The 230,686-nt window shown below is 65.1% G+C and carries 200 protein-coding genes and 9 pseudogenes (2 of these 209 cut by a window edge); 114 read left to right on the top strand and 95 right to left on the bottom strand.

What is annotated here, in order from left to right; translation table 11 throughout:
- Positions 1–1,140, top strand: partial view of an AMP-binding protein gene (locus tag JVH1_RS40475; protein ID WP_009472386.1) — the 3' portion only. The gene continues 423 nt to the left of window position 1, outside the view; the window shows 1,140 of its 1,563 coding nt (coding positions 424–1,563); its start codon lies beyond the left edge, outside the window; the stop codon is at positions 1,138–1,140.
- An 81-nt stretch (positions 1,141–1,221) separates the two neighbouring features.
- Positions 1,222–2,838, top strand: a complete 1,617-nt coding sequence (locus JVH1_RS40470) for a bifunctional 3-(3-hydroxy-phenyl)propionate/3-hydroxycinnamic acid hydroxylase (protein WP_009472387.1) — start codon at positions 1,222–1,224, stop codon at positions 2,836–2,838.
- A gap of 270 nt (positions 2,839–3,108) precedes the next feature.
- Here the strand turns inward: JVH1_RS40470 and JVH1_RS40465 are convergent, their stop codons facing one another.
- From JVH1_RS40465 to fdxA, 8 genes are all read right to left on the bottom strand, one after another.
- Positions 3,109–4,515, bottom strand: coding sequence for an MFS transporter (locus JVH1_RS40465; RefSeq protein WP_009472388.1), 1,407 nt, complete (start codon positions 4,513–4,515; stop codon positions 3,109–3,111).
- A gap of 264 nt (positions 4,516–4,779) precedes the next feature.
- Complete coding sequence (locus JVH1_RS40460) at positions 4,780–5,472, bottom strand: SDR family NAD(P)-dependent oxidoreductase (RefSeq protein ID WP_043777198.1); 693 nt, start codon at positions 5,470–5,472, stop codon at positions 4,780–4,782.
- 5 nt (positions 5,473–5,477) lie between these two features.
- Positions 5,478–6,293 (bottom strand): crotonase/enoyl-CoA hydratase family protein, encoded by an 816-nt coding sequence (locus tag JVH1_RS40455; RefSeq protein WP_009472390.1) that lies wholly within the window; start codon positions 6,291–6,293, stop codon positions 5,478–5,480.
- Positions 6,294–6,336: 43 nt separating this feature from the next.
- Positions 6,337–7,404, bottom strand: coding sequence for a CaiB/BaiF CoA-transferase family protein (locus JVH1_RS40450; RefSeq protein ID WP_009472391.1), 1,068 nt, complete (start codon positions 7,402–7,404; stop codon positions 6,337–6,339).
- A 24-nt stretch (positions 7,405–7,428) separates the two neighbouring features.
- Positions 7,429–8,526, bottom strand: a complete 1,098-nt coding sequence (locus JVH1_RS40445; protein ID WP_009472392.1) for a CaiB/BaiF CoA-transferase family protein — start codon at positions 8,524–8,526, stop codon at positions 7,429–7,431.
- Positions 8,527–8,572: 46 nt separating this feature from the next.
- The gene (locus JVH1_RS40440; protein WP_009472393.1) at positions 8,573–8,878 is read right to left on the bottom strand and encodes a hypothetical protein; all 306 of its coding nucleotides are present in this window, start codon (positions 8,876–8,878) and stop codon (positions 8,573–8,575) included.
- Between the two features lie 59 nt (positions 8,879–8,937).
- A complete protein-coding gene (locus JVH1_RS40435; protein WP_009472394.1) occupies positions 8,938–10,470 on the bottom strand; it encodes a class I adenylate-forming enzyme family protein in 1,533 nt (510 codons plus the stop codon).
- Positions 10,471–10,506: 36 nt separating this feature from the next.
- Complete coding sequence (gene fdxA / locus JVH1_RS40430) at positions 10,507–10,830, bottom strand: ferredoxin (RefSeq protein WP_005573081.1); 324 nt, start codon at positions 10,828–10,830, stop codon at positions 10,507–10,509.
- A gap of 304 nt (positions 10,831–11,134) precedes the next feature.
- On the opposite strand from fdxA, the gene JVH1_RS40425 reads away from it, so the two are divergent.
- From JVH1_RS40425 to JVH1_RS40415, 3 genes are read left to right on the top strand one after another with little or no spacing between them, the layout of a single operon-like run.
- Positions 11,135–13,288, top strand: a complete 2,154-nt coding sequence (locus JVH1_RS40425) for an acyl-CoA dehydrogenase (protein ID WP_009472395.1) — start codon at positions 11,135–11,137, stop codon at positions 13,286–13,288.
- A gap of 26 nt (positions 13,289–13,314) precedes the next feature.
- On the top strand, positions 13,315–14,499 hold the full coding sequence (locus tag JVH1_RS40420) for a CaiB/BaiF CoA-transferase family protein (protein ID WP_009472396.1): 1,185 nt from the start codon (positions 13,315–13,317) through the stop codon (positions 14,497–14,499).
- Between the two features lie 16 nt (positions 14,500–14,515).
- Positions 14,516–15,379: a patatin-like phospholipase family protein gene (locus JVH1_RS40415; protein ID WP_009472397.1), complete on the top strand. Its 864-nt coding sequence runs from the start codon at positions 14,516–14,518 to the stop codon at positions 15,377–15,379.
- A gap of 120 nt (positions 15,380–15,499) precedes the next feature.
- Here JVH1_RS40415 and JVH1_RS40410 read toward each other — a convergent pair whose 3' ends face one another.
- The 5 genes from JVH1_RS40410 to JVH1_RS40390 all read right to left on the bottom strand — a co-directional run bounded on the left by JVH1_RS40410 (position 15,500) and on the right by JVH1_RS40390 (position 19,860).
- Positions 15,500–16,270, bottom strand: coding sequence for an SDR family NAD(P)-dependent oxidoreductase (locus tag JVH1_RS40410; protein ID WP_009472398.1), 771 nt, complete (start codon positions 16,268–16,270; stop codon positions 15,500–15,502).
- A gap of 214 nt (positions 16,271–16,484) precedes the next feature.
- Positions 16,485–17,813, bottom strand: a complete 1,329-nt coding sequence (locus tag JVH1_RS40405; RefSeq protein WP_009472399.1) for a TetR/AcrR family transcriptional regulator — start codon at positions 17,811–17,813, stop codon at positions 16,485–16,487.
- Between the two features lie 66 nt (positions 17,814–17,879).
- On the bottom strand, positions 17,880–18,302 hold the full coding sequence (locus tag JVH1_RS40400) for a MaoC/PaaZ C-terminal domain-containing protein (RefSeq protein ID WP_009472400.1): 423 nt from the start codon (positions 18,300–18,302) through the stop codon (positions 17,880–17,882).
- Complete coding sequence (locus JVH1_RS40395) at positions 18,299–18,748, bottom strand: MaoC family dehydratase N-terminal domain-containing protein (RefSeq protein WP_009472401.1); 450 nt, start codon at positions 18,746–18,748, stop codon at positions 18,299–18,301. The genes JVH1_RS40400 and JVH1_RS40395 overlap by 4 nt, the downstream gene beginning before the upstream one ends.
- The gene (locus tag JVH1_RS40390; RefSeq protein ID WP_009472402.1) at positions 18,745–19,860 is read right to left on the bottom strand and encodes a phosphotransferase family protein; all 1,116 of its coding nucleotides are present in this window, start codon (positions 19,858–19,860) and stop codon (positions 18,745–18,747) included. The genes JVH1_RS40395 and JVH1_RS40390 overlap by 4 nt, the downstream gene beginning before the upstream one ends.
- A 231-nt stretch (positions 19,861–20,091) precedes the next feature.
- Between JVH1_RS40390 and JVH1_RS40385 the strand changes: the two genes are divergently transcribed.
- From JVH1_RS40385 to JVH1_RS40375, 3 genes are all read left to right on the top strand, one after another.
- Positions 20,092–21,075: a TIGR03857 family LLM class F420-dependent oxidoreductase gene (locus tag JVH1_RS40385; protein WP_009472403.1), complete on the top strand. Its 984-nt coding sequence runs from the start codon at positions 20,092–20,094 to the stop codon at positions 21,073–21,075.
- Positions 21,076–21,203: 128 nt separating this feature from the next.
- A complete protein-coding gene (locus JVH1_RS40380; protein ID WP_009472404.1) occupies positions 21,204–22,640 on the top strand; it encodes an aldehyde dehydrogenase in 1,437 nt (478 codons plus the stop codon).
- Positions 22,641–22,699: 59 nt separating this feature from the next.
- Entirely contained in the window at positions 22,700–23,824 is a 1,125-nt protein-coding gene (locus JVH1_RS40375) for an NDMA-dependent alcohol dehydrogenase (protein ID WP_009472405.1), read from the top strand.
- Positions 23,825–24,180: 356 nt separating this feature from the next.
- Here the strand turns inward: JVH1_RS40375 and JVH1_RS40370 are convergent, their stop codons facing one another.
- On the bottom strand, positions 24,181–25,149 hold the full coding sequence (locus JVH1_RS40370) for an MFS transporter (protein ID WP_157173897.1): 969 nt from the start codon (positions 25,147–25,149) through the stop codon (positions 24,181–24,183).
- A 54-nt stretch (positions 25,150–25,203) separates the two neighbouring features.
- Between JVH1_RS40370 and JVH1_RS40365 the strand changes: the two genes are divergently transcribed.
- Both JVH1_RS40365 and JVH1_RS40360 read left to right on the top strand, forming a co-directional pair.
- Positions 25,204–25,449 carry a hypothetical protein gene (locus tag JVH1_RS40365; RefSeq protein ID WP_371113133.1) on the top strand — a complete coding sequence of 82 codons (246 nt, stop codon included), beginning with the start codon at positions 25,204–25,206 and terminating at the stop codon, positions 25,447–25,449.
- Positions 25,446–25,580 carry a hypothetical protein gene (locus JVH1_RS40360; protein ID WP_371113132.1) on the top strand — a complete coding sequence of 45 codons (135 nt, stop codon included), beginning with the start codon at positions 25,446–25,448 and terminating at the stop codon, positions 25,578–25,580. The genes JVH1_RS40365 and JVH1_RS40360 overlap by 4 nt, the downstream gene beginning before the upstream one ends.
- A gap of 127 nt (positions 25,581–25,707) precedes the next feature.
- Here the strand turns inward: JVH1_RS40360 and JVH1_RS40355 are convergent, their stop codons facing one another.
- Together JVH1_RS40355 and JVH1_RS40350 are read right to left on the bottom strand one after the other, a co-directional pair.
- On the bottom strand, positions 25,708–27,189 hold the full coding sequence (locus tag JVH1_RS40355) for an MFS transporter (RefSeq protein WP_237735054.1): 1,482 nt from the start codon (positions 27,187–27,189) through the stop codon (positions 25,708–25,710).
- A 247-nt stretch (positions 27,190–27,436) separates the two neighbouring features.
- Positions 27,437–28,639: a CaiB/BaiF CoA-transferase family protein gene (locus JVH1_RS40350; RefSeq protein WP_043777158.1), complete on the bottom strand. Its 1,203-nt coding sequence runs from the start codon at positions 28,637–28,639 to the stop codon at positions 27,437–27,439.
- 833 nt (positions 28,640–29,472) lie between these two features.
- Between JVH1_RS40350 and JVH1_RS40345 the strand changes: the two genes are divergently transcribed.
- The 9 genes from JVH1_RS40345 to JVH1_RS40305 all read left to right on the top strand — a co-directional run bounded on the left by JVH1_RS40345 (position 29,473) and on the right by JVH1_RS40305 (position 39,999).
- Positions 29,473–29,886, top strand: coding sequence for a Zn-ribbon domain-containing OB-fold protein (locus JVH1_RS40345; protein WP_009472413.1), 414 nt, complete (start codon positions 29,473–29,475; stop codon positions 29,884–29,886).
- Positions 29,883–31,067 (top strand): thiolase family protein, encoded by a 1,185-nt coding sequence (locus JVH1_RS40340; RefSeq protein WP_043777161.1) that lies wholly within the window; start codon positions 29,883–29,885, stop codon positions 31,065–31,067. The genes JVH1_RS40345 and JVH1_RS40340 overlap by 4 nt, the downstream gene beginning before the upstream one ends.
- A 4-nt stretch (positions 31,068–31,071) precedes the next feature.
- Complete coding sequence (locus tag JVH1_RS40335; RefSeq protein ID WP_063711548.1) at positions 31,072–31,959, top strand: ABC transporter permease; 888 nt, start codon at positions 31,072–31,074, stop codon at positions 31,957–31,959.
- Positions 31,952–33,001 carry an ABC transporter ATP-binding protein gene (locus JVH1_RS40330; protein ID WP_051033613.1) on the top strand — a complete coding sequence of 350 codons (1,050 nt, stop codon included), beginning with the start codon at positions 31,952–31,954 and terminating at the stop codon, positions 32,999–33,001. Before JVH1_RS40335 ends, JVH1_RS40330 begins: the two co-directional genes overlap by 8 nt.
- Entirely contained in the window at positions 32,998–33,828 is an 831-nt protein-coding gene (locus JVH1_RS40325) for an ATP-binding cassette domain-containing protein (RefSeq protein ID WP_009472417.1), read from the top strand. The genes JVH1_RS40330 and JVH1_RS40325 overlap by 4 nt, the downstream gene beginning before the upstream one ends.
- Positions 33,829–33,934: 106 nt before the next feature.
- Entirely contained in the window at positions 33,935–34,885 is a 951-nt protein-coding gene (locus JVH1_RS40320; RefSeq protein WP_009472418.1) for an ABC transporter permease, read from the top strand.
- Positions 34,886–35,275: 390 nt separating this feature from the next.
- Entirely contained in the window at positions 35,276–36,856 is a 1,581-nt protein-coding gene (locus JVH1_RS40315; RefSeq protein WP_043777164.1) for an ABC transporter substrate-binding protein, read from the top strand.
- Positions 36,857–36,981: 125 nt separating this feature from the next.
- A complete protein-coding gene (locus tag JVH1_RS40310; RefSeq protein WP_009472421.1) occupies positions 36,982–38,556 on the top strand; it encodes an ABC transporter substrate-binding protein in 1,575 nt (524 codons plus the stop codon).
- 216 nt (positions 38,557–38,772) lie between these two features.
- Complete coding sequence (locus JVH1_RS40305; RefSeq protein WP_009472422.1) at positions 38,773–39,999, top strand: amidohydrolase family protein; 1,227 nt, start codon at positions 38,773–38,775, stop codon at positions 39,997–39,999.
- 43 nt (positions 40,000–40,042) lie between these two features.
- Here JVH1_RS40305 and JVH1_RS40300 read toward each other — a convergent pair whose 3' ends face one another.
- Both JVH1_RS40300 and JVH1_RS40295 read right to left on the bottom strand, forming a co-directional pair.
- Entirely contained in the window at positions 40,043–40,954 is a 912-nt protein-coding gene (locus tag JVH1_RS40300; RefSeq protein WP_009472423.1) for a LysR family transcriptional regulator, read from the bottom strand.
- The gene (locus JVH1_RS40295; RefSeq protein WP_043777169.1) at positions 40,954–41,952 is read right to left on the bottom strand and encodes an NADPH:quinone oxidoreductase family protein; all 999 of its coding nucleotides are present in this window, start codon (positions 41,950–41,952) and stop codon (positions 40,954–40,956) included. Before JVH1_RS40295 ends, JVH1_RS40300 begins: the two co-directional genes overlap by 1 nt.
- A gap of 126 nt (positions 41,953–42,078) precedes the next feature.
- Between JVH1_RS40295 and JVH1_RS40290 the strand changes: the two genes are divergently transcribed.
- The 3 genes from JVH1_RS40290 to JVH1_RS40280 all read left to right on the top strand — a co-directional run bounded on the left by JVH1_RS40290 (position 42,079) and on the right by JVH1_RS40280 (position 46,218).
- A complete protein-coding gene (locus JVH1_RS40290) occupies positions 42,079–43,155 on the top strand; it encodes a phosphotransferase family protein (protein ID WP_009472425.1) in 1,077 nt (358 codons plus the stop codon).
- Positions 43,156–43,191: 36 nt separating this feature from the next.
- Positions 43,192–44,469 (top strand): acyl-CoA dehydrogenase family protein, encoded by a 1,278-nt coding sequence (locus tag JVH1_RS40285; protein ID WP_009472426.1) that lies wholly within the window; start codon positions 43,192–43,194, stop codon positions 44,467–44,469.
- A 213-nt stretch (positions 44,470–44,682) separates the two neighbouring features.
- On the top strand, positions 44,683–46,218 hold the full coding sequence (locus JVH1_RS40280) for an ABC transporter substrate-binding protein (RefSeq protein ID WP_009472427.1): 1,536 nt from the start codon (positions 44,683–44,685) through the stop codon (positions 46,216–46,218).
- A gap of 27 nt (positions 46,219–46,245) precedes the next feature.
- Here the strand turns inward: JVH1_RS40280 and JVH1_RS40275 are convergent, their stop codons facing one another.
- Positions 46,246–46,548, bottom strand: coding sequence for an SDR family oxidoreductase (locus tag JVH1_RS40275; RefSeq protein ID WP_009472428.1), 303 nt, complete (start codon positions 46,546–46,548; stop codon positions 46,246–46,248).
- Between the two features lie 23 nt (positions 46,549–46,571).
- Complete coding sequence (locus tag JVH1_RS40270) at positions 46,572–47,036, bottom strand: SDR family NAD(P)-dependent oxidoreductase (protein ID WP_009472429.1); 465 nt, start codon at positions 47,034–47,036, stop codon at positions 46,572–46,574.
- 454 nt (positions 47,037–47,490) lie between these two features.
- On the opposite strand from JVH1_RS40270, the gene JVH1_RS40265 reads away from it, so the two are divergent.
- The 4 genes from JVH1_RS40265 (at position 47,491) to JVH1_RS40250 (ending at position 52,217) form a co-directional block, all read left to right on the top strand.
- Entirely contained in the window at positions 47,491–48,327 is an 837-nt protein-coding gene (locus JVH1_RS40265) for a mycofactocin-coupled SDR family oxidoreductase (RefSeq protein WP_009472431.1), read from the top strand.
- Positions 48,328–48,400: 73 nt separating this feature from the next.
- On the top strand, positions 48,401–49,903 hold the full coding sequence (locus JVH1_RS40260; protein WP_009472432.1) for an aldehyde dehydrogenase family protein: 1,503 nt from the start codon (positions 48,401–48,403) through the stop codon (positions 49,901–49,903).
- Between the two features lie 14 nt (positions 49,904–49,917).
- Complete coding sequence (locus tag JVH1_RS40255) at positions 49,918–51,483, top strand: AMP-binding protein (RefSeq protein ID WP_009472433.1); 1,566 nt, start codon at positions 49,918–49,920, stop codon at positions 51,481–51,483.
- Complete coding sequence (locus JVH1_RS40250) at positions 51,480–52,217, top strand: alpha/beta fold hydrolase (protein WP_043777170.1); 738 nt, start codon at positions 51,480–51,482, stop codon at positions 52,215–52,217. The genes JVH1_RS40255 and JVH1_RS40250 overlap by 4 nt, the downstream gene beginning before the upstream one ends.
- A 61-nt stretch (positions 52,218–52,278) precedes the next feature.
- Here JVH1_RS40250 and JVH1_RS40245 read toward each other — a convergent pair whose 3' ends face one another.
- Complete coding sequence (locus JVH1_RS40245) at positions 52,279–53,073, bottom strand: SDR family NAD(P)-dependent oxidoreductase (RefSeq protein ID WP_051033614.1); 795 nt, start codon at positions 53,071–53,073, stop codon at positions 52,279–52,281.
- Between the two features lie 45 nt (positions 53,074–53,118).
- On the opposite strand from JVH1_RS40245, the gene JVH1_RS40240 reads away from it, so the two are divergent.
- From JVH1_RS40240 to JVH1_RS40220, 5 genes are all read left to right on the top strand, one after another.
- Entirely contained in the window at positions 53,119–53,784 is a 666-nt protein-coding gene (locus JVH1_RS40240) for a TetR/AcrR family transcriptional regulator (protein ID WP_009472436.1), read from the top strand.
- A 173-nt stretch (positions 53,785–53,957) separates the two neighbouring features.
- On the top strand, positions 53,958–54,776 hold the full coding sequence (locus JVH1_RS40235; protein WP_237735055.1) for an SDR family NAD(P)-dependent oxidoreductase: 819 nt from the start codon (positions 53,958–53,960) through the stop codon (positions 54,774–54,776).
- Positions 54,777–54,994: 218 nt separating this feature from the next.
- Complete coding sequence (locus JVH1_RS40230) at positions 54,995–56,221, top strand: amidohydrolase family protein (protein WP_009472438.1); 1,227 nt, start codon at positions 54,995–54,997, stop codon at positions 56,219–56,221.
- Between the two features lie 12 nt (positions 56,222–56,233).
- Positions 56,234–56,452 (top strand): hypothetical protein, encoded by a 219-nt coding sequence (locus JVH1_RS40225; protein WP_005569386.1) that lies wholly within the window; start codon positions 56,234–56,236, stop codon positions 56,450–56,452.
- Positions 56,453–56,553: 101 nt separating this feature from the next.
- The gene (locus JVH1_RS40220) at positions 56,554–57,348 is read left to right on the top strand and encodes an SDR family NAD(P)-dependent oxidoreductase (RefSeq protein ID WP_009472439.1); all 795 of its coding nucleotides are present in this window, start codon (positions 56,554–56,556) and stop codon (positions 57,346–57,348) included.
- 28 nt (positions 57,349–57,376) lie between these two features.
- Here JVH1_RS40220 and JVH1_RS40215 read toward each other — a convergent pair whose 3' ends face one another.
- The gene (locus tag JVH1_RS40215) at positions 57,377–58,015 is read right to left on the bottom strand and encodes a cysteine hydrolase (RefSeq protein WP_051033615.1); all 639 of its coding nucleotides are present in this window, start codon (positions 58,013–58,015) and stop codon (positions 57,377–57,379) included.
- A gap of 251 nt (positions 58,016–58,266) precedes the next feature.
- On the opposite strand from JVH1_RS40215, the gene JVH1_RS40210 reads away from it, so the two are divergent.
- From JVH1_RS40210 to JVH1_RS40195, 4 genes are read left to right on the top strand one after another with little or no spacing between them, the layout of a single operon-like run.
- The gene (locus JVH1_RS40210) at positions 58,267–59,520 is read left to right on the top strand and encodes a cytochrome P450 (RefSeq protein ID WP_009472441.1); all 1,254 of its coding nucleotides are present in this window, start codon (positions 58,267–58,269) and stop codon (positions 59,518–59,520) included.
- A gap of 23 nt (positions 59,521–59,543) precedes the next feature.
- The gene (locus JVH1_RS40205) at positions 59,544–60,368 is read left to right on the top strand and encodes an enoyl-CoA hydratase/isomerase family protein (protein ID WP_009472442.1); all 825 of its coding nucleotides are present in this window, start codon (positions 59,544–59,546) and stop codon (positions 60,366–60,368) included.
- 5 nt (positions 60,369–60,373) lie between these two features.
- Positions 60,374–60,814 (top strand): Zn-ribbon domain-containing OB-fold protein, encoded by a 441-nt coding sequence (locus JVH1_RS40200; protein ID WP_051033619.1) that lies wholly within the window; start codon positions 60,374–60,376, stop codon positions 60,812–60,814.
- Between the two features lie 39 nt (positions 60,815–60,853).
- Positions 60,854–61,777: an SDR family NAD(P)-dependent oxidoreductase gene (locus tag JVH1_RS40195; RefSeq protein ID WP_009472444.1), complete on the top strand. Its 924-nt coding sequence runs from the start codon at positions 60,854–60,856 to the stop codon at positions 61,775–61,777.
- Between the two features lie 60 nt (positions 61,778–61,837).
- Here JVH1_RS40195 and JVH1_RS40190 read toward each other — a convergent pair whose 3' ends face one another.
- Genes JVH1_RS40190 through JVH1_RS40180 form a run of 3 tightly spaced genes read right to left on the bottom strand, consistent with a single transcriptional unit; the run spans position 61,838 to position 65,579 of the window.
- Positions 61,838–63,970, bottom strand: a complete 2,133-nt coding sequence (locus JVH1_RS40190) for an acyl-CoA dehydrogenase (RefSeq protein WP_009472445.1) — start codon at positions 63,968–63,970, stop codon at positions 61,838–61,840.
- Between the two features lie 27 nt (positions 63,971–63,997).
- A complete protein-coding gene (locus JVH1_RS40185) occupies positions 63,998–64,831 on the bottom strand; it encodes an enoyl-CoA hydratase (protein ID WP_009472446.1) in 834 nt (277 codons plus the stop codon).
- Positions 64,818–65,579 carry a FadR/GntR family transcriptional regulator gene (locus tag JVH1_RS40180; RefSeq protein WP_009472447.1) on the bottom strand — a complete coding sequence of 254 codons (762 nt, stop codon included), beginning with the start codon at positions 65,577–65,579 and terminating at the stop codon, positions 64,818–64,820. Before JVH1_RS40180 ends, JVH1_RS40185 begins: the two co-directional genes overlap by 14 nt.
- 141 nt (positions 65,580–65,720) lie before the next feature.
- Here JVH1_RS40180 and JVH1_RS40175 point away from each other — a divergent pair, with 141 nt between their 5' ends.
- The 3 genes from JVH1_RS40175 to JVH1_RS40165 all read left to right on the top strand — a co-directional run bounded on the left by JVH1_RS40175 (position 65,721) and on the right by JVH1_RS40165 (position 68,392).
- On the top strand, positions 65,721–66,776 hold the full coding sequence (locus tag JVH1_RS40175; RefSeq protein WP_009472448.1) for a TIGR03617 family F420-dependent LLM class oxidoreductase: 1,056 nt from the start codon (positions 65,721–65,723) through the stop codon (positions 66,774–66,776).
- Between the two features lie 154 nt (positions 66,777–66,930).
- Complete coding sequence (locus JVH1_RS40170; RefSeq protein ID WP_237735056.1) at positions 66,931–67,797, top strand: DUF2889 domain-containing protein; 867 nt, start codon at positions 66,931–66,933, stop codon at positions 67,795–67,797.
- A gap of 10 nt (positions 67,798–67,807) precedes the next feature.
- On the top strand, positions 67,808–68,392 hold the full coding sequence (locus tag JVH1_RS40165; protein WP_043777177.1) for a nuclear transport factor 2 family protein: 585 nt from the start codon (positions 67,808–67,810) through the stop codon (positions 68,390–68,392).
- Positions 68,393–68,404: 12 nt separating this feature from the next.
- Here the strand turns inward: JVH1_RS40165 and JVH1_RS40160 are convergent, their stop codons facing one another.
- The 9 genes from JVH1_RS40160 to JVH1_RS40120 all read right to left on the bottom strand — a co-directional run bounded on the left by JVH1_RS40160 (position 68,405) and on the right by JVH1_RS40120 (position 76,941).
- Positions 68,405–68,599: a ferredoxin gene (locus JVH1_RS40160; RefSeq protein WP_005575118.1), complete on the bottom strand. Its 195-nt coding sequence runs from the start codon at positions 68,597–68,599 to the stop codon at positions 68,405–68,407.
- A 60-nt stretch (positions 68,600–68,659) separates the two neighbouring features.
- Complete coding sequence (locus JVH1_RS40155; protein ID WP_009472451.1) at positions 68,660–69,391, bottom strand: tyrosine-protein phosphatase; 732 nt, start codon at positions 69,389–69,391, stop codon at positions 68,660–68,662.
- Positions 69,388–70,977: a class I adenylate-forming enzyme family protein gene (locus JVH1_RS40150; protein ID WP_051033620.1), complete on the bottom strand. Its 1,590-nt coding sequence runs from the start codon at positions 70,975–70,977 to the stop codon at positions 69,388–69,390. The genes JVH1_RS40155 and JVH1_RS40150 overlap by 4 nt, the downstream gene beginning before the upstream one ends.
- A 2-nt stretch (positions 70,978–70,979) precedes the next feature.
- Positions 70,980–72,131 (bottom strand): acetyl-CoA acetyltransferase, encoded by a 1,152-nt coding sequence (locus JVH1_RS40145; RefSeq protein ID WP_009472453.1) that lies wholly within the window; start codon positions 72,129–72,131, stop codon positions 70,980–70,982.
- Positions 72,128–73,156, bottom strand: coding sequence for an acyl-CoA dehydrogenase family protein (locus tag JVH1_RS40140; protein ID WP_009472454.1), 1,029 nt, complete (start codon positions 73,154–73,156; stop codon positions 72,128–72,130). The genes JVH1_RS40145 and JVH1_RS40140 overlap by 4 nt, the downstream gene beginning before the upstream one ends.
- A gap of 15 nt (positions 73,157–73,171) precedes the next feature.
- Positions 73,172–74,344, bottom strand: a complete 1,173-nt coding sequence (locus JVH1_RS40135) for an acyl-CoA dehydrogenase family protein (RefSeq protein ID WP_005573266.1) — start codon at positions 74,342–74,344, stop codon at positions 73,172–73,174.
- A gap of 84 nt (positions 74,345–74,428) precedes the next feature.
- Positions 74,429–75,205, bottom strand: coding sequence for an aldolase/citrate lyase family protein (locus JVH1_RS40130; RefSeq protein WP_009472455.1), 777 nt, complete (start codon positions 75,203–75,205; stop codon positions 74,429–74,431).
- Positions 75,205–76,035 (bottom strand): 2-oxo-hept-4-ene-1,7-dioate hydratase, encoded by an 831-nt coding sequence (hpaH, locus tag JVH1_RS40125; RefSeq protein ID WP_009472456.1) that lies wholly within the window; start codon positions 76,033–76,035, stop codon positions 75,205–75,207. Before hpaH ends, JVH1_RS40130 begins: the two co-directional genes overlap by 1 nt.
- A gap of 9 nt (positions 76,036–76,044) precedes the next feature.
- On the bottom strand, positions 76,045–76,941 hold the full coding sequence (locus JVH1_RS40120; RefSeq protein ID WP_085998389.1) for an alpha/beta fold hydrolase: 897 nt from the start codon (positions 76,939–76,941) through the stop codon (positions 76,045–76,047).
- A gap of 305 nt (positions 76,942–77,246) precedes the next feature.
- On the opposite strand from JVH1_RS40120, the gene JVH1_RS40115 reads away from it, so the two are divergent.
- From JVH1_RS40115 to JVH1_RS39980, 28 genes and pseudogenes are all read left to right on the top strand, one after another.
- Positions 77,247–77,546 (top strand): hypothetical protein, encoded by a 300-nt coding sequence (locus tag JVH1_RS40115; protein WP_005573262.1) that lies wholly within the window; start codon positions 77,247–77,249, stop codon positions 77,544–77,546.
- A complete protein-coding gene (locus JVH1_RS40110; protein ID WP_009472458.1) occupies positions 77,543–78,691 on the top strand; it encodes a thiolase family protein in 1,149 nt (382 codons plus the stop codon). Before JVH1_RS40115 ends, JVH1_RS40110 begins: the two co-directional genes overlap by 4 nt.
- Complete coding sequence (locus JVH1_RS40105; protein ID WP_009472459.1) at positions 78,688–79,200, top strand: Zn-ribbon domain-containing OB-fold protein; 513 nt, start codon at positions 78,688–78,690, stop codon at positions 79,198–79,200. The genes JVH1_RS40110 and JVH1_RS40105 overlap by 4 nt, the downstream gene beginning before the upstream one ends.
- Positions 79,197–80,492, top strand: coding sequence for a Rieske 2Fe-2S domain-containing protein (locus JVH1_RS40100; protein ID WP_009472460.1), 1,296 nt, complete (start codon positions 79,197–79,199; stop codon positions 80,490–80,492). The genes JVH1_RS40105 and JVH1_RS40100 overlap by 4 nt, the downstream gene beginning before the upstream one ends.
- Positions 80,493–80,494: 2 nt before the next feature.
- Positions 80,495–81,016 carry an aromatic-ring-hydroxylating dioxygenase subunit beta gene (locus tag JVH1_RS40095; protein WP_005573256.1) on the top strand — a complete coding sequence of 174 codons (522 nt, stop codon included), beginning with the start codon at positions 80,495–80,497 and terminating at the stop codon, positions 81,014–81,016.
- Between the two features lie 58 nt (positions 81,017–81,074).
- Entirely contained in the window at positions 81,075–82,616 is a 1,542-nt protein-coding gene (locus JVH1_RS40090; RefSeq protein ID WP_009472461.1) for a class I adenylate-forming enzyme family protein, read from the top strand.
- A 12-nt stretch (positions 82,617–82,628) separates the two neighbouring features.
- Positions 82,629–84,146: pseudogene (locus tag JVH1_RS40085) on the top strand (AMP-binding protein); the annotation flags it as partial.
- Between the two features lie 96 nt (positions 84,147–84,242).
- Entirely contained in the window at positions 84,243–85,028 is a 786-nt protein-coding gene (locus JVH1_RS40080) for an enoyl-CoA hydratase/isomerase family protein (protein ID WP_237735060.1), read from the top strand.
- 55 nt (positions 85,029–85,083) lie between these two features.
- The gene (locus JVH1_RS40075; RefSeq protein ID WP_043777181.1) at positions 85,084–86,550 is read left to right on the top strand and encodes an aldehyde dehydrogenase; all 1,467 of its coding nucleotides are present in this window, start codon (positions 85,084–85,086) and stop codon (positions 86,548–86,550) included.
- A gap of 32 nt (positions 86,551–86,582) precedes the next feature.
- Positions 86,583–87,788, top strand: coding sequence for a thiolase family protein (locus JVH1_RS40070; protein ID WP_009472464.1), 1,206 nt, complete (start codon positions 86,583–86,585; stop codon positions 87,786–87,788).
- A gap of 135 nt (positions 87,789–87,923) precedes the next feature.
- Positions 87,924–88,868, top strand: a complete 945-nt coding sequence (locus tag JVH1_RS40065; protein ID WP_009472465.1) for an alpha/beta fold hydrolase — start codon at positions 87,924–87,926, stop codon at positions 88,866–88,868.
- A 4-nt stretch (positions 88,869–88,872) separates the two neighbouring features.
- Positions 88,873–90,801, top strand: a complete 1,929-nt coding sequence (locus JVH1_RS40060; RefSeq protein WP_009472466.1) for a 2-oxoacid:acceptor oxidoreductase subunit alpha — start codon at positions 88,873–88,875, stop codon at positions 90,799–90,801.
- A gap of 36 nt (positions 90,802–90,837) precedes the next feature.
- On the top strand, positions 90,838–91,911 hold the full coding sequence (locus tag JVH1_RS40055; protein ID WP_009472467.1) for a 2-oxoacid:ferredoxin oxidoreductase subunit beta: 1,074 nt from the start codon (positions 90,838–90,840) through the stop codon (positions 91,909–91,911).
- A gap of 63 nt (positions 91,912–91,974) precedes the next feature.
- On the top strand, positions 91,975–92,559 hold the full coding sequence (locus JVH1_RS40050) for a flavin reductase family protein (RefSeq protein ID WP_043777215.1): 585 nt from the start codon (positions 91,975–91,977) through the stop codon (positions 92,557–92,559).
- Positions 92,560–92,568: 9 nt separating this feature from the next.
- Positions 92,569–93,744 carry an acyl-CoA dehydrogenase family protein gene (locus tag JVH1_RS40045; RefSeq protein ID WP_009472469.1) on the top strand — a complete coding sequence of 392 codons (1,176 nt, stop codon included), beginning with the start codon at positions 92,569–92,571 and terminating at the stop codon, positions 93,742–93,744.
- Positions 93,745–93,760: 16 nt separating this feature from the next.
- Positions 93,761–94,678 (top strand): LLM class F420-dependent oxidoreductase, encoded by a 918-nt coding sequence (locus JVH1_RS40040; protein ID WP_009472470.1) that lies wholly within the window; start codon positions 93,761–93,763, stop codon positions 94,676–94,678.
- Positions 94,679–94,777: 99 nt separating this feature from the next.
- The gene (locus JVH1_RS40035) at positions 94,778–95,425 is read left to right on the top strand and encodes a PaaI family thioesterase (protein ID WP_009472471.1); all 648 of its coding nucleotides are present in this window, start codon (positions 94,778–94,780) and stop codon (positions 95,423–95,425) included.
- On the top strand, positions 95,422–96,351 hold the full coding sequence (locus JVH1_RS40030) for an LLM class flavin-dependent oxidoreductase (RefSeq protein ID WP_371113131.1): 930 nt from the start codon (positions 95,422–95,424) through the stop codon (positions 96,349–96,351). Before JVH1_RS40035 ends, JVH1_RS40030 begins: the two co-directional genes overlap by 4 nt.
- The gene (gene fgd / locus JVH1_RS40025) at positions 96,351–97,439 is read left to right on the top strand and encodes a glucose-6-phosphate dehydrogenase (coenzyme-F420) (protein WP_051033616.1); all 1,089 of its coding nucleotides are present in this window, start codon (positions 96,351–96,353) and stop codon (positions 97,437–97,439) included. Before JVH1_RS40030 ends, fgd begins: the two co-directional genes overlap by 1 nt.
- 316 nt (positions 97,440–97,755) lie before the next feature.
- Entirely contained in the window at positions 97,756–98,979 is a 1,224-nt protein-coding gene (locus tag JVH1_RS40020; protein ID WP_009472472.1) for an IS110 family transposase, read from the top strand.
- A 17-nt stretch (positions 98,980–98,996) separates the two neighbouring features.
- A complete protein-coding gene (locus JVH1_RS40015; RefSeq protein WP_043777184.1) occupies positions 98,997–99,353 on the top strand; it encodes a WhiB family transcriptional regulator in 357 nt (118 codons plus the stop codon).
- 70 nt (positions 99,354–99,423) lie between these two features.
- Positions 99,424–100,271: pseudogene (locus JVH1_RS40010) on the top strand (transposase); the annotation flags it as partial.
- A 112-nt stretch (positions 100,272–100,383) separates the two neighbouring features.
- Positions 100,384–101,445, top strand: coding sequence for a tyrosine-type recombinase/integrase (locus JVH1_RS40005; protein WP_043783004.1), 1,062 nt, complete (start codon positions 100,384–100,386; stop codon positions 101,443–101,445).
- Positions 101,442–103,385, top strand: coding sequence for a tyrosine-type recombinase/integrase (locus JVH1_RS40000; protein WP_043783006.1), 1,944 nt, complete (start codon positions 101,442–101,444; stop codon positions 103,383–103,385). The genes JVH1_RS40005 and JVH1_RS40000 overlap by 4 nt, the downstream gene beginning before the upstream one ends.
- Before the next feature lie 49 nt (positions 103,386–103,434).
- Positions 103,435–103,659, top strand: a pseudogene (locus tag JVH1_RS39995) (transposase); the annotation flags it as partial.
- 495 nt (positions 103,660–104,154) lie between these two features.
- Positions 104,155–107,451, top strand: coding sequence for a protein kinase (locus tag JVH1_RS39990; protein ID WP_009480683.1), 3,297 nt, complete (start codon positions 104,155–104,157; stop codon positions 107,449–107,451).
- A 1,042-nt stretch (positions 107,452–108,493) separates the two neighbouring features.
- On the top strand, positions 108,494–109,132 hold the full coding sequence (locus JVH1_RS39985; RefSeq protein WP_043783032.1) for a TetR/AcrR family transcriptional regulator: 639 nt from the start codon (positions 108,494–108,496) through the stop codon (positions 109,130–109,132).
- Between the two features lie 8 nt (positions 109,133–109,140).
- Entirely contained in the window at positions 109,141–110,802 is a 1,662-nt protein-coding gene (locus tag JVH1_RS39980) for an MDR family MFS transporter (protein WP_083849930.1), read from the top strand.
- 453 nt (positions 110,803–111,255) lie between these two features.
- On the opposite strand, the gene JVH1_RS39975 is transcribed toward JVH1_RS39980, so the two are convergent.
- From JVH1_RS39975 to JVH1_RS39965, 3 genes are all read right to left on the bottom strand, one after another.
- Positions 111,256–112,704: an APC family permease gene (locus JVH1_RS39975; RefSeq protein ID WP_009480690.1), complete on the bottom strand. Its 1,449-nt coding sequence runs from the start codon at positions 112,702–112,704 to the stop codon at positions 111,256–111,258.
- Between the two features lie 1,675 nt (positions 112,705–114,379).
- A complete protein-coding gene (locus JVH1_RS39970) occupies positions 114,380–115,123 on the bottom strand; it encodes an SDR family NAD(P)-dependent oxidoreductase (protein ID WP_009480694.1) in 744 nt (247 codons plus the stop codon).
- A 79-nt stretch (positions 115,124–115,202) separates the two neighbouring features.
- The gene (locus tag JVH1_RS39965) at positions 115,203–116,072 is read right to left on the bottom strand and encodes a phytanoyl-CoA dioxygenase family protein (RefSeq protein ID WP_009480695.1); all 870 of its coding nucleotides are present in this window, start codon (positions 116,070–116,072) and stop codon (positions 115,203–115,205) included.
- Between the two features lie 596 nt (positions 116,073–116,668).
- Here JVH1_RS39965 and JVH1_RS39960 point away from each other — a divergent pair.
- Positions 116,669–117,361 (top strand): TetR/AcrR family transcriptional regulator, encoded by a 693-nt coding sequence (locus tag JVH1_RS39960; protein WP_009480696.1) that lies wholly within the window; start codon positions 116,669–116,671, stop codon positions 117,359–117,361.
- Positions 117,362–117,478: 117 nt separating this feature from the next.
- On the opposite strand, the gene JVH1_RS39955 is transcribed toward JVH1_RS39960, so the two are convergent.
- The 14 genes and pseudogenes from JVH1_RS39955 to JVH1_RS39890 form a co-directional block, all read right to left on the bottom strand.
- Complete coding sequence (locus tag JVH1_RS39955) at positions 117,479–117,727, bottom strand: SDR family oxidoreductase (RefSeq protein WP_009480697.1); 249 nt, start codon at positions 117,725–117,727, stop codon at positions 117,479–117,481.
- 256 nt (positions 117,728–117,983) lie between these two features.
- The gene (locus JVH1_RS39950; RefSeq protein WP_009480699.1) at positions 117,984–119,006 is read right to left on the bottom strand and encodes an NADP-dependent oxidoreductase; all 1,023 of its coding nucleotides are present in this window, start codon (positions 119,004–119,006) and stop codon (positions 117,984–117,986) included.
- An 88-nt stretch (positions 119,007–119,094) separates the two neighbouring features.
- The gene (locus JVH1_RS39945) at positions 119,095–120,642 is read right to left on the bottom strand and encodes a class I adenylate-forming enzyme family protein (protein ID WP_009480700.1); all 1,548 of its coding nucleotides are present in this window, start codon (positions 120,640–120,642) and stop codon (positions 119,095–119,097) included.
- A complete protein-coding gene (locus JVH1_RS39940) occupies positions 120,639–121,787 on the bottom strand; it encodes a saccharopine dehydrogenase family protein (RefSeq protein WP_009480701.1) in 1,149 nt (382 codons plus the stop codon). Before JVH1_RS39940 ends, JVH1_RS39945 begins: the two co-directional genes overlap by 4 nt.
- A gap of 102 nt (positions 121,788–121,889) precedes the next feature.
- A complete protein-coding gene (locus tag JVH1_RS39935) occupies positions 121,890–123,377 on the bottom strand; it encodes an NAD(P)/FAD-dependent oxidoreductase (protein ID WP_043783016.1) in 1,488 nt (495 codons plus the stop codon).
- 35 nt (positions 123,378–123,412) lie between these two features.
- Positions 123,413–124,309: pseudogene (locus tag JVH1_RS39930) on the bottom strand (NAD(P)-dependent oxidoreductase); the annotation flags it as partial.
- A 13-nt stretch (positions 124,310–124,322) separates the two neighbouring features.
- On the bottom strand, positions 124,323–125,807 hold the full coding sequence (locus JVH1_RS39925) for an aldehyde dehydrogenase family protein (RefSeq protein ID WP_043783018.1): 1,485 nt from the start codon (positions 125,805–125,807) through the stop codon (positions 124,323–124,325).
- Entirely contained in the window at positions 125,807–127,303 is a 1,497-nt protein-coding gene (locus tag JVH1_RS39920) for an amidase (protein ID WP_009480705.1), read from the bottom strand. Before JVH1_RS39920 ends, JVH1_RS39925 begins: the two co-directional genes overlap by 1 nt.
- Positions 127,290–128,015: a gamma-glutamyl-gamma-aminobutyrate hydrolase family protein gene (locus JVH1_RS39915; RefSeq protein ID WP_202803516.1), complete on the bottom strand. Its 726-nt coding sequence runs from the start codon at positions 128,013–128,015 to the stop codon at positions 127,290–127,292. The genes JVH1_RS39920 and JVH1_RS39915 overlap by 14 nt, the downstream gene beginning before the upstream one ends.
- Positions 128,016–128,032: 17 nt before the next feature.
- A complete protein-coding gene (locus tag JVH1_RS39910) occupies positions 128,033–129,121 on the bottom strand; it encodes a Zn-dependent alcohol dehydrogenase (RefSeq protein ID WP_009480707.1) in 1,089 nt (362 codons plus the stop codon).
- 32 nt (positions 129,122–129,153) lie between these two features.
- A complete protein-coding gene (locus JVH1_RS39905; protein WP_009480708.1) occupies positions 129,154–130,539 on the bottom strand; it encodes a glutamine synthetase family protein in 1,386 nt (461 codons plus the stop codon).
- Positions 130,532–131,149, bottom strand: a complete 618-nt coding sequence (locus JVH1_RS39900) for a hypothetical protein (RefSeq protein WP_009480709.1) — start codon at positions 131,147–131,149, stop codon at positions 130,532–130,534. The genes JVH1_RS39905 and JVH1_RS39900 overlap by 8 nt, the downstream gene beginning before the upstream one ends.
- Positions 131,146–132,021 carry a phytanoyl-CoA dioxygenase family protein gene (locus JVH1_RS39895; protein ID WP_009480710.1) on the bottom strand — a complete coding sequence of 292 codons (876 nt, stop codon included), beginning with the start codon at positions 132,019–132,021 and terminating at the stop codon, positions 131,146–131,148. The genes JVH1_RS39900 and JVH1_RS39895 overlap by 4 nt, the downstream gene beginning before the upstream one ends.
- A 60-nt stretch (positions 132,022–132,081) precedes the next feature.
- Entirely contained in the window at positions 132,082–132,948 is an 867-nt protein-coding gene (locus JVH1_RS39890; RefSeq protein WP_009480711.1) for an NAD(P)-binding domain-containing protein, read from the bottom strand.
- Positions 132,949–133,534: 586 nt separating this feature from the next.
- On the opposite strand from JVH1_RS39890, the gene JVH1_RS39885 reads away from it, so the two are divergent.
- From JVH1_RS39885 to JVH1_RS39875, 3 genes are all read left to right on the top strand, one after another.
- Positions 133,535–135,130, top strand: coding sequence for a long-chain-fatty-acid--CoA ligase (locus JVH1_RS39885; RefSeq protein WP_009480712.1), 1,596 nt, complete (start codon positions 133,535–133,537; stop codon positions 135,128–135,130).
- A gap of 1 nt (position 135,131) precedes the next feature.
- A complete protein-coding gene (locus tag JVH1_RS39880; RefSeq protein WP_051033842.1) occupies positions 135,132–135,827 on the top strand; it encodes a TetR/AcrR family transcriptional regulator in 696 nt (231 codons plus the stop codon).
- A 246-nt stretch (positions 135,828–136,073) separates the two neighbouring features.
- On the top strand, positions 136,074–137,234 hold the full coding sequence (locus JVH1_RS39875; RefSeq protein WP_009480714.1) for a citrate synthase 2: 1,161 nt from the start codon (positions 136,074–136,076) through the stop codon (positions 137,232–137,234).
- Positions 137,235–137,334: 100 nt separating this feature from the next.
- Here JVH1_RS39875 and JVH1_RS39870 read toward each other — a convergent pair whose 3' ends face one another.
- The 3 genes from JVH1_RS39870 to JVH1_RS39860 all read right to left on the bottom strand — a co-directional run bounded on the left by JVH1_RS39870 (position 137,335) and on the right by JVH1_RS39860 (position 140,563).
- Positions 137,335–138,516 (bottom strand): thiolase family protein, encoded by a 1,182-nt coding sequence (locus JVH1_RS39870; RefSeq protein WP_043783051.1) that lies wholly within the window; start codon positions 138,514–138,516, stop codon positions 137,335–137,337.
- An 86-nt stretch (positions 138,517–138,602) separates the two neighbouring features.
- Positions 138,603–139,343, bottom strand: coding sequence for an SDR family NAD(P)-dependent oxidoreductase (locus JVH1_RS39865; protein ID WP_157174119.1), 741 nt, complete (start codon positions 139,341–139,343; stop codon positions 138,603–138,605).
- A gap of 62 nt (positions 139,344–139,405) precedes the next feature.
- Positions 139,406–140,563 (bottom strand): saccharopine dehydrogenase family protein, encoded by a 1,158-nt coding sequence (locus tag JVH1_RS39860; protein ID WP_009480717.1) that lies wholly within the window; start codon positions 140,561–140,563, stop codon positions 139,406–139,408.
- 252 nt (positions 140,564–140,815) lie between these two features.
- Here JVH1_RS39860 and JVH1_RS39855 point away from each other — a divergent pair, with 252 nt between their 5' ends.
- Genes JVH1_RS39855 through JVH1_RS39845 form a run of 3 tightly spaced genes read left to right on the top strand, consistent with a single transcriptional unit; the run spans position 140,816 to position 143,783 of the window.
- A complete protein-coding gene (locus JVH1_RS39855; RefSeq protein WP_009480718.1) occupies positions 140,816–142,027 on the top strand; it encodes an acyl-CoA dehydrogenase family protein in 1,212 nt (403 codons plus the stop codon).
- Positions 142,024–143,049: a phosphotransferase family protein gene (locus JVH1_RS39850; protein ID WP_009480719.1), complete on the top strand. Its 1,026-nt coding sequence runs from the start codon at positions 142,024–142,026 to the stop codon at positions 143,047–143,049. The genes JVH1_RS39855 and JVH1_RS39850 overlap by 4 nt, the downstream gene beginning before the upstream one ends.
- Positions 143,046–143,783 (top strand): SDR family oxidoreductase, encoded by a 738-nt coding sequence (locus tag JVH1_RS39845; RefSeq protein ID WP_009480720.1) that lies wholly within the window; start codon positions 143,046–143,048, stop codon positions 143,781–143,783. Before JVH1_RS39850 ends, JVH1_RS39845 begins: the two co-directional genes overlap by 4 nt.
- Positions 143,784–143,834: 51 nt before the next feature.
- On the opposite strand, the pseudogene JVH1_RS39840 reads toward JVH1_RS39845, so the two are convergent.
- The 6 genes and pseudogenes from JVH1_RS39840 to JVH1_RS39815 all read right to left on the bottom strand — a co-directional run.
- Positions 143,835–143,900, bottom strand: a pseudogene (locus tag JVH1_RS39840) (WhiB family transcriptional regulator); the annotation flags it as partial.
- 682 nt (positions 143,901–144,582) lie between these two features.
- Positions 144,583–145,863, bottom strand: coding sequence for a hypothetical protein (locus tag JVH1_RS39835; RefSeq protein WP_009480722.1), 1,281 nt, complete (start codon positions 145,861–145,863; stop codon positions 144,583–144,585).
- Between the two features lie 377 nt (positions 145,864–146,240).
- Positions 146,241–146,558, bottom strand: a complete 318-nt coding sequence (locus JVH1_RS39830; RefSeq protein WP_009480723.1) for a hypothetical protein — start codon at positions 146,556–146,558, stop codon at positions 146,241–146,243.
- Positions 146,555–147,049, bottom strand: coding sequence for a hypothetical protein (locus tag JVH1_RS39825; protein WP_009480724.1), 495 nt, complete (start codon positions 147,047–147,049; stop codon positions 146,555–146,557). The genes JVH1_RS39830 and JVH1_RS39825 overlap by 4 nt, the downstream gene beginning before the upstream one ends.
- The gene (locus JVH1_RS39820; protein WP_009480725.1) at positions 147,046–147,354 is read right to left on the bottom strand and encodes a hypothetical protein; all 309 of its coding nucleotides are present in this window, start codon (positions 147,352–147,354) and stop codon (positions 147,046–147,048) included. Before JVH1_RS39820 ends, JVH1_RS39825 begins: the two co-directional genes overlap by 4 nt.
- Positions 147,351–147,677, bottom strand: a complete 327-nt coding sequence (locus JVH1_RS39815; RefSeq protein WP_009480726.1) for a hypothetical protein — start codon at positions 147,675–147,677, stop codon at positions 147,351–147,353. Before JVH1_RS39815 ends, JVH1_RS39820 begins: the two co-directional genes overlap by 4 nt.
- Before the next feature lie 613 nt (positions 147,678–148,290).
- Here JVH1_RS39815 and JVH1_RS39810 point away from each other — a divergent pair.
- On the top strand, positions 148,291–148,758 hold the full coding sequence (locus JVH1_RS39810; protein ID WP_020476731.1) for a helix-turn-helix transcriptional regulator: 468 nt from the start codon (positions 148,291–148,293) through the stop codon (positions 148,756–148,758).
- A 415-nt stretch (positions 148,759–149,173) separates the two neighbouring features.
- The gene (locus JVH1_RS39805; protein ID WP_255221668.1) at positions 149,174–149,305 is read left to right on the top strand and encodes a hypothetical protein; all 132 of its coding nucleotides are present in this window, start codon (positions 149,174–149,176) and stop codon (positions 149,303–149,305) included.
- Between the two features lie 2 nt (positions 149,306–149,307).
- On the opposite strand, the gene JVH1_RS39800 is transcribed toward JVH1_RS39805, so the two are convergent.
- Positions 149,308–149,910, bottom strand: a complete 603-nt coding sequence (locus tag JVH1_RS39800; RefSeq protein WP_237735348.1) for a hypothetical protein — start codon at positions 149,908–149,910, stop codon at positions 149,308–149,310.
- Entirely contained in the window at positions 149,897–150,865 is a 969-nt protein-coding gene (locus JVH1_RS39795) for a hypothetical protein (protein ID WP_237735349.1), read from the bottom strand. Before JVH1_RS39795 ends, JVH1_RS39800 begins: the two co-directional genes overlap by 14 nt.
- 47 nt (positions 150,866–150,912) lie before the next feature.
- Here JVH1_RS39795 and JVH1_RS39790 point away from each other — a divergent pair, with 47 nt between their 5' ends.
- Positions 150,913–151,326: a hypothetical protein gene (locus JVH1_RS39790; RefSeq protein ID WP_009480731.1), complete on the top strand. Its 414-nt coding sequence runs from the start codon at positions 150,913–150,915 to the stop codon at positions 151,324–151,326.
- 589 nt (positions 151,327–151,915) lie between these two features.
- Here JVH1_RS39790 and JVH1_RS39785 read toward each other — a convergent pair.
- The 8 genes from JVH1_RS39785 to JVH1_RS39750 all read right to left on the bottom strand — a co-directional run bounded on the left by JVH1_RS39785 (position 151,916) and on the right by JVH1_RS39750 (position 161,484).
- Positions 151,916–152,476 (bottom strand): hypothetical protein, encoded by a 561-nt coding sequence (locus JVH1_RS39785; RefSeq protein ID WP_009480732.1) that lies wholly within the window; start codon positions 152,474–152,476, stop codon positions 151,916–151,918.
- Between the two features lie 61 nt (positions 152,477–152,537).
- Entirely contained in the window at positions 152,538–153,143 is a 606-nt protein-coding gene (locus tag JVH1_RS39780; protein ID WP_009480733.1) for a hypothetical protein, read from the bottom strand.
- A 34-nt stretch (positions 153,144–153,177) separates the two neighbouring features.
- The gene (locus tag JVH1_RS39775) at positions 153,178–154,728 is read right to left on the bottom strand and encodes a peptidoglycan DD-metalloendopeptidase family protein (protein ID WP_009480734.1); all 1,551 of its coding nucleotides are present in this window, start codon (positions 154,726–154,728) and stop codon (positions 153,178–153,180) included.
- On the bottom strand, positions 154,725–155,564 hold the full coding sequence (locus tag JVH1_RS39770) for a hypothetical protein (RefSeq protein ID WP_009480735.1): 840 nt from the start codon (positions 155,562–155,564) through the stop codon (positions 154,725–154,727). Before JVH1_RS39770 ends, JVH1_RS39775 begins: the two co-directional genes overlap by 4 nt.
- Positions 155,564–157,684, bottom strand: a complete 2,121-nt coding sequence (locus JVH1_RS39765; protein ID WP_043783026.1) for a membrane protein — start codon at positions 157,682–157,684, stop codon at positions 155,564–155,566. Before JVH1_RS39765 ends, JVH1_RS39770 begins: the two co-directional genes overlap by 1 nt.
- Positions 157,681–160,728, bottom strand: a complete 3,048-nt coding sequence (locus JVH1_RS39760; protein WP_009480737.1) for an ATP-binding protein — start codon at positions 160,726–160,728, stop codon at positions 157,681–157,683. Before JVH1_RS39760 ends, JVH1_RS39765 begins: the two co-directional genes overlap by 4 nt.
- Positions 160,725–161,129 carry a hypothetical protein gene (locus JVH1_RS39755; protein ID WP_009480738.1) on the bottom strand — a complete coding sequence of 135 codons (405 nt, stop codon included), beginning with the start codon at positions 161,127–161,129 and terminating at the stop codon, positions 160,725–160,727. The genes JVH1_RS39760 and JVH1_RS39755 overlap by 4 nt, the downstream gene beginning before the upstream one ends.
- A 37-nt stretch (positions 161,130–161,166) precedes the next feature.
- Positions 161,167–161,484, bottom strand: coding sequence for a hypothetical protein (locus JVH1_RS39750; RefSeq protein ID WP_009480739.1), 318 nt, complete (start codon positions 161,482–161,484; stop codon positions 161,167–161,169).
- A 1,239-nt stretch (positions 161,485–162,723) separates the two neighbouring features.
- Between JVH1_RS39750 and JVH1_RS39745 the strand changes: the two genes are divergently transcribed.
- The 10 genes and pseudogenes from JVH1_RS39745 to JVH1_RS39700 all read left to right on the top strand — a co-directional run bounded on the left by JVH1_RS39745 (position 162,724) and on the right by JVH1_RS39700 (position 175,508).
- On the top strand, positions 162,724–164,829 hold the full coding sequence (locus JVH1_RS39745; RefSeq protein ID WP_009480741.1) for an FtsK/SpoIIIE domain-containing protein: 2,106 nt from the start codon (positions 162,724–162,726) through the stop codon (positions 164,827–164,829).
- Between the two features lie 98 nt (positions 164,830–164,927).
- Positions 164,928–165,272 (top strand): hypothetical protein, encoded by a 345-nt coding sequence (locus JVH1_RS39740; protein WP_009480742.1) that lies wholly within the window; start codon positions 164,928–164,930, stop codon positions 165,270–165,272.
- Between the two features lie 5 nt (positions 165,273–165,277).
- A complete protein-coding gene (locus tag JVH1_RS39735; RefSeq protein WP_009480743.1) occupies positions 165,278–166,609 on the top strand; it encodes a ParA family protein in 1,332 nt (443 codons plus the stop codon).
- A 77-nt stretch (positions 166,610–166,686) separates the two neighbouring features.
- Positions 166,687–167,970: a hypothetical protein gene (locus JVH1_RS39730; RefSeq protein WP_009480744.1), complete on the top strand. Its 1,284-nt coding sequence runs from the start codon at positions 166,687–166,689 to the stop codon at positions 167,968–167,970.
- A gap of 72 nt (positions 167,971–168,042) precedes the next feature.
- Complete coding sequence (locus JVH1_RS39725) at positions 168,043–168,723, top strand: hypothetical protein (protein ID WP_009480745.1); 681 nt, start codon at positions 168,043–168,045, stop codon at positions 168,721–168,723.
- Between the two features lie 801 nt (positions 168,724–169,524).
- The gene (locus JVH1_RS39720; protein ID WP_009480746.1) at positions 169,525–170,571 is read left to right on the top strand and encodes a DUF2637 domain-containing protein; all 1,047 of its coding nucleotides are present in this window, start codon (positions 169,525–169,527) and stop codon (positions 170,569–170,571) included.
- A 479-nt stretch (positions 170,572–171,050) separates the two neighbouring features.
- A pseudogene (locus tag JVH1_RS39715) lies at positions 171,051–173,043 on the top strand (cutinase family protein).
- A 505-nt stretch (positions 173,044–173,548) separates the two neighbouring features.
- Positions 173,549–174,358, top strand: a pseudogene (locus tag JVH1_RS39710) (N-formylglutamate amidohydrolase).
- A 348-nt stretch (positions 174,359–174,706) separates the two neighbouring features.
- Positions 174,707–174,859: a hypothetical protein gene (locus tag JVH1_RS39705; RefSeq protein ID WP_009480751.1), complete on the top strand. Its 153-nt coding sequence runs from the start codon at positions 174,707–174,709 to the stop codon at positions 174,857–174,859.
- A 214-nt stretch (positions 174,860–175,073) separates the two neighbouring features.
- Positions 175,074–175,508 carry a hypothetical protein gene (locus tag JVH1_RS39700; RefSeq protein ID WP_237735350.1) on the top strand — a complete coding sequence of 145 codons (435 nt, stop codon included), beginning with the start codon at positions 175,074–175,076 and terminating at the stop codon, positions 175,506–175,508.
- Here the strand turns inward: JVH1_RS39700 and JVH1_RS39695 are convergent.
- From JVH1_RS39695 to JVH1_RS39675, 5 genes are all read right to left on the bottom strand, one after another.
- Positions 175,463–176,128, bottom strand: a complete 666-nt coding sequence (locus JVH1_RS39695; protein ID WP_083849932.1) for an ATP-dependent RecD-like DNA helicase — start codon at positions 176,126–176,128, stop codon at positions 175,463–175,465. The two genes, JVH1_RS39700 and JVH1_RS39695, sit on opposite strands and share 46 nt — an antisense overlap.
- Positions 176,129–176,154: 26 nt before the next feature.
- Entirely contained in the window at positions 176,155–176,322 is a 168-nt protein-coding gene (locus JVH1_RS39690; protein ID WP_009480754.1) for an ANTAR domain-containing protein, read from the bottom strand.
- 8 nt (positions 176,323–176,330) lie between these two features.
- On the bottom strand, positions 176,331–176,750 hold the full coding sequence (locus tag JVH1_RS39685) for an antitermination regulator (protein ID WP_043783030.1): 420 nt from the start codon (positions 176,748–176,750) through the stop codon (positions 176,331–176,333).
- Positions 176,747–177,154, bottom strand: a complete 408-nt coding sequence (locus JVH1_RS39680; RefSeq protein WP_009480756.1) for a hypothetical protein — start codon at positions 177,152–177,154, stop codon at positions 176,747–176,749. Before JVH1_RS39680 ends, JVH1_RS39685 begins: the two co-directional genes overlap by 4 nt.
- A 159-nt stretch (positions 177,155–177,313) precedes the next feature.
- Positions 177,314–178,258, bottom strand: coding sequence for a phospholipase D family protein (locus tag JVH1_RS39675; protein WP_009480757.1), 945 nt, complete (start codon positions 178,256–178,258; stop codon positions 177,314–177,316).
- Positions 178,259–178,931: 673 nt separating this feature from the next.
- Between JVH1_RS39675 and nemA the strand changes: the two genes are divergently transcribed.
- Positions 178,932–179,897: an N-ethylmaleimide reductase gene (gene nemA, locus JVH1_RS39670; protein ID WP_009480758.1), complete on the top strand. Its 966-nt coding sequence runs from the start codon at positions 178,932–178,934 to the stop codon at positions 179,895–179,897.
- A 494-nt stretch (positions 179,898–180,391) separates the two neighbouring features.
- On the opposite strand, the gene JVH1_RS39665 is transcribed toward nemA, so the two are convergent.
- The 7 genes from JVH1_RS39665 to JVH1_RS39635 all read right to left on the bottom strand — a co-directional run bounded on the left by JVH1_RS39665 (position 180,392) and on the right by JVH1_RS39635 (position 186,310).
- Positions 180,392–180,652 (bottom strand): N-acetyltransferase, encoded by a 261-nt coding sequence (locus JVH1_RS39665; protein WP_051033844.1) that lies wholly within the window; start codon positions 180,650–180,652, stop codon positions 180,392–180,394.
- Positions 180,653–180,675: 23 nt separating this feature from the next.
- On the bottom strand, positions 180,676–180,846 hold the full coding sequence (locus JVH1_RS39660) for a hypothetical protein (protein WP_202803517.1): 171 nt from the start codon (positions 180,844–180,846) through the stop codon (positions 180,676–180,678).
- Between the two features lie 111 nt (positions 180,847–180,957).
- Positions 180,958–181,290, bottom strand: coding sequence for an MFS transporter (locus JVH1_RS39655; RefSeq protein ID WP_009480761.1), 333 nt, complete (start codon positions 181,288–181,290; stop codon positions 180,958–180,960).
- Between the two features lie 216 nt (positions 181,291–181,506).
- Complete coding sequence (locus JVH1_RS39650; RefSeq protein ID WP_009480762.1) at positions 181,507–181,875, bottom strand: hypothetical protein; 369 nt, start codon at positions 181,873–181,875, stop codon at positions 181,507–181,509.
- Between the two features lie 551 nt (positions 181,876–182,426).
- Positions 182,427–183,137: an ABC transporter substrate-binding protein gene (locus JVH1_RS39645; protein ID WP_009480764.1), complete on the bottom strand. Its 711-nt coding sequence runs from the start codon at positions 183,135–183,137 to the stop codon at positions 182,427–182,429.
- 75 nt (positions 183,138–183,212) lie between these two features.
- Positions 183,213–184,628 carry a glutamine synthetase family protein gene (locus tag JVH1_RS39640; RefSeq protein WP_009480765.1) on the bottom strand — a complete coding sequence of 472 codons (1,416 nt, stop codon included), beginning with the start codon at positions 184,626–184,628 and terminating at the stop codon, positions 183,213–183,215.
- Positions 184,629–184,879: 251 nt separating this feature from the next.
- Positions 184,880–186,310, bottom strand: coding sequence for an aldehyde dehydrogenase (locus JVH1_RS39635; RefSeq protein WP_009480766.1), 1,431 nt, complete (start codon positions 186,308–186,310; stop codon positions 184,880–184,882).
- A 113-nt stretch (positions 186,311–186,423) separates the two neighbouring features.
- Here JVH1_RS39635 and JVH1_RS39630 point away from each other — a divergent pair, with 113 nt between their 5' ends.
- The 9 genes from JVH1_RS39630 to JVH1_RS39590 all read left to right on the top strand — a co-directional run bounded on the left by JVH1_RS39630 (position 186,424) and on the right by JVH1_RS39590 (position 196,252).
- On the top strand, positions 186,424–187,776 hold the full coding sequence (locus tag JVH1_RS39630; RefSeq protein ID WP_371113189.1) for an aspartate aminotransferase family protein: 1,353 nt from the start codon (positions 186,424–186,426) through the stop codon (positions 187,774–187,776).
- A 17-nt stretch (positions 187,777–187,793) separates the two neighbouring features.
- Positions 187,794–189,287 (top strand): aldehyde dehydrogenase, encoded by a 1,494-nt coding sequence (locus JVH1_RS39625; protein ID WP_009480768.1) that lies wholly within the window; start codon positions 187,794–187,796, stop codon positions 189,285–189,287.
- A 10-nt stretch (positions 189,288–189,297) separates the two neighbouring features.
- Positions 189,298–190,053 carry a gamma-glutamyl-gamma-aminobutyrate hydrolase family protein gene (locus JVH1_RS39620; RefSeq protein WP_043783071.1) on the top strand — a complete coding sequence of 252 codons (756 nt, stop codon included), beginning with the start codon at positions 189,298–189,300 and terminating at the stop codon, positions 190,051–190,053.
- An 84-nt stretch (positions 190,054–190,137) separates the two neighbouring features.
- Positions 190,138–190,326, top strand: coding sequence for a ferredoxin (locus tag JVH1_RS39615; RefSeq protein ID WP_009480770.1), 189 nt, complete (start codon positions 190,138–190,140; stop codon positions 190,324–190,326).
- A gap of 3 nt (positions 190,327–190,329) precedes the next feature.
- Positions 190,330–191,577, top strand: coding sequence for an NAD(P)/FAD-dependent oxidoreductase (locus tag JVH1_RS39610; protein WP_009480771.1), 1,248 nt, complete (start codon positions 190,330–190,332; stop codon positions 191,575–191,577).
- A 283-nt stretch (positions 191,578–191,860) separates the two neighbouring features.
- Positions 191,861–192,970: an alanine dehydrogenase gene (gene ald, locus JVH1_RS39605; protein ID WP_009480772.1), complete on the top strand. Its 1,110-nt coding sequence runs from the start codon at positions 191,861–191,863 to the stop codon at positions 192,968–192,970.
- 390 nt (positions 192,971–193,360) lie between these two features.
- Positions 193,361–194,668 carry an NAD(P)/FAD-dependent oxidoreductase gene (locus JVH1_RS39600; RefSeq protein ID WP_009480773.1) on the top strand — a complete coding sequence of 436 codons (1,308 nt, stop codon included), beginning with the start codon at positions 193,361–193,363 and terminating at the stop codon, positions 194,666–194,668.
- Positions 194,669–194,925: 257 nt separating this feature from the next.
- Positions 194,926–195,345 carry an ester cyclase gene (locus JVH1_RS39595; RefSeq protein ID WP_009480774.1) on the top strand — a complete coding sequence of 140 codons (420 nt, stop codon included), beginning with the start codon at positions 194,926–194,928 and terminating at the stop codon, positions 195,343–195,345.
- Between the two features lie 148 nt (positions 195,346–195,493).
- Complete coding sequence (locus JVH1_RS39590; RefSeq protein WP_009480775.1) at positions 195,494–196,252, top strand: hypothetical protein; 759 nt, start codon at positions 195,494–195,496, stop codon at positions 196,250–196,252.
- Positions 196,253–196,380: 128 nt separating this feature from the next.
- Here the strand turns inward: JVH1_RS39590 and JVH1_RS39585 are convergent, their stop codons facing one another.
- On the bottom strand, positions 196,381–197,268 hold the full coding sequence (locus JVH1_RS39585) for a LysR substrate-binding domain-containing protein (RefSeq protein WP_009480776.1): 888 nt from the start codon (positions 197,266–197,268) through the stop codon (positions 196,381–196,383).
- 70 nt (positions 197,269–197,338) lie between these two features.
- Here JVH1_RS39585 and JVH1_RS39580 point away from each other — a divergent pair, with 70 nt between their 5' ends.
- The 4 genes from JVH1_RS39580 (at position 197,339) to JVH1_RS39565 (ending at position 201,507) form a co-directional block, all read left to right on the top strand.
- Positions 197,339–198,586: a CaiB/BaiF CoA-transferase family protein gene (locus JVH1_RS39580; protein ID WP_202803518.1), complete on the top strand. Its 1,248-nt coding sequence runs from the start codon at positions 197,339–197,341 to the stop codon at positions 198,584–198,586.
- A gap of 61 nt (positions 198,587–198,647) precedes the next feature.
- Positions 198,648–199,442 carry an enoyl-CoA hydratase/isomerase family protein gene (locus tag JVH1_RS39575; protein ID WP_009480778.1) on the top strand — a complete coding sequence of 265 codons (795 nt, stop codon included), beginning with the start codon at positions 198,648–198,650 and terminating at the stop codon, positions 199,440–199,442.
- A gap of 14 nt (positions 199,443–199,456) precedes the next feature.
- Complete coding sequence (locus tag JVH1_RS39570; RefSeq protein WP_009480779.1) at positions 199,457–200,536, top strand: acyl-CoA dehydrogenase family protein; 1,080 nt, start codon at positions 199,457–199,459, stop codon at positions 200,534–200,536.
- On the top strand, positions 200,533–201,507 hold the full coding sequence (locus JVH1_RS39565; RefSeq protein ID WP_009480780.1) for an acyl-CoA dehydrogenase C-terminal domain protein: 975 nt from the start codon (positions 200,533–200,535) through the stop codon (positions 201,505–201,507). The genes JVH1_RS39570 and JVH1_RS39565 overlap by 4 nt, the downstream gene beginning before the upstream one ends.
- A 279-nt stretch (positions 201,508–201,786) precedes the next feature.
- On the opposite strand, the gene JVH1_RS39560 is transcribed toward JVH1_RS39565, so the two are convergent.
- Positions 201,787–202,575 carry a FadR/GntR family transcriptional regulator gene (locus JVH1_RS39560; protein ID WP_009480781.1) on the bottom strand — a complete coding sequence of 263 codons (789 nt, stop codon included), beginning with the start codon at positions 202,573–202,575 and terminating at the stop codon, positions 201,787–201,789.
- Positions 202,576–202,652: 77 nt separating this feature from the next.
- Between JVH1_RS39560 and JVH1_RS39555 the strand changes: the two genes are divergently transcribed.
- From JVH1_RS39555 to JVH1_RS39545, 3 genes are all read left to right on the top strand, one after another.
- Positions 202,653–203,864 (top strand): cytochrome P450, encoded by a 1,212-nt coding sequence (locus tag JVH1_RS39555; protein WP_009480782.1) that lies wholly within the window; start codon positions 202,653–202,655, stop codon positions 203,862–203,864.
- A 291-nt stretch (positions 203,865–204,155) separates the two neighbouring features.
- Positions 204,156–205,604, top strand: coding sequence for an APC family permease (locus tag JVH1_RS39550; protein ID WP_009480784.1), 1,449 nt, complete (start codon positions 204,156–204,158; stop codon positions 205,602–205,604).
- A gap of 153 nt (positions 205,605–205,757) precedes the next feature.
- Complete coding sequence (locus tag JVH1_RS39545; protein WP_371113130.1) at positions 205,758–206,903, top strand: acyl-CoA dehydrogenase family protein; 1,146 nt, start codon at positions 205,758–205,760, stop codon at positions 206,901–206,903.
- Between the two features lie 604 nt (positions 206,904–207,507).
- Here the strand turns inward: JVH1_RS39545 and JVH1_RS39540 are convergent.
- Entirely contained in the window at positions 207,508–210,762 is a 3,255-nt protein-coding gene (locus JVH1_RS39540; protein ID WP_009478561.1) for a protein kinase, read from the bottom strand.
- 175 nt (positions 210,763–210,937) lie between these two features.
- Between JVH1_RS39540 and JVH1_RS39535 the strand changes: the two are divergent.
- Positions 210,938–211,157, top strand: a pseudogene (locus JVH1_RS39535) (hypothetical protein); the annotation flags it as partial.
- 134 nt (positions 211,158–211,291) lie between these two features.
- Here the strand turns inward: JVH1_RS39535 and JVH1_RS39530 are convergent.
- Positions 211,292–211,384: pseudogene (locus JVH1_RS39530) on the bottom strand (hypothetical protein); the annotation flags it as partial.
- A gap of 280 nt (positions 211,385–211,664) precedes the next feature.
- Between JVH1_RS39530 and JVH1_RS39525 the strand changes: the two are divergent.
- Both JVH1_RS39525 and JVH1_RS39520 read left to right on the top strand, forming a co-directional pair.
- On the top strand, positions 211,665–212,258 hold the full coding sequence (locus JVH1_RS39525) for a helix-turn-helix domain-containing protein (protein ID WP_009478563.1): 594 nt from the start codon (positions 211,665–211,667) through the stop codon (positions 212,256–212,258).
- Positions 212,255–212,887, top strand: a complete 633-nt coding sequence (locus tag JVH1_RS39520; RefSeq protein ID WP_009478564.1) for an RES family NAD+ phosphorylase — start codon at positions 212,255–212,257, stop codon at positions 212,885–212,887. Before JVH1_RS39525 ends, JVH1_RS39520 begins: the two co-directional genes overlap by 4 nt.
- 336 nt (positions 212,888–213,223) lie before the next feature.
- Here the strand turns inward: JVH1_RS39520 and JVH1_RS39515 are convergent, their stop codons facing one another.
- Together JVH1_RS39515 and JVH1_RS39510 are read right to left on the bottom strand one after the other, a co-directional pair.
- Positions 213,224–213,865 carry an antitoxin Xre/MbcA/ParS toxin-binding domain-containing protein gene (locus tag JVH1_RS39515; RefSeq protein WP_009478566.1) on the bottom strand — a complete coding sequence of 214 codons (642 nt, stop codon included), beginning with the start codon at positions 213,863–213,865 and terminating at the stop codon, positions 213,224–213,226.
- On the bottom strand, positions 213,837–214,682 hold the full coding sequence (locus tag JVH1_RS39510) for an SEC-C domain-containing protein (protein WP_009478567.1): 846 nt from the start codon (positions 214,680–214,682) through the stop codon (positions 213,837–213,839). The genes JVH1_RS39515 and JVH1_RS39510 overlap by 29 nt, the downstream gene beginning before the upstream one ends.
- On the opposite strand from JVH1_RS39510, the gene JVH1_RS39505 reads away from it, so the two are divergent.
- Together JVH1_RS39505 and JVH1_RS39500 are read left to right on the top strand one after the other, a co-directional pair.
- Positions 214,671–215,027, top strand: a complete 357-nt coding sequence (locus tag JVH1_RS39505; protein ID WP_371113129.1) for an IclR family transcriptional regulator C-terminal domain-containing protein — start codon at positions 214,671–214,673, stop codon at positions 215,025–215,027. The genes JVH1_RS39510 and JVH1_RS39505 overlap by 12 nt on opposite strands.
- 678 nt (positions 215,028–215,705) lie before the next feature.
- The gene (locus JVH1_RS39500; RefSeq protein ID WP_009478569.1) at positions 215,706–216,983 is read left to right on the top strand and encodes an MFS transporter; all 1,278 of its coding nucleotides are present in this window, start codon (positions 215,706–215,708) and stop codon (positions 216,981–216,983) included.
- A 1,048-nt stretch (positions 216,984–218,031) separates the two neighbouring features.
- Here the strand turns inward: JVH1_RS39500 and JVH1_RS39495 are convergent.
- Positions 218,032–219,483 (bottom strand): aldehyde dehydrogenase, encoded by a 1,452-nt coding sequence (locus JVH1_RS39495; protein ID WP_009478571.1) that lies wholly within the window; start codon positions 219,481–219,483, stop codon positions 218,032–218,034.
- A gap of 185 nt (positions 219,484–219,668) precedes the next feature.
- Between JVH1_RS39495 and JVH1_RS39490 the strand changes: the two genes are divergently transcribed.
- The 4 genes from JVH1_RS39490 to JVH1_RS39475 all read left to right on the top strand — a co-directional run bounded on the left by JVH1_RS39490 (position 219,669) and on the right by JVH1_RS39475 (position 223,235).
- Positions 219,669–219,848 carry a hypothetical protein gene (locus tag JVH1_RS39490; protein ID WP_009478572.1) on the top strand — a complete coding sequence of 60 codons (180 nt, stop codon included), beginning with the start codon at positions 219,669–219,671 and terminating at the stop codon, positions 219,846–219,848.
- Between the two features lie 802 nt (positions 219,849–220,650).
- Complete coding sequence (locus JVH1_RS39485; RefSeq protein ID WP_043781442.1) at positions 220,651–222,072, top strand: UbiD family decarboxylase; 1,422 nt, start codon at positions 220,651–220,653, stop codon at positions 222,070–222,072.
- A 63-nt stretch (positions 222,073–222,135) separates the two neighbouring features.
- Positions 222,136–222,609 carry a hypothetical protein gene (locus JVH1_RS39480; RefSeq protein ID WP_009478575.1) on the top strand — a complete coding sequence of 158 codons (474 nt, stop codon included), beginning with the start codon at positions 222,136–222,138 and terminating at the stop codon, positions 222,607–222,609.
- On the top strand, positions 222,606–223,235 hold the full coding sequence (locus JVH1_RS39475) for a non-oxidative hydroxyarylic acid decarboxylases subunit B (protein WP_043781420.1): 630 nt from the start codon (positions 222,606–222,608) through the stop codon (positions 223,233–223,235). The genes JVH1_RS39480 and JVH1_RS39475 overlap by 4 nt, the downstream gene beginning before the upstream one ends.
- 8 nt (positions 223,236–223,243) lie before the next feature.
- Here the strand turns inward: JVH1_RS39475 and JVH1_RS39470 are convergent, their stop codons facing one another.
- From JVH1_RS39470 to JVH1_RS39445, 6 genes are all read right to left on the bottom strand, one after another.
- Positions 223,244–224,143: a LysR family transcriptional regulator gene (locus JVH1_RS39470; protein ID WP_009478578.1), complete on the bottom strand. Its 900-nt coding sequence runs from the start codon at positions 224,141–224,143 to the stop codon at positions 223,244–223,246.
- A gap of 2 nt (positions 224,144–224,145) precedes the next feature.
- The gene (locus tag JVH1_RS39465; RefSeq protein WP_009478579.1) at positions 224,146–225,852 is read right to left on the bottom strand and encodes an asparaginase domain-containing protein; all 1,707 of its coding nucleotides are present in this window, start codon (positions 225,850–225,852) and stop codon (positions 224,146–224,148) included.
- A gap of 119 nt (positions 225,853–225,971) precedes the next feature.
- Positions 225,972–226,793 carry a 3-(cis-5,6-dihydroxycyclohexa-1,3-dien-1-yl)propanoate dehydrogenase gene (gene hcaB / locus JVH1_RS39460; RefSeq protein ID WP_009478580.1) on the bottom strand — a complete coding sequence of 274 codons (822 nt, stop codon included), beginning with the start codon at positions 226,791–226,793 and terminating at the stop codon, positions 225,972–225,974.
- Positions 226,794–226,847: 54 nt separating this feature from the next.
- On the bottom strand, positions 226,848–227,054 hold the full coding sequence (locus JVH1_RS39455; protein ID WP_009478581.1) for a hypothetical protein: 207 nt from the start codon (positions 227,052–227,054) through the stop codon (positions 226,848–226,850).
- Positions 227,051–227,581 (bottom strand): 3-phenylpropionate/cinnamic acid dioxygenase subunit beta, encoded by a 531-nt coding sequence (locus tag JVH1_RS39450; protein ID WP_009478582.1) that lies wholly within the window; start codon positions 227,579–227,581, stop codon positions 227,051–227,053. Before JVH1_RS39450 ends, JVH1_RS39455 begins: the two co-directional genes overlap by 4 nt.
- Positions 227,578–228,753, bottom strand: coding sequence for a Rieske 2Fe-2S domain-containing protein (locus tag JVH1_RS39445; RefSeq protein WP_240319587.1), 1,176 nt, complete (start codon positions 228,751–228,753; stop codon positions 227,578–227,580). The genes JVH1_RS39450 and JVH1_RS39445 overlap by 4 nt, the downstream gene beginning before the upstream one ends.
- Between JVH1_RS39445 and JVH1_RS39440 the strand changes: the two genes are divergently transcribed.
- Both JVH1_RS39440 and JVH1_RS39435 read left to right on the top strand, forming a co-directional pair.
- Positions 228,679–228,879, top strand: a complete 201-nt coding sequence (locus JVH1_RS39440) for a hypothetical protein (protein WP_371113192.1) — start codon at positions 228,679–228,681, stop codon at positions 228,877–228,879. The two genes, JVH1_RS39445 and JVH1_RS39440, sit on opposite strands and share 75 nt — an antisense overlap.
- 289 nt (positions 228,880–229,168) lie before the next feature.
- A protein-coding gene (locus JVH1_RS39435) for a LuxR C-terminal-related transcriptional regulator (protein WP_043781422.1) crosses the window boundary here: on the top strand, positions 229,169–230,686 show its 5' portion. The gene runs 801 nt beyond the window's last position; only the first 1,518 of its 2,319 coding nucleotides appear in the window; the start codon lies at positions 229,169–229,171; its stop codon lies beyond the right edge, outside the window.

The raw sequence follows: 230,686 nt of genomic DNA, 5'->3' as shown, positions 1-230,686 counted from the left end.
GGAATCGACGTCCTCGTCACTGACCGCACCCTTCCTCGAGCCGAACCTCGCACCGAGCAACCGCCGCCGAAGCCGACCGATGTCCGCTGGGTGTTCTACACCTCCGGTACCACTTCGCAACCCAAGGGCGCCCGACACGTGGACACGGGACTACTCGCCGCTGCCGAAACATTCTGCGAAGCCGTCGCTCCTGGACCGGACGACAGGATCGCTGCGCTCGCACCGATCGCCCATGTGGGCGGTGTCCTGCACCTGCTCGTCGCGCTGATGTCCGGTGCGGCGTTGATCACCACCGATGTCTTCGAACCCGAGGCGACCGCGCGACTCCTCGCCGACACCGGTGTCACCCTGGGAGGCAACGGAACCCCCTTCGCGCAAGCCTTTCTCCGGCAACAGCGTGCGCGTGATGGTCGGCTGTTCCCGGACCTGAGGGCCTTTCTCATCGGGGGCGCGCCGCGTCCGGTCGCCCTGCACCGCGAGGTCTCGAGCGAACTCGGCGGGGTGGGCCTGGTGTCCGGGTACGGGCTCACGGAATGCCCGTTCATCGCGTGGGGGAGTCCCTCGGGCAGCCCGAACGAGATCGCGGTGACCGAAGGCCGTCCGGGACCCGGCACATTCATACGTATCGTCGGCGCGGACGGCGCCGAAGTGGCTACCGGCGAGCGCGGTGAACTGAGAGTGAAGGCCCGGCAACTCAGCGTCGGGTACGTGGACGCCGCACTGGACGTCGAGGCGTTCGACGACGACGGTTACTTTCGCACGGGTGACCTCGCCTTCCTCGACGACGAGGGATGCCTTAACATCGTCGGCCGTCTCAAGGACGTGATCATCAGGAACATGGAGAACATTTCCGCCCGGGAAGTCGAGGATCACCTCGTCACCGTTCCCGGACTCGTCGATTCGACGATCATCGGACTCCCCGACCCGGAGACGGGTGAACGTGTCTGTGCGGTAGTGGTACCCGAGGGTTCGGCGGTGGCTCCGAGCCTGGCCGACGTCTGCGAGCACCTCGTGGTCCGGGGGCTGAACAAGCGCAAGCTGCCCGTGCAGCTCGAGGTACTCGATCAACTGCCCCGAAATGCCATGGGCAAGGTCGTGAAAAAGGATCTGGCCCGGTTATTCGGGAAGGACGCCCAGTGAGCCTCTGCGTGAACTGATGTTCGATCGAGCACAGCAATTCGAATCCAACGCGAACAACACTCGTGCGAGGAGGCACTTCTGATGGAAATCGATGTCGAGGTCGCGGTGGTGGGTGCCGGTCCATGCGGTGCCACACTGGCCAATCTGCTGGGCACACAGGGCGTGACGACGGTCGTGCTCGACAAGGAGCCGGCGATCATCGACCATCCGCGGGCGGTGGCGGTCGACGACGAATCGTTGCGCTCGTTCCAGACCGCGGGGATCGTCGACGACATCGTGCGGGACACCATCCAGAATGCGCCGATCCGGTACTACAACTCGCGCGGCAAGCAGTTGGCCCACGTGCGTCCCAGCGGGCAACCGTACGGCTGGCCTCGACGCAACCTGTTCCTTCAGCCGCTGATGGAAGCCGGGCTCCGGAAAGGCCTCGACCGTTTCGCCAACGTGGAACTCCATGCTGCCACCGAGGTCACGGAGTTGCTGCAGACTTCGAACGCGGTGCACCTGGTAGCGAAGTCCGAGGCGGGTGAAGTGCGGGTGCGAGCGCAGTACGTAGTCGGCGCGGACGGTGGCCGCAGCTTCGTCCGTGATGCAGCGGGTCTGCTGCTCACCGGGGAGACGGCGCCGTCGAAGTGGCTCGTCGTCGACGTCGCCGAAGATTCCCTCGATGCGCCCTATTCGGCGGTCTACTGCGATCCGGATCGGCCGGCGATGACGATCCCGCTACCGTACGGGTATCGGCGATTCGAATTCAAACTCCTACCTGACGAGACCGAGGAGGACGTCGTCACCGATCGGTCCGTCGATCGGCTGCTGCGAAAGTTCTACCGCGGGATACCGATGCCCACCATCCTGCGGCGTCGCGTGTACTGGCATCATTCGCGGACAGCGGACCGGTTCGGGTCCGGCCGCGTCTTCGTGGCAGGCGACGCTGCGCACCTGCAACCGCCGTTCTTCGGGCAGGGCATGAACTCCGGAATCCGTGACGCGACGAACCTGGCATGGAAGTTGGCTGCGGTCGTCCAGGGACGGGCCGGTGACCGGTTGCTCGACACCTACGACGCAGAGCGCAGGAAGAATGCCGAGGCGATGGTGTCGTTCGCCACCCGGATCGGGAGCTACTATCAGCCGCGTAATCGCGCCACCGAGGTGGTGCGCGACGCCGTGTTCCGCGGGGTTCAGCTGATTCCCGGCGCGCGCGAATACATTCTGCAGATGAAATACAAGCCGGCGCCGCGTTACACCGACGGGGTGGTGGTGGCCGAACCGGAACAGGACTCCGGATCTCCGGTAGGCCGGCTCTTCGGGCAGCCTTCGGTGCAACTCGCCGATGGCAACCGAGTGAAGCTGGACGATGCGGTCGGACGGGGATTTGCTGTTCTCGGACTGACGGGCGATCCAGCAGAATCGCTCTCGCCGGCCACTCGAGCCCGCGTGAATGCGCTGGGGGCGAAACTGTTCCGCGTGACGGATCCGCCGTCCGCGCGCCGCCACGGGTTCAGGGTGACGAGCAGCGGGAGTAGTTCGAGCACCGAACTGTTCGACGTCGACGGTGCGTTCCGCGACCTGAATCTCGAACGTCGGCAGGACGAGGTGATCGTCCTCCGGCCGGATCGGTACGTGGCAGCGGTGTGCCGGGCCGACGAACTGGACCGGGTCATGTCTCGCCTGTGCGACGGGATGGCCGTTCCCGGCTGAACGACGTCGCGGGCCCGCCCCACAAGAGGAGCCGGGGCGGCGGGGGCGCCGAGGTTGCAGATTCCTGGGTTCTTTCTGCTTATCGGTCGCAGCTCCGACTCACTTGCCAAACTCATGCAGATCGCGGACGGATGCGCCCATCCGTGCCGGAATTGCCCCCTCGGGTCAAGCGAGGCCCTCGCCCATGACTCAGCGCACTTCGAGTCTGCAGATGGCGGAGAGGATGGTACCGGCCGCGGGGGAGTCATGTGGAGGGAGACGTTGTGACTGTTAGGGTTTGACGGCGACAGCTCCACGCTCGCTGTCGGTGAGAGTCGCGCGCGGATCGGTTGCGGCCGGGCTTGTGCCTCTGCTCAGTATCGTGGCAGCGGCGAGTGCGACAACGAGGGCTGCGATCCCGAACCAGGCGGCGGCGTCGTAGCCGGTGTCGGTGGGTGTGTCCTCACCGGCGGGGACGGTCCCGATCAGCAGGGTGGCGCTGAGGGCGCTGCCGGCGGAGTAGCCGATGTAGCGGAGGACTTGGTAGAAGCTTGTGGCGCTGCCGGTTTCCTCGGCGGGCACACCCCGCACAATTTGCGTGGGGTGGACGGCGAAGATGCAGCCGACACCGAAACCGGCCAGTGTCATCGTCACGAGCAGCATGATCAGGTTTGCGCGTGTGGTGAGGAACAGCACCATGGCGGCGATGAGGACGAGGCAATTGACTGCGACGACGGTTTCGAGCGACATCCGCCGCAGGAGGCGGCGGATGACTTTGCTCGCGGCGAAGCTGGCGATCGAATACGGTACCAGCATCATCCCGGCGACGAGGGTGGAGGTGCCGAATCCGTATCCGCTGCCGGTAGGGGCCTGGACGTAGCGCACCACCAGTGACAGCAACGGGTAGATGCCGAGGCCGACGAGGACGACGGTGATGTCGGCGGCCAGGACGGAGCGGTGACGCAGCAGACGCAGGTCTACGAGGGGGTGGGTTGTCCGTAGCTCCCACAGGGTCCAGCCGGCGAGGACGACGAGTGCCGCGGCGAGCATGCCGAGCAGGCGGGGAGACGTCCATCCCCAATCGGGTCCCTGGGAGCACACCAACAGTAGGGCGGTGACCCACGTGCCGAGCAGGACCGCGCCGGTGACGTCGACGCGGTGGCGGGGACGCGCAGCGCTCGAGGGGAGGAGCCACACGGCCAGCAGGAACGCCACGCCGCTGACGGCTGCTCCGAACCAGAATGCTGCCGCCAGTCCGAGGTATTCGGTGACGAATCCGGCGATCGGGTAGCCGACACCCAGTCCGGCGGCGGTGGTCACGCCGAGCAGGGCGATTCCGGACCCGACTCTGTGTCCGGGGAGGGCGTCGCGTGCCGCGGTGATCGCCAGCGGCACCAGTCCGAGGCCGACGCCCTGCATGGCGCGTCCGATCATCAGCCACCCGAAGCCGAAGGGCAGGGCTGACAGCACACATCCGATGCACACCACAGCGGTGGCGGACAGGATGACCGGCCGGCGGTGAGGTCCGTCGGCCAGTCGGCCCAACACCGGTGAGGCGACGGCGCCGACCAGCAGTGAGATGGTCAACGTCCACTGTGACGCAGCCAGCGAGACGTCGTCGACGTCGGCGATGGTCACCAGCAGTGGGGCGCCGAGGCTGCCGACCGCGGTGGAGACCACGCCGAGGAAGACTAGCATGGGTAGGATCGGACCTACGCCAGTTTTATTAGCTACGCTCACTAGTTGACCGTAAGGCGCGTCACTGACCGATGTCCATGACTTATACGTCACACAATCTGTTGCGTTATCCACACCCGCGCAGGCCGTGTTGATGTTGACATCGCCAATCCACAGTCGATCGATAGGGCCCTGCGGATCGCAGTGTCCGAAGGAGAAGGGCTCCGAGGCGGGCGACCAGCGGCCTTGAACCCGCCGCTCTAACGTCACCGAAACAGACAGAAGCTAGTCGACGCTGGTGACCGGTATCGAACCGCCGGTGATCGCGGAACCGTTGTCCGACAACAGGAAGTCGACGACCTTCGCAATCTCCGTCGGCTTCGACCACCCCTTACGGTCCGAGTCGGGCATGGCGGAACGGTTTCCTGGAGTGTCTATGACGAACGGCAACAGCGCGTTGACTCGGATGTGGTCGTCGATGTACTCGAGTGCAAGAGTCTCGACGAGTGCCACCACGGCAGCCTTCGACGCGATGTACGACGCCGCACCGGGAAACGGTCGACGTGTCGCGGCGGCGGACATGCAGATCACGGAACCTCCACCCCCCCGAATCAAGTGCGGGAGCGCGGACTGGGTCACCGTGTACGCGGTCCGGACATTGAGGTTCAGCTGTGCGTCGAGTGTCGCCACCGGCGTTTCGTGCACCCGTGTCCCCGAAGTGAAACCCCCGACGAGGTTGACGACGCCGAAAAGGGGCCGATCCGCGTCGTCACCGGCGATGGCGACGACGTTCTCGAGGTCGTCCTCGTCGGCGAGATCGGTGCGCACCAACTGCAGATTGGGATGCTCGGGAAGGCGGCCGAGTTCGTCACGGTTGATCCACGGGACCACCACCCGCCATCCGGCCATCAGGAGGTGAGTGGTGACCGACGACCCGAGGCCACCGGTTCCTCCGGTCACCAGAGCTGTGCGTGCCATGTCCTTCACTGTCCTTTCCATACCGGCGCACGCTTCTCGGCGAATGCGCGGGGTCCTTCCTTGGCATCCTCCGACGTGGCGATCCGCGGTAGTTCGTCGGACGTCATCGACCAGCCGGCGTGCTCGTCGGGACGGTCACCGTTCGCTCGCTGTGCGAGGGCAATTCGCTTGTGTGCCTGCACGGCCAGCGGGGCGTTCGACCCGATCTGTTCGGCGAGTGCGAGCGCCGTGGCCAGCACACGCTCGGCAGGTACGACCCGATTGACCAGATGAAATTCGAGTGCCTGCCGGGCCGTCACCGGTTCACCGGTGAGGAGGAGTTCCATCGCGACCGTGGCGGGCAGCTTGGCGGGGAGACGGAAGGCACCACCGGCACCTGCGATCAGGCCCCGCTTGACTTCGGGTAGTCCGAACGTCGCCGTGTCGGCTGCGACGGCGAGATCACTCGCGAGGACCAATTCGGTTCCACCACCGAGCGCGGGCCCATTGACCGCAGCGATGGTCGGCTTGCTGATGGCGTGGCCGACGTAGCCCGCGAGCCCCCAGGCTTCGCGGCCCGCTGGAATGACGCTTTCACCGCGAGCGAGCGCCTTGAGGTCGGCCCCCGCGCAGAACGCCTTGTCGCCCGCGCCGGTGAGCACCACGACGCGGACGTTCGGGTCGGCTTCCGCTTCCTCGAGGGCGTCGCCCACCCGGATACACATGTCGGCGTTGACCGCGTTGCGCGCCTCCGGACGGTTCAACGTGATCAACATCGTGTGGCCACGCACTTCGACGAGCGCCGGGGGCGTGGTGGAGGTGGTCGATTCTGTGACGGTCATACTCTGTCCTTCGCAGTGGGGAGATGAGTTCGGTGGGCGCAGGTCATACCCACACCCGATCGAGGTCCGCGGCCTCCCGTGGTGGGGAGGTCGGTGTAGAGGGCGGTGTCCGCGAGAAACGGGGCGCCGGCATGGGTTGCACGACGCCGTCGATCTCCACGAAGGACCCGCGGGTGGAGAAATGAGGATCGGTGGGGGCCTCGGCGAAGCTCGATACGGGGGTGACGCACGCGTCCACGTCGGCGAAAGCGGCCGCCCACTCGGCCCTGCTGCGGGTGGTGAACCTCGCTGCCAACTGGACGCGGAGCTCGGGCCATCGACTGCGGTCGTTGCGGTCTGGAAGGGTGTTCGGGTCGAGCCCCAGAACGGCGATCAGCCTGTCGTAGAACTGTGGTTCGAACGCACCGACCGCCATATAGTGGCCGTCCGAGCACTCGTAGGTGTCCCAGAACGGGCAGCTACCGTCGACGAGGTTCGCGCCGCGCTCGTCCGACCAGCTTCCCTGCCCCCGCATCGACCACGCGTGCTGGGTCAGGACCGCCGCCCCCTCGGCAGCGGAGACGTCGACCACCTGACCGAGTCCGGATCGCTGTCGCTCCCAGAGGGCCGAGAGGATCCCGGTGACCATGAACATGGACCCACCAGCAAACCCGGCCACCACGTTGAGTGGTGGCACGGGCCGCTCCTGGCCCCTGCCGATCGAGTGGAGGATTCCCGTCGGTGCGATGAAGTTGATGTCGTGTCCGGCCTTGTCGGCTCGGGGGCCGTCCTGACCCCATCCGGTGACGCGGGCGTACACCAGGGAGGGCACGTGTTCGAGCACGATCGCCGGCCCCAATCCGAGGCGTTCGACGACGCCGGGACGGAAGCCCTCGACGAGGACGTCTGCACCGGACGCGAGGGCGAGGACGTCGGCGGCTCCTCGAGAATCTTTGAGATCGACCTCCACGACCCGCTTCCCGCGGTGCAAGTGCTCGGCGCTGGTGTGGTCCTCGGGGAGAAGACCGGGGCGTTGGACGCGGACGACGTCGGCACCGAGATCGGCGAGAACCATCGCGGCGTGGGCGCTCGGTCCGATGTTCGCCAGCTCGACGACCCGCAGCCCGATCAAGGGTCCGCTCCTGCTCACCCTCGATCAGCTCCACACAGTGTTCGCCGGAACCGCTACCCGCGAGGGGGCCGTCGGTGTGGCCGTCGGGGTACGCGAGAACGCCGGTGCCGGTGCGGGCTGCAGGACACCGTCGAGGTCGGTGAAGACGTTCCGGTCCATCATCTGTGGGTCCCGTGCGGCCTCGTCGAAGTCCAATACCGGTGTGACGCAGGCGTCCACGTCGACGAACTGCGCTGCCCACTCGTCGCGAGTGCGCGACGCGAATTTCTCGGTGAACAGCTTGCGCACGAGGGGCCAGCCCTCGACATCACGCTGATGCCCCAGCGTCGCCGGATCGATGTCGAGAACACGCAGCAGCTCTGCGTAGAACTGGGGCTCGAGCGCACCGACGGCGACGTACTTACCGTCGGAACACTCGTAGGTGTCGTAGAAGGGTGCGGATCCGTCGAAGACGTTGGTGCCCCGGTCGTCCGACCACTGACCGGTGCCGCGCATCGACCAGAGCAGATGGGCGAGCGCGGGGGCGCCGTTGACCATCGCCGCGTCGACCACCTGTCCCCGGCCCGACAGTTGACGTTCCACGAGAGCAGCGAGTACCCCGACGACGAGGAACATCGACCCACCACCGAAGTCGCCGAACAGATTCAGCGGTGGAACCGGGCGTTCGTCCTTTCGGCCGACGGCGTGGAGCAATCCGGTCACCGAGATGTAGTTGAGGTCGTGGCCGGCCTGCAACGCGCGTGGTCCGCTCTGCCCCCACCCCGTGACCCGACCGTAGATCAGGCGTGGATTGCGGGTGAGGGCCTCGTCCGGTCCGAGCCCCATACGTTCGGTCACTCCGGGTCGGAATCCCTCGACGAGAACGTCGGCTCGGTCGAGAAGGCCGAGGACCATGGCGACGTCCTCGGGACGTTTGAGGTCCGCTTCGACAATGGTGCGTCCGCGTAGTTGCTGGCTCGCCGTGCGATCGGGTGCCGGCAGACCGCCGGCGCGCTGAACTCGAACCACGTCGGCTCCGAGGTCTGCTAGAAGCATTGCAGCATGCGGTCCGGGGCCCATTCCGGCGAGTTCCAGTACGCGGATACCCGCCAGGGGACCGCTGCCGACGTCTTCGGTGGGCACGGCTGCTCCTGGGTCGAGGTGGTGTGAAGTGCGGTCGGCGACCCGGTCAGTCACTCGACGGAAGGGGCTTGGCGCTCTTGAGCGCGAGCACTTCGTCACCCAGAGCCAGGCTTCCCTCGCCGCTCTTGGTGGCGAGGACCTCGACGGAATTGGCGGCATCCGTGTAACGCTTGCCGATCGTGGTGCCCCCGGCGAGATCCCCGGCCGGTGTGAGTCCTTCCGCCGGCGATCCGGCAGGATCGATCATCGGCTGCCCGCCGCACGTCAGGGCGACGTCACCGCTCCCGCCCCGGACGACGATGACCTCGGTGCTACACACCTGGCTGCGCAGTCGTGCTCCGGTCTTCAACATGGGAATCCCTCTCTTGCTGTGGTATTCGGCCCGGTGCTCCCCGGGCCGAGGGTGGACGGCTAGACGGCGGACTTCTGAGGTTCGCAGTCGATGACGCCCGCGACGATCTCCGCGACGATGTCCTTGCGCAGGATTTTCCCGGTCAGGGTGGTGGGCAGTTCGCTGCGGTAGACGATCCGATCGGGAGTCCGGGAACCGCGCAGACGGGCGCGCACGAACTGTCGAAGCTCCTCCGCGTCGGGGACCTTGCCGGGCACGGGAACCACCGTCGCGACGATGGCCTGACCCCAGTGGTCGTCCGGGATGCCGACGACCACCACCGAGCGCACCCGTGGGTGCTCCACCAGGACGTCCTCGATCTCCGCCGGCGCGATGTTCTCGCCGCCGCGGATGATCGTGTCGTCGTTGCGACCCACCACGAAGAGGAAACCCTCGACGTCCTCGAACGCCAGATCACGGGTGGGGAACCAACCGTCGGCGTCGAGTACCGAACCGTTACCCATGTATTCGCCGGACACCTGAGGTCCGCGGACCCACAGTTCGCCTTCGTCACCCTGTGCGACGGGCTTGTCGTAGGCATCTCTGATCTCGACCTCGATGCCGGGCACGGGCCGGCCGATCGATCCGAGCCGGGCGCGGACCGCAGGATCTTCGGATTCCAGTGCGGCGCGGTGATCCTCCGGGCCGAGCAGGGCGATCGTGGAGCTGGTCTCGGTGAGTCCGTAGGCATTGACGAAACCGACGTTCGGGAACGCGCGGAGGGCGGCTTCCAATGTGGGGCGCGGCATGCGCGCACCTCCGTAGGACAGCGACCGCAGCGTGGGGACGTCGGCATCACTGCCGCCGAGGTGATCCACGATGCGGTCGAGCATCGTCGGGACGACCATCGCCGACGTGGCCCTCGCGGTCCGCGCGAGTTCGACCCAGTCCGCGGCGTCGAACTGCGGGAGGTAGATCATTTTCCGGCCCGCGTAGAAGTTGGTGAGAATCGTGCCCATGCCCGCGACGTGGTAGGGCGGAACGCTGATGAGCGCGCCGTCCGTCTCCTCGGCGGAGGCGAACTCGACGGTCCCCATCACGTAGCTCAGCAGATGGCTGTGCCGGAGCACGACGCCCTTGGGGGCGGAGGTGGTACCGCTCGTGAACAACACGATCGCCGGTTCGTCCGGGTCGACGTCGGCGGGCGGTACCGGATCTGGGGCCAGCTCCTCGGCGCGGGCAAAGAAGTCGTCGGTGGTGACGACGCGGGTGGCGTCGGCGTCCGCGACCGGTGCGAGGTAGACCGGGTCGACGACGACGAGTGCGTCGTCGACTCTCGCGATCAACTGCTGCAACTGCGCTGCACCGAGCCGGTAGTTGACGGGAGTGAACGGCACACCGGCGTAGGCGGAGGCGAAGAGCAGCGCAGGAAGTTCGAGTCCGGAGCCTCCGAGGAACACGACGTTGCGCGCGCCCGACTCGATCACGGCGCTTCCCGCGCCGGCGACGAGCCGGCCGAACTCCTGGTAGGTGAGCGAACCGTCACCGACGGTGATCGCGGTGCGGTCCGGGTTGCCGGAGATCGCCATCTCCAGGATCAGCGAAATGCTCATGGTTGTCTTCCGATCAGGTGAGTGTCGAGGGAGCCGTCAGTGGGGGTCCTTGGCCGGCAGGGCCGCGATCGATGGGGGATCGTTCTCGGTTCGCCCGGTCTTCGCGGCACTGCCGGGAGAGCCGAGTTCGTCGAAGAACTCCGCGTTGGAACTGACGTATCCGGACCATTGATCAGGCAGGTCGTCGTCGAAGAAGATGGCCTCGACGGGGCAGACGGGTTCACAGGCTCCGCAGTCGACGCACTCGTCGGGATGGATGTACATCATCCGTCCGCCCTCGTAGATGCAGTCGACGGGGCATTCTTCGATGCAGGCTTTGTCCAGTACATCGACGCAGGGTTCGGCAATTACGTACGGCACGGCGGGTCGGACTCCTAGCTCTGACGATGACCTAACTCAACTTGTCGAGAACCATATGCCATCTTCTGACATCTTGTCTATGAAATTGTGAAGTCGGTCCCGAGTCGGCCGGAGGCAGGGCGCGGCCTGGGGATATGTGCGCTATCCGCACAATGTCGGCGGGGAACATCGGTTATTCGCGATCGGCCCTGTTGCGCGGCGGGATCATTGGATAGTCTTCTATCTGACAGCTCAGGTCACATCGAGATCCTGCAGCTCCGACGCGGCTGCGATGCCGTTCCACTCAATCGAAAGGTACTCCGCCATGGCCTTGGCGATCTCGGAAGAACACAAGGAACTGGCCGACGTGGCCGCGTCCCATCTCGCGCGGGGGAACGTGCGGGCGGCCGCACGTCAGACTCTCGACGGCACCGGCGCGGACCTTCCCGCGTTCTGGTCCGCGACCGCAGGGCTCGGCTGGTTCGGACTGCACCTGCCCGAAGGACACGGGGGGTCGGGCTTCGGTCTCCCCGAACTGACGGTGGTACTGGAGGCCCTCGGACACGAACTGGCCCCGGGGCCGTTCCTTCCGACGGTGACGGCCTCGGCGATCCTGGCACACAGCGCGCCCGAATCGGTTCAGGCTCGGTGGCTTCCGGGATTGGCCGACGGTTCGGCGATCGGCGCCGTCGGCCTGTCGCCGGGATTGACTCTCGATTCGGACGGTGGCCTCACCGGCGAGAGTCGCGCGGTGATTGGCGCGCCCCAGGCCGCTGTGCTCGTGCTGGTCGCGGGAGATGACGTCGTGGTGGTCGAACCCGGCGAGACCGGTGTCTCGGTGTCCACACGAGTGGGCTTGGACACGACGCGGACGATCGGCAATGTCACGGTCGACGGCGCTGCGATCCCCGCCGAGCGCATCCTGAAGGGTGCAGCGCGCGCTGCGGTCACGTATTTCCGCATCCTCGCCGCCGCCGAGGCCGTGGGAAGCGCGATGGCCTGCCTCGAGACCGCCACCGACTACGTGAAGACCCGCGAACAGTTCGGCCGCCCGGTCAGCACCTTCCAGGCCGTGAAGCATCATTGCGCGAACATGCTGATCGACATCGAGATGACCGTGGCCTCCACCTGGGACGCGGCACGGGCCGGAGACGTCGAGAGCGCCTGGTTCGCCGCCGCGGTCGCGGCGTCGCACGCTGCCCGGGCGCAGGTGAAAGCGGCCCGCCTCAACATCCAGCTGCACGGTGGTATCGGCTTCACCTGGGAACACGACGCGCACCTGTACCTGCGTCGAGCGGACACCGTGGCGGCCGTAGTGGCGGACGGGCGAGACCCGCTGGTCGACGTCGTCGAGGCCTTCCGCGCCGGAGAGGCGCACGGTGCGTCGTTCGAACTGCCGGAGGACGCACAGGCGTTCCGTGAGCAGGCCGGTGCCGCGGTGCGGCACTACAAGGCGCTGCCCGAGTCGGAGCAGCGTGACTATCTGGTGGACAGCGGCTACCTCGTTCCGCACTGGCGGAAGCCCTGGGGCCGGGAAGCCGGAGTGGTGGAGCAGCTGGTGATCGAGGAGGAGTTCGCGGGAATCGATCTGCCCGATCTCGGAATCACCGGCTGGGTCAACCTCACGATCTCTCAGGTCGGGACGGACGAGCAGAAACACCGGTGGATCGATCCCGTTCTCCGTGGGCAGACCAACTGGTGCCAGTTGTTCAGCGAGCCTGGTGCGGGGTCCGACGCGGCCGCGGTTCGCACGGCGGGCAAACGCGTCGACGGGGGGTGGCGTGTCACGGGACAGAAGGTGTGGACGAGTGCTGCGCTCGGTTGCGAGTGGGGTCTGGCCACGGTCCGGACGGATCCGCAGGCCTCGAAGCACGCCGGCGTGACGATGATGGCGATACGGCTGGACTCACCAGGAGTCGAGATCCGTCCGCTGCGGGAGATCACCGGGGACGCACTGTTCAACGAGGTGTTCTTCGACGACGTCTTCGTGCCGGACACCGACGTGGTCGGGGGCGAGGGAGAGGGCTGGAAGGTGGCCCGTGCGACGCTCGGCAACGAACGCGTCTCCATCGGTGGCGGTAGTGGTTCCATCGCGTTCACCGGGAAGGAATTGGTCAAGCTGCTCGACGGGTCTCCCGGTGCCAGGGAAAGCGCGGAGCACGAGGTGGGGGAGATCCTCGCGGAGGAGCACACGTTGCGTCTGCTCAACCTCCGCCAGGCCGCACGGGCGATCGTCGGGGCCGGTCCCGGTCCCGAGGCCAACGTCACCAAACTCGTCAAAGCCGAACACTCCCAGCGCATCACCAACCTCGGCATGTCGCTCGCGGGTACAGCGGCGGTGATGGGCGAGGTTCCGGACGTCTCCTACCCTTACCTCTTCACCCGTTGCCTGACGATCGCGGGTGGAACGTCGGAAATCATGCGCAACACCATCGCCGAACGGATCCTGGGGCTTCCGCGCGATCCGCTGGTCCGCTGAGCAATGACAGACGAAAGGAATTGCACGTGAACGACCTTCCCCTCGAGGGCATCACCGTGGTCAGCCTGGAACAGGCTGTGGCGGCACCGTTCGCGACGCGTCAACTGGCAGATCTGGGAGCCCGAGTCATCAAGGTCGAGCGACCTGGAGACGGGGATTTCGCCCGCGGCTACGACGTTTCGGTTCACGGACAGTCGAGCTACTTCGTCTGGCTCAACCGATCCAAGGAATCGCTGTCACTCGACCTCAAGGCCGACGAAGGCAGGGAAATCCTGTTCGAGCTCCTCGCGACGGCAGATGTCTTCGTGCAGAACCTGGGGCCGGGAGCCACCGGCCGCATGGGCCTGGGCGCGGAGGATCTCGCCGCGCGCTTCCCGACGCTGATCGTCTGCGACATCTCCGGCTACGGTGCCGACGGACCGTGGGGTACGCGCAAGGCCTACGACCTCCTGGTCCAGGCGGAGGCTGGGCTGCTGTCCATCACCGGGTCGCCGGACGAGGTCGCGAAGGCCGGAATCTCGGTCGCCGACATCGCAGCAGGAAGTTTCGCCTACTCGGGAATCCTTGCCTCCCTGTACGCCCGGGCGGTGTCGGGCCGAGTGCGCTCGGCCAGTGTGTCGCTGTTCGACGCGCTGGCCGAGTGGATGGGGTCACCGGCGTACTACGCGCAGTACGGCGGTGAGAGCCCCCGGCGCACCGGTGCTCGGCACGCGACGATCGCACCGTACGGGCCGTTCACGGCAGGTGACGGCGAGCGGGTTCTCCTCGCGATCCAGAATCAACGTGAATGGGAGCGGCTGTGCATCGAGATACTGGCACAGCCCCACCTCGTCACCGACCCTCGGTTCGCCACCAATCCCGACCGAGTGGCCAACCGAGAGGTGTTGGAGCAGATCATCACCGATGCCATCGAGGGTTTCACCGCAGACCGACTCGCCGGGCGACTGGAGGAGGCGTCGATCGCGAACGCGCGGATGAACACGGTCGGCGAGCTCTGGGCGCACCCGGTACTGTCCGAGCGCAAGCGATGGCGAGATGTCGCGACGCCGCGCGGGACTATCCAGGCACTCGTGCCGCCGGCGTCGTTCACGGGCGTCGAACCACGGATGGATCCGGTCCCGGCGGTCGGGGAGCACTCGGCCGCGATCCTCACCGGCCTCGGACGTTCCGGCACCGACATCGCACACCTGAGGTCGAAGGCGATCATCTGACGAGAGGGAGTTTCACGTGGAAGATCTGGCGCTGGTCTTGGCGGGCGGAGGAGTCGCAGGTATCGCGTGGGAACTGGGCTTCCTCCTCGGAGTGCACGACGAGTCGGAGCACGTGGCTCGGGCGTTGCTGGATTCCACACATCTCGTCGGCACCTCGGCCGGTGCCACCGTCGCGGCCCAGATCTCCAGTGGCGTCGGCCTGAGCGATCTGTTCCACACGCAACTCGCGGCGGAGACCACCGAGATCGATCCCGGCGTCGACCTCGAGCAGCTGATGGCGGTCTTCGCGGAGGGACTCGGCGACGAGGACGCCCCGCCCCGGGAACGGTTACGCCGCATCGGGGCGGCGGCGCTCCGGGCCACCACAGTGAGTGAGGAGACGCGCAGGGCAGTCATCGAGTCTCGGCTTCCCTCGCACGAATGGCCGGAGCGGGCGCTGAGTATCACCGCAATCGACGCGTCGACCGGTGAGCTCGTCGTCTTCCAGCAAGGTCACGGTGTCTCGCTCGTCGACGCCGTGGCCGCGAGCTGTGCGGTACCGGGAATCTGGCCGACGGTGACGATCGACGGACGCAAGTTCATGGACGGTGGTGTGGAAAGTACCGCCAACGCGTTCTTGGCGGGAGTGTGCGGACGAGTCGTAGTCCTTGTTCCCGCACCCGAGCCCGGTCCCTATCTGCTCGGAGGGAGTCTGCTCACCGAGATCACGTCGATGACCGGTTCCGACGTGCTTCCCGTTTTTGCCGACGCTGCCGCGGTCGGGGCATTCGGGACGAACCCGTTGGCGCCCTCGACTCGAGCTCCGGCTGCACTCGCCGGGCGCGATCAGGGCCGGCGAGCAGCCGCGCAGCTGGGCGAGTTTCTCGGCGTCGTTCCCTGACGGGAACGCTCCGAAACGCAGACGACCACGAAGAGACCCGCCATGGGCTCGACACTCGCTACGGTGTCGTGCCCATGGCGGGTCGCGGCGTTCGACGGGCCGGCTGAGAGGCCTTGGCGTCTACTTCGGCTGGAAACGCAGCGCACCGTCGATCCGGATGACCTCGCCGTTGAGGTAGTCGTTTTCCGCGATGTGTTGCACGAGGCCGGCGTACTCGGACGGGCTGCCCATGCGGTTCGGGAACGGAACATTCGAACCCCAGAACTTCTCGGCCTCTTCGCGCTCCATCTTGAACGCGGGTGTGAAGAAGGTGCCCGGCGCGATGGCCATCACGCGGATACCGAACTTGGTGAGGTCACGAGCAGCCGGCAGGGTCAGACCTACTACGCCGCCCTTGGCGGCGGAGTAGGCGGTCTGTCCGATCTGGCCCTCGAATGCCGCAATGCTCGCGGTGTTGACGATGACGCCACGGCTGCCGTTCTCGTCGGCGTCGTTCTTGGCCATGGCTGCCGCGCCCAGGCGAAGCACGTTGAACGTGCCGTTGAGGAAAAGGTTGACGTACCACTGGAACTGCTCGAACGAGGCGGGCTCGCCGTCCCGTCCGACCACGCGTGAGGCCCCGGCGCCGCCGCCGTGAGCGTTGACGACGATGCGGAGCGGAGCGAGCTCGTTTGCTGCGGCGAGGGCTGCGACGACGCTGTCTTCATCGAGTACGTCGGTGCTGACGTACCGAACCTTCTCGCCGAGTCCGGCTTCCAGTGCCTTACCGCGCTCGTCGTTGAGGTCGGCGACGATCACCGAGGTTCCGGCAGCTGCGAGCTGACGTACGGTGGCCTCTCCGAGGCCTCCCGCTCCGCCCGTGACGAGCGCGGACGCATTACTGATGTCCATCTTCGTTGTTCCTCTCCTGGCCACGAAACGAGCCGCGAGCCGTTGACTGGTGCACTCATTCAAAAATGACACAATTGTCAGAAAAGTTCAATAGCGTGGAGGGGTAGATGTCCGATCCCGCGCGCGAGTCCGAAAGCGACTGGTGCATAGATAGTTCGAGCCCTACCGCGCCATGCGGTAGGGCTCGAACTGTCCATCGACGGTCAGATGATTATCAGGCGGCGTGGCTGAAGAACCCGCGCTTGATGCACGCCACGAGCAGCGACACGAAGTCGTCCTGCGACAGTGGTTCGGGAAGCTCCTGCGACGCTTGCGGCACCCGGCCGACGAGAGCGCGGAAGATCAAGGCCGCCATGACCGGGTCGAACGGGTAGTCGCGCTTGCGGCTCGTCACCACCGCCAGGAGGGCGTCGTCCATGCGTGCCTGCCCGTAGGTGCCCAGGTCCACCACTATGTCGTTCCCACTGTTGCGCTCGGACCAGACGTCGATCGATCCCGCGTATCGAGTGATGTACTGCGAAAACCCCACCAGCCATTCTCGCAACTCGGTGTCGTCCTCTGCCATCGGATCGATCTTCCGAACCCGCTCGGCCTGTTCGATCGCGCACCCGGTGGCCTCCACGCTCAGCGCCACGAGCAGATCCTGTTTCTCGCTGAAGTACTTGTAGAACGTTCCGCGCGCGAATCCAGCCTGCTCGACGATGTCGTCGACACTCGTGCGGTGGTACCCCTTTTCGCGAAACTGGATCGCACCTGCTTCGACCAGGGTCTCGACGGTCTTCACCGCTCGCTTGCTGAGGCCTGCCACGCGGTCCTGGGTGGACAGGCCCTGGGTGTTCGGGGGCTCGGGCATGTCGATCGACCCGGTGCCCGACGTGCGCAACGAGAGGCTGTTCAGGACCTCGGGCGGGGTTTCGGGGAACAGTACCAACTGAATGAATACGGACACGGCGTCGACGACGGACTGGGTGTCGCGACCGTAGGCCCGTCCGGTGTGGATGAAGAGGTTCATCCGGTGGACGATTGCGGTCATCATCATGGCACCCGCGTCAGGATCGATGCCCTCGATTCCCGATGTGGCCAAGCGTTCGGAGATCCGCTTGTTGTAGCCCTCGATGAACCGGGTGATCTCCGGCCTCACTGCGGTGTCGGACGCGGCGACCTGCGTCCACTGCACGAACATCGTCGAATACTTGTCGAAGACCCAGCTCCACTCGCCCAGCCACCAGTTGAGGTTGTCGAACCCCACCTCGGTGGGGCCCAGGGGGCCGATGCGGCGCGCGACGCGGAACAGCGCACGGCCGCACTCTTCGAGGAGTTCGAGGAAGATCTCGTCCTTGCCGGGGAAGTACTGGTAGAGCGTGGCACGGGAAATGTCCGCGGCTTTGGCGATCGCCTCCACCGAGGTGTTGAAGAAGCCGACCTCGGCGAAGAGATCCAGTGACACTTCCACGATCTTGTTGCGCGTGCTTGCGCCCCGACTGCCCACTTCGGGGCTCGACGGGCCGTAACTTGCTCGGCGGGTGATCGAATTTTCTGACATCAGTGGACAGTCTATGGGGAGTCGAGGCAGATTGCGAGGACGAGGGCAGGGGAGTGGCCGGAATTACTACGCATCGGTAACACCGAATTCCGCGGTACCGCTGATGGCGATTCCGCCCGTCTGGCGGGTGCAGGTCAGGGCGACGGTGGCGACTTTCGTTCCATCGGGCGCCGTATCGATGCCCGTGATCTCTCCGGTACACGTCAAAATGTCTCCGGGCCACACCTGCTCGCGGAATCGGACACCGAATCTCCGGACATTTCGGGCACCGAGCCAGTCGGTGGCGAAGGTTGCCAGCAAAGCGCTCTGGTGCATTCCCTGAGAGAACACGGACGGGTTTCCCGCGGCGCGAGCCAGCACGTCGTCGTAGTGCATCGGGTTGAGATCTCCTGACGCGCCGGAGTACCGCACGAACATCTGGGTGGTCAGCGGACCGAACTGGCGCGGTTCGGCCTGCGCGCCGACCACGAGCGGAGCTGTCGTCGTCATTCGGCACCTTCTTTGGCGGCGGTTTCGATGAAGGTTCCGCGCGCTTCGGCGATCAGTTCGCCTTCGGGGGAGTGGAATTCGGTCGCGATCACGGCGAACCTCATCAGGCCGCCTTTCTTGCCGGGTTTCTCGAATCGGTCGACCACCCTTTCCCTGGCGAGCAGTCGGTCTCCGGCGGTGGGGAGCGCACCGTGGAAGATGTACTCCTGCTCGCCGTGCAGGAGGCGCTTGCGCTCGAACCCCAGAGTCAACCGCACTCCCGGCGGAGCCCACTGCGCCGCTGTGATGAGAAAGGTCGGCGGGACGATCGCGTCTGCGCCGGCGTAGTCGGGATTGTCCGATTGCATGGCGGTGGCGAACTCGCGAATTTTGCCACGCTCGACGAACACCTCCCACTCCTCGCTGACAGCGCCCTTCGGCGCGGGTTCGGTCGACGGGATCGTCATGATGTCGTGCTCCTTCTGGCGATGTGGTCGGCGAGATACTGCCGAGTGAGCTCGACAGCGGTAGTCGGATAGGTTCGTGCCGTCGCTTCGTCCAGGCCGTCGCGAGCGAGGAGCAGCGCCAGTCGGTTCGTGATCAGTGCCAGCACGAACGCGGCGAGCATCGTGTAGTAGGTGATGTCCCCGGTGGGTCGCCCGCCGAATTCCACGTAGCGACGAACGGTCTCGTCGTCGTCGGGTACTCCCGGCAGCCGGGTGAAGCCCAGAGCCTCGCACAGGTACCGCTCGAACATCAGCCACCAGCCCAGGTCGATGTCGGGTGGCCCGGTGGTGGCCGTCTCCCAGTCGAACAGCGCGGCAACGGAGAGATCGTCGGCGAAGGACATGTTCCCGACGCGTGCGTCACCCCAGACCGGTACCTCGGCGTCCGTTTCGGGCGCGTGGTCGAGAAGCTCGGCGAGCGCGTCCGCGAGGACGTCCGAACCCACGACCAGATCGCTGCGGCACCATGCGTACCATTCGCGAAGGCGGTCGAGATAGCGGTGAAGTGCCGTACCCCCCGTAGTGCCGGAACCGTTCCGGAGATATGCGAGATCGCTCTCGTCGGCTATCCGGTGCACGGCGACGAGTGCTCTGATCGCGTTGTCGCAGAGCGTTTCCCGTTCGGATTCGGTGAGTTCCACCGTCCAGCCGCGCTTGTGCCAGCTGGGGACGTCTGAGGGAGTGCGGCCGTGCACCCTCCTCATGAGGTAAAAGGGCGCGCCGAGAACGCTCGGGTCCGGTTCGATCAGGACGATGTCCGGGGTGCCGACGCCGGGGTGGCGACCGAGTCGGTGCATCACTTCCGCCTGCCGGACGGCATCGGGCTCCACGAACAACTGGTGGTTCGACGCCTGCATGCGCAGCACGAGGTCGGCACGCCGGCGGACGCCGTGTATATCCGACCAGGACGCGGTGAAGAACACCGTCTTGCCGGAATATCCCGCGTCGGGAGCGGAGAACTCTGATATCTCGAAGTCGCTGTGCGTCTCGGGAACCAGTCGCGGGGGCAGCCATCGCGCGAGGACGTCGCGCACGTCGCCCTCCAGTTCGCCTCTTGTTGCCGTGTAGGCCACGTGGGTCCCTCCATGCTTCTACTTCGAGTCGTCGTGCCGGTTGTCGTGACGGGGAGATCCGGCACGACGGCCGGTCCGTCGTTCACGACCATTTCATTATGTGACCAATACTGTCAGAATAGGCCCATGAATGATGAGAAATCCACCCCCGGGCCCGGCGCGGTCCCCCGTGGGGCTCCCGTAGCGGTCCGCGATCGGCTCGGTCTCGGTGCATATGCCCTCCCCGGCCGGGTGCCCGATCCCCGGCCCGCCATCGCCCAGGCAGTCGAAGCCGAACGGCTCGGCTTGGACACGCTGTGGCTGAGCGAGCGGTGGGGAACCAAGGACTTCGGCGTACTTGCCGGAGCGTTCAGTCAGGTCACGAGCACGATCAAGATCGCGGCCGGCGTGACCCATCTGCAGTCTCGGCATCCCGCGATGCTGGCTTCGCTGGCGATGACGGCACAGGGTCTCTGCGACGGCCGGATCATGATCGGAGTCGGCCGTTCGGTCGACCGGATGTGGAGCGCTGTCGGCCTCCCCAAATCCACGAATCGGTCCCTGGTCGACGCCGCCGACATCTTCCGTCGACTGTGCCGCGGCGAGAAGGTCACCTACGACGGGCCTGCGGGCGTCTACCCCGCTCTTCGCCTCAACGACATCCCTGACCAGCCTGTTCCTCCGCTCGTCTTTGCTGCGATCGGCCCGAAGGGGCTCGAGCTCGCCGGCCGCCACTTCGACGGAGTTCTGTTGCATCCCTTCCTCACACCTGATGCTGTCCGGCGATCGGCCGAGGCGGTCAGGGCCGCCGCCGTCGATGCTGGCCGTGACCCGGACTCTGTGCGGATTTACGCGACTGTGGTGGTCGCATCCGGCCTGGAGGCGGACGAGGAAGCTGCGGTCGTCGGCGGGCGCGCCGTCACCTACTACCAAATCCCGACCTTCGGGGAGCAGCTAGCGAAGGTGAATGGGTGGGACCCTGACCTACTGGCAGCCCTCCGCGCCCACCCACAGCTCGCCGGTGTGAAGGGCGCGGCGGATTCGGTCCGCACTCGCGCCCAGCTGACGGAAGCGGCGGAGTCTCTGCCCGCCGAATGGGTTCGAGGCGCGGCAGCGCTCGGTTCGCCGAGCGAGTGCCGGTCGATGTTCGACAGGTATCGCGAGGCTGGCGCCGACGAGTTGGTTTTGCACGGCAGCACGCCGGACCAATTGGGCGAAGTCGTGGACCGCGCCTGAATCGACCTTGCCCTAACGTGACATTACTGCCAGAATTCGATGTCTATACGCGCTACCCGAGGTTTACGTATCTCGGTGCGGGGCGCGTCGATCGCCACAGAGGGTGATCTCCGGACGAGAGGGAACCAGTGCACAACTACGAGGGCATCTACGTCTCCGGGAAATGGTCTCCGAGCGCAGGCGCACGAATAGCGGTGACCTCGCCCGCCTCGGGTGAGGTGCTCGGGCACGTCACCGCCGCCACCTCGGAAGAGGTCGGAGCGGCGATCGCCGCGGCCCGTGATGCGCTCGAGCGCGGTCCGTGGGCCACGACGACCGCCGCCGAGCGGGCAGCCGCGATCGGCCGGCTGGCCGATGCGATCGAGGCGGAGTCCCGGGATTACGCCGACGTGGTCTCTGCCGAAGTGGGCTCGCCTCGGAAGTGGACGTCCTTCGGGCAGATCGGAACCGCGCTCGGAGTTCTTCGCACCTTCGAGAAGATCACACCCGAATACCGTTTCGAGGACCGTCGCCCGTCAGTGATCGGCGGAGAAGTCCTGGTGCGGCAGCTCCCGGTCGGTGTCGTCGGTGCGATTCTGCCGTGGAACGCGCCGCTGTTCACCGCCTTCCTGAAGCTGGCCCCCGCCCTCGCCGCGGGTTGCACGCTGGTGCTCAAGCCGTCGCCCGAGGCTCCGCTCGCATTGTCGAAGCTGACGGCGGCAGTGGAGGCCGCCGGGATTCCGGCGGGAGTGATCAACATCGTGTCCGGTGACGTGCAGACGGGCGAGGCCCTGGTGTCACATCCCGGTGTCGACAAGGTGAGTTTCACCGGTTCGACAGCGGCAGGCAGACGCATCGGCGCCGTCTGCGCGGCAGACATTCGCCGGTGCGGCCTCGAGCTCGGCGGAAAGTCTGCTGCCGTCGTCCTGGACGACGTTGTTCTCGACCAGAAGGTCGTGTCGGGTCTCGTCACCGGCGTCATGGCGAACAATGGTCAGGTCTGTGCCGCACAGACTCGTATCCTGCTGCCGCGCAGTCGCTACGAGGAGTGCGTCGACGCGATCGCCGCCGCCGTCGCCGCGCTCACGGTCGGGGACCCGGCGAATCGTTCGACCGACGTCGGGCCGGTGATCAACAGTGCCGCGCGCGATCGGATCGAAGCCCACATCCAGCGCGCGGTGCAGGACGGGGCGCGGGTGGTCGCCGGCGGCTCTCGTCCCCACGGTCTCGACACCGGTTGGTTTGTGGCGCCCACTGTGCTCGCGGATGTCCACAACGACATGGCCATTGCGCGCGAAGAACTCTTCGGGCCCGTCTGCGTCCTGATCCCGTACGAGGGAGAGGACGAGGCCGTGGCTCTCGCCAACGACTCCGACTACGGACTCGCAGGGGCGGTGTGGTCCGCGGACGCCGCCCGGGCGGCGCGCGTGGCCGCTCGACTTCGCGTGGGATCGGTATCGGTCAACTCACCCGCACCACTCGACTTCGGCAGCCCCTTCGGCGGTTTCAAGAAGTCAGGCGTCGGCAGGGAAGGTGGTCCGGAAGGTATCGCCGGGTACCTCGAGACGCAGTCGATCATTCTCTGACCCCCAGGACACTCACCCGCGTCGACACCTGCCGGTGCCGCGCCGATGGAAGGAATTACATGGAGACGCAGGCAGCAGTCCTGTGGGAGCGCAACTCTCCCTGGTCTATCGAAACCATTCAGCTCGACCCGCCCAAGGAACAAGAAGTTCTGGTCGAGTTGCACGCGTCCGGGATGTGCCATTCGGACGAGCACATCGTGACCGGAGACATGCCGTTCCGGCTTCCGTGTATCGGTGGCCACGAAGGCGCCGGAGTCGTCAAGGAAGTCGGTTCCCACGTGTCGTGGCTGCAACCGGGCGACCACGTCGTGTTCGGGTTCATTCCCTCGTGCGGTCGTTGTCCGTCGTGCTCGAACGGTCACCAGAGTCTGTGTGACCTCGGAGCCAAGATCTACAGTGGGCGTCAAATCTTCGACGACACCGCACGCCACCACATCAGGGACGAAGATCTCGCGCTTGCGTGCGGTATCGGGTCTTTCGCACACCACACCGTGGTCCACGAGGCCAGTTGCATCAAGATCGAACCGCATCATCCGCTCGACCGTGCCTGCCTCCTGGGTTGTGGCTTCGTCACCGGCTGGGGTTCGGCCGTGTATTCGGCAGATGTCCGGCCCGGCGAGACCGTCGTCGTCGCGGGTGTGGGTGGTATCGGTGCCGCGGCAGTGCAAGGAGCGAGAATCGCTGGGGCGCGCACCATCACGGTCATCGAGCCCTCCGAATTCAAGCGTGAGGAAGCCAAGCGGATGGGTGCTACCCACGTGGCGTCGTCGTGGGAGGAAGCCCCGGAGGTCGTCGCCGAGGCCACATGGCATCGTGGCGCCGACAAGTTCATCTGCGCGATGGGCGTGGGCGAGGGCCGTCTGGTGGCGAAGGCCCTGGCCATGACCGCGAAGCGTGGCCGGCTGGTGGTGACGAACATCCACCCGATGGCGGAGCGCGAGATCTCGGTCAGCCTGATGGACCTGACACTCACGGAGAAGCAGATCGTCGGCAGTCTCTACGGCTCAGCCAATCCGCGTGCCGACATCCCGAAGCTGCTGGAGCTCTGGAGTTCGGGCGGCGTCGACCTAGATTCGATGGTGACGAGGGACTACCCCCTCGAGAAGGTCAACGACGGCTACGACGACATGCGCGGCGGCCGCAACATCCGCGGAGTCCTCCGCTACCCCGCGGCGGATGCGTGATCGCTGGAGCACACGCACTGTAGGTTCCGGGATGGCCACGGGTGAAGCGGGCGCACACCTGGGGATACCGAGTTACACGGCATTCCGCCCAAATCGCGTTCCCCACTCCAGCGTCAACAGCGTGACGCCGATCCTGTGGTACAACGTGTTTCGTCAGGGATGTCGAAACACGGTGTACAGCAACCGGGTGGTACCCCGAAGAGTCACCATGTGCCAAGCTGCGATTGCAACGAGCTGGTAGGCGGGTCGGCCTCGGCTGGAACACTGTGCGGCCTCGCTCTGGGAGAACTCTTGTTGTTACGGCGCACCATTCTCGGTTGCCTCACCGGGCAGTGCGCTGACGTATCTCCCTCGACTCATCTTCGGTGTCGGAGTCGTGAACGAGGTCCGATTTGCGAACGAGAATATTGCCAAGGGATGGCGCCAGAGCCGCCAGCGGCGGTGAGACCTTCGGCGATGAGCGGAAACGTTCCACCGAAGAGGGCCACGGAGAGCATCGACGGCAATCCCACGCCCACGGCTCGCACTGCTGGAGGGAACAATTGAGGGCCGACCATGGCGAAGGGACCTGTTACAGATCCGAGGACAGTGAGGTACAGCAGTGCTCCGGGCAGAATGGGCACCACCCCGGTGGAAAGTCCGATGATGACGGGCAGTGTGCACACCGCAAGGGTCACGTACCCGATCCGCAATATCCGGAGGCCACCGAATCGGTCCGCGCGGAATCCCGACACCAAGATGACGGGGATCAAATACACCGTGAAGATCGGCACATACCCCGTGACTTGCTCCTTCGTCGCGACGCCGGCGTGGGAAAGGAACTTGGCCAGGTAGGCGGTGATGAAGTACATGCCCATGGTGACCGGGACGAGCATCAGGAAGATCGCGGCGGCCTGACGGGTGCGTGCGCGAAGTAGTGGGAGTTGACGCGGACGTTCGTTCTTCACTTGTTCGGTGAAGATTTCGCTCTCTGGCGCGGCACCACGAATCCACACCGCGATCAGTCCCATTGCGGCGCAGACGAGGAAGCCCACACGCCAGCCGCCGGACTCGAGTCCCTCGACGCCGTAGATTCCCAGCAGGATCGCCAGACACGCAGTCGCCAGCATTTGCCCGACGCAGCTCGAGGCGCTGGCAACCGCGCCGAAGAGGAACCGTCGATTCCGGGGCGCCGTCTCGAGAAGGTACGTTCCGACTGTGGCTTGCTCACCACTCATCGACAGGCCCTGAACGAGCCGGGCGAGGACGACGATGACCGCTGCCCACACACCGATGGTGTCGTAGCTGGGCGTCAGCGCGATGACAAGGGCGCCGACGGACATCATGGACACCGACTCGACGAGTTCGCGCGCCTCGAGCCGTCGCCCGATCCTGCCTCCGTGATCTGGGCTGTGTGGATGGCCCTGACTTTGAACACGCAATCCGGTTTGGATGGATATCTGCTCTGGAAAAAGGCTGCCGCCACAGCCCCTGAGGTGATGGACAGGGCAAACGGCGAGCGTCGCCGGAGTGTCCAGCTGGCACTGACTGCCTTCATTTCAGCCTCATTGGGCCTCGATCCGGACGCCGACATGCGTCCTCAACTCATGGCTGCGACACTCGAGGCGGCAACTCTGCTCTGGTGAACTTTTGGGTTGCGCGCGGTGGAGTCGAAGATCTGTACTCGATGTATCAAGATGCTGCCCAGTCGATTTCAGAACTGTCCGTCAGCATCCTCGATGCGGAGGCGTTCTCGTCGATCGAAGCCCAGCGGTGACAGAAATCGATCCTCGAGCCGAGACGTCTAGAGCGACCGCGCGAGTATGTCTGTGGCAATCGGTGCCCTCCACGACATCCGCACCGGTGTCCGCAGACGACCATTACGCAACTCCTCACGGGGCAGATCACGTGTCGAGTGGGTCGAGCGCCTGGGTCTCCACTGCGGTCTTGCTGCTGAGGGGAGCGTTGGGCAGCACGAGTGCGGCAACGAGTCCGAGGAGTCCGAGCGGCGTGCACAGCAGGAAGAGGTCGCCGATGCCGTCGGCGTACGCGGTCTGAAGCTGTCCGCGTAGGGGTTCGCCGATGTCGGCCACGCGTGGAACAGATGCGTTCACCAACTCCGATTCGTCTCCGCCAGTGTGAAATGCGGAGATTCTCGTAGCGAGAACAGCGCCCAGGATGCTGACGCTCATCGCGCTCGCGAGTTGACGGAAGAACGCGGGCAGCGCGCTGGCGGCACCCAGTTGGTGCGGCGGCGCGCAATTCTGCGCGACGACGAGAAGATTGTGCATCAGGACTCCGATCGCGAACCCGATGCACAGCAGATACACGGACACCGTGGCCAGCCCGGATGAGACGGTGAGGGTCGACAGACCGGCGAGCCCGCAGACGAGCGCAACGCTGGCGAGGACGACCCAGCGCTTCCACAATCCGGTTCGGCTGATCCGATGTCCGATCACGGAGGCGGCCAGAAACGTCGCGACGGACATGGACAGCATGAAGATTCCTGACACCGAGGCGCTGAGTCCTCGGGCGATCTGCAGGTACTGACTCATGAATGTCGGTACAGCGAGCATCGTGACACCCAATGCCGTACTGGCGATCACGACGCGGGAGATCGAGGGATTCCTGAGCAGCGCGAGGGGTATGACGGGCTCGCGGACCTTCGCCTCGACCACTGCCGCGGCGAGGGCGCACACGACCGCACCACCCAACACGACATATGACGTCGGTGAGAGCCAGTCGAACTGACTGCCCGCCAACGTGACCCACATCATGAGCGCGCATGCACTGACCGAGATCAGGCCGGCGCCGACCCAGTCGATGCGGATTGGACGATGGTCGACGGGCAGGTGTAAGGACCGCTGAAGGAGTACCACGGCCGCTATCGCAAAGGGGATGCCGAGGTAGAAGCTCCAGCGCCAGCCGATGGTGTCGGTGACGATCCCCCCGATGACGGGGCCGCCGATCGTGCCGATGCCGATCACCCCGCTGATCAGGCCGGCGTATCGCCCACGTTCGCGCGGGCTCAGGAGATCCGCGAGCAGGACCGGCCCGACGGCGATCACTCCTCCGGCCCCGATTCCTTGAAGGGCTCGGCACCCGATCAGGACGGTGGTGTTCGGTGCGAGCCCGGCGAACAGGGATGCGACGACGAACACGGCGATGGCCGCGAACATGAGCTTCTTGTGGGAGAAGAGGTCGGCAAGCTTTCCCCAGATCGCGAGGCTGACCGTGGTCGTGAGCAGAGTAGAACCGACCACCCAGGTGTATGCGGTCTGATCCCCGCCGAGTTCGTGCATCATCACCGGAAGGGACGTGAGGACGGTCGTCGAGGCCAGCGCCGCGAGAACGAGACCGAGCAGGGTGCCTGTCAGTGCGAGCATCCTGTCCTGCCGGCTGTGCGGGTGCGCGGCGGCATCTCGGACTTTGTCTCGGGTGTCTTCCGAAAATGCCAAGCGTGAACGTATTCGGGTGTGCCACACGTCTCGAGTGCTCATGTGCGCCTTTCCGGGCGCCGTCGGCGTCGGGAAGAGGACGTAGACAGTGCCAGATCTCAGAGACGTGGAGAGGGTGCCGCGGGTCCGGCACCCTCTCCACGTCACATGTAATTGTCCGACAACAACGTCGGGGTCAGAGGATTGCTCCACTCACCTTGTATTGGATGATCTGGTCCATGCTCAGGCCGAGTTCCTCGAGCACCTCGTCGGTGTGCTCACCGTGTTCGGGTGCGCGCGTGACCTGGCTGGGTTGTTCATTGAACTGCACCGGTGCCGTCACGAGCTTGAAGGGAGTGCCTGCCGCGTCTTCGAGGTCCGCGATGTAGCCGTTTGCCTCGACCTGGGGGTCGGTGACGACCTCGCGTGGCTTCTGTACGGCCGACCACACTCCGTTGATGTCCTTCAAGGCCACCTTCCACTCGTCGAGTGTCTTTTTCGCGAACCCTGCCGAGATGGCGGCAATGCACGCGGCCCGGTTCTCGGCACGCGTCGCGTGGCTGTCGAACCGGGGGTCGTCGATGAGCTCGGGGCTCTCCAGCACCGTCATCAGCTCGGGCCAGAAGCGGTCCGATTCGAGCATGACGATGGAGATGAACCGATCGTCCGCCGTCCTGTACATGTTGACCAGGGGGTTTGCAGCTTCCGACTGAACCGGCTTGGGGTACTCGTCGATCTCGAAGGCATGCGCGCCTGCGATCGTCGCGCCCATCGCCCAGGACCCCATCGCGAGGAGCGAGCTGTCGACGACAAGGGCCTCGCCGGTTCGTTCCCGGTGGAACAGCGCCGACGAGATCGCTCCCGCGATGGTGAGGCCGCCGAGGGTGTCCCCGTAGGCGGGGCCCGGCATGTTCACCGGGTACTCGCTCGATGCGGGGGTGACGTTGTCGGCAGCCCCGCTGCGACCCCAGAAGGACGACATGTCGTATCCGCCGCGTTCGGCTTCCGGTCCGCGCTGACCGGCCGCGGAGCCGCGGACGTAGATGATCTTGTCGTTGTGCGCACGAACGTCGTCGACGTCGATACGCAGCTTCTTGCGCGCCGAGGGACGGAAGTTCGTCAGAAACACGTCGGCCGTGGCGACGAGTTTCATCAACAGCTCGCGCCCTTCCTCCGACTTCAGATCGAGTGCCACACTCCGCTTCCCGCGGTTCGGTAGCTCGAACATGTGGTTTACACCGCCGGCGGGGATCAGTCCGGAGCTGACCAGACCTCGTTGCGGGTCGCCGCTTTCGGGGTGCTCGATCTTCAGGACGTCGGCACCCCACTCGGTGAGTATTGCGCCGGCCACGGGCACATAGGTCCATGCCGCAACTTCGACGACTCGGATTCCGTTCATTACACCGACCACGGTGATGCTTCCTTTCCGGATGGGGACAGCGGGCAGGTGCCGAAACGGGTACGGCGCCGGTAAGCCGGCGAGCCCTGGCGAACCTGGAGACACTGTGAACCTGAAACCTCTGAGGAGAAGTATCTGACTCAGTGTACATAAAAATGCGAGGTTTGTGTGTTCCGCATCACAAGCGTATCGAACGTGCATTTTCTGATTGACGGTGGGGGCGGCCGACAAGCGTGATAGGTCACGAACTACCACTGCATGGCCCGGAAGGCGTCGACATCCCGACCGTGCCAATCGCCTCCGGTCAGACGTGCGTTTCAACGAGGCGGATCGCCGCACGGCGCAATCGTGCGGATTTCGCATCGTCAATCTGACACAGCGAGTACTTTGAGGATGGTCGCCTGCCCAACTGGTGGTAGATGGGACATGTGCGCCCGCGCTCGCGTACTCATTGGTGTGAACATCAGTGTCAGAGAATTGAGAGCCGAGGGCTGCGACCCTGTGGTCGCGGGCGCGTCGCGGAACATTTGTGTGAACTACTCGGCACGGTGACCGAGCGGACGATCGACGGGCATGCGAACGTCGATTCCCTCGAATATATGCAGCGCATAAGGGCAAAGGTTCGAGCGCGGTGCAGGCAACGTCATCCTCGTGCGGTTGAGTACCGGCATCGGGAGCGGGCGCTTCCCGAGGCTGATATTCCGCTCGACTCTTTCGTGACACAACCATCAGATGCTAGGGTTCGCCCAGGGTGACCGAGGTCACGTCTGATCCGTTTCGCGCGGCTGATCGGTATCGGGCACCCGTCAGCGACAGTTCTTTGGAGGAACTCGATGTCAAACCAATCGGGACGAATGCTCCCCGAGGTGACCGCGGAGTCGCGGGACTTCTGGACCGGAGGATTCGAAGACGAACTACGCATCTATCGGTGCCGAGCGTGCCGTGGGTGGATCCATCCGCCGGTCGGCGCGTGCTGGCGGTGTCACAGCCGCGACGTCGGTCCCGAGGTCGCTTCGGGTACCGGCAAGGTCGCGGCGTACACCGTCAATCACCATCAGTGGTTTCCCGCGTTCCCGCCTCCCTATGTCATTGCGGCGGTGGAACTCGACGATCAACCGGACGTTCGCCTGACCACCTGCCTCGTCGAGTGCGACGTCGATGCAGTCGAGGTCGGCATGGCGGTCGAGGTGGTCTTCGACGAGCAGGACGACGTGGCACTTCCCTTCTTCAGGCCGGTGACGAAATGACCTTTGTGGACGACCGTGCTGTCATCACGGGTATCGGGCAGTCTCAGATCGGACGCCGTATCGGGCGGACCGGTATCGACCTCGCACTCGAGGCCTCGGAGCGAGCGGTGGAGCATGCCGGACTGTCGTTCGATGACATCGACGGTGTAGCCAGCTATCCCGGTCCGGTGAACGCGGAGGGCGGCTTCGTCGGCGCGACGACACACGACGTCCGTGACGCTTTCGGCCTGAAGACCCGCTGGCACGTCAGCGGTGTCGAAACTTCGGGGCAGATCGGAACACTCCTGGATGCAGCTGCCGCCGTGGCGAGCGGGCGCGCCACCCACGTACTCTGCTTCCGCTCGGTGTGGGAGGCGACAGCTCAGGCGTCGGGTCGCGCCGCGGCACTGACCGGGAAGATGGTTCGCGCCAGTGGGCACTCGGAGTTCAGGCTGCCGTTCGGGGCGGCTTCGCCGGCCAACTGGATCGGCATGTACGCGCAGCGATACATGCACGAATTCGGGCTCACCCGTGAGCAGATCGGCAAGCTCGTCATCAACGGCCGTCGTAATGCCGGCCTCAACCCCAATGCCATCTACCGGGATCCGATGACGATGGACGACTACCTCGGCGCCCGGTTGATCTCCTGGCCGCTCGGTCTCTACGACTGCGATGTTCCGTGTGACGGCGCGACGGCGATCATCGTCTCGCGGCGCGAAGCGTCGACCGGACTGAACAATTCGCCCCTCGCCATCGAAGCGGCGGGTGCGTCGCTCGCGGAGCGGCACACCTGGGATCAGCGAGCCGATCTCACGACCATGGCATCCCACGACGCGGCGGACTCGATGTGGGAGACCACCAAGCTGACGCCCGGTGACGTCGACTTCGCGACGCTCTATGACGGCTTCAGTTACTTGACGACTCAGTGGATCGAAGCACTCGGGTTCTGTGAGCACGGCAAGGTCGGCCAGTTCCTCGACGAAGAAGGCCGCTACCGCCTCGACGGTGAACTCCCCATCAACCCGCACGGTGGCCAGCTCTCGGCCGGCCGTCTACACGGATACGGCTTTTTGCACGAAGCCTGCGTGCAGTTGTGGCGGGAGGGCGGAGACCGGCAGATCGCCAAGGACGTCGAAATCGCCGCAGTCGGTATCGGTGGCGGACCCGAGGCAGGCTGCATGCTGCTACGTCGCGAAGGGTGACGACATGACCACCGCAGAATCCACCAGTTCCCGCGGCACGTGGTCCACACGGCTGCGTGGCGGCCGAAAATGGCGTGCGCTCCGTTCCAATCGGGCGGCCATGGTGTCGCTCGCTTTTCTCGTCCTGCTCGTGCTGGTCGCAGTGTTCGGTTCCGTCCTGATGACTCACGACCCCAACGCGCAGGCACTCAGTGCACGTCTGCAGGGGCCGAGCGGTGAACACTGGTTCGGCACCGACGGTTACGGACGTGACGTCTTCAGCCGCATGGTCGACGCAACCCAGGTCGCTGTACTCGCAATCGTCCAGGCAATGGCGCTGGCGGCGATCATCGGTATCCCGTTCGGTCTCCTCGCCGGACTGGTGGGCGGTCCGGTGGACGCAGTGCTCAGTCGTATCGCCGAAGCACTGCTCGCGCTGCCGCCGCTGATCCTTGCTCTGGCGGTGGTCGGTGTGCTCGGTCCCGGACTGACGAACGCCATGATCGCCGTCGGAATGCTGCTGGCGCCGAGACTGTTCCGCATCGCGCGGTCCGAGGCGCAGGCCGTGGCAGGCGAGTCCTACATCGAGGCCTGCCGTAGCGTCGGGTGCTCGAACTTCCGGTTGCTGTGGCGGCACGTTCTTCCGAACGCCAGCTCTGCCCTGATGATCCAGGTGACGTTCGGTGCCGGCATCGTCATCATTGTCGAGGCGAGCCTGAGCTTCCTCGGACTCGGTGTCGAGTCACCTCAGGCCAGCTGGGGATCCATGCTCCAGGACGCGTTCCAGAACGTGAGCGTCTCGCCCAGCTTCATGATCGTGCCCACCGCTGCGATCGTGTTGACGGTCCTGGCGTTGTCGACGTTCGGTGACGGTATGCGTGATGCTTTCGAAGGGCGTGGAGCAAATGGCTGACAAGACACTACTGGCGGCAGACGAAGCGGTGGCCGATCACGTCGACCTCGGGCAGAAAGTCCTGGAAGTCACGGATCTGTGCATCGATTTCAAGACCGAGCACGGATGGTCCCGTGTGGTCGATCATCTCGACCTGGTGTTGCGCCGAGGAGAGACGCTAGGACTGGTGGGAGAGTCCGGTTCCGGCAAGACCGTCACGTCGTTGGCGATCATGGGACTTCTCACCGGACCCAAGGTTCGGATCACCGGCTCGGTTCGCCTGGAGGGCCGAGAGCTTATCGGCCTGTCCAACCGTGAGATGAACGACCTTCGGGGCAAGACGATCGGCATGATCTTCCAGGAACCGCGCCGATCCCTCAACCCCGCCTTCACCGTAGGCGATCAGATTGCCGAGGTGGTGCGCAGACACAAGGAGGACGTCGGGCGCAAGGAGTCCTGGAGCCGTGCCGTCGAGATGCTGGATCTGGTCGGTATTCCCGACCCGGAGAAGCGCGCGCACGAGTATCCGCACCAGTTCAGCGGTGGTATGTGTCAGCGGGTAATGCTGGCGATGGCCGTCGCCTGCGAGCCGGTCGTCCTCATCGCGGACGAACCGACGACGGCACTGGATGTCACGGTTCAGGCTCAGGTGCTGGACCTTCTCACGGAGCTTCAGGAGCGGATGGGGCTCGGCGTCCTGTTCATCACGCACGACCTCGGTGTGGTCGCGCAGACGTGCGACCGGGTTGCTGTCCTCTACGGTGGCCAGGTAATGGAGACGACCGTCGCCGAGAAACTCTTCTACGAGCCCGAGCATCCCTACACCGAAGGACTACTGGCGTCGACGCCGGACGCTCAGGTGCGAGCCGAGCGACTCTTCGCGATTCCGGGAACCGTACCCGCGGCCTGGAATTGGCCGAGCGGGTGCAGGTTCCACCCCCGTTGCGGATACGCCGCGGCGGGGCAGTGCGATGAGGGCACTGTCCCGCTCGAGGGTTCCGATCATCACCTGGTGCGTTGCGTCCGGTCCGATGAGTTGCGCTTGGAAGGAATCAAGGAATGAGTCCGATCCTCGAAATCGACAGCCTCGTCAAGTCCTTCGTCAAGAAGCGGAATCTTCTGGGCATCCCGACGGAACACACCCACGCCGTCAAGGACGTGTCGTTCACGCTGGAGAAGGGCCGGACCCGGGCGATCGTCGGCGAGAGCGGTGCCGGCAAGTCCACGATCGGCCGGATGGCTCTGCGACTGGCCACCCCTGACACGGGTTCCGTGAAGTTGTTCGGAGACGACATCATGACGATGTCGGCGAAGGAGGTGCGCAGGCTTCGCCGGCGCGCGACGATGATCTTCCAGGATCCGTTCAACTCGTTGGATCCCCGCATGTTGATCGGCCAGTCCGTGGCGGAGCCGCTCACCTTGCACACGAAACTGCGGGGGAGCGCTCGTAACGAGCGGGTTGCGGAACTGCTCGAGCGGGTAGGGCTCCGCATGGACCAACTCGAGAAGTACCCACACGAGTTCTCCGGAGGCCAGTTGCAGCGCATCGCCATCGCGCGCGCGCTGGCCACCGAGCCGGAGCTGATCGTGTGCGACGAACCCGTGGCGGCACTTGATGTCTCGATCCAGGCCCAGGTACTCAATCTCCTGCAGGATCTGCAGCAGGAACGGCAGATCAGCTACCTGTTCATTTCCCACGACCTGGCGCTGGTGAAGATGTTCGCCCACGATGTCACCGTGATGCGACGCGGCGAGGTCGTCGAGTCGGGCACTACCGAGCAGATCTTCGAGGACCCGAAGGATCCGTATACGAAGGAACTGCTGTCGGCGATCCCGGTGATGAATCCGCGCAAGCGTGCCGCGAAGCGAACTCTGGTCGTCCAGGCATGAACCACGGGATCACCAGACAACCGATTTCACCGGTGTCGCCGACTTCTGCCGCGTGGGCAAGTCCGACACCTGACCACATCTTTCGTCTCATGAGGAGTCGGGTTTCATGCTCAAGCTCGTCGTCAGTCGCGTCTTAGCGGCGATACCCCTGTTGCTGTTGGTGGCGTTTCTCTCCTTCGCGTTGCTCGAGTTGGCGAACCGGGGCACGGACCCGGCGGCTCGGATCGCGGGCGAAGGCGCCAGTGCCGATCAAATCGAGCAGGTGCGCCAGAACTTGAATCTCGACGCGCCCATGGTTGTTCGCTATGTCGAGTGGGTCGCTCATGCCCTCACCGGAGATCTGGGTACCTCCCTCTACAGCGGCCAGCCCGTGACCGATGCGCTGATGGAGCGGATCTGGATCACCGGCTCACTCGCGTTGTGGGCCATCGTGCTCACCGTGGTCATCGGAATCCCTCTGGGCGTGTGGGCTGCCGTGCGCCAGGGATCCGTCGTCGATCGCGCGGTGACGACGCTGGCGGCGCTCCTCATGTCGGTCCCCCCGTTCGTTCTGGGCCTGGTTCTGGTGATCACGTTCGCGATCACTCGCGCGTGGCTCCCCGCGACCGGATATGTGACGATCGCGGAGGGCGGGATCGTCGAATGGTCGCGCCATCTGATCCTGCCGGCGCTCGCACTGGCCGCGGTGTCCGCGGCGGAACTCGCGCGTCAGACGAGAGGTTCCATCGTCGATGCGATGAACAAGGACTACGTGCGCACCGCGCGCGCCAAGGGACTCGCCGAGCGTGGCGTCCTGTGGAAGCACACCATGAAGAACGCGTCCGTATCGATCGTCACGGTGCTCGGTATGCAGATGGGGCGCATCCTGGGCGGCGCGGTGACCGTCGAATTCGTCTTTGCGATATCGGGATTGGGGATGCTCGGGTACACCGCGGTCGTGCAGCGCGACCTCCCCGTCGTTCAGGGTGTGGTCATCATCAGCGCGCTGGTGGTGCTGGTGTGCAATCTTCTGGTCGACATGTCGTACGGTTACCTCAATCCGAAGATCCGCAAGTAGACAGGGTTGGGCCGAAGCGGATTTCGGCCGTATCTGCCTACGCGAGAGGGCTGTCGGCTGTGTGTCCGGCAGCCCTCTCAGGTGTGTTCGCTGGTGTGGAGCGTAGCGATAGAAGACTTCTATGGGCTCGATCCGCGGATTGCATGGCGAAAGATGTTGCGCCACTTGCGATATGTGATCACGGTCACTAGTATTGGCCACGCACGCCAAGGCATGCGCAGTGAGTCGAAAAGCCGTGAGCGCCGTGATCGCCGTGTCGGACGGGTCGCCCATCGATGGGTCTCGGCCATTCGCGATTCCTTCCGATTCTCTGCCAGGCACTCTTGGCGCCGTGCAAGGCGAGTTCGTGAACATGACGTACCGATCAAGGTGAGAAATGGGCGTGTGGGTATGAAGATCCGTAGCGGAGTTTCCTCCGGTATCAAGATGCTGGTGATGGCGGTCACGGTGGCGGCGGTCGCGTCCGCCTGTGGCGGCGGCGGGTCGACTGCGGGGGCCGTGAGCGGTGGTGAGGTAGACCGGAACGGGACGTTGAAGATGGCGTGGACGCTGGCCCCCAACAATCTCGATCCCCACCAGTCCAGCAACTATCAGGTCGATTTCAGTTACCTTGCCCCGGTCTACGATCGGCTGACGCAAGCAGTATCGGGGCCGGCGATCGAGCCCATGCTGGCGGAGTCCTGGCAGTTCTCCCCGGACGGTCTCAGCGCGGATTTCGTTCTCCGTACCGACGCGAAGTTCCACGACGGAACCCCGGTCGATGCCGCCGCCGTGGTGAAGAGCCTCGACCGTGCTCGGGACCCGCAACGGGCACGTTCGGCGGGATCGCTCGCGGTGATCACCTCGGTCCAGGCCGTGAACGACAACACGGTGCGGATCACGACCAGCAGGCCCGCAGCAGACTTGCCGGCCATCCTCTCGACAACCACGGCGGCCATCGTCAACCCGGTCGCCATCGACGGTGGAGTCGACCTGTCCGTGGAGACGGCGGGCTCGGGACCCTACGTGGCCGAGCAGATCCGACGAGGCGACCGCATCATCTACAAGCGTTTCGACGGGTACTGGGATCCGGAAGCGCAGAAAGCCGCCAATCTCGAGATCATCGGGATCAGCGACGACAACGCACGACTCAATGCCTTCCGTAGCGGTCAGATCGACGTCATGCTCGCGAAAGCAGGCCAGACCGACGAGCTGCAGACCCTGCTGCGACAGCCGCAGTACCAGATGCACACCTTCCCCGTGTCGCAGTACTACGCAGTGCAACTCGACATCGGACAGCAGGGTCTCACCGACCCGCGAGTTCGGCAGGCTCTCAATTACGCGATCGACCGGGACAGCATCAACTCGGCGCTTCTGAAGGACCAATGCCAGCCGATCTCGCAGCCGATCGCCGACGGCGTCAACGGCCACAACTCCGACGTCGACGGCAAGTACACGTACGATCCGGACAAGGCGCGCCAGCTGCTGAAGGAGGCCAACGCGCCTGCAGATCTGAAGCTGCGGCTGATCACGGTCTCGGGCCTGTCTCCCCAGCAGGAGATGGCCACCGCCATCCAGGCACAGTTGGCCGATGTCGGGGTGGGGCTCGACATCATGCCGCTCCCCGCGGCCGATGCGCAGACCACGATGGGGGAGGGGAGCTACTCGCTCCTGAACCCGCGCCTGACGTACCCGACCCCCGCACAGTCGCTCCAGACCAATTACCTCGTTCCGTTGCGCTTCCCGACGGCACCTTCGCAGGAGTTCACTGATGCGGTGAACCGTTCGCTGGACCCGAACACTCCTGACGCCGACCGCACCCAGCTGTACTCGGAAGCCTCGGGTATCGCCTCGGAGAATGCGTACGACATGTTCATCTGTGGAATTCCGACGCAGGCCGCATACACCGACAAGGTCGTCGGTATCGACACCATCGGGCAAGCGGACTTCAGCGGAATCCTCGACACGCGGTACCTGGGCAAGACCTCCTGACCCAGTTCTCATCAGAGTGTTGTCGGGCGAGGGGCGTTGCCCGGGCATGGTCCCGGGGCGACGCCCCTCGTTCTGTGCGGCGCGGGTCGGTGTCTGCGTCGATTCCGAGGAAATGGAGCACATTCATGTTCGATAGAAGTTCTCGTCGCCGTCGATACCCGGTGGCGGTTGCTGTGCTGGCCGCCGGCGTCGTGGTCTCGTGTGGGACCGCGACAGGCGAGCACGGGGCACAAGGCGAGGTGGATCGCACGGCGACTCTGCGAGTGGCCGGCAACGTCGTCCCGAACAATCTCGATCCCCACCAGTCGGGCAACTATCAGATCGACTTCCCGTTTCTGTCTCCGGTGTACGACCGGCTGACCCAAGCTGTAAGTGGTCCGACGATCGCACCGATGGTCGCCGAATCGTGGACATTCGCCGACGACGGAAGGTCAGTCGATTTCACGCTTCGGAACGACGTGACGTTCCACGACGGCACGCCGGTGGACGCCCAGGCTGTCGTCGCGAGCCTTGCCCGCGCGCGTGATCCGCAGAAGTCGAAGGTGGCGGGCAGATTCGACATGGTGACCGGTGTGGACGCCGTGAACGGGAACACAGTGCGGATATGGACCAGTCGTCCGGCGCTCGATCTCCCCGCCGTGCTGTCGACGACCGAGGCGGCGATCGTGAATGTGAAGGCTCTCGATGCGGGACTCGACATCGGCCGCACGGACGCCGGTTCGGGACCGTACCGCTTCGATCAGGTGCGCCCCGGTGATCGTGTGACGTACGTGCGTTACGACGGCTACTGGGATCCGGACGCGCAGAAGCCCCAGCGGCTCGAGCTGATCGGAATGGCTGACGACAACTCGCGGCTCAATGCGTTCCGTTCCGGACAAGTCGATGCGATCAAGGTCGATCCGGACCAATACGACGAGATCCGTGCTGTCACCGGGGGTTCGGGGTTCGAGATACGCGAGTATCCGACCGTCCAGTCATACGCCGTCCAACTCGACATCGGCACACCCGGACTCGAGAACGCGAAGGTCCGGCAGGCGTTGAACTATGCCATCGACCGCGAGGGTATCAATTCGGCTCTGCTCAACGGAAAGTGTGCACCACTGTCGCAACCGCTTCCCGAAGGTGTGGACGGCCACGACGACAGCAGGACCGCCCTCTATACGTACGATCCGGCCAAGGCGAAGGCTCTGCTGAAGGAGGCGGGAGCGCCGGAGAACCTGTCCCTGCGCGTGATCTATGTCGCGGGTGCGTCGCCGCAGCAGGAGATGGCGACGTCGGTGCAGGCGCAATTTCGTGACATCGGCGTCGACGCACAGCTATTGCCCATTCCGGCTGTCGATGCACAGTCGACTTTCCGTCAGGGCGACTATGGGCTCTTGAACTCGAGGTTGGCGTATCCGATTCCCGGCCAGTCACTGTTGCTGAACTACATGGCCGACTACCGCTTCCCGAGCCCGCCGTCGGCCCAGTTCTCCGACACGGTTCTGCACTCGCTCGACCCGCGGCTCGATGACGGCGAGAGAACCGAGCTTTTACGCCGTGCCTCCGGCATCGCTGCCGACGATGCATACGACGTCTTCATCTGTGGAGTACCGACGATCGTCGCGTACTCGTCCTCAACGATCGGCATGGACACTCTCGGGCAAGCGGATTTCACGAGCATCTTCGATGTGCGCTATGCGGGCAAGACGACGTCGTGATCCGCACGATATGTCAGAAACTGAAAGAAGTCCGCGTTCTCGCGAGCTGTCGATCGCCTCGGCGTTACCAAAGTTCATGGCAATCGCTCTGAATTGCCTGCAGAGATTGACGCTGGTGACCCATCTCACTACGATGACATGGTGTCAGATAGATCACTGACAATCCGGATGACGTCACGACCAGGACCCGTCATCCCATTCACTTAGGGAGTCGAAGTGCCGCTTCAGGACCATATGCATTTGATCTCGGTGGACGACCATCTGATCGAGCCGCCCACCGTGTGGACCGATCGGTTGCCCAAGAAGTTCCACGAGCAGGGCCCGCGGATCGTCGAGATGGACATGAGCCAGAGCCACGGCGACGAGGGGTTGTCCGCGCTGCTGCTCGACACGGCCCGCCAGGGAGACACCGCGCCCAAGAAGAAGAAGCTCGCGGAGGTGTGGTCGTACGAGGGTCGGATCTATCCGAACATCGGATTGAATGCGGTGGCGGGCAAGAAGCCGCAGGAATACGGGATGGATCCCACGCGCTACTCGGACATGCTGCCGGGGTGTTACGACCCGAAGGCGCGGGTGGCGGACATGGACATCGACGGCGTGCAGGCCGCGTTGTGCTTCCCGTCCTTCCCACGCTTCGCCGGCACCGTGTTTCTGGAAGGGAAGGACCGAGAGTTGGCTCTGCTGTCAGTGAAGGCGTGGAACGACTTTCACCTCGATGAATGGGCGGCGTCCAATCCCGATCGTTTCATTCCTCTGATCATTCTGCCGCTGTGGGATCCGCAGGAGGCGGCGAAGGAGATCTACCGGTGCGCGGCGAAGGGGGCGAAGGCGATCACGTTCCCCGAGAACACCGTCGGGCTCGGGTTGCCGTCGTTCTACACCGATTTCTGGGATCCGGTCTTCCGCGCCGCGGAGGAGACGAAGATGCCGCTGTGCATGCATTTCGGCTCCTCGGGTAAGGCGCCGATCACCTCTCCGGAGGCGCCGATGGCGGTGATGATCGCGCTCTTCGGTACCAACTCGATGGACGCGACCGCGGATCTGTTGTTCTCGCCGGTGTTCTACAAGTTCCCTAATCTGAAGGTAGCGCTGTCGGAGGGTGGTATCGGGTGGATGCCGTACCTGCTCGAGCGGATCGATCTGACGTGGGAGAAGCACCGCTGGTACCAGAACGTGAACAAGGAAGTGCGTCCGTCGGATCTGTTCCGCGAGCACATGTACGGCTGCTTCATCGACGACTTCGAGGGTGTCGCCCGGCGCCACCAGATCGGTATCGACAACATCACCTGGGAGTGCGACTACCCGCATTCGGATTCGAACTGGCCCAACAGCCGGCAGTACACCACGAAACTGCTCCAGGATGTTCCCGATGACGAAGCGCACAAGATCGTCGAACTGAACGCCCGGAAGTTGTACAACTTTCCCAGGGCCGCGACAGCGTGACACCGTGATGTCATCGAGCTCCCCCGCTTGACCGCGGGGGAGCTCAGCTGTTCACCGCCATCGGTGTCCGTATCTGGTTCCGACCGGGAAAAGACTGCAGTGCAATCGTTCTGAACGCCGATACTGCGGGGGCGAGCGTTCCCGGCCGGCAGAGAAGGCCGATCTTGGTTTCGCTCACGGGAACGATGGTCTTCATCCGCGCTCCGTCCGGCAGCCGGGACACCCCCTGGGTGCCGAGACAGGCACCGACACCGGCGCGCACCATCTCCAGGGTCGACTCGTAGTCCTCATTCTCCACCGCGACCGTCATTCGGGCATCGTGCGCAGCGAACACGCGATCGAGCGCGAGACGCGCCTGATTGCCGATCGGCGGCACTATCAGCGGAAGTTCGGCGGCCTGGGGCCAGGTGATGTCGGAGGCGTCCGGGTGGGGATCGTGGCGCCGCGGAACGATGACCGCGAGCGACTCCACGTCGAGTACGTCGGCAGAGAGCTCCGGGGGCGTGCGGTCCACTCGCGCGAAGGCGATGTCGCAGTCACCCGATGCCACGAGTGTATGAACCTCCGATTCCGTTCTCGGCGCACCCATCGTGACCTTCATCTGCGGGAACTGGCGGCAGAATTCCGACACCACTTCTGCGATGGAGGTAGTGAAGGAGCGGGTGGTCACCACCCGCACCGTTCCCTCTGTCATGCCGCGCAGTGACGACACGGTGGCGTCGATGTCGTCCAGCGCCGAAAGTACCCGCCGCGCGGGCCCCAGGATCGAGTGACCGGCGGATGTGAATGTCGCACCGCGGGAGGATCGGTGGAAGAGCTGCATCCGAAGTTCGGATTCGAGCTTCGCGATAGCATGCGAGAGCGACGGCTGCGTGAGATGTATGGCTGCGGCCGCCTTGGTGAACGAACCGTGTTCCGCGACCGCGACGAGGCATCGGAGTTGCTGGATCTCCATCAGCACTCCGCGGCGTGGGGTGAGGAGGCCATTTCTATTACCGTCTTGCCGAGAGACCGCCCCGCAGCGACGGTGTGCAGAGCTGCGTTCACCTGGGTGAGGGGATACCGGGCGCCGATGAGGGGCCGGATCCGGCCCGACGCCCACAAGTTCGTGAACTCTGCGCGGTCTCGTTCTGCGCGGCTGGGGTCGTGGGAGGCGAACGTGCGAATTTCGAGGCCGCGAACGTCGACGCCCCTGAGCAGCACCAGGTTCAGCGGGATCTGGGGAATGTGTCCGCTGGCGTAACCCAGGGTGACGAACCGCCCGCCCCAGCGCATCTCCCGCAGTGCCTGTTCGGACAGCGTGCCGCCCACCGGGTCGATGACGATGTCGATCGAGCCCGAGCCGATCGCCTCTCGGACTCCGGTCCGCAGATCGGTTGCGGAGTAGTCGACTGTGAATTCCGCGCCCCGGCTGCGAGCGGCCTCGAGTTTGTCTGCCGACGATGCGGCAGCGACGACCCGGCCCCCGAGAATGGTGGCGAGTTCCACGGCGGCGAGCCCGACTCCACCACCGGCTCCGAGAACGAGAACCTTCTCGCCCGAGACGATCTCGGCTGTCGACCGCAACGCGTGATACGCGGTCAGGTGGCACACCCAGGTAGCGGCGGCCTCGTCGAAACCGACGGTGTCCGGGATCGGCACAGCAGCGGTGGCCGGTGCGACCACGTACTCGGCGAATGCTCCCGGGGCGAGGACCGCCACCCGGTCGCCTTGAACCGGGGCGGTGACGTCCGGCCCCACGGCGTGCACCACGCCGGCCGCCTCGTGCCCGGGGACGAAGGGGAGTGGCACCTGAACCTGGTATTTTCCCGCGATCATCAGGGTGTCGGGAAAATTCACGGCCGCCGCGCGCACCGCAACCAGGATTTCTCCCCGTCCCGGTGCCGGAACGGCGACGGAATCGATGCCTATCGCGTCGGGATCTCCCAGCCTGTGGATGCGGGCTGCCGACATCACGGTGGGAGTTTCGGTAGGGGTCATCGGTGTCCTCTCGCGGATTCGCGGGTCTCCAGCAGGGAGTATGCCGGAGATGCCCACAGAGTAATTGCATTCTGCTAAATCAGTCATTATGTTCCAAGTATGGCAGATCACAGTGACAGCACCTCGGTCGCGGACCGGCTCGACGACAAGCCCGCCCTCTCGCTCGACGTCGAAGGGCTCGGCAAATGGATGGACGGCCAAGGGATTCCCGGAGCCGGCGAACCGGTGCAGGCGCGGAGTCTGGCCGGTGGATCGCAGAACGAGCTCTTCGAGATCCTTCGCGGGGGCGAGAAGATGGCGCTTCGACGTCCACCCGGCTACGGAGTCGAAGGCAGAGCCAAAGTCCTCATGCGTGAGGCGCAGCTTCTCAGGGCCCTCGCAGACACCGACGTACCGCACGCCAGGCTGCGCGGCGCGACCGATGACGTGTCTGTCATCGGGTCGCCCTTCTACCTGATGGATCTGGTGGACGGCTGGAGCCCCATGGGCGGCGGCTGGGCGGCGCCGTTCGACACCGATCTACAGGCCCGATCGGGACTCGCGATCCAACTGGTCGACGGCGCCGCGAAGATGGCGCGCGTCGACTGGAAAGCGCAGGGCCTCGAAGGCTTCGGTAAGCCGGACGGCTTCCTCGACCGGCAGGTGGATCGCTGGCTGTCGCATTTGGCCGGGTTCAAGTTCCGCGACATTCCAGGACTGGACGAGACCGCAACGTGGCTCCGGAACCACCAGCCCCGGACCTTCGAGCCCGGAATCATGCACGGTGACTACCAGTTCGCGAACGTCATGTATCGACACGGTGCGCCGGCCGAGCTCGCGGCGATCATCGACTGGGAAATGGCGACAATTGGCGACCCGCTGCTCGATCTCGGTTGGGTGCTGGTCGCGTGGCCGCCCGAGGGGGATGCGATGCAGCATGCCCGCTATCTGAACTACGACGGGATGCCGTCCCGGGAAGACATGCTCGAGCACTATGCGACGGTCAGTGGACGCGACGTCACCGACGTGGATTACTACGTCATTCTCGCCCGGTTCAAGCTGGCCATCGTCTTGGAGGCGAGTGTGGCCCGGCACGCGAAGGGGGAGGCAGACGCCCGCGTCGCCCGCTTCGGCCCGATCGTGCACGAGCTCATGCAGTTCGCCGCAAACCTGTCGAAGACGACGTCGCTCCGCTAGCGCACCGACGTCGCACCGAAGAATCGAGGAATGGGAATGTCCTGGGATTTCGAAACCGATCCTGAATTTCAGAAGAAACTCGACTGGACCGCGCGGTTCGTGCGCGAGGAGGTCGAACCGCTCGATCTGGTGTGGCCGCACGACAACTACAAGCCACTCGACGACGAGCACCGTCGAGTCGTGGATCCGCTCAAGCAGAAGGTGCGCGACCAGCAGCTCTGGGCATGCCATCTCGAACCCGCTCTCGGCGGGCAGGGGTACGGACAACTGAAACTCGCCCTGCTCAACGAAATCCTCGGCCGCTCCGCCTGGGCTCCGGTCATCTTCGGGACCCAGGCTCCCGACACCGGGAACGCCGAGATCATCGCCCACTTCGGCACCGAGCAGCAGAAGGCGACCTACCTCCAGCCGTTGCTCGAGGGGGAGATCTTCTCCTGCTATTCGATGACCGAACCGCAGGGCGGCGCCGACGTCTCCGGTTTCGAGACGACAGCCGTCCGCGACGGTGACGACTGGATCATCAACGGGTGGAAGTTCTTCTCCTCCAACGCCCGCTACGCGACGTTCTGCATCGTCATGGCGTACACCGACAAGGATGCCGGTCCACACAAAGGCATGTCGATGTTCCTCGTTCCCACCGACTCTCCGGGTCTGACGATCGAGCGTAACCTTGCACTGATCCACGAACCGGCGGACGAGGGCTCGGAAGCCTACATCCACTACGACAACGTCCGTGTTCCCCACACCGCGCTGCTCGGTGACGAGGGACGAGCCTTCGAGGTGGCGCAGGTCCGTCTCGGCGGTGGTCGCGTCCATCACGCCATGCGCACGGTCGGACTCGCACAGCGTGCACTGGACATGATGTGTGAGCGGGCACTGAGCCGCACCACCCGCGGGAAGGCACTCTCCGAACGCGAGACCGTGCAGAACTACATCGCCGAATCGTATGCGGAACTGGAGCAGTTCCGGCTGTTCGTTCTTCGCACGGCGTGGTTGATCGACAAGACCAAGGACTACTCGCTGTGCCGCAAGGACATCAGCGCGATCAAGTTCCTTACACCCAAGGTGCTCCACGACATCGTCCAGCGCTCGATCCAGGTACACGGGGCCCTCGGTGTTACCCAAGACACTCCGTTGGCCAAGATGTGGGTCACGGCGCCGGTAATGGGCCTCGTGGACGGTCCGACCGAGGTTCACCTGCGTCAGGTGGCGAGGGCGGTGCTCGAGGACCACCGGTCCACCGACGGGCTCTGGCCGACCGACCACATTCCGTCGAAGCTCGAAGCAGCGAAGGACAAGCTCGGCATCGTCTGATCACGGAGGCGGGGAGCGTGGAGGCGCATGTCCACGCTCCCTTCCTGTGTCTGTTTCGAGTGAATTCGATTGGGGGCCTGTGACGCCCGACGCTCCGCGGCTTTGACAGATGTGAGCTGGAGCACTAGCTTTCTGATCGGCGTGAAAATTCCGCCATTCAGTTGATCCCCGGGACCGTTCTCGTCGGATCTCGGCATCTGATCGGAGAAGTTCATGGCTTCGTCTCGTGTGATCAAGATCGGGGCACTCGCGGTCGCCACCCTCGTCGCAGGCGCATGTGGAGGCGCCGGTGGTACTACGGGCCACACCGACTCACTGACGGTGGCGTGGTTCATTCCCCCGTCGTCGATGGATCCGCACATGAACCCGAGTGCGGCCGGGGCTCACCCGTACATCGACCTCCTGTACGACCGGCTGACCGCAATCGAACCGGTCGACGGTGTACCCACGGTGGTGCCGAGCGTGGCCGAGTCCTGGGACTACTCTGCCGACGGCCGGACGCTGACGTTCTCTCTCCGGCGCGACGTGAAGTTCGACGACGGCACGCCACTCGATGCGAAGGCGGTCGTCGCGAGCATGGACCGAGCGCTGCACCGGCCACAGTCTTCGGCTCAGGACAAGTTCACGATGGTCGAGGACGTCAGTGCACCAGGTGATTACACAGTGCAGTTCGCGCTCGACGAGCCGTCGACCGATCTGCCGTTCATTCTGGCGACGACTCTGGGATCGATCGTCAATCCGAAGGCAGTTGATGACGACCTGAGTATGCATCCCGCTGGATCGGGCCCGTACGAGCTGACGTCTCTGACGGTCGGGGACAAGGCAACGTTCACGAGGGTGCACGACTACTGGAACCCGGACACATACGTGATTCCCAAGGTCGAGATCCGTGGGATCGTGGATGACAACGCGCGAATGAATGCGCTTCGCAGCGGTCAGATCGATGCCGCGCTCTCGCGGATGAGCCAGTACCGGGATGCGACAGCCATGGCCGATTCGGGCGACTTCACCTTGTCCACCTCGGGGCGGACATCCTGGTACACCATCTATCTCAACTCCGATCGCGGACCGCTGCGCGATCCCCGCGTCCGTCAGGCGCTCAACTATGCGATCGACCGGGACGCGTTGAACGATTCTCTGATGAACGGACAGTGCGCTCCGACGTCGCAGCCGCTCCAGGAGGGAGTCGACGGACATGTGTCCGAGGACGGATTCGGATATCGCCACGACCCGGACAAGGCGCGTGCCCTGCTGGCCGAGGCCGGTTACGCAGACGGCCTGGAGATCAAGGCGTTGACAACCGGCGCGCACGCTCAACTGTCCGTCGGCATCCAGGCTCAGCTGCAGACCGTCGGTGTGAAGATGGACTTCGAGAACTCCGATTTCGGTGAAGCGCTTCCGCGATGGGAATCGGGCGAGGTCGATGGCTGGCAGTACAGCATGGCGGGAAACCCCGAACCGGGCTTCACCCTTCGCGACCGCTACCTGGATCGTAGCCAGCAGGGCCCGCTCCCCGACGGGTTCGCGCAGACGATCCGGTCAGCGCTGGCACACGAGCCTGGCGACGCAACCCGAACCGCACTGCTGGAACAGGCGTCCCGAGTTGCGTCCGAACAAGCGCTGGAAGTGTTCATCTGCGCGCCGGCGACCCAGTACCTGCACACGCCGGGAGTAGTGGGATTCGACGAGATGACCCCGCCGTTCGTAGGTGGCCCGTTCGAACTCCGGCACGTCCATTTCGCGGAGTGATGTAGGGTTCGGCGGCGGCCGGGCCCTTCAGAAGTCCGTGCCGCCGTCGATGTTCACCAAGGCACCGGTCATATAGCCGGCTCGCGGTGACAGGAGGAACGCAACGAGTTCGCCGACCTCGTCGGGCTGTCCGGGCCTGCCCAGCGCCGCCTCGAGGCCCCACTCCTCCACCATCACCCGTTCCAGCGCTTCCTCGTACGGGTATCCCCGTTCCCGCGCCACGTGGGCACGGATCGCCCGCAACGCGTCCGTCTCGATGGCCCCCGGGCAGATGCAGTTCGCGCGAATGCCCTTGCTGCCATACGCCTTCGCGATCCCCTTGGTGAACACCGCGACGGAACCTTTCAGTGATGCTACGGCAGTCGCACGAGTTCGGGAGAGCGCACCGAGTACGCCGCCGTCGTCGCGATCGTGCCTCGGGTGGAGGTGAGATCGGGTAGTGCGGCCTCGACCGTCCGCGTCGTGCCCAGCACGACGTCGCGGAGGGCCCCGATCCACATCTCCTCGGGTGATTCGATCGGCTCCTTCCCGAGGATGCCGGTGGTCACCGCCACCCCGTCCAGGCGGCCGAGGAGTTCGACGGCCTCTGCCACCGCCTCTTCGGCCTGGCCGGCGACGCCGACGTCGAACGACAGTCCGTACGCACGTGCGGCGCCGGCTTCGCGAATCTCGGCGGCCGCGTGCTCCGCGCGCGCTGCGTCACGCCCCACCACAACGACCGAGGCGCCGTCGCCGGCGAGGGCGCGGGCCGACGCGAGCCCCATCCCGGCAGTTCCACCGACGACGAGATAGCCCTTGCCGCGAACGAGAAGATCCATGTGTTCCACGCTTCCTTGATGTGAGCCCAACCGTCCGGTGATGACAGCATCGTCAGAACAATTCGGCCCTGGAGGAGACCGCCCTCTCGGGTCGGGGATCGGTTCGGGATCCGCGCGGGCCTGTCGCCGGGTCCCGCATCGACGGAGCGGCGGGATCGCCGTTGCAGCCTCGAGGAGTTTCGGGTTGCCGACATAGGCGAGTTCGACCTGGTGAAGCTCCGAATCGCACCATTGACATGTGAACGACGTCACAATAATGTGCGTTGTGTCAGATGCGGATCCCGCTTCGGAGTTAGGTGTTCGTTTCTTCCGGAATCGAGGCTGCACGGGCGCGCTGGGTGCACCGGCGGGAGCTGCGTCCGATGAGCAGGATGTCTGATCGCTGCTGCATCCGCGCGCAACCAGGCGCTGTCGAGGCAAGCATCGTCACCCGAGACGTCGATCGAGGAGAGTCGTGAACCGAGTTGAAGGCAAGATCGCTTTTGTGACCGGAGCCGCGCGGGGGCAGGGACGAAGCCATGCTTTGAACCTTGCTCAGGAAGGCGCCGACATCATCGCCTTCGATCTGTGTGAGGACATCGAGACGAACGAGTACCCGCTGTCGACCGAGGAAGATCTTGCGCACACGGTCAAGCTGGTGGAAGCCGAAGGTCGGCGCGTCGTGTCGGCGAAGGTGGACGTGCGTGATCGCGTCGGACTGGAGAAGGCTCTGGCGCAAGCCGTTGCGGAACTGGGCGGTCTCGACATCGTCGTCGCGAACGCCGGAATCTGTCCGCTCGGCAAAGACATCCCGATGCAGGGTTTCGTCGACTCGTTCGACGTCGACTTCCTCGGCGTCGTGAACTCGATCCACGGTGCCCTACCACACCTGAGCGACGGCGGCTCGATCATCGCCACCGGTTCGCTCGCGGCCCTCATGCCTGCCGGTTTGACCAGCCCGGGAGGAACCGGGTACGGACTGGCCAAACGGATGATCCCGCAATACGTACGCACCGTGGCACATCTGCTGGCAGCCAGAGGCATCCGGGCCAACACGATTCATCCTTCCAATTGCAACACCGATATGTTGCAGAGCCCCCCGATGTACAAGATGTTCCGCGACGACCTCGACAATCCCACTCTCGACGACGTCAAAGACGGTTTCGCGAGCATGCACCCCATCCCGACGCCGTGGGTGGAACCTGCCGACATCTCTAGCCTCGTGGTCTACCTCGCGTCGGACGAATCCCGCTTCGTCACGGGTCAGGAGGTGCGGGTGGATGCCGGCGCCGGACTGGCTCTCGGACTCTGATCACCACGCTCGACTTCGCCATCGGCAACCGTGCTGCGACGGCGTCGCGGCCCCACACGAAAGAAGTACGTCAATGGGATCTTCAGTCAACGCCCCGGTGAGCGCGCCGACATTGTCGCTCGCCGAACCGCGGATGCTGATCGGCGGTGAGTTGGTCGAGGCGCTCTCCGGCCGAGTGTTCGAGAACATAGACCCCGCAACGGAAGACGTTCTCGGCGTCACCGCGGACGGATCGACGGAGGACGCCGATCGCGCCGTGAGCGCCGCGCGCCGCGCATTCGACACGACCGACTGGTCGACGAACTCGTCCCTGCGAAGCCGGGTGCTGCGGCAGCTCGCCGACGCGATGGACGAGCGCCGAGCGGATCTCGGCGAGGTCGTCACGGCCGAGGCGGGCGCTCCCATGGCCCTGCACGACATGATGCAGATCGGTCCCGGAATAGAATCGCTGCGGTGGATGGCGGATCTCGCCGACACCTACGAATACGAGAAGCAGTTCCCCACCCGCGTTGCGCTGGGCACCTCGACGGCGCCGCTGGTCCGGAAGGAAGCGGCGGGAGTGGTCGCGGCGATCACCGCCTGGAACTATCCGTTTTTCCTGAACATGGTCAAGCTGTCCGCCGCACTTGCAGCCGGGTGCACTGTGGTGCTCAAACCCGCACCCGACACCCCGTGGTCCGCGACGATGATCGGAAAGCTCGCCGCCGAGTACACCGACATGCCCGCCGGAGTGCTCAACGTCGTTACGTCGTCCGACAACGCCGTCGGTGAGGCACTCACCACGGATCCGCGGGTCGACGTCGTCACGTTCACCGGGTCGACGGCTACGGGGCGCAAGATCCTTGCCGCCGGCGCACCGACGGTGAAGCGCACCCTTCTCGAGCTCGGCGGCAAGTCCGCTGCAATCGTTCTCGAAGATGCAGACATGCAGGCAGCCATCGGTCAGGTCGCCGGTTCGGTCTGCTCGCACGCCGGTCAGGGCTGCGCACTGACCACGCGTCTGCTGCTTCCGCGTTCTCGCTACGACGAAGGGCTGCAGGTCGCCCAGGCGGTCATGTCCGCGATGGTGCCCGGGGATCCGAAAGACCCGTCGACATTCATCGGTCCGGTGATCAATGCGGTTCAGCTCGAACGTGTTCTCGGGTACATCGAACTCGGCAGGATCGAGGGGCGGATCGTCTTCGGAGGGGGCCGGGCGGAGAATCACGATCGCGGCTTCTTCGTGAATCCGACGCTCATTGCGGATGTTGCCCCCGACGCGCGGATCGCCCAGGAGGAAATCTTCGGTCCGGTACTCGTCGTCATTCCCTACGAGACCGAGGACGAGGCGATCGATATCGCGAACAACTCGTTGTACGGCCTGTCCGGCTCGGTGTTCGGCGGCGATGTCGCCCGTGCGACAGACGTGGCCAGGAGAGTCCGGACCGGCACGATTTCCGTGAACGGTGCCGCGTTCCTCGCCGACGACGTCCCGTTCGGTGGGTATCGCCACAGCGGTCTGGGACGGGAGCACGGCGTCGAAGGCTTCGAGGAGTTCCTCGAGAGCAAGACCATCGGCATTCCGGCGACAGCGTGACAGGGGGCCCATCGATGGCGGAACCGTCGACGGTCCGAGAACCTGTGTGCACACCCGACTGGTGGGCGGACCGCGACCCGTCGCGCCCGGCGGTGGTCGTGCCCGGCGGCGAGACGCTGACCTACGGCGAACTCGCTGCGAAATCGCGCTGGCTGGAACGGGACTGGATCTCGAAGGGAATCTCACCCGGGGATCGCGTGGCCGTCGTCATGGAGAACCGCACCGACTATGTCGTCGTCGCGATCGCGGCGCTGCGATGCGGCGTCCGGTTGGTAGCGGTGAACGTTCACCTGACGCGGGCAGAGGCCGTTCACGTCATCTACGACTCGGACGCCCGGCTGATCGTCGCCAGCGAGCGGTTTGCTGATCTGGTGGCCGAGGCGGCGGGTGCGTCGCCCGCAGTGGAGGCGGTGCAGATCGTCGGCGAAGTCCGCGACGGGTACGAGGGTCTGTACGACGGCGTGGAATCCGACCCTGCCCCTGCAACACGACCCAGTGCTGATAAGGCGGTGCGCCAGGGCGCCTTCATGTTCTACTCCTCGGGGACCACCGGAAAACCCAAGGGAATTCTGCGGGAGATGCCCGACGTGTCGTTCGAGCAGGGCGATCCGCTGACGGCCAACTTCCCGCACACATGGGGGTTCGACCAGGACTCGGTGTGGTTGAACTCGGCCCCGCTCTATCACGCGTATCCGTTGCAGACCTGCACGTCCGTGGTCAGGTGGGGCGGAACGCTGGTTCTGACCGAGAAGTTCGATGCCGAGGAGAGTCTTCGGATCGTCGAGGAATTCGGCGTCACGCACACCAGCATGGTTCCCACCATGTTCGTTCGCTTCCTGCGCTTGCCCGCGGACGTTCGGCGGCGCTACGACGTCTCGTCGATCCGGTTGGCGATTCATGCCGGCGCCGCCTGCCCGGTGCCTGTGAAGCGCGCGATGATGGAATGGTGGGGGCCGGTGCTCTACGAGTTCTACGGCGGCAGCGAGAACATCGGCATGGTCCTCATCACGCCGGACGAGTGGCTCGCGCATCCCGGTTCCGTGGGTCGGCCGGCACCCGGAACCATATCGGTGCTCGGTGAAGACCACGCGCCGGTGGCCCCGTACGAGCGGGGAACCATCTGGTTCGACCATGCCCCCGATTTCAGCTACCACCACTCACCGGAGAAGACCGCGGGTGTCTTCGACGCGGACGGGCGCGCGACGCTCGGCGATCTCGGTTACCTGGACGAGGACGGCTACCTGTACCTCGACGGCAGACGCACCGATCTCATCATTTCCGGGGGAGTCAACATCTACCCCGCCGAGATCGAGTCTCGGCTGGTCGAGCATCCCGCGGTGTTCGATGTCGCGGTGATCGGTGTTCCGGACGAGGAATACGGCCAGCGGGTCGAAGCCTTCGTGCAACTAGACAGCGGCGTTGCGGGCGACGCGGAGTTGGAGCGTGAGCTCCTCGAATTCTGCCGGAAGGAACTTGCGTCCTTCAAGTGCCCGAGATCGGTGACCTTCGAGGAGTCGCTACCGCGGACTCCGGCCGGAAAGCTACTCAAACGCGTGTTGATGGGAAGGGTCTGGACATGACAGCAGTGAACGACGCGGTGGTACTGATCCACGGCGGGCAGCACACGAGCGAGTGCTGGGACCCCACCGTCACGGCGCTGAGAGAGCTCCGGCCGGATGTGACGGTACTCGCCGTGGACCTACCGGGCCGGGGGTCGAAGCCTGCCGCCCTGTCCGAGGTCGGTATCGCCGAGTGTGTTCGCTCGGTGGTGGCTGACATCGATGCGGCCGGATTGTCCGCGGTGGTGCTGATTGCGCATTCGATGGGCGGCGTCACGATGCCCGGAGTGGCAGCGGCGCTGGGAAAGGAGCGTGTCCGCCGGATGGTCTTCGTGGCCGCTGCGGCGCCGCCTAACGGAATGTCGATTCTCGACGACCTCATGGGTGAACTTCAGGAAGACGTCCGGGAGCGCGTCGACGCTCCGGCGGAGTCGCCTCCCTTTCCCCGTGAGACGGTGGAATCGCTGTTCTGCAACGGGATGACCGAAGCGCAGACGGACTTCGTCGTGCGGTGCATGTGCCCGGAGAGCAACCTCCTCGCCACGCAGAAAGTCGATCGCAGCGACATGCCGCCGTCGATTCCGCGGACCTGGGTGCTCACACTGCAGGATCAGGCGGTGCCGCCGGACCAGCAGCGGCAACACGTCGACAATCTCGGGGGAGTCGACGAGATCGTCGAGATCGACACCTGTCACGACGTTATGGTGAGTGAACCGGAGATTCTCGCGAAGATCCTGATCGATCGCCTAGTCTGATTCGAGTGATGCGCAGAAGCACCGGGGCGTAACGCCTCGGTGCACCTGCGCGTCCGGCGGATCAGGGAATGCCGCCGTCGGACCGTACGATGGTTCCGGACGTGTAGCTGGACGCGTCGCTGGCGAGGAAGAGTGCAGCACCGACGATTTCGGCGGGATTTCCGATCCGCTCAAGATGCAGGCGTGAGGCCATCCTGTTCGTGTGCTGCATGTCCCAGGCGGCGGCGATGTCGGTCAGATACTGGCCGGGCATCAATGTGTTCACCCGGACCTCGGGTCCGAGCAGTTCGGCATACCCCTCGGTCATGGCGTTGAGGCCGTTCTTGGCAGCGGCGTAGGGAATGATCGAGCCCATCGGCCGCAGCGATCCGGTGCTGCTGACGTTGATGACGCTGCCCGAGCCGCGTTCCTTCATGCGGGTTCCCACCAGCTGGGTCAGTCGGAAGGGGCCCTTGAGGTTGAGATTGAGGACGCTGTCGTACATCTTCTCGGTGACGTCGGTGACCTTGTCGTACACGGGCGACATCCCGGCGTTGTTCACCAGCACGTCCACCTTGCCGAACTTCGCGTACGCGGCCTCGACCAAGCCTTCGATCTCGTCCCAGCGGCCCATGTGGCAGCTGTAGGCGAGGGCATCCCGCCCGGTCGTCGACCTGATCTCGTCCGCGACTTCCTCGCACTTCTCGAGATTTCGGCTCGCGACGACGACGTCCGCCCCTGCCCGTGCGAACGCCACACTCATTTCCCGGCCCATTCCGCGACTACCACCGGTGACCAGCGCGACCTTGCCCTCGAGGCTGAACAAGTCGAATGGCGACGGAAGGTCTCCCTTCGTGTGAACAGGGGTGTCGTCCATACTGGAAGCCATACGTCTCCTCAAAACAGAATCGGATTACTCGAGATGCAGAACGATACATCAGAGTCGCAGTCACGGGCAGGGGTCAGTCGCGCCGCGCAGGCGGCTGCCCGACGAACCGCACGTCAGCGCCAATCGGCCGAGGACGAGATCGAGCGTCTGCTCGAGGTGACGCTGGAGCTGATCGAGAAGTCCGCGCCTGCAATGCCTTCCGTGTCGGCGATCGTCGCAGCCGCGGGAATTTCGAATCAGACTCTGTATCGATCCTTTCCGAGCAAGGACGATCTGATTCTCGCCGTCCTCGAGAAGGGTGTCCATCGGGTGGCCGACTACATCACCGCACGCATGGCCGGTGTCGACGAACCGCGCGAGCAGATTCTCGTGTGGACGCGCGGAGTCCTACGGCAAGTCAGTCACAGCGACGCTGCGCAGACCAGCCGTTCGGTGCTCGAGCACCTCGAGAAGGCCGGCTCGTCGACTCAGGAGGACGGGGGTCAGGACGAACTGCTGAAGCCGGTGACAAGTCTGCTCGCTGCCCCGTTGCAGGCACTCGGATCCGACCCGGTCCTCGACGGTGCCTGCATCTCCGACCTGGTGCTCGGGGCGATGCGCCGGCATCTCTGGAAATCAACCGCGCCCTCTCCCGACGAGATCGAATGGATCGGGCGGTTCGTCCTCGGCGGGCTGAATGCGAACAACCGAGACGGATAGACAGACGTTCGGCCGGTTGACAAGTGGCGCCTGATCGCAGAGGTTGGGACGACACCCGGTGGTGACGTGTGAGCTCCCATCCGGTGTCCTCCATTCACCGGCCGAACGTGTCGTTGCTCCAGCGCATTGACAATGCAGCGACGGTCGCGGCCGAACTCCAGGAAGGCTCAGACATGTCGACTGGCATCCCTTGTCTCGACGGAACCATCTCCATCGTCACCGGAGGGGCTTCGGGTATCGGCTTCGCGATCGCCGAAGAGTTGATCGCCGAGGGTTCGACGGTGGTGATGGCCGATGTCGAGGCCGCCGCCCTGGCGCGAGCAGGCGCCGCTCTCGGCGTCGACACCGTGCTCGCTGACGTGAGTAGTGCCGACGACGTTCAGCGAGTGGCAGACGAGGTGGTTCGTTGGCACGGGCGCATCGATATTGCTGTCAACAACGCCGGAATCGCGCGCGTAGCACCGTTCGACGAGTTGACGCTGGACGACTTCCGTTGGGTGCTGGACGTCAACCTGTGGGGCGTGATCCACGGGATGAAGTCGTTTCTACCCGTGATCGAACAGACCTCGCAGCGCGGATACATCGTCAACACCGCGTCCATCGCCGGTCTGCGCACCGCAGCTGGCCTCGGCGCCTATGCCGTGTCGAAATTCGGCGTCGTCGCGTTGACGGAGACCGTGGGTATGGAACTCGACGCGAGAGGCTCGCACGTCGGTGTGGGGGTACTGCTTCCCTCAATGGTGCGGTCCAATATCGCGGCAAGTGAGCGGAACCGTCCGGGCGCGGTTCCCCGCGGCGCGGGCGGTTCGGGTGCATCGACACGGGTACCGGTTGCAGCAATGGGCGCGGACGTCGTCGGTCGCCTGGTCGTGGCGGCGATCAAGCGGGGCGAGCGATACATCGTCAGTCATCCCGAGACGCTCGAATCCGTCCGCGCCCGGCACCGTGGCATCGAGGACGCGTATGCCGTATTTCCGTACAACCAGGAATGAGTACAGACCGTCAGATACTGATGGAAAGTCCTCTCTGCCGGATTCGTGTACGAAGCGCCGGTGTGGGTCGGAACTGCGAATAGAATCCAGATATCGCGGGATATCTTGACACTTGTGACGGCGATCACTAGCGTACGAAGCGTCAGATAATCGGCATAGACCGCGGGCAGGGACTGACGCGCTACCCGGATCGTGCCATTGTTCGAGTAGGAGTAGCAGTGCCGCTTCAAGACCATATGCAATTGATCTCCGTAGACGACCATTTGATCGAGCCCCCGAACCTGTGGACCGATCGCCTGCCCAAGAAGTTCCACGAGCAGGGCCCGCGGATCGTCGAGATGGACATGAGCCAGAGCCACGGCGACGAGGGTTTGTCGGCCGCTCTCCTCGATGCCGCCCGCCAGGGAGACTCCGCCCCGAGGGAGAAGAAGCTCGCTCAGGTGTGGTCGTACGAGGGCCGGATCTATCCGAACATCGGCCTCAATGCGGTGGCGGGCAAGAAGCCGCAGGAATACGGGATGGATCCCACCCGGTACTCCGACATGCTGCCGGGGTGTTACGACCCGAAGGCGCGGGTGGCGGACATGGATATCGACGGCGTGCAGGCTGCGTTGTGCTTCCCGTCCTTCCCGCGGTTCTCCGGCACCGTCTTCCTCGAAGCCGAGGACAAGGAACTTGCACTGCTCTCGGTGAAGGCGTGGAACGACTTTCACCTCGACGAATGGTGCGCTGCATACCCGGACCGGTTCATCCCGATGATCATTCTGCCGCTGTGGGATCCGCAGGAGGCAGCCAAGGAGATCTACCGGTGCGCGGAGAAGGGGGCGAAGGCGATCACGTTCCCCGAGAACACCGTCGGGCTCGGGTTGCCGTCGTTCTACACCGATTTCTGGGATCCGGTCTTCCGTGCCGCGGAGGAGACGAAGATGCCGCTGTGCATGCATTTCGGCTCCTCGGGTAAGGCGCCGATCACCTCTCCGGAGGCGCCGATGGCGGTGATGATCGCGCTCTTCGGTACCAACTCGATGGATGCGACCGCGGATCTGTTGTTCTCGCCGGTGTTCTACAAGTTCCCGAATCTGAAGGTTGCGCTCTCGGAGGGTGGTATCGGGTGGATGCCGTACCTGCTCGAGCGGATCGATCTGACGTGGGAGAAGCACCGCTGGTATCAGAACGTGAACAAGGAAGTGCGTCCGTCGGATCTGTTCCGCGAGCATATGTACGGTTGCTTCATCGACGACTTCGAGGGTGTCGCCCGGCGTGACAAGATCGGTATCGACAACATCATGTGGGAGTGCGACTACCCGCATTCGGATTCGAACTGGCCCAACAGTCGGCAGTACACCACGAAACTGCTCCAGGATGTTCCCGATGGCGACGCGCACAAGATCGTCGAACTGAACGCCCGCAGGCTCTACAACTTCCCCCGCATCGACAGAAAGTGACGGGATCCGATCATGGCCCACGAGAAGGACATCGACGCGGCAGACTGGACCGACCAGGATCTCCTGACCCGCGACGAAGCCGGTGAACGCCTCGACGACGAGATCGAGACGACACGCAACCGGCTCACCGAGTTGAAATCCCAGTCCGGCGAAGACCCGAATCATGCCTCCGCTCTGGACATGGTCACTCGCCGCCTGGCGGCCATGGAGAATCTTCGCGATTCTCTGTAGATCGCGCTCAGGCCGTTCCGGTTCCACCGGAACGGCCTTCTGCGTCTCGGGCGCGCGTTCGAGACTTCGACGACACACACACGGTAAAAGGGAGCACGGGCATGGGAGCACGACTCGAAGGAAAGGTGGCGTTGGTCACCGGCTCGACCAGAGGTATCGGCCGTTCGATCGCGGAACTCTTCGCATCGGAGGGGGCGAAGGTGGCGGTCACCGGCCGCACCGCGGACCGCGGCCGGAAAGTGGTCGACCGAATCCGGGACGCCGGTGGTGAAGCGGAGTTCTTCCCGCTTGACGTCACGTCGGAGGACAGTGTGCGCGACGTGGTGGCAGCTACCGCAGCGCATTTCGGCACTCTCACGACACTGGTGAACAACGCTGCGCCCACCGATGCGGTCGCGAGTACCGTCAAGCCGCTGCACGAGTACTCCACGGACGAGTGGCAGCGAATCATGACGGGAACGTTGACGGGCAACGTGTTCTGGGCATCGAAGTACGCGTGGCCCCACCTTGCGCGTGCGGAGGGTGCCTCGATTCTCAACATCTCCTCGGGACAGTCTCTCGCCGGCTTCAAGGGCTTCGGGGCGTATGGTGCCGCAAAGGCCGGAGTGAACAGCCTGACCCGATCACTGGCGGTGGAGGGCAGTGCCGACGGTATTCGGGCCAACTGCATCCTCGTGGGACGGGTGGTGTCGTCGCGGGGCGACTCGGGTCATCACACCGGTGGTGGACGCTTGACTCGTATCGGAAATCCGATGGATATCGCTCATGCCGCAACCTGGTTGGTCTCGGACGAGGCGGCGTTTTCCACCGGCGCGTTGGTGACGATCGACGGCGGATTCTCGATCAACGGTGACGCCGCCACCGATGCCGAGAATCTGGCCTCGGTGGCGGGCTGAACCTTCTGGCAGGGCAGGGCAGGGCAGGTCAGTTCGGTAGCCGGTCGATCACGTCCGCTGCCGAACTGACCCGTGTCAACACGGTGAGCAGATTCGCCACCATGAAGGTGTGTACCTCGTCCGACGAACCCGCCGTACAGTCCTCTGCGAGGATGACATCGTAGCCGCGATTCACGGCTTCGAGGGCAAGTCCCGGAAGTGCGATGTTCGTGGAAACGCCTGCCAGCACCAGGGTTGCCACCTTCTGCAACCGCAGCATCGCGTCGAGGTTCGTTCCGTAGAATGCCGTCAGTCCGGTGGCTCGACTGCTCACGATGTCGCTCGGTTCGGGGCCCAGTTCGTGCGGGATCTCGACATCGATACTGCCCGTGCTCATCCCGCGGCTCCGCAGTGCCATCGTCCCGAGATACGAGTTGGGCAGCATCCCCTTCTGGTCCTGGCGATGTTCGATGACGCAGTGGAACACAGGCAGACCGCGAGCGCGGAAAGCCTGCGCAAGCTGCGCTGTGCGTGGCACCACGCCGCGTCGCGCGACCTCGTGTGCAAGTCCCGGCGAGACCGACCTCCCGGGTTCCAGAATCCCGTGCTGGCATTCGCTGATGACCAGCGCCGCTGAACTGATCGGCCGGGGAAGGGCTCGAGATGGTTGCGATGACTGGGGCGACACGTCGACTCCGTTCGAGAATGAATAGTACTCAAGGTGACGATATAGCCAGTTGCTACTCGGCGATAGTCAAACAGTGTGTATAAACGTGCTGGTAGTGGTAGTTGCCAATTGGTGACACTAATGCCAGAATCGGGTGAGCGAGTAACCCGGGTCACAGAGTGGGGTGCGCGACCATCCCAGTCCGACTCGGCCGTCGGCCGAAGGTGCCGTGCGGCGCGGGTCCCCACTTACGAAGAATCGAGGCGGTGCCAATGATTGAAACCGACGAGGTCGCGTCCACTCCACTGAACGACCTCACGTGGTGGCAGAACGGGGCGGCAGAACGTGATGCGTTGTTCGCAGGCCTGCGCCGCGACAATCCGCGTGCATTCGTCCCGCTGCCGGGCCGGGCGGGTGACGGAGAGAAGGGCTTCTGGGCCCTGACCCGTCACGCGGACGTGCTCGAGGTCAGCCGCCGGCCCGACGATTTCTGCTCGGGTGAGGGTACGCAGATCTTCGATCAGCCGCAGAAGCTCCGCGAGTATCGCGGCTCGATCATCGACATGGACAACCCCGAGCATGCCCGCATGCGCAAGATCGTCTCCCGTGGTTTCACGAACAAGAGCCTCGAGGGTATCCGGAGCGAGGTCGAGACCACCGTCCGGGAGATCCTCGACGAAATGCCGTCATCGGGGGAGTGCGACTTCGTGAGCGACTTCGCGGCATTGCTGCCGCTCCGCATCATCGACAATCTCCTGGGCATACCTCGTGAGCACGAGAAGTTCATTCTCGAGGCCACCAACACCATTCTCGGTGCGAGCGATGCAGAGTACATCGAGGATCAATCCGCGGCCGGTATCGGCAAGGCCGTGACCGCGGCCAGCGAAGGGCTCATCGACCTACTGCGATCGCTGTCGGAAGAGCGAATCGCACATCCCAAGGACGACCTGATCACCAAACTCGTGGCGGCGGAGGGCGAGAATCTCACTCCCCAGGAGATGGCCAAGTTCTTCATTCTGCTCGTGGGCGCGGGCAACGAGACGACCCGCAACGTCATCACACACGGCCTTTTCGTACTCACGAGAAATCCAGACCAGCGCGACATTTGGATGGCGGACTACGACAGCCTGGCGCCGGCAGCCATCGAGGAATTGCTGCGGTGGGCCAGTCCCGTAGTGCACATGCGCCGCACGGTGACGCGAGACGGTGTCCGTCTGGGAGAGCAGGTGTTTTCTCAGGGCGACAAGGTGGTGTTGTGGTACAACTCCGCCAATCGTGACGAGTCCGTGTTCGTAGATCCGTTCACATTCGATATTTCCCGTAACCCCAATCCGCATCTCGCGTTCGGTGCTCCCGGACCGCATTTCTGCCTGGGTGCACACCTCGCGCGACTCGAACTCGACGTCGCGTTCCGGGAACTGTTCCGGCGGTACCCGGACATTCGGGCAGTGGGGGAGCCTGCGGTGCTGCGGTCGAACTTCTTGAACGGCATCAAACATCTCGACGCGCAGTACACAGTCAAGTGACGACAATTCGCGAGGAGACATCAGTGACCGAGACGATCGCCGAGCGGGACCTCGGCACATCCGTTCTGCACCGGGTCGAACACGGGGTTATGACGATCACCTTGAACCGACCGTATGCGGCCAACGCCATCAGGCCTGACGACCGCGACCTGCTGATCGAGTTGTTCGCCGACGCGGATGTGAATACCGATGTCCGCGTGGTCCTGCTGAAAGCGAACGGACGGCACTTCTGCGCAGGCGCAGACGTGGTGAAACTCGCTGACGGGCATGCGAAGAACGTCAAACGTGTGACCACACCGATGCGCACGATCATGAACGGAGCGCAACGCCTGGTGGCATCAGTGCTCGATTGCGGCAAGCCGGTGGTCACTGTCGTACAGGGTGCCGCTGCAGGCATCGGGGCTCACCTCGCCTACGCGTCGGACCTGGTGATCGCGACCGAGCAGGCCTACTTCGCAGAGTCCTTCGTCAAGCGCGGGTTGGTGGTGGACGGCGGCGGCGCGTACCTGCTGCCGCGCAGGATCGGCATGCAGAAGGCCAAGGAGATGGTCTTCTTCGGTGAGAAGCTTCCGGCTCGGGAGGCACTGTCTCTGGGCCTGGTCAACCGCGTCGTTCCGGTGGATGAACTGGATACGGCGGTGGACGATTTCGTCGGTCGACTGGCTGCTGCGCCGACCAGTGCGATCGCGCTGACGAAACGACTCTTCAACAACTCGCCGGACGGTGATCGCGCCAGCGCCTTCACCGAGGAGGCCATGGCGCAGGAGATCCAGTCCTACTCGCACGATGCGGGCGAGGGCGTACGTGCGTTCGTGGAGAAGCGCTCCGCGGAGTTCGTGGGGTGGTGACCAGCATGACTGACAAGACTGCCGCAGCCCCGGCAGAGAAGCCGCGCGCCGACATCCCGACCATCGAGAACGAGAGTCGCCCGTACTGGGCCGCAGCGAAGGAGGGCCGTCTCCTCATCGCACAATGTAACGCCTGCGGGAAAGTCCACCATTATCCGCGTCCATTCTGCCCGTCCTGCTGGAGTGAGGACGTGGTCCAGGTGGAGGCGAGCGGGCGAGGAACCCTCTACACCTATTCCACCGTCTACGTCAATGATCTGCATCCGTTCAAAGGCAGGCTGCCCTACGTCGCGGCGATCGTAGAACTCGAGGAAGGGCCGCGACTGATGACCAACATCGAAGGTTGCGAACCCTCCGATCTCGAAGTGGGGATGCCCGTGCAGGTGGACTTTCGGGCGATCACCGAAGACATCGATGCCACGGTGTTCCGTCCTGCCGGTGTGTAGACGCACGGGCCATTCGACAATTGCAAGGAGACACACACAATGAGCGGATTGCTCGACGGTAAGGTTGCGCTGGTCACGGGTTCGGGTCACGGCATCGGTCGTGGGCACGCCCTGGAACTTGCCAAGCACGGCGCGACGGTGATCGTCAACGACCTCGGGACCTCGATCGACGGGGAGGGCACCGGAAAAGTCGCCGACGAGGTCGTGCAGATCATCAAAGATCGCGGCGGCGAGGCAATTTCCGATTTCAGCGACATCGGCGACGAAGAACAGGTCGAAGGGCTGGTCGAACGTGCGTATTCGGAGCTCGGACGGCTCGACATCGTGGTCAACAACGCGGGCATCGTCCGTGACCGGGCGATCTGGAACATGAGCGCGGACGATTTCGATCTCGTCATGCGTGTGCATGTGCGAGGTAGCTGGCTGACCAGCCGCGCGGTGGCCCGCAAGTGGCGGGAGGAATCCAAGGCGTCGGGTTCCAAGGTCTACGGCCGGATCATCAACACCACGTCCGGTGCCGGCCTGCTCGGACACTTCGGCCAATCGAACTACGGTGCTGCCAAGGCTGCCATCGTCGGTCTGACCCAGACGCTCAGCCTCGAGCTCGCGTCGATCGGTGCGACGGTCAACGCGATCAGCCCCGGTGGCCGCACTCGGATGTCCGCCACCATGGCCGGCGCCGACGCCCCGATCGAACCGGACGAGCGCGGCGAGGACGAGTTCGATCCGAAGGATCCGTCTCTCGGCTCACCCGTGGTCGCGTGGCTCGCCAGCCCGGAGGCGGGGCATGTGAGCGGGCAGGTAATCAAGGCGCTCGGCGAGAACATTCAGTGGCTCCAGGGCTGGACACCGGTCTCCACGGTCTCCAACGGCGGGAAGCGCTGGGATGCGAACAAGCTCGGCGCAGTCATGGGCACGGACGTGTTCCGGACCCGGGCCGCAGGACTGCGATTGGGCGGATAGCCGCAGAGTCGACGCTGATGATCGGCCTCGGTCCCTCGGGACCGAGGCCGATCACGTGTTTCAGGTCAGTATCGGGTCTCGGGGAAGTCCCAGGATGCGTTCGGCGATGTGATTGCGCATCACCTCGGAGCTGCCCCCGGCGATCGTGAGGCAGCGGGCGAACAGATACGACTCCTCTACCACCGGAAGCTCGCCGGTCGTTGCGGCCAACCCGCCCAGACGCATACCGAGGTCCGTGATCTTCTGGGAGTGTTCGGCTTTGACGAGCTTGGACAGGGCTGCTTCCGGGCCGGGGTCCGCCCCCTGGACAGCGCGTGAGGCCTGTCGGAGGTTGAGCAGTCGGAGCGCGTGGCCTTCGGCCAGCAGTTCACCGACCTCGCGGAGGTCCTCGTTCGTGGCCATTGCGAGAAGATCGGTCGCGGCGAGAGGAACGGATCCCGCACCGGCTCCGATCGACACTCTCTCGTTGCCGAACGTCGCTCGCGCGACCTTCCACCCTGCTCCTACCTCGCCGAGAACGTCGGAATCCGGAACGAAGACCTCGTCGAGAAATACCTCGTTGAAGCCGGCCTGACCGTTGAGTTCGCGGATGGGGCGCACGTTGACACCCTCCGCTGCGAGATCGACGGCCATCATCGTGATGCCCGCGTGCTTTGGTGCCCGAGGGTCGGTACGGACGGTCGCGATTCCCCAATCGGATTCGTGGGCGAGGCTCGTCCAGATCTTCTGTCCGGTGACGCGCCACCCGCCCTCGACCCGGACCGCCGATGTGCGGATCGCGGCAGCGTCGGAGCCTGCCCCGGGCTCGCTGAAGAGCTGGCACCATTGCGTCTCTCCGAGCAGCACCGACTTCACCCACCGTCGCTGCTGGTCGGGGGTCCCCAACTCGGAGATGGTGAGAGCAATCCATCCAGTGATCGACAGGTCGGGAACCGGTGTGGTGCGGAACTCCTCTTCGACGACGAGTTGTTGGACCGGGTCGGCTGCCAGACCCCACGGCTTCTTCCAGTGCGGCACGAGGTATCCGCTGTCGACCAGGAACGCGCGCTGTCGATCCTCGGGGAGTGATTGCCATTGATCGCGGGCCTCTCGCGCCGCCGTCCGGTATTCCTGCGCCTCGGGCGGAAGGTCGAGCGTGAGGCGGGGCGTCGGGTCGGCGCGGTACCCCTCCGCGACTGCGTGTGCCGCACTACCGCATTCGGCGACGAAAGACTGGAGGGATTCGGCTCGGCGCAGGTACAGATGAGCATCGTGGTCCCACGTGAATCCGATACCGCCGTGCAACTGGATGTTCGTCCGAGCGCAGTGGATTTGGGCGCGGCGTGCGTATGTCGCGGCGACGGCTGCCGCGAGGCCGGCTCGGCCGGGGGCGGTGATGCGGGCAGCATCCCAGGTGGCGGCCACGGTGAGTTCGGCGTCGAGCAGCATGTTCGCGAGGTGGTGCTTCACGGCCTGGAATGTGCCGATCGGGCGGCCGAACTGAACTCGCTCGAGGGCGTACCGCTTCGACATCTCGACGCACGCCAGGGCACTGCCGAGGGCTTCGGCCGATGCCAGCGTGCGCAGCCGCGTCCGGGCCGCCGGCGCTGCACCGGGCAGGATGGTGACCGCCGACAGGGGGACCTTCCGTGCGGTCACACGCCCGATCTGCCGTGTGGGATCGAGTCCGGGCAGGATCTCCACGGCCAGACCGTCGGCGTCGGCGTCGACTACGAGGACGTCCTCGTGCGAGAGAAGGAGGAGAACGTCGGCGAAGCCAGGGGTGAGCACTCCCTCGGATCGGCCCTCGAGTCCCTGGTGGTCGACAACCCAGGTGCCACCCGAACCGAATCCCGCGACCAGGGAACCGTCGGCGAGTCCAGGAAGGAGCTTTTGTCTCAGTTCATCGGTTCCGTGGTCGCACAGAATCGCGGACGCCAGCACGGTGGGCAGGAACGGACCGGGCACCAGACCGTGCCCCGTCGCTTCGAGAACGACACACAACTCGGCGATGCCGTATCCGGAGCCTCCGTAACTGTCGGGCAGGTGCAGACCCATCCATCCGAGTTCGGCCATCGCCTCCCAGAACGGCGGGAGGGACTTGTTCGATGTGTCCAGCGACTCCCGGGCGGTGGCCAACGAACCGTGACGGGACAGGAAGGCCGTGGCGGCGTCGGCGAGTTGGCGGTGTTCGTCGGTGATTGCCAGAGCCATGGGTGGCTCCTTTCGATTCGGCCGATCCTATTCGGCGGGTGAGGAATTGCGTGCCTGCCCACGTCCGTGAGCGACGACGCCCGCCGTGCGCGCTGCGACAGCGGACGCGGCGGCCGACCAGGAGCGGTTCAGGGCGGCTTCCCGGTGGACGGCATCGGCGGTACCGTCGGCCGACACCGCGTCGTACAGTTGCCACACCGCGTCGAGTGTGGGCTTGTCGGCCGCCGAGAATGCGTCGGCCACGGCCCACCCACGGTCGGCCAGCTCGCGGTCGTCGACGATCTCGTTCACCAGGCCCCAGGACAGCGCGGTACGGGCGTCGATATAGCAGCCGGTGGCACTCATCTGGCGAGCACGACGAACTCCGACCGCCTCGGCGAGTCGAGCCGTCAGACCTCCACCAGGGACGATGCCCACCCGGCAATGGGTATCGGCGAATCGGGCGGACTCGCCCGCGATCAGGAAGTCGCATGCGAGAGCCAGCTCGAACCCTCCTGTCACTGCGGGGCCGCTGACGAGACCGATGACCGGCGTCACGAGTTCGGCGACGTAGGTGATGCAGTTGCCGTCCGTCGCTTCTGCGCCGTCGAAGCCGCTCTCGGCGAGATCCTTCAGGTCGACGCCAGAGCAGAAGGCTCCGCCGGCGCCGGTGAGCAGGACAACCGTGACGGTGGGATCGGCGTCGGACGCGCGGAGGGCGTGCACCAGTTCGGCGCTGAGGGATCTGCTCAACGCGTTGCGCACCCTCGGCCGGTTGAGTGTGAGCATGCGCACGCTGCCGCGTTGCTCGGCGACGACCAGGTTGCCGCTGTCCTCGTCGGGGCCGGATGTGCGGGGGATCGCGTTGTCACTGTCGGTCATCGCTCGTGGCCTTTGCTTCGGTATCGGTGAATGTCGGTGTCCTGTCCGCCGACACGGCCTGTCGCCGCGTCATGGCACGGATGCGTCGGCGCACGTTGCGCTGCGCGGCAACCGCGTCCCCCGCGATGATCGCGTCGACCAGTTCGACGTTCCGCTCGTGAATCCACCGACGTTCCGCCTCTGTCGGGCTGACGCCGTGGATGCGGGCAAGGTTGTTGCCGATGTGCATGAACAACTCGAGTACCGGATTACCTGTCAGGCGGGCGATCTCCGTGTGCACGGTGACAGCCTGCGCACGCAGGTCGTCCGAGCGGGTTTCCTCGGCCAGCACCTGACGGAGTCTGTCGACTCCCGCCGGATCGATCGTTGCGGACAACTGCGCTGCTGCGGCGGTCTCCAACGTTTCCATCGTCTCGAACAGGTCGGCGGCAGCAAAACCCGCGTACTCGAGGTACAGCGAGGCGTGGTCGAGCACAGCGGACCGCTCGGGTGCGGTCACGACGAGGCCGCCGCCCGGTCCGCGGCGGGGCTTCGCGACGTGCCGGCTCTCCAGAATCCGGCACGCTTCCCGGATGACCGAACGTCCCACTCCGAACCGTGCCATCAGGCTGGTCTCGGATCCGAGTGCCTCACCCACCCGCCACCCGGCTGCGACGATCTCGTCCTCGATCGCCCGCGCCACATCCGCGGCGCGGGGACGCGGTGGCCCCTCACTGGTGGACGCAGTCTCGTCATCTGGTCGTGCCATATACCCTCCTGGGCAATTCCGTGGACTGAATAGAAGGTATCTGCTCTAATCGTCAGAGGGAAGAGGCGAGACTCTCCCAATTACGTTGACCTAATACACTGCTCGGTCCGAGTAGAGTTGCCGTCTCCCGTCTGGAGTGACATGAAATCCGAAGTCTGTGGGCGTCCGTCGTTCGATGTGGTCGTCGACCCGGGAACCGGACGCGCCGCCGAGATTGCACACCGCGCCGAGAACGTCGGGTTCGGCGGCTTCTTCCTCGGTGAAACCAGCCACGATCCCTTGCTTCTCCTGGCCGCGGCGTCGCAGACGACGTCGACGATGACGCTGGGGACGAGTATCTACGTCGCGTTCGCGAGAACGCCGATGGTGACCGCGGTCGCGGCCAACGACGTGCAGGCGCTCTCACACGGACGCCTCCGGCTCGGTCTCGGGAGTCAGGTGAAGCCGCACATCACCCGGCGGTTCAGCATGCCGTGGTCGCGGCCCGCGGCACGGATGCGCGAATACGTACAGGCACTGCACGCCATCTGGGACGCGTGGGAGACCGGTTCGCCGTTGGATTTCGACGGGGAGTTCTACCAGCACACCCTGATGACACCGATGTTCGATCCCGGACCGAATCCGTTCGGGCGCCCACCCGTCCAACTCGCCGGTGTCGGAGAGGCGATGTCACGCGTGGCAGGAGAGGTCGCAGACGGGTTTCTCGTGCATTCCTTCGTCACCGACCGTTACCTTGCCGAGGTCGTACTACCCAGTGTGCAAGAAGGATTGTCGTGTTCGGGCCGGCCTCGAAGGGATTTCACCATCGGGGTCACCCCAATGGTGGCGTGCGGTACCACCGCGGACGAGATCGCGGCAGCCCGCGACCACGTGCGCGGGCAGATCGCCTTCTACGGATCCACGCCCGCCTATCGGGGCGTGCTCGATCTGCACGGATGGGCCGGACTTCACGAGAAGTTGTATGCACTGTCGAAAGCGGGGGAGTGGGACGTCATGCGAAGCCTGATCGACGACGACGTTCTCGCAGCGTTCGCCGTCGTGGGCTCCGTGGAGGAGGTCGCGGACGCGCTGGTCGCGCGGTGGGGAGCGGTGTCCGATCACATCAGCGTCGCCGCGCGTTCGATCGACAGTCTCGCGGGATGGCGCTCGGTCTTGAAAAACACTGAGGCACAAGATATCAATGAAGTACATGACTGAGAATCTTCTGATCCCGAAGCATGGTATCCATGCACCGTCGACCAGCACGCCTGCGCGCCGTCCGTGTTCGGTCCGTCGCACGACGTCTGTGGACATCGAACGCCCACGGGGACACTCCGACCTTCTCCAACTCCGCGGGGCCGGAGTCGATGTCGTGACGGACAAGGCAGGGGAGTGGTCGCGAACCGGCGGGGGCGCCGTCGATGTCGACGTCGACCTTGGCCGAGGGCGCATCGTCACGGACATCGCCGACGGCGCCGCGGCGGCCGACCTCACACCACTGATCGGTCTCTCCGTAGCGTCAGGGTTTCGCAAAGCGGCGAAGGGTTGCCTCGCACCTCACGATCAGGGCAGCGTCATCGCGCGACTACTGGACGACGTCCCGGTGGCGACCGTCATCTCGGGATATGCACTGACCCGCGAACTCTCCGCAGAGCAGCAGCGGCGCCTCGGTGGGCGCGGTGCCCTCGCACGGGCCGATTACTGTGCCGGGTTCGCAGCCGGGGGAACGATGATGACGGGCGTCGCGCGAGACGGGGCACCTCCCCTCGTCAACGGCCCGCAGGCGCCGGACCTCGTCCGGGTGGGCGCGGGCTGGCACCCTATGAGTGAACTTCGGCCGGGGTCGATGCGACGCATTCGGCGGATCGACGTGAGTGTGGGCGATGACGCGGAACTGTCGGTGGACGCGATGTTCCGCGACACCTACGTGAACGCCGCCGGGATCGAAACCGTGGTGCACGAGTACGGGACCGACGTTCTGGTCGACTCACGCACGTTGACGGTGCAGCGGTTGACCGTCACTCCGCGGGTCCTGCCCTGGCCGGAATGCCCTGGTGCGGTGGCCGGCGCGCAACGCCTTGTCGGGCGCAAGGTCACGGAGATCGAGCGCCTGGTCGGCTCGGACTTCCACGGTGTCGGATCCTGCACGCACCTGAACGACCTACTGCGATCGCTCGGTGACGTCTCCCCGCTCGCGGTACTTCTCCCCGGCCTCGACAATTCTTCCGCGCACGTCTGAAAGGCAACTCATGACCAGGTATGACCGTACCGAAGTGGAGGGCGCCTTCCGGCACTACTTCACTGTGGGCCCCATTTCGGAGAACTGGGACGCGATGGCGCAGCTGTTCACCGACGATGGTATCTACCGAGATCACTTCTACGGCATGTTCACCGGGCCCTCGGAGATCTCGCGCTATCTCGAAGGCACTATGGGTGCTGCCCCGTATGTGTACAACCCGCTCGTCTGGTACACGATCGACGACGATCGGGTGGTGTACAAAGTGGTCAACCGGGCCGACAATCCGGAACCGGGTGCACCGGCCCTCGGTTTCGACTCACTACAGGTACTCACGTATGCGGGACGGGGAAAGTGGTCCGCGCAGGAGGACTGGTGGGTGATGTACGAGATGAAGAAGTTCGCCGCCGAGTTCCGCGAGGCGTCGTCGAAATTTCCGATGCCGGATTCCCCACTCAGGCGGCGTGATTGGGGCGACTGGGTCGAGTGGGCACGTCCGGCCGAGGGGCATGTGGCGCACCCGTCCTGGATGGACAGAGACGGTTTCACACCCATCTCCGGACGGGCCGATATCGACTTCGGTACTCGTAACAGCTGACCTAATACCGATTCAGCTGCGTAGCAGCTTGATCGCACTCATCGGGCAGGCCGAGGCGCCGGACTCGGCCTGTCCGATCTGCGACTCCGCCACGTCGAAATCGGTGGTGGCGGCGAATCCGTCGTCGTCGAGTTCATAGAGGTCCGGTTCGGTGGCGGCGCACATACCGTGGCCTTCGCATTGCTCGAGTTCGATGTGGACCTTCATGGCGTTACCTTTCGTCAGTGTGTGTGAGTCGGGTGAGGGACTGTCCATCGCGGGGTGACATCAGGCACGCAGTCGGTGCCGCCACGCCCGCAGGTCGTCTCGGTTGGCACCGTGATCGACGAGCCAGCCGTCCGGACCGGTGCGCCACCCCTGTAGTCGGTCGATGACTGCGGTGATGGCTTCTTCCGGTGTGAGCAACCACTTCTCGTCCACGACGGGACGATGCTGACCCGCGTGGGACCGGGCCGTCCACCGTCTGCGGAGGTCGTTCATGTTTCCGGCCGTCAAGAGATAGTCTGCGATCACTTCGGAGGGCTCGACTCCTGCACCGAGAAGAAGCGAGGCGACCACGACGCCGGTGCGGTCCTTGCCTGCCGCGCAGTGCACGAGAATCGGGCCGTCCGCCCTGGAGACGAGCGCGAGCAGACCGGCCACGCGGTCGGGTACGGTATCGAGGATCTGCGAGTACAGTGCGGTGAGATCCGGTGGACGTCGGTCGGTCGGTGCCGCAGCGTCGTGCAGAGGCCGGTGGTGGGAGACCGTCGGTTGCGTCCATTCGAAATGTGCGCGATCGCGTTCGGCGGATGAGCGCAGATCCACGACCGCGACGGGTGGCCACGGTGCAACATGTTCGGGTAGCGAGTCCCCGGAGTAGGGTGCATCGCTGCGGTAGAGGATTCCGGTGCGGGTGGTACCGCCGTCGGTGAGACGCAGACCGCCGACATCGCGCAGGTTTGCGAGGCGGTCGGTGGTCACGGTCTCGTGCAGGAGCGCTTCGTGTTCGTCGATCACGGCCGAGGTCCCTTCTCTGTGTTTCGCCGGGTCGGCGGGTGCGCGTCGACGAGTTCCCGCAGCCGGGCCCGGTCGGTCTTCGACATGGCGGTCAGCGGAATCTCGTCGACGAGCACGAGGTGATCGGGTGCCTTGTAGTCCGCGAGTCGCGTGGTGATCCACGCGCGGAGTTCCGGCAACGACGGTGTCCTGGTGGGAGACATGGGAACGACGAACGCGACTCCTATCTCCCCGATCACTCGAGCGGAGTAGCCGATCACCGCTGCGTCCCGGACCTCCGGGTGCTCGGCGAGCACCTGTTCGACCTCGACGGGGTGGACGTTGAAGCCTCCGCGAATGTAGAGGTCTCCGGTCCGGCCGGCCAGGACCACGTTGCCTTCTTCGGTCAGCATGCCCAGGTCGCCGGTGACGAAGTAGCCGTCGGCGTCGAAGGCTTCGGTTGTGCGCGCGGGTGCGTTCCAGTAGCCCCGCATCACGCAGCCGCCCTTCACGCGAATGCGTCCGATCTCCCCGTTGGGTAGCTCCGCGCCGTCCTCGCGGGTGACGCGCACCGCCATCCCGGTCTGGGGGCGGCCGACAGTCCGGAATTGCACCGAGGGCGGATCCGTGGGCTCGGTGCCACAGACGGTGGGAGATTCGGTCATGGCGTATCGAACGACGAGGGGAACGCCGATCAGGGCGGCGGTCTTCTCGACCAGTTCGGGAGCGGCGGGCGCGCTTGCGACGACGCCGACACGAAGGTGCGGCAGGGATTCACGGTTCACGCCGGGTTCGTCGAGCAGCTTTGCCCACTGGGTGGGAACGCCACCACCGACCGTGATCCGCTCGTTCCTCAGCACCGCGAACATTTTTGCGGCCGACCACGGAACGGGGGAGATGACGACGGTCGTTCCCCAGATCAGTTGGTCCCAGAGTTTCGACATGAAACCTGCGTGCGGGAATGGTGTCGACGTCAGTCGGCGGTCGTAGGGTGCGCTCATGATGCCGGACGCCATCGCGGACGCTGCGAGGTTGTCGGAATCGAACCATGCCCCCTTGGGGAGGCCGGTCGTTCCACTCGTGAAGATGATCGAGACAGGGTCGCTGCGGGTGAGAACCACATCGGGTAGGGCGTCGGTCGCGCGTCCCTCGGCAGCGACGAGTTCCGAACGGGGCAGGACGGCGATCCCCTCGGGAACTTCGGGCAGGCCCGCGTCGGTGTCGCGGATGACGAGGGCCGGCGTGACGCCGAGCAGGATCGAGTCGGTCTCGCGTGGGCCGAGCCGCGGATTCAAGCCGGTGGTGACGGCACCCAGAAACGCTGCGGCGCAATAGCAGACCGCATAGTCGATGCCCGAAGGCAACATCAGTGCGACGACGTCGCCCTTGCGTACCCCGCGCTCTGCCAGATGTGTGGCGAGGCGGCGGGCCCGGCCGATCCACTGTGCGAAACCGATTCGCGTGCCGTCCTGTTCGACGTAGGCGTCCCGCTCGCCGTGTACCTGCGCCGCCGCGTCGAGCAACGCCCGGGTGTTGGCGAATTCGCCCACCAGCGGTGGCCTGGCTACCGCGGTGGGAGCGGCTGGACCGCCGACCGTCGCAGACACGGTCACGGTGCTTCTGATCCGAGGAGCACAGTGCCGCTCGAGCAGAACCAACCACCGGTGCCGCTGACGCAGGCGATCTTCGCGTCCTCCACCTGCCGCGGGCCGCATTCTCCGCGAAGCTGCCTGGCCGCCTCGACAATCAGGAATAGTCCGCGCTGACCAGGATGGCAGGCGGACAGTCCGCCACCGTCGGTATTCGTGGGGAGTTCGCCGCCCAGCCGCAGCGTGCCCTTCTCGACGAAGGCGCCGCCCTCACCCTTCTCGCAGAAACCGAGGTCTTCCATGGTGAGCATCAGCATGTAGCTGAACGCATCGTAGACCTCGGCGATGTCCACGTCCGTGGGCTTCAACCCCGCGCGTTCGAACGCCAGCGGCCCGGTGATCGATGCCGGCCCGACGGTCATGTCGTCCCACTGACTGGTGAGCATGTGTGACGTGGCCTCGCCGGTTCCCAGTACCCACACCGGTTCGGAACGAAGGTCCTTCACCCGGTCCTCGGCCACGAGAACCGCCGCCGCGCCGCCGTCCGAGCGGATGCAGCAGTGCAGTTTCGTGAACGGATCGGCGATCATGGGGCCGGACAGCACATCGTCGATGGTGATGGGGTCGCGGTAGTACGCTTCCTCGTTGTCCTTGGCGTTGAACCGCGCGGACACTGCCACTTCGGCGAGCTGCTCGATCGTCGTGCCGTACTGGTGCATGTGCCGTCGGGCCGCCATCGCGTACTTCGACACGAGCGTGTGCCCGTAGGGCGCATCCCACTGCAACGGTCCTCGCGAACCCCAGTTGATGTTCGCGGTCCGCAGTCCCTTGCGCAGGTCGGCGCGTGCCGTCGAGCCGTACGTCAGCAGGACCACGTCGGCATGACCGGCCGAGATCGCGTCCGCGGCATGGGCGAGCATGACCTCCCACGAGGCCCCGCCCACCGATGTCGAGTCGATCCAGCGAGGCTTCAGGCCGAGATACTCCCCGACATCGGTGGGCGGCAACGTGCCCTGCCCGGTGGAGGCGAGTCCGTCCACGTCCTCGGGGCGCAGTCCCGCGTCGGCGAGGGCCCTGCGACTGGCCTGCCCCATCAGTTCGTAGGCGTTCTTGTCGTCGACCCGTCCCACGTCCGACAACGCGACACCGGCGATGGCAACTCTTCGGCTCACTGCGGTGCTCCCTGCTCCAGAAGTTCGGCCAGCACGTCGGCCGGTTCGTCGAATAGGTGGGTGAGCACGTGCGCCCGCTTGAGGTAGAGGTGCGCGTTGTGCTCGTACGTGTAACCCATTCCGCCGTGGACCTGGATGCTCGACGCCGCATTGCCCACGGCTGCGCGGGCGGCGACGGACTTGGCGGAGAGGATCTGGAACAACGCGTCCGAGCGCCCCGACTGCAGACTCACCGCAGCGAACAGGGTCTGCGACAGTGCCGCGTCGGCGGCCACCGCCATGTCGGCGCAGGCGTGCTTGATCGCCTGGTTCACGCCGATCGGGCGTCCGAACTGAATTCGCGTTTTCGCGTGCTCGGTTGACAGCCGCAGCGTCGCCTCGGCGAGGCCGGACAGGCCGGCCGCGGTGAGCACCATGGCGCGCAACCAGATCGGGTCCGTCTGGGCGGACAGCCAGTGCTGCACGCGCCCGCTGGCGACGGTCGACGTCGCGAGCCGGGTTCCCGGGTCCATGGATGTGAGTGGGGTGACGTCCGGGAACTCGGATATCTCGACTAGAGCCGCTCCCTGCTGAGCGACGAGCAGCACGTGGCTGACGCCGACGCAGTCCAGCAGGTCGAACGAGCCCTTGAACCCGTCCTGATCGACCGCGCCGTCCCCGCGCAGTTCGCCGAGTCCGACCATGGCGTCTCCGGACCCGATGCGGTCGGTGAGATCCTGGTCGCCGTGTGCCGCACTGACGCGGGTGGCCAGCGTGGAGGCGAGGAAGGGACCTGTTGCAAGGTGCTCGGCCAGGGCCGCGAACAGGAGTACCTCGTCGTCGAGGGGCCGGCCGGAGCCGCCGTGGCCCTCGTCGAGCCCCAGAGTGAGCAGGCCCAGTTCGGCGCCCTCGGCCCACACGCTCCGCTCGACCGATGACTCCTCGCGCGCACGCCGCCTGATGTCCTCGATCGGCATGCGGGTGCTGATGAAATCGACTGCCGCGGAGACTAGTTCGAGTTGGTCCTCGGAGGGGAGAAGGTTCATGATCTCTGCTTTCTGTCAGCGCGGAAGGCCGAGGATGCGATCCCCGATGATGTTCCGTTGGATTTCGGACGTTCCGCCGCCGATGGACTGAGAGAAGGAATGGAAGTAGTTTCCGACCCAACCGTGGTGGTCCCATCGCGAGGTTCCGCGGAGGGCTTCGGCGCCGACGATGTCCATTGCCAGCGCGGCAACTTCTTTTGCCAGATCGGCGTAGTGGAGCTTGAGCATCGACCCGCGCGGTCCGGGTGTGTCGGATTGCATGTTCTGGCAGATCCCTACGTAGGTCATCGCCCGCAGTGACGCGACGGAAGACCGGGCGCGCGCCAGCCGCCGGGAGATCTCGTCGTCCGCGATGGCCGGTCGCCGACCGTCCGGTCCGACGTGGTCGCGGGAAAACTCGATGAGGTCCTCGACGACCCCCGCCAGGCGAACCTGGTTGGCGGTGAAGGCGGTTCCGCGCTCGAACGACAACGTCGACATCGCGACACTCCAACCGGAACCGATTTCGCCGACGACATTGCTGACGGGGATCCGGACGTCGTCGTAGAAGACCTCACAGAATTCGGCACCGCCCTCGATGGTCTCGATGGGACGGACGTCGATGCCCGGTGTGTGCATGTCGCAGATCACCCAGGTGATGCCCTGGTGCTTCGACCCCGCATTATCGGTGCGTACCAACAGTTCCTGGTAGTCCGCGCACTTGGCGAAACTGGTCCAGATCTTCTGACCGGTCACCACGAGATGATCGCCGTCGATGACGGCCCTGGTCTTGAGGGAGGCCAGGTCGGAGCCGGCCTCCGGCTCCGAGAACCCCTGGCACCACACGGCATCACCCTGCAGGATTCTCGGCAGGTGGAATGCCTTCTGTTCCTCGGTGGCGCGGGTGATCAGGGTGGGGCCGGCGTGGTTGAGGCCGACGAAGCTCGCATCGATTCCGGGCAGTCCCTGGGCCGCGTACTCCTCGTACCAGATCAACTGCTGGAGGAGGGTCAGGCCGCCGCCCCCATACTCTTTCGGCCAGGCGATTCCGGCCCATCCGCCTTCCCACTGGGTCTTCTGCCAGGCCATGTCGTATTCGCGAATACCGGCGTCGTCCCGCGGGCGCGGATCACGGGGCTTGTTCTCGACCAGCCACGTACGTACCTGGTCGCGGAACTCCACCTGTTCCTGTGTGAAGTCCAAATCCATAGGAGACCTTCCATAGCGGCGAATCGCGAAGATCCGCACTCGACCACTCGAGTATAAGTGACAATAGTGTCAGATTAAAGGGTTTCAGGCCGTTTGATCTGGATCGGCCGAATAGCGTCGGGCCAGGGCCTCGCTGCCCCGGGCCAGGACGGTCACATCGGCACCGACGAGGACGAAGCCAGCGCCGGCCGACATGTACCGGCGGGCGATGGTCTCGTTGAAGGCGTTGACGCCGGCGGCCTTGCCGGACGACGCGATGACGAAAATTGCCTTCTCGATCACTTCAACGACCTCCGGGCTCTCCGGCTTTCCGAGGTAACCCATCGAGGCTGCGAGATCTGCGGGGCCGATGAAGACCGCGTCGATTCCGTCGACGGCGAGAATCTCCTCCAGGCAGTCCAGCCCCTCCGTCGACTCGACCTGGACGGTGAGGGTGATGCTCTCGTCGGCGGTAGGCAGGTAGTCAGAAATTCGATTCCACCGGGACGCCCGGGCAAGCGCGCTGCCCACGCCACGGATGCCGATCGGGGGATATCGCGTGGCGGCGACGAGCGCCCGCGCATCGTCCGCGGATTCGACCATCGGCACGATCAGGTTGGTTACCCCGATGTCGAGCAGCTGCTTGATCGCCACGGGGTCGCCCGATGCCGGCCGGACGAGGACCTCGACCGGGTACGCCGCCAGCGTCTGCAGCTGCGCGAGTGTCGAACGAATGTCGTTGGGAACGTGCTCCAGGTCGAGCATGAGCCAGTCGAGCCCTGCGCCTGCGCAGATCTCGGCGCTGTATGCGTTGCCGGACGCGATCCACATGCCGATCTTCGGACGGTCGGCGCGCAACAATTCTGCCCATCGGTTCTGCATCAGCCGACTTCCCTCGCGAACGAACAGGAGACCGTTCCCAGCGGCCCGTAGTCGGCGACGAACGTGTCGCCGGGCTCGGCGAAGATCGGGGTGGTGAACGAACCGGCCAGGATCACCTCGCCGGCCCGCAGGGGTACGCCGTGCGGTGCGAGCCGGTTCGCAAGCCACGCCACGCCGTTACCGGGGTGATTGAGCACGGCCGCGGCGACGCCCGACTCCTCGATGGAGCCGTTGCGCAGCAACAGTGCGCTCACCCATCTCAGGTCGACGTCCATGGGCCTCACGACCCGGCCACCGAGCACGATTCCCGCGTCCGCAGCGTTGTCCGCGATGGTGTCGACGATGGTGCGGAGATGGCCGGTCTCCGGATCGCTCATCTGTACGCGGGCGTCGAGGATCTCGAGAGCGGGGGTGACGTACTCGCTCGCGCTCAGGACGTCGTACAGCGTCACCCCGGGGCCCTTCAGGTCCTCGCCGAGAATAAAGGCGAGTTCCACCTCGATGCGGGGCCGGATGAATCGCCCGGCCGGCACAGTTCCACCGTCGTCGAAGAACATGTCGTCGAAGATCGCGCCGTAGTCGGGTTCGGTGATCGAGACCGCACGTTGCATGACCTTGGAGGTGAGGCCGATCTTACGGCCTCTGACGCTGCGCCCGTCGGCCGCCTTCAGGTCGACGAGCGCCCGCTGAACCGCGTAGGCGTCATCGATCGTCATCCCCGGATACTGCAGGGAGAGTTGGCGAATGGGCACCCGCGTCTTCTCGGCCTCGTAGAGGCGGCGCGCGGTGTCGGCGATCGCCTCCGCGCTCAATGTGTCGGATTCAGGCATGGTGGTTGCTCACTTGCCGAGGAAGGCGAGTGCGGCCGGATTGAAACTCGCAGGGTCCTCGAAGTGTGGCCAGTGGCGTACCTCGGGCATCTCGAAGACCTCGGAGTCGGGGATCAGCCTGGCGACGGTGCGCGCCGTGTTCTGGTACTCGCCGTGGTCCTTTCCGGACGCGACGATCATGGTCGGTGCCGTGATGGTCTTCCACTGCTCCTCGGGAATGAGGTTGCGATCCCTCGCCGTCGCGTCCTGCAGGATCAGCAGGTGGTCGATCGTGTCGCGGGTGTCGTCGCGTCGGTAGATGGCCTGACGCAGGGCGACGAGGTCGGGAAGACGGTTGTCCTCGTCGGCGATGAGGTGCTCGAAGACCTTGTGGATCGACTCCCACGTGGGGTTCTCGACCGCGGCAGTGCGCTCGGCGCGGATCCGGGCCATGTTGGACGCCGTGGCGATCAGCCCGGCCGGCGACATCAGGATCAGCTTGTGAACGCGGTCGGGACGCTGCACGGCAACGGCGGCGGAGACCCATGCCCCGAGTGACATGCCGATGAAGTGCGCCTTCGGCATCCCGAAGTGATCCATCACGGCCAGTATCTGCCGTACGTAGACCGCAATTTCGTAATCGTGGTCGGGCTTCTCGGAGAAGCCGTTGCCCACCATGTCGATGGCGACGCAGTGGTACTGCTCGCTCAGTGCGGCGAGATTCGGGGCGAACGTCTCCCAGTGGCCGCCGGTTCCGTGGAGCAGGATCGCGTGCGGCTTGTCGGGAGAGCCTGCCTCGGCGAACCGTGTCCGCACGCCGTCGACATCCACGAATCCCTGACGGAAGTCGAGCTCGCGAAGAAAGCCCCAGATGCTTCGGTAGTTGTCGGTGGCGACGGCCGGGACGGTCATTTTTGTCTCGCTCATGTACAGGCCTTCCTGGATTCGATGGCGGCGCCACGGCCGGACATCGATCTGACGGTTGTGTCTTGTTTTGACCCTATTATGCACAGTGTGCACGTATGGGTTGGGTTAATTCAATAGCTGTGAACTGGGAAATCCTGGAGATCCAGGATTGCGGGCTTCGGATATCGACCATTGTTTCTGACACTCACATACGATATGACTATGAGAGGTGTTCAGTCGTTTGGGCACGCCTCCCCGGACGCGAAGCACACACCGGACCGCCTGCGAAGTCCGTCGCGGGCGGGTCACGAGAAGAGCTGAGGGCAATGTCGGTACATGAGGAGACCCGCGCGATCGAGCGACGGGAGCTGGCGCAGCTGGCCAACGAGTTCGCCGTGGTCCGCGTGTCGCTGGACACGACCGGGAACGGTCCCAGATTGCTGGTCGAGGACGCCGAGACGGGAGATCATATCTTCCTCTCACCGCTCGAGCTCGCGAGCCTGTGCCTCGCGACCCCCGAGGACCGTGAGGAGTGGATGCGCGTCGGCAACTACCGCGACGAGCACCGCGACCGCTCGCTGGGGCCGGTGGGGACGGTTCGCCCCCTCACGAGGGACGTGTCGTGACGGTCGACCTGGTCGGTCTGGGCATGACCACGATGTCGCTGAAGCCCGGTGACACCCCGCTCCAACTCGCGTGCCAGGCGACCCGGGGGGCTCTGGCCGACGCCGGAATCACGCACGCCGACGTCGACGGACTTCTCGTCGGGTCCTCACAGGGTGTACGGCCTGACCGCCTCGGAGTGACGTTCGCGGCCCAGGGCGGATTCTCGGATCTTCGACTTCTCGAGCACGTCGAGATCAAGGGCGCCACCACGATCGCGATGATCCAGCGGGCAGAGGCCGCCATCGACGCCGGCGCGGCCCGGACCGTGGTCTGTGTCTTCGCCGACGCCCCGCTGGTGGAAGGCAAGGGCGCCGGGTCGACATACGCCCACAGCGGGGGAAACACCGGGACGCGGGGACTCGAACGGGCATCGGGACTGCTGGGTTCGGTACCCACCTACGCATTGCTCACCCGGAGATGGATGCACCTCACCGGAGGCACGGCCACCGACCTGTCTGCTGTCGCCACGACCACGCGGGCGTGGGCACTGGGCAATCCCGATGCGGTGGTGACGAAGCCGCTGGACGACGAGGGGTACCTGGCCAGCCCGATGATCGCCGATCCGCTGCGTCGCCTCGACTGTGCCCGGCCCGTGAACGGTGCGGTCGCCGTCGTCCTCAGTGCGGATCCGGGCATCGATAACCCCGTTCGCCTCGTCGTCCGGGGGACCGGTCGCGATCACCCGGTCCGGCGTCGTCGTGCCGGGGGAGAGTCGTGGTTCGGGGGTGGTGCGCGTGCAGTGGACGACGCGCTCGGCCAGGCGGGAATGTCCCGGACGGACCTGGACATCGCACAGCTCTACGACCCGTTCTCGGTGGTCACGCTCCTCCTCCTCGAGGAATACGGGCTCACCGGCGGAACACCGGCGGGCGAGTTCGTACGCGGCGGCGGAACGAGCCGGGGTGGCGCACTTCCCGTCAACACCGGTGGCGGCCAGCTGTCCGGCTTCTACCTTCAGGGCATGACGCCCCTCGCGGAGGCGATGATCCAACTGCGTGGCGAGGGAGGCGAGCGCCAGGTGCCCGACGCTCGCACTGCTCTCGTCGGTGGAATCGGTGGCCGGGTCGATCACCATGCCGCCATGATCCTGGAGAGAGCTGCATGACCACGACGACGGAAGACACCGACTGGCTGCTCGATCCCGGCCTCGTACCGGATGTGGCAGCCGACCCGCTCGCGCCCCTCTACGAGGCGAGCGCCCGCGGCGAACTCGCCCTGCCCTTTTGTGCCCGCTGCGGAATTCCTCTCGACCTCGAGCAGTACGTCTGTGACGGTTGCGGGTCGAGCGAGAGCGACTGGCGGGTGGTCGAACCGACCGGAGTCGTCCATTCCGCCACGACCATGCACCGCTTCGAGCCGGGACTGGTGCGGACGGCCGAGCCCTACGCGATCCTCGACGTCGAGCTGTCCGCCGGGCACCGTCTGATCATGACCACGCTTCACCCGACGGCTCGCCCGCCCCGCATCGGCGACACCGTCGACGTCGCCTTTCGGCAACTGGGCGGCGTCTGGATTCCCGCCGCGTGCACCACCGAGACACACAGCAATAGAACGAGTTCGGCTGAGCCGACCGCCCGGACCACAGCCCCAATCGAGACGGAGGCCCACTCATGACCACCATGGAATCGACACCGACCACGGTGCCCGACGACTTCGATGTCGCGCGCATCGTGCAGAACGATCGCGTGCACGGTTCGGTCTACACCTCGCCCGAGATCTTCCAGCGCGAGATGGACACCATCTTCCGGAAAGGATGGGTCTACGTAGCGCACGAGAGCGAGGTCAGCGAGCCGGGTGACTACCTCACCCGCCGTATCGGCCACGACCCGGTGGTCGTGGTCCACGGCAAGGACGGCAAGATCCGGGTCCTGCTCAACCGCTGTTCGCACCGCGCGAACAAGCTGTGCAACGCGGAGATGGGCAACGCCAACTCCTTCCGATGCCCGTACCACGGGTGGACTTTCAGCAACGACGGATCACTCACCGCGGTTCCGATGCGGAACGGATACGGCGAGGCATTCCAGAAGGTGCGCTCGGAACTGGGCATGGCCGAGGCCCCGCGCGTGGACAGTTACGGCGGCTTCCTCTTCGCGTCCCTCGCAGCGGACGGTATCTCACTGCAGGAACATCTCGGTAACGCGACGAAAGCGATCGACCGACTGCTCAACCTGTCACCGACGGGCACCATCGACCTCCGGTCGAACTGGATGAAGCATCTCCACCACGCGAACTGGAAGATGGTGGTGGAGAACAATGTCGACGGCTATCACGCGCTGTTCACCCACGCATCGGTCTACGACGCGATCCGGCCGGCCAAGGTGTCGCACATTCCGTCGAAGGTCGACGTCGTGGTCCGCGACATGGGCGGCGGGCACTCGGAGATCGACTACTCGGCGGAGTACCGCAAGCTGGACGAGGAATTCGTCTGGTACGGGCGCACACCCCGCGAGAAGCTGCCCGAGTACGTCGCGGCGCTGGAGGCGGCCCACGGTCCCGAGAAGACGCACGACTCACTCGTGGTGGGCCCACCGCACACCCTGATCTGGCCCAACCTGTTCCTCGCCGAGATGAACATCATGTACGTCGAACCGATCGGTCCCGACGAGACGGTGGCCTACACGACGGCAGCGCTGTTCCCCGGGCAGGACCGCATGAACGAGCGGATGCTGCGTCGCTCGGAGGGTGCGATGGGCCCGGCCGGATTCCTGATCGCCGACGACGGTGAGATCGGCATGCGCAATCAGGCAGGCCTCGCCGCCCGGGACCCCAAGTGGCTGAGACTGTCCCGCGGTCTGGAGACCGATGTGACAGACGAAACCGGAATCGTCAATAGCGACAAAAGCGCCGAGACCCCGCAGCGCGGTTTCTACCGCCAGTGGGCGAGCGTCGTCGGACAGGAGATCTGAGCATGACCACCGTGGAGAACTCGGCGGCCCCCGCCCTGCAGAGTGCACCCCTCCCGCTGCCCGCGCCCGACGCCGACATCGCGGCGTTCCTCAACCTCGAGGCGCGCCTCGCGGACGAGGCCCGGTACTCCGAGTGGGAACTCCTGTGGGACGACGACGCGCTCTACTGGGTCCCCATGCATCCCGACGACGACCCGAAGACCCGGTTGTCGTACATCTACGACAACCGCCGCCGCATCAAGAGCCGGGTGGCGCAGCTCAATACCGGAAACCGGCATTCGCAGACCCCGCCGTCGGTGATGCGCCGACTGCTCAGCAACTCCGAGGTGCTGGACACCGACGAGGACACCGTGACCGTCGGATCGAACTTCGCGCTCTTCGAGTACCGCTACTCCCAGCGGGTCTGGGCCGGCCGGGTGATCCACCGTGTGCGCCGCACTCCGGGCGGACTGAAGCTGGCAGGGAAGACGGTCCACCTCATCAGCGCGGGCGGCCCCGTGGACACACTCGCTTTCCTCATCTGACCGACAACGCACCCCACCATCGAAGGCGCCGCCTTCCAGAATCAATTTGCGAGGAAAAGTGCTAGTAGGCGACATCCCACGGAACAACGCACGGCGATACCCGAACAAGCCGGCCGTCGTCGAGGGCGATCGAACCCACACGTGGACGACGGTCGACGAACGGGCCCGACGGTTGGCGAACCATCTCCTCGACCAGGGTTTGGCGAAGGGTGACCGGGTCCTCGTCATCGCCCGCAACTGCATCGAATGGCCGGAGATCACCTATGCTCTCGCCAAGTCCGGACTCGTCGCGGTGCCGGTGAACATCCGCCTTGCTCCCGACGAACTCGCGCACGTCCGCGACGACTCGGGAGCTCGCGGCGCGATCGTCCACACGGACCAGGTGGAGCGGTTCGGCGCGGAACTGAACGACCTGGCTCCGGTTCTCGAGATCGGGGGCAGCGTCGCCGGCGCCGAGTACGAGACGGCCCTGCGCGGTGCCCGATCCACCGACCCGACTCCGGCGGATCTCACGCCGGACGACATCCAGTTCATTCTCTACACGAGCGGAACGACGGGCCGCTCGAAAGGGGTTGTGAACACGCACCGCGGGATGCTTGCCCAGGTCGTGGACACCACTCTCGTCACCGAAGGCGATCGTTCGGACGTCTTTCTCGCCACCACCCCCTTCTTCACCGCAGGTGGGATGGTGCGCACTCTGTCCTGGACTTACCTGGGGCAGACGATGGTGATCCACCGTCGGTTCGACCCTCAGGCCGTCATCGACGAGATCGAGCGCAGCGGAGTCACGTTCACCACCTTCATCCCGACGATGCTGCAGCGGACACTGCGGATCCTGGAGGAGGGACCCGCACGGGACATGTCCAGCCTGCGCCGAATCAGCTACGGTTCGGCGCCCGTCCCTCCGGGGTTGGCCAAGAAGGCCATGGACATGCTCGGCTGCGACATGCAGCAGCGATACGGTCTGACCGAATGCGGTGGGCAGGCGACGATCCTGACGCCCCGGGACCACCGGGACATGGTGGCGGGCAAGACCTCGATCCTCACCTCGTGTGGCCAGGAGACACCGATGTGTTCCATCCGCATCGTGGACGCCGACGGCAACGAACTCCCTGCAGGTGAAATCGGCGAGATCGTGATCGTGAGCGAAGCGAACGCGGTCGGGTACTGGAACCGCCCGGAGCAGACGGCCGAGGCATTCCGCTCCACCGGTCTCTGGTCCGGCGATCTCGGTTACCTCGATGAGGAGCGCTATCTGCACATCACCGGGCGCAAGACCGACATGATCATCTCGGGCGGATTCAACGTGTACCCGGCGGAGATCGAGCGGGTCATCGGACACCACACACAGGTCGAGATGGTGGCGGTAGTGGGAATTCCCGACCCGGAGTGGGGCGAGACACCGGTCGCGGTGATCGTCCCGCGCGGTGACGTGGACGAGGACGCCCTCACTGCCGAGCTGACGGCGCTGTGCCGGGCGGAGCTGGCCGGGTACAAGCAGCCCAGGCGCTTCGTCTACCGCGGCGACTTCCCTCTCGGCCCCGCAGGCAAGATTCTCAAGCGCGTCATCGCCGACGACCTCCGGGTCTCGGCGGAGTAGGGAGAACAGGCCATGGTCAGCGCCCAGAGCGTGGTCGACGCGAGCAGACTACAGGTGGAATCGATCTGGGAGACGCTGGCGGCGAGAGCCGCCATCACCCCGTCCGCCGAGTTCGCGGTCGACGAAACGCGGCGCTCCTTCTCCTTCGACGCATTCCGTCGGTTGGCGGAAGGAATCGCGGCGACGCTCTACACGAAGGGGATTCGAGCCGGGGACGTGGTGTCCTGGCAACTGCCGAACACGGTCGAGACCATGGCTCTGGCCATGGCCCTGTCGCGGCTCGGCGCGGTGCAGAACCCACTCGTCACGATGTTGCGTGACCCAGAGATCGGGTTCATCAGCGAGCAGCTCGGTTCGCGCCTCCTGATCGTGCCCCGGATGTTCCGCGGTTACGACTACGCGGACATGGCGGCGCGGGTCGCGGCCGGAAGTGCCCGCGGCCTCGAGATACTCGTCGTCGACGGGGACTGGGAACTCGGCGACCCGGCGGTCCTACCACCACCGGCACATCCCGCGGACGCGGACGACGTGTCGTGGATCTTCTACACCTCCGGTACCACCGCAGCTCCCAAGGGCGTCAAGCACACCGACGGCGGACTCCTCGCGGCAGCGGCGACCTTCGTCACCAACGTCCGGGCCCGTCCGGAGGATCGATGCGCTGCACTGGCACCGGTCGCCCACATCGGGGGCATCGCACACCTGCTGCACGCGGTGATCGTCGGACACGCCCTCATCGTGAGCGCGACCTTCGTCCCCGAGGAGACGACGAATCTCCTGATCGAGCAGAACGTCACCCTGGTGGGATCCGGTCTTCCGTTCACGAACGAGTACCTTCGCCTCTCCCGTGAACGGGGTGCGGTGCCGCTGTTTCCCCACGCACGGGCCACCCTTGCGGGTGGATCACCGCGACCACGTGCGCAGCACACCGCGGCGAAGACCGCACTCGGCGGGGTCGGTGTCATCTCGGGCTACGGAATGACCGAATGCCCCTACATCACCTGGGGTACTCCGGACGACACGGACGAGCAGCACGCGGTCTTCGAAGGCTTCCCCGCGGGTGGGGGTGCGGTCCGGATCGTTCGCACCGACGAAACAGATGCGGCGCCCGGTGAGATCGGGGAGATCCGGGTGCGCGGACCGCAGCTGTTCAAGGGCTACGTGGACAGCGCACTGGACGAAGGAACGCTCGACCGGAACGGATACTTCCGCACCGGCGACCTGGGCTATGTGGACGCCGACGGTTGCCTCGCGGTCACCGGCCGCATCAAGGACATCATCGTCCGCAAGATGGAGAACATCTCGGCGCGTGAAGTCGAGGAAGCCGTCATCGGCCACCCAGCTGTCGCGGACGTCGCGGTGATCGGGATACCGGACCCGAACAGCGGCGAGCGAGTGTGCGCCGTTGTGGTGCCGGCGAATCCCGGCCGACCGCCGGCCCTGGAGGATCTGCGGGACTTCCTTCACGAGGTCGGTCTGAACATCCGTAAGTTCCCGGAGCAGGTCGAGGTGCTCGACGTGCTGCCGCGCAACGCGATGGGAAAGATCGTCAAACCGGAACTACGGAAGCGGTTCGCCTCCGAAGACAGTTCGCAACCGAGGCCTTCGGAACATACACGAGTGGAGCCGATCGTGACCGAAACCGTGTTCGACACCATCGAATTCGAGATCGCGGACCATATTGCCATTATCACCCTGAACCGCCCGGACCAACTGAACTGCTTCAACGAGGCCATGACCCGGGAAATGGCCGCTGTGTGGGCACGGGTGCGGGACGACGACGACATCCATGTCGCGGTGGTCCGCGCCAAGGGGGAGCGGGCCTTCTGCACCGGAGTCGATGTCAGTGCACCGCCCTGGTGGACCCACCTGAACCAGTGGAACCAGGAAGACCCCGGAGTGCTGCTGGGCCCCCGGCAGCACAAGGTGTGGAAGCCGGTCGTCTGCGCGGTGAACGGCATGGCTGCCGGCGGCGCGATGTACTTCGTCAACGAGTCCGACATCGTGATCTGTTCGGAGGACGCGACCTTCTTCGACCCACATGCAAACGGTGGCAGGGTCTCCGCCCTCGAGCCGATCGGCATGCTGGCGCGCGGAATCCCCTTCGGGGAGGTTATGCGGTGGGCGCTGCTCGGCAGCGACGAACGCATCACGGCGCACACCGCTCTGCGGGCCGGAATCGTGACCGAGGTGACCGAACCCGGGCAGTTGTGGGATCGCGCCCACGAACTCGCAACCGAGATCGCAGGGCGGCGCCCCGAGGCAATCCAGGGCACGGTTCGTGCCATCTGGGAATCCCTCGACATGATGCCGTCGATGGCACTGCGCAACGGGCTGTCCTATACCCAGATCGGAAACAACGGCAGGGACGACGTCGACTCCCGCACCAACAAGCGCAAGCCGCGATTCCGCTGAACCTGCCCCACCGAACAAGGAGTGTGCTGTGAGCAGCAGCGTCGTTACAGAACAAGTGATCCGGTTACCGCTGCTGATCGGCGGCGCCGAGGTGGAAGCCGAGTCGGGCAGAACGTACGACAGCCTCGACCCGTTCACCGGAAGGCCCTGGGCCACGGTGCCCGACGGTGGAGTGTCGGACGTCGACCGTGCGGTTCGTGCCGCGAGGGAGGCACTGAACGGTCCGTGGGGCCGGATGACCGCGACGGCCCGCGGCAAGCTCATCTGGAAGCTCGGCGACGTCATCGCCCGGGAGGCTGACAACCTCGCCGAGCTCGAGGTTCGCGACGGTGGAAAGCTGTTGCGGGAGATGGCCGGACAGATGAAGGGCCTGCCCGAGTACTACTACTATTACGCGGGCATGGCAGACAAGCTCGAGGGCGGTGTCATTCCGACGGACAAGCCCAACTACCTCGTGTACACGAAGCACGAACCGGTCGGCGTCGTCGGTGCGATCACGCCGTGGAACTCGCCCCTGCTGCTGCTCACCTGGAAGCTCGCCGCGGGACTGGCAGCGGGATGCACGTTCGTCGTCAAGCCGAGTGACCACACACCCGCGTCGACGCTCGCCTTCGCGCGGCTTTTCGAGGAAGCGGGCTTCCCACCCGGGGTCATCAACGTGGTCACCGGATGGGGTCCCGAGACCGGCGCCGCTCTCGCGTCACATCCCGGCGTCGACAAGGTGGCCTTCACCGGTTCCACCGGTACGGGCATCAAAGTCGGTCAGGCCGCTCTGGAGAACATGACCCGGTTCACGCTCGAGCTCGGCGGCAAGTCGGCTCAGGTGGTGTTCCCCGACGCCGACCTCGATGCCGCTGCCAATGGCGTGATTTCGGGGATCTTCGCTGCGACGGGACAGACCTGCCTCGCCGGGTCGCGTCTGCTCGTACACGAGAGTGTCGCCGAGGAACTGGTGTCGAAGATCGTGGCCCGGGCATCGACCATCGTCCTCGGGGACCCGCGGGATCCGGCTACCGAGATGGGGCCGGTCTCCAACGAGCCGCAGTTCCGGAAAGTGCTGTCGCACTTCGAGTCGGCGCGCGAGCAGGGAGCGACCATCGCCTACGGTGCAGAAGCAGTGGAGGAACTCGGCGGCTACTTCGTCAAGCCCACCGTCCTGACCGATGTCACACCGGACATGCGCGCCGTGGCCGAGGAAGTGTTCGGACCCGTCCTGGTCGTCTCCACGTTCACCGACGAGGACGAGGCAGTCGCGGCTGCGAACGGCAATGAGTTCGGTCTCGCGGGTTCGGTGTGGACCAAGGACGTTCACCGGGCGCATCGGGTGGCAGGCAAGCTGCGTGCCGGCACGATCTGGATCAACGCGTATCGTGCCGTAGCCCCGAGCGTGCCCTTCGGCGGCATGGGGGCCAGCGGCATCGGCCGCGAGAACGGTATCGACGCCGTCAAGGACTTCACCGAAACCAAGGCGGTGTGGGTCGAGCTGACCGGCGACACCCGTGACCCCTTCACGCTCGGCTGACCCCGCGCATCCCACTATCGAAGGACTGGACAGTGTCAGAATCAGGAAAGATCGAAGCCGTCATCGTTGCCGGTGCCCGTACACCCATCGGTACGGCATTCAAGGGCACCCTGCGCGACACCACCGCCATGGAACTCGCCCGCGTCGTACTCGAAGAAGTGCAGAAGCGCTCCGGGCTCGACGTGTCGCAGATCGACGACGTCATCCTCGCCGAGTCCAACTACGGCGGCGGCGACATCGCCCGGCACGCGGCGGTGGTCGCCGGGATGCTCCAGGTGCCCGGACAGGCCGTCAACCGGCACTGCGCAGGCAGCCTCACCGCGATCGGTCACGCCGCCGCTTCCGTGATCGCGGGAGCGGAACGCGCGGTGATCGCCGGCGGCACCCAGTCGACCTCCACCGGCCCGCTGCAGAAGTTCCGCACTCCCGGGACCGTCGACGAGTTCACCGGCAAGTGGATGCCGCCGACACACCCGGACTCCGCCGAGGCACCCAACATGGACATGTCGATCACGGTGGGATGGAACACGGCACGCGAGGTCGGTATCACCCGCGAGGAAATGGATGCCTGGGCACTCAGGTCCCACGAAAGGGCGCTCGCCGCAATCGATTCCGGTGCCTTCGCGGACGAGATCGTCCCAGTGCAGGCGCTCCAGCCGGATGGTTCGGTGGTGGAATTCTCCACCGATGAACATCCGCGCCGCGGTTCGACCGCGGAGAAGCTGGCGAGCCTGAAGGTCCTTCATCCCGAGATCGAGGACTTCTCCATCACCGCGGGTAACGCCAGCGGCATCAATGATGCTGCCGCTGCGGTGGCGATCGTGGGCAGCGACCTCGTGGCCGAGGCCGGACTCACACCCCTCGCCACCGTGAAGTCCTGGGCGGCGACGGCAGTCGACCCGGCGCGCACCGGACTTGCGGTGCTGGACGTGATCCCCAAGGTGCTGGACCGGGCCGGAATCTCGATCGCCGACGTGGCCCTGTGGGAGATCAACGAGGCCTTCGCGTCGGTTCCCGTTGCGGCGTGCAAGAAACTCGGGATCGACGAATCGATAGTGAACACTGCCGGAAGCGGATGCAGCCTGGGTCACCCGGTGGCCGCCTCGGGCGCGCGGATGGTCGTCACGCTGATGAACGAGCTGCGTCGGCGGGGTGGCGGTTACGGCGTCGCGGCGATGTGTGCGGGTGGCGGTCAGGCCGGCGCAGTCGTGATCGAAGTTCCGGTCCCGAAAGACTAGAAATGAACACAACTGTCAGATAAAGTAAGGGAACGGCAGCCCGGGCGGGTGGGTACCCAGAGTCCTCGCCCGGGCCGCCGAGACAAACTCCCGGTGTGGCCCCACGCGGTGCAGCCCACGAGAAAGGCGGTTCGGATGGAGCTCGACGTAGAGCCTTCGGATGTTCCGGAAACGCTGAGTATCGAGGGGGCGGGGCTTCGACTCTCGGCAGACCGGTGGAAAAGGTTCGGTGCCAGCGGCAAATACGCTGGCGTCGTCCTACTGTTGCACGGCGGCGGCCAGACGAGGCACTCGTGGCGTCGAACCGGTGAACGCCTGGCGGCGGCCGGCTGGATCGCGTACGCCGTCGACCTCCGCGGCCACGGCGACAGCGAGTGGGACGAATCCGGAAACTACGGCATGTCGATCATGACCGAAGACGTCCGTCTAATTGTCCAACATGTCAGAAATGAACACGGTGACCTTCCGGTGGCTCTGGTGGGCGCCTCTCTCGGCGGCAAGGTGTCGTTGATCGCGATCGGTGAGGATTCCGAGCTCGCACAGGCTCTGGTGCTCGTCGACATCGCAGTACGTGTCGAGGTGGCGGGCGGACAGCGGGTCCGGCAGTTCATGAGGAGCGCACCCGACGGCTTCGGCTCCCTCGAGGAAGCCTCCGCGGCGGTCTCCGCGTACAACCCGCGCCGCCGGCCCTCCGGCAACCTCGAAGGCCTGAAGAAGAACCTCCGGCTGCGCGACGGTCGCTGGCACTGGCACTGGGATCCCCGCGTCATGTTCAACGACGATGCGGGCTCCCACCCCGATACGCCGGTCAGCGCAGTCATCTACGAACGTTCGCGCCGGGCGGCACGCAACATCACCTGTCCCGTCCTGCTGGTGCGCGGCAAGGAGTCCGACGTCGTATCCGACGAGGGCGTCGCGGAGATGCGCGAACTGATCCCGCACGCCCAAGTCGTCGACGTCAGGGACGCCGGCCACATGGTGGCCGGCGACGACAACGACATCTTCACCGCGAGCTTGCTCGGGTACCTCGACCAGTCGATACGGGCTCTGGCCTCGGAATCGGCGAAGGGAAATCGGTAGTCAGATGGAATCCACGACGCAATCGGCGACCGGACCGGTCACCAAACTCGAACAGGTCGTCATCCGGATCGCCGGCGACTCCGGCGACGGCATGCAACTGGCGGGCGACCAGTTCACAGCAGAGGCAGCCGCTTTCGGGAACGATCTCGCCACGCAGCCGAACTTTCCGGCCGAGATCAGGGCGCCACAGGGAACCCTTCCCGGCGTCTCGAGCTTTCAGATCCAGATCGCCGAGTACGACATCCTCACGGCGGGTGACCGCCCGGATGTCCTCGTCGCGATGAACCCGGCCGCGCTGAAGGCGAACATCGGTGACCTGCCTCGCGGTGGCACGCTGATCGTCAACAGCGACGAGTTCACCAAGCGGAACCTGTCGAAGGTCGGGTACGACGGCGACCCCCTCGAGACCGCCGAGTTCGAGGACTACCAGATCCACGAGATCGCCATGGCCACCCTCACATTGGGTGCGGTGGAATCGGTCGGGCTGGGCAAGAAGGACGCCGAGCGGTCGAAGAACATGTTCGCACTCGGAGTTCTGTCCTGGATGTACGGACGGCCCCTCGCCGCCATCGAGGAGTTTTTGGGCAGCAAGTTCGCCAAGAAACCGGACATCGCGAAGGCCAACGTCCTGGCCCTGCGGGCCGGGTGGAACTACGGCGAGACCACCGAATCGTTCGCCACGAGCTTCGAGGTGGCGCCTGCGACGCTGCCCGCCGGAACCTATCGGCAGGTCACGGGCAACACCGCCCTGGCCTACGGGTTGCTGGCAGCAGGCCGGACGTCCGGAATGGACGTCTTCCTCGGTACGTACCCGATCACGCCGGCCTCGGACATTCTGCACGAGCTCAGCAAGCACAAGCACTTCGGCGTCGTCACATTCCAGGCCGAGGACGAGATCTCCGGCATCGGCGCGGCGCTCGGTGCGTCCTACGGCGGTGCCCTGGGCGTGACGAGCACGTCGGGTCCCGGACTCGCCCTCAAGTCCGAGGCGATCGGGCTGGCCGTCATGACGGAACTGCCGTTGGTCATCGTCGACGTGCAACGAGGTGGACCCTCGACCGGGCTGCCGACGAAAACCGAACAGTCCGACCTGCTGCAGGCCCTGTACGGCCGCAATGGGGAATCCCCGGTCGCGGTGATCGCGCCGCAGTCGCCCGCAGACTGCTTCGATGCCGCCCTCGAGGCCGCGCGGATCGCCGTCACCTACCGCACCCCCGTTCTCGTACTGTCCGACGGTGCCATCGCGAACGGCTCGGAACCGTGGAGTATCCCGGACGTCGGTGCGCTACCTCCGATCGATCCGGCGTTCGCCGTCACCGGGCACGGTGGTGGCGCCGACGGCGGCTACCTGCCCTACGCTCGTGACCCGCAGACGCTCGCCCGCGACTGGGCTGTTCCCGGTAGCGCCGGTCTCGAGCACCGGATCGGCGGACTCGAGAAGGAAAACGGCAGCGGCGACATCTCGTACACCGACGTCAACCACGAACTGATGACCCGGATTCGGGCGGCGAAGATCGCCGGCATCGAGGTTCCCGATCTGATCGTGGACGATCCCGACGGTGACGCCGACGTGCTGGTCATCGGCTGGGGCTCGTCCTACGGCCCTATCGGTGAAGCAGTCCGGCGAATGCGCCGTGGGGGCAACAAGATCGCTCGTGCGCACCTGCGGCACCTGAATCCGATGCCGGCGAACCTCGCCGAGGTGTTGACCGGGTACCGGCGTGTTCTGGCCCCCGAGATGAACCTCGGCCAGTTGTCGATGTTGCTGCGCGCCCGGTTCGACGCCGACATCCAGCCCGTCACCAAGGTGTCGGGGATGGCGTTCCGGGCGGACGAGCTGCACGAAGCGTTCCTCCAGGAATTCGGCGGCACCCTCGCCGCCTCCGAATCGGCCAAGACCCCGGCCGCCCGCGCGGCCGTGGTCACGCGCTAGCTCTGCGACCCACAGTTCTTCGATTGGAGCTCTCCCATGACCAGTGTCATCCCGTCCGATCTTCGTGGATTCGAACTGGGGCTCAGTGCCCTCGACACCGTCCCGAAGTCGGAGGTGCCGATGAAGGCGAAGGACTTCGCGTCCACCCAGGAGGTGCGCTGGTGCCCCGGTTGTGGCGACTACGTGATCCTGGCAACCGTCAAGAGCATGCTGCCGCAATTGGGGCTCAAGCGGGAGAACATCGCGTTCATCTCGGGCATCGGCTGCTCCTCCCGCTTCCCGTACTACCTGGAGACCTACGGGGTGCACTCCATCCACGGCCGGGCACCGACCCTCGCGACCGGCCTGTCGGTCACCCGTCCCGACCTGTCGATCTGGGTGGTCACCGGTGACGGCGACGCGATGTCGATCGGCGGCAACCATCTGATCCACGCCCTTCGCCGCAACGTGAACATGCGAGTCCTCATGTTCAACAACAGGATCTACGGCCTCACCAAGGGGCAGTACTCACCGACCTCGGAAGTCGGCAAGGTCACCAAGTCCACACCGATGGGATCGGTCGACGCGCCGTTCAACACCATGTCCCTCACCGTCGGCGCCGAAGCCACCTTCGTCGCCCGGGCCCTCGATTCAGACCGTGCGGGCCTCACCGAGGTGCTGATGGCCGCCGCCCGCCACCGCGGGACGGCGTTCGTCGAGATCCTGCAGGACTGCCCCATCTTCAACGACGGATCGTTCGACGCCCTCCGCAAGGAAGAAGCGGCAAGGCGGCTGATCCCGCTGCGCCACGGTGAGCCGATCACGTTCGGCGACGACGGCGAACTGTGCGTCGTACGAAGAGGTTTCGGATTGCAGGTGACGAATACCGGTGATGTCGCACCACACGACATCGTGATCCACGACGCCCACACCGACGACCCCGAGTACGCCTACGCGCTCTCGCGTCTGTCGGATCAGAGTCTGAAGTACACCGTCACCGGCATCATCCGTTCGGTGACACGCCCCACCTACGACGACGCAGTCCGGAACCAGGTGACGGCGGCGAAATCCACCGGGGGTGCCGACCTGCAGGCCACCCTCAACGGCCACAACACGTGGACCATCGACTGAGCTCAGGCTCCATTGCTGGTTCGGCGATCACCGACCAACACCCCCGAGATGAAGGAACACACCATGACCGTCGATACCGATGCCGCCAACAAGGTGCTAGCCGGGCTGCGACCCTTTCCCGTCGCCATCACCACCATCGACGGTGGGTTCGGCAACGGCCTCATGTCGCTGTCCGCGGGCTCCGCAAGCATCATTCCCGAGGCGCCCCGCGCCACCATCAGCCTGACCAAGTACAACAAGACCCACGACATGGTGGCCAACTCCGGCATCTTCGTCATGCACATGCTCAGCGCCGAGGACGATCAGCTGGAGAAGTCCCTCGAAATCCTGATGACGCTCGGTGGCAGTTCGGGCCGGGACGGGGACAAGCTCTCGAAGCTGCGCACCAAGACCGGAGTCACCGGGGCCCCGATCCTGCTCGACGCGCACAGCTACGTCGAGGCCCGCATCGTCGGCACGCTCGACGTCCAGGAGAGCTCGATCTTCGTCGGTGACGTCGTCGCAGCCGAAATCTTGAATCCCGGCCAGCGCTTGAAGATCAACGAGGCCTGGGGCAAGCTTCCCGAGGAGTGGATCGCCCAGTACGACGCGAACCACGAGCCGCAGCTCGCCAACGCCCGGGCGCGACGCTTCGGCCAGAAGGTCTAGGAACGGCCGATGACCACTGTCGAACAGTCCTCCGTCACCGGTGCCTGGGAACTGCCCGAAGAGTTCCGCATGCTGCGGGACACCGTGCGCAGATTCATGGAGTCGGAGGTGCATCCCCTCGAAGCGACCCTGCCGCACGACGCGGCGGGGCTGCCCCGCGAACAACTGATTCCGTTGCAGGAGAAGGCGCGGTCGCTCGGGTTGTGGGCTATGCAGACGCCGGAGGAGTTCGGTGGTGCCGGCCTCAGCGTCCTGGGGCAGGTCGTCGTGGCCGAGGAGGCCGCGAAATGCCGTATGGGTGCGTTCTTCCCGGCGTTGGGTGCGTTCGGTGGCAATCCGCCGAACGTGATGTATAAGGCGACGGAAGAGCAATTCAGCAGGTACGCACAACCGATCATCGACGGCACGGCAACCAAGGCCTATACGTCGATCAGTGAGGCGTCCGGGGGGTCGGATCCCGCACGGGCGATCAAGCTCAAGGCAGTCCGCAACGGCGACCACTACGTGCTGAACGGGAGCAAGATGTGGACCAGTCACGCCGAGAAGGCGGACTGGGGCGTCGTCTACGCCCGGACCGGGGAAGGCCGGAGCGGCATTTCCTGTTTCATCGTGGAGAAGGACACTCCGGGGATGTCGTTTCACCGTATCGGGGTGATGGCGTCGTTCGCGCCGTACGAGCTGCATTTCGACGACGTGCGCATCCCCGTCGAAAACCTGATCGGTGAGGAGGGCAGAGGGTTCGCCCTCGCCTCCGACTTTCTGGTGCACGGCCGGATCATCTACGCCGCCGGACCCATCGGCATCGCGCAGACGGCCCTCGACATGGCGTGCCGGTGGGCGAAGGACCGGCAGGTGTTCGGCGGCACACTCGCCGACAAGCAGGGTATCCAGTGGATGCTCGTCGACTGCGAAGTCGAGCTGCGGGCCGCCCGACTCCTGATGTACCAGGCGGCGTGGAATGCTGATCTCGGCAAAGACGTGCGCACCGACGCCTCCGTGTCCAAGATGTACGGCACCGAGGTGGCGTACAAGGTGATCGACCGGTGCATCCAGATCCACGGCGCTCTCGGGCTCTCCGACGAACTGCCACTCGAACGGTGGTTTCGCGACCTTCGCGTGAAGCGGCTGGGCGAGGGCGCCACCGAGGTCCAACGGGTGGTCATAGCCCGTGAACTGCTGAATTGAAGGGGAACCCAGGGACATGGATCTGAAATTCAATCTGATGTTCCCGATGCGTGCGGTGAAGCACTACCCGCAGTGGATCGGCGACAGCAGTCTCGGGCAGGTGGCCAAGCTCGTCGAGGATGCGGGGTTCGACGGCTTCGCGATGAGTGAGCACCCGTACCCGGACAAGAAGTGGCTGGCCAACGGGGGTCACCACGCCTTCGACCCGTTCGTCGCATTGAGTATGGCCGCGGAGGCAACGACACGGATCCGACTCATCACCTACGTGATGGTGGCCGCGTATCGCAGCCCCTACCTCGGGGCCAAATCGGCAGCGAGCCTCGACCTACTGTCGGGTGGACGGCTCACCCTCGGCATGGCCGCGGGCTATCTCGAGACCGAGTTCAACGCGCTCGGAGCAGATTTCGCCCGGCGCGGGAAGTTGCTCGACGAGGCGATCGCCGCGATGCGCTCCACCTGGGTGGGCGAAGATCACGACGGTCCGGAGTTCGGATGCAGCAACCACCTCTCGCTCCCGCTGCCGGCGCAGCCGGGGGGACCACCGATCTGGATCGGGGGCAACAGCACGGCAGCCCGACGTCGCGTCGTCGAATCGGCGGACGGATGGATGCCGATGGCGCAGTCCGCGCAAATGGCGGAAATCACGAGAACTCCGCCGCTCGAAGACATCGGCAGCCTCCGCGAGATGATCTCCGCGCAAAACAAGAAGCGGGCCGAAGCCGGTAAATCGTCCATCGACGTCTCGTTCGTGCCCTTCGAGAAGGAACTGCAGCAGTCCGGCGATTCGACCGCATTCTGTGACGCCCTCGCACCGCGGCTGAGTGCCTACGCGGACGCCGGCGTCACCTGGATCACGATCGAGCCATCCAGCCGGAGCTTCGACGACTTCGAGCGCGATATCGCGATGATGAGCGAACGGCTGATCAGCCGATAGACCGGCTGTTCCGGCACGAGAATCGAGCGGACCCGCGCGTTCCGGTGGAGCGCGCGGGTGTCCGCTTCCCACGATCAGGAGCGAGACGAAGGAGCCACAGTGCCCAAATCGACTGTGCCGAGCGAACAATACGTGACGACGTCCCCCTATCATCCGGGCGAGTGGGCGCGAGACGTGGCGGAGGAAATGCCGGGGAGCCGCGAGTTCGGTGAGCTCGTCGAGACGTTCCGTGAACTGCAATCCGCACTGTGTGCAGCAGCGCCTTCGGTCGAACTCATGGCGCAGTTGAACCGGGAGTTCCGCGATGCGACGGAGCGGCTGACCGAGTTCCGGGTGCCCGAACTCGAACGCTACCCGCGCCGGCCCGATCTGACCGGCCGGGGACATCCGGTGCTGATCCCGTACACGGTCCAGGAACTTCGCGACCGGGACATGGTCGCGGTCGTCGAGTTCACCGACGCCCAGTTGGGCGGAAACGGTGCCGTCCACGGCGGCACCATCCCGCTACTGTTCGACGATCTGCTCGGGATCTTCGTGAGTATCAAGGGACAGCCGGGATCGCGGACGGCGTTCCTGAAGGTGAACTATCGGAAGATCACTCCCATCCACAGGAAGTTGCGAGTCGAAGCATCCATCGACCGGATCGACGGTCGCAAGACGTGGATCACGGGGCGCCTCCTCGACGGCGACGGACTGCTGGCCGACGCCGAAGCGTTGTTCCTGCGACTGCTACCCGGGCAGCCGTGACGGCCGACGTACGCCACCGGATGGGTGACCTGCAGTTCGGCGTCTACGTTCCCCAGTTCAAGATGGATGTGACCTCCGTACTCGCGACCGCGACGGTGGTGGAAGAGTGCGGGTTCGATTCCTTCTGGCTGATGGACCACCTCTACGCGCCGGGCGCTCTTCCGTGCGACATGCTCGAAAGCTGGACTCTGCTGACGGCAGTCGCGGCTGTGACGTCGCGGATACGACTCGGCCACCTCGTCGGATGCAATCCGTTCCGGCATCCCGCGCTGCTCGCGAAAATGGCGGCCACCTTGGACCAGATCAGTGGGGGGCGGCTCGATCTGGGACTGGGCTGGGGCTCAGTCGAGTCTGAATTGACCGCGTTCGGATTTCCCCTCGGATCCAAACGCGAGCGCTCGGAAGCGTTGGGGGAGACTCTCGAGATCCTGGAACTGATGTTCACCGGTGAGCCCTTCGACTACGAGGGTCGGCAGTTCCAGCTGCACAGCGCGTTCGGACTTCCACGTCCCGTGCACGGCCGGATCCCCATTCACATCGGTGGTGGTGGCCCGACGCTGACCATGCCGCTGGTCGCCCGGTACGCCGATTGGTGGAACTGCGTCGGGGGAGCGCGGAACAGACTCGAGGAACTGTCCGAGCTGAAAGGTCGAGCTCGCATCTCCGCCCAGTACGCCGTCGGAATGGCAGCGGACGAATCGGACGTCGAACACGTGGCAGCACTGACTGCGCGGCGGATGCCGGTACCTGCGTGGGGAGCCGCCCTCGTCGGCACTACCGCGCAGCTGGTCGAGCAGTTTCAGCGGGAACACGAACGCGGAGTGGAACTATTCGTACTCCGGTTCCACGACTTCGCCGCCGCAGATACCCTCAGACGTTTCGCGGGTGAGGTTCTGGAACCGCTCAAAGCATGGGTAGAGGCGTGATGATGAAGTTGGGTTACAAGGCGTCGGCGGAGCAGTTCGGTCCGCGGGAGTTGGTGGAGCTGGGTGTTCTGGCGGAGGCACACGGGATGGATTCGGCGACGGTGTCGGATCATTTCCAGCCGTGGCGGCACGAGGGCGGTCACGCGCCGTTCTCGTTGGCGTGGATGACGGCGGTCGGGGAGCGCACGTCACGGTTGCAGCTGGGGACGTCGGTGATGACGCCGACGTTCCGGTACAACCCGGCGGTGGTGGCGCAGGCGTTCGCGACGATGGGGTGTCTGTACCCGGGACGGATCATGCTCGGCGTGGGTACCGGTGAGGCCCTCAACGAGATCGCGACAGGTTTCGCGGGTCAGTGGCCGGAGTTCAAGGAGCGGTTCGCGCGGCTGCGGGAGGCGGTCCGGTTGATGCGTGAGCTGTGGCTCGGTGATCGGGTCGATTTCGAGGGGGAGTACTTCACCACGAGGGGGGCGTCGATCTACGACGTGCCCGAGGGTGGGATTCCGGTGTACATCGCCGCCGGTGGTCCGGTGGTGGCCCGGTACGCCGGTCGGAGCGGTGACGGGTTCATCTGCACGTCCGGGAAGGGCATGGAGCTGTACACGGAGAAGTTGATGCCTGCGGTCGCCGAGGGGGCGGAGAAGGCCGACCGTGATGTGGCGGAGATCGACAAGATGATCGAGATCAAGATTTCGTATGACACGGATCCGGAGTTGGCGTTGGAGAACACGCGGTTCTGGGCGCCGTTGTCGTTGACGCCGGAGCAGAAGCATTCGATCGACGATCCGATCGAGATGGAGAAGGCAGCGGATGCGTTGCCGATCGAGCAGGTGGCGAAGCGGTGGATCGTGGCGTCGGATCCGGATGAGGCGGTGGCGCAGATCCGCCCGTATCTCGATGCCGGGTTGAACCACCTCGTGTTCCATGCTCCCGGGCACGATCAGAAGCGGTTCCTGGAACTCTTCGAGCGGGATCTGGCCCCCCGCCTCCGTGAAGTTTCTTCTCCGTCGAGACCGGATGCAACCTCGAACGCTTCGTACACTACGGGCCGGTCAGTTCCCGGCATCCGAGCAGTCACGAAGGAATAGGGATGCCTGCAAAGCTACTGACACTACCTCATGGGTGAGTCGGACCTGATCCGACACGGAGAAGCGGCTGGCGGGTGGTCACTGAGATATTACCGATCCGGGCGCAGTCTGAGACGGTGAGCTGCTGGAAGGTGATCACTGCCGATGATGTCACCGGACTGTGTGAGAGGTCTGAATATAGACGGTGGCCCTGCCAGTCGTCCCGAGGTTCGTGATCGGCTTGTGAGATGCCGCGCCGTGAGCGCTGTCCATGAGGTCGCCGCACCGGCCTCGAGCTCACCGGAATGGGTTCGCTGTCAGCAAGGGAAGGATCGGTATGCGGATCACCTGCGGTATTGATTGGGCCGAAATCCACCACGACATTGCGCTCGCCGACGAAACGGGACACATCGTCGCCCGCGCACGGATCGACACCGGCGCGGCCGGTTTCAACGACCTCCTCAGACTGATCGCGGAAAGCGGTGGCACCCCGGAAGACACGCCGATCGCCATCGAAACCGACAAGAACCTGATCGTCGTCGCCCTCGCCGAGGCCGGGTTCACCGTCTACCCAATCAACCCGCGGGCGGTGGCACGTTATCGCGAACGGCATGCCCAGGCCGGTGGCAAATCAGACCCCGGGGATGCCGCGATACTGGCGAACATCTTGCGCACCGATCCCGACGTGCACCGCGTGCTGCCGGCAATCAGCGAGCACGGGCGAGCGGTCAAAGCACTCGCTCGCCAACACCAGGAGGCGATCTGGGCGCTGCACCGGACCATCAGCCGCCTCCGATCGGTGCTGCTCGAATTCTATCCGCAAGCACTGCAAGCATTTCCGAATCTCAAACTCCGATCCGCGCTGACCGTCTTGACCGCGGTGCCCACTCCCGCTACGGGACAAAAACTCACCAGCCGCCGGCTGGTGACGTTGCTGCACCGCTGTGGCCGCCGCAACGACCCCGGCCTGGTGGAGCAGATCCTCGCCGATCTGAAGACCCCGGCGCTGCGGCAGCCACCGCAGGTCGAGGCGGCCCTCGGTCACGCGGTGACCGGGCTGCTGGGCATCATTGCCGCGATGCACGAGGCGGTCGATGCGCTGGAGGCCGAACTCGGGCGCTGTTTCGACTCACACCCGCAGGCACAGCTCCTGCGCTCGGTCCCCGGCCTCGGGCCGATTCTCGCCGCCCGAGTCCTCGCCGAAATCGGCGACGATGGAGAACGTTTCCCGACACCCGCAGCTCTCCGTGCGTTCGCGGGCACAGCACCGATCACCAGGGCGTCGGGACGCTCGCACTACGTGAAAGCTCGCAAGGTCCGAAACAAGCGACTCGGCGACGCGTGCCATTGGTGGGCGTTCGCGACGCTCACCAAATCACCCGGCGCCCGCGCGCACTACGACAAGCGACGAGCGGTCGGCGACCACCACAACGCGGCGTTGCGTAACCTCGCCAACAAGCTCCTCGGGCGGCTGTGGTGGTGCCTGCAACACGACGAACCCTGGGACGAGCACGCCGCCTGGCCCGACCTCGATACGGAAGCGCAACCGGCGGCCGCTTGACAGCTGACCCGCGTGGGATGTCTATACCGATCTCCGAGGTGTGGGACTGGCAGTTGTCCGCTGCATGTCGTGGAACCGACACGACAATCTTCTACCATCCGGACCACGAACGCGGCGAGGCGCGGGCGGAACGGATACGTGCCGCCAAACTGGTCTGCGATCGCTGTCCAGTGCGAGCGGCGTGCTTGAACCACGCGTTGGAAACGGCCGAACCCCACGGCACTTGGGGTGGTTTCACGGAGGAAGAACGCAAGGAATGGCGACTCCAGAAACGGTTCCGAAGGCAGCTCGCCCGATGGCCGACGCATCAACGTCCGGTTGCGTCCATGACGATGGTGTACGAGCCGGATCAGAACGTCACCGGCGTGTCGTAGCCGGAAAGCAGGCGGTCATCGCGTGATTCTTCGAGAGAGCTACCAACTCGACTCGACGAAAGAGCACGCGATGACCACTGCCCACGATATCGACCTGCACGAGTTCCTGACCGATCGCCTCACCGACGCCAGCCCCGATCTGCTGCGGAGTTTGCTGTCCACGTTCATCGACGCCCTGATGGGCGCCGAGGCCGACAGTCTGTGCGGCGCCGGTTTCGGTGAACGATCCGAGACCCGCGTCAACAGCCGCAACGGGGTACCGACACCGTGACTTCGACACCTGCGCCGGCACTCTCGACGTCGCCATCCCTAAGCTGCGTCAGGGTTCGTATTTCCCGGACTGGTTACTGCAGCGCCGCAAGCGCGCTGAACGTGCCCTGACCTCGGTGGTGGCCACCTGCTACCTGCTCGGCGTCTCGACCCGCCGGATGGAAAAACTCGTCGATTCCCTCGGCATTACGAGCCTGTCGAAGTCGCAGGTGTCCGTCATGGCCAAGGACCTCGACACCCAGGTCGAGGCGTTCCGCAGCCGACCCTTGGATGCCGGGCCGTACACGTTCGTCGCCGCCGACGCCCTGGTGCTCAAGGTCCGGGAGAACGGGCGGGTGGTGAACGTGCACGCGCTGGTCGCGGTCGGGGTGAACGCCGAGGGTTACCGGGAGATCCTGGGGATCGATGTGACCTCCGCCGAGGATGGTGCCGGCTGGCTGGCGTTCCTCCGGTCGCTGGTTGCTGCACTCGGTCTACGACCAACCGGACGCCGATTCCGTTCATGCTCAATACGACCGAGTGATCGACGCCCTGACGGAGAAATTGCCGAAGGTCGCTGACCACCTCGACGCTGCCCGATCGGATCTGTTGGCGTTCACCGCATTTCCCAAGCAGATCTGGAAACAGATCTGGAGTAACAATCCGCGATCGGTTAACCGGCTCTCGGGCGACACGATTCTATGCGCGGCGTGAGGTCCGGGGCCGATGGCCGGATGGGGCGCATGCTGACGGTGTCGGCTCGATCGGAGAGGAGCAGGCGATGGCCGTTCGGGTGCACGCGGTGGACGACGGTTATGTGGTGGTCGGCGAGTGGGAGGGTTGCGCGGCAGCGAACGCGTTCCTCAAACATCTGGCCGGGCGTGCGTTCAGCGTGGCGACGGTGCGGGCGTATGCCTTCGATGTGCTGAACCTGGCGCGGTTCCTGATCGCCCGCGATCTCGGATTGGCGTCGGTGACGCCGGTGACCGTGTTCGAGTGGATCGACTGGCAGGGCGTGCGCCGTGATCCCCGACCCGGCGCAACGACGAGGAACGGCAGGCAGCGCACGGCGGCGGCGTCGACGATCAACCGGCGGGTCGCGGCGGTGCGGGCGTTGTTCGAGTACCTGGTGATGACCGGGGTGCGCGCCGACAATCCGGTGCCCTCACCCCGGCGGGGTCAAGGGTTACGTCCGTCGGGGCGGGGTTTGCTCGGGCATCTCGGGCCCGGCCGGCCCCGGGCCGGAGGCCGTCTGGTGCGCCAGCCGCGGTTGCTGCCCGAATCCCTCGACGCCGACGCGGTGGACGTGTTCGTCTCGTCGCTGCGCACCCATCGGGATCGGGCGATGGTGTGGGCGATGCTGCTCGGGGGTCTGCGCAGCGCCGAGGTGCGATCGCTTCGGTTGGCGGAGGTGGATTTCGGTCGACGCCGGCTGCGGGTGCTCGGCAAGGGTTCGAAGGAGCGTGTGGTGCCGGTCGATGCGGTGTTCTTCACCGAACTATCGGCCTATCTGCGCCTCGAGCGGCCACCCGGGTTGGTCACACCGGAGTGCTTCGTGGTGCTGCGGGGCCCCACCGTGGGGGCGCCGGTGACCGAGGCCGGGTTGCGATCGTTGTTCCGGCGGCACCGGGACCTGTCCGGCGCGGGTCGGGTGCGTCCGCACCGGCTGCGACACACCTACGGCACCGAACTCGCCTCCGCGGGAATCGATCTGATGGTGCTGCGGGAGTTGATGGGGCACGCCTCCCCGGAGACCACCGCCGAGTACGTGCACCTGTCGATCGAGCAGCTCGCCGCCGAATACGGCGCCGCCCGGGCCAGTCTCGCCGGGGCACGGCGATGACCACGGCATGGCCGACCGTGGTGGACCCGGATACGGTGCTGGCCGGCTATCTCGACCACGTCGCCACCCTCGGGCTGGGCGGAAGAGCCGTCCGCGGCCGCACCCGCATCGCAACCGCATTCCTGGCCGTGCACCCGGATCTGCGGGAATGGATGGCCCGGCCTGCCTCGGACCGGCTTACCGAACTCCGCAGCACCGGGGCGTGGCCGCTGTTGTGTCACGTCATCGGTCGAGACGAGCTGCGACTGGACCTCGAGTTCGCCGCGGTCAAGAACCTCACCGGACTCGGGAGTGCGGTCGAGGCCCGCGACCCGGACGGGTTCGCCGCGGCCCGGACTGCCGGACTGGCCTTGGGCTGGGCACCGTCGTGGGTCGAGACCGTCCTCGGCGAGTGCCTGGCGGTGCTGCTCGCCTGGCATGGCGGACTCGTCAGCGACATCACCAACGACACCGTCGACGATTTCGACGCCGCATTGGCTGCAACACAATCTATTCCGCCGTCGTCTCGGCGGGCATACCGCAACCGGATCGCGGGTCTGCGGCAGGTGCTGTTCGAGGCCCGCATCGTCGACATTCCACCACGGCGCCGGTCCTGGGCCCGCAGCCACGCCCAACGGTTCGCCGACGTTCCGATGGCAGACGCGATCCGCGAGACGTTGTTGCGCTACGTCACCGTCCGAGCCGCCGTGCTTCGCCCGAAATCCGTCGAATCACTGATCAACGACCTCCTGCCGTTCGCCGACTACCTCACCACACACCACCCCGAGGTCACGTCCCTCGACGGCCTCGACCGCAGTCACATCGAGGGCTTCCTCGCCTGGAACCGCACCCGCACCTGGCGTGGGCAACGCGCCGCAGCCGGCGCCGGACGCACCATCTCGAGGGCCGTGATCCAATCGGCGGTGCTGAGCCTGCGCAACCTACTTGACGATCTCACCGAATGGGGCTGGGAGCAGGCACCACCGCGTCGGCTGGTCTTCGCTGCCGACGTCCCCAAGCTCGACCAACCCTTGCCCCGCGCACTGGCACCCGACGTCGACGGCGTGGTGATGAACGCTGTTGCCGGATTGGAGGATCCGTTCGCCCGCATCGGGTTGACGGCGCTCCGCGGGGCGGGGTTGCGGGTCGGGGAACTGCTCGATCTCGAGCTCAGCAGCGTCGTCGACTACGGCCCGGCCGGGACCTGGCTGAAGGTGCCGCTGGGCAAACTCGCGACCGAGCGCATGGTGCCGCTCTCGGCCGCCACCGTCGCGGTGTTGGACGAGTGGACCACCCAACGCGGCGTCTGCCGACCACTGCCGCATCCGCGCACCGGAGCTTTGACCGATTTTCTGTTCGTCGCGCACGGCCGCCGCCTCGGCCAGACCCGGCTGCGCAACGGGCTGCTCGCCGCCGTTGAACGGTCTGGGTTGCGCGGCACTGGCGGCGGGCCCCTGATTGTCACCCCGCACCAGCTGCGGCATACCTGGGCCACCGAGCTCGCCAATGCCGGGATGAGCCTGCAGGCGTTGATGGCGCTGCTCGGGCACGTCACTCCTCAGATGACTCTCCGCTACGCCACCCTCGCATCGCCGACGTTGCGCGACGCCTACGACCAGGCCATGGGCAAGATGCGCCGCCGGTTCACCCTTACCCCGGTCGGCAAGCCGATCGTTCCCGACACCGTCAGCTGGCTCGGCAGCGAGATGCTCAAAACCCGTGTTGCCCATGGCTACTGTTCTCGGCACGAAGCGGCCGGAGCCTGTCCCTATGCCAACATCTGCGAGACCTGCGACAACTTCGTCACCGGACCCGAGTTCCGCGGCGCGCTCGAGGCGCAACGCACCGACGTCCAGGCACTCGAAGCCGATGCCTGCGACCGCGGCTGGCCCGACGAAGCTGCTCGCCACCACCGCGTTGCAGACGCCCTGACCGATCACCTCCACCGGCTCGACCGCTGACTCCAGATCGCCAGTCTGCGATTGACCCACACGCGAAGGCCGGTTAAAGGAGCGGCTGACCAAGGAAATCCGCAGGAGAACAGATGTGGTCGGGATCTTCCCCGACCGCACCGCCTTGACCCGTCTCGTTGGAGCCGTCCTCGCCGAGCAACACGACGAGTGGATCGAGGGTCGCCGCTATCTCGGTCTCGACGTGCTCGCCCGTTCCCACCGCGACCACACCACCACGACCGAACCCGAGCAGGAGGTGACACCCGCGGCACTGACCGCATAACCCCACGAGGAGTCACACGACGACCTCGTACACCACGCCCCGGGACTTGACCCAACGTCCCACTGCCGCGCAGTACCTGGAGGATGCCCCTACCACAGCGCATCGTCGCATACTGATACAGCCGGAACCTCGAGAATCGAGCCTCCCATGAGTGGACTGGGTTATAAGTGTCGTGCTTGCAAGCGGCACGACGGCGTGGATCGTCTCGACTCGTATGACGCTGACGAGCGGGATCGGATGGAGTTCGAGCGGTGGGCATATCTATGCCAGGCGCAAACATAGCCAGCGGAGCTGTGTGCTTCGCGGCAGACCGAGTACGACGCGGCCGGGGAGTTCCGGACAGCTGAACTGCCCGGCGGATCGAGGTTGAGAGAACTTCGAGATGGGGCCGAGACATCGGGTGGCGGCGTTACCCTGAGAACACAGGTTTTCACGGTGAGAATGCGCGGCGTCGATCGTCGAGCGTCGCGGATCGGATGGATCGCTGGATAGCTGATGGCCGACGATGATGATCCGCTCGTAACCCAACGCAACGTGGGCGCAGGGGTCGCTGCGCAGCTAGGGGCAGAAGGGTTCGACGACGCCGAGGAGATCGGGCGTGGTGGGTTCGGTGTCGTGTACCGCTGCACTCAGCCGGGCGTGGACCGTGTCGTCGCAGTGAAGGTGCTCACCGCTGACCTGGACGAGGTAAATCGAGCGCGATTCCTCCGGGAACAGCGGGCGATGGGCAGGCTGAGCGGACACCCGAATATCATCAACGTGCTGCAGGTCGGCGTCACCGAGTGCGGTCTCCACTACATTGCGATGCAGTACCACGCGCAGGACTCGCTGGATGTTCGGATCCGCCGACACGGGCCGCTCCCGATCGACGAGTCGTTGCGTCTGGGGGTGAAGATGGCCGGGGCGGTGGAGACCGCTCACCGGCTCGGGATCTTGCACCGTGACATCAAGCCCGCAAATATTCTGCTCACCGACTACCGAGATCCGGCATTGAGCGACTTCGGGATCGCACACATCTCCGGCGGATTCGAGACCGGCACCGGTACAGTGACCGGCTCGCCGGCGTTCACAGCCCCAGAGGTGCTCCGGGGAGATCCGCCGAGCCGGGCCTCGGACGTATACGGACTCGGCGCCTCGTTGTTCAGCGCCCTGACCGGTCATGCCGCCTTCGAGCGCCGCAGCGGTGAGCAGGTGGTGGCCCAGTTCCTGCGGATTACCACCCAGCCGGTACCGGACCTACGCGAGCACGGAATCGACGACGACGTGTCCGCGGCGATCGGACGCGCAATGGCCGCAGATCCTCAGGACCGGCCTTCGGCTGCTGAGCTCGGTGACGAACTGCGGCGGATCCAGCTGCGCCACGGCTTCCCTGTCGACGAGATGTCTCTGCACGCCGAACCAGGCGCACAGCAGCAATCACCGGTTGCAAACGTTTCACCATTCGCCAAGAACATTACGTTGGCGCACCGCGAACCGACGTCACATCCCACTCGCGGCGCCAAGGGAAACCTTCCCATCGAGCTCACCAGCTTCGTCGGGCGTCGGAGTGAAGTGACGGACACCAAAGCGATGCTGTCGGTCTCCCACCTTGTGACGCTGACCGGGATCGGCGGTGTCGGCAAGACCCGTCTGGCCCTGCGAGTGGCCGAGAATATGCGACGTGAGTTCGATGACGGAGTATGGCTGGTGGAGTTGGGTGAGCTGTCCGATGGGATGTCGTTGAGCGATGTAGTGGCTGCCGCGCTCGGGTTGCGTGAACAGGCGGGGACATCGTTGCGCGAGGTACTGCTGGAGTTCCTGGCCCCCCGGGAATTGCTGCTGGTTCTCGATAACTGCGAGCAGATCGTGGACGCGGCGGCAGGGCTGGTCGAGACTCTGTTGCGCGCCTGCCGAGGAGTGCGGGTCCTCGCCACGAGCCGCGAACCCCTGGGGATCGGCGGAGAGGCGGCGCTGCGGGTACCGCCACTGACGGTGCCCGACCCGGATCGGCAGTCGACGCTGCGGGGCCTACCCCGTTATGACGCGGTCACCCTGTTCGTAGACCGCGCCGCCATCGCCGTCCCAGGGTTCGAGCTCACCGACACCAACAAGGATGCAGTCGCCCGAATCTGCCATCGACTGGACGGGCTGCCGCTACCGATCGAGCTGGCTGCGGCTCGGCTCCGGGCGATGTCCCCCGAGCAGATCCTGCAGCGGCTCACCGACCGTTATGCGCTGCTGACTCGAGGCAGCCGGGTGGCGCCCTCACGGCAGCAAACTCTCCGGCTGTGTATCGACTGGAGCTACGAGCTTTGCACACCGGATGAGCAGGCGGTGTGGTCTCGACTGGCGGTGTTCGCCGGAAGCTTCGAACTCGACGCCGCCGAACAGATCGGCGGCCGCGGTCTGGATCCGGAGAATCTCCTCGACCTGGTGACCTCACTGGTGGACAAGTCGATACTGATCCGCGAAGAGGCCGGCACCGTTGTGCGGTTCCGGATGCTCGAGACTCTGCGCGACTATGGCCGCATGCAATTGCAGGAGAGCGGTGAGTACGACCAATTTCGCAGGCAGCACCGGGATTGGTACGTGAAGTTGGCACTTGCGGCGGAAGACGAGTGGATAAGCTCGAGGCAGTTGGACTGGATCGCCCGGCTCGGGCGGGAGCAGTCGAATTCGAGAGAGGCGCTGGAGTTCTGCGCGACCGATAGTCCCGAGACAGGACTGCGTCTCGCCGCCGCCCTGTTCCCCTTCTGGATCTCGCAGAGCTGGTACAGCGAGGGACGGCGTTGGCTCGACCGCCTTCTGGTCAGCGCTCCGAGGCTGCCTACCCGCGAAAGAGTCAAGGGGCTGTATGCGGACAGCGTGCTAGCCGAATTGCAGGGTGACATTCCGGTAGGAACCGCACTCGTGGAGGAGGGGCGCGCACTGGCCGAACAATCGACCGACCCGTTGGTCCATGCACTCGTCGCCTATTCCGACGGCATGCTCGCGCTCTTCAGCGGGAATCTCGGTCGTGCACCCTCGCTCCTCCACAGTGCCCTCGCGACTTTCACCAGCCGGAAGAACCACCCACTCCACATCGGGGCGCTACACATGCTGGGGATAGCCCACGAACTCCTCGGTGAAACTGAGCAGGCAATCGAGTGCTACGAGCAGGTGCGCGCAACCACGGAAGCGCGCGGTGAATCGATGTACCGCGCGTACGCGCTGTGGGGTATGGGCGTTGCAGTGTGGCGGCAGGGTGATGCGGTTCGGGCGGCGCGGCTACTCGAACAGTCGCTGCGTCTGGCACGGCAGGTGAACAGCCCGAGAACCGTCGCCACCTGTCTCGAAGCTCTCGGTTGGCTCGCCGCAGGCGAGCATGACGCGCATCGCGCGATCGTTCTGATTGCTGCGGCCGAGGCCCTCGGGCACTCCATCGGCAGCGCCGGAGTCGTGTTCCCGACGATGCTCGCTCACCACGAGCAGTGCGAGGAATCGGGTCGTCGGGCTCTCGGGGAGCGAGCATACGATGCGGCCCGCCTGGAGGGCCGCGCCCTGGGGCTCGAAGCCGCCATCGCCTACGCTCTCGGCGAGCCGGCACCAACTTCCTCGGCGTCCGCGGCAACTTCGCCGAAGCTGACCAAACGAGAGCGCCAGGTCGCCGACCTGGTCGCCGAGGGCCTGACCAACAAGGAGATCGCAGCTCGACTCGTGATCTCGCCCCGCACAGCCCAGGGCCACGTGGAGCATCTACTCGCCAAACTCGGATTCACCTCCCGCGCAAAGATTGCCGCGTGGGTCGTGGAACAGACGGGAAGCGAGCACTGAGGCGGGCTCGAGTCAGTACAGGCGGTCCGCCGGGCAACCGCGGCCATGGTCGAAGGCGGATACCTCGAGAGTCTAGGTGGATCCGGCACCTATGTGACAGGTCGAGAGCTGACAGGCAGATTCGATCTCGACCTGCACAAACCGTGGCGGCAGCAGCTGATCGCGCAAGGTCACGACGCGAGATCTCGGATGGACGACACCTCGGGCGCTCCTGTTCCACCTGAACTGGAGAGGACCTTCAAGCAGTTTGTGTCGACCGGACGCTTGATATTGCCCGTGAGATACATCTTGTCGACGAAATACGATCGGCCTCACGGAATCGTGGTCGCCGGCCGAGTTGGCCGGCGCTGAGGCGATCGTTTCTTTGGCACCCGATCAACCTGTTGTTGCAGAGTGTTTCGCGGAGATGGGCTTTGCGACGACGCTCCAGGCCGAACTCCTGCACTCGTACTTGGACATGGCACTCGTAGTGGTGCACGCCCAGTCCCGACTGGCAAATACTCGACAGTTGGTCGAATTGTCGCGAACATCATGGCTCGGGAGCAGGGTTCGGTTGTCCTATGACCGCGAACTCGTTCTGTCCGATATCGATAGCATGCAATTCCTTTCGATCCTGCCTGACGGTGACGCGGCAGACTCGGACTGACAGCGGCACGTCAACTTGGTGAAAGTCTCGCGCTTTGCGGGCCACGGGAGGTATGCGAGAAGTCTCGACGAGTGTGTCGACGAGAAGGACGGGCGCGGTGATCGGGGTGACCACACCGTTCGCCGTGACGGTTCGGGTCGGCGTCGCGGGGTGCGACTGTTCGAGCACATTCGCCGGGACGCCCGGTGCGAGGATCTGTCGATCGGCGCACCCCGGATGGCTGGACGAAGACCTTCACCGGCCCTGCTCTGCGCCGCCATCGTCGACTCGGTGTCCGGGCACTGACGCGCGACCTTGCCGATCAGCGCAGGTCACCTGGCATGGGTGAGTCCATGTGTAGCCGTCTCAACCTCCCGCGGATTGCCAAAATATACAGTGAGTGCAATCATTCACTGTATGCAAGAAAAGGGTGGGTTGCGTGAGCGTAAACGGCTGGCGACTCGTCAACTCATCGAAACGACGGCTGTCGAGCTGGTGGGCGCGCGTGGATACGACGCGGTGACAGTAGACATGATCTGTGCCGCCAGCAACGTCTCGAGCAGGACCTTCTTCAACTACTTTCCGTCCAAAGATGCCGCGGTCATCGGCGATGTGCTCGTCGCTCCTGATGACGACACCGTCAACCGGTTGCTCGACGAATACCCTGCAGACCCGCTTCGCGCGGTGATTCACATCTTCGAGACCGCGGTACACGGCCTCGGTGACGACTTCGATCTCCTCTCGCGGCGCCGCCAGATCATCAAAGGCAATCCGGAACTTCTGCAGCGCCACCTGAGGGGCTTGCACGAACTGGAGGAGTCTCTGACGCGACTTGTGGCGCAGCGTTTACTGGCCAACCCGGAACAGCGACACCTCGCGGGGAGAGTGGACGCCGAAGAGGAGGCCAGTGCCACGGTCATGACCGCGGGAGCCGCGATGCGCTACGTCTTCCGCCGCTGGCAGAACAGCGACAAGAACCAGACCCGAGCTGAACTCCTCACCCCTGCGCTCGAGTTGATGGCCGAGATCATTCGGCCCGCAAACCCTCAGAAGTAAGGATCTCGATGACCACACCGACGCCGGCGTCCCCGGACGCCACCCCGGAGCTGACCGATCGAGGTCCGGCAGGAGCATCTTCGAGCGATCGCCGCAGCATTGTGCTGGTTTTTGCAGGCTTGATGATTACCATGCTGCTTGCATCATTGGATCAAATGATCTTCAGCACCGCGCTGCCCACCATTGTCGGGGAACTCAACGGCGTGAACCACATGTTGTGGGTGACCACCGCATACATCCTTGCTTCGACAATCATGATGCCCGTCTACGGGAAACTCGGCGATCTCATCGGTCGGAAAGGTCTGTTCATCGGCGCCATCAGCATCTTCATCGCCGGGTCGATCATCGGAGGCCTCGCGCCCGGCATGACCGCTCTGATCATCGGACGCGCGGTTCAGGGGCTCGGTGGCGGCGGACTGATCCTGCTGTCCCAAGCGATCATCGCCGACGTCATCCCCGCCCGCGAACGCGGAAAGTACATGGGCGCCATGGGCGGTGTGTTCGCACTCGCGTCGGTCGGCGGACCGTTGCTGGGCGGGTGGTTCACCGAGAGCATCGGCTGGCGCTGGGCATTCTGGATCAACGTGCCACTGGGATTTCTCGCCATCGCTGCCGCGGTATTGTTCCTCCACCTGCCCAAAGGCCGTACCACCAAACCCACGATCGACGGCTGGGGTATGGCACTGATTGCGGTCGCAGCCACCTGCCTCATCCTCTTCACCACCTGGGGCGGCAACACCTACGCCTGGGGTTCGACCGTCATCATCGGCCTCATCATCGGCGCGATCGGAGCCTCCATCGCCTTCGTCATGGTGGAGCGTCGCTCTCCCGAACCGATCATCCCCCTGCACCTGTTCGCCGAACGCAACTTCGTTCTCACCACCGTGGCGGGTCTCATCACCGGAATCGCGATGTTCGGCGCCTTGGCATACCTACCGACGTACCTGCAGATGGTTACAGGCAAGAATGCCACCGAGGCCGGCCTGCTGATGATTCCGATGATGGCGGGACTGCTCGTCGCCTCGATCGGATCCGGACTAGTCGTGAGTAAGACCGGACGATACAAGTGGTTCCCGATCATCGGCACCCTCATCGTCGCTGGTGCCCTGGTGCAGCTGTCGACACTGACGCCCACCACGTCACTGGCAGTGATCGGATGCTACATCGCTCTCATGGGAGTCGGACTCGGGCTCGGCATGCAAATCCTCATACTCATCGTCCAAAACACTTTCCCTGCAAGTGAAGTGGGAACAGCAACCGCATCCAACAACTTCTTCCGCCAGATCGGGGCATCACTCGGAGCCGCGATCGTCGGAAGCCTGTTCACCACGCGCCTGACGAACCTTCTCGCCGAGCGGATGCCTGACACCGGCACGGCGCTCCCTCGAGGCGAGAACTCACTGACCCCGGCCATCCTCAAAAGCCTCCCAGAACCGGTACGTGAGGTGATCATTGGCGCCTACAACGACGCGTTGACCCCGATCTTCCTGTACATGGTCCCACTCGTGATCCTCGCGGTCTTCCTCCTACTCTTCGTCCAGGAAAAGCCTCTGGCGACCCGCATCGACCGCGAACCGAACGTCGATCTCATTGGCGCTCTCGACGGGCCGGAAGACGGTCAGACCGCAGCACCCGGCATCGGGTCACCCCGGACCAGTACATCGAGGTAAGGCGGGGGGAGTGGGCTGTGCGGCAGCACGTTGTCGTGACTGCAATTCTGACCGGTCCGCCGACAGTGCGCCCACCCCTATTGCGCGGGAAGGGTTTCGATATGTAGAACCGGACTTCGGAACACGTCTGAGGGCTTCAGACAGGTTCCTTTCTAGTGCTCGGCAGGGTTGTGACCGCCGTGTTGCCTGCGAAATGTTGCTCGTGCCTGCGCATGGAACGCGTCGCCGGAATCTACCGGCTGGGTTCCTGCCACTGAGCGCTAAGCGCGGGCTGCGCCCCGAATTGGTGCTGCCTCGATCCGCCGGCTTTGCGCTGGTCCGGGGGAGAGCCGGTCGAGAGTTGGGTACAACGGTTCGAACGAAGCCATGGGCTTGCTGTGTTGTCGAAACCTATGAGCAGGGACACGCCCGATCGGCGTGTCCCTGCTTGTTCTTGGCTGGGTCCGAGGGGACTTATGCGACGGGATCAGGCGTGACCGGACGTGTTTCCGTTGATTTCACGGAGTCTTGGGTGCGTCTCCGCCCGGCGACCGCGAACGCTGCCGACAAGACCAGTGTGGCGACCACGAACACATAGGTCATCGCGTCGATCGGAGCCGGTGGTGGGTTGATGATTGCGCTGACAAGCAACCATGCCATCGTCAGCGCGCCCACGGTGCACGCGGTGACCAGACCCGCACCCAGCTTCTTCTCGCGCGCGACCAGTCTCACTGCTCCAGCGCAGATGAGGACATAGGGAATGACCCAGAAGTATGCGACCAGCGTCGCGACGGCAGAGTAGATCGTCAACGGCGATCCCAGGTCCAGCGCGACCATGGTCACGAGCCCCACGAGACCGACACCGACCGTCAGGAGAATGGCATTGACAGGACTGTGTAGACGACGATGTACTTGCGCGAACCGGATCGAGAGCAGTCCGTCCGCTGCCAGTGTCGCAGCGAACCTGGAACCGTAGTTGGCGAAGCCGATGAGGGACGCGAACGTGGCGATCGCCAAGACGAGATCCGATGCCTGTCCGATTCCCTCGCCAAGGCCGGATTGCTGCGCGAGGGCTGCAGGTCCGGACATGCCTGCTTCGATGTTCGCCGAGGCCTGCATCAAACCGGGGATTTGAAGGAACGTTGCGGCGAGATACGCGACGCCGAGGATTACCGGGACGCTCATCACGGCTGCGGGGACATTGCGTTTGGGATCCTTGGTTTCGGCGGCCAGGGCAGCGCAACTCTCGAGGCCGACGACAAAGGCGGCACCAATAGCGATGCCGGCAATGATGCCGCTGGTGGTCGAGCCCTGCAGTGACAACTGTTCGCCGAGATGAAGGCCCGTGTGGATAGCGCTGGCACCGGTGATCAACAGCATCAACGGCAACGACAATACGGTGAGCGAAACCGCGACGACGACTGACGTGTCCAGACCCCTGCACGTCACCGCGATGACCACGATCGCGGACACCACGTAGATCAAGATTTGGGTGCCGTGGTCCAGCCCGGAATCGACGCCCACCGACAGGAGGAAGCTGCCTGAGTAGAGGCCGATGATCAATAACATCGACAGAATCTGTGCAAGGTAACCGAGGAACAGGGTCGCGGCCATCAGGTAGCGCGCCCAGGGGCCGAAGACTTCGGCGATATACGAATACAGTGACCCCGTGGCGACGAACCGCTTGGCAAACGTGATCACGGCAACGCCGACGCATGTTGTCGCAACTGCAGAGATCAACGATGCCAACCAACTGCCGTTGCCGGCGGTGGCTACCAGGAGAACGGGGAAGCTGGCGATCGCCACGGCAGGGATGAACGACGCCAGAGCGAGCGAGATGATCTGAGTTCGACTCAGATGCCCTTCATCAAGACCGGGGAGTTCGATCTCGCCAGTGACGGCAGATGTCGGTTTATCAATCATTGCTGGATCCTCCAGGCCTGTCCTGACGATGACAGGCCGTAGTTGCCTCGTCAAGAGTTGCTCTTTCAAATGGGGTGGGACGTCGAGTAGCGATTGATGGATGCGGTAGCCGCTCGTATCGACCGGTGAATGCGGGCAGGAGCGGCGGACTTCCTCTTGGTTCGGTTCGGCATGAGGATGACCTTCTGGTGACTGCCCTCACGTCCTCCGTCGAACGTGAGCTGAGTCACTGACTGGGTCATTCGGTCAAGTTAGTTGCCCAAGCCGAATGTGTCAACACTTGACCGAGGCGCTTCGCTGCGGTCCCGGCCAACTCGTACCTGTGCGACCATCTTGTCCAAGCGATCAAGTCGTTGGCTCAAGTAATTAGGCGTGTTCTTCGAGTGCGCTGTCAACGTCACCGAATCCCCGGTTACACACTGTTGACCTGCAGGTACCGGTGTTACGTTGATGTTTCCGAACGTCCCGATCGGGGAAGGCATGCCCGCGCCGGGCTCGCGTGACTGGATCTCGCAACGCGACGACTGTAGATGTACTTCCGTGCAAGATCCTCTTCGAATCCGAGGGGCTCGAGCCCGAGGCATGCCGCGCGTCGCGCCGCGTTGAACCAATGCGGTACGTGTGACAGCGCTCCGCGGCTTCGTATCGCGGGGTGCAGCGGCAGGCCCGACCGAGAAGGATTGCGGCTCGGAGCCATGACAAGAGGTGACAATGTCCGAGGACAACATCAACAAGTGCACGGGGTACGGCGACTGGAGGATGCGGCGAAATTTGCTGGCTGAAGAGAATCTACCGACCGGTCGGCACCGCCATGCTTCGTACCTGCCTGGGACTTGCCGATCCTGCGGTTCCGGACCTGTGCTGACACCGACCACACCGACTTCCTGCGTATTACCCATCGATGCGGATGCCGGTTTGCACGATACTGATCTGCTACGTCAACCCAGAGTGCTTCCTCCGGGTGGCGATCGTCGATATTCGTTTCCACGGCCTCAATAAGGTTGCCGCTGCGAAGATCTTGTGTGCTACGCGGTCCGAAAGCGCTCATCGTAATCGGTGACTTCAGCCCTCACGAGGATCGGATCGCGCTGTTCGATGCGGGCGGCGGACCATGTCTTGGACGGACGGACAGCAGCTCGGAACTGGTTTGCATGCGTGCGTTCGATTCTGAGGAGGGCGCGGAATTCGACCACCGCTCACGACACAAGTCTCCTGGGATCGAGACCCGCGCCCTGGCCCACGGTTACGCGAATAATCAGCGTGATTGATGCGGACCATCGTGCGCCGAGTGATACCGCATGTCTCGAGGCAACCGTGGGTCGGCGGGCGAGAGTGGCGACCGATCCCCATCCACGTTGGAACTTCTTGGGGGAGAGGGGATCGGCAAACGATATCCAGGGTCGGCTTCCGGTTTCAGCAAGCCGACCTCCGGCATGTCGCGCACGTGCAGAGTTCACGCGACACAACAGAATGATGATGCCTCGGGGTGCGTGAATTATATGTTCACAACACTTCCCGAATGCTGGCGGCAGCGTGATCGGGCCGACCGGTGGGGAGTGAAACCGACCTCCGGCCGGCATGCGGCACTCGACGGCTACCATCCGGCGCAGGAGCGACCACAGATCTTCGAGACGCGATCTCCGGAGTGTAGACCGGCGGCCGAGTCGCCGGTGCCCTAGCGGGCCAGATAGCCGCCGTCCACAACGAGATCGGAGCCGGTCATGTATGAGCTGTCGTCCGATGCCAGGAAGGCCACTGCTCGTGCGATCTCGGCCGGCTCGGCGAGCCGTTTGAGGGGGGTGTCGTCGATCGACGAGGCGAGGTCGAGTTCGTCGTCGTTCATCGAGGTTTTGATGTAGCCGGGACATACCGTGTTGACTCGGATTCGATCGCCCGCGAGTTCGAGCGCAACGCTGCGGGTCATCTGCCTGACGGCGCCCTTGGTGGCGGTATATGCGAGGTAGTCGGGATCGCCGACGTACCCCATGATGGACGCGATGTTGATGATCGATCCGCCTCCGGCAGCTCGCATCGCCGGTGTCACGGCACGCATACCCAGGAACGGTCCCGTCTGATTGACAGCGACGATGGAGTCCCACCCCTCGAGTTCGGAGGCGATGCCTTCTCCAGGACCGGAGATCCCGGCATTGTTGACCAGGACCGCTACGCCGCCGACACAGCGCTGTGCCAGTTCTACCGCGTCGCCCCAAGATGTTTCATCGGTGACATCGAGGTGTGTGTAGTGGACCTCGAGTCCTTCGGTGCGTAGTTGTGCTGCATGTTTCTCGCCGTCGTCGTCGAGCACGTCGGCGAAAAGGACCCGGGCACCGCGCTCGGCGAGGACGCGGCCGATCGCGGCCCCCAATCCCCGTGCCGCGCCGGTGACGATCGCACCGCGTCCTTCGAGTGTGGAATTCATGTACTACTCCGATCGGTCGTGGGCGGCCCCACGCGAGGATCCTGCCCGAGCAGGTGTCGGCGAACGATGGGCTGACGGCTCACAGACCGAGGTAGTCCTCGATGTCGTCGTAGTTGACCTGCCAAAGTCCGGGGTAACCGTGGCTGTCGTCGTGGAAGGAACGGAAGCCGAGCAGCTGCTGCACCCGAGGCGACAGCGTCCGAGCAAGCTCGAGATCGATCACGTGCGGATACGCCTCCTCAGGTACGAGATATCCGGGGTTGAAGGTGAAGGCCACTCCCCGACGGCGAACATCCGAGGTGACGTTGGCCCCGCCGCCGTGCGCCAGTTTCCCGCTGAAGAACAGGGCGTCGCCCGCCTTCATCGTTGCAGGAATGGTCTGTTCCGGGGTACCGCGGTCGTTGAAGTCGGGCCACTTGTGGCTGCCCGGAATGACGCGGGTGGCGCCGTTCTCCTCGGTGAAGTCGGTCAGTGCGATGAGGAAGTTGCACATCACCTCAGGGCCGTGGGGGCCCAGTGCGAGGAACGGCGGGTAGTTCTCGAGGTCGCGGTGATGCGGCTGTGCCTTGTTTCCGGGGCCGATGTCGATCACCTGGGCGGTGCCCATCCAGTACGAGTCGTAGGAGTCGAGCATCGCCCGGTCCGCGACGGCGAGGGCGAGGTCGTGATCGATGATCTCTTCGCGGAAGGTCTTACTCAAGGTGACGAGATTCGTCAGGCGCCTGGTCTGAGCACCGTGAAAGTCCTGGACCCCTTCATTCGAGGACAGCGACCCGGGCCGGAGGCCGTCGAGGTGCGGGTCGATCTCAGCGTTGAATCGGGCGACTTGGTCGTCGGTGAGCATCCCGTCGATGATGACACCGCCGTCGCGCTCGACGATCGCTGCGATCTCGTCCGCCGTGGCGGTGTTCGGAACATGAGCGAGGGCTGCCTGAGTTGTGCTGGTCATCGGACTTCCATCCTTCGGGTAGGTGGTCAGCAGGGGAATCTCGTCACGTGGCAGGTGCTGCTTCAGCCGCCACAATTTCTTGGGACAGTGACTTGAATCACTGACTTGGGCATATGGTCAAGATAGTTGCTCGAGTTTGTAGTGTCAACGCCTGTTCGCGGGAGTGGCGTAGGGCGTTCAGCTCATCTTGACCGAACGACTTGTTCGACTGCCCAAGTCGGAGTGGGTCCATTAGGCGCTGTTTTTGCCGTCGTGTCAAGTGCCGGACAGAAATGGCAGAACTGTTTTGCATCAACTTAATTCGTCGTTTCTGGCGTGTTTCAAACGCGTCACCAACACCGCGTTGCACCGCGGATCTGCCCGACTGGTGAACTGGGCTTCGTTCCCGCGTGGGCCGACGACATTCGATGCATGCCAGGGGCGGTGATGGGGATCTGGGCGGGACTATCACGGGCGCGCCTGACGAGAGGCCAAAACTTTGGTCGGCCCAGAGAATCCCATTACTGTGACGTAGGATATGACTGAGTCAATCGCCCAGGTCGGTTCGTCCACCCTCGGCGGTTGTGAACATTTAGGCCGATAGTGAGGAACCGGATATGGCACATGTACCGGCTGAGCAGCGCCGGCATCTCTTCGTCGAGGCTGCGGTTCGCGTGATCGCGCAGCACGGGGTGTCCGGTGCGACCACCCGCAAGATCGCCGAGGAGGCCGGCGCACCCCCGGCGACCCTGCACTATTGCTTCCGCAGCAAGGAGGAGATCTTCTACGAGCTGTTCAAACAGCAGGCGGAGAAGATCGAGGAGAAAGCCGACTATGGCCTGGAGGGGGAGGGTCTTGCCGCTGCCTCGGCCCGCTTGCTGAATGAGATCGTGGCGTGGTATCGCAGTGACCCGGACTACACCCGAGCGCAGATGGAGCTGCTGATGTGGTCGATCCGCCAGCCTCAGTACCCCGATCTGGCGGTGCGGTCGTATGACATCCACGAGAAGCTCTTCGCCGAGGTCCTGCGGCACGGCCTGGCGGAGGGTGAGGACGAGTCCCTGGTCGACCTGCTCGCCGAGCAGATCCCCGCCGTCGCGGACGGGTTGTCGCTGCAGTGGTTCACCTATCAGGACGACGACAAACTCCAACGAGGCATGGAGTTCGCGGCGCAGTCCTTCGCGGCACTCATCGAGCAACGCCACGACCGCACGAAAACTGTGAAGGCGCGTTCGAGCAGCAAACCCGCGGCGGCATCCAAGAAGCCTGCGGCGACAACGGCAAGGCGGACGTCGAAGACATCGAAGTAGGACCAGGACCTACCGTGTGGTACCCGCTCCGCCTATCACGTACTCGGAGGCGAGGAGGACCACAACATTGGCAACATCCTGAACGTCCGGGAGGCGGCCTATCGGCGTCCCGGCGGCTCACTCGTCGAGCGTGGTGCCCGCGGCGATCGCTGCTTCGTCCGCCGTCGCGCTACGGGTGAACGTGGGATGGATCGAATTCGCCCGGATATTGTTCGCGGCCTGCTCGATTGCCGCGTGTTTGGACACGAGTCGGACGGCGCCCCTGGAGACCCCGTGCAGCACATGCTGTGCCGCACCGATGAGTCCGGCGGTCGACGAAGCGTTGATGATCCGCCGGTGACATGAACTTTCATCAACCGATTCCACATTCGACGGAAATCTCGGTCAAGGGCGCGGCCGCGCCCTTCCACCCGCTGCCGTGACTTCCTCCACCATCCGATGGGCGGCGTCGCCATCGATGTCGATGACGACAACGTCGGTCCCGGCCTTCGCCAGCGACAACGACGCTGCCCTACCGATTCCGGCGAGCCACCGCCGGTGACGAGCGCGACGCTCCCTCCGGGTGACGGCCCGACAATCACTACCTTCCGGGTGGGTGTTACGAAATGTGGGCGGGCTATGGTCAGTCCGAGACTCGGACCACGAGCTTCCCGAAGTTCTTGCCCTGCAGCAGCCCGAGGAAGGCCGCAGGTGCCTGCTCGAGTCCGTCGACCACTTCTTCGCGGTACGCGAACCGCCCGTCGGCCAACCAGCGCGACACGTCCGTCTGGAACTGATCGTGCAGGTCGTCGGCGAAGTCGTAGACGATGAAGCCGCGCACGGTAAGGCGTTTGACCAGGACCTTGGAGAAGAACCCGGGAAGCCGGTCAGCGCCGTCCGCCACGTAGGAGTCGTTGTACTGGGCGACCAGACCACAGACCGGCACTCGGGCGAAATCGTTCAAGAGTGGAAGGACGGCTGACGCCACCTCGCCCCCGACGTTCTCGAAGTAGACGTCGATGCCGTTCGGTACCGCGGCCCGCAACTGGTCCGCGAAGTCGGGCGCCCGGTGGTCGATCGCGGCATCGAAACCGAGTTCGTCGAGCAGGAAGGAACACTTCTCGGGCCCGCCGGCGATTCCGACGGCACGCGCCCCCCGCAGTTTCGCGATCTGTCCGACCGCGGAGCCGACAGGTCCACTGGCTGCGGCAACGACAACGGTCTCGCCGGGCTTCGGCTGCCCGATCTCGTGCAAACCCGCATATGCGGTGAATCCGGGCATACCGAGAACGCCGAGAGCGGTGGAGACAGGCCCGGCGGCGGGATCGAGCTTGCGGACAGCGGCACCGTCGACCACGTCATGGGTTTGCCAACCCGAATCCGACAACACGATGTCGCCGGGCTTGAAGTCGGGGTGGCGAGAATCGAGGACCTCACAGACCGTGCCACCCACCATCACCGACCCGACGTCAACCGGGTCGGCGTAGGACTCGCCGGCATCCATCCGACCCCGCATGTAGGGGTCGAGCGAGAGGAACTGCGTGCGCAGTAACAGCTGCCCGTCGTACGGATCGGGGGTAACGCAGGATTCGAGACGGAAGTTGTCGACTGTGGGACTGCCGGTGGGGCGCGAGGCGAGAACGATTCGTGACGTGCTGATGGCCATTACGACCTTTCCGGAAAGAGGAAGTGGAGACGAACGGGTTGCCCGTCGGCGTCGCGGCGACGCGTAGACGGACCGCAAGTGTGGGGATTCAGGAATACTCGGCAGCGACTGATGCGAGGTGGCTGATCAGTTCGGTGGCGTGTGTGCGGTCGATCTTTCCGCTGGCGTTGTGGGGGAGTTCGTCGATGATGACGAATTGTTCGGGGACTGCGTAGTCGGGAACACGGCCGTGCAGTTGTGCTTTGGCGTCGGTTTCGTCGAGTGCGTGCCCGTCGCGGAGGACGACGCCGGCGACGATACGTTCTCCCATGACCGGGTCGGGGAGGCCGACCACGGCGACCTCGGCGATTGCGGTGCTGTGTGCGAGGAGGTCCTCGAGCTGGGTGGGGAGGATCTTCTCGCCGCCCCGGTTGATGACTTGATTGATCCGGCCGAGGAGCCGCAGTCGCCCGTCCGGGTCGACGGCTCCGACGTCGCCGGTGCGGAGCCAGTGACCGCTGAATGCGTCTGCGGTGGCGTCGGGTCGCTTCCAGTATTCGAGCATCCGCATCGGCCCGCTGACCCACACCTCGCCGGCGGCGCCCACTGGCACCTCATTGCCGTCTTTGTCACGGATAGAGCACTGCACACCTGCCACCGGGTAGCCGACGGTGTCGCCGTGGTCGATGATTTCCTCGGCGGGCAACAGGTGAGTAGCCGAGGTGAACTCGGTCAGGCCGTAGACGTGGAAGAGGTTCAGCTCTGGCCAGCGTTCGAAGAACTCGGTGCTCCACGCCGGTGGCATTCCGGCACCCCCGACCAGGGCGTGCCGGCAGGAACCAAGAATTGTGTCAGCGTGCTCGGTGAGCATGAGCATGCGGTAGATGCTCGGGACGGAGGCGAGGTGAGACGGTGGTCGCCGGGTCATGGCGTCGATGGCGGCCGTGGTGCGGAACCGCGGCACGAGATCGACCTGGCCGCCGATGACCAGCATGAATCCGAGTTGGTCGACGTAACCGGTGTTGTGGAACAGCGGAACCAGAATGGTCGAGACCGCGCGTTCGCGGAGCGGCATCCACGCCACGTATACACTCGACGAATCGACGAGGGAGCCGTGAGATATCGAGGCAGCCTTGGGGTTTCCGGTGGTTCCGGAGGTGAAGCTCAGCAGGGCGAGGGTGTCGCGGTCCTCTGTGCTGGGGGCGTACCAGCGGTGATCGGTGGGCATGCCGGTGAACGCGTCGGTGATGTCCCCTGAGCCCAGCGGGTGTACCGGAGTTCCGGATTCGGCGATCCGTGCGGTGGTGAATACCTCGAGCTGGGTGTGGTCGACGAGGACGATGCGGGGTTCGACGAGGTCGATCAGTGGCCGGAGTTGTTCGGCCCCGAGCCGAGAGTTCAAGGGCACGATCACCGCGCGCATGCGCAGCGCCGCGAGGAAGGTTACTACCCAGGCCGGGGTGTTGATGCCCGAGAGAACGACCCGGTCTCCCGGCCGGACACCGGCCGCGGATAGGCGTGCGGCGGTGCTGTCGATGAGTGAGAGGAGTTCTGCGTAGCTGATTTCGGTGTCGAACGAGGATACGGCGATCGCGTCGGGGGTGTGGTGCGCCCAGTGTTCGACGTGGTCGGTGACGCTGTTGAGTGGGTTGCTCATGAGGGGACCGCCTGTGTGGTGACAAGCTCGACGAGCGAGGATTCGATTCCGGCAGGTTCGGTGTAGTGGGGGTCGAGTGCGGCGAAGAATTCCTCCGCCGGCACTGCCGCTTCGGGGGTGACCACACCACGGAGCGAGACGTCGCCGCGGGCAAGTAACCGGAGGGCGACGGCCGCGGGGACGGCGGTGGCACCAGCCATCTTTCCTGGTGCCCAGCGGGTGATGCCTGCCGCGGCGATCGTCTCGGCCCCGTCTCGGGTGCCCCGGGCCCATGCGAATACGGGTGGGAGCCGGCGGGTGCGTGGAGCGTCGGTCGGTCGTGGCGGGGTGCGGTCCATCGCCACCGCGGCGTGGTCGGCAGTGATCCGGCCGGATTCGACGCCGTCCATCAGGTCGGTGACGTAGTCGAAGTACCAGTCGGGACCCGACATGACGTTGACGCAGCGCTGCAGACCGGGGTAGGTGCGGGGAAGTGTTACCGCCTCGGGATGGCCGATGGTGCGCACCACGACGTCCCCGATGCCGGGGTAGTGGATCGGGAGGGTCTGCAGGGGCGCCACATCCACATATTCGCCGCTTTCGACCGCGCGGATCGTGCCAGTGCACTGGTGGACCACGTGCAGCATGGCGGCCTGGGGGCGATCGCTGCCGGCGTCGGAGGCGATCCCGACCAATGCCCACCCGGTCAGCAACTCGTGAACTTCGTCGAGTTGAGCGGCGGCCGTGGCGGCGAGCACGTTCGACACGCCCGGGCTTGCGCCCATCCCGATCAGCGCCGTTACATCCGCAGCCTTGGCTGCCTCATCGAGTTCGAACGCTTGAAGGGTCGGTTCCCAGTCGTCGTTGATGTCGACGTACTGGCAGCCCGACTCGATAGCCGCCTTCATGATCTTGGTCCCGAACCGCGTGTACGGTCCGAGGGAGCTGAGCACGCCCCACGCACCCGAGAACAACTGCCGTGGATCGTCGCGGTCGGCATCGAACTTCACCGCCGAGACCCGCGGACCCAACTCGGCGGCCAGCGACTCCGCCGCTGCGGCGTTGAAGTCGGCGATCACGAGTTCGGTGAACTCGTCGAATTCGGCGGCGGTGCGGACCGCGCGTGAACCCATGGCGCCGGCTCCGCCGACGAATACCACCCGCATCTTATTTTCTCCAGTTCACGTTGTTTACAGATTGTCCCGGGCACACCCTGGCAGGCCACATCGGTCGGCGCTCCGACAAACTTTGCGCCGACCGATGAAATGTCAGTTGTGTTGTGGCCGGATCGCGGCGAAGTCCGATTTCTTGTACAGCCGCGTCTGACGCCAGAAGTTCGGTGTCAGATCCGGCCACAGGGTGTCGACTCGGCCGTCCGCGGACTGGTACCAACTGCTGCAACCACCGGTCACCCACACCGTCTCGCGCATCTTCTTCTGGGTCTGCTCGTACCAGCGGGTCTGAACGTCGAGGTCGAGATCGAGGGCGGCACCGCGGGAGCGGAGCAGCCGCTTGACGGCGGTGGTGATGTAGCGTGCCTGCGCCTCGATCATGAAGACCACCGAGTTGTGGCCGAGGCCGGCGTTCGGTCCGAACATGATGAACAGGTTCGGGAAGCCGTGGGTCGCGACCCCCAATTTCGTTGCGGCACCGTCCTTCCATGCGTCGGACAACTCGACACCACGGCGACCGAACACCTTCATCGGCGCCAGGAAACTCGTGCCGGTGAACCCGGTGCCGAAGATGATCGAGTCGACCTCGTGCTCCTCGCCGTCGGTGGTGACGATCGAGTGCGGCCGAATCTCGGCTATACCCGCGGTAACGAGCTCGACATCGTCGCGCTGCAGGGTGGGATACCACTCGTCGGAGACGAGGCGGCGCTTGCATCCCGGGTCGTAGTCGGGGGTGAGCTTGGCGCGCAGTCCCGGATCGGGCACCTGTTCGGCGAGGAATTCGAGGGCCTTCTCGCGGTAGTTCTCGACCACCTTCGGGTGGTTGCCGAGGAAGCCGCGGGACAGGGTCTCGAAATCCCAGTAGGTGCGCCACCGCTCGAACCGCTCGAGCAGCGGGAAGCGTCGGTAGAGGCGGCGGGTGCGGGCGCTGATGGGCTGGTCACCGCGTTCCATGACCCAGTGGGGTGAACGCTGGAAGACATACAGCTTCTCGGTATCGTTGGCGATTTTCGGGATGAACTGAATCGCGCTCGCACCGGTTCCGATGACCGCGACCTTCTCGCCTTCGAGCTTGTGGTCGTGACGCCACTGCGCCGAGTGGAAGGTAGTTCCCTCGAACGACTCCAATCCCGGAATCTGTGGAATCGAGGGTTGGCTGAGAATACCGACACAGCTGATGACGGAACGTGCGGTCACGGACTCACCCGAGGTGAAGCTCACGGTCCAGTTCAGGGCACTGTCGTCGAACCGGAGTTCGGACACTTCGGCACCGTACTTGATGTGCGAGTCGATCTCGAAGTCTTTGGACACCTTGACCAGATAGTCGTGGATCTCGTTCCACGGACTGTAGGTCCTGGTCCACTCCGGATTCTGAGCGAATGAGAACGAGTACAGGACGCTGGGAACGTCGCATGCTGCCCCGGGATAGGTGTTGTCGCGCCACGTTCCCCCCACGTCATCGGCACGCTCGTAGATGACGAAATCCTCGATCCCGGATTCCTTCAGCTTGATCGCGGCGCAGATCCCGGAGAATCCGGTTCCGATGATGGCGATGTGGTTGTCGGTCACTGTGGTGTTACCCATGATCGCTCTTTCTGTTTCCGTGGTATGCGTTTCGGTCATGCGCCGACATCCGTGGTCAGGGTTGCGTGTACCGCTGCAAGAGAATCTCGACCGTGCCCCGCAGCCTGTGCGGCGCGCAGATTCGCCAGCAACGCGTTGTTGAGGTGCGCAGGTTGACCGGAATGCTGGATGGACTCGGTGATCATGGCGACGGCCTTTTCGTAGGTGTCGACGGCCGCTTGGTCGGTCGTATAATCACCGGAGACGATCGCGCGTGCGCCGTTTTCGATCTCGGTCCTCAGCTGCTCGGTCCACCTGAGCGCGTAGGGAACGAGCTTGTCCGCCGCCATCCCCGAGCGCGCGGCATATGCCGTGGCTTCGTAGAACGCTCCCATCGCAACGCAGAAGAAGCTGCCGGTGACCGAAGTGTCGATGACATTGGCGTGCTCGATCTGCTCACCGACAAAGGCGGTGCCGGAACCCAACGACATCAGTACTGGACGGTGCGCATCCCACACGGTTTCAGGGCCCGCGATCACGACGTCGGCGTCGGCGCCGATCGCCTTGGGGTAGGACAGGATCGCACCGTCGAGGTACACGATACCGGTGGGGGCCAGGTGGCTTCGCAACTCGATAGCTGCTGCCGCGTCTCCGGTCGTCAGGTTCAGAACCGTTGCAGCCTCCGGGCGGCGCGAGTCGCCGTTGATCGCGTCCAGCACGTCCCGGACCGACCGGTAGTCGGACAGGACGATGACGGTCAACTCGCTCACGGCCAGCACCTCGGTAGGGGTGCCTGCTGCAGAGGCACCCAATTCCACCAACCGTTCGGCCTTGGACGCCGTGCGGTTCCATACGGTGACCGAATGGCCGGCCACGAGAAATGCTTCGGCGATTGCGGACCCCATGAGGCCGAGTCCGAGAACTCCTATCCGTGCCATGCGTTCATCCTTTCCGTTGGTCGCGCGTTCACAGCTGGATCCAGGTGGTCTTGAGCGAGGTGAATTTTTCGAGTCCGTGTTCGCTCTTGTCGGCGCCGTGCCCGGATAGCTTGCGGCCGCCGAAGGGAACGGTCAGATCGCCTTCTTCGAAGCAGTTGACCCAGACGATTCCGGCATCGATACGGCGTGAAACATCATGGGCTGTGCGCAGATTCGTGGTCCAGATTCCGGACCCGAGTGCGTACTGCGAGTCGTTCGCCAGCGCGACAGCCTCGTCGGCGCCGTCGAACGATGTCACCGAGAGCACGGGGCCGAAGATTTCCTCCTGGAACAACGCCTGCTTGGGGGCGACACCAGTGAAGACGACCGGATCGAAGTAGAACCCATCGCCGTCGGCGATGTCGGGGGACCCGAATTCGAGCGTGGCACCTTCCTGGACGCCGCGCCGGACATGGGCGGCGACATCCTTGCGGTGCTTGGCGCTGGACAGGGGACCGATCACTGTCTCGGGGGCAAAGGGGTCACCGACCTTCTTGGCGGCGATCCTTTCGATCACGTTGCTGACGAATTGCTTGTCGATGCGCTCGTCGACGATCAGTCGCGCGCCTGCAGTGCACATCTGGCCGGCATTGAAGGTGATCGCCCATGCCACCGACTCTGCTGCTGCGTCCAGATCCGCGTCGGCGAACACGATGTGCGGGCTCTTTCCACCCAGCTCCAGATGCACGGGTTTGGCGTTGGAATCGCCGGAGTAGTGCATCAGCTGCTTTCCGACACTCGGTGAGCCGGTGAAGGTCAGGCAGTTGACGCCCTCGTGACGAGCCAGACGCGATCCGGCCTGTCCGCCAGTCCCGGTCAGTACCTGCAGCACCCCGGCGGGCAGACCTGCGGCGGTACCGAGCTCGGCGACCCGAAGCAGCGACAACGGGGACTGGATGGCGGGTTTGACCACGACACTGTTGCCGACGACCAGTGCTGCCGCGATCTTCCAGCTGCTCAGCGTCATGGGGAAGTTCCACGGGGTGATCGCGGCGACCACACCGACGGGCTCGCGCGTGACCAAGGCGACTGCGTCGGCGAGTCCTCGAGGGGATTCGTCGAGCTGCTTGTCGGCAAGCTCGCCGTACCACCGGTACGTCTGCTCTGTGGTCTTCAGCTCGATGTCGCGGGCGTCGAGGACGGGCTTGCCCATTTCGAGGGCGACCAGTGCCGCGAGCTCGTCACGGTTGTCGTGAATCAGATCCGCCCACCGCTGGAGTACCTTGCCACGCTCACGCGCCGAGATCCGCGACCAGTCGCCGCGTTCGAAGGCAGCCCGTGCACCGGCGACAGCGAGATCGACGTCGTCGTCGCCGGCCAACGGCACCTGAGTGACGGCGCTTCCGTTGCGCGGGCTGATCACATCGTGAACGGAGTCGCCAGTGCCTTCTCGCCAGCCACCGTCGATCCACATCGCGGTCGGCAGGACCAATTCGCCGACGTACTGTTCCCACTCTGCGCGCGTCTGGGCCATCACTGAAGCACTTCCTCGGGTACGGACCCGCCGAGGCCTGCAATGGCTCCAGACGGGTCGATGTTGTCTGCTGTGACATGAATGGGGGGTACTCGGCCGGCCCAGGGCGCGGCCTGCTCGAGCTCTGAGGCCAGCGCCAACAAGGTGTGCTCACCGCCCTGCGCGGCGGCGAACTGACCACCGACCGGTAGACCGTCGACCATGCCGATCGGCACCGAGATCGCCGGCTGACCAGTGACGTTGAACAACACGGTGAAGGGCACGTGTTCGAAGATCTCGCGGATCCACGATTCGGCGCTCCAGCCCGGTTGGTTTCCGCGCATGCTCCCGACGCTCCAGGCGGGTGTGGCGACCGTCGGCGTCATCAGGACGTCGTACTCGTCGGCGAAGAAACCGGCAGTGCTCCGCGTGATGTCGTTCTGCCAGGAACGGGCCTCCGCGACATCTGTCCAGCGGAGATCGAGGCCGCGGCGTCCGCATGCGGCAGTGGAAGCCTCGACACGTGCCAGCGATGCTTCGACATCGTCGCGTCCGCTGATCTCCTGGATGGTGTGGCCGATCGACGCGGCGAAGAAACGGATGGTGAGTTCGAGAAGCATCGAGCCATCGACGATTGGCTGCGCGTAGTCGACGTGGTGGCCCAGTTGTTCGAGCACCTGGGCAGTTGCCAGGACCTGTTCGGCGACCCTCGGGTCGACGGCAGTACCGAACGGTGACTCAGTGCTCACCGCGATCCGAAGAGGATGCCGCGCATCGATGAGGGCGTCGGAATACCGGCCAGGTGGGCGAGCGATCAGGTAACGGTCGCCGGGAACACCGCCGTGTACCTCGTCGAGGAGTGCGGCAGCATCGCGCACTGTGCGGGTGACTGCGAACTCGCTCGTCAACCCGAAGAGCGGTTCGTCGGCACCTGGACCGACCGGTGTCCGGCCCCGGGTCGGTTTGAGACCGACGAGCCCGCACAGGGCCGAGGGGATACGAATGGAACCGGCCGCGTCGTTGGCGTGCGCCCAGGGAACTGCGCCGGACGCGACGAGCGCGGCTGATCCACCACTGGATCCACCGGGGGTGCGGGTGGGATCCCACGGGTTGCGGGTTGGTCCACTGACCACTGGCTCGGTGGTGCAGCTCAACCCGAATTCCGGTGTGGAGGTACGGCACACAGTCGCCAAACCTGCCTCGCGCCAACGCGACATGAGATCGGAGTCGGCAGAGGCAACGAAATCACGGGTCAGAGCGCTACCGGATTCGGACGGAACACCCTGTGCGGTGAGCAACAGATCTTTGACCGCGAACGGGACGCCGGCGAACGGGCCCCGGGTGTCGTATTCGAGTGGGTGCTGGAAGAGGGGTCCGACGACCGCATTGAGGCTCGTGTTCACCTTCTCGATTGCGGTGACGGCAGCCCGGAATACCTCACCGGCCGAGACGGTCCCGGAGCGGATCAGGTGACGCAACTCGGTCGCGTCGGCTGCGGCGTACTCATGCAGCTCCACGGCGTCCTCCTTGATCTGCTGATGCCTGGTCGATGAACCAGTCGAAGATCTCATCCTTGTGCCGCCATTCCGGATGCCACTGCACTCCGACGACAGGTTTGTCGCCGTACTCGATTGCTTCGACGACCCCGTCGGGTGCCCACCCGGTCACGGTGAGACCGGCGCCTGCGGTGTCGACGGCCTGATGGTGGAGGGAGTTCACGTTTGCGGTGCGCCCGTAGATGTTGAACATCGTCGATCCGGTCAGGAACTGCACCGTGTGCGTCTCGTTCTCGACCGGCTGACCTGGCTGTTGGTGATGAAGTTCGTGCGTCGGCAGGTCGGGTACGAGACTGCCGCCGAGTGCGACGTTGAGGATCTGCATTCCGCGGCAGATACCGAGTATCGGGATTCCGGCATCGAGCGCGTCGCGGATCAGGGCGATTTCGTATTCGTCGCGAAGCGGATCAATGTCGCAAGCATCGATAGGTTCGCCGCCCCAGCGGACCGGGTCGACGTCCTGGCCGCCGCTGATCAACAGTCCGTCCAGGCGGTCGATCAGATCCGGGCCGGTGGATTCGTACGGAAGTTGCACCGGTAGACCACCGGCGGCGGCTACCTTGGTCGCAAAATCCGAGACGTGGACGTCGAACGGCTTCTTCTGATAGCGGGCTTCCATGTCGACGCGGGTTCCTTGCCAACGACGCCCAGAGATACCAATGAGTGGTCGCACGATGCTTCCTCCTGTCTCTACTGATCGAATTCGATGACGACGCGGGTGATCCCGCCCTCGCGCATGGCGTCGAAACCGTCGTTGATCTCGTCGAGTCGGATCCGTTCGGACACCATCTCGTCGAGCCGGAGTCGGCCCTGGAGGTAGTAGTTGACGAACCGCGGGATGTCGACCATGAATTGGTTCGATCCGAACAGGGATCCCTGGATGCGCTTTTCCTTCACGAAGAATTCCGACGACGGGATGCGCAGCGGCTGCTCGTCGGGGACCATGCCCAGAATCGTTGCCACGCCGCCCGGCGCGAGCATGGTTACGGCTTGCTCGGCAGTGACGCGGACTCCGATCGCCTCGAAGGAGTAGTCGACTCCACCGCCGGTCAGCTCGCGCACCGCCTCGACGGAATCGACTTCACGGCCGTTGACCGTCGAAGTCGCACCGAAGAACTTCGCCTGCTCGAGAGCATGTTCGTTGACATCGATGGCGATGATCTGGGAAGCGCCGGCAAGGCGGGCGCCCTGAATCGTTGCGATGCCGACACCGCCGCACCCGATGACCGCGACAGTCGATCCCGGCTGTACCTGCGCGCCCCGGAATACTGCTCCCACGCCGGTGACGATCGAGCAGCCGAGAAGGCACGCCCGGTCGAAGGGCATGGCCTTGTTGATCTTAACGACACCGTTCTCGTGAACCAACATGCTGTCGGCGAATCCGCCGAGTCCGCCCATCGTTCCTACCGGCCGGCCCGCTGCATTGGTGAGCTTGGGGCGTGGCCTGGTCCGCAGTGCCTGGTGGTTCAGGCACAGGGACAGTTGGCCGTTGGTGCAGTAGCGGCAGTACCCGCAGAAGATGGTGGCGCAGGTGACGACGTGATCACCCGGCCGGACCGACGACACCTCGCTACCGACGGCGGCGACGACACCGGCGACTTCGTGCCCGAGAACCTCTGGCAAGTCGGTGCTCCAGGTCGCATCGATGTAGTGCAGATCCGAATGGCACAGCCCTACCGCCGCTGTACGGATGACGACCTCACGTGGTCCGGGGTCGTCCATGGTGAGGTCTTCGAGCTCGAGTTTTCCCGGAGCCGAATTGAGCACTGCCGCTCTCATAATGAGCTTCCTGCCGATCGTGGTGTTCGCTGTCAGATGTGTTCGAAGTAGCGCTGAAGTTCCCAGTCGGAGATGCCGGCGTCCGGGTCGCCGCCTGTGGTGTGGAACTGCAACCACTCCCACCGGCGCGTACCGGCCCAGTAGTCGACCAGATCCGCTCCCAGGACCTTCGACAACAGGGTGTCGGCGACCAGGATGTCCGTAGCTGCGGACAGGCTCGTCGGGATCTTCGGTACGGTTCCGGCGGGGAGCCCCCACGCCATGACACTGCATTCGGGTCCCGGATCGATGTGCTGGTCGAGCCCGATGATGCCGCCCGCGAGGAAAGCCGCGAACGCGAGATAGATGTTCACATCGGCCGAGGTCACTCGGTACTCGACTCGGGTCTGCTTGGCATCGCGGCAGATCGCACGCACTGCCGTCGACTTGTTCTCCACGCCCCAGGTGATGCTGGTGGGCGGGCCATCCAACTCCACGATGCGCTTGTACGAGTTGATCGTCGGGAACTGGAACGTCGTTGCAGCCGGCAATGTCGCGAGCACTCCACCGATGAAGTCGGTCATCGCCTGCGACGGACGGTGCGGGTTGTCCGGGTTGTGGAAGGCGTTGACTCCGTCACGTTCGAGGGACAGATTGATATGCGAGCCCTGACCGTACTGGTCCGGTGCCCAGCGTGCCATGAAGGTGACCGTGCGGCCCAGTTCGTACGCGACAGTACGCATGGCCTGGCGGGTCCGCACGTACAGGTCAGCGGCGGTGACGATGTCGGTGGGGGAGATGTTGAACTCGATCTGTCCGATCGAGGACTCGTCGGCCCAGCCTTCCCATGGGATTCCGAGTTCGTCGAGTCGACGCGCAACCGCATCCATGTATTCGGTGAAATCACGCGAGCGGCTCAGCACGTAGACGGCACCCGACGAGCCACCCAGCGGGTGTAAATTCTTGAAGTCCTGGGCGCGGGCCTGCTCGATCGACTCCTCGAAAACGGTGGCCTCGATCTCGATGGCGGCCTTGCCGGTATACCCACGCGCAGCCAGCTCCTCGACCATTCGCTTGAGGGTGGACCGTGAGCAGACTGGGAGTGGCACGCCGTTCTGGTCGGTGATGTCACACAGCACCGACCCCAGACCGTCGAGAGAGGGGTCCACTACGAGGGTGCTCGGATCCGGCCTCAACTGGATATCGCGGAGTTCACCGCGCCAGTCACCGAAATCGAACCCCAACTGAGGAATGTTGGCCATGTCCACACCGAAGACGATGTCCGCGAAACTGAATCCGCCACCGTGAGCGCCCGAAATGAACTTCTGCGGGGCGAGGTGCTTTCCGATCAGGACACCGTCGAGGCTGAGGGTTTCCGCCCGAACGGTGCGGATGGAATGCTGATCGACCCACGCCGCCGCATCGAAATTGTTAGACATCGTAAACCGCCTTCATAGATGCGCCGGTGACAACAGACCACTCGCGGAAGGTGCCACTGATGGTCAACTTGCCCGCGAACAGCGAATCGGGGAATGTCTCCAAACCACCGAGGATGCGGCGCAAATCTGCTTCGGCACCGTGAATCTCATAGGGTCGTGCGCTGTCACCGACGACCACTTGGTCGCCCGAGTCGGTCGCGACGAACTTCAGCGCCGGCATGCCGGGGATATTCTTCGTCAGCTCCCAGAATTCGGCCGCGACATCGGCCAGCTCGGGCAATTCCGGCTCGAGGACCGCGGCGACCGCTGCCGCCCCGGGCTCGACGTCGTCCTGGCTCCCAGCGAGGCGGCGAGTTGCCGGATCGACGTCGACGACCACGTCTGTGTCCGTTGCCAGACCACGGTGCACCCGGACCTCCGAGGCGCCCGAAACTATTGTCGCCCTCTGGAAATCGGAGGCCGAGCGAACGCCGACGACAGCGGGCAGGGTGGACAGCAATTCGATGCCGGCCGGTGTGCCTGCGGACCGGCGCAGCGCTGTGGTGATGGCGCGGACAAAGGGCGTCGCGTCGTCCTCCCGGACGATCGGGGGAGTGGTGGCGGTGCTCATTTTGCTCCAAACAGAGTCTGTGCGGCCATGGTCGTGCTGATCTCCCTGTCCTCGAGGAGGATGTGAGGATCGTTCATCTCGTATGCGCCGAGGAACGGCGGGCACACGTCGTAGCCGAGGAGTCGCTGGACCTCTTCGGAGTACTCGAGAACTTTCTCGCGAGGGATGGCGAGGTACTGGTTCTCCTCCTGCCGCAGGTTGCCCAGATCGAGACCGATCGTGAGGCCGGTGCGCGGCTGGTCGGACCGGTTGTGCCCACCGCCGTGATAGACACCGCCCACCCAGATCAGTGCAGATCCGGCTGCCATCACCGTGGGAGTCGCTTCGGACTCGAGGGGGGTGCGCTCGTCGTCCCAATGGTGGCTGGCGGGAATGACCATCGTGCCGCCGTTTTCCTCGGTGAACTCACTCATTGCGAGCATCAGCTGGACACGGCTGTGAGGGCCGGGGTGGCGGCGAAGGTGGATCGCGTCGTCGCGGTGGAGGGGCTGTTTGCCCTGACCCGGGTGAATTTGGATGGCCTGGCTGATACTGATCTGAATGGTGGGCGTGATGTCCATCCACTCGTCGAGATACACCTTGACGGGCTTCTGCATCAGCGCGCGGGCGGTCTGGAGATACGACGGCTGGGTGACCACCGTTTCCATGTGGTTGCTACGGGCAAACAGCGACGAGATTCGACGGGTCTTCTTGCCGAGGTACTCGTCGGCTCCGCCGGGAGTCTTGTCGAGGTCAGGTCCGAGATCGTCCCACAGCCCGGCAAGGGTCTCGTCGTCGATGAAGTTCTCGACGATCACGCCGCCCTCGCGGTCGACGATCTCGATGATGTGTTCTACCAGGGTGTCGTTCGGAACAGTCTGCAAGGCCGCCATCTGTTCATCTCCTTTTGTGTGTCAGGACTATGCGTCGCGCGTGGTCGGGTAGGGGTGCGTCTAGGGCAGAAGTTGCGTGGACAGTGCGGGTAGCGACTTGTCGCCCAAACCTGCTTCATGGGCTCGTCGCAGGTCGGCGACGAGGGGAGCAATATGCAGGTCGCGGTGTCCGGCGAGGAGGCTCATCGCCTCCGCTGCCATCTCGGTCCCGCGCCAGTGCACGTCGATATCGGCCTGATCGGTGTCGAACTTGCCCGCCCGCATTTCGGCGACCGCGATAGGGATCTGGTGGCGGAGCAATGCGACCAGTTCGAGTGCCACTCGTTCGATACTCTCGAACGAAACGTTCTCGTGCCGCGCGAAGACAGCCGACTCGACGAATGCACCGATAGCTGTGTGATAAAAGTTGATGCACATCGCCGTGTCGATCGCCGCCGCCACTCCGACGGATTCCCCGGCGTACCAGGATGCGCCTCCCAGCTCAGAGAGCAGTTCGCGATTGCGGTTCCACACATGTTCGGACCCCGAGTAGACGATTCCGAGTTCCTTGGTGCCGACCGCTTCGGGGTAGTCGGGAATGATGCCGTCCAGGTACTCGGCGCCGGCGTCGTGGAAGAGTTTCTGCAGTTCGCCCGCTTCGCGTGGCACTCCCGTCGAGAGATTCACGATGGTTCGGCCCTTCACCGCGGACACCGCTTCAGGAGCGTCGAGCAAGGCGCGAACCGCTGCATTGTCCGACAGGCAGATCACCGACAGGGAACTGGCAGCAAGCGCGGCCGCTGCGGACGGCGCAGACTCCGCCTGAAGTCCCACATTCCTGCCCGGCGTCCGGTTCCAGACGGTGGCAGAACGGTCAGCAGCGTCGAATGCCCGCGCCAGTGCATATCCCATGTTTCCGAGCCCGAGCACCGATACTTCGCTGACCATGGTTTCCTCCGCTGCGTTCGTGGGCAATCCGATGTGGCTCCCGTTCTCGGCGAGCGAACGGAACGATCACATCCTGGTTGGGTCGTGATCCAAGTCACTCGACTTGGGCACATGGTCAAGCTAGTTGGTCGACTCGACGGCTGTCAATCCCTTCAGGGCAATTGGTTAAGCCGCATGACTTGTGCAGTTGATCAACTATCGGACCCTGTCCATTAACCGCGTCGGTTTCGCGCTTGTCAAGTCGCATGTCTTGTGGTCGGAATGGATTGCCGTGCAACAATATTCATTGTTACGTAGATGTTTCTGCGCGGTAAGGATGCGGTGCCGTTCTCGGCTTCGAAATGGGCGAGGCGTCCTCGCGTGCCTGGGCCGTCGATTTGGCGAGTCCAAAGTATTGTCTCTTGACAGGCAAGTGGGCCATATGGTCGAGTCGGGTGATCTGACCGCGCAGCCGCATGTAGGGAGAACCATTTCCGGCTGTCGCGCGAGGCGTGCTGCTTATCCGGAAGCGTCGGCCTCGTCGTGGTCTTACGATCGCGCGATCAGGCGTGTTCCGGCCCGAATTCTCCGATGAAAGTTGGCACCCATGTCCGAACCGTATGTCACTGCCCTGACTCCACTGGCTTTCCTCGACCGTGCTGCCAAGACCTTTCCGGACAAGACCGCGATCGTCCTCGGAGGTCGACGTGCGACCTATAGCGAGTTCGCAGCAGAAGCCGCCGCACTCGCGCGTGGGCTCGCTCGCCTCGGCGTCGGCGAGCAGGATCGCGTGGCCTATCTCGCTCCCAACGTTCCGGAACTACTCGTTGCGCATTTCGGAGTTCCGTTGTCCAAGGGTGTCCTAGTGGCACTCAACACCAGGCTGGCGTCGGCAGAGATCGCCTACATCCTCGCCCACTGCGACGCCAAGATCCTTGTCGTCCACGAGTCGCTATTGGACTCGATCCGGCCCATCGCCGGCGAATTGAGACTGTCCACGGTTGTGGTCATCGGTGCCGGCGATATCGCCGGCGTCGATGCCCTCGAATATCGAAAGATTCTCGATCACAATGCGCACGAGCCGATCGACTGGACGGTCCGGGACGAGCTGGCGACGATCAGCATCAACTACACCTCGGGCACTACCGGGCGTCCCAAAGGGGTGATGTACACCCATCGGGGCGCATACCTGAATGCGATGGGGGAGCTGATCCATTCTCGGCACACCTCCGACAGCGTCTACCTCTGGACCTTGCCCATGTTCCACTGCAACGGCTGGTGCACACCGTGGGCGATTACCGCCATCGGTGGCACCCACATCTGTCTCGAGGCCATCGACAGCGAGAAGATCTGGGCCCTCTTCCGCACCGAGGGGGTCAGTCATTTCAACGCGGCCCCCACCGTCCTGGTGATGCTGGTCAACTCTCCCTCGGCGGCGGCCCTTCCGCAGGCCGTCACGGTGACAACGGCAGGGGCCCCTCCCAGCCCCACCATCATCGAGCAAGCTCGGGCGCTCGGGTTCGAGATCATTCACGTCTACGGCCTGACCGAGACATACGGACCGTATTCGGTGTGCGAAACACAGTCCGACTGGGCCGAGCTACCCGCAACCGAGCAAGCCAGACTCGCAGCACGTCAAGGCGTAGGAATGATCCACACGGACGGAGTGCGGGTGGTGGACAAGAACATGACCGACGTCCCCGCGGACGGGTCCACCATCGGTGAAATCGTGATGCGAGGCAATGGCGTCATGAAGGGATATCTCAACGATCCCGCGGCCACCGAAAAGGCTTTCGAAGGAGGGTGGTTTCACTCCGGTGACCTCGGGGTCATGCATCCCGACGGCTACGTCGAGCTCCGGGACCGTAGCAAGGACATAGTCATCTCCGGAGGAGAGAACATTTCCTCTGTCGAGGTCGAACAGGTGCTTGTCTCACACCCGGCCGTTCTCGAAGCTGCGGTGATCGGTGTACCCAGCGAAAAATGGGGGGAACGACCCAAGGCATTCGTGGTGACGAAGCCGAACGCGCAGGTGACACCCGACGAACTGCGGAGTCATGCGGCCACTCGAATGGCGAAGTTCAAGGTGCCCGACGTCATCGATGTCATTGACGCACTTCCGAAGACATCTACTGGCAAAATCCAGAAGTTTCAACTGCGAGACAGAGAGTGGTCCGGACACCACACCCGCATCCAAGGGTGAGGTGGCGCAGACCGAAATGACTTTCCGGATCGGATCCGGTGGACTAGGACGGAGAAAGACGTTGGGGTACTCCACGCTCACCGAGCGACGTGCTCAGTTGGTGCGCGCCGCTGCGCGGGTCATCGCGCGTGAAGGGCTGTCCAAGGCCACCACTCGTCGCATCGCGGAAGAAGCGAGCCTCAACCTCGCGGCACTCCACTACAGCTTCGGGTCGAAAGCCGAGTTGTTCGCCGCCGTTCTCGAAAACACCGAGGCCTTTGCGTCGGGGCCTTGGGAGTCGAGCAACCCGAACTCGAGTCCACCTCTCGAGGACGCGGTGGCGGCAATGGTATGCGGTTATCAGCAGCTGTTCGACGGAAGCTCGGATGTCGCCATTGCGCAGTACGAACTGTTGCTGTGGGCACTGCGGACTCAGCAGAGCGACAACCTTGCTGCGCAGAGTTTCCGTAAGCACGTGGATGCGGTTGCAGACCGGCTGGCCATATCGGCTCTGGCAGAGGGGATCGATCCGGTCATTTTGGCGGACTACCTGGTCGGGATGCTGGACGGACTGGTCCTCCAGCAAATGGCATCCCACCGGCAGCGCATCGGCGGGCCCGAAACAGTGGCGCTGGCACGATATCTGGTGGATCTCGCCCGGTCTGTCACGCACATTCGTCGTTTGGAGTCCGAGCAGTACCTTGCAGCACGAGCATGAGCGGCGCGGGACACGGGCCCATCGACACTATCGTGATCAAGCAAGTGCGGATCGCATTCTGAACAGTGGCAGTGCAGTGCCACTGAAGCGGTGCGGACGTGAGCGATGATGAGCCGGTCAGTGGGATTCGGCCCGTGCTGCGCTGATCGATGCTCGAGCGGCCGCGGCGTACCGATCTGAACTGCGTTTCCCCGTCGACGAAACCGTTCGTCGGCGATACCCCACCTTCGAGAAGGAGACTGCCCCATGAACCAAACAACCTTGTCAGTCTTGGGACCTCCCGGTTTACCGGTGCCGGACGATTTCGTCAGCGGACTGGAAGGCGTGGTCGCGTTCACCAGCAACATCGCCGAACCCGACAAGGACGGCGGCGCCCTGCGCTACCGCGGCGTCGACATCGAAGAACTCGTCTCCAAGCACGTCACCTTCGGCAACGTGTGGGCCCTGCTCGTCGACGGCCGCTTCGGCCCCGGACTGCCCCCGGCCGAACCGTTCCCCCTGCCCGTGCACACCGGCGACGTCCGCGTCGACGTCCAGGCCGGCCTGGCCATGCTCGCCCCCATCTGGGGATACCAGCCCCTCCTCGACATCGACGACGACACCGCCCGCGAACAACTCGCCCGCGCCTCCGTCATGGCCCTGTCCTACGTCGCCCAGTCCGCCCGCGGCATCTACCAGCCCGCCGTCCCGCAGAAACGCATCGACGAGGCCAAGACCGTCACCGAACGGTTCATGGTCCGCTGGAAAGGCGACCCCGACCCCGCCCACGTCGCCGCCATCGACGCCTACTGGGTCTCCGCCGCCGAACACGGCATGAACGCCTCCACCTTCACCGCCCGCGTCATCGCCTCCACCGGCGCCGACGTCGCCGCCTCCCTGTCCGGGGCCATCGGCGCGATGTCCGGCCCCCTGCACGGCGGCGCCCCCGCCCGCGTCCTGCCGATGATCGAAGACACCGAAAAGTCCGGCGACGCCCGCGCCCTGGTCAAGTGCATCCTCGACCGCAAGGAAAAGCTGATGGGCTTCGGGCACCGCGTCTACCGCGCCGAAGACCCCCGCGCCCGGGTGCTCCGCGCCACCGCGAAACGCCTGAACGCCCCCCGCTACGAGGCCGCCGCCGCCCTCGAACAGGCCGCCCTCGCCGAACTGCGCGAACGCCGCCCCGACCGGGCCATCGAAACCAACGTCGAATTCTGGGCCGCGGTCATCCTCGACTTCGCCGAGGTCCCCGCGCACATGATGCCCGCGATGTTCACCTGCGGCCGCACCGCCGGCTGGTGCGCCCACATCCTCGAGCAGAAACGTCTCGGCAAGCTCGTCCGCCCCGCCGCCATCTACACCGGACCCGCACCCCGCACCCCCGAATCCGTCGAGGGCTGGGACACAATTCCGCACACCAGTGGATAATTCGGCACGCGGTCAACACCTTCGGCCCCGAGATCTACAGATCTCGGGGCCAAAGGTGTTGGTAGATGCTTCAATGATCCGGATCGAGTGTGGCGGTCTCTCAGGTGCGCTTGAAGAGTGCGGCGAGGGCCTGTCCGCCGCCGATGCACATGGTGACGATGCCGAGTTCGAGGTCGCGGCGCACGAGGTCCTTCGCGAGGCGCAGGCTCAGGATCGCGCCGGTCGCCCCGACCGGGTGACCCAGAGCGATCGCACCGCCGTACGGGTTGGTCTTCTCCGGGTTCAGCTTCGCGTCCCGGATCACCGCGACCGCCTGCGACGCGAACGCCTCGTTCAGCTCGATCACGTCGATGTCGCCGGGGGTGGTGCCGGTCTGCTCGAACAGGTTCGCCAGCGCCAGCACGGGGGCGTACCCCATCAGGGCCGGGTCCATCGCCGCGGTCGCGACGGCCTCGAGCGTGACCAGCCCGGTCAGGCCCTTCTCCCGGGCGGCGGACTCGGTGGCCAGCACCAGCGCCGCGGCACCGTCGTTGATCCCGGACGCGTTGCCCGCGGTCACCGAGCCGCCCTCCTCGAACGCCGGCCTCAGCTTCGCGAGGGTCTCGAGGGTGGTGTCGGGCTTGGGGTGCTCGTCGACGTCGATCGTCTGCGGGCGGCGGCCCCCGATCTGCACCGGGGTGATCTCCTCGGCGAACGCGGCCTTGGCGGCCTCGGAGGCGGCGCGGCGCTGGGATTCGACGGCGAACTCGTCCTGCTGCTGCCGGCTGACGTCGTACTTGCGGGCGACGGCCTCGGCGGTGCGGCCCATGTGCACGCCACCGAACGGGTCGGTCAGGATCGCGACCGTGCCGTCGACGAGCTTGCGGTCACCGAGCTTGTAGCCCGAGCGGGCGGAGAAGTCGTAGAACGGCATCCGCGACATGCTCTCGTTGCCGCCGGCGAGGGCGAAGTCCACCCCACCCCAGCGCATCTGCTGCGCCGCCGACCACACCGCCTGCAGCCCGGACCCGCACAGCCGGTTGACGGTGTACGCCGGCGTCTTCTCGGGAAGTCCCGCGGCCAGGGCCACGCGGCGGGCGTTGTAGGCGTCCGGCCCGACCTGACCGATGCAGCCCATCACCACCTCGTCGATGTCGCCGCCCGGCACCCCGGCACGGTCCAGTGCGGCCTTGACGGCGGTGGCACCAAGTTCGTGGGCGGGCACGTCCTTGAACGCACCACCGAAGCTGCCGATCGGGGTCCTCGCGCCGTCGACTACCACGATCGGTTCAGGAGAATTCATGACGTGCCCTTCCATATCGGTCACTTGCAAGCAGGTCGTTTCGTGTCGTGTCCGCATCGCCGGTACAGCGCAGCGCCACTCCACCCCTAGGCAGGTCGGTAGAAGCCTGCCGTTCCTCCGCCATCGATGGCGTACAGCATGCCGTTCGTGAACGACGAGTCGGGGCCGAGTAGGTGTGCGACTGCTTTCGCGACCTCGTCGGGCAGTGCGAATCGACCCATGGGAATGACGTCGCGATAGAACTCTGCTTCCCCCGGCGCGGTGCTGTCGAAAATTCTGGTCGCCATTGGGGTTTCAACGAATGACGGGCACACCACATTGGAGCGCACGCCCTGCACGCCGTGGTCGAGCGCCATACTCTTGACCAAACCCACCACTGCATGCTTTGCGGCGCAGTACGCCGCGTAGCCCTGGGCGCCCTCGGTGCCGGCATCCGATGCGATCGCGACGAAGGATCCTCGGGAGGTGATGAGGTGCGGCAGGGCACCCTTGGCCAGGTTGAATACTCCAGACGCATTGACTGACAGGCTTCGTTGCCAATCCTCGAAATCGAGATCGAGAACACCGCCGACGACTTCGATTCCCGCGCAGGCAACTGCGCCGGTGAGGTGACCCCAGTTGGCGACCGTCTGGTCGACGGCGGAAGCCACGGCAGCGGTGTCGGTGACGTCGCCTTCCCAGGCAAGCGCCCTGCCCCCGCGTGAGTTGATTTCGTCCGCGAATTCGGTAACGGCAGTACCGTTGCGGTCGAACCCTGCCACCGCATAGCCGCGGTCGGCGAGCAGTGTTGCAGTGGCGCGTCCGATCCCGGATCCGGCGCCGGTCACGAAGACCGTTGTGGAATTACTCATTCGGGTTCCTTCTCCGGTGATTCGTAACCGCTCGCAAGCTACGCATTTGTCGATTCGACCGAGACTGTAGTGATCTCGATCAGCGGCTTCTCGGTGCCGTGGGGCTCGGTGTACAGCGGGTCCAGTTCGGCGAAGAAGAGGTCCGCCGGGATTGCTTCTTCAGGTGTGACCACTCCACGCACCTTGATCTCGCCCCAGGCCAGCAGGCGCAACGCGACCGCTGCGGGGGTGCCGGTCGATCCAGGCATCTTGCCGGTCGGCCACCTGTTCATACCGCCCACCGCGATGGTGTCGACCCCGTTCTTCTTTCCTGATGCCCATACCCACAGCGTGGGTGTGTGGGGCGTAGCAGGGGCATTCGCAGGACGCACCGGCGGCTCCTCCTCCATCAGAATGGCGGCATCCAACGGGGAGAGCCGACCGGCATCAACTTCGGACATGCGTGCGGCCATCTGGTCGAAGTACCACGCCGGTCCGGCCATCACATTGACACACCGCTGCAGACCGGTAAAGGTGCGAGGCAGGGTGATGGCTTCGGGATGGCCGATGGTACGGACGGCAAGGTTTCCGATGCCCGGATAGAACAGGGTCAACTCCTGCATGGGGGGCACGTCGGCCCACCGACCGTCTTCGATGACTCGGATCGTTCCTGTGGTCTGGTGCACGAAGTGCACCATCGCTGCGTCGGGTCGCTTACCCGGGGCGTCCGATCGCGTCCCGGACAGGTTCCACGCGGTGATGAGTTCATGCACCTCGTCGAGTTCGTCGGCAACCTTCGCAGCGAGCACGTTGGTGACACCGGGGCTCTGGCCCACGCCGATCAGTGCCGTGACTCGCGCGTCCTTCGCCAGCTGAGTCAATTCCAGCGCCTCGAGAGTCGGCTCCCAGTCGTCATTGATGTCTACATAGTGACAACCGGAGGCGATCGCGGCGCCCATGATCTTGGTACCGAATCGGGTGAACGGACCGAGGGTGCTCAGCACACCCCACGCGCCGTCGAACAGTGCGCGGGCGTCGTCGTTGTTCGCATCGAACTTGACCGCTGAGACTCGAGGTCCGAGTTCTGCTGCAAGCGACTGGGCTGCTTCCAGATTGAAATCGGCAATGACCAATTCGGTGAACTCGTCGAACCCGACAGCGGTACGAACTGCCCTGCTGCCCATTGCGCCTGCGCCACCGACAAATACAACGCGCATGATTTCTCCACCTCGCTCGAGTGACCATCTTTTTCGCGGCCGTTCCCGGTACAGTAAGGCGAACTTGGGCAGACAGTCAAGACGTTTGGCCCACTTCTGTTCCATGTCAGGTTCTATTTCTGGCGGTGGGCGAGCTGCTGCATCGCATCCGGGGGATTGCCTCGTGGCCCCTGTTGTGGAATTGTCGGGGACGACTTCGACCGAGCGAGTGATCGGTCGGTACTGGAGTCGTCGTACTGACTGGAGGTAGTTGTGGCGATCGATCTGTCCTACGCACCCGGGGTGACCGCGCTCGTCGAGAAGACCGAGGCGTTCATCCGCGAAGTCGTGCTGCCCATCGAGGACGAGCACGGCGGCGACATCACAGCTGCTGGTGGCGACACCCTGCGCGTGGAGCTGCAGAAGGCAGCCAAGGACGCCGGAGTCTTCGCCCCGCACGCACCCGTCGAGTACGGCGGGCACGGCCTGAACATGACCGATCGCGCGCCCGTCTTCGAGGCTGCGGGCTATTCGCTGTTCGGTCCGACGGCCCTGAACATCGGGGCCCCCGACGAAGGCAACGTCCACATGCTCGCGCACATCGCCAGCCCCGAGCAGAAGGAGCGGTTCCTCGCCCCGCTGGCGCACGGCGACATGCGGTCGGCGTTCGCAATGACCGAGCCGTCGCCCGGAGCCGGCTCCGACCCCTCGGCGCTGACCACGCGCGCCGAGAAGGTGCCGGGCGGGTGGAAGATCAACGGCCACAAGTACTTCATCACCGGCGCCGACGGCGCGGGATTCTTCATCATCTTCGCCCGCACCTCCGGCGTGCCCGGCGACCGCGGCGGCGCCACGATGTTCCTCACACCGGCCGACGCCGACGGGCTGAGGGTGGGACGCCACATCGACACCCTCGACAGGGCAATGATCGGTGGGCACTGCGAGGTGTTCTTCGACGATCTGTTCGTCCCCGACAGCGGGGTTCTCGGCGAGGTGGACCAGGGATTCGCCTACGCCCAGGTCCGGCTCGGGCCCGCCCGGATGACACACGTCATGCGCTGGCTCGGCGCGGCGCGCCGCGGCCACGACGTTGCCGTGGCACACGTCGCGCAACGTGACGGTTTCGGAGGCAAGCTGGGCGATCTCGGCATGGTCCAGAAGATGGTCGCGGACAACGAGATCGACATCGCCGCCAGCCGGGCACTGTTGACGCGGGCGTGCTGGGAACTCGATCAGGGCGGCCACGCGAGCAACTCCACGTCCATCGCCAAGACCTACGCGTCCGAGGCCATCTTCCGCATCGTCGACCGCTCGATCCAGATGTGCGGCGGTCTCGGCGTGTCCGGCGACCTGCCCCTCGCCCGGCTGTCCCGCGAGGTGCGACCGTTCCGCGTCTACGACGGACCGTCCGAGGTGCACCGCTGGGCCATCGCCAAGCGTGTCGTGGGTGCCGCGAAAAAGGCCGCGCGGGAGGCGGGCGCATGAGCGAACATCGGGGGCTCGATCTCGTTGCGCTGCGGAGGTTCCTGTCCGCGTCGGACGTTCCTCTCGACGGTGAGTTGCGGGCCGACCTGATCGCCGGCGGCAAGTCCAACCTCACGTACGCCATCTTCGACGACTCCTCGCGGTGGGTGCTGCGAAGGCCGCCCACCGCGGGGCTCACACCCTCGGCGCACGACGTGGCCCGCGAGTTCCGCATCACCTCGGCCCTGCAGGGCACCGACGTCCCGGTGGCCGCCACCGTCGCGCTGTGCGAGGGCGACAGTGTCATGGGCGCGCCGTTCACCGTGGTGGAACACGTGACGGGCCAGGTGATCCGGACCAAGTCGGATCTCGAGGCGCTGTCCGGCGACGACATCGACTCGTGCACCGACGAACTGGTCCGTGTGCTCGGCGCTTTGCACAACGTCGACTACGACGCCGTCGGACTGGGCGCGCTCGGCCGCCCGGACGGGTACGTGGCCCGGCAGGTCACATTGTGGGCGAGCCAGTGGGGGCGGGTGAAGACGACGGACTCCGCGGACGTCGACCGCCTGCATACCGCGCTCGTCGAATCGATTCCGCAGCAGTCGGAGTCGTCGATCGTGCACGGCGACTACCGCATCGACAACACCATCCTCGCGTCCGGCGACGTGAGCACCGTCGCGGCGGTCGTCGACTGGGAACTCTCGACCCTCGGCGACCCGCTCACCGACGTCGCCCTGATGTGCGTCTACCGGCATCCGGCTCTCGACCTGGTGCTCGGCGAACCGGCGGCCTGGACGAGCCCGCGACTGCCGTCGGCCGACGACCTCGCGCAGCGCTACACCGTGGCCTCGGGGCGCGAATTGGTCCACTGGAACTTCTACCTGGCGCTCGCGAACTTCAAACTCGCCGTCATCGCCGAGGGCATCAACCACCGCTACCGTGTCGGCGCCACCGTCGGAGAAGGTTTCGACAAGGCAGGCGACGCGGTGCCCGAATTCATCGCGGCCGGCCTGCGCGCCCTGAAAGGACAGACCGTATGAGCCGCACCGCACTGATCACCGGCGCCTCACGTGGCATCGGACTCGGCATCGCCACCCGCCTCGCCGAACAGGGGTACGGGCTGACGATCACCGCCCGCGATCGCGATCGGCTCGAGTCCGTAGCCGCCGACCTGCGGACCGCGGGCGCGAAGGAGGTCGTCGCGGTCGCGGGTGACCTCGCCGACGAGGAATCCGCGGGACACGTCGTCGAGGCGCACACCGACGCGTTCGGGTCGCTCAACGCGCTGGTACTCAATGCCGGGGTCGGAACCGCAGGCGCCATCGGCGAGTTCCCCATGCGCCGATTCGACAAAAGCCTCGAAGTCAACCTGCGGGCGCCGTTCAGCCTGCTGCAGCAGTCGCTGCCGCTGCTCCGGACCGGTGCGGCGGAGAACCCGGGACGCGGGTCCAAGGTCGTGGCCCTGGCATCGATCACCGGCGTGTACGCCGAAGCGGGGCTCGCCGTCTACGGCGCGACCAAGGCCGCCCTGATCTCCCTGACCGAGACGCTGAACGTGGAAGAGTCGGGCAACGGCGTCTCCGCGACCGCGCTCGCCCCCGCGTACGTCGACACCGACATGTCCGCGTGGATCCACGACACGATCCCGCCCGAAGCGATGATCGAGGTCAACGACATCGTCGAACTCGTCGACGCCCTGCTGCGGCTGTCGTCGCGTGCGGTGGTCCCGAAGATCGTCGTCGGACGCGGCGGAACAGACGGCTACCGCGCGTGATTTCGATTCATCGGAGCTTTGCAGGGCAGGGGGTTCCCGGCGCCGAGCAGGGTCAGTGACTCCACCCCATACTCCGAACTGTTCAGGTGTTCGCAATGCGTGAGTGAGGCATTGGATCGCACAGGGAAGGGATCACAGATTGTTTTTTTGCATCATTCTCGCGACGAATCCGTTGGCCCGCGGTTTCACCTTCAGCACCAAAGAAGGCGTCCGGCCCGATGTACCGACACTGTGCGTTTAGCTGCCAGCCATGTCGTCACCCGTGGTGAGAAGCGCACTCCGTAACAGTCGGAGGGGCGGCCAGGAACGGGCGCAACTCGAGCCATTCGTGGATCGGTTTCCCATCCGCACCTGAGGCCGCGGACAGCTCGCCGGCCAGTTCGAGTGCCCATCCAATTTCTGAACTAGTGGGGCACACCGATTACTGGCTCGGTCAGCAGGCCGGTTCACTCATCCGATGGTGATTTGGCCCGACGCCGACCACTACGAGCCGATCGGTTGGGACGAGGCGTTCCGGTTGATCGCGGGGGAGTTGCGGGCGTGAGTCGCACCCCGCCGACGCACTCCAATGGTGGGCGACGCCGTGAGACTCGCCCAGCTTCTGAGAACTCGCACCACTGTGGCAGCGGTCCAGTGCCGCAACTGCGATCGAGATGTGCCCCAGATCGCCTCCGGTGTTGTTCGACAGAGGCGGTCGGCAAAATCGTCCGCAGTAGCAGTCGGTCCGTCACCCGAGGTGGGGCGGCTCGATGACTGTGGAGGACTACCCGCGAAACTGGTGAACGTTCCTCTGGATGGCTCATCGGAGATCGACTCGGCGATGTGTGGTGTGAGCTTCCCGCTGCTCCGGGGTTGCTTGGATGGCGTTGCGATGGTGGATCGCGGTGCGGCGGGTGTGTTGTTCGCGGCGGCGCCGGGCGTTGGCTGCGGTGCGGTGCTGGCTGGGGGAGGGGCCGGTCCAGTCGATGTGGGTCAGGTGCCAGCGGAGGAGGGCGACCGGTGAGCTGATCCGGTCTGCGGTAGGCCAGGTCCACCCGCGTTGGGTGGTGTCGCGGTCGAGGGTCTGCGCGATGTCATCACCGGTCCAGCGGGTGGTGTCGATCCCGGCGGCCTGGATGGTGTCGCAGATGTTGCCGATATGGCCGCGGGCGAGAACGGGGGAGCGGGAGATGAGGGTGGCGACGGCTCGTTGGAGGTGGAGTGGTCGGGGTTGTGGGATGGATGTGGTGGGCCGCGCGTGTGCGCGTTGGTGAGTACTTCGTAACGAAAGACTATGTGAAGGAACGTAAGTACCGGGGGATAGGGTGTCAGCACCGGTGGCCTGGGGATGAGCTGTGCTGGCCGCGGTGGTGGATTGTTGGGGCCGGGTGCGGTGGCGTGCGAGACGTCGGGCGGCGCGGGCGCGGCGCGGACGCGATGGTCGTTGTGGGGGTGGGGGAGTGGCGTCGACGATGCTTTTCGGGGAGCTGAGTGCCCAGACGGAGGCGGCTTGGTGTTGTTGGCCGCCGTGGTGGAGTTCGGCGGCCATGTATTCACGGGTGCGCAGTGTTCGGCCGCGTTCGAGTTCGACGCCCATGCTGAGGGTCTTGAGGACGCGGCGGGCGCGGTTGACCACGGAGAGTGAGACACCGGCGTGGTGCGCGATGAGTTGCCGAGACGCGGTGACACCGCGGCCGGTGGTGGAATCCGCGAATCGGGCGTGGGCTGTGGCGACCGCCATCAGGCGTTCGATGCTGATGCTATGGGTGGTGAGTGCGCCCTGACCGGTGGTGGTGTGGGTGATGTGGTGGCGGAGTTGGCGTAGCCATTGGGTGCGGCCGGACCAGACGGGGATGGTGGCTTCGCGTCCGGGTGTGGTGGGGAGGGTGAAGGATCGGCCGCGTTGCCCGGTGTCGCGGTTGTATTCGTGGAGTTGGTTGATGGCGTGGGTGGCGGCGTGGACGGAGGCTTCCCAGGTGTCGACTTCTGCCGACTGCGGGATGTGCCTACCGCCGTGTGTCGATGACCTGGTGTTGGTGGGCGAAACGATTGGTGTTGATGCTGATTCAGCGCATGCGTTAGCATCAGACGTACCTGCCATAGGTATGTCCCTTCGGGGAATGCAGAACGAGCGCCGGAAGCGGTCAACTTCCGACACTCACCCTCAGAGAATGTGACGGCGCGGCAAGGCCTTCACCCTCTGGGTTGAGGAGGACCGGCAAGTCCTCCTCAACAACATGCCGCGGAGCGGTTCGTGAATCTGAAACCACCCCCACCAAGGGGGTTTTCGCATTTCTGAGGTCTGCGCTATGAAATTTGGGTTATCGGGTCGCGCGATGGTTACGAGTCAGGGGCATCGCCTCGCTGTGGGCGTGATTGGGCGCCGATCCACTAGCGCGGTCACCGCGAACTGTGAAGGTTCGCGCGTGTCCGTTGAAAGGGATCGGTGAAGGGTGGTTTTAGCCGCAGCCGTGCCAGTTACGCCGACCGCGGTGCCGGCTTCACACCGAGCAACAGGTGGGCCGCGGCGGCGACCTCACGGATCTGCTCAACCGTGGCCGTTTCGGGCTCCGATGCGACGAGGTCGACGACATCTACGAGCGCGTCGCGTGCTCCCGGGCTGAGACGACACCTGTCGGGTGAGAGTCGGATTGGGCCGTGTGTCTCGATGAGGTGTGCGGCGGACACCACGGTCGGCGTGCTCGTGTCGGCGACGAGTAGCGCGCAGATGACGCTGTCAATTGCGATGAGTTCCCACGTGTGCCCGTTGCGGTCGGTGGCGGTGAGGCCCGTCATGTGATTGCCCCTCTCGTCGAGGGGAAGTGCAGCCGTGACGCCCAGGCCTCGATGGCCGCGGCGATGCACTTCTCGGCGACAGACTCAGGTTTGGCGGCGAGGTGCGCCCAGAACGCGGCGGCGACAGCTTCCGCACCACTGAACTGATGGCCACTCAGGTAGTCATGAGCATCGACGGTGGTATCGGCGACCGCGGACCAGGCATAGAGGGCCGCCGACTGAGCGCGGCTGACGCCGATCGCCCCGAGCCGGTGCACCGCATCCCATCGGGTAGCAAGGGAGTTGACCGTGCCGGTCGGCATGTCGCGGCACAACGTGGCGACGGTGTGTCCCACGGCGGTGGAGAAGCCCGGAATGGTGACCAGACCCCACACCGGGTGGGAATAGAGATCAGCGAGCCATCCCCAACGCAGGGCCCCTGGCCCTTCGGTAGCGGGGCACTCGATCACGCCGGTCGCCATGAGCAGGACACGGTCGGAAAGACTGATCATGCCGCCGACCCCCGCTCGATTGCCCGTTGCCCTTCGACGCGGTTGTAGTACACCCGCAGCTCACGATCAGTGGCGACGGCTGTTCCGTCGTGGCGATACGCGACACCGGCCCAGATCATCGACTGCGGCGGATCTCCCGCGGCGATCATCTTTGCGACTTCGGCGCGGCATGCGGCGAGCCGCGGGCACCGGAAGCATTCCCGCTGCGCGTCGCGGCCGGCGCGGTACGAACCCTCATCGATGTCCCACGACTGCGGGTCAATCGCGCACGGCAGGACCGTCGGGGCTAATCGGCGGGCGGTCATGCGGCATCACCACCAGCAGTGACGTGGTTGGCGGGACCTCGGGGAGTCCTCGCACGCAGGACTGCATACGCCCGGAGCCGATCGGCGGGTACATGATTGCCGTAGTAGTCGAACGCGGCGCCCGCCACGATCTGATCCTGCGGCGGTTCACCCCCAGCGATTCGATTGCGCAGCGTGGTGCGGCACTGGGTGAGGATCGGGCATTCGTGGCACGAATCGATCGCACGCCGCCACGATGCCAAGTTCTGTCCCGTCAGTTCCCAGGTAGCGGACTTGCCCGCGCACGTGCCCACACCCGGCTCGGGTGCGGTCAACGGGATCATTCCGCGTGCTTCCAACTCGCGGCGGATACTCCGCAGCTGCGGGCAGTCTTGGCATTTGGCGGTGTAGACGAAGCCGCACCGGAAGCAACGCCCCTCAGGGGTTGGTCGGTGTGCGCTCGCCGAACGCAGCAACGTCGCGACCGAAAAGCGAATCGTTCTCGACGATGTGTCCGCAGTTCCATCGCGCCGCGCTAGCTCGCGGAGCGCGGCCGCAGTTCGGGGGCACAGAGGCTTAGCTGCCGTGACTATGGCGCCGCATTCCTCGCAACGCCCCTCGGAGGACACGTGTTGGGCAGTGATGCGCACCAGGTCGGCAGTGGCTAACGATCGCGCCACGGCTGGATGCCGCTTACCGCGCTCTCTTTGGGCGCCAGCTATCGTGTTCATTGCAGAGACTCCAATCTGCTGATGGTGCCTGAACGGACCGCTAATCCGTTGAGGCTCGAGCCCCCTGGCCGCCGCTAACGGTCAGGGGGTTTCTCGTTGCAATAGGGCTCGACTCTTAGCTCCACCCCCATGTCGCTCTCGTGCGATCATATAAAAGCGATCGTTTAAAACCGATCGTATGTGCGCATCGTAACGGGAGGGCGGCACAGTGTCTACCAGTGACCACATGTGCGGCAGGATTATTTCGGTGAGTCGGCGAGTTATGCGCGGGTTTACTCCGTCCGCCCTGGTTGGCGCGCGCCGCAACGCCGGCTGGTCGCAAGCGGATTTGGCACGGCTTTCCGACGTCGGCGTCGCCACGATTAGAAGGTGGGAGAAGGGCACTGCATCGCCCCAAGTTGACGTCCTGGCGAGGGTTGCCGCTGTTCTTGAAGTTCCCATCTCCGACTTTGTGAATATCCCAGTCTCGGAGCGCTTCCCGGGCGACTGGCGGGTTCTGCTGGGGCTGACCCAACCGCAACTCGGTGCGCGTGCCGGGGTCCGTACTGCCGTGGTTGGCAGCATCGAGCGTGGGGAGACGGCATTGTCCGACAACGTTGCTGAGCGACTGTCGTCTGCGCTCGACATCTCCATTGCGGAGCTGCGGGACGCGCATCAGCGGGCGCGGAGCCGGCCGCCGGGCATGCCCGCCTGACGCCCTCGTGCGCGGTGGCGTGCCCGAATTCCGTGACACCGGTGCCTCGCCTTCTGTCGTTCATGTGAATGATCCTGAGCCTACTTTACTACTGCAAACTTGCAACAGTAAACACTTCCGTAACTACTGCAATAAGGCGACGTCAACGACATCTATACTCATGTCCAACTACCGGCGAAGCTTGAAGTTTGGAGGATGTGCGGTGAGCGAGAGTTTCGCCGAGAGGCTGCGACATCTATTCGACACGGTCCATCCGAAGGGGCGAGGCCCCTACAGCCAAGCGGAAGTTGTCGAGGCCATCCGAGCCGCCGGTGGCAATATGACGCCGGGATACATGTCGCAGTTGCTGTCCGGAAAGCGATCTTCGCCGAGTTGGACCACGCTGCGAGACATATGTCGAGTCTTCGCAGTACCAATGGACTACTTCAATGACGACGATGTCTACGAGGAGATCAAGGGCTACATCGCCTACATCCAAGGTCTCCGAGACGCCGAAGACCAGAATATTGCAGCACGAACGTACTTCCCGTTCCGGCGTCCCGAATAGGGCTAGGTGAACAGTGTGTACGTGCCTCCAGCGATGACGGCGCCCACGAACGCACCCACGATGACCTGACCAGTCGTGTGATCACCGAGCCGCACCCGAGACCAACCGATCGCGGGCGTGCACGCTAGCGCCAGAACCCAAATCGGTGAGACAGCGAGCATGAGAATCACGGTGATGCCCGCTGAGACAGCAGTATGCACACTGACCTTCCACCGAACGACGCTGGTAATTATCCCGATGGCCAGCAACGTCGCAAACCCTGCGGCCGTGAAGGCGATTAGTTCTGCGGGTGCATTGGCGCAGATCTGGATGACGAGACCCGCAAGCACGATTGCCAAGATAACGACAATCAGAAGGTGACGTTCGCGGTGCTCGGTCACATGGTGATCGCCGATCCGTGATCGCCAGATTTCGAACAGAATGAAGGCCATGGGGAGGCCGCCGGAAATCATGGCGACGAAGATCCCCCATGCAATCGACTCAAGGTACACGCCTAGGAAGAGTGACGAGACAATGTTGAGAACCCAAGGAGCTCCCACCTCAGTCAATGCTCTGGCAAGGCGATCAACACGGTCGCCGCGGGTTTGATTCTCAGTCATCGCCATCTGCGGCCACCAATTTTTCCTGTCGTGCGGTGTTGAAAGCGACACCGAGAGTGCGCACCCACTCGACGTCTGAGACGCCCTCCGCAGCGCCGAGAGCTTCCTGGGCCAACTCTTCCCGTGCGAAGCCGGTAAGGATCCACTCAGCTATTGCAACTGGCGCTTCGTCCTCGGGAATCGGGGCGCCAGGGGGGAGGCCTGCGGCCTGGGCGGCGATGCTAAGGGCGTCCATCACTTCCGTGGCGCGGTCGGCAACGCGATCCGTGGCGCTGCTACCTTTCCAGGAGGGTCGAACGACACCAGGCCACCGCGTAGTGAGCACCTCATGGAATTCGAAGAAATCTCGCAACGCCCGGCGTGCGGCCGTCCAGAGAGCCATCGACGGCCACAGCACACCGATGGTGACCATGAGGACCCCGACGAGCGCAAGAACCTGAGTGATGTCGAAGACTCGGGGAGTCGGATCGATTGCACCGGTAGACGCGGCCAGTACGTATGTGATTCGCATGCCTGCGTAGATGGTGAGCATGAAAACCCCGGGGCACAGCACCATCAAGCCACGACCCGTCGCGGTCCGCGTGTCGGCATGGCCGGCCGTCACGATGGTCACCACGATGCAGAGAAGGAACGGGTAGAGCATCGCGGTAATGCCGGCCTCCGCATATCCGGGAGTGTGAGCATACAGGTCGTCGAAGGTATATCCGTCGCGCTGTTCCGGCACTTCCGGGGCAGTCAAGAAGAAGGCCACCGACCCGCCTGCGGTGACCATTGACAGCAGTGCATGAAGCCGGATGAGCTGTGCTCGACGTCGATCGGACGGAGCCATAAGGTCTGTCACGAGTATGGCTGCACCGAAGCAGATTCCGCTAAACAGGACCATCTTGACCGCGCCAGCACCATTTGAGTGACCAAGTGCGCCTCTCAGTAAGCTCTCGAAGAGCGGCAGGTTGACTGTCATGTGGGCGGCCATGCAGGTGAAAACAGTCAGAACACCGACCAGGTTCCATGTGCGAGCCCACCACCACCTACGGAACCGACTGGCTGCGGCTATCCATAGAAGGACTGCGACCGCCGCTGTTGCCGTCACCTGATCGCCTCGTCGAGGCGAGCGCGCACACCGGGATTGCGGGATGCTTGGTTACTATTCACCCGCCCAAGGAGTCTGCTCGCGAACGCCTCAGCCTCGATTTCCTCAGCGTCGTGTCCGTCACTGCACTCGCGCCGAAGCATTATCTTTGCCAATCCATGAGCCGCTGCTGGAAGAAACTCTTCCGCGAACTCGCGGGCTGGTCGGCCCCGATGCCCGAGCAGGATGTGGCCGAGTTCGTGGGCAAGCGTGCGCTCGCGGGCGTGAACCCACTCAGCGCAGGAAATCTCATCCCGGTCGGGATGTTGAACCCATTGGCCGAAAACGCCTAGCGGCAGGTTCTTGTGGGATTGAACGACGGTGATCGGGCGCTTCCGGTCCCGGGCTGCGGCCTCCACCAAACCTGTAAGCGTCGACGCTTCACCTGACGTCGCTACGCGAAACAGTCGATCGACAGCCTCTGAAACACGATTCGTCATTGCCAACCTCCACCCGGGACGATATGCGGCGCATATGAATACACGTGTGCCACATCTTGACGCTGCATCTGAAGCCGCCCCGACGGGCTTCAGGGAACTCCCGGGCGGGAGCGCGGTGGCTAGATTATCAGCACCGCGGATGGCTGCAACCAGAAGGTCTCGGGCACCTCGGTGCCAAGCTCTGCGCGCGTAATTGTAGTCGGCGGGAAGGTGGAGAAACCATCCTGAAGTCGTGTTTCGCTGCTGGAGAACAGAACTGCGGTACTCAAACATCGAACCTATCGGTAGCCGGGCGACTGTCAGGCAGAGTGGCATAGCTACTCAGAGCTGGTGCCGGTTCGCCCGGCACGCGTGGTGCCCCCAACTGCAATGCGTGCCGATTCGCAATACGGGGTGTGTGGCGACTGTGAGAAATTGATGCTTCGGCGAGTCGATATCTCCGCTACCCATTGCAGTTGAGATGCATGTAGATGTCGAGGTCGTCATACGGCGAGTTCACGATCCAGTGGGGCGGAGTGTCGTCGTCGACCTGAATTTCGACTTCTCCGACCGATGGCTTGTCCCAGGTAATGCCGAGAGGAAATTGCTTGGGGCTACCCTTCGATCGTGTTCTGCTGACGGCCTCGATCGCTCCCGGGGATTCGGCGAAGTCGTGTGCTGGGTAGTTGAGGCTCTCGTTCTCGATCGTGACGGTTTGGGATCCGTGGGTGAGGGTGGCATGCCATCCGTTTGGTGCGGCGACGTCGATGGTGAGGTTGTCGCCCTCGCCGTGGCACTCGACGTCGACCTGGTCCGGAGTAGGAAGGGTCACGAGGTCGATGCCTTTGCGGTTGCCGACGCCGATGGCGATGTTGCCGTCCCACCCGTCGGATCCGCCGGACGATTCGGCGGACGTGACGCTGCCGGGCCGAGTGTCATCGCTCGACGAACCTGAGCATGCGGCAAGGGTCGCGGCGATCATGGCGATGAGCGCGAGCCCGGCGAGTGCACGGCTGCTGGACATTTGGTTCTCCTTCTGTTGCCGCAGTACGGCGTTGTCGAACTCGATACTGTGGTTACTGCGTTCAGTACCGGATGGTGTCGATGAGCCAGTTGCCCCCAGTCTTGGTAAGCGTGACCCAGACAGTGGTATCGGGGTCAACGGGAACGGCGTTGTCCCCGGCAATCGCGGTCTGGTGGATGGTGGCGACGCGGTGGATGAGGGTATCGGTATCGGGCGGGCAGCCGGAGCAGCCGATCATCACGTCGGCGACGACCTTTGCGTTCGTGGTGGCCCACTGTCCCCATTGCAGGCCGGGACCGCGTTCGGTCGTGACTGGAATGGCGACTTGCGCCGCGAGCCTGTCGGTCAGCCACTGTCGGGCCCGTACGAAGCCGTCGTTGGGGGACTGGTCGGTGGCCGGGTACCAAGTGAACGCGACCGATAGGGCTTGGCGGGCGATGTCCTCCGCCGCGGCGGCGTCCGGAGCCGGCGCCGCCGTGGTTGGTGGAGGTACGGGCGCAAAGGTCGTAGTTGGTGCTGTGGTTGCCGGTGGTGTCGTGGCCGCCGGTAACGACGTCTCTAGAGGCGACGTCTGCGGATCCTGTTGGGTTGGCCGGCACGCATACACGAGTATGGCGACCAGCGCGCCGAGGATCACGACCACGGCCAGGAATCGACGCACGCTCATCTCAGTCCTCCTGCAGTTGCGGGCAGTCCACTCATCACATCACCCTCCGTGCCTTCATCCCGCCCATCAGCGGCGCTTCTTTCACGACGTCGCCGGTGGTCGGGGCGTGGATCATGCGTCCGCCACCAAGGGCAATGCCGACGTGACCCGGCCCCGACCCGGCCCAGGATCCGAACACGAGGTCGCCCGGTTGGGCCTGGTCGATCGGGATTTCGACGCCCACGGTCCACTGCTGCTCCGAGGTCCGTGGCAGCGTGACCTTGCCGCCGCTGCCGGTGAAGATGGCGTAGCTGGTCAGGCCGGAACAGTCGAAGCCCCCGCCGGACGGTCCGCCGGTGCTACCTCCACCCCAGACATATGGGGTGCCGAGGTACTGGCGGGCGGCCGCGACGACCTGGCCGCCGTCTTTCGATCCGTTCGGGACCAGGCGGCCGGTGGAACTCAGGGAGGTGTACTTGGCCTGGCCGAGGATGATCTTCGCGACGTAGTTCTGGGTCTCGGCGTATGGGGGGATGCCGCGGTGAGCCTGCACCGCACCGAGGCCTGCGTTGTACGCGGCCAGTGACAGCTCGACCGGGTCTCCCATGACGGTGCCGGCCGCGAGCGCGGCGTTGACCTGGTCGTTGAGCGCGCACATGAAATACCCCTGGGCCATGACGGCGTCGCCGATCGAATTGGGGTCGACCTTGCCATCGCCGTCGTAGTCCTTGCCCCAGGTGGCCCAGGTTCCGGGCATGAACTGTGCAGGTCCGAGAGCACCGGAGGGGGAGGTGGGGGCGTTGGCGCCGTGCCTGAATTGATTCTCGGCGTGGAGCTGCGAGGACAGGACCGGGGGCCGAATGCCGGGGCAGATGCTGCCGGCCTTGCGGATCCACGGATCGAATTCGGCCGGCACCGATCCGGCGGCCAGCTCACCGCCACCGACGGTCCCGAAGCCCGCGCAGTTGATCGGCGACGACAGGGAGGCCAGCCGCACGTCCGCGCTGTCCGGCGCGCCAGGAGGTGAGGCCGCGCTGCCCAGTTTGATCATCGGGTCCACGGCGGTGCCGCCTTGGAAACGGCCGCCTTCCCAGTACTCGAAATGCAGGTGGGCGCCGGTGCTTTGGCCGTCGTTCCCGATGTTGGCGATGTGGTCACCGGCCCTGACCTGTTGGCCTTCGCGGGCGATTAGCCCGTCGGTGAACATGTGTCCGTAGACGGTGGAGACTGGTGTGTCGCCGACGAGGGAGTCGATGACGATCCAGTGTCCGAATCCGGTGGCGGTGCCGGAACGGACGACGAGGCCGTCGAGGGCTGCGTAGATCGGGGTGCCGATGGGGCCGGCGAAGTCGACGCCCCGGTGTTCGGTACCCCACCGTGGCCCGAAGCCGGAGGTGAATGCGGTGGTCCCGGCCCTCGTCGGTGCAGTGATCGGTCCGGAGGAGCGCAGCTGGCCACCGGCGGGTGTGCCCGGATCGTTATCGGTGGAGGATGTCTTGCATCGGTCGTGGGGGATGACCGGCTGAGGGGCGCAGGCCGTCGTGCTGACGACTGTGGTGGCTGCGGCCGCGAGTAGCAGCGCTGTCCCGCGTCGGCGCAGTGTCACAGGGCTCCAGGGATCGGGGTGTCGAGTTCGGGGATCGGGATAGGCCCGGGCACCGGCACGGGTGTCGGTTCGGGTTCGGGCATCGCTGGCGGTGTGGTGACAGATTCGGGCGCCGAGGTCGTCGTCGACGGTTTCGGCTGGCTCGTGGTCGGCTGCGTTGCAGTCTGGGGCGTGGTCGAGTGTGAGGAGGGTGAGGGGACACTCACTAGGGTCGGCGCGGCGCCGAGTTTGTTGACCTCGTCGCGGTCGAGAGTGGGAAACGGGTTCTGGACCTGCCATTTCGGCCCGCTCGGGGACTCGGCCACCTGCAGGGATACGCGCAGGTCGCCGGCCTGAGTGGCGATGGTGACCTCTGCGCGCCGCTCGTCACCGGCGCCGGTGACGATCTCACTGGTCGTGGGCCCGGTGATCGCGACGGGCACCTGTGGACGTGCGACGACCATCGTGTCACTGGGGGTGTCGGTGGTGTACCGGCCGAGTTTGGTTCTCCACTCGGTATTCGACTGCGTGATGTCGATGTAGCTGTGCGCATAAGCCATCGCTGTGGCGGGCGCGCTCTTCCCGGCCGCGGCCGTCGTTGTACCTGCGATGGCCGACTCGGTGACCTCGACTAGGTCGTAGGTGACCTCGTTTACTTGTGCAGGAGTCGTCGTCGGTGCACCGGCTACCGCCGCGGTACTCGGCGTATGGCTTGTAGCAGGGGATTCCCCGAATACGGTGCCGGCCACGACTAGAACGCCGAGAACGGCGGCCATGCTGATCATTAGGTTGGTGCGCGAGTACAGCACCCACCGGCGGATCGGGGCGAGGACCGGGTTGCCTGCGGGGCGGGCCATCAGGTGAAACTCTCGCTCGGGTGCCTGCGCACTTCGGGAGTCAGCGACGGCTCGTACAAGCGGGTATTCGACCGCGGCGGAGCGGAAATGCTGGCGGGCGCGGACGTGGCGGGGACCTTCCCTAATGACGTGTCCTTGCGGGTCGGAGTGAAGACCTTCGTCGGGGCGATGGCAGAACCCGCTCCGCCGTCCCATGTCTCACTGACCGTCGGGGTGTCACCACGGCGCGCTCCGCCACCCAAGCGGCTGGCTTCGAGCGCTTGCAGCGCCGCGCTACGGTCGCGGCCGACGTGGGTGTTCGCAGTGTCCTGTCCACGATGCTTGCCACCCTTGGTGAGGTTCATGTGGCGGGCGTCCTGGGATTCCTTGCGTGAGTCAGCCAGCCGTTGCAGGAGGTCCATCTTCTTGTGGGCGGCGATCTGAGTTTGGTCGGCCTCGTGCCGGCGACGCTGGTTGAGTTCACGCCCCTCCGGGCGGGCTGGGGCTGCGGAGTTGCTGTCGGAGTCTTCGTCGTCGGTGCGGCGGTTCTTGGTTTTCTTGCGTAGCGCCCCGACTCCTTCCTCGACCATCGCGCCGGCCGGGCCGCCGATGACCGCGCTGGCGCCCGTGAAGAATTTCTGCTTCATCGACGACTGCGCGTGACGGGCCTTTCGGTTGAGGGCGCCGGCGCGGTTCTGGGTGAAGGTTCGCGAGACCCGTTTGAACGGCCGCATGATGAACCAGCACACCAGGGTCAAGATGACCATGAACCACAACCGCCACGACCCGTCGATCTGCCCGTTGTCGGTGACGTACAGCTTCACCAGGGCCAGCAGGTAGAGGGCGACGATGACGGAACCGGCCACGCCCCACATGTAGGCGCTGGCGATCATCCGGCACACTCGCATTAGCGTTCCCGCGTGTGCGGCTGCGAGCGGTATCCAGATCGGGGCGAACAGGATGGCCAGGCGGATGGCGAGCAGCGCGATGAGCTTCAGCACCGATGCGCCGATCCATAGGAGCGACGGCATGCCGACCTTGACCATTGCCATGAATCCGATTCCGGTGCGGCCCGAGTCCTTGCCTTGGAACGTGTAGTAGGACAGTCCGTAGTCGTCGTTGAGTGGCTTGACGATGTTGTCGCGAAAGATTCTCTCCTTCTTCGCCTTCAGGTCGTTCTCGACACCCGAATCTGGTGCGTTCTCGATCTGCTGCTGTTCCTCGTAGGAGAATGCGAGCGCATCGCGCAGCTTGGGGCCGAGTTGGTTCTCGTTGTCGCGGTAGTTCGGACCGAACCAGCCCTTACGCCAGTCGTCGAGGAAGATGTCGTCGAGCAGTACGTCGCGAGGTCCTTTGCCGCTGCCGGAGACCGAGAGCATCTCGTTCTGGGTGTCGGTGATTACTGCCCCGAATGTGTCGTCGGCGAGCCGGATTGCCTGCTGGGGTGCGCCGATCAGCAGAGCGCCGAGGGCGAGAGCGGCTCCACCGACGGCCATAGATTTCGTGACGCCGGCAGCGTTCGACTTGAGTGCGTGCCAGAGCATGATCGAGGCAGCCGCGGTCAGTCCGATACCGAGCCAGAGGCCGTAGATGCCGAGCATGCCGTTCGAGATCGAGGAGACGACCTGGTCGAACTGTTCCATTGCGGGTGCGACCCCGGCGTCTTCGGCGGCCTGACCGGTCTTGGTCTGGTCGTCGAGCCAGAATGCGGCCGCGGCCAGGGACTTCCCGATCGTCAGGAATCTATTGCCCCAGTCGGTGTCGGTGACGGCGCCGGGGGCGCGCACCAGGTCCATGCCGCAACCGAGGTCGTAGGTGTACCACTGCAGGCCCGCCCACCCGTAGGTGGTGTATCCGGTGACCCCGTTGTCGGGGCGGTTCTGGCTGGTCGCGTCGAAGACCCCGGGGAACGCCCCCTTGGGGTATTCCGGGGCGGGGACTTCGTCGCACGCGAAGCCGCTGGCCGCCGCGACGGGGGAGAGCGGGTCGACGAGCAACGGGGCCAGCGCTAGGGCGAGGACGGCCAGAAGACGCCCCAGCCGACCCGTCGGGCGTCGATTCGGGCTCGCCTGGGGGTTGTGGGACCGATAAGTGCCTGCGGGCCGAGAATGCAGGTTGAGTCGCCGCAGGGTGGTGGTCATGTGGCACCGCCGAGGGCGTTCTTTGCGGTACTCGAGTTCAACGCGGCGAACACGTGGGACAGGTGCACGTAGTGGACCCAGCTCGACCGGACCAGTTCGACGTCGTCGGCCATCCTGACCATCCACCGGCGGGCCTGATCTTGGTAGGAGGTGTCGGTGTCCTCGTCGAGCGTGTCCTCGCCGCCGCTGCCGAGTTCGGCGAGGAATTGCTCGAAACCCCGCCCGGTGGGGAGTTTGAGGAGCTTGAGCGCGCCGTCGATGGCGTGTGGGTCGCCGCCGACGTCGCCTACGAACACTTCGTAGGTCAGGGCTGTTTTGTCGTCGGTGCCGTCGAGGCCGAGGAAGTCGTCGGGCAGTTGCGAGCACACCAGGGCGCGGACCTTGAACTTGCGTGAGTCGCGGGCGATCCGCAGGTTCAGGGTTCTGCCGGCGCCAATGGATTCGAGGTACTTGTTCTCGTCGAGGAACAACACTTTACGGACGTGTCTCGGCTTTTCGTAGACGAGGCGGTTCGCCAGCCACGCGGCCATGTGCATCAGTGGGGCGGTCATCCGCTGCTGTGGGGTCCACTGCGAGGAGGGAACACCTTCCGGTGGCAGCTGCAGACCGGGCATGGTCAGGATGGTCAGCCGGATATCGGCGTCGAAGTCGTCGACGCCGCTGCCGACCGTGCCAGCCTCGGGGAAGAGTACCCGGGCTTCGGCGAGCCTGGACATCAACTCCAGCTGCTGATATATCCCGGCGGCGCAGGTGCGCACGGCCTGATCGGGATCGTCCTGGCCGATCGTCTTGATGGCGTCGAGGACTTCGCCCAGGTTGTGGTCGCGGTCCCCGCCGACGCGGTTGGCGGCGAGGTGCAGCACCGATTCGGTGTGTTCGAGATGCAGATGCCGTTCGGTGAGCATCATCTTCAGCACCGAGACGGCGACCTCGACGCGCTCGGCGGCCGCGGCGCGCATGTCCGCGTCGTACTTCGCTTGCGCCGCGGCGAAAGGGTCCGCGGCCCGCGCGAAATCCGGGTGGAGGGTGTCGTACTCGGGGTCCTCGCGTCGGGGGTCGATGATGACCCGGTAGGGGTTGAGCGCCCCGGGGCGGGAGTCGCGGCCGGTGAGCGCGTAGACCCGGGCGATGTCCCGGAATTCGGGTAGGTTCGCCAGTTCCTTGAGTGGCCCCGAGGGGTCGTGGATGACTCCGTAGGCGCCCGCGCGGACGGCTTGGTAGACGATCATCCCGGCCATGAAGGTTTTGCCGGAACCGGGGACCGCGACGATGGGGGTCAGACCCGATTTGTGTTTGATCTCGTGTGCGGCGAAGAGGTCCCAGATCACCGGGCGTGGTGCGATCGACGAGGTCTCACCGAGCACGACTCCGCGGCGGTCACCGATCCGGTCACCGACGGTGGCCATTCCCGCGGCGACGGCCTCGACGTCCATGTGGCGTTTGTTGGCGACGTTCGCGAGCGGCTCGCCGGGGATGAATTCGCGCAGTAGTTGGAACTGTCCGTGCTCCTGCTCGAGTGCGATGTGCGGGTAGTACATCTCCTGCAGGCCGGCGACCTTCTTGCGTGCTTCGTCGGGGGTGGCTCCGACGATGGCGACCCGGTACCAACCCGAGGTGCGGGTGGAGAGCCCGGAGTGGTCTTCCTCGACGTCGGAGATGACGTCCTGGACCCGGGCGTGTTGCTCGGCCAGCTCCTTCGGTGGGACCTGGTCGTGTTCGACGGTGTAGTGGTCGAACTGAGACTCGATCTTGCCCGTCAGCGAGCGCATGGTGCGGATGGTTTTCGCCTTGTCGTGCAGCTCGATCCGATCCGACCATTCGAGCGGTTCGCCGGAGGGGTCGCCGATGACCTGCCAGGGCAGCATCCGCTCCGGGATCGGTAGCGGTGCCATGCGTCCGACGGTGAGCACGATGACCGCACCGGTGTAGCGGCGGCCCTCGACGACGCCGGAGACGGTGGTGTAACCATCCCCTGGGGTGAGGGTCAGGTCGGTGAGGTCTTCGAGAGCGGCGACGTCGGTTTCCTCCCAGTCTCCGGCTCCCGCGTTCGCGCCACCCGCAGCCAGGGGCAGGCCGATCGTCGCCGACCGGCGCAGCAGGTAGTCGATAGCGGCAGGGGAAGCGGGTGCTGCGTTGACTCCGCGGCCGGTCATGATCCGTTCGAGTGCGGCGAGATGATCGGCGAGCGCTGCCTGCTCGCGGGCGAACGCGTCGTCGGCCCAGCCGGTGATCAGGGACGAGAGTGTGCCCAGCAGTGGCCAGTTCGCGACGTAGCCGAGCGTGTGGGCGAGGTAGTCGAGCCCGGCACCGAGCGCAGAGCGGTGGGGCAGTTCGATGCCCCAGTAGCGGCCCTTGATCGTGGCGTTCGACCACAGCATCGCGTGCTGCTGACCGCGTAGATACTCGGCCCACGACAGCGCGCCCGGGACGTCGTCGATCGGCGCAGCCCACCGGTCGTGGTCCTTGGCCCACTGCTCGACCGGAAACGGCGTGCGCACCAAGCGTCGGTGCAGTCGCTCGACGCCGGCCTTTTGCAGGTTGGTCAGCACCATCGCCTCGTCCTGGATGAAGCGCCGCTGCTTGCCGATGGTGCGGAAGTTCCACGGCCCCTGCTTCTGCACGAACCATGCCGTCGACGTGCGTGAGGTGCGGGTGATGTGACCGGAGGTCCCGGTTAGCTGCAGCCGCACCGACTTCCGGGTACGGTCGGTCCGCTTCTTCGCCGCGGCCTTCTCTCGATCGGCGGGCGTCTTCCGGCGCCGCTTGGAGCGCTTGCGTCGTCGCTCCCGCGCGCGGGGGTGGTCCTCCGCCAGGAGGGTCGGGTCGCACGCCCGAGCGTTGATCTCCTCGGACACCTCGGTGACCGGGTGCGGGGGCAACTCCACTTCCGACCACGCCCGGGGCCCCTGCGGTGGCTGTGGTGGGGATGCCTGCCGGCCGGCCGCCCACGACGGCGGCAGCGCCCCGGGAGGGATGACCGGAACCGGGTCATCGAGCTGAGGGTCGAACAGCGATGCGATGTCGTTGTCGTCGTAGGTGGTCATCGGTGTGAGTCCTCACCGTCGATGCGGGCAGTGACGTCGTCAGGTTGTGAATCGGTGGTCAGCCGGTCGGGGAGGGTGACGGACACCGTCACCCCAGGCTTCGGTGGGCGCGGGGCACTCAGGTCGTTGGCGGCGGCCTTCAGCACTGACCGCAGCGGCCGATCCGGCGTCACGTATTTCGAGATCCGCGTCGTGGCCCACACCGTCACCAGGACCATCACCAGCAGCGGCTTGAACCCGAGCGGCACGTGCAGGATGGCGCGGGCGATCAGAAACACCGCCGCGAACACGACGGCGCCCACCAAGCCGGCGGTGTACCGAATCCGGACCGGCAGGGTGTAGCCAGTCGGGCCGAGATAGTGGCGGTCCACTCGATACAGCAGGTCATCGTTGTTGATCACCTAACGCTCCCTTCTCGGTGCGGGAACCATCACTCGGTCAGGCGTTGATGCCGAAGAGGCCGAGAACCCAGTTCCCGAGGCCCTTGGCGGCGGTTTCCGAGGTGGCGATGCCGACGAACGCGAGACCCACCAACGTCAACCCGCCGACGGTGAACACCTTCGACAGATTTCCGCGCAGGCCACCGGTCAGGACGACGCAGGCGATGACGACCAGGATGGTGAAGACGATGTTGTCCTCGATCCACCTCCTGAGCCCGCCGGTGCTGACTTGCGTTTCTTGGGCAACAATCGAGATGTCGGGGGCGGGGTGAGCCGCGTTCGCGAGGGCGACGACGGTGGAAGCGATAACGGACATGCTGCCTCTCCAAAAGGGTGCGTAACCGAAATGAGCGAACGTGGTTGCGCGGGAACGTAGAAGAGATACATCGCCAGAATCAACGTGACCTGTGGATAACTTTTCGAGCCGAGGTGACTTTGTTGCGGTGTCGTGCATGACGGTTGCAGAGGACAAGGCGAGAACGAGCCCGAATGCTGGAAACCGTCTGGGCTGCTAGGCGTGTGCCGTCCGACCTTGCGTGCCGCTCGGGCAAGTGCTCGTGGCGCCGGCCCATCGTGCGATCTGAAAGCGATACGAACGCCTCGGATCGCACTGTCGTGCAGCTGTGAATCGACTGGGCCCGGCGAGCCCGAACCGCTCCACGCCCGCGCGCATCGCTACTACCGGTCGAATGGGAGGTGGTCGTGACGCCGTATGAGAGGCGCAGCGGTACTGCGTGAGCAGGCCGCGACAGACGGTCGGGGATTCACCCGAGCCGACAGCGCTCGCATTCGTCTCGCCGCCCGCGGGGGATTGACGCGATGTCGAGAAGGGCGGATTTCGCGGTGCGGTGGGAGCGTTCGAGGGGCGGGTAAAAACACCGTCCCCCTGCGGGGGTCACTCCCCGGCCCTTCGGGCCTAGGGGAGTGTACCTGAGAAAAATGCGTCGCGCCAACCGATTTCAGATACGGCTGTTCACGCGCTGTGGAGACCGCTTCGCGAAACGCTACACGCAGCGGGCCATAGACCCGGTCGGCTGCGGTGCCCGATCGCGCCCGACGAGCGGGTGAAACGGCGAATGATGGCCACCGAATCATCCCGTGCCGGGACCGTTCGGTCGAGGGCTTGCCCGGTCGGTTCAGCTCGTTTCTCTGTGCGCCCGCCAGGCTGCGGTGAGGGGCGGTGACGCACCGACTCGCGTAGCCGACTGACCGCCACTCTCGTAGTCGCAAGCGGCTGGTGCCTCCGCGGGCGACGGAGACGCCACGAACCCGCCGTGCATGCGCTCGCAAATGCGTGGTGGGAAGTCGCCCGAACGCGGAGATGCCCCGCAGCCACAATCGATCCGGAAGATATGAGCAAGCGCGCCTGCATCATCTGACCGACACGAGCGTGCGCCGCAGCGGCGCGGTGTCCCACACCGGGCGTGAACTGCACCTGGGCGAAGTTATCCACAGATCACGTTGAACCAGATCACCCGCATCTGCCAGTGTGCGCATCCATCACACCCGTCCGCTGTCGGAGGCGGGCACAAATCAACCGGAAAGCGGAGGAGCGATGGCGCAGCGAGATCCGCTGAAAGACTTCCTTGTCGAACTGTTCGGGCCCGCACCCGGCGCCCGCAACGGCCGCACCGGTCAGCCGACACCCGAACCCGCCGTCGACCCGTACCGAACCTTCGCCCCGGTCGCCGTCGCCGCCGCGGCCCTTGCGTTCTACGCACCTCAGCTCGCCGACACCGCGATCACGGACACGGTCGACCAGGCCCGCCAAATCATCACGACGGTCCACGGGTACCGCTGGCCGCTCGGCGCCCTCGCGTCCGGGTGGAGTGCGCTCGACCTCGTCCGGTGGCGCGGCCACCGACAACGCCTGGCGCTCGAAGCGCAGCTACGGCAGACGACAAGGCACCTGCCGGTCAAGGTGACCGTCGCGTTCCCACCCGGAATCGGTGCACTGCGCAGCGCCAAGATCCGACTTCCGCGGGGTGCGATCATCCGCCCCAAGGAGATGGACGAATTCACCACCGCGGTCCGCGGAGTAGCCGGCCGCACCGGCACGTACACCTACTCCGTTCGCCATCACGCGCACCGCGACCTGATCCTGATCACTCGCAAACCGATTGAACCCGACACCCGCTCACCGCGCCACAAGGCCCTCCAAACCGCGTTGGCCGCCGGCACCATCTTCAAAGAGCCCAACGTCACGGTCCACTCCTGCAACGACGACGGAATCGAGACCGGCTACAAGATCACCTTCACTCCCTCCCTGAACAGCGGCGCCCGCGGTTTCCAGGCCAAGGTCGATGAAGCACTCGCCGCGCTCGCCGGCGACCACGAATCCGGCCGCACCTGGGCCACCGAATGGACCCCCTCCGAGGGCTACCTGATGATGTACCTGCGCGCGCCGCTACCCACCCGCGTCGACCACCCCCTCGCCCTGGTCGACGAGAACCTCCGCCACCTGCCCTACGCCACCGGCGCCGCGAACCTGAGCCTGTACTGGGATGTCTCGACCAAATCGAACAAACCGCACTGCCTGATCGTCGGCCCCACCGGCGGCGGTAAGACCTCGGTGATCCGCACCCTGCTCACCGAGGCCTCGCGCCGCGGAATCCCTTTCCTCGGGGTCGATCCGAAGATGATCGAACTCGACGGTCTTGAGGGCTACCCCGGATGCGCGGCCATCGTCTACGACGCCGTCCGATCCGCGATGCTCGTGCGCGCGCTGCACGCGGAAATGATGGCCCGCAACCACTACGTGCACGTGAAGAAGATCGAACCCTCGCAACTGCCGCTGCTGATAGCCGTCCTCGACGAGTTCTTCATCCTCTCCGGCAAATGGCAGCGCCTGGCCAAGGACGAGGACGAGGAGATCCGCGCGCAGGTCAAACAGCTCGACCCGCTGGGGGCGTGGGCCGACCTCGCGGTCCTGGCCCGCTCGGCCGGGATCCGCCTGCTGCTCGGGGTGCAACGCCCGGACGCCTCCTTGTTCGGATCGAGCTCGGGCAATGCCCGCGACAACTTCGGCACCCGGATCTCACTTGGCAACCTGTCGCAGGACGGCGCGCTGATGATGTGGGGCGACGCCCACGTCGGCCGCGAAGTGGACACCTCCATTCCCGGCCGCGGGGTGGTCACCGCCCTCGACGGTTCCCCGGTGGATGCGCAGATGTGGTGGACCCCGAATGTTGATCCGCACCCAAACAAATGGAACCAACTCTCCGCCGGGGAGAAGGCGATCGTGCACGGTCTGGCGCCGATCGAGTCGCCCACGTTCGAGTTCTTTTCCACGGAGCTGCGGGAATTCGTCGAAGCCGAGCGGGCACTGGCCAAGCGCGCGCGGGAGTTCGGCGACGCACCGGAACCGTCCGTCCTCACCGACTTCCCGACCGACCACGACACGGTCGACGACGAGGTCGCCGACGCTATCCCGGCCTCGGCGGTCACCGAGGGAATGGCCATCCTGCTCGACGAGGACAACGGCCACCCGGTGCCCGTCACCGTCGACACGGTCACGGTCGTGCGGGACAAGGACACCGGCGACGTCGTCGAAACCGTCCTGTCGATCAACGCCGGCGGGCGGGTGAAAACCACCGTCCACTTCGACGCCACCGAGGTCGTGATGCTCCCCGAACCCGACACCGTCCTCACCACCGCATGAGACGGACGCCCCGACCACACAGGGACCGAGCGCACGCACACCAGCCCGACCGCCCGTGATCCCGCCGCCGCACCAACCCATCGAGAGGACCTCGACCCATGAGCCGCCGCATCTCCCAGTCGATCACCCCCACCACCGACGACGTCACCGTGCTGCGTGAACCATTCGCGGCTAAGGGCGCCAACGACCCCGTCATCGCGGAACTGCGCCGGGTCCTCAAGGCGGCCGTCCCGGCATGGCTGGCGAAGCTCACCGAGGAGCAGGAACTCACCTCCGGGCGCCTCGAGGAAATCAAGGCCGCCGTGGCGATGCGACGCCAAATCATCGAGGCCCTCCCCGACGGCAAGGCCCGCTCCGACGCGCTCGACGCCCTCACCAAGGCCGAGAAGACCGTGGCCGACATGGACACGGAACTCTCGTCCGTCGGCGCCTTCGGCGGGTGAACCGCATGCACGAGTTCACCATCGAGATAGTCTCCGACACCGCCGCACGGGTAACCGGCACCGGCGACGAGCTGGTCGCACCCGCCGGGAAGACGATCCAGGACAGCATCTACGAATACAGCCAGAAACGAGCCGTCGACGCCGGCGCGCCCGTCGAGGTCGCCGTCCACCGGTCCGGCCGCTGCACGCAGGTCACCGTCTCACCCGACGGAACCGCGACCCGCTCCGCCCCGACCGGCCCCATCCCCTCCACCGACCACGACGGGGAACTGGACAACGCCGCCCCTGTCGCCCAGGAACCGGTCAGCATCACCATGGACGCCCTCGGCCACACCGGGCACCCGGCACCCGACCAGGCCGAGAAGGAGAGCGGGCGACACCCCACACCCGTTCGACGCCAGGCGGTGTCGATCCTGGCGGCACCCGGAATCAACCCGGGTGCAGCGGAGCCGGCGCACACCGGCATGCGGGGACGACTCAACGCCGCCCTGGGCCTGCGCCTGACCCCGAAACGCCAGTCGGCCGAAATGCGACTCCGCGCGGCCGCGGCGACAATCACCGGCCGGGTCCCCGACTTCGCCACGGTCACCGTGGCCAACATCAAAGGCGGGGTCGGCAAAACCCCGATCGCCGTCGGCGTCGCGCAAACGCTGGCCACGCACCGCGGCGGCGCCAGCGTGGTCTGCGCCGACCTCGCCGAGAGCGCGGGCAGCCTCGCTGACCGTGTCCCCGTCCCACCTGCGGACGGGCAACATGTCTTCGGGCTCCTCGCCGCCGACCAGGCCGCCACCGGGCACCTGCGGCCCTCGGTACTCGGCCGGCATCTGACCCGCCAGCCCTCCGGCGAGGACGTCCTCGTCGGCCACCACGACACCGCAGCACAGCGGGCAGGTTTAGGCCGCAAGGATGCCGCGGCACTGGCCTCGATCCTCGCCCACCACCGCGAGATCCTGGTCGCAGACACCGGGAACAACCCCCTCGCCGGCAGCTGGCAATGGGCCGTCTCGCAGGCCGACGCCCTCGTCGTGCCCGTGCCCCTGCGCCGCGATGCCGCCACCACAGCCCACCGCATGCTCCTCGACCTCTCCACCTCGCACAGCGGCCGACTGGACCGGACCGTGGTCATCATCACCGATGGCCCCGGGGACAGCCCGATGGTCGAATCCGACACCGTTGACGCATTCATTGCACTGGGTGTGCAGGTACTCCGCATGCCCTACGAGCCGCTGTTCGCCGGAGGGGAACGCATCGTCCCGAGCCGCCTGCGGCGTACCACCACCGACTCTTTGACCGTGATCGCCGCGACCGTCGTCGACCTGATCACCAGCACCGGCTGACCTAAGCCGCGCCTCCGCCAGCCCATAACCGTTCACCCACGGAAACCGCACACACCCAGTCACGAAAGGGAAGAATTATGACCGCTCCGAACTCCCACACCAGGAACCGAGCACACCACACCGGGCGCCACCGCCAGGTCGTGCGCCAGAGCACCACCGCCGCCCTTGTGGCCGCGTGCATCGCGGCAGGGATCTCCCTCGCCCCCAACGCGGCAGCGGTACCGGGACAGGCCGGCATCAACGACAACACCGGGCAAGCCGGCATCACCGGCGACGGCGGCCAGGCCGGCGTCACCACCCCCACCCCGGAGCCGTCCCAGACCCCACAGCAGAGCTCCGAAGACGCTGGCACAACCGCGGACTGGGACACCTACATCCCGATCCCCACCGAGTACCAGAACTCGCCCACCCGCCAAGCACCCACATACACCGAGCCCACCTTCTACAACGACACCCCGTTACCAGTAGGGAAGCAGCACGTACCCGAGGCCGATCAGGAACCCGAGATTGTCCCGGGACACGGCGGTCCGGTCGCACCGATCCAAGCCCCAGAAGACACCTACCGCTTCGGCTATCTCACCGGACCCCGCCCAGACTGGCTGCCCAAGACCGAGGCCGACAAACTCAACAACACCAGCGCCATCCTCGAAGCTCAGGGCGCGACATTCTTCAACTCCCTCGGCGTCCCCACCACCCGCTCGGACCGCATGGCCGCCGCCGCCACAGCAGGTGCCGTCACCGCCGGTGTGGCCGGTGCGACCGCAGCTGGGGTCACCGCCGGTGCCGTGGGAGCCGCCGGCGGCGCACTGATCGGCCTCGCCGCCGGGACCGCTATCGGCGGGCCCGTCCTCGCCGGTCCGGGCGCCGGTACCGGCGCGATCATCGGCGGCCTCGCACTCGGCGCGCCCGCGGCCGTCACCGTCGGGGCGATGTCCGCGGCAGGAGGTGCACTCGCGGGCGCCGCCTACGGGGCGGGCGAGAACCTTGGCGAGGCACCCGAACCCGCACCCGAACCCGCACCCGTGCCGGCTCCCGAACCTGCGCCGGTCGTCGATCTGCAGCCCGCCGCCCAATTCGTCGAACAGGCCACCCCCGCGGCAGCACAGGCCGTCGACACCGCCGCCACGACAACCACCGGTTCCGCCGCGATCGAGTGGGCCGACAACACCGCACCCGCCGTAACCGAGGCCATCGGCCAACCAGTGATCGATCAGGCCGTCGACGCCGGAACACAGACAGCAGCATGGGTGGCCGAACAGCCAGGCGGAAACCAACTGCTCCAGGCCGGCGCAGACCTACGCACGGCGATGCCCGCAGAGGTCGGCGCGCTCCTGTCGACCGTCGAAACCGCTGCACGGTGAAACCGAAAGGGACCGCAGGTGAGGAAATACAGGCCTAACAGCGGAGCGCGGAAACCAACCCGGCATCCGGCAGTGATCGACACCCTCGGACCAGCACCCACTGCCACCACCCCGTCGGGCCGACGCGACACCACCTCGTCGTCCGGCGGGCCCGCCGCCACGAGCACACCGGCCCGATCACTCCCACCGCCGAAATCAGAGAAGCCTGGGCAGCGGCGAGTCGGCACCAAGACCGCCATCGGCGCCGTGCTGGTTCTCGCTGCGGCGGGCACCGTCGGCTGGACCGCACTGCGGGTCGGCGAGCCCGAAAACACCACTCCAGGCGCCCCAGAGGCAACCCAACAACCCGAAACTGTCACAACTACCCCCGCGGCGAACTCCGATCCCGCAGAAAGCCTCTCAGCCGCACCCCGCGGTGACGAGAGCCAGTGCCAGAGCGACCGCGGCGACCAGAAGACCGGAACTGGGGTGATCGCCGCATTCGAACACGCCTACTACGTGCTCCGATCCGGCCAAGCCGTACGCGCCCTCGCCGCACCAAGCTCACCGCTCCCGACGGCCGACAAGATCCAAGCAGGCATCGACACCGTCCCACTCGGCACCAACTACTGCCTCCGCACCATCGAAACCAACGACAACCACTACACGCTCGTCCTCACCGAGATGCGACCCGGCGAACCCGCCACGCAATTCACCCAGACGATCACCACCACCCACGTCGCCGGGCGCTGGCTGATCGACGTGATCGCGTGAACACGGACACCCGGCATTGCATACCCACCGGAGGCGCCAACCTCGCCGCAGCCGCAGCCGCAGCCGCAACCGCAGCCACAACGCAGCCGCCCCGGCCCATTGCGCACTTCGCCGACCGTCGTTGCAACGATTCCCTCCCCGTGCGCCTCGAGTTGCGCCGACGTGCAGCTCGAGGCGCAATACGGCGCAACGCGGACAACCGCCACCGTGTCCTCTGCACAGAATTGCGCCCGACGGCACACCACGCAAGCAGCAACGCTTATCCGTTTGCGCACGCCGCGCTCGAGCCCGCCGACGTGCGACCGTCCCGAGCAAACGGGAGAACGCGTTGCGCAACCACCACAGCACGACCCGAACCCCACGAAAGGCCTACCCCCGATCAATTGCACGCTTCGGTTCGGCCGGGCAAGAAAGCAGGATGTGCCCGCAACCGGATGGCGCACGCCCCAAGACACACATTGCGCACTCACCGCCGGCCGCGACAGGTACGCAACGGCGTTCGACCCGACCGCGCCCGCACACGCACACCAGGCGCAACGCCGCGACTACCAACGCTTCGTTTCCGCAACCCGCGAACGCCACCTCGCCGCAACCTGCAACATCCTCAACCCACATACGCGCAATGAACCCTCGGCCAGTGAGCGCGAGCGCAAGCTTTCGCGTTTCGTCCGCAACGCCACGGCAAAGCAACGGCATGCGCCACGGTGTCCGTGCCCGCTCGCGAATCCGCAATCTGACAGCGACCGGCGCGGCGCGGCCGCGCGCCACGACCAACCCGGAACCGGAAAGGACCATCCGAACATGACAGACCTCAACCTCCGCGCCGCACGAATTCAGCTCCACGCCCTGATCGCCGCATTGCTCATTGCGATCATCATTGCGGTGGGCATCACCATCGGTGCGTTCGTTCTGTCCTTCGCGGTGCAACGAGACCTTTCGCAACAGGCGGGCATTCCGCACTGGCTCGCTTGGATTTTCCCGGCCATCGTGGATGGTGCAATTCTCGGTGCCACGATTGCGGTCGTTGCGCTGAGCAAGATCAGCGGCGGTGCGGCCGGGAAGAAGTTCTTCCTGTCCCTCGCCGTCGTCGTCGTGCTCATCAGCGTGTTCGGCAACGCTTATCACGCACATCAGGCTGGTCTCCGAGCTGCCCGCGCTGTCACAGCCGGTATCGACCTCGGCTACACACCACTGTCGCCGACCGGTGCCTCACTCATTGCGATCATCCCGCCCTTGCTCGTCCTCGCCTTCACACATGGCGTCGGCGTCCTCATCAAGGCAATCGGGTCCGCGTACGCCGAGTTCAATGTGCTCGCACAGTCGCTTGCCTTCGGCGGCGGCGATGCAATGCTGGTCAACAACTCCGACTGGGTCGTTGCCGGGGATGATCGCGTGGAGGCGAGCGTTGCAGCAGTTGGCAACGTCGGCGACGTTGACGCAAGCGCGGTTGCCGCGGACTGCGAGGTTGCGAAACATGCTGCTGCCACCGCAATGACCGAGGCACACGGTGAACCCGGGATGCGGGCGGCAGAGCCGACTACCGCGCAACTGCTGGCGTTCATCGAGGAGAGCAGTCTCGATCCGCTGGTGAAGAAGACGGCTCGAATCAAGATCACCGAACCGGCCACGACCTGGGGTCAGCTCGCCGATGCCACCGAGGCAAAAGCCCCGAGCACCGCGCTTCGCCGGTACAACAAGGCCGTCGCAGCCGCGGTCAATGCAGGATTCGCGATCCCACCGCTCCCTGCCTTCGACCGGCATGACGACCTCACTAACACCCCGGTGTCCCGGGAACGCAACGGGTCCCTGATCAGCTTGCGCAACCGGATGGTCAGTGCGCACTGCTAATCCCACCACGGCGTGAGATGCGGCGCTCCACGGGCACGCCCGCACAGGACGAGGTCGGCCGCAGCCCACCGATTTGCATGCGGCTGCCGCAACGCCACCGGTGCCTCCGAAAGCCGTTGCGCAACGTCTACCGAGAATGATGTGGACATTAGCGCCCGACGCAATCGAGGCAGTGCAACGGCCGCGACGAAGCCGGATAACTCGATACCGGCGCAACATCGTTTTTCGCGGGGATCGAGGCCCGCACTCATGGACTTTCATGAACCGGACGCCACATTGACCGGGGTGCGAACCCGGCACAGCGGTGACCATCTCGACGGAGGCCCATAGACCGTGGAGTTATCCACAGGTCACGTTGATCTCACCGTACTAACCGACCACTGTGGGCACTCACCTCGACGCGAGCGCAACCGGCTGGGGCCACTGTTGTGCTCACCGAACGGTGATCCACCCCAGTCCGCCCGGTAGATGAGGTGCCAATGCCCGCCACACGTCCGACCGCCCAACGCACATTCGCGGCACTGGTCACCGCGACGGTCGCCACCGGAGCCGCAGCGGTGACCGTCCCGGCGGTGGCGCACGCGGACCCGGCCAGATGCGCATCGACATTCAACCTCTTCATCCCCGGAACCTGGGAAACCAACGAGCATGCCGACCCCTCCGTTGCGGTCGGCATCCTCAAACCGATCGCCGACACCATCACAGCTACCCACGGTGACCGCGCGGAGGTCTACACCCTGCCGTATATGGCCCGCGCGTTCGACAACGGAAAGACCTACGCCGACAGCAAGTCCGACGCACGCACCAAAGCAGCCAATGTGCTGACCGACATGGCAAGCAAGTGCACGCGAACGAAGTTCACGATCACCGGATACTCTCAGGGCGCTGACGCGGCCGGCGATCTCGCCTCCGACATCGGTAACGGCAAGGGCCCCATCCAACCCGATCGAGTACTCGGGGTCGGCCTGCTGGCGGACCCCGGCTCGGGCACCCAGGGTGAAGCCGTCGTCGGCCCCCGCGCCGCAGGCACCGGCATCGCCGACCCCCGCCCGCAGGGAATGGGCCAGCTCTCCGGCCGGGTCGCCTCCATCTGCTACACCGGCAAGGACCTGTACTGCTCCATCCAGAAAGGGACAAGCCCGCTCCTCGGGTCGCTCGGCTCCATCCTCAGCAAGACGCCCAGTGCCGACCTCGGGGCGCCCGCCCCCCGACGGAAGCACTGGCATCGCTCAGGCATTGACCGCGGACTTCTCCCAAGCCGATCTGCCAGCACTCGGCCGCAACGCCACCACATTGGCGCAACAAATCAACGCAGACACGATCGACGTCGGACAGCTGGCGAACTCCGCGACGTCCCTGATGCATACCCTCAGCCCGATCGCGGATCTGATCGCGACCGGCGCAGCGAATTCCGCTGCCACCGCCCACCTGACCACCGCAGCACCGGGAACCGCTGAACACGCCGCCGGACAGCTCCTGACCGCCGCGTCCCAGGCCGACCTGTCGAATGCGGTGACCACCGCGAGCAAACTCGCCGACACCGCTTCGGCGTTGGTCCAGTCCGGCGCAGCCACCGTGCCAGCCACCTCGCCGGAGGCGACCGCACTGTCCAACGCAGCAGGAACACTGAGCGCACAGGTCGCGCCGCTGACCGCCACACCCGCCGACGCTCTCACGACCGCATCGAGCGTGCTGGCGGTCCTCAAGCCGAGCGTCGTCGTCGGCCAAGTACTCAACGTGGTGACCGGCGTAACCGCACTCGACTTCCCCGGAATCCTGCACAACCTGACGGTCCTCCCGCAGACGGTTGCCGCGCTCGACGCACACGGGGCGCACCAGATCGCGGGGGAGTTGAACAACCAGTTCGCGCCGTTGGTCACACTCGCCGCGGGCGTCGACCTTCGGTGGGTCTCACAAATCCTCTCGGTCATCCCGGACCCCTCCGGGTTCACCCAGATCGCAGCCCTGGTGACCTCGATCCTGGCCAATGTCGATGTCATCCGGCTCGCCAACCTGATCGGCCAGATCCAGGAAATCGCCTGGGCCGCCGTGGAGAAACTCCTCCCACCACCAGGGCAGGCGCCCGACCCGCTCGGCGCCGGAGCCGCCATGACCGGACTGCTGCCCGTCGGCCTCGACATCGCCTCGGTCGCGGTGAACATGCTCACCGGCAAGGCCACCAAAACAAACCCGGCCCTCCTCGGCAAACAAGCCCACACTGCTCCGACCCCGATCAACGCCCAAGCGCAGAATCTCGACCTGAATGGACTGACCGGATCGCTGACCACCATCGCCCACTCCCAAGGTGCCGGCGACCTCGCCGCCCTGGTCTCCGAAGGGTTGAACGCCGCATCATTCTTCACCTCCAGCGCCCACACCGACTACAACCACCTCGTCGTCGACAACGCCGGCCGCACCGCCATCCAATGGCTCACCGACTGGCTCAACCTCCAGATCGACCGGGGCGCGTAGCCGCCTTCTACGAATGGTCCTGCACGTGAAAAGAGGCGAAACACCATGGCCCTAACTCGATCACACAATCCCGCTGCCCGGTGGATCTGGTGCAGGCGCTGCAAACTCCGAAGCTACCTTGCCCGATCCGACGCCAAGAGCGTCCGCAGACGCCACCACGGATCGAAAGGACTCTCGGTGTTCCCCTGCCCCCACAATCCCGGCCAGTACCACGTCGGACACCGCCCCACCGCCCTCACCCACGGAGCCATCGACCGCCGCAGACTACGTAATCAAGCACTCAAAGACCCCGGGCCAGTCACCGACCGGGACCCACCTCCAACGCGTTAGCGCAGCGACAGCATCCACCCACCGAAGACTTCGACACATGCGCATCGAAGAAGGAGATCCTATGCGGGCACCGAGGAGGAAGACTCACCGATCAGTCGACCCTGCCGTGCTCCGAACGACGCGGTCGATCCTACGCAACGTTTGGCGATACTAAACCCAACAAGGAACACAAAAAATGACCTCCTGCCACATTCATGCCGGCCATGCGGATTCGCCGGTCATCTTGCACGTCCCGCATGCCTCCCGCTCCATCCCCGAGACGGTCGGTGCCGGAATGCTCCTGACCGACGACGAGTTGCAGCTAGAGCTGGACGAATCGACTGACACCGCAACAGATCACATCGCCATCCGTGCTGCGGAACTTCTCGCATCCGGGCGCCCGCGACCCTGGCTGGCCACCAACGAGTTCTCCCGCCTCGTCATCGACCCCGAAAGATTCCCCGGCGACGACGAGCCCATGAACGCCGTCGGCAGGGGAGCGGTATACACCCGCACCTGCAACCGCGCACCGCTGCGGCCCGAACCCGCCACGGACGCACAACGCCTCATGGACACCTACTACCGGCCCTACGCCGCCACGCTAACCGACCTGGTCGACGACCGGATCGCCAACACCGGCGCAGCCGTCATCATCGACGTCCACTCCTACCCCCAACACCCCTCCCGATTCGAGAACCCCAACAAGTCCCGCCCAGCGCTTTGCCTCGGCACCGACGACTTCCACACTTCGAATGAACTTCGCGAACAGGCACTCGACGCGTTCGCACCACTCGGCGACATCGCCACCAACACCCCCTAGGGCGGCTGCTACGTCCCCCTCAACCGCTACCGGCACGACCCGCGGGTGAGCGCCGTGATGATCGAACTCCGCCGCGACCAGTACCTCATCACACCCCGCACCACGGAGACTGCAAAGGTCGAGACAATCGCCCGCATGTTCGCAACCCTCGTCGACCACCGCACTCCGAAAGTGGCCGCCGACTGATGTGCCAACCCAAACCCGGACCACGCTGCTCCCCACACCTGCGCATCCGACTCACCCGCGCCCGAACCAAACTGAACGATGCACTCCACGCACTAGCTGACGATCCCGACAACAACACCCGCAAACAACGCGTCCACCGAGCCGAAGCAACCGTCGCAGAACATACCGCGCTCTACGACTCCACCTCAGCCGGCCAGAACGAACTTCGCGAAGCAATCGCACACGAAAACAACGACACTTCTCGCAACCTACTCAACCAACGACTGGCCGCCGCTGAAGCGCTACGCGCACAACAGATACACGCGATGCACAATAGTCAGCAGGACCCAACCACAAAGGACAATCACCATGAGCAACGAACCAACACTGACCCAGGAACAACGGGAAGCGTTCTGGCGTCTACACGGGTGGCGCCCGAACCTGCCGGACAACAAGCGCCGGGAGATCGAGCAGTACTGGACCGACCCGGAGATCGTGGAGGCCGAAGCCCTCGGATTCTGATCTCCGGTCGCGAGATCACTCCCATCGCCGAACACACTCTCTCATCGCACATACGCGAGCGGCTAGTCGCAAAAGGTGTCAGCACACCCACGCTGTACGAACTCGACCGACACGACGCAGATCTGTATCGAGAGCAGATGCTCGCACTCCGAAACAACAATCCTACGCGGCCTCTGTCTACGTCTACGACACTCACGAGTACCGCGGAATGCGGATGCTCGTCACCGACGACGGGAAGGCCGGCGTCGCAGTCAACGGCGATGAAGTTGTCTCCGTCTTCGCGCACAACGATTGTGCCCATCCAAGGGCGGCATATGCGCTGCTATCTCAGACAACCGAAATCGGCGGACACCGACTGGATTGCTTCGACACAGTGCTTCCAAAGATCTACGCGCAATCGGGATTCGTCCCGGTCGCCCGCCTCGCCTGGAACGACGACTACGCACCCGATGGCTGGAACTACAGCACATACCGGAAGTTCAACAACGGACGGCCCGACGTCGTCTTCCTGGCCTACGACCCAGCAGCAATCGGTTCGAAGTACACCAAAACAGCTGCCAAGTATGTCGACAACTACGACACGGGGATCGAATCTGCCCGGAACTACTCGTCTCGCAGGCCCTCTGCACCGAGTCCGGCAGAGCGGTAACCACCGAAGCGGAGGCAGGCGTAGCGGCTAGAAACTCTGCTCGCAAGATTGCAAGGCCGTGGTGCCAGGACCTGCACGTCCTGGCGCGGGTTAAGCCCGAACTTGTGGGGGATGCGGCGAGCGACGATGTCGACCACCAACTCGGCGGTCTCCTCGGCCGGGTGCAGATCCGACTGTTCCGCGAGTTCGCAGGCGAACCAGAAGAAGTCGTCGAACCCGGTGAGCTGCGGCGGGGTTGCGGCGTTGATCCGGTGGGCGTTGACCACGATCCCGGACTGCCGGGCCTGCCGGAAGAACTTCGTCAACCGCACCCGCGGAATCGTGTCGGCGGACAGCAGGTCGCGCAGTACTTCTCCGGCACCGACGGAAGGGAGCTGGTCGACGTCACCGACCAGCAGCAGATGAGCCCCCTCCGGGATGGCTTTGACCAGCTTGTTGGCCAGGATGACGTCCATCATCGACGACTCGTCCACCACAACAAGGTTAGCGTCCAGCCTGTTGTCGCGATCGTATTTCGGGTCGCCGCCGGGTTGCAGCTCCAGCAGGCGGTGGACGGTGCAGGCCTCATGGCCGGTCAGCTCGGCCAGCCGTTTGGCGGCCCGCCCGGTCGGCTCACGCAGCCAAGGGCATGGTCGAGGATCGGTTTTCAGGATCGGCAGTCCAACGAGGTGATCATCCGGTGGGCCTTGGCGGCGAGTTTGACGTTTTCGCGTTGGGAGGCGTCGACGAGGGACGCGAAGGTGGTGTCCTCGCCGATCCCGCGGGAGGCCATCAGGGCACCTTTGGCGTGTTCGATGACGCCCCGGTTCTCCATGGCGGTTTTCAGGCCGGACAGGTCGTGGAGTGCCTCTCGAGGTCCCGGGAGAGGCCGATGATGGTTTCCCCGACAGTGGTGTAGATCTTCAGCAGGGCGGCGTCGAGGTCGCTGAAACCGTGGCCGTCGACGCTGTAGAGGTGGAGGGCACCGATATGATCCTCGCCCAGGCGCAGCGGCGCGGACAGGTAGCAGGCCGCGGTCGCCGGACGATCCGCGGCGGAGGCGTTCGCCGGGATCAACGGGTGGGTCATCGGCGCGACCACCCGGTGTCCGATGTGCGCGACCGCTCGCATCGCCCGTATTGCCTGAGCGTCGGACGCTCGTGTGCGGGTATGCAGGTCGGTTCGCCGGCAGCTTCCGGGCGACCGGGAAGCGTCCACCACCCGCTCGGCATTCAGCTCGACGAACAGCGTCTCCACAGTCACCGCTGGGCATCGGACTTGAAGGTGGTGGGGAAGGGGCTGGGCCCGAGTGCGAGGGTGAACGAGGTGGGGTGGAGTCCGCCCCGAGGCCAGGACCACTGCGTCGACCAATCGAGGGCGTCGGTGCGGGGCCGGGTTTCGTAGCGCGCGAAGTCGGCGCGGAGACCGGCGACGTACAGCGGGAACCGCAGCAGCAGCCCGGATGCGAACGCGGTCGCTGTGGACGGTTTCAGGGTGAGGCGTTCTCGGTCACGATCGGCATGCCCGCGTGCAGGGCGATCCTCCCGTGGTGGGCGGCGCGAGGGCCGGCCAACGACGGCGGCGCATGCTTCGATCGTCGCATCACCCGGCCCGGCGGTGTCGGTGAATTTCCTGAGAATCCCTACCCGCGAGAATGATTCGAACACGAGTCCTACGTCCGGGTAGCTGAGATCAGCATACCTACCCGCCGGTCCGCCGGGGTCGCGAGCTCTGGGGTGGATCCGCCAAGGCGCGACGAACGCACGACGCTCGGGTTCGCCGGTTCTGCGGCGCTGACTCTCACGCTGACACAAGCACGCTGACGATCAGAGGTCCCACAACCCCAGCAACGCGGACCTAAGGCCAGGGGAGCGGACGAAGTGGTCGGTCCGCAGCCGTGAGCCCGGGTGCCCTAGATCGGTCAGCGCCTTCTCAGCATCGGAAAGGAGGACTGGAGACAGGCCGGTGCGCAGGCGCAGGAAGTACAGAACCGCTCCACCGGACCGCGGGATCTTCATGGGATCGGACACCACGACCGCCGGCGCGTAAATCCACTCGTCATCGGCCGAGACGAAGACGATCACGTCGCCCCGCTTCACCCCGCTGGGCCTGTCGAGGCGAAGCGATTCGAGCTGGTACTTCGCCGCCGGGCCGCCGCGGCTGTGATGGCGGCCCCGCAGTTCGTCGAGGACCTGTTGTTCGGTGCGGGTGGGTTGATAGTCGACGGCGTGTTTGACGAACATCCGAGTCACCGGCGTCGGCAGGAAATCTGTCTCGATGCGAACCCTGCCGGTGACCCCGGGCAGTGGAACCGCGCGGCCGATCTCCCACTCCAGGATCGCGTCGTCCAGGAACACCTGATCGACCTCGGTGATCTCGTCGAGGCCGTCGATGAACTTACGGACACCGGCGACGATCTCAGGGTCGTCGGTAATGACCACAGCGTCATCGGCCAGGGTGGAGTTTTCCGACGCGTTCGCCGACCCGATCACCGCCCGGGTGTTGGTCGCGATCACCTTGGCATGCAGGGTCGGCGACGACAGCACCCGCACCCCCCTGTTCACGTAGTACGCGAGGGCGGCGGGGGAGGTGGCGTGCGCCCGGACCGCAGCCTTGGAGGCGTTGACGACCAGGACGTCCCCGGCGCGCAGCGGGAGCAGCGCGGGCGCGTCCTGTCCGAGGTAGCCGATCGCGGCGTACCGGGCGCCGCGGGTGCGGATGGCGCGGGTGATGTGCGGCCACGGACTCGGCCCGTGGAAGGTGGTCCCCATACCGACAGACGGTAACCGGTCTCGTCCACTGCCTCATGAAGCGCCACGGGAGGTGGTGAACCTGTCGCCGACCTCCTGGAGCCCGGCTCACGGCTTGAGTTCGACGGCGCAGGAGCCGGTCGGTCGAGGGCCCTCATGGTGTCGGTCGTCAACGCTGCGGCCAGCCCTGTCGGGGCGGGGGCGTCGCCGAGATTCGACAGCCTCGTCACCAAGGCCACAAAAAAATCGGCACTCTGCAGAGCAAAAACGCGGTGACGTGGGGATTCGGGCCCGTAGCTGCGATAACTGAATTATCACCGCCCAGTGCGCACAAACCATGCGTGACCCGGGACAAGACGCGAATCCCTCCACTACAACGCTGGGTTCGGGACGTCAGCAGAGCGTGACGAGACCTCGCGCCGTCGACGGCGACCTCGAACACGGCTAGCCCGCGCGAGGAATGACCGTTGAGTACGTGCGCGACGGCCGCATGATTGGCGCGGTTGTGGAGGGTGGAACGCCGGCGCAACGGGTAGTGGGACGCAAGCGTGTCGCGCTCAGCACGGGGCTTGCGCCTAGAGATCCGCACGGCGGCAACCGTGAAATGTTTCCGGCACCGAAACTCCGCCCTCCACCCTTTTACATCAAACCTCTAAGATTGTATGTTGTAGAAAAAAGTGAAGGAGTCCCATTCATGGAGGACACCCGCGACGTCATCGTCGCCCGAACGACATCAGCCGGCCCACTGCACTCACCACTGCGCGTCGGAGCGCTAAACCTGCCCAACCGGGTGTTGATGGCGCCGCTCACTCGGATGCGAGCCACCCCACCAGACGACGTACCCAACGACCTGATGCGTGACTACTACGTTCAACGTGCGTGCGCCGGCCTGATCGTCTCGGAAGGAACGCAGATCTCCCCCGAGGGCAAGGGCTATATGGACACGCCGGGTATCTACAGCCCCGAGCAGGTGGCCGGGTGGCGCCGCGTGACAGACGCGGTGCATGCGGCCGGCGGCCGTATCGCCGCTCAGCTGTGGCACGTGGGTCGCGTATCCCATGAGTCACTACACGACGGAGCGTTGCCCGTGTCGGCGAGCGCGCTGCCGTACCGAAACCGCACGACCTTGCGCGGCGTGAATGGGCGTCCGGAGCGTGTGAGCTGCCCGACGCCCCGAGCACTGCGTACTGACGAGATCCCACGCGTAATCGATGACTACCGCGCGGCAACGGTCAACGCGCGCGAGGCGGGTTTCGACGCAGTTGAGATCCATGGCGCGCACGGTTATCTCCTCCACCAGTTCCTTTCGCCACAGTCGAACCACCGGGACGACGCTTACGGCGGATCGCAGACCAACCGCGCCCGGCTGATGTTGGAGGTCGTCGACGCGGTGACCGGCGCGTGGGACGCCGACCACATCGGTGTCCGCGTCTCGCCAGTCGGTCCCTTCAACGGGCTCGACGACCCGGAAAGTGCCGAGATGGGGTTTCACGTGGCGACGGAGCTCGCGGCTCGCGGTATAGCGTTTCTGCACCTTTCCGAGCCGGACTGGGCGGGCGGCCCGCCCCTGGACCAAGAGTTTCGCGCCCAACTGCGGTCAGCATTTCCCGGCGTCATCGTCGGCGCCGGCAGCTACGACGTCGAGAAGGCCGAGACCTGATTGATGCCGTCGCCTTCGGCCGCTCGTTCATTGCCAACCCCGATCTGCCCGTCCGCCTTGCGAAAGGACTGCCGCTCAACGAACCGGTGCCCGCGACGTTCTACGGCGGGGACGCCGAGGGCTACACGGACTATCCGGCCCACAGCGCGTAGCACCACATCTGCCTGCGCCCGTGTTACTCGGCGCCCATCGACTCGCGTCGAGTTCCTCGGCGCCGGCACCATGGGACGGTGGCCTCGAGGACGAGGCTCGCCTCGATTCAGCTCCTCCGGCGGTGGTGGAATGCTTGTACTGGACAGCCGAAGATCGACTCATTCACCAAGCGGGCATGCAGCCTCCGGGGTCCAACCCAAGCCGCCCGACCGTGGCCACTTCAGGCGGAACCAGTCTGGTCAGCCGGCGAGGGCGCGACGCGTGGAGCCGTGACGGGTGGCATGACGGGGTGGTCGGCGCACACGCTGGCTCGGGTGCGCCGACCTGAGTTGCCGCCCTGGTTAACTGCGACCTACCAGGGTTGTCACGTATGGCACGAGTCCTTGCCCGGCGTAGAACCGGATCGCGGCCCCGTTACTCGTGATCACGGATAGCTCCAACTGGGCCGCGTCCTGCTTCGCAAACTCGGACCGGACTGCCTCGAACAGCCGCGTCCCGATCCCGCTTCCGCGCTGATCGGCCTGTACGGAAAGGGATTTCAGGACGCCTGTCCTCGCCCCCGACTCCCACGAGCCCTGAGCCTCATCCTTCACACGGGCCATGGCGTAGCCGATCGGTTCACCGTTTACCTCGCCGTCAGAGCGAAGGCGTCCGGTGAGGCGAGCCACTCCACGTACTTCGCCTTGCGATTCCTCCACGGCGCTTCGGGGGACAGCGGCGCTCCGATCGGTTCCTCGACCCGGGCTCGGAGGTAGAGTCCGACAGCCAGCAGCATGAACGCGGATAGGAAAGGCACTCGCCAACCCCTGCCGTCGAACTGTTCATCGGGTAGCAGGCCGACGAGTGCGAACGTGCCGCTTGAGAGCAACAGCCCGATCGGGACTCCGAATTGCGGTACCGCGGCGTACTAGTCGCGGCGGTGCGCAGGTGCGTACTCGAGCGCTATCAGTGTCGCGCCGCCCCACTCCCCGCCGACCGAAACCCCTTGGAGAACCGCGGCGCGGTGAGCAAGATGGGGCGGCGCTCCGATGGCGTCGTAGGTGGGGAGCAGCCCGATCAGGCCGGTCGATAAGCCTATGAGAGTGACGGTGATGATCAGCGCGAGTCGTCGTCCGCGCCGATCTCCGAGGTGGCCGAATACCGCCGCCCCGAGCGGTCTGACGACGAAACCGGCGGCGAAGAACGCCAGCAGCGTACCGACCACCGGGTCGAAGGAGGGAAAGAACAACCGGTTGGACACAAGTGCAGCGGCGGTTCCGTGAGGAAGTAGTCGCTTCTAGCGCGGTTCCGACAACTCATGCCGTCGCGCCCCGCCTGGGCTCACGCTCGGGGGTGAGAAGGTCCTTACTCACTGGTTCGTCATCCGCTAGCTCCTCGGAGTCACTGATGTCTACGGCGACGAGCGCGTCGCTGCATTGAGCGTAGGACCGACTTCGACAGCTTGCGGCGCCAGTGGCTATCGGGTCGATCGGCGGGCGAAGTAAGCAGTGTGTATTCGGCGCGCGATGCTGGGGTCGCAGTCGGGCAGGTAGATCGCCTGTCGAAGGGCCTCTAGGTAGCGGGCTGTGGTCATCCCGAACTGGACCATGATTTCGTCTGGCGGCGGTCCTCCGTACGGGATCCAGTTCTGTGCGAAGCGGATCAGCTGGTCTGCCTCACGCGGAACGCGGGTGTGTCGCTCCGCGCGGACTCTGTCGCGCAGCCGTTGTCGGCGGGGGAGTGGATGCGCCGTGGGGTGCTCGTCGGCGGCGGGGTTGTTGGCGAGGCTCCTGCTCGACGTGGGGTCGTGCCGGAAGTCGCGGGTCTTGGTGTGCGGTTCAGACATGGGAAACCAGCTGTCTAGAGAAGTAATTCAGTCGGATAGTTGTCCGGGGATCGAGCCGGCAGTACCGGCATACGTCGGTGTTCGCAGTCGGGCGACGATGCGCGGCAACCTAATCAGCGCGCCAGGCTGGGCTGTCATCGGGTGGTGGGGGTGTGTTCGTGCGCTGCGTCTCGTCGAGTTCGGTGAGGATCGAGGATCCGTACACGTGCTCGAGATCGGCGCGAGTGCGTTCGGGAAGGCGCCTTCGGTGGAAGCGGATTGCATTGAGTAGTCGGCGACGATAGTCGTCGACCTCGATGTGGAAGAGATCTCTGATCCGGTCCCGGGGTGGGCCCGCCGATCGGCGCCCACAGAGTGGCCAGGTCGAGAATGTCGTCGTCGGGATGTGTCACCGTCGATTCCACAGGTTTCTCCCAACCGTTGAGGGGTGAGTTCCTCGGTAGTGGTCCGTGTGTCCGGTCTGGGCGGCGGCCGCCGTTGTACAGGTGCAGATGTCGGCGGTCGCCGCCTTCACGGGAAGTTGATGCCGTGCCGCGAGGGCGACGGCAGGTTCACAAGGGAAATGCTTTGGTGGGGAAGTTGTTGTTCCAGATTCCGGCGAGCGTGCCGTTCGCGATTAGGTGCTGGATCGCCTCGTTTAGGCTGGTGCGCAACGCATCTGAATCTTTGCGCACCGCAATGCCGTACGGGTTTCCGCTGGGTGCGATGAAAGCGACCCGCAGCTTACCGGTGGCTTCGAGTGCGGGCAGGACGATCTCGTCGTCGACGAACGCATCGATGGTGCCGTCGACGGCGGCGTCGGCCATCTCGTGGAAGGCGTCGTCACCGGAGCCGTATTCGACGACCTCGGCGCCGGTGAACGATGCGGCCAGCGCAATGTTGGTGGTCCCGGTGATGGCGCCGACTTTACGGCCGACGAGGTCGGCGGCCGAGTGGATGGGGCTGTCGGTGCGGACGACGACTCCTTCGTTGAACCGTCCGTAGGGGAGGGTGAAGTCGACGATTTCCTCGCGGTCGGGGGTGATGGCCTGGTTGCACAGGATTGCGTCGCATCGCTTCTCGGTCAGTGTCGGCACGAAATCGGACCACCGGCGGACGTCGACCCACTGGAGTTCGAGGCCCAGATGACCGGCCAGTGCCCGGCCGAGGTCGGGCTCGTAGCCGAACCGCACACCGTCGACGACGGAGGTCATGGGGGGAGCGGCAATGTCCGTGGAGCACAGGACGAGAGTTCCGGATTGGATGAGTTGCAGATCGCTCACGGTAGGGATCCTTCTGGAGGTGATACCGGCATGGACGATCGGACCCCGCCCGGGGGCGGGGTCCGAAAGGGTGTGTTACGGGGTGTACCGCAGGTAGGTGTTGAAGTCCCAGTCGGTGATCGCGCCCGAGCGCCGGTTGCATTCGTCACGCTTGCAGGCGGTGAAGGTGTCGTAGAGCGAGCCGGGCAGAACGGAGCGGACCGCCTTGTCTTCCTCGAGGGCGTCCAAGGCTTCGGACAAGGTCAGGGGCGGCGCCGCGAAGGTCGAGGGGGTCTCTTCGTCGGAGGGTGCGTAGGCGTTGCCGAGTTCGGGTTTGCCGGGATCGAGGTTGCGGCGGATGCCGTCGGCCATCGCACCGAGTAGCGCGGCGTGGGACAGGTAGGGGTTGACGGCGGCGTCGGGGGAGCGGACTTCGACGCGTCCGGGCAGCACACGGTAGCTGGTGGTGCGGTTGTCGTATCCCCAGTTGGTGACGGCCGGCGCGAACAGGCCGACGTCCCAGAACCGGGCGTAGGAGTTGGTCGTCGATGCGAGCACCGCGGTCATTCCGCGGGTGTGCTCGAGCAGGCCACCGAGCGCGTGCCGGCCGAGTTCGGTGAGATCGTCGTCGTCGGCGAACACGTTTTCGTCGCCACGCCAGAGGCTCGCATGGTGGTGGCAGCCGTTGGCCATGATGCCGGGGACCGGCTTGGGCATGAAGGTGGCCAGGACGCCGAACTCCTTGGCCACCGCCATGCAGATCTGCCGGTAGGTGATCAGTCGGTCTGCGGTCGCGAGGGCGTTGTCGTAGAGGAAGTTGCACTCGAGCTGGCCGGGGTCCTCGTAGTCGGACTGGATCATCTCGAAGCCCATTTCCTGGGCGTATTGGGTGATGCGCTTGAGGATCGGCATCATTTCCGCGATGTGCTCGAGGTGGTAGGACGGGCCCACCCAGTCGGGGAAGAAGGAGGCGGAGCGGTCGATGGCGTCCGGGCCGCTGAACCAGCTCATCTCCGGTTCGCACCCGGTGCGGAGCTCGAGTCCGGTCTCTTCCCGGAAGGCGGCGATGACGCGCTTGAGGTTGCCGCGGGCGTCGGCCTCTTCCGGTTCACCCGGTCCGACTTCCTCGCGCAGTGAGCGGAAGTGGTCGCAGAACACTCGTGCCACGCTCCGGTCCCACGGCAGGATCTGCGCGGTGGCCAAGTCGGGGACCAGGAGGCCCTCCCGGGTGCTGATGCCGCCTGGTCCGAGCAGCTCACCGGCCAGGCTCGCCTGCAGGCCGCCGGCGACGGCGTAGCCGAAGGGCACGCCCTTGCGGCCGGCGGTCTCGAGGAAATACTTGACCGGCATCACCTTTCCGAGGACGCGGCCCTGCACACTCACGTACTGGCAATGCACGTGCGTGACACCGCCTTCGTCGAACAGCTGCCGACACCGTTCCAGCTCGGAGTCACGGGCGGGATCGCTGAGCGCGAGTTCCAGCGGGGTCATGTGTTCACGGGTGGTGGGCATACTTGTCCTCCGGGGTCTCAAGAATAGTGTGCTACGCCGCGCCCATCGAGTGGGCGTTCCGGGCGACGTGTGCGGCACGGGGGGATCCCAGGGGCGAACCCTGAGTGATGATATAACATCAGACATTAGATGTTATTCGCTTGTTGGGTGTTCCGCAACCCTCCGGTCCGGTGTATTCAGCATCCAGACCGGTCTGTACGAATGTTCCGGCGCCGCCGCGAGCGGTGCGCCGGGACATCACGTCTCAGGGCTCAACCGTGCTTGATCCAGAGGTGTTTGACCTGGGTGAACTCGTCGATGCCGTAACTCGAGCCTTCGCTGCCGTACCCGGAATCCTTGACCCCGCCGTGCGGCATCTCGGGAAGCATCGACAGGTGGTCGTTCATCCAGACCGTGCCGAACTCGAGGCGCGGGGCGGTGTTCATCGCCCGGTTCAGGTCGCGGGTCCACAGGGACGCGGCCAGCCCGAAGGGGGTCCCGTTCGCCCACTCCACCGCCTGGGCGTCGGTGTCGAACGGTTGCACGGTCACGACCGGACCGAAAATCTCCTCCTGCACGATCGTGTCACCCTGCTCGACGCCGGTGATCACCGTCGGGGTAACGAAATTGCTGTCGGAGTCCTGGTCGAGGTGCCCGGTCAGAATCTTCGCGTTCTGGGCCTTGTGGATGTAGCCGACAACCCGATCACGGTGCCCGCGATAGGCAAGTGGCCCCATCTCGATGTGCTCGCCCTCCTCGGGCGCGCCGACTCGGACCGACTCGAACGCGGGAACGAGGCGATCGAGAAGATCGTCGTAGCAGGACTTCGCCACCAGAAGCCGCGACGCTGAAAGGCAGACCTGACCGGAGTTGACCGTGGCGGCCTGACGAATTCCGGCGACCACCGCATCGAGATCGGCGTCACCGAAGACGATGGCGGGACAGTTGCCCCCCAATTCGAGATGCACCCGCTTGAGGGTGTGCGCCGCCGCGGCGGCCACCGCCTTTCCGGTAGTGACCGCGCCGGTAACCGACACCATGCGAATCTTGGGATGCTGGGAGAGCGCGGATCCGACCGGATCGCCCTGTCCGGTAATGACGTTGAGGACTCCAGGCGGCAGGATCGGGTGCGCCAGTTCGGCGAGTGCCAGTGTCGTCAACGGGGTCTGCTCGGCGGGTTTGAGCACGCAGGCGTTCCCCGCGGCGAGTGCGGCGCCGACCTTCCAGATCGCGCCCATCAGGGGGAAGTTCCACGCGGTAATCAGGCCTACGACGCCGATGGGTTCCCGGCGCACGATCGAGGTGGTGCCACGGCGGAATCCGTTGGACGCCAATCCCTCTGAGCTGCGTATCGCACCGGCGAAGAAGCGCAGGCCGTCGATCGCCTCGTCGACCTCGCCGCGGGCATTCAGGATGGGCTTGCCCACATTCGCCGATTCGAGATCGGCCAGCTCGCTCTTGTTCGCGGCCATCGCGTCGGCGAGGGCGAAGAGATACTCCGAGCGCTCCCGCGGGGTCGTCTCTCGCCATGTCTGCCAGCCGGATTCGGCGGCATCGACCGCACGGTCGACGTCGGCGCGTGAGCTCGCCGCCACCTCGCCGATCACCGTGCCCGTTGCCGGATTCGTGATCGGCGCCCGCGCGCCGTCGGCGGGGTCGACCCACCGTCCGCCGATGAAGTTCTGGCTGCGTATCTGCGTCATGCGTTTGCTCCTCCGTTGACATCCATAAATCAAACCTATAATGTCAGAGGTTAGAAGGCAAGATCCCCCGAAACTGAGTCAGAGTGGAGGTAGTCGAGTTGAGTGCGAATCCCGTGCAGACCGTCGATTCCGACCCGAGCAGGCATCTGTGGATGCATTTCAGCAACATGGGTGCGTATGCGCAGGGGGCCGAAGTCCCGGTCATCGTCCGCGGCGAGGGTTGCTACGTGTGGGACCAGCACGGGAACCGGTACCTCGACGGCCTGAGCTCGCTCTACTGCGTGAACGTCGGCCACGGCCGCACCGAGTTGGCTGACGCCGCGGCCAAGCAGGCGACCGAGTTGGCCTTCTTCCCGACGTGGGGGTTCGCTCACCCTCGCGCGATCGAGCTCGCAACCAAGATCGCCGACCTGGCGCCCGCGGATCTCAACCGGGTGTTCTTCGTCGGTGGTGGCGGCGAAGCCGTCGACTCCGCCTTCAAGCTCGCCCGGCAGTACCACAAGATTCGCGGCAAGGCCGGCAAGTACAAGGTAATCTCCCGCAACACCGCCTATCACGGCACCACCCTGGGCGCGCTGGCGGCGACCGCGTTGTCGCCGGCACGGGCACCGTTCGAGCCGCTGCCCATCGGCGGAAGCCACGTGACGAACACCAACGTGTACCGGCTGGACCCGCAGGCGGTCGATACCCTCGCCGAGGCGATCCGGGAAAGGATCGAGTTCGAGGGACCGGACACCGTCGCGGCGGTGATCCTCGAACCGGTGCAGAATTCGGGAGGCTGTTTCGTCCCGCCGGAGGGCTACTTCCAGCGCGTACGGGAGATCTGCGACCAGTACGACGTCCTGCTGATCTCCGACGAGGTCATCTGCGCGTTCGGACGCCTGGGCGAGTGGTTCGGCGCCCAACGGTTCGACTACGTGCCCGACATCATCACCACGGCCAAGGGCCTCACCTCCGCGTACGCGCCGATGGGCGCGGTCATCGCCTCCGACCGCGTCATGGAGCCGTTCCTCACCGACAACAACGTGTTCATGCACGGTGTCACCTTCGGTGGGCACCCAGTCGCCTCGGCGGTCGCGCTGGCCAACATCGAGCTGATCGAGAGCGAGAAGATGCTCGAAAACGTGCGCGCCAATGAACCGGTGTTGCGCGGAATGCTCGAGTCGCTGCGCGACATTCCCCTGGTCGGTGACGTGCGCGGAGCAGGCTACTTCTGGGCGATCGAACTGGTCAAGGACCCCCCGACGAAGCAACGCTTCTCGCCGGCCGAGGGCAAGGCGCTGCTGGCTTTCCTTGCCCCAGAACTCTATCGGCGGGGACTGATCTGCCGCGCGGACATGCGCGGAGACCTCGTGGTCCAACTGGCGCCGCCGCTCATCGCCGGCCCCGAACACTTCGCCGAGATCGAGACCATCCTGCGATCGACACTCGTCGACGCCGCGGCGCTCTCGTTGCCGACCGACTGACCCCCAGGAGAAAACTGATGAGCACGATCGACACCACCGGGCTGCCCGAATACCAGATGTACATCGACGGAGCCTGGGTCGCCGCCGAATCCGGGGCCCGCTATGCCACCACCAACCCCTACACCCAGGAGCCGTGGTCGACGGCCCCCGACGCCGGCGCCACCGACGTCGACCGCGCCGTCGCCGCCGCCCGCACCGCCCTGACCACCGGGCCGTGGTCGACCACCACCGGCGCCGAACGGGCACGGCTGATGCGCACCTTCGCCGACCTGCTCGAGCGCGATGCCACCACCCTCGGCGCCATCGAGACCACAGACAACGGCAAACTGCTGCGCGAAATGGCCGCCCAGATGGCCTATCTCCCGCAGTGGTACCGCTACTACGCCGGAATCGCCGAGACACTCGGCGGCGACACCCTGCCGTCCGATCGCCCCAACTTCTTCATCTACACCCGACGCGAGCCGGTCGGCGTCGTCGGCACCATCCTGCCCTGGAACTCACCGCTGATGCTGCTGGCGTGGAAGCTCGCGCCCGCCCTCGCTGCCGGCTGCACCCTCGTCGTCAAACCCTCGGATTACACCCCGGCCTCGACCCTCGAATTCGCCCAGCGGATGGACGAGGCGGGCTTCCCCCCGGGTGTCTTCAACGTGGTGACCGGCACCGGACCGGAGGTCGGCAAGGCCCTCGCCGGCCACCCCGGCATCGACAAGATCGCTTTCACCGGTTCCACCGCTGTCGGTATCGAGGTTGGCCGTGCGGCCCTGCAGAACATGACCCGGGTGCTGCTCGAGCTCGGCGGCAAGTCCGCCCAACTGGTGTTCCCCGACGCGGATCTGGAAGCCGCCGCCAACGGTGTCATCGCCGGCGTATTCGCCGCCACCGGGCAGACCTGCTTGGCCGGCTCACGCCTGCTGGTCCACGAATCCATCCACGACGAGCTGGTCGAGTTGATCGTGCGCCGCGCGCAGACCATCGTGCTGGGCGACCCGACGGATCCGGCCACCGAGATGGGACCGGTGGCGAACGAGAGGCAACTCGCCTCGGTGCTCGGGATGATCGACAAGGCGGTCGCCGACGGCGCCACCGTGGCCACCGGTGGTGGCCAATCACCGGGCCGCGGTGGATTGTTCGTCGAACCCACCGTGCTCACCGACGTCCGGCCGGACATGCCCATCGCGCAGGAGGAGGTCTTCGGCCCGGTACTCGCCGTGACACGCTTCTCGACCGAGGACGAGGCACTCGCATTGGCCAACGGCACGAAATACGGCCTGGCCGCCGGCGTGTGGACCCGTGACCTGCAACGCGCACATCGCGTCGCGGCTGCCGTCACGGCCGGCACCGTGTGGATCAACGCCTACCGAGTGGTCGGACCGGGCGTACCGTTCGGCGGTTTCAAGGGCAGCGGATGGGGCAGAGAAAACGGACCGGACGCAGTCCTCGAATTCACCGAAGCCAAGGCGGTGTGGGTCGAACTGACCGGCGCCACCCGCGACCCCTTCACGATCGGCTGAGGTGACCACCATGGACTCCTCCAATTCCGGGCGCGTGAAGGTCGGCATCGTCGTCGGCGTCGAACACGGGGACTTCGGGATGTGGAAGAACATCCCCACCACGACGTTGCCGACCACCTACATCGAGGCCGTCCGGCGCGCCGGGGGGACCGCGCTGCTGTTCCCGGCCGATGACGACATCACCGAAAACCCGGACCAGGTACTCGATCTCGTCGACGCGGTCATCCTGGCCGGGGGACGTGACATCGGCCCGGAGACGTACGGCCACGCCGCCCACGCCGCCACGGCCGAACCTGACACCGCGCGCGATCTCGCCGAGCTCGCGGTGGCCCGCCGCGCCCTCGAACTCGACGTCCCGATCCTCGGCATCTGCCGCGGAATGCAGATGCTCAACCTCGCCTTCGGCGGAACACTCGACCAGCACGTGCCCGACTCACTGGCCCACGACGACCACGCCGCCCACGACGGTGTGTTCGGCAAGCACGAGGTCACCCTCGTCCCGGACACGGTCGCCGCGCGCGCCTACCAGTCCGACACCGCGACCGTGTACTCCGCACACCACCAGGGCGTCGGCCGGCTCGGCACCGGGTTGATGGTCAGTGCGTACTCGGTGCCGGACGGGGTGATCGAGGCCATCGAGTCCGCCGAGCATAGGTTCGCGCTCGGTGTGTTGTGGCATCCCGAACAGGACCCGATGACCCCCCTGTTCCGGGCGTTCCTCGACCACGTCGAGGGCCGGGAACGCCACCAGCGCACCGGCTCCTGATCCGTCCGGGAACCCCCGGCAGACGACAACGACCGTACCCAGCGCGGTACAGCGACCGACCACTCAGGGAGAAGAGGCCCCATCATGAAAGTCACCGTAGACACCGCGGTGTGCGCCGACCACGGACAGTGCATCTTCAGCGCGCCGAAGGTATTTCAGTTCGATGACGACGGGAGGCTGGTCTGGGAGCCGGCGCCCGACGAATCCCTTCGCTCATCCGTCGAAGAAGCCGCGGACGTGTGCCCCGTCCAGGCGATCCGTGTGGACGACTAACCGATGACACCACGGATTGTCATCGTCGGCGGCTCCCTCGGCGGGCTGCGCGCCGCTGAGCAACTGCGCGTGCACGGCTGGTCGGGTGAGCTGACGGTGGTCGGCGCCGAGGCTCATCTGCCCTACAATCGTCCACCGCTGTCGAAGAACGTCTTGGTCGCCTCCGACGCCAGTGCACTCGGCGCCACCGAACTGATCAACTATCCGGGCGTGGCCCTGCGCCGCCGCGCGCACGTCGAGGACGTGTCCTGGATGACGGGCACCGAGGTAACCGGGGCCGTGCTGGCGGACCACGTCGTGCATACCGCCGACGGACGCACGCTCGCCTATGACGGTCTGGTCGTCTCCACAGGTCTGCGGCCCCGCCGATTGCCGATCGACGGGTTCGGCTCGCAGCGGCACGTACTACGCACCCTCGACGATGCGATCGCACTGCGTGCGCAGCTGACCGCGGGAGCCTCCGTGGTGGTTGTCGGCGGCGGCTTCATCGGCTGCGAGGTCGCCGCCAGTGCCCGCCGCGCCGGATGCCGGGTCACGGTCGTCGAGCCGTTCGCCGCACCGATGCTGCGCCCGCTCGGCTCCGAACTCGCCCGCACCCTGCAGATCTTCCACGAGGAGCAGGGCGTGGCGTTCGCACTGGGCAGGTCGGTCTCGGCCCTCGTCGGACGGTCATCGGATCCCGAGACGCTGGGTACGGTCATCCTCGACGACGAGACCGAACTCGCAGCCGACGTCCTGGTCGAGGCAGTCGGATCACGGCCCAACGTCGAATGGCTGGACGGGAACGGCCTGGACCTGTCGGACGGCGTCCTCTGCGACAACATGATGCGCGTCGAAGGTCGCGACGAGGTGGTGGCGGTCGGGGATGTGGCTCGCTTCCCGAATCCGCGATTCGACAGCACCCCGCGCCGCGTCGAACACTGGTGCGTTCCCGCCGACACCGCGCAGCGCGCCGCCACCACCTTGATCCGCGGACTGAGCCCCGCCGACAGCGATGACCGAGATCCGGCACCATTTGCGCCGCTGCCAGCTTTCTGGAGCGACCAATTCGACGTCAGAATCCAGGGATTCGGGCGCACCGACCACGCAGACCGTATCGAGGTCCTGGAGGGAGGATTCACCCCTGGATGGGCATCGGACGGCGTCGTGGTCGGCTACTTCAGAGAGTCCACGATGACCGGCGTCGTCATCGCCGGCGGCACGCCGGCGCAACGGCTGCGGCACAAAGCCCTTCTCGACGCCGTGGGCTGAGCCCTCGCCCGCCGCCACGCGTCCCACACCCTGCGGGCAAGGCCGGAGAAACCCCACCGTAGCGCAGGTTTCGGTGGCCGCCGCGTCCGAACACCCGGGCACGTCCACCTAAGCGCCCAGGCCGCTTCCCGGACCGGACACCCGCCGCCGCCGACTCCCCGGGAGCGGCGAGCCGCGGTCTCGCCCCCTGAGGCAACGTCCGGCCGTACCGCGCCGACTTGTCTACGCACCGTTGAATCACCACCCGTCTCGACAACCAAGAAAAGATCGAAGTGAGGGTCCTGTGAAGGTCAGCATTCCCAAGGAAATCAAGAACCACGAGTACCGCGTCGCCATCACCCCGGCCGGTGTACACGAACTCGTCGCGCACGGGCACGAGGTGTTCGTGGAGGAGTCGGCCGGGGTCGGATCGTCGATCCCGGACGAGGACTACCTCGCCGCCGGCGCAAAGATCCTCTCCTCGGCCGACGATGTGTGGGCCAGCGGTGACCTGATCCTGAAGGTCAAAGAACCCATCGCACCCGAGTATCACCGGATGCGTGAGGGGCAGGTCCTGTTCACCTACCTCCATCTGGCCGCCGACAAGCCACTGACCGAAGAGCTGCAGAAACGTCAGGTGACCGGCATCGCCTACGAAACGGTGCAGACCCCAAGCGGAGCCCTCCCACTCCTGGCACCGATGAGCGAGGTCGCCGGCCGGCTGGCGCCGCAAGCCGGCGCCTACCACCTGATGCGGGCCGGCGGCGGGCGCGGCGTGCTTCTCGGCGGGGTGCCCGGTGTCCCGGCGGCCAAGGTCGTCGTGATCGGTGCCGGTGTCTCGGGCATGAACGCCGCAACGATCGCACTGGGCCTGCAAGCGGAGGTTTCGCTGCTGGACCGGAACGTCGACACCCTGCGCGCCGCGGACCGCATCTACCAAGGGCGCCTGCGCACCGTCACCTCCAACGCCTACGCGATCGAAGACGCGGTCCTGGGCGCCGACCTGGTGATCGGTGCGGTGCTGGTGCCCGGAGCCAAGGCCCCGACATTGATCTCCAACGAGCTGGTCAGCCGGATGAAACCCGGATCGGTGCTGGTCGACATCTCCATCGATCAGGGTGGGTGCTTCGAGGACTCACGCCCCACCACGCACGCCCAGCCCACCTACGAAGTGCACAACTCGATCTTCTACTGCGTGGCGAACATGCCCGGCGCCGTGCCCCATACCTCCACCTATGCCCTGACCAACGTCACACTGCCCTATGCCCTCGCCCTGGCGAACAAGGGTTGGGAGCAGGCGCTGAACGACGATCAGTCGCTGGCGCGGGGCCTGAACACCCACGCCGGGCAGGTGACCTACGCCCCCGTCGCGCACCCGCACGGACTCGAGTCGGCTCACCTCGTCACCGTCTGACGGATCCGCACTTCTCCCACATCCGAAGGCTGGCCAACGGGCCGCCGAACGACCTCTTCCCCGCGCCGACCACCCCTGTTAGACGGTGGGCGCGGGGAACGGCGCGTTCGGCGGCCATTTCGGCATCTTCATCACAGAAACGGCGGGTGTAGCGCATGACGCCGATTGGGACGCGTCCCTCGGCACCAGACTTCGTCGACGACTACGCCAGCACGCTGGCTCGACCAGGGACAGGTGCGCGATACCGCGGAGTCCCGGCGCGCTTCCTCAGACGCCCAACGGAACGCGGGAAGCGAGACCTCAGAAAATTAAGACTACAACCTCTAGTATATGAAGTTATGTGGTGTTAGGTTGTGATCGCGCTCATAGTTGATGAAGGAGAGAGTGTCGATGAACGAAGTATTTGACGTAGTTGTCGTGGGGGCCGGATTCGCCGGCATCACCGCCGCCCGAGACCTGACCGCGGAGGGGAAGTCGGTCGTCGTTCTCGAGGGACGCGATCGCATCGGCGGCCGTACCTACACCGATGACAAGATCGGGCGGGCGGTGGAACTCGGCGGCGCCTACGTGCACTGGACCCAGCCGAACCTGTGGCGGGAGATGCAGCGGCACGGTCTCGAACTGTCGACCCCCGTGCCGATCGACCGCGTTCACTGGCTCGCCGACGGCGCCCTGCACTCGGGCACCGAGGTGGAATTCGACGCCCTCGCCGGCCCGGGCATGGAGCGGTTCGTCGAGGACGCTCGCGAGCATTTCCCGTATCCCCACGACGTCCACACCGCGGACATCGGGGAGATCGATCTGGAGACCTTCACCGACCGGATGAAGCGACTCGATCTCGACCCGGCCGAACGCGACATGCTCGACGGCATCCTCTCCTACACGGTGGCCGCCCCCGACCAGCAGGCGGTATCGCAGATTCTCCGTTGGGCCGCACTGTATTTCGGCGAATGGCGCGTTCTCTGGGAATCGGGTGCCTACTGGCGCATCACGACCGGAACCAAGAGCCTGATCGAAGCGATTGCCGCCGAATCCTCCGCCGATATCCGGCTGTCGACTCCGGTGTCGGCCATCGCGAACGACGGCGGCGGAGTGCGCGTCACCACTCGGGTGGGGGAGACGATCCGCGCCAAGTCCGTCATCGTGACCGTCCCGGTCAATGCCCTCAACACGATCGAGTTCTCGCCCGCGTTGAACGAGGGTAGCCAGCGCCTCGTCGACGAGGGGCATCCGATGCGCAACCGCAAGATCTGGGTCCGGGCCAAGGGCGAGATCGAAGCGTTCACCGCCTACGCCCCGCTCGGGGCCAACCCCATCACCATCGCCATGACCGAATACCGTCTCGACGGTGACACCTTGATCGTGTGCTTCTGTCCCGACGCCACCGCGATCGACCCCGACGACAAGGACGCGGTCCAGGACGCGTTGCGCGCGTACGTGCCCGACCTCGAGGTCGTGGACACCGACGGGCATGACTGGGCAGACGACGAATTCTCGCAGGGCACCTGGATGATGATGCGTCCTGGACAGCTGTCATCGGCAGTCCCGGACATCCAGAAGCCGCACGGCCACGTCTACTTCGCCGGCAGCGACATCGCACCCTCGTTCGTCGGGTGGATCGAGGGTGCTCTCGAAAGCGGCGCCCTCGCCGCCCGGAACGTGGTCCGCGATCAGGCGGCAACCACCCCGCGGGCCTGAGAGCCCGACCCGGCTTTTTCCGGCGAATCGGCAGCCAGTGCGCCGGAAGTCCGGACGGCGGGCTCGTCGATCGCCGGGTGCCAACCCGGCCGCAGCGGCGAAGACACTCGCGGATCGCCGCGGCCGTCAATCCCGTCGTGGGCATCGGCCCCGAACGGGCCGGCCCCCGATCACCCCCGTACCCCACACTCAACCACTATTTTCCCGGGTGTGCCGTGCGTGATACGGCCCACCCGGGGGCACAGAAGGGAATCCCCGTGCGCCCCGGCTTGCACAACTTCGTCAAGGACATGGACAAGGCATGGGCGGCCGCGCAGCCCCACAAGGCTATCGCCGCGCATTTCGCGGAAGACGGTGTCCTGCACGATATGACCTCACCCGGCCCGGCCACCGGCCGGGCTGCGATCGCCGAAGCGATGAGCGCCTTCACGAACGCCTTCTCATCGATGGAGTTCCACAGTTCCGTCGTCGCCGACGACGGTGAGACGGCCACCGTCGAATGGACCGTGACCGGAGTCCATACCGGGGACCTGGACGGAATCGCACCGACCGGCAACTACATCGAGGTACGCGGCGTCAACTTGCTCAAATGCAACTCCGACGGACAGTTGCTCGAAGAGCGCTCGTACTGGGACTCGGGGACGCTGCTCCGCCAGCTCGGAGTCTTCGACAACTGATCAAAAAGTCAACACAGCGGCGCCCGGGGACCTCTCAGGGCGCCGTTGCTGTACGCACCGCCGCTGCCCCCCACGTTCGCCGGCGGCACCACCCCCCGCAACTCACACTCGAACGCCCGCTCCCACCCCTTCACCATGGAGACCCCAAATGATGATGACACGCCTGATTGCGGTGACCGCCTTTGCTATTACGGCAGTGGTCGCCACCACCAGCACCGCCAGTGCCGCCCCGGAACAGGCCGACCCGCACCATGGTTCAGCCCTGGAAACGGAGATCCTTCCCGGTATCCATTACACCGCGAGTATCGTCGACAAGTCCGTCGTCCTGACCACCGACGGCGGCTCGCTGACCACCCAGGGCAACCAGTTCCAGGTACTCGATGCCGCCGGGAATCTGGTGGCCGGGTTCCCGCTGACCTACTCACGGGATGGGAAAGAATGGCCGATCGCCGCCCAGATCGACGGCAGGAGTGCCACCCTCACACTCAGCACTGAACCCGCTACCGCCACGCCGCTGAAGGATGCAGCGCTCCCACTGCAGCCGACCGCATTGGACGTGCGGTCACCGGAATTCAGCGCTGCCATCATCAACTTCGGTACCGAAGTTGCGCTCGGCATCGGTATCGGCAGTCTGATCGGCACGGCGATCGGTGCCGGGATCGGATGCATTGCCGGAGGAGCGCTCGTCGGATCCGCGGTCGCCGTTCCGACAATCGGGACCCTCGCGGTCCCCGGGTTCCTCGGTGGATGCTTGGTCACCGGAGCCGCGGCAGGGGCGATCGGAGCGGTCGCCGGAACCGTCATCGTGGGTGGGCCCGTCGCCGTTGCGAGCGCACTCCAGTTCTATGACGCGATCAACGCCCCCGCCGCCGAACCCGTCCCCGCCGCCGAACCCCTGGCAGGGTGACACCCGGACAACACGGCGCGCTGTTCGGCCGGTGTTCGGGCCCGGACGGGTCGGGCCCGAATACCGGACCGGGGGTCGTACGACGAGTGCCGCGAGGAGCACGGTGCGGCTGCGCTCCATCCCGGGCACTAGGCAGGGTGCCCGACGAGGGCCATCACGCGGTCGACGAGTGCGTCATCGCGCGCCGCATTGGCGATGACCAGTGTCTGGAGGCGGGGGGCGTCGGCGGCGAGGGGCCGGTAGGTAATCCCCGGAACGGTCCCGTCCCGGATCTCCCGTGGGACGAGACACACGCAGTTGGTGGATGCGACCAAACCGAGCATTCCCATCAGGCTGTCCGCTCGCCCGCCGTCCCGGGGTTCGAAACCTCCGGCGCGGCAACCCGCGTAAATCAACTGGCTGAGCCCGGGCAATGCGGTTGCGGATGGCAGCGCGAAATCCTGATGCCGCAAGTCGGCTAGGGCGATGTCTTCCCGGGACGCGAGAAGATGGTCGGCGGGCAGAGCGCATACCAGGGGTTCGTCGTGCAGGAGCCGGATATCGAGGTGTTCGGGGTCGGACAGTGGAGCGCGCACCATGGCGAAGTCCAGCCGACGGCTGCGCACCATGTCGGCGAGTTCGGCGGAGGTGCGTTGGTAGAGGTTGATGTGCAGTCCCGGCAGGTTGTCGCGGACCATGCCGATGAGGCGGGGGACTGAGACGTAAGAGGCGCCGCTGATGAATCCGAGGCGGAGGGTTCCCTCCGCTCCTTGCGCGATCCGCCTGGCGCGTTCGGCGGCGGAACTCTGTGCGTCCAAGAGGTGTCGTGCGTCGAGAGCAAATGCTTTGCCGGCGGGGGTGAGTTGCACCTGGCGGGTGCTTCGTTCCAGCAGCGGGACCCCGATGGTCTTCTCGAGGCGTTTGATCGCCTGAGTGAGGGGCGGCTGACTCATGGACAGGCGCTCGGCGGCGCGGGTGAAGTGACGCTCTTCGGCGACCACGACGAACTGCTCCAGCAGCCGCCGCGAAAAATCCATATCTTCCATCATATGAATTCTGCCCCAATTAGTATTGGATATCGACAGGCTTTGAGGTTTTCATTGTGGTGTGAAGCATGACAACCCCGTTTCGATCGGTTCGAGAACATCCATCCCCCCTGGTGGGCGGGAAGTATCCCCCCATCCCGGTGCGGCAGGCGGCCCCCTGGAAGGGCTCCGCGTAATCGAACTGGCCACGGTGATCATGGGCCCCTACGCCGGTCAGCAGTTCGGTGACCTCGGTGCGGATGTGATCAAGGTCGAGGCTCCCGGCGGCGATCCCACCCGACAGTTCGAACCGAAACGTCATTCGGGGATGGGCGGGCCGACCCTCAATCTCAACCGCAACAAGCGAAGTGTCACACTCGATCTCAAGAATGCCTCCGATCGGGATTCGCTGCTCGCGTTGCTCGAGACCGCGGACGTCCTCATCACCAATGTCCGTCCCGGCGCCCTCGCGCGACTCTCGCTCGGCTGGGAGGACGTGGCCGCGGTCAATCCACGTCTGGTGTACGCCACCGCACAAGGGTTTCGGTCCGACTCGGCGATGCGAGACAACGCCGCCTACGACGACATCATCCAGGCGGCCACCGGCCTGGTGTGGCTCAACGAGCAAGTCTCCGGCCAACCGAACTACATCCCCTCGGTGGTGGCCGACAAGGTGTGCGGTCTGATGATGGTGCAATCGGTGCTCGCCGCATTGCACTACCGAGACCGCACCGGGCGCGGACAGCACGTCGAAATCCCGATGGCGGACACCATGATCGCCTTCAATCTCGTCGAACACCTCGCCGGAGCAACCCTCGATCCGGCCGACGAAAGCGATTACGGATACCGGCGGGTACTCAGCCGCGAACGCAAGGCCTGCCGAACCGCCGACGGGTGGATGTGCATCCTGCCCTACAACGACGCGAACTGGCGGGACTTCTTCGAATTCGCCGGCGACCCCGCCGCGGCAACCGATCCCCGGTTCACCACCATGGCCGGCCGCGTCGCGAACTCCGATGTCCTGTACGCCAGAATGCGCACCCTGACAGCACAGTTCAGCACCGCCCAGTGGCAGCGCCTGTGCGACGACGCGAGCATTCCGGCGCATCCGGTCTACAGCCTCGCTCAGAGCGCGACCAGTCGCTACGCGCAGGACGGCGGTCTGCTGACCACGACGGACCACCCCACCGAGGGCCCGTACCAGCTGATCGGACACCCGGTCCGGTATTCCGAGACACCGGCGCAACTGCGCCGACACTGCCCGGCACAGGGACAGCACACCGAGTCAATCCTCGAGGACCTCGACCATCGGCAGCGGAGCCGGGCATGACCACAGTCATTCGACCCCCGACCCCCACCTGTCGTATCACCGAAAATAAGGACGCACTGTCATGACATTCTCCGGAGGTGACCTCGTCGTCACCATTGACAACCACATCGGGCGCATCATCCTCAACCGGCCCGAGAAGAAAAACTCCTTCACCGTCGACATGCTCGCGGACTGGGCGCACGCCCTGCGCGAGTTTCAGCGTGACGAGCGGGTGCGGGTAGTGGTGGTCCGCGGCACTGGTGAGGCCTTCTGCGCCGGAGCTGATCTCGCCGACATCGGCGAGATCGATCGCACACCGCTGACCAACCGGAAACTAATGACCGACACCGTCCACCAGGTGGCACGCGCGGTCGACGACCTGACCAAACCCCTGATTGCCGGTGTGAGCGGGCCCGCCGTCGGCGCCGGGATGGATATGGCCCTGATGTGTGACTACCGGATCGCCTCAGCTGCGGCCCGGTTCTCCGAGGGATACATCCGCGTCGGCCTGGTACCCGGTGACGGCGGCTGCTTCTACCTCCCACGGCTGATCGGCCGCCCCCGCGCACTGCGCCTGCTGTGGACCGGCGAATTCGTCACCGCCGAACAGGCCCTCGACTGGAATCTCGTCGACGAAGTCTGCGCCGCCGACGAGTTCGACACCCGACTCGAGGAGTTTGCCACCCAGATCGCCCGTCAGCCACCCGTGGCTGTCCAGATGATCAAGAACGCGGTACGCCAATCCGATACCGGCGATCTGCGGTCGGCACTCGATCTCATCGCCTCACACCAGGCGGTGGCGATGACCACTGCCGATTCGATCGAGGCGCTCGACGCCTTCACCACCCGACGAACCCCCGCCTTCGAGGGACGATGACAAGCCAGGACACGATGACTACACGAGAACAATCGCTGCGCGCGAAGGTGCGCGAACTGTGCGCCGACTGGGACTACGAACCCCGATGCGACGCCTGGGGCGGCGAGGCCGACCCCGACTTCAGCCAGGAACTCGGGCGGCGCGGACTACTCGCGCTGACCTGGCCAAAGGACCTCGGCGGGGCCGCGGAATCGAACCTCACCCGACTCGCGGTCACCGAGGAACTACTCCGGGCCGGCGCACCGGTTTCCTACCACTGGGCGGGCGAACGGCAGATCGGCCCCACCCTGATCCGTCACGGCAGCCGGGCGCTCCAGGATGAATTCTGTCCCCGCCTGGCCAGGGCCGAGATCAGCTTCGCGCTCGGGATGAGCGAACCGGACGCCGGCTCCGACCTGGCCGCGGTCCGCACCACGGCCACCCGCACCGACGAGGGCTGGGTCATCAACGGCCGCAAGGTCTGGACGAGCGGCGCCCACTTCGCCGACTACCTCTACGTCCTCGCCCGCACCTCCAAGAGCGAGGACCGGCACGCCGGTCTGAGTGAGTTCGTGGTCGACACGACCGCGCCCGGGGTACACGTGCAACCGATCATCGGCATGGACGGAGGACATCACTTCAACGAAGTCGTCTTCGACGAGGTCCACGTGCCCGACCGGTGGCTGATCGGTACCGAGGGACACGGCTGGCAGCAGGTTATCTCGCAGCTCGCCTTCGAACGCGGTGGCCCCGAACGGTTCCTGTCGATGTACCCGCTCCTGGGCGCGGTCCTCGACACCGGGGTGCTCGACGACACCGACCGCGCCGCACTTCGCGGGCTGACCGCACAGCTGACGGTGCTGCGTTCTCTTGCGCGGAACATCGCGGCCGACCTCGACGCCGGGCGCAGCCCGGTCGCGCAGGCCGCCACCAGCAAGTACCTCGGAAACCGGCTCGAGCTGGCCATGCTCGACTTCGTCCGCCCCCTGCTGAGCCGGTGCGATGGGCGGATACGCGCACTGTTCGACGCGGCCGTGATCGCCTCCCCGAAGTCGGGCCTGCGCGGCGGCGCCGCCCCGGTCATGCTGTCCATCGTCACGAAGGAAATGCAATGAGCACGACGATTCTCACCGACGAAGCCGCACAACTCGCGGCGACCGTCGCCGATGTGGTGACCACCTGGGCACTTCCGGTCGCCGGCGGCCTCGTCTCGGAGGCCGAACACTTCCACGCCCAGTGGAAGACCGCCGAGGAACTGGGATGGACCACGATCCTCGAAGACGTCGACATCACCAGCTTCGAGGCGCTGGCCGAGTCGGCCGATCTCATCGCCGCCGCCGCCGCCGTCACCCGCGCCCTCGCCCACGCCGGCGCCGCCCTTCCCGTCCGCCAGACCCTGGTTGCGCGCGCCCTCGCCTCCGAGCCGATCGCCACCGGGCCGATCGTTGTCAGCGCGCACTCGTTCGGGGTCTGGGATCCGATCGCGACCGCCTTTGTCGGCGCCGACGGCACCACCGAGGACCGGGCGGCGCAGGGTTCGGTGGACCGCGACGTCGCTGCCCGCCCGCTGCACCGAACCGAGCCCCCGGAGGCCCTCGGGGATCGACCCGACGGTGTGCTGGCCCAGTTCCTGCTCGTCCAGGAAATCGCGGGCGCAGCCCGCGGCGCGATCGAGCAGACGCGCGCCTACGTTTCCAGCCGGGTCCAGTTCGGCCGGCCACTGATCAAGCTTCCCGCCGTGGCTCAGGAGCTGGGAAGGCTGACGATCGCGCAGCGGCAACTCGACGAGGCGATCGCCGAGTTCGCGCGGCGACTGCACACCGCAGCTCCCGATCGGATCCGCTTCGCTGCCACCGTAGCCCGAGCGCTCGCTTGTGATGTCGCCTCCGATGTCGCCACCCAGGCGCACCAACTGCACGGTGCCCTCGGATTGACCGCAGACGCCACGCTCCGGCAACGCACCCTGCTGCTCTGGGCCGACCGGGACGAGGGTCTGCATCAGCGCAGCTGGGGCGTCGACACCCTCCCGAACCGCGAGGTCGACCTGTGGACGCTGAGCGAGCCGGAGCACACGCACCGGCTCTAGATGGCCGCGACACCGTTCCGCCCGGACCCTCTATCGGGTCAGGCAGGCCGAGCGAGCGGCACCCCCGGGGTCCCTGCGGGCCATCCCGAACAGGCGTGGAGGAGGTAGTGCGCCGGCGATCAGAAGGGTGGCGCACTCCGTCGATCCCGGGCCCAGGCGTGCGTGTTTCGTTTGTTGACGCGCGCCTGGGCTTCGGGGGACCGGAACAAGGGGGCGAGAGACCCTGAAACACAGCGGCGCGCAGGCACACCCTCGCGCGCCCGACCGACTGAGTTCGGGTTAACCGCCGGCGCTTGCCGCGGCGCGGGTAAATCCCAGAATTGCTTCCGCGCTGCTGGTCATGTGCTCGGCCATCAGGCGGCGCGCCCGCTCGCCGTCTCCGGCCTCGATCGCCGCGAAGATCTTGCGGTGCTGTTCATTGGAGGTATGCCGCGCCTGTGGGCCCACCCGGAACGCCCCCATCAATGGGGTCAACTCTGCCTGCACTTCCGTCTCCGCCCGCGCCAGCCGCTGCGACCGCGTGCAGGACGCGATGGTGACGTGAAAGGTTGCGTCACACTTGCGAAATTCCTCGAATGCCTCTGCGGCGTCCATACGTTCGATCAGATCCCGCATCCCGGCAAGATCCTCGGCCGTCGCGCGTTCGGCGGCCAGGGCCGCACTCTCCCCGCCGATGGCGACTCGGTAATCGGTGAGGTCGGTGATGTACTCGTCGGTGATCGTCGCGATCCGCTTCTGCGCCTCGCGCTCGGGAACCGTCAGTGCCAGCTGTTTGACATAGGTGCCGCCCTGGCGACCGCGTCGGGTCTCGACGTAGCCGGCTTCGCGCATCACCGCCAGCGCTTCGCGCAACGTCATCGCGGAAATCCCTAGCTGGTCGGCTAGTTCCGACTCGGAGGGAAGTCGCGCTCCGACATCGAAGATGCCCAGGCCGATGGCATCGCCGAGCCGACGAACGGTCTGCGCGACCAGCCCCTCACCGCCGATCGGGGACAGGATGACACTGCGAACGAGCAGGGACGCCGGTGAGGGGGTCCGGGAATCGGACGCCGAGTCATTTATATCCATTATCTTCACATCATATAGGTCTAGAGAAGGCAAAGTCGAGCACTTGCAACTCTAACATCTAATGTTAGAGTTAAAGCATGAGTATTGAATCTTTCACCGACGGCAATCTGCTGAAGATCACCGACCCGGGTTTCTCTGCGATGGGCGAGGAGATCCGTGCGGCCAGGGAGCAAAACTGGTATGCCCGAACCACTTACGGAATCGCTGTCCTACGTCACGGTGAGGTGGGCGCTCTGCTCAAGGATCGCCGCCTCCGGCAGGGAAGCTGGTCGTGGCCCGCACAGAACGGCATCACCGACGGTGTGCTGTCGGACTGGTGGAAGAACTCCCTGGTCGGCATGGAGGGTGAGGATCATGCCCGCATCCGCAAGCTGGTCAACCCCGCGTTTTCCCACTCGGTCATCGCTACGATGACCGAGAGTTTCCGGGAACTCGCCCACGACGTCATCGACCAGTTCGCCGACTCCGGCGCATGCGAATTCATGACGGACTTCGCCGAACCGTACTCGTCTCGCGCCCTGTGCCGGCTGCTCGCCCTACCCGAAGGGGACTGGCGCGAGCTCACGCAGCTCTCGTCCGACATGGGGCTGGCCTTCGGCCCCGAGATCGCCGAGCAGCGAGGCACGATCGAAACCGCAATCCTCGCGCTCTATGCCCGCGCCGACGAACTCGTCGCCCAGCGCCGCCGCCAGCCCACCGACGACTTCGTCTCGCAACTGGTTATCGCTACGGACGAGAACGGGGACCGGCTGAGCGATCAGGAACTTCGGGAGCTGATCACCAGCCTGATCTTCGGCGGCATGGACACCACCCGCAGCCAACTCGGACTGATGATGCAGGCCTTCGTCGAGCATCCCGATCAATGGGCGCTGCTCGCCGACCAGCCGGAACTCGCCGCCCAGGCCGTCGAGGAAGTCATTCGCTTCAACCCGACGATCCACTGGACCACCCGACTGGCCATCGAGGACTTCTCCTTCCGGGATGTCGACATCCCGGAGGGAACGGTGCTCCACCTCATGTCCTACTCCTCCGGCACCGACCCCCTCGCAGTCGGAGACGCAAGCTTCGACATCACGGCCAAGCGCGCCCCCCACTTCGGTTTCGGGGGAGGGCGGCATCACTGCCTCGGGCACTTCGTCGCCCGCCTCGACATCCGCGAAGCGCTGCAAGCCCTTTCGCAGCGCCTCACGCAGCCGCGATTCTCCGCCCAGCCCAGTAATCGGCCACCGACCGGGAACACCGGCCCGATCGAGCTTCCCGTGAGCTTCGTTCCGGCACGCCCGAACTGACGGCAAGGGTGACAGGCAGGCCGTCTCGCCGGCGGACGTCACGGCGGTGCCTTGCGCGGGCGAGGGCGCGGGGGAAACCTACCGCTCATACTTTTAACATAAAACCTCTTGTGTTAGCGGTATCGCAGCAGTAGCGTTCTCGCTCATCGATCGGAGTGTGCGTCATCACACCCCGGTCAGTCACCCTCACCGAAGGAGCTCACATGACCGAGCGAGAATCCACCGTCCACAGAAATGGACGGAACTGTCTGAGGACGGCGTGCCTCGGCACGGCGACGAAGGCGGCGTGAAATGACCAACCCATCCACGCCCACAACCGGCGCCGACCTCACCGAGCAGGCGCATCTCGAGACGGGACGGTTGGGCAGGACCTCCCTGGTCTCACTGTCGCTGGCGTCCTTCTTCCCCGCAGTCGGCATCGCCTTGGTGCCACTGCTCGTGTTCAGCACCGCCGGCACCAATGCATGGCAGGCATCACTACTGTCCACGATCGCCGTCATCTGCGTCGGGCGAGCAGTCACCGCCTTCGCCCGGCGATACGTCGCCACCGGATCGCTGTACTCCTACATCGGAGAGGTATTCGGCCCCTGGGCCCGATACCTGACCGCGGCCGCCCTACTCGCCGGGTTCATCGCCGCGATCGGAGCACTCGCCGCCGTCGTCGGGATCTTCGCCGGTAGCTTCCTGCTCTCCCACGGGGTCGACAACGCCCTGTCCTTCGGGCCGCAACTGGCAATCTTCCTCGTCGCTCTCGCCCTCGCCGCTGCGATCGCCTACCGCGGTCTCGACACCTCGGTCTGGATCGCGGTGACCCTGGCCGTGTTGTCGTTCCCCCTCGTCCTGGTCATCACCATCGCCAGCGCCGCCAAGACCGGACTCGATCTCGCCGATCAGTTCAGCCTCAGCGAGTTCAGCCTCAGCGGAACGCTCCAGGGCATGGCCGTCGGAGCTGCCTTCCTGGTCGGCTTCGAATCCTGTACCGCACTCGCCGCGGAGACCCGCAACCCCCGCCGCAACGTGCCTCTCGCGGTCATGTCCGTCCCGGTTCTCCTCGGCGGCCTCTTTCCCCTGGTCACGATTCTCCAGGTCCCGGGGCTGCAGGCGGCGTCCGCCGAACTGGAGGCCGGAATGTCGGCTCCCGCGGCGCTGGCACTGCATGCCGGTCTCGGCTCCGGGGTCGCCACCGCCAGCGATCTGGTCCTCGCGGTCGCTACCTTCGCCGCACTGATCGGCTTCATCAACTATGGTGCGCGTTTCGCCATGACCCTCGCCGATGACGGTCTCCTGCCCGCTCCGCTGGGGAGGATCCATCCTCGCCACCACAGCCCCTTCGTCAGCATCGCGGTGATGTCCGTCGCCGGGTTCGTCCTCGTTGCCGCCCTGGTCTTTACCGCGGGAGATGTGGTGTCGGCGTACTACACCGTCGCTCCTCTAGTCGTGTACCTGTGGGTGCTCCCATACGTCCTGATCACCGTCGGCGCCATCGTCCTCACCGTGCGGGCGCATGAGTACCGGCCGTTGCTGATCGGCGCGTCCGTCTTCGGCGCAGTGGCGACCGCCTGGATGTACATCAACGGGGTGATCAACCCACCACCCGCGCCGGCGAACGCCATGTCCTGGATCGTGCTGATCGTCCTCGCCGTCCTCCTCGCCGTTTTTGCGATCACCAAGCGCAGACAAGCGCCGAGCACCGCGGTGGAAGTCTCTCCGCAACCGGTCGCCCAGGTCGAGGAGGTCTGACGAGTTCGAATCTGAAAACCGTGGTGGCTGGAAGGACACATCCTTCCAGCCACTTCACCGCGCCCCAACCGGTGAACACAGCGGCCTCGACCACGCCCCGCGTGGCTCCCGACCGCGGAGCCCGCACAACGACACCTCCGAGAAAGAAACACCATGAACAAACACATTCCGTCGTGGCACGACGACGAGGTCAAGGCCCTGTCCGAGCTCGCGGTCGGGTTCTTCGAACGCGAGGTGGTCGCGCACAACGAGAAGTGGGACGCCCAGCACCGCATCGACCGTGCGGTGTGGCTCGCGGCAGGCGAGCTGGGGTTGCTGTGCTGCTCGATCCCGGAGGAGTACGGCGGCGGTGGCGGCACGTTCGCGCACGACCTCGCCGTGTTCGAGGCCCAGGGCTATGCCGGCGACCTCGCGCTCGGCATCTCGGTGCATTCGGGGATCGTGGCGCACTACCTCCTCGAGTACGGCACCGAGGAACAGAAGAAGACCTGGCTGCCGGCGATGGCGACCGGGGAGATCCTCGGCGCCATCGGCATGACCGAACCCGGCGCCGGATCGGACCTCAAGGCGATCAAGACCACCGCCATCCGGGACGGCGACGAGTACGTCGTCAACGGGTCGAAGACGTTCATCACCAACGGCGCGTCCGCCGACATGATCGTGCTGGCGGTCAAGACCGATCCGAAGGCCGGTGCCAAGGGGGTGGCGCTGCTGATCGTCGATCTGCGGGACTGCCCCGGGTTCGCTGTCGGGCGGGTGTTGGACAAGGTCGGTCAGCACGGCGCCGACACGTCGGAGTTGTCGTTCACCGATGTGCGGGTGCCGGTGTCGAATCTGCTCGGTGAGGAGGGGCAGGGTTTCGGGCAGCTGATGGCGCAGTTGGTGCAGGAGCGGTTGATCATCGGCGCGCAGGCGTCCGGTGCGATGACTCGTGCGGTGGAGGACACCGTTGCGTACACGAAGTCGCGGCAGGCGTTCGGGCACAGTCTGTTCGAGTTCCAGAACACGGCGTTCGAGCTGGCCGAGTGCCAGACCATCGCCCGCACGTGTGCGGTGTTCCTGGACCATTGCATCGAGGCGCACCTGCGTGGGGAACTGGACCCGTCCGAGGCGGCGATGGTCAAGTACTGGCTCACCGAGCAGCAGTGCGCGGTGATCGACCGGTGTGTGCAGTTGCACGGCGGGTACGGGTACATGCGCGAGTACCTGATCGCCCGGATGTACGAGGACGCCCGCGTCCAGAAGATCTACGCGGGCGCCAACGAGGTGATGAAGGGAATCATCGCGAAGTCGCTGTAGCCGACGCCGGCTCACGCGACACGTCGTACGCCGCCTCGTCGAACCGGCCGAGTCGCTGCCGCATGCGGTCGGTCGACCACGGCCAGTTGAAGCTGTTGCGGCCGTTGACGTCGACGAAGTAGCGATTCGAACGCTACCGGTATCAGTGTTACCCGCAGCGCATCAGCGCAGTCAGTCCACTGATGTCTGATCCACGATCTCTGTGTGTCTCGCGGCCCGCGAGAGTATCCAGCGCAGACACGTTGTCCGGGTTCTTTGACGTCCTCCCGGTCGTTCACGGCCGGGAGGACGTCAATGTGGTGCACACCGCACCCCCACACGCTGCGAGTTCGACAGCTGTGCGCAATTGGGAGTCGACCGAGTTGTTCTCCTTTTACCGACAGCAGGTGAGACTGAGACGTTGAAGAAGCTCGACGAGTGGTCCGCCTACGTAGGGGAATTCACTGCCTAGACGGGTGGGCCAATCGACGCTCCGGGCCAGGGAAGCGCTCGCACAGTGCGGGAGTGGGGGCGGTCTTCGCGCACGACCCGTCATGGTCGGCGCACTTGCCCAAGGTGTTAATTTCCATCTGGACTCCGCGCTTGTTTCAGACGCACCGGGAAGCTACGACGATTGCCGTTCTTCGACAACCCAGGCCGCGACCTGTGCTCGCGAGGTGAATCCGAGTTTGGTGAGGATGTGCTCGACATGCCCTTGCGCGGTGCGTTGGGAGATCACCAGGCGGGCGGCGATCGCCTTGTTGGTCAGGCCCTCGGCGACCAGCTCTGCGACCTGCTGTTCGCGTTTCGTCAAGCGAGTCGGACCCGGCGACGTCGGCTTTCGAGGACGCTCGCCGAGCGCGTAGGAGACAGCGGAATCGAGATCCATGGCTCTGCCGTGGTGCAGGGCCTCCTCGAAGACGTGTTCGGTGAGCATCCGGCGGGCGGACCGCTCGCATTCCTCGTGATAGACGAGCAGGTCGGGAACGAGCACGGAGGGGCTTCCGGCCGCGCGGCCGAGCGCCTCCGCGGCCCCCATCAGTGTGCTGGCACGTTCAGGGTCACTGGTTCCGGCGAGCCACGCGAATGCTTCCAAGCAATTTGCGCAACCGACCGGGTCGTCGACGCGCCGAGCGAGGCGCACTCCATCTCCGAGCAATTCGACTGCGCGACTTTGTGCGCCCAGGCGCCATTGGGCAACAGCCATCGCCCACAGTGCGTAGGACCGATAGACGGATTCACCATGCACCTTCGTGATCGCGAGAACTTCCTCGTAGCATTCGATCGCCCGGAGGGGTTCGGTGTCGAGCACCTGATACGCCAATCCCAGCAACGTCAGAGACTCGATCTGTAGCGCAGGCTCGTTCTCTGCTTCTCGGAACATCGATACTGCTCGCTCCAGACCTGACACCGCGCGCGTGAGATCGCCGCTGAACAACCCGACGATGCCATCGGCGTGGTCGACGATCGCCTGCGCTACCGGGTCGGTGAGTTGGTCAGCGAGGAGGCGCGCCTGCTCGACCAGAGCGGCACCTCGCTGATGGTCCCGCTGCTGTTCAGTCATGAGGCAGTCGGCGTACAGCGCTCTGATGGTGGCAAGGGTGGGATGTTCTCCCTGGCGTGACAGGAATTGGTCGAGCCACCGTCTCGCCTCGCTGAGCAGGCCGCGTGACCCCCAGAACTGCATTAAGGGGGCGGCGATCTGTAAACCGGCTTCGGCATCATTTTCGGCGACGCAGAAGTCCATCGCGTCCCGCAGATTCGGCTGCTCACTGCTGAGTCGCGCGATCCACTCGAGCTGCCGGGGACCGATGAACTCGTCCTCGGCGGTGCGGGCCAGCTGGCGGTACCAATCCCGGTGTCGCTGGCGCAGGTCGTGGAAGTCGCCGTTCTGCTGGGCCTTTTCTCGTCCGTAAGCGCGGAGGGTCTCGAGCAGCCTGAAGCGGACGGCGGTGCCGTGCTCTTCGCGGATCAGGATCGACTTGTCGACGAGGGATGCCACCGAGTCCAGCAGATCCCCGGTCTGCACATTGTCCCCGCACACGTGTTCTGCGGTATCGAGATCGAAGCTGCCGGTGAACACCGACAGTCGTGCCCATGTCAGTTGTTCGAGCGGGGTGCACAGGTCGTAGCTCCAGTCGACACATAATCGGAGTGTCTGCTGGCGTGAAGGTGCGGCTCGGCTGCCGCGGGTCAACAGCGCGTAGCGGTCGGACAGGCGTTGCAGGATCTGTTCGGGCGACATCGCACGCAACCGCGCCGCCGCCAGTTCAATCGGCAACGGCAACCCGTCCAGCCGGTGACAGATCCGGGTGACCGCGGACTTGTTGGTGTCGGTCAACGTAAATGTCGATACCGCGGTGGTGGCGCGTTGGGTGAACAGCGACACCGCGTCGTATTGGGGCAGACCTTGCAGGGACGGCTCGCGATCGGGGTCGGGGACGGTGAGTGGGGGAACGCGCAGCGTTGCCTCCCCATCTACTGCCAGAGGCTCGCGGCTGGTCGCGAGGATGCGCAGATTCGGGTTGTGTTGCAGTAGCGTTGCGGCGAGGTCGGCCACCGCGTCGATCACTTGCTCGCAATTGTCCAAGATCAACAACAGTTCTCGCGAGGACAGGAAGTCCAGCAGAATCTCGTATAGCGACCGGTCGGTTTTGTCCCGCACGCCAAGCGTTGCGGCCACCACGTCGATCAATCGAGACGGAGTGCGGACTTCATCGAGCTCGACGAGCCATGCTCCGTCGGCGAACTCGCGGCGGATACTCGTTGCAAGTCGAAGTGCGAGACGCGTTTTCCCGACGCCGCCCATTCCAACCAGCGTCAGCAGGCGTGACGATGCCAGCAAATTCTTCGCTTCGGTGAGTTCGTGCCTGCGTCCGACGAAGCTGGACAATTCCAGGGGCAGGTTCCCTTCCTCATGATGGGAAGGGCTCGACGCAAACCGCCCATGCGGTATCGGTTCTGGTTTCAGTGCGGCACGCGTATGGAGCGCCATGTCGTCCGCGGGTAGTCCGCGGCTGCGTTGGAGCTCGCGCAGGTTCTCACCCAATGCGGCGGCAGAGGGTTGCCGGTCCTCGGGACGACCGGACATTGCCTTCTCGATCACACTGGCAACATCGTCTGCGAGGCCTTGATCCCGTAGATCCGGGACGGATTCTGTTGTAATACGAACGAATTGGGCTACCAACTGTTCGCCGCTGTGGCGTTCAAATGCGGCGTGGCCGGTGACTGCGCAGAACAGGGTGGCGCCAAGTCCGTAGATGTCGGAGGCCGGGCTCGGGGAGGCGCCGCCGAGGACCTCGGGCGCCGTGAACGCGGGCGAACCGGTCACGATGCCCGTAGCGGTCTCGAATCCACCGGAGATATGCGCGATCCCGAAGTCCGAGAGCGCCGGCTCACCATAATCGGTGAGAAGGATGTTCGCGGGCTTGACATCGCGGTGGACGATGTCCTGACTGTGAGCTGCCTCCAGCGCACCAGCCAGTTTCACTCCTATCCGCAGCACTTCGTCCACGGGCAGAGGACCATGCCGCCTGATCCGTTCGTCCAGGGAACCCTGTGGGTGATACGGCATCACAATGTATGGTTCGCCGCTGTCGGTGACCCCGACCTCGAGAACATTCACGATGTTCGGGTGGCCGGTCAGACGACCCATCGCACGTTGTTCGCGGAAGAATCGCTCCCGGTTCTCCTCCGAGAGATTGTTGGTGAGCACCTTCACTGCAACGGTCCGGTCGAGAGAGGTTTGGGTGCACTGATACACGACGCCGAAGCCGCCCCGCCCGATCTCTTGGGCGTCGTCGAATCCGTCAGCTCTCAGCTCCGAAGTGACCGATGGGGTCACATCGCGGTGGGTCTCGAACGGATCGGTATCGGACATCGTCCAGGTCGATTCATCCGGTCCACGATACGTTCGATGAAATCCACACGGGTTAGCCTCTCGACGACGTGCTTCCCAGGATATCGCTGTCAGCGGCGCTGGCGGTGCGGGCTACGGCTCGCAGTCGAACGCTTGGAGTGGACGGAGCGCGCGGCGACGCGCCACGCGATTAGCGCTGTCACCCGCCGCAGCCGCGGATCTGCCGAATGCATCGGCAACCGAGCCGGCGGCAACACCACCCTCACCGGTATGGGAGACATTGCCCGCAGGAGACGAAGCCGATGGCCATGCGTTGATCGTGACCGCCGCCGGGACCTACACACACACCGTCCGGGCGGGCGTCGACCGGTCCCGTCGACTCGGTCGAGAAACAGGACATGCTGATCCGCTGGGCGCGCCCACATTTGGTGTTCGCCGCGCCGGTGCTGGGCGTTTGCCTCGGGCCAGCGGCAGATAGGAGTGCGTCGGATCTGCTCATGCCCTTGACCCAGGGGCCCTCGATCGCGGGCATCCATCCGAACCTGCCGTCCCGGCGGTTCTTCCACCGCACCGCGTACACATCGGTGCGGCACCGCAGCAGGTCGGCGAAGAACCGGACCTTCTCCTCGGGTGCGGATCGCATGTCCACGGTGCCCCCGGAGTTCCGGTCAGCGCGCCCTGATCTGGATCGGCGGCGCGGGCCTGCTCGATCCAGCAACCACCGCAACCTTGCATTGTCCGCTCGCAGGGTGTCCAGTTCTTTCGGATAGCGTTGAAGCACGTGGTGGCGTCGCGGTGGTGGCCTGGTGGGTGCCGGTACCTGTCGAGCGTGTGCTTCGCCGGACGCTGGCCCCATGGCCGCAAGTGCACGGGCCCGTCGACCTGAGATGCACACCAGTGCACAAGCGGGCTAAGATGTGCATATGGGGTCGTTGGAGAAGGTGGATTCGCTCGACGCGCTGCTTGCTAAGCATCACGTCGACCTCACCGCCCGTGAGATGCTTCGCGAACTCGACGCTGCACTCACTGCGGTACCCGCCGCGTCGGACACGTTGTCGGCTGGAGAGATCGAGTTCCTCCGCACGCACGCCGGCGAGGGCGTCGGCGAAGTCCTCGACCAGTGGTCGTCGGTGGCCGAGATCCGCGCTCGTGCGGTGGAGATCGCGCGGCAAACGGTGACGGCGCTCGCGGATTCGTTGGACGTCAAGGAGGCAGCGGCGCTGCTCGGTATTGACAGGTCGGTGGTGTCCCGGCGGCTCACCGCGCGCACGCTGTGGGCGTTCGATCTGCACGGGCACCGCCGCATCCCGCGATGGCAGTTCGTCGGTGACGATGTCTTGCCGGGGCTTAGTACTGTCGTGGCAGCCATCCCCTCGACCGCCAGCCCCGTGTCGGTCGCCGCGCTCATGCACACCTCGCAACCCGACCTCGGCGACCGGACCCCGCTCGAGCATCTGGCCGCCGCGGCGGACCCGGCACCTGTGGTCGCACTCGTGGAATCCCTCGACACCTGGTGAGCGGTCGGCACCCGAAGACTCCGCGGGCACCGCGGACCCCGCTCACCGTTGCCCCGGAGGACATGCTGGCCTACGACGGTGTGCTGTGGCGGATCCACCGCACCACCGGTCCTCACGTGGTGTCCTGGCGGACTCTGCGCACCTACGGGCCGATCGCGTCCACGCGCTACGACCCGCACCCCGGCCCCGCCCCGGCAGCGACCACCATCGGGGTCCTCTACGCCGCCTGCGATGTCGCCACCGCGCTGGCCGAGGTGTACCAGGCGACACGGACGATCGACACCGCGATCGGGGCGCCTGCCCTGACAGGGTGGCGCCCGACCCGTCCCCTGAATCTGCTGAATCTCACCGAAACCTGGCTGGTACGTCACCACGCCTCGTACGCACTGCTTCACGGACCGCGTACCGTGTGCCGAACGTGGGCGCGCACCATCCACCTGACATGGCCGCACCTCGACGGTCTGTACGTACCGTCCACCATGACCGGCCGTCCGAACGTCGTCCTGTGGAACCCCGCCGCCGACTCATTCCCCACCAACCCCGAGTTCACTCGACCACTCGATCACCCGCGCGTGCGGCCCATCCTCCGCACCGCCGCACGCACCCTCGGATACGCATCGACGGTCTAACACTGTCCCAGCCCGATCGGATTCGACGGGATCGCCGTCGCCGCGGTTGATGCGGATCGCCGCCATCCCGAGCGCATACCGCACACCGCTGACCGTCGAGCAGGGGCCTCGACGCCGCCCGAAGCCGGTTGAGTCAACCGTCCGCGATCGTGCCGGTATCCGAGTCGGACACCTCGCAGCGCTACGAACCCGGTGGACACCCACCGGCACGGGCGGAAAACCCGCTCCACGACGCCCACCGTGCCGCCCTCGCCCTCGCCCTCGCGCAGCGGGCCACGGTCGTCACCGTTGGGCAACGACGTCGCCGGTTTCGGTGCGTGGACGGCAGCCGGAATCCTAGAGCCCCAATGCCTCCCGCAGTCGCCGTACGCTCATCGCCCCCGGCCGCTCCTGCTGCGGGAAGGAGTCGAGCAGCCGGATCACATCGTCGCGGCGGGTGGGGTCGGCGGCGCACTCGCGCGGGGTGTGACCGCCGAGGGCGGGGATCGCCTCGTCGAGCCACTGCTGCTCGTATCCGCGGATGTGCTCGTCGAGCGCCGCCGCGATCGCGGGATCCTCGGGGTCGACGGGGTGTGTCGGCCGAACGTTTTCCTGCGCCTGAGCCATCAGCTCCGCCGCCGGCGTCCGGGTCTGCTCGCGCAGTCTCGCCCCGGGATCGGCGGCGCCGACGGCGTCGACCAGCGACTCGAAGCGTGGCTCGTTCATCGCCTCGACCTCGAGCACCCAGGGGTCGGTGCCGGGGGCCAGGTTCAGCACGCCGAGCACGCTGCCCTGCTCGGTCCAGGTCCACCGGTCTGCGTCGGCGGCGCCGAAGCGGCGACTGAGCTTGCGCCGGATCCCGGCGGTGTCGGCCACCTCGAACACGGCCCGGCACGCCACCATCGGGTGCCCGTCGGGGGTGACCAGCCGCGGCGGCGCGAACCGGGCGCTGAGGAACTCGACCAGCTCGTCAGGGTCGGTGGATTCCGAATCGAGCAACTCGATCAGCCGACCACGCTGTCCGGGCTCGATCGGTTCGATGCCGCCGAAGATCTGCATCGTGGAACCGGCGGGAACCACTCGGGCGCAGAAGAAGTCGCCGGCCCCGCAACTGCCTGCTGGCGGTCCGCTCGGTGACCTCCAGGCGGTCGCCGGTGCGCACGTCGCGCAGCGTCAGCCCCTCGCCCGGACGCACCGCCTCCACCTCGTGCACCGACCGCTCGGCGAGCAACCACTGCTGCGCCAGGAGCAGTTCGTCCGCGGGCAGCAGCACGCCGCGCTCGGCGACGAACCGCGCGAACGCTCCGCATTCGAACATCACCACATCCGCGACCAGCGGGTCGTCGAGCGCGTGATACAGCGCGAACGGATCGTCGTCGTGCGCGGACCGAATCTGGGCGAGCGAGATCAGCAGCGGTCGCCACTCGATGCCCTGCGCGAACGAACCCGCCTTCTGGTACAGCCATGCAGCCCGCTGCTCGAGTGGGTGTTCGGCCTTGCCGAGGTGGCACGCCTTGTATTTGCGCCCGGATCCGCACCAGCACCGATCGTTGCGCCCCAGGTCCGGCCGGTCGACAGGAAGAAACGATTGGAGCAGGTCGTACATGGGTTCGCGATACGCACCCTCGACCCGGTCGAGCAGTCCGATCGCCCGCACCGCGTCACCACGATCGGACGCGAAGCGGGCCAAAGCCTCGAGCGCCTCGTCCCAGCTCGGGTCCTCCTCGACGGTACCGAGGTGGTGTACGTCGAGATCTTGCAGGGGCGAGATGCGCCGTGGCTTCCGTCCGGCGTCGGTGGTCGGTTGCCCGCCCACGCGACCGGGGTGGGCAAGGCACTGCTGGCCGGTTCGTCGGACGACGTCCTCGCGGCGGTGATCGCGACGGGACTGCCACGCGTTGGCCCCCGTACCATCACGACACCGGGGCCACTGGTGCGGCAGCTCAAGCGCATCAGCGCGAGTGGCATCGCGTACGAGCATGAGGAATCCGCTCCCGGTGTCGCCTGCGTCGCGAGTGCCATCCGCGTGGACGGCGGCCCGCCGGTGGCCGCCGTCTCCGCGTCGGGGTGGATCGGCAAGGTCGACATCCGGCGTGTGGGACCCGCGGTGCACACCACAGCCTTGAGCATCGCCCGGGCCCTCCCCTCGAAATCACAATAGGTCTCTGCCTGCCGTGGAATGACACACAGACCGGGTTGCTCGGCGGTAGGCCAAGCTGTCGGCTTTGAAGCCATCGCGAGCAATACGCGACCCGCGGCACGAGCGCATCGGCGTCGTCTGCGGCGACGAGCTTGGCGATCAGGTGAGGTTTGCTGGCACAGGGACGCTGTCTCTTTCGAGCCATTACGAATCCTGCTAGTTGTCAGCGGAAATCGATGTTGGACTTGTCGATTCTCTCGGCGCAAAGTTGTTGCTGGCGGACGCAAGCTGAGCCTGGACGACCGTCAGGAACCGGCAACAGTGCGTTGGGGGGTTGGAGCACTCGTGTGGCGCAAACCAGCAATGCACCCAATGGAAAGCGTCGGCCACGAGTGTTGCGGTCGTATGCCTGAGCGCAAAGTGAACGTGGGATTGATCGTTGCTCCCGATTGACTCGCGTGGGTGGAGCGCCTTCGGTGCACTCCATCGTATACGGGCGCGAGGTGCAGCGATGTCCACGTGCGAGATTGGGCGAGGACGACGCTGCGAGAATCGGCAGCTGAATTCCGAGGTGCTGTCGCGTTCCCACAGGATCGGGTAGCTCACCCACGCACTCAGGCGCTATCCCGAGCAGCATGTCACGTAGGGCTGCTGATCGTCTATTCGCGCGAAAATACCCTTCAATACTAGTGAGGTTAAGTGTTTGGCGACAATATCTCTGACAGTTCTCAACTGACCACGGAGCACCAGCTCGTACAACGACGTGTCGTAGCGCTGCGGTGGCGGGCAGCGTTGCTGATGGTGGCGGTAATCTCGGCCTCGATCGCCGTGCGTCCACCGATCACAGTGATCGGTCCGCTCGCCGACACTGTCCACGCCTCGACGGGGCTGTCTTCGACGGCCGTTGGTGTCCTCACTACGCTGCCGATGGTGGTGTTTATGCTCGTGTCGGCCCACGTGTCTCGTGTCGCTCGCCGACTCGGTATGGAAGTCGCGATGGCAGTCGGATTCGCACTCGTTCTCGCCGGCAGCGTGATCCGATGGTTCCCGTCTATTCCGCTGATGTATCTGGGAACGGCAGTGGTCGCCATCGGTCTGACGATGCCCAACGTGCTTCTACCGGGAATTATCCGTCGGGACTTCCAGACCCGGATAGGGCCGATGACAAGTCTGTACATCGCCTTGACTGCCGGGGGCTCTGGTGTCGCGTCGTTCCTCGCCCTTCCGCTTGTGATCGACTTCGGTTGGGGTTGGCGCGCGACTATAGCCTCCACTGGAGTACTTGCCGCGATCGCTGCGATGACTTGGTCGCTGGTCGGCGGTGAACGACATCAGCCCGCGGCCGAGATCGTGACGCAGACCGTGGTGTGGCGTTCGCGGACAGCATGGTGGGTTGCACTGTTCTTCTCCACGCAGACGTTGACATTCTATTGTGTTGTGGCGTGGCTGGTGCCGGTGCTCACTGTCAAGGGGCTGACGCCGACTGCAAGCGGCGCTTTCCTAGGTGGATTCTCGATAGTCGGCATCGGCAGCAGCCTCGTGGCACCCATTCTTGCTGCGCGGCATCCGAGTCAGAGTACTGTTGCCGCTGCGTTCGGCGTGATTCAAACGGTTGGCGCCCTGGGGATGCTTGTGTCCACGGGGCTGGCAGCGGGGGCCTTTGCCCTTGTTTTCGGTGTTGGGGCTGCCGGCGGCTTCGCTGTGGCGTTCACTTTGTTCGGGCTCCGGGCCCCCAATCACATAGTGTCGAGTGAGCTTGCTGGCATGGCCCAAACTGTCGGATACGGTGTCGCAGCGATCGGTCCGTTGCTGTTCGGGTTCCTTCACGATCTGTTCGGGAACTGGAATATTCTCCTCGGCGCGTTCGTGGTGCTGGCAGTCTTGGCTGTCGCTCTCGGGGTTCTCGCGGGACGGCCACACTTCGTGTCCGCTGGTCCATCTTTGGGCAATCGTCGCGACGAGATGCATGTTTCGTAGATTTGTGCGGCGGCTCGCCTCGATTGGTCGGGACTCGTAGCGTGTTTGTATGTGGGCGCTGGTGAATCGATGGAGAATATGCCAGTTGCAGTCCTTCGTACCGTCGAGTTGGCCTGCCGAAGCTGAACACGCTGGGTAGAGTGAAGGCTTCGTGCGGGCCAACTCGAGGACCTAGGTGGGGGTCCGACTCTACTATCCCGCAAGTGGTCGCAAATGCCCCAAGGTGGTGGTCACCGAATGGATGTGGAGAGTCGTGATCAATTACCGATGCAGCCGGACAGTTTGAACTAGCAGAACTTGTCAACGGTTTCCGCGTGTCTGAGTCATTTCCGATCTGCAGGTGGACCGCGAAGCCCGGCAGTCGGGGTAGTCCGCGTGATGTTCAGCACCAGATCGGTCGGCTTAGCTGTGTGCGTCACCATATGGCGCACCGCATGGATGTACTAGGCGATCGCCCGCTCCAATACGGGTTCACGGGTTGCGCCGGCGGTTTGGTCGGATCGTCGACGGTGCACACGGTCTTCGCGCTCTGTAGCCGTTGCTGCATTCGACGTGTGCGTGCGGCTCGCCGGTATGTCAGTCATCCTGGGGTGACGTGATGGCGGGAGCTGGCGGCGTGTCGTCCATCTCTGTGCCGGCTGCCTCGTCGAGCAGGATGTAGCTCGCAAACGAGAGTCCAACCCATGAGAGTAGGAACCGGCAGATTCGGTCCAGCATGTTTGTTCTCCAGAATCTCGGGGGTGCGCGGCCGATAGGCCTCGGCAACTGTGTGTGATGGACTTTCGTCGAGGGGGACGTGGTTCTGGTTCCATATTGTTGTGAGGCAGATGGAGTCGTTGACCGTTTACAGCAGAAGATGCGGCGGAGTCGGTCGTGCACCGCCGCGGTGTCCCACCCTTGGAGGCGATGGTCGCCAGAAGCTGGTCGTGCAGTTATGGGTTGTGCTAGAGCGGCTAGGTGTATCGGGGGACTCGCGGGCGACGACTAGGTCGATGCCGGCGCTCGCGGACCGGGCCGGTCATATGTTCGTGATCGAGCCCGGTACAGGTCAGATGAGGGCGGGATCGACGTAGAGGGTCTGTGTCTCGGTGTAGTCGTCGAGGCTTTCCGGTCCGAACTCGCGTCCGATCCCACTGGCCTTGAACCCGCCAAACGGGCTACCGAAGTCGAGGGTGAATGTGTTCACTCCGAACATTCCGGTCCGAATGCGGTTGGCGACAGCCATGCCGGCGGTACGGTCGTTCGTCCACACCGAGCCACCCAGGCCGTAAGGGGAGTCCTGTGCGATTCTTACCGCGTCGTCGATGTCCTCGTACTCGATTACGCACACGACGGGGCCGAAGATCTCTTCCTGCGCGATCCTCATTTCGTTGTCTACATCGACGAAGAGCGTCGGGCGGACGTACCACCCGCGCGTCAATCCGTCCGGCATCCCTGGCCCGCCGACGAGAGTGGATGCGCCCTCGTCGGCGCCGAGTTTGATGTAGCTGGTCACCCGTTGCTGCTGGGCGCGGGTCACCATCGGCCCGACATCGACGGCGGGGTTGGACGGGTCGCCGACCCGCAGCGACTGGACCATGTCCGCGAGGGCTCCGATATAGGCCTTCTTGCGTGCACGGGGAACGAGAATACGGGTCTGGCTCACGCACCCCTGCCCGCTGTTGGCGAAGGAAGCGAACTCCATAGCGGACGAGGTGGCCACGGGATCCGCATCGTCGAGAATGATTGCCGCAGACTTGCCGCCCAGTTCAACGGTACAGCGCCGCATATCACGTCCACACACGGAGGCGATCTGCCGCCCGACGGGCGTCGAGCCTGTGAATGCGATCTTGTCCACCAATGGATGCGCTACCAGGTGTTTGGATGCGGCCTTGTCCGCGGGTACGACGTTCACCACCCCTGCGGGCAGGCCGACTTGTTCGACGAGCTCGGCCAGCAGCAGCGCATCCAGGGGGCATTCCGGAGCTGGCTTGACTATCACGGTGCAGCCCGCGACGAGGGCTGGTGCAAGTTTCGCCATGATCAGCATTTGTGGGAAGTTGAAAGGGACGATCGCGCCGACGACGCCGACCGGAAGTTTGCGGACGATCGCCGGTCCGCTTTCGGCAGTGGAGCGAGTTTCCTCCCAGTTGTACTCAGCGGCGAGCGCGATTGTTGAACGCAAGCAGTAGAGTCCGCCGGCTGCCTGACGAGTTCGCGACAGCGTGATCGGCGCGCCCATCTCCGCAGTAATGATCTCGGCAAATTCGTCCAGTCGTGCCTCGTAGAGATCGGCGAGTCGGGTCAGGTACCTGAGGCGTTCGGGAAGTGCCATCTGTGGCCAGGGGCCCGTGTCGAATGCGAGTCGGGCCGCGGCGACGGCCGCGTCGATATCGTCCGGAGTTCCGTTCGGAACTGTTGCGATGACTGTCTCGTCGTGCGGCGAGACGATCTCGATTGTGGCGTCTCCTGTCGAAGGAACCCACTGTCCGTTAACGAAGATCGTGTGGTAGTTGCGCATGTTCGCCTCTTTGGTCGATGGAGTAGGAGCACAGGAGCGCCCGGGTGTGAAGCGGAAGTTGTTTCGTACGGCTGAACGGCGTCATGGACGGTGCCGCACCCTCTACATAGCGTATGAGTGGTCGCGCGTCAGACGAGTGTCGGATCGAATACTACTGTGTACCAATTTATTCAAAGGATGGGGCGATGGAGAGATTAGTATTGTGGCCGACCGGTCCGGTTCGGGAGTGGCCGACAGCGGCGCTCGAGCGGTTCGTCGCCGAGGTTGATCGTGGCATGGTGATCCGCGCCGCCGCCGGTGGGTGCTTCCTGACGCTGAACGACGCCCATACCGAGTTGGCCCGCCGACGGACCGGAACTCGGTAGCCGCCATACAAGGACGCTAACTCGACACGGGCCCAGTTGTGAGCTTCGTTCCGAGTTCTGGAACGCTGGTTTCAGCGCACAATTCGGTGCCAATTCCCGTGGCGCCGGGTCGTTGTTCTGGATCGAAGATATTCACAGGATTCGGAGCCTGCAACGAGCACTCGCTTTGGTCCCGGGCACGGAAAGACTATTAAACGCAACGAATATGCACCAGCGCCGCAGATTTGTGCGTCGCGCCAGCCCGCCGACATCCGAGCGGGTCCTGCGTCTGACGCTGCGGACGCTCGGCAGGTAATCGAGGGCGGTCGAGCACGGGTGTCGTGTATAGCGTGTTGTGGCTCGGTTTTGGGTTTAGTCTTCCGTCGCCGGAGGCATGGTTATGGCCCTCGGTTGCGTGCGGAGTCGTACTCGCGGCCGCTGTCGACCCCAATCTACTGGAGGCGCAGGTGTGCGGGGCTGGGCGGTGCCGATGGGTCGATCGTGTCCGACGGCACCGGCGCGAACACGAATGCTCCCGCGATCCCGATTGGCCAAATGGCCGCCGATCTGATCGCCGCGCGCTGAGCGACTGCCCGGGCCGAGCATGTCTGTGCGCCATAAGAAATTCGCATGGGAGTCAGCTGAACCAGCTATTGGACATGTGGAAGCATCGGTTGCACAGTTGATTTCGTCGAACAGCACATTACGAAGCGTCGACACTCGAGGTTCGGCTCGACGCTGAAACGCTCACGAATGAAAGGGGATAGAGCTACGGCCGTACTTCGGCGGGGCTCTCGAACGCGCAATGACAGACTTTCATGATCTGCGGCACTACATCGACAATTTGAGAGAGAAGCTGGGAGATGACGAGGTACGTCTCATCGAAGGTGCAGACTGGGACCTCGAGATTGGCTGCATCACTGAACTTCTTGCCGAGAACGAGGGCCCCGCGCTTCTATTCGACAACATCCCTGGCTACCCGCCAGGATACCGGGTCTTTGCGAACTTCATGGGAACCGCGCAACGCTGTGCGGTGGCACTCGGACTGCCCGCCGACACCTCGAAGATGGATATCATCCGGGCCTGGAAAGACCTCAGTAAGCGGATCGAACCGATTCCGCCGATAGAGGTCTCAACTGGAACGGTCCTCCAGAACGTTATGGAGGGAGACGACGTCGATCTGACGGCGTTCCCGACCCCGCGTTGGCATGAGGGAGATGGTGGTCGCTACATCGGCACCGCCTGCATGGTCATCACCCGCGATCCCGACACCGGGTGGGTCAACGTCGGCACCTACCGCGGATGCGTGCAAGGCAAGGACCGGTTGTCATTGTGGATGCTGGGTAACCGGCACGCACTCGCCATCGCGAAGAAGTACTGGGCGCGCGGCCAGGCATGTCCGATCGCGGTGGTCGTCGGTTCGGATCCGATCCTGTCCACCGTCGCCGCCATCGCTGCCCCCGCTGGCGTGTCCGAGTTCGACGTCGCCGGGGGCTTGCGTGGAAAGGGCGTCGAGATCCTCTATGCCCCCGGCAGTGACCTGCCGATCCCCGCCCACGCCGAGATCGTGATTCAAGGCGAGATGCCGCCGGTGGAGGAGGAGTCGGTACTGGAAGGCCCGTTCGGCGAGTGGACAGGCTACTTCACTCATGCAGGTCATGAGACCGTCGTTCGGGTGAATCGGATCATGCATCGCGACTCGCCGATCATTCTCGGAGCGCCGCCGATGATTCCGACCGTCCCGGCCGGCGACCAGGCAGTTCCGCTCTACTCCGCCTCCGTCACTTGGGACCATCTCGAGGCATCGGGCGTGCAAAACATACGCGGTGTGTGGGCGTATGCCCGGCAGCTCATGATGGTCATCTCCATCGAGCAGACCGGTGCGGGAGACGCTATGCACGCCTTGCTCGCGGCGGCCGGGCGCAAGCGGACCGGTGGCATGGAGCGCTACTTCGTTGTCGTCGACGAGGACATCGATGTCACCGACATCAACCACGTTCTGTGGGCGATGTTCACCCGGGTGGATCCGTCCGAGTCGATCCACATCCTGCGCACGCCGACAACCGCGATCGACCCACGGTTGTCCCCCGCCAAGCGCGAGGCCGGGGACATGTCGATGGGAATTGTACTGATCGATGCCTGTAAACCATTCGCGTGGAAGGACTCGTACCCGAGTGCGAATCGGTTCGACGAGCCCTACCGGGCCGAGATCCGCGAACGGTGGAAGGCGACATTGCCGCTGTAGACGGGTCGGTACGTACCGAGTACCAATGTCAGCCGAGTCGAGAGAACGGAAAGGTGGAGTCGGATGATATCGATTCCCGATGAGATTGTCGCACTGCTGCACGGATTTCCTTATACGGGTGCACACGAGCAGGCCTTTCCGTTCCTCTCCGTCGACGCGGCCGGATACCCGCATAGCGCGTTACTGTCGCGGGCGGAGCTCGAACCGGGTGCGGATACCGCCACTCTGTTGGCCGTCGTCGCGAGCAGTCGAACCCGGACCAATTTGCAACGATCCTCGACGGCCGCCCTCATTGCGGTGGATGGTTTCGTCTGCCATCACCTGAAGCTCGAGATGGTGGCCTCGGTGAGCGCCGACGAGGTCCTCGGATGTGTATTTGTACCTGTCGAGCACAAACGCGACGACATAGGAATAGCAATGCAACCATTGAGTTTTCACACGACATCTGAACTCGCCGTACGCGAGGACTGGCCGCGTAGTGCTGCAATGTTCAGCCGGTTGCAGGCACTGCTGGGAAAGCGAGATGAACACCGATGACGAACGCCACGACTCGCATTATCGTCGCGATCACGGGGGCCAGCGGTGCACCGTTCGCTGTGCGTCTGTTGGAGACGTTGCGCGACATGCCGCAGATCGAGACTCATCTCGTGATGAGCACGTGGGCGCGGTCCAACATCGAAATGGAGACGGCTCGCTCTGTGCGTGAGGTCGTGGAGCTTGGGGATGTGACCTACAAGGTTGGGGAGCAGGGCGCGGCGATCTCGTCCGGATCATTCCGAACGGCCGGGATGATCGTCGTGCCGTGCAGCATGCGAACGCTCGCGGGCATCCGCCACGGATATGCCGACAACCTCATCTGTCGCGCCGCCGATGTAGTACTCAAGGAGCGGCGGCGTCTGGTCCTGGTGCCCCGCGAAACGCCGCTCAACGAGATTCACCTCGAGAACATGCTCGCGCTGAGCCGCATGGGTGCTCGGATCGTGCCACCTATGCCGGCATTCTACAACCGCCCCGAGACAATTTCTGACATCGTCGACCACGTCGTGGTCCGGATCCTTGACCAGTTCGATATCGATGCGCCGCAGGCAAGGCGGTGGCGGGGCATCAACGCGGCGCGACATGAGCTATCCGGGTCGCGAGACGGTGGATCCTCGTCCTCATAGGTGTCTGATCACTCCACAGCTTGCCGCTTCATCGCTAGCGCCGCAGTGTGGTCGATGAACGCTCGTGCCGCCGGGCTCGCGGCGGCGCCGACGCGCCAGACAATTCCTAAGCGACCGGGTGGAAGCTCGGGGACTTGCACTGAGACTACTCGATTATTAAGTGTGAGAGCGGATTCCGGTACGAGTGCCACGCCGAGACCCTTCTCGACCATCATGACGAGGGTGTCCGGGTTACCAGCCTCGAACGCGATGTGGGCGCGGACGCCGTCGCGGGCAAGGGCACGGTCGAACTCCCAACGTAGCCCCGAACCCTTTGGAAGAGTGATCAACGGCCGTTCACCCAAGGCGCTGAGAGGTAGCTCCGTGTTGTCGGCGAGAGGATCGGAGGGCGGGAAGGCCAGCACGACCGGTTCGCGGTGTAGCTCTCGGGTGCGCACGCCTGTCACGTTGTCGGCGGTGAGGCTGGTGAACGCTACGTCGAGCGTGCCGTCACCCGTGCGTCGTAGAAGTGTGGCGGCTGTGTCCTCGGTCAGGGAGATGTCGACGCCGGGGTGTTTGCGGTGGAACGAGGCAAGGGTCTCGGGCAGGTCGATGCTGCGCGGATAGATGGAAGGAATGCTGCCGATCGCGACGTGTCCGCGCAGCAGTCCGGTCAGCGCGTCGATCGATGCGCGTCCGGCCGCGAGCGCATCCAATGCCGCGTGTGCGTGTGGCAGTAGCGACTCGCCGGCTGCGGTGAGTTTCGCGACGCGTGGCAGGCGCTCGAAGAGCTGCTGTCCGAGTTCCTTTTCCAATGCCTTGATATGCGCACTGACGCCGGATTGAGCGACATGCACGCGGTGCGCCGCACGGGTGAAGGTGCCTTCCTCGGCGACTGCGATGAAATAGTGGAGCTGGCGCAGATCCATCGTCAGTGTGTATCGAAGATGTGTTGATACGTTGCAACTGCTTGCTCGGTGGCGGTCCGTTCGGCCGGGGTTGGGTTGGTCGGGTCTTCTGCGACCGGCAGTGTGCCAAGCTTCAGGAGCGCCGCCATCAGCAGCATCCGAGCCTTGGTCGAGGTCAGATTGCTACCGGAGATGAAGATTGGGTCGGTGCGGTAGGCCATGCCGCCGGTGTTGCCGCGCCCCACCCGGACTACCGGCATACCCGAGAACACCGCGGTGGCCAGCGCCGAGTTCGTAGCAGGACTGGACATTCCGAACGGCGACATGCCCTCGCATACGAAGCCGGCAAGCGGAGCGTCGACGAGGTTGGCTGCGATTCGGCCTAGAACCTCAACTTCGCTACCGGTGTCCGGAGCCTCGTCGGGGCCGGTCGACATTCGTCCGTATCGGCCGTACTTGGTGATCGAGACGACCGGCATCGCGTCGGGAACCAGGTAGCCGTCGGCGTCCTTCACAGTGATCTCGACCAGGCGGATCTTGCCCGGTTCGCCGGACACTCCGCTGACAGTGGTCGGCAGATGGCTCAACCGGACATCGGAGGAGTGGGTATGCAGGTACGTCGGTGTGTAGGTGACCCGCGGCGGTCCGTATCCGCCCATATCGGCGACGATGCCGCCGTGGCCCCCGGTTGCTTCATATCCGCCAGGGCGGGCATCGACCTTAGTTACCTCGCGTGCCGAGTAGACCAGCTCGTCGACTATCAGGACGGCACCGAGCCGGTTGCGCCCCGTCTCGTCGACCGCGGCCGACGAGACGAGGAACTTTACGCCGTCGATGATGTTGCGGGCGCCGTCGGCGCTGGCGGACTGGTGGCGCCTCTGGGCGGTGTGCCCGACGATCGGCACCGTGGTGTCAACGAGCAAGGCGAGCCAGTACAGGGTTTCCTCTGTGGTCGGACTGCCCTCCAGCCACTGGGCCCCGATGTAGTCGCCACTGGCGAGTACTTGTTGGACCAGATTGGTTGCTCGCGCCAGTGTGGCCAGATCAGGTTCGCGCTGGAGGTGATAGGGGTAGTACGGGAAGTAATCCTCGCCGAATGATTCCGGACCATCGTCGTCGTGGCTTGTGCGATACCCGCCGCTGGGTGCGGGGCGGAAGAAGTCGAACTCCGCCCGCGTACTTAGGTCGATCGGGTGCCCGTGGTCTTCGAGGCCGAAGCGCTCGATCTCCTCGTAGACGCGTCTGGCGTCGGGATAGAAGGTTTGGCGGCTGTGCGCCGGAGGGGCGAATGGGAAAGTAGTCGTTGCATCCCACGCGGATCCGTCAGCTTGACGCGCCATGTAGGGCAGCGGATAGAGCCCGTCGTCCGGCCGCAACTCCACCTCGTACACGGGGGTACCGCCGTCGTCGGGCTCGACGGACTGGAACTCGCCGCGTGCATTTAGCCATCCGTCCGGGAGGGCGTAGAGCTCGCGGGCGTCGGCCTCGAGCGGATGAGCGGTGTAGGCCTCCACGTACACCGTCACCGGCGCGGCGAGGCGCTGTGGACGGAGGAGATCGAAGCGGGGCGTCGCGCCGTCCAGAGTGGTCAGCGGGTCCAGCCCATGCCGCCTGCGTGCCTTGTTCGATGTGACCAAGTCAGGGCTATTGCCGATTGTGGCAGTCGGACCGGAGAACACCGCTATTCGGACGCGCGGCGTCGCCCGCGGGTTGTCAGATGGTGTGGTCACGCCAACTCCTCTTCTCACTCAATATCTTTGTACTGGTGCGGTTTACGGGTTCGGCACCCGAAACAGGTGGAGCGCGGGTGCGCTGCGCGGTTCTCGGGTTCAGTTGCGGGGTGGAAAAGCTACGAGATCAGCTCGCCGCCCAGCGGAACCAACCCGCGGCTTTGTAGTCCACCATCAGAGTGGATGACGCAACCTGTCACCGACTTCGTCCGTTCCTTGGAAGCCAGGTAGACGTACGCCCACGCGTGGTCGGCGGGTTCGGACGCCACCTGCAGCGGATTGGTTTGGCGAATCAAGCCGGGCAGGTCAGGCATGTCAACCAGGCGCTGATCACCAGAGTCCATCGCCTCCACACCGCGCAGTGGCGTGACAGTCCCGCCTGGTGCGACAGCGTTCACCCGGATGTGCGGGGCGAGTTCGAAGGAGAGCTGAGATAGCAGGCCGCGGACAGCGAACTTGGAACCGGTGTACAGCGGTCCGCCCCCACCAGGGAGGAATCCTGCATTCGAGATCGTGAGCACCACGTTGCCCCGTGACTTGGACAGTTCGGGCAGGGCCGCCTTTACGGCTAAGAGCGAGCCTTTCACATTGACGTCGAACATCTCGGCGAAGGCGGCGTCGATTCGATCATCGTCGAGGCTTTCGAGTGATACGAAGTAGTCGAAGATGCCCGCCACTGTGACCAGCACATCGAGTCGGCCGAAGCGCTGGACGGTGTCGGCGACTGCACGCTTGTGGTCGTCGAGATTTCGGACGTCGCCGTGGGTCGCGGTAACGTTCTTGCCGGGCAGCGCACGCAGTTCCGCGACGGCTTCCTCCGACCTGTCGAGGACACCGACCTGCGCGCCTTCCTTAACGAAGCGCTCCACCACGGCGCGACCAATCCCGGTGCCACCACCGGTGATCAGTACAACCTTTCCGGTCAACCAACCTTCACTCATGTTGATCCTCTCCACGATGGTGTCGCCCGACTCTTCGGGCAGTGCAGTAAGTAATCACAACGATGTTGGGCCGGTCGAGCCCTCGAGCATTCGAGTGAACACATCGGTGGTCTGCCAGGTGAGGGCTTCCAACTCGACTGGATCGAGCCGGATGGTGGTGCCCCTCCGAGGCGAGGTGATCTCGAGCCGCTCGCCGTTGCCGGTCGCGACCACCCGCACGGTCACGTCGGCGAACTCGTTGCGGAGCTGCAGCGAGGTCACAGGAACACCCCGAGGTTCGCGGTGACAAGCGTGGTGTGCGCCAGATGCACGGTTCGGGCCGCCAGCCTCCAGCCGTCGGGGGTGTCGTGTAGGACGTCGCACCTCTCGCCGACGATCAGGTCGGAGTCGGTGCCGTCGCCCTGGGCTCGGTAGCACATGAAGTTGCTCCGTACGTTGTACTTGTCGTCGGCGTGGAGCGGATCGACGCGGACGTTGGTCACCAGTCGTTGGGTGCGCGATGGTGGGTCTTCTGCGTAGGCGTGTTCGGTATACAGCCGGGAAACTCGCATCTTCATCGATGCATAGTTGTCCTTCATGTGGAAGCCGACTGGTGAGAATTCGAGATTTCGTGCCTCTGCGCCGCGGGTGACGCGAACCGGCATCACGTAGACCAGTTCTTCGGACAGGCATTCGAGCCAGCGGTGGAACTCTCTGTGGTCGAGATATTCGGCCTCGCGGAAGAGGAATTGTGTGCATTCGGCGGCGATGTCGCGCGGGGTGGTGGTTGAGGTGCTGGAGACGGTCACTGCTCTGTCTCCGTTCGGCCGACGCTGTCCGGTGTGGACACCTCGCGCAACCACCGGCGGTAGAAGGCGCGCTGCGGGGCCTCCCCGAGGGCCGTGGTCGTGGCCCGGCCGGGGAATCGCCACTCGGGGTCCTCGGCGTAGTCGCTCATGCCGTCCAAGCCGAGCTGAAAGTTAAAGCGCATGCCGCTCTTTCGTGCAAAGGAGGATCGTCCTGCTACGGGTGCGCCACCCCAGACGACGGTGTCGTCCTGTTCGAGGATGCCCGCTGGGCCATGCATGCTCAACGCCGCAACGTAGGCGTCCTCGTTGAATTGCTCCGATGCGCTGTTCCAACCCAGCGTCCAGTTCCAGTTCACGATGGTGCTGGGACCGTGGGGCTGCCACTGCCGCAGGTAGGTGAAGACCGTAGGCGGGGCGTCAGGGTGCGGGGATGCAGGCACCCGGACCAGTCCGAGGTTCGGGAAGATGAGGAATGTTGTTGCGGAGTGATTCTCGACGAACTGGCGCTGATCAGGACTGAGTCGATCGAGCTGGAACGTGTCGGCAACCTCGGGTGGGAATCCTGAGCGGTGCCACGGTGGTGGCAGGAATCCGTCATTGATGATCATGCCGTGGCCCTCGTCGAAATACACATGGCGGGAAGACGCCTGCGGTCCCGCCCCGCCCGCCTCGATGCCGGGGAACATGCCAACTTCTTCCGCGGATCGATGAAGGGAGGGAACGTGGTAGGCGTCGGCCATGAAGTTCTCGGCGCCGGACTTCCAGTTTGCGGGAACCCGCCAGCGGTGCGGCTCACCGATTGCTCGCATGCCCTGCTCGTTGAGGCCGAGAAGCGCGTCCAAGTACCATCGCATGCCGCCGAGGTACTCGTCGAGCGTCGGCGCTTCGGGATCCAACGACGCGAAAATCAGGCCATGTACCGAGTCCACGTGTGGTGCCGACGCCAGGCCCCACTTTGCGGAATCGAGCTTCTTGTAGGCCTTCTTACGGTGCGGCGCACCGCTCCACTCACCGTTGTTCTTGAAGAGCCACGAATGGTATGGGCAGCGGAAATGTGAACTGTTTCCCTTCTCGACCCTGCAGACCGGGCTACCACGGTGGGTGCAGTTGTTGAACAGGACCCGAACCTGACAGTCTTCGTCGCGCACGACGATGAATTGATCTTGTCCGATGTACCGAAGTACGTAGTCGCCCGGCATGGGAATTTCGGATTCGTGCGCGACGAAACACCAGCAGCGAGCAAAAATGCGGTCCAGCTCCAGGGCGTAGAGTTCGGGATCGCTGAATACTTCGGGTGAAACAATTCCCTGCTGTAGCTCTTGATCGACAGTTCGGAACAGTTCCACGGTTGCGGGTGATGTCTGGATACGCGGACCGGATTTCGGCTCTGTCAGATGATCGAACACGTGACATCTCCTCGTGGTGTGTCATGCGATTTCTCGGTAAGGTACGACCCTCACGACGAGGTGCCAACAGGGGCGGTCCGACGGTTGGAACGCCACTGAACGGCCGCGATTCCCGGATGTCGCTTGGATGCCGATGACTATCGTTGAGAGCCGAAGACCCACGAAGGACCGAGGTGCTGTGATGGCTGATGACCCGCCACTCCCGAGCGCGGCGGGCGGCCTTCCGGTGGACATGACCAGCCTGGTAGGGCGCAACTCGGAATCGGCGGAGGTCCGCCGGCTGTTGGCGAACTCGCGGCTGGTGACACTGACCGGGAGCGGCGGGGTGGGCAAGACACGCCTCGCGATCGACGTGGCGCGCAGGGCCCGTCGCAGGTTCTCCGACGGAGCGATGTTGGTCGAACTCGCCGAGGTGGCCGATCCTGCCCTGGTCGCGTTGACAGTGGCGCAGGTGGTGGGCGCGCCCACCCATCAGACCGACGTGGTGGCAACGTTGATCGATTATCTGCGGGGACGTGAACTCTTGCTGGTGCTCGACAACTGTGAGCACCTGCTGGACGAGAGCGCGGTCCTGGTCCGCAACTTGCTGTCCGCCTCGGCTGACCTGCGCATTCTGGTGACCAGCCGTGAGCCGTTGCGAATCGCCGGTGAGCATGTCTTCGAGGTCGAGCCGCTTTCAGTACGTCGTACGGCGATGGATCCGGCACACGAAGGTGCACGATCCGAGGCCGTGACGCTGTTCGCCGAGCGGGCCGCGGCCGCTGCCCCCGGATTCCGGATCACCCCGGACAACGCCGAGACGGTAGAGGAACTGTGTCGTCGACTCGACGGGTTGCCGCTGGCGATCGAGCTCGCGGCCGGGCGAATGCGCGCATTGTCACCCAGCGAGTTACTCGATCGCCTCGACGACCACTATCGATTGCTGAGCGTCGGCGACCGGTCCGCAGCGCCGCGCCAGCAGTCCCTGTGGGCGACCCTGGACTGGAGTTACGAACTCTGTTCGAATCGGGAACGCGTCTTGTGGGAGCGGTTGTCGGTCTTCACCGGAACCGTTCATTTGCACGCGGCGGAGTCCGTCTGCAGCGGCGACGCCCTATCGCAGGACGAGGTCGTGGATTGCATCGCGGCGCTGGTGGACAAGTCGATTCTCGTGAAGCGCGTCACCGGGGGCAGGCCAACCTATCGCATGCTCGAGACGGTGCGTGAGTACGGACTTCGCAAGTTGCGCGGAAATCCGGCCGAGGCCACGATCGAGGAGCGATATCGGTCTTACTACCAGCGGCTTGCGCGGGAGTTCGACGAGAACTGGTTCGGTCCGGGGCAGGAACAGATGGTCGACCGGATGCGGGGGGAGCACGCCAACCTGCGTGCCGTCCTCGATTCGCTGCTTTCGGATCCCGAGCGCGGACGGGACGCACTTGGCATGGCATCGAAACTGTTCTGGTACTGGCTGGGGTGTGGACAGCAGCGTGAGGGACGGTACTGGTTAGATAGATCGCTGGCGTCGGACAGCGTCTCCAGTTCCGAGCGTGCGGCCGCGTTGTGGGGAAACGGTTACCTCGCGGTGGCGGAGGGCAAGGCTGTTGTCGCCTTAGATCTGCTGCGTGGCAGCGAGAATCTCGCGCGAGAGCTGGGTGATTCCGTGAACCTGGCACACGCCACACACCTTCGTGGGGTCGCCGAGCACAACCTCGGGAAC

This window comes from Rhodococcus sp. JVH1 (assembly GCF_000280725.2).
Classification (GTDB): domain Bacteria; phylum Actinomycetota; class Actinomycetes; order Mycobacteriales; family Mycobacteriaceae; genus Rhodococcus_F; species Rhodococcus_F jostii_A.
Note: the sequence above shows the minus strand (reverse complement) of the source record. Positions and strands in the feature narration are given on the sequence as shown.

Bases quoted from the DNA above. Each gene is read 5' to 3' on its own strand.
- JVH1_RS40470 (WP_009472387.1), top strand. From the start codon at position 1,222: ATGGAAATCGATGTCGAGGTCGCGGTGGTGGGTGCCGGTCCATGCGGT.
- JVH1_RS40465 (WP_009472388.1), bottom strand. From the start codon at position 4,515: ATGCTAGTCTTCCTCGGCGTGGTCTCCACCGCGGTCGGCAGCCTCGGC.
- JVH1_RS40460 (WP_043777198.1), bottom strand. From the start codon at position 5,472: ATGGCACGCACAGCTCTGGTGACCGGAGGAACCGGTGGCCTCGGGTCG.
- JVH1_RS40455 (WP_009472390.1), bottom strand. From the start codon at position 6,293: ATGACCGTCACAGAATCGACCACCTCCACCACGCCCCCGGCGCTCGTC.
- JVH1_RS40440 (WP_009472393.1), bottom strand. From the start codon at position 8,878: ATGTTGAAGACCGGAGCACGACTGCGCAGCCAGGTGTGTAGCACCGAG.
- JVH1_RS40435 (WP_009472394.1), bottom strand. From the start codon at position 10,470: ATGAGCATTTCGCTGATCCTGGAGATGGCGATCTCCGGCAACCCGGAC.
- JVH1_RS40425 (WP_009472395.1), top strand. From the start codon at position 11,135: ATGGCCTTGGCGATCTCGGAAGAACACAAGGAACTGGCCGACGTGGCC.
- JVH1_RS40410 (WP_009472398.1), bottom strand. From the start codon at position 16,270: ATGGACATCAGTAATGCGTCCGCGCTCGTCACGGGCGGAGCGGGAGGC.
- JVH1_RS40405 (WP_009472399.1), bottom strand. From the start codon at position 17,813: ATGTCAGAAAATTCGATCACCCGCCGAGCAAGTTACGGCCCGTCGAGC.
- JVH1_RS40400 (WP_009472400.1), bottom strand. From the start codon at position 18,302: ATGACGACGACAGCTCCGCTCGTGGTCGGCGCGCAGGCCGAACCGCGC.
- JVH1_RS40395 (WP_009472401.1), bottom strand. From the start codon at position 18,748: ATGACGATCCCGTCGACCGAACCCGCGCCGAAGGGCGCTGTCAGCGAG.
- JVH1_RS40375 (WP_009472405.1), top strand. From the start codon at position 22,700: ATGGAGACGCAGGCAGCAGTCCTGTGGGAGCGCAACTCTCCCTGGTCT.
- JVH1_RS40370 (WP_157173897.1), bottom strand. From the start codon at position 25,149: ATGATGTCCGTCGGCGCCCTTGTCATCGCGCTGACGCCCAGCTACGAC.
- JVH1_RS40355 (WP_237735054.1), bottom strand. From the start codon at position 27,189: ATGCTCGCACTGACAGGCACCCTGCTCGGTCTCGTTCTCGCGGCGCTG.
- JVH1_RS40350 (WP_043777158.1), bottom strand. From the start codon at position 28,639: ATGAACGGAATCCGAGTCGTCGAAGTTGCGGCATGGACCTATGTGCCC.
- JVH1_RS40345 (WP_009472413.1), top strand. From the start codon at position 29,473: ATGTCAAACCAATCGGGACGAATGCTCCCCGAGGTGACCGCGGAGTCG.
- JVH1_RS40340 (WP_043777161.1), top strand. From the start codon at position 29,883: ATGACCTTTGTGGACGACCGTGCTGTCATCACGGGTATCGGGCAGTCT.
- JVH1_RS40335 (WP_063711548.1), top strand. From the start codon at position 31,072: ATGACCACCGCAGAATCCACCAGTTCCCGCGGCACGTGGTCCACACGG.
- JVH1_RS40330 (WP_051033613.1), top strand. From the start codon at position 31,952: ATGGCTGACAAGACACTACTGGCGGCAGACGAAGCGGTGGCCGATCAC.
- JVH1_RS40325 (WP_009472417.1), top strand. From the start codon at position 32,998: ATGAGTCCGATCCTCGAAATCGACAGCCTCGTCAAGTCCTTCGTCAAG.
- JVH1_RS40320 (WP_009472418.1), top strand. From the start codon at position 33,935: ATGCTCAAGCTCGTCGTCAGTCGCGTCTTAGCGGCGATACCCCTGTTG.
- JVH1_RS40315 (WP_043777164.1), top strand. From the start codon at position 35,276: ATGAAGATCCGTAGCGGAGTTTCCTCCGGTATCAAGATGCTGGTGATG.
- JVH1_RS40310 (WP_009472421.1), top strand. From the start codon at position 36,982: ATGTTCGATAGAAGTTCTCGTCGCCGTCGATACCCGGTGGCGGTTGCT.
- JVH1_RS40300 (WP_009472423.1), bottom strand. From the start codon at position 40,954: ATGGAGATCCAGCAACTCCGATGCCTCGTCGCGGTCGCGGAACACGGT.
- JVH1_RS40295 (WP_043777169.1), bottom strand. From the start codon at position 41,952: ATGTCGGCAGCCCGCATCCACAGGCTGGGAGATCCCGACGCGATAGGC.
- JVH1_RS40290 (WP_009472425.1), top strand. From the start codon at position 42,079: ATGGCAGATCACAGTGACAGCACCTCGGTCGCGGACCGGCTCGACGAC.
- JVH1_RS40285 (WP_009472426.1), top strand. From the start codon at position 43,192: ATGTCCTGGGATTTCGAAACCGATCCTGAATTTCAGAAGAAACTCGAC.
- JVH1_RS40280 (WP_009472427.1), top strand. From the start codon at position 44,683: ATGGCTTCGTCTCGTGTGATCAAGATCGGGGCACTCGCGGTCGCCACC.
- JVH1_RS40270 (WP_009472429.1), bottom strand. From the start codon at position 47,036: ATGGATCTTCTCGTTCGCGGCAAGGGCTATCTCGTCGTCGGTGGAACT.
- JVH1_RS40260 (WP_009472432.1), top strand. From the start codon at position 48,401: ATGGGATCTTCAGTCAACGCCCCGGTGAGCGCGCCGACATTGTCGCTC.
- JVH1_RS40255 (WP_009472433.1), top strand. From the start codon at position 49,918: ATGGCGGAACCGTCGACGGTCCGAGAACCTGTGTGCACACCCGACTGG.
- JVH1_RS40250 (WP_043777170.1), top strand. From the start codon at position 51,480: ATGACAGCAGTGAACGACGCGGTGGTACTGATCCACGGCGGGCAGCAC.
- JVH1_RS40245 (WP_051033614.1), bottom strand. From the start codon at position 53,073: ATGGACGACACCCCTGTTCACACGAAGGGAGACCTTCCGTCGCCATTC.
- JVH1_RS40240 (WP_009472436.1), top strand. From the start codon at position 53,119: ATGCAGAACGATACATCAGAGTCGCAGTCACGGGCAGGGGTCAGTCGC.
- JVH1_RS40235 (WP_237735055.1), top strand. From the start codon at position 53,958: ATGTCGACTGGCATCCCTTGTCTCGACGGAACCATCTCCATCGTCACC.
- JVH1_RS40225 (WP_005569386.1), top strand. From the start codon at position 56,234: ATGGCCCACGAGAAGGACATCGACGCGGCAGACTGGACCGACCAGGAT.
- JVH1_RS40220 (WP_009472439.1), top strand. From the start codon at position 56,554: ATGGGAGCACGACTCGAAGGAAAGGTGGCGTTGGTCACCGGCTCGACC.
- JVH1_RS40210 (WP_009472441.1), top strand. From the start codon at position 58,267: ATGATTGAAACCGACGAGGTCGCGTCCACTCCACTGAACGACCTCACG.
- JVH1_RS40200 (WP_051033619.1), top strand. From the start codon at position 60,374: ATGACTGACAAGACTGCCGCAGCCCCGGCAGAGAAGCCGCGCGCCGAC.
- JVH1_RS40195 (WP_009472444.1), top strand. From the start codon at position 60,854: ATGAGCGGATTGCTCGACGGTAAGGTTGCGCTGGTCACGGGTTCGGGT.
- JVH1_RS40190 (WP_009472445.1), bottom strand. From the start codon at position 63,970: ATGGCTCTGGCAATCACCGACGAACACCGCCAACTCGCCGACGCCGCC.
- JVH1_RS40185 (WP_009472446.1), bottom strand. From the start codon at position 64,831: ATGACCGACAGTGACAACGCGATCCCCCGCACATCCGGCCCCGACGAG.
- JVH1_RS40180 (WP_009472447.1), bottom strand. From the start codon at position 65,579: ATGGCACGACCAGATGACGAGACTGCGTCCACCAGTGAGGGGCCACCG.
- JVH1_RS40175 (WP_009472448.1), top strand. From the start codon at position 65,721: ATGAAATCCGAAGTCTGTGGGCGTCCGTCGTTCGATGTGGTCGTCGAC.
- JVH1_RS40165 (WP_043777177.1), top strand. From the start codon at position 67,808: ATGACCAGGTATGACCGTACCGAAGTGGAGGGCGCCTTCCGGCACTAC.
- JVH1_RS40160 (WP_005575118.1), bottom strand. From the start codon at position 68,599: ATGAAGGTCCACATCGAACTCGAGCAATGCGAAGGCCACGGTATGTGC.
- JVH1_RS40140 (WP_009472454.1), bottom strand. From the start codon at position 73,156: ATGAACCTTCTCCCCTCCGAGGACCAACTCGAACTAGTCTCCGCGGCA.
- JVH1_RS40135 (WP_005573266.1), bottom strand. From the start codon at position 74,344: ATGGATTTGGACTTCACACAGGAACAGGTGGAGTTCCGCGACCAGGTA.
- JVH1_RS40130 (WP_009472455.1), bottom strand. From the start codon at position 75,205: ATGCAGAACCGATGGGCAGAATTGTTGCGCGCCGACCGTCCGAAGATC.
- hpaH (WP_009472456.1), bottom strand. From the start codon at position 76,035: ATGCCTGAATCCGACACATTGAGCGCGGAGGCGATCGCCGACACCGCG.
- JVH1_RS40120 (WP_085998389.1), bottom strand. From the start codon at position 76,941: ATGAGCGAGACAAAAATGACCGTCCCGGCCGTCGCCACCGACAACTAC.
- JVH1_RS40115 (WP_005573262.1), top strand. From the start codon at position 77,247: ATGTCGGTACATGAGGAGACCCGCGCGATCGAGCGACGGGAGCTGGCG.
- JVH1_RS40105 (WP_009472459.1), top strand. From the start codon at position 78,688: ATGACCACGACGACGGAAGACACCGACTGGCTGCTCGATCCCGGCCTC.
- JVH1_RS40100 (WP_009472460.1), top strand. From the start codon at position 79,197: ATGACCACCATGGAATCGACACCGACCACGGTGCCCGACGACTTCGAT.
- JVH1_RS40095 (WP_005573256.1), top strand. From the start codon at position 80,495: ATGACCACCGTGGAGAACTCGGCGGCCCCCGCCCTGCAGAGTGCACCC.
- JVH1_RS40065 (WP_009472465.1), top strand. From the start codon at position 87,924: ATGGAGCTCGACGTAGAGCCTTCGGATGTTCCGGAAACGCTGAGTATC.
- JVH1_RS40060 (WP_009472466.1), top strand. From the start codon at position 88,873: ATGGAATCCACGACGCAATCGGCGACCGGACCGGTCACCAAACTCGAA.
- JVH1_RS40055 (WP_009472467.1), top strand. From the start codon at position 90,838: ATGACCAGTGTCATCCCGTCCGATCTTCGTGGATTCGAACTGGGGCTC.
- JVH1_RS40050 (WP_043777215.1), top strand. From the start codon at position 91,975: ATGACCGTCGATACCGATGCCGCCAACAAGGTGCTAGCCGGGCTGCGA.
- JVH1_RS40045 (WP_009472469.1), top strand. From the start codon at position 92,569: ATGACCACTGTCGAACAGTCCTCCGTCACCGGTGCCTGGGAACTGCCC.
- JVH1_RS40040 (WP_009472470.1), top strand. From the start codon at position 93,761: ATGGATCTGAAATTCAATCTGATGTTCCCGATGCGTGCGGTGAAGCAC.
- fgd (WP_051033616.1), top strand. From the start codon at position 96,351: ATGATGAAGTTGGGTTACAAGGCGTCGGCGGAGCAGTTCGGTCCGCGG.
- JVH1_RS40020 (WP_009472472.1), top strand. From the start codon at position 97,756: ATGCGGATCACCTGCGGTATTGATTGGGCCGAAATCCACCACGACATT.
- JVH1_RS40015 (WP_043777184.1), top strand. From the start codon at position 98,997: ATGTCTATACCGATCTCCGAGGTGTGGGACTGGCAGTTGTCCGCTGCA.
- JVH1_RS40005 (WP_043783004.1), top strand. From the start codon at position 100,384: ATGGCCGTTCGGGTGCACGCGGTGGACGACGGTTATGTGGTGGTCGGC.
- JVH1_RS40000 (WP_043783006.1), top strand. From the start codon at position 101,442: ATGACCACGGCATGGCCGACCGTGGTGGACCCGGATACGGTGCTGGCC.
- JVH1_RS39990 (WP_009480683.1), top strand. From the start codon at position 104,155: ATGGCCGACGATGATGATCCGCTCGTAACCCAACGCAACGTGGGCGCA.
- JVH1_RS39985 (WP_043783032.1), top strand. From the start codon at position 108,494: ATGCAAGAAAAGGGTGGGTTGCGTGAGCGTAAACGGCTGGCGACTCGT.
- JVH1_RS39980 (WP_083849930.1), top strand. From the start codon at position 109,141: ATGACCACACCGACGCCGGCGTCCCCGGACGCCACCCCGGAGCTGACC.
- JVH1_RS39975 (WP_009480690.1), bottom strand. From the start codon at position 112,704: ATGATTGATAAACCGACATCTGCCGTCACTGGCGAGATCGAACTCCCC.
- JVH1_RS39970 (WP_009480694.1), bottom strand. From the start codon at position 115,123: ATGAATTCCACACTCGAAGGACGCGGTGCGATCGTCACCGGCGCGGCA.
- JVH1_RS39965 (WP_009480695.1), bottom strand. From the start codon at position 116,072: ATGACCAGCACAACTCAGGCAGCCCTCGCTCATGTTCCGAACACCGCC.
- JVH1_RS39960 (WP_009480696.1), top strand. From the start codon at position 116,669: ATGGCACATGTACCGGCTGAGCAGCGCCGGCATCTCTTCGTCGAGGCT.
- JVH1_RS39950 (WP_009480699.1), bottom strand. From the start codon at position 119,006: ATGGCCATCAGCACGTCACGAATCGTTCTCGCCTCGCGCCCCACCGGC.
- JVH1_RS39945 (WP_009480700.1), bottom strand. From the start codon at position 120,642: ATGAGCAACCCACTCAACAGCGTCACCGACCACGTCGAACACTGGGCG.
- JVH1_RS39940 (WP_009480701.1), bottom strand. From the start codon at position 121,787: ATGCGGGTGGTATTCGTCGGCGGAGCCGGCGCCATGGGTTCACGCGCG.
- JVH1_RS39935 (WP_043783016.1), bottom strand. From the start codon at position 123,377: ATGGGTAACACCACAGTGACCGACAACCACATCGCCATCATCGGAACC.
- JVH1_RS39925 (WP_043783018.1), bottom strand. From the start codon at position 125,807: ATGGCCCAGACGCGCGCAGAGTGGGAACAGTACGTCGGCGAATTGGTC.
- JVH1_RS39910 (WP_009480707.1), bottom strand. From the start codon at position 129,121: ATGAGAGCGGCAGTGCTCAATTCGGCTCCGGGAAAACTCGAGCTCGAA.
- JVH1_RS39905 (WP_009480708.1), bottom strand. From the start codon at position 130,539: ATGTCTAACAATTTCGATGCGGCGGCGTGGGTCGATCAGCATTCCATC.
- JVH1_RS39900 (WP_009480709.1), bottom strand. From the start codon at position 131,149: ATGAGCACCGCCACCACTCCCCCGATCGTCCGGGAGGACGACGCGACG.
- JVH1_RS39895 (WP_009480710.1), bottom strand. From the start codon at position 132,021: ATGGCGGCCTTGCAGACTGTTCCGAACGACACCCTGGTAGAACACATC.
- JVH1_RS39890 (WP_009480711.1), bottom strand. From the start codon at position 132,948: ATGGTCAGCGAAGTATCGGTGCTCGGGCTCGGAAACATGGGATATGCA.
- JVH1_RS39885 (WP_009480712.1), top strand. From the start codon at position 133,535: ATGTCCGAACCGTATGTCACTGCCCTGACTCCACTGGCTTTCCTCGAC.
- JVH1_RS39875 (WP_009480714.1), top strand. From the start codon at position 136,074: ATGAACCAAACAACCTTGTCAGTCTTGGGACCTCCCGGTTTACCGGTG.
- JVH1_RS39870 (WP_043783051.1), bottom strand. From the start codon at position 138,516: ATGAATTCTCCTGAACCGATCGTGGTAGTCGACGGCGCGAGGACCCCG.
- JVH1_RS39860 (WP_009480717.1), bottom strand. From the start codon at position 140,563: ATGCGCGTTGTATTTGTCGGTGGCGCAGGCGCAATGGGCAGCAGGGCA.
- JVH1_RS39850 (WP_009480719.1), top strand. From the start codon at position 142,024: ATGAGCGAACATCGGGGGCTCGATCTCGTTGCGCTGCGGAGGTTCCTG.
- JVH1_RS39845 (WP_009480720.1), top strand. From the start codon at position 143,046: ATGAGCCGCACCGCACTGATCACCGGCGCCTCACGTGGCATCGGACTC.
- JVH1_RS39835 (WP_009480722.1), bottom strand. From the start codon at position 145,863: ATGGCAGGTACGTCTGATGCTAACGCATGCGCTGAATCAGCATCAACA.
- JVH1_RS39830 (WP_009480723.1), bottom strand. From the start codon at position 146,558: ATGACGGGCCTCACCGCCACCGACCGCAACGGGCACACGTGGGAACTC.
- JVH1_RS39825 (WP_009480724.1), bottom strand. From the start codon at position 147,049: ATGATCAGTCTTTCCGACCGTGTCCTGCTCATGGCGACCGGCGTGATC.
- JVH1_RS39820 (WP_009480725.1), bottom strand. From the start codon at position 147,354: ATGACCGCCCGCCGATTAGCCCCGACGGTCCTGCCGTGCGCGATTGAC.
- JVH1_RS39815 (WP_009480726.1), bottom strand. From the start codon at position 147,677: ATGATCCCGTTGACCGCACCCGAGCCGGGTGTGGGCACGTGCGCGGGC.
- JVH1_RS39810 (WP_020476731.1), top strand. From the start codon at position 148,291: ATGTGCGGCAGGATTATTTCGGTGAGTCGGCGAGTTATGCGCGGGTTT.
- JVH1_RS39805 (WP_255221668.1), top strand. From the start codon at position 149,174: ATGGACTACTTCAATGACGACGATGTCTACGAGGAGATCAAGGGCTAC.
- JVH1_RS39800 (WP_237735348.1), bottom strand. From the start codon at position 149,910: ATGGCGATGACTGAGAATCAAACCCGCGGCGACCGTGTTGATCGCCTT.
- JVH1_RS39795 (WP_237735349.1), bottom strand. From the start codon at position 150,865: ATGACAGTCAACCTGCCGCTCTTCGAGAGCTTACTGAGAGGCGCACTT.
- JVH1_RS39790 (WP_009480731.1), top strand. From the start codon at position 150,913: ATGTGCGAGCCCACCACCACCTACGGAACCGACTGGCTGCGGCTATCC.
- JVH1_RS39785 (WP_009480732.1), bottom strand. From the start codon at position 152,476: ATGTCCAGCAGCCGTGCACTCGCCGGGCTCGCGCTCATCGCCATGATC.
- JVH1_RS39780 (WP_009480733.1), bottom strand. From the start codon at position 153,143: ATGAGCGTGCGTCGATTCCTGGCCGTGGTCGTGATCCTCGGCGCGCTG.
- JVH1_RS39770 (WP_009480735.1), bottom strand. From the start codon at position 155,564: ATGGCCCGCCCCGCAGGCAACCCGGTCCTCGCCCCGATCCGCCGGTGG.
- JVH1_RS39765 (WP_043783026.1), bottom strand. From the start codon at position 157,684: ATGACCACCACCCTGCGGCGACTCAACCTGCATTCTCGGCCCGCAGGC.
- JVH1_RS39760 (WP_009480737.1), bottom strand. From the start codon at position 160,728: ATGACCACCTACGACGACAACGACATCGCATCGCTGTTCGACCCTCAG.
- JVH1_RS39750 (WP_009480739.1), bottom strand. From the start codon at position 161,484: ATGTCCGTTATCGCTTCCACCGTCGTCGCCCTCGCGAACGCGGCTCAC.
- JVH1_RS39745 (WP_009480741.1), top strand. From the start codon at position 162,724: ATGGCGCAGCGAGATCCGCTGAAAGACTTCCTTGTCGAACTGTTCGGG.
- JVH1_RS39740 (WP_009480742.1), top strand. From the start codon at position 164,928: ATGAGCCGCCGCATCTCCCAGTCGATCACCCCCACCACCGACGACGTC.
- JVH1_RS39735 (WP_009480743.1), top strand. From the start codon at position 165,278: ATGCACGAGTTCACCATCGAGATAGTCTCCGACACCGCCGCACGGGTA.
- JVH1_RS39730 (WP_009480744.1), top strand. From the start codon at position 166,687: ATGACCGCTCCGAACTCCCACACCAGGAACCGAGCACACCACACCGGG.
- JVH1_RS39720 (WP_009480746.1), top strand. From the start codon at position 169,525: ATGACAGACCTCAACCTCCGCGCCGCACGAATTCAGCTCCACGCCCTG.
- JVH1_RS39705 (WP_009480751.1), top strand. From the start codon at position 174,707: ATGAGCAACGAACCAACACTGACCCAGGAACAACGGGAAGCGTTCTGG.
- JVH1_RS39700 (WP_237735350.1), top strand. From the start codon at position 175,074: ATGCTCGTCACCGACGACGGGAAGGCCGGCGTCGCAGTCAACGGCGAT.
- JVH1_RS39690 (WP_009480754.1), bottom strand. From the start codon at position 176,322: ATGGAGAACCGGGGCGTCATCGAACACGCCAAAGGTGCCCTGATGGCC.
- JVH1_RS39675 (WP_009480757.1), bottom strand. From the start codon at position 178,258: ATGGGGACCACCTTCCACGGGCCGAGTCCGTGGCCGCACATCACCCGC.
- nemA (WP_009480758.1), top strand. From the start codon at position 178,932: ATGGAGGACACCCGCGACGTCATCGTCGCCCGAACGACATCAGCCGGC.
- JVH1_RS39665 (WP_051033844.1), bottom strand. From the start codon at position 180,652: ATGGCCCGTGTGAAGGATGAGGCTCAGGGCTCGTGGGAGTCGGGGGCG.
- JVH1_RS39650 (WP_009480762.1), bottom strand. From the start codon at position 181,875: ATGTCTGAACCGCACACCAAGACCCGCGACTTCCGGCACGACCCCACG.
- JVH1_RS39640 (WP_009480765.1), bottom strand. From the start codon at position 184,628: ATGCCCACCACCCGTGAACACATGACCCCGCTGGAACTCGCGCTCAGC.
- JVH1_RS39635 (WP_009480766.1), bottom strand. From the start codon at position 186,310: ATGACGCAGATACGCAGCCAGAACTTCATCGGCGGACGGTGGGTCGAC.
- JVH1_RS39625 (WP_009480768.1), top strand. From the start codon at position 187,794: ATGAGCACGATCGACACCACCGGGCTGCCCGAATACCAGATGTACATC.
- JVH1_RS39620 (WP_043783071.1), top strand. From the start codon at position 189,298: ATGGACTCCTCCAATTCCGGGCGCGTGAAGGTCGGCATCGTCGTCGGC.
- JVH1_RS39615 (WP_009480770.1), top strand. From the start codon at position 190,138: ATGAAAGTCACCGTAGACACCGCGGTGTGCGCCGACCACGGACAGTGC.
- JVH1_RS39610 (WP_009480771.1), top strand. From the start codon at position 190,330: ATGACACCACGGATTGTCATCGTCGGCGGCTCCCTCGGCGGGCTGCGC.
- JVH1_RS39600 (WP_009480773.1), top strand. From the start codon at position 193,361: ATGAACGAAGTATTTGACGTAGTTGTCGTGGGGGCCGGATTCGCCGGC.
- JVH1_RS39590 (WP_009480775.1), top strand. From the start codon at position 195,494: ATGATGATGACACGCCTGATTGCGGTGACCGCCTTTGCTATTACGGCA.
- JVH1_RS39585 (WP_009480776.1), bottom strand. From the start codon at position 197,268: ATGGATTTTTCGCGGCGGCTGCTGGAGCAGTTCGTCGTGGTCGCCGAA.
- JVH1_RS39575 (WP_009480778.1), top strand. From the start codon at position 198,648: ATGACATTCTCCGGAGGTGACCTCGTCGTCACCATTGACAACCACATC.
- JVH1_RS39570 (WP_009480779.1), top strand. From the start codon at position 199,457: ATGACTACACGAGAACAATCGCTGCGCGCGAAGGTGCGCGAACTGTGC.
- JVH1_RS39565 (WP_009480780.1), top strand. From the start codon at position 200,533: ATGAGCACGACGATTCTCACCGACGAAGCCGCACAACTCGCGGCGACC.
- JVH1_RS39560 (WP_009480781.1), bottom strand. From the start codon at position 202,575: ATGGATATAAATGACTCGGCGTCCGATTCCCGGACCCCCTCACCGGCG.
- JVH1_RS39555 (WP_009480782.1), top strand. From the start codon at position 202,653: ATGAGTATTGAATCTTTCACCGACGGCAATCTGCTGAAGATCACCGAC.
- JVH1_RS39550 (WP_009480784.1), top strand. From the start codon at position 204,156: ATGACCAACCCATCCACGCCCACAACCGGCGCCGACCTCACCGAGCAG.
- JVH1_RS39545 (WP_371113130.1), top strand. From the start codon at position 205,758: ATGAACAAACACATTCCGTCGTGGCACGACGACGAGGTCAAGGCCCTG.
- JVH1_RS39540 (WP_009478561.1), bottom strand. From the start codon at position 210,762: ATGTCCGATACCGATCCGTTCGAGACCCACCGCGATGTGACCCCATCG.
- JVH1_RS39525 (WP_009478563.1), top strand. From the start codon at position 211,665: ATGGGGTCGTTGGAGAAGGTGGATTCGCTCGACGCGCTGCTTGCTAAG.
- JVH1_RS39495 (WP_009478571.1), bottom strand. From the start codon at position 219,483: ATGCGCAACTACCACACGATCTTCGTTAACGGACAGTGGGTTCCTTCG.
- JVH1_RS39490 (WP_009478572.1), top strand. From the start codon at position 219,669: ATGGAGAGATTAGTATTGTGGCCGACCGGTCCGGTTCGGGAGTGGCCG.
- JVH1_RS39480 (WP_009478575.1), top strand. From the start codon at position 222,136: ATGATATCGATTCCCGATGAGATTGTCGCACTGCTGCACGGATTTCCT.
- JVH1_RS39475 (WP_043781420.1), top strand. From the start codon at position 222,606: ATGACGAACGCCACGACTCGCATTATCGTCGCGATCACGGGGGCCAGC.
- JVH1_RS39470 (WP_009478578.1), bottom strand. From the start codon at position 224,143: ATGGATCTGCGCCAGCTCCACTATTTCATCGCAGTCGCCGAGGAAGGC.
- hcaB (WP_009478580.1), bottom strand. From the start codon at position 226,793: ATGAGTGAAGGTTGGTTGACCGGAAAGGTTGTACTGATCACCGGTGGT.